Below are 230,686 nucleotides of genomic sequence, written 5' to 3' on the forward strand. Positions count from 1 at the left end.
GAGTAGCACTGCCACAAGCACGAGCCAGATGTTGTGTTCGTAGACGATGCATCCCAGCACAGTCATCATTACAGTCGCCCCTTTTAGGAAGGCACCGCATTAGAGCAAACGCAGCAGCCGTTTACTGCGTTCGCAGGCCGGGTGGATGGCAATGTGATGGTTTACTACACAACGAGTTAATAATTTATATGGGCTACAACAAAATTCTACAACATTCACAATGGCTTAGATCAATCCTAGGTAGGTTTTGGGGGTCGTCTGACGCATCTTTTGATAGAATGAGATGCGCCAAAGGCCGTGCGACGTCAGGCTGTCTGCATTTTCTTTATGATGGAATCGTCGATCTCCTGAGCGCGCAGGAAAGCCGGGCGCTGACCGAGGCGACCGAGATAATCGGCAAAGGCTTGGCGCTTCTCGATCGAACCGAATTGCAGACCCCATCCAATATGCGAGCCCACATAGACGTCGGCGGCGGTGAAGCTGTCGCCAGCAATAAAAGCGTTCTGCGTCACGGCGTATTCGAGGGTGTCCATCAGGTCTTCAAAGCGTCCGCATCCGGCCATGCGATACTTGTCTTCCGGAATCACCAGACCCATTGCGCGGTTGCTGACGCCCATTTCCAGGGGGCCGGCCGCAAAGAAGAGCCAGCGATAGTAAAGGCCACGATGGTTGGTGGGAGGGGCAAGACCCCTCTCTGGGAAGGCGTCGGCCAGATAGGCGCAGATGGCTGCGCATTCCGTCACGACGACGTCGCCGTGTTTGATCGCGGGCACCTTGCCCATGGGATTGATCGCCTTGTACTCGCCAGCCTTCATGTCGCTGTCGAAGCCGATGATTCTGGTGTCGTAAGATCCGCCCACTTCCTCCAGCATCCAGCGGATGATGCGTCCGCGTGACATGGGATGGGTGTAGAATGTCAGATCGCTCATGTCTCTCTCCCTTGTTGAGCAGAGTTTGCTCCGGCAGCATGACCTAATCAAGACATCGATTGGGGGCAAAAGAAAACCCGGCGCGAAGGCCGGGTTTTCGAAGGTCTCTAAAGGGTAGATGCCGATCAGGCAGCCATGGCCTTCTTGAGGTTTTCGTCGATCTTGTCGAGGAAGGCGGTGGTGGAGAGCCAAGGCTGATCCGGACCGATGAGGAGCGCGAGGTCCTTGGTCATGTAGCCGGCTTCGACGGTGTCGACGCAGACGGTTTCCAGCGTCGTGGCGAACTTTGCCAGTTCAGCATTGTCGTCCAGCTTGGCGCGGTGGGCGAGGCCACGGGTCCAAGCGAAGATCGATGCGATGGAGTTGGTCGAGGTTTCCTGACCCTTCTGGTGCTGGCGGTAGTGGCGCGTCACTGTGCCGTGCGCCGCTTCTGCTTCGACCGTGCGGCCATCCGGAGACAGGAGAACCGAGGTCATCAGGCCGAGCGAGCCGAAACCCTGTGCCACGGTATCCGACTGAACGTCGCCGTCGTAGTTCTTGCAGGCCCAGATGTAGCCGCCGGACCACTTCAGCGCAGATGCGACCATGTCGTCGATCAGGCGGTGCTCATAGGTGATGCCTGCTTCGTCGAACTGCGCCTTGAATTCGCTCTGGTAGACTTCTTCGAAGATGTCCTTGAAGCGACCGTCATAGGCCTTCAGGATGGTGTTCTTCGTGGACAGGTAAACCGGCCACTTGCGCATCAGGCCGTAGTTCATCGATGCACGGGCGAATTCGCGGATGGAATCGTCGAGGTTGTACATCGCAAGAGCCACGCCGGCGCTCGGAGCGTCAAACACATCCTTCTCGATGACCTGGCCATCTTCGCCGACGAACTTGATCGTCAGCTTGCCCTTGCCGGGGAACTTGAAGTCGGTTGCCTTGTACTGGTCGCCGAAAGCGTGACGGCCAACAACGATCGGCTGGGTCCAGCCTGGAACCAGGCGCGGAACGTTCTTGCAGATGATCGGCTCGCGGAAGATGACGCCGCCCAGAATGTTGCGGATCGTGCCGTTCGGGCTCTTCCACATCTGCTTGAGGTTGAATTCTTCCACGCGGGCTTCGTCCGGTGTGATGGTCGCGCACTTGATGCCGACGCCATGCTTCTTGATGGCGTGTGCCGCATCAACGGTTACCTGGTCGTTGGTAGCGTCGCGGTTTTCAACGGAAAGGTCGTAATATTCGATATCGAGATCGAGGTATGGCAGGATCAGCTTGTCCTTGATGAGCTGCCAGATGATACGGGTCATTTCGTCGCCGTCGAGATCGACGACCGGATTGGCTACCTTGATCTTTGTCATGAATTCCTCACCTTCGAGAACGGTTGCGCCCAATCGAGCGCCATAAGGGTCAATATCCCGTGGCGCTATAGCATTGCGAGCGGCAGAGGCAAAGCCATCGGTCAGCTTTTTTGGCCTTTCTAAAAGCCTTGTTACCGGATTGCCAAAACACATTCGCGGATTAGATTCAGGCGAATCGCTTACGTTGGGTAAGCTGAAGTTTCAGGACGTCATCATGCAGAAAGTTCTGCTCGCCATTGCCGCATTATTCGTTTCCTCCAGCGCCTTTGCCGCCGATCCCACCGAGCCGGTGAAGAAGGTCATGGATATTACGGTGAAGAACTGGTCCGGCGAGGCCGATGACTGGAAGTATATTTTCGACGAAGATCTGCTGACGACGCTGTTCAGCAAGGCGTTCATCGCCCAATATCGCGAAGCCTCGAAGAAGCCCGCCTATGAGGCAGCGGCAGGCGAGAAGGGCGACCCCTTCGGTTATGACGTGGTCACCAATTCGCAGGATGGCTGCCCGCTGCAGGACGTTAACATCTCGGCAGCGCCGCCCAAGGACGGCGTGAGCGATGTCACCGTCAAGTTCAAGCTCTGGGCCTGCATGGATGAGGCCGAAATGAAGGCGACCGTCGATCAGGTCAATTTCGATGTGATCGAAGAAGACGGCAAGCCGGTCATCAATGACATTCATCGTGTTGGCGATGAGGGCCGCGATTCCGTGCAGCAAGAGATGGCAAACATCATCAAGGGCGAATAAGCCGCGCGTAACACACGCCTTGCCTTTGATTTGCGCGGAAAACTGTGCCAGTGAAGCCTAAAAATTGGAAGGCGACTATGGCAGGTACAAACAGCGATCTCGAACTCATTGCCGAAGGCCCGGCGATCATTCTGGTCGAGCCTCAGCTTGGCGAAAATATCGGCATGGTGGCACGCGCCATGGCGAATTTCGGGCTGGCCGAGCTGCGTCTGGTCAATCCGCGCGATGGCTGGCCGAGCGAGAAAGCACGCGCGGCCGCCTCGAAGGCCGATCATGTGATCGATGCCACCAAGGTCTACGAAACGCTGGAGGATGCGGTTCGCGATCTGAACTTCGTCTATGCGACGACGGCACGCGAGCGTTACGGCTTCAAGCCGGTGCGCGCGCCTGTCACTGCGACCGAAACCCTGCGCGCCAAGTTCAAGGCAGGCGAAAGGACCGGCATCATGTTCGGTCGCGAGCGCTGGGGCCTGACGAACGAGGAAGTGGCGCTGGCCGACGAGATCGTGACGTTCCCCGTCAACCCGGCCTTCGCATCGCTCAACATCGCACAGGCTGTGCTGTTGATGTCTTATGAGTGGATGAAATCCGGCATGGAGGACCTTGCCGAGACTGCGTTCCAGTCGGTGCAGCAACGGCCTTCCACCAAGGAACAGGTTTTCGGCCTGTTCGACCAGATCGAAGAGGCGCTGGATGCGCGCGGATATTTCCACCCGGCTGAAAAAAAGCCCAAAATGGTCGACAATCTGCGCGCTGTTCTGTCACGACGGGGATTTACGGAGCAGGAGATCAGCGTGTTTCGCGGCGTGATCAAGTCGCTGGACGCGTTTCCGCGCCGCTGGCCGAAACGGACAGAGAAAAGCGCCGAAGGCGAGGGGACACCGACGAATGGCTCTGGCGACAACGACTGATCTTCCCGTCTCAAAGCCGGTTCTCGTCTTCGATTCCGGCATCGGCGGGTTGACGGTCTTGCGCGAGGCGCGGGTTTTGATGCCCGAGCGTGGCTTCATCTATGTCGCAGACGATGCGGGTTTCCCTTATGGCGGATGGGAAGAGGATGGGTTGCGCCAGCGCATACTGTCGCTGTTTGCCCAATTGCTCGACACCTATCAGCCGGAAATCTGCATCATTGCCTGCAATACGGCTTTCACGCTTGCCGGTGCAGACCTGCGGGCCGCCTTTCCCGACATGACCTTCGTCGGAACGGTGCCCGCCATCAAGCCCGCGGCAGAACGCACCCGTTCCGGCCTCGTGTCTGTGCTGGCGACGCCTGGCACGGTGAAGCGCGCCTATACGCGTGACCTCATCCAGTCTTTCGCCTCGCAGTGTCACGTGCGCCTGGTCGGTTCGGAAAATCTGGCACGCATGGCGGAAAGCTGGATCAGAGGAGAGAGCGTCTCGGATGATGCCGTGCTGGCCGAAATTTCGCCGTGCTTCAATGAGGATCAGGGCCGGCGCACCGACATCGTGGTGCTTGCCTGTACGCATTATCCGTTCATGGCGAATGTGTTCCGCAGGCTTGCCCCCTGGCCGGTAGACTGGCTGGATCCGGCAGAAGCGATTGCCCGGCAGGCACGCCGCAAGGTCGAGGTGCTACAGGGTGCCGAGCATCCTGAGGGCTTCGATTTCGCCATCTTCACCTCAGGTCAGCCGGATTTTACCACGAGAAGACTGATGCAGGGCTTTGGTTTGAAGATCGAGCAATACTGAGCGCCGAGCTCAGGAAGTAGGACGCGTCGATCAAAGACGATAACGCGTCCTTTGTGCGCCCGGTTAAACGCACGGTGTTCTAAGTCCATTGTGACATTTTTGCACTGATGAAAGCTCATTGATACAATTCGAGATTGAACCTCTTGCAGGCGAATCGAAGATGTGTCAAAAAAATCGGGCTCGCAACTCAAGAACAGGAGGCGTTAGATGACTACATTTAAGCATTTTTGCCTCTCTGGTATGGTTATGTCCGTAGCTCCGCCGATGTCCGGAATGATGCTTCGCGCATACCGACGTGGAATCGCTATCTAAGCTTTTCCCTGCCTTTGCAGGCTTTTTCACTATACATCACGGTGTGTCGATAGTCTTTTGACCTCGCAGTCTGTTGCTGCGCAGAACGTTTCCGCACGCCTTTTTTCCTTCACAAGAGGACCTGGTTGCTATCTTGCGCCGGGACGGATGACCTATGTCTAAACAACAATCTTTGAGTGTAAGTGATCTTTCCAGAACCGTCGAAGAATTGGTTCGCCGTTTTGGTGCCTGGGCCACGCTGAAGGCGGCAGTTCTGGGTGCAATGAAGCATCGGCAGACGAGAAACCATGCCACGCATCTTAGCGATCGGCTTCGGCGGGATGCCGGCCTTCCGGTGCGCGAACCGATGCCTGGCCAGCCGCTGGTGCCGCCCTGGTTCCCTCGGTTCTAAAGCATGGTCCACGCAAAAGTGGGCAGCGGTTTTGCGATAACGACTTGCGAGAAAACAAAGAGCGAAAGCGCAATAAGCGAATCCCAAAGATTGCGACACGCTTTCGAGACCAAGCGCATCCACCGCTGCGCCATGCCTTATCGGTCTGCCGCAGCGGTTTTATTCCTGTTGAGGCTGTGCCCCTTTCAAGGCAGGATTTTTCAGGTCGATGCGGCTTGTCTCTTCCGGCAGAAACTGCGGGCCGACGATGCGCACCTTACTGTTCTTCGGATCGTATTCCCTTTTGGGGACGGGGGATGCCTTGGCCTCGACCTGCGGTGCGGGTTCGGGCGACGCTGGTGTGGGATTTTCCGTCTTCGGGGCAGGGATCCGGGTGATGCCGGAATAGGACTGATCAGGAGAGGATTGTGGCGCTCTCGCTTGCTCTTCCTGCTTCCTCATCTCTTGATGATAGGCCGCCATGTTGCAGGAACATGATGGTGAGCGTGTCGAGGGTGAGCCGTTGCGATAGGCAAAAGCCGTTGGCATCGACTTGTAAGGCTGACCGGTCTTGGCTGAGACCATATCGGAACTCTCTTGTCCGACCATGGAATGGTAGAAGAGTTCCGTCTCGGTGCCAGGGCACATCCGCTCGCACTGGGCAGCTTGAGCACTGAAATCCATCGGCGTCGCGTTGGAGGATATGGGGAAGAAGGCTCCGTCGCAGGTGCGCACGCAAAGCGTCCTCAAGCCGCCCTCGGCCGGCATATCTGGTGTCGGGCCGTAATTGCCAATGTCCCTTTGATTGTCATTGAAGGGGTCGGTGTAGCCACGGGGCTGGGCATCCAAGCCTGGGTCCGTCGATGCGTAATCGGGTGGCCGACGGTCGAGGCAGCCCTCCGCATCCAGCGCTGCCATGATCCGATCCCACCGGTCGGCGGCTTCGGTGCGACGGCTCGCAAGCATACGATTGCGGTCTTCAGCGATCATGTCCCGTTCGGCTTCCGCTTGCGCCAGGGCATCCGCGATATCACCGCAGATTTGCGCATTTGGATTTCCATAGACAATCACACTACCGGATGAGCAGCCGTAGCTCCTTAGATCGTTCTTGATGCGGCGGATCACGAGGTTCTGCTGTGCCAGCGCATTGGCAAATTGCCGAACCTGCGCTGTGGTACCGATAACCTGGGTGGACTCTGCCGGTTGTCTCAGTTGTGCTTCGAGCGTTTCGCAGATGTCCTGCGCCTGCACGGCAACGGGTGCGACGAGGAGGGCGGCCAACAGGGAACCGATGAGACGGTTGCGGCGCGGCGCCGGGCGCCCATTCGTTTTCTGCAGGCCCGTCAGCATTCAGTCCGCATCCCTTTCAACATCAATCACCAACGCTCGCGGCAGGATTAAGTTCAGGATAGCATAGGGCTGTGCCGCAATGCGGCAACAGCAGCTTCAAAATTGCGTTAATTCGAAGTGACGCAATAACGTCAGGCCTGAAGCGTGTCGCGATCGTTCAGATTCGCTCCTTACGCCGTAGGTCCTTGTTTCGACGCATGTTGTCATCGCAAAACCGCTGCACAATTTTGCTTGAACCATGCTTGAAACCCAGGCCATCACATCGAAGGGTGCGATGCCTGGACGGCGGCAAGCGCTGCCATGTTGACCACGCCACGCGAGGTGACGGTGGGCGACAGGATATGTGCGGGCAGGGCCGTGCCAAGCAGGATCGGCCCGACATGCAGACCTTCCGTCATGGTGCGCACGACGCCAAGCGAAATATTGGCCGAGTCCAGGTTCGGGAAGACCAAGAGGTTCGCCTCACCGGACAAGGCGCTGTTGGGCATGGCGCGCTTGCGCAACATTTCCGAGAGCGCCGAACCACCCTGCATTTCGCCGTCGATTTCCAAATGAGGCGCCCTGTCGCGAACGAGTTGAAGCGCTGCGCGCATCTTTCGGGCACTGACGGAATCACGCGAACCGAAGTTCGAATGGCTGGCAAGCGCGATCTTCGGGGTGATGCCGAAGCGCTTGATTTCCTTTGCGGCCAGGATCGCCATTTCTGCGACGTCTTCCGAGCTCGGATCGTAATTGACGAAGGTATCGGTCATGAAGAGCGCGCCACGCTGGGTGATCAGCAGGCTGAGGCCGCCGAACGATTGAACGCCCTCGCGCTTGCCGATGATCTGGTTGACATCGCGCAGGTGACGGTCAAACCGGCCTTCCAGACCGCAGATCAGGGCATCGGCCTCACCGCGCTTGACGGAGAGAGCGCCGATGACGGTGGTGTTGGTACGAACGATCGTGCGTGCCGCTTCCGGGTTGATGCCGGCACGGCCGACCAGCGCGAAGTAGTCATCGACATAGTCGCGGTAGCGTGGATCGTCTTCCGGGTTGACCACGGCGAAATCCGTATTCGGGCGAATGCGCAGGCCGAAGCGCTTCAGGCGCGTTTCGATGATCTGCGGACGACCGATCAGGATCGGGATGCCGGTGCCTTCTTCCAAAAGCACCTGAGCGGCGCGCAGCACGCGCTCATCTTCGCCTTCGGCAAAGATGATACGCTTCTTTTCCGCGCTCTTGGCACTGTTGAAGATCGGCTTCATGATGAAGCCGGAACGCCAGACGAAGCGGTTCAACTGATCGAGATAGGCATCGAAATCGGTGATGGGTCGCGATGCGACGCCACTTGCGGCGGCAGCGCGCGCGACGGCGGGGGCGATGCGCAGGATAAGGCGTGGATCGAAAGGCGAGGGGATCAGGTAGTTCGGGCCAAAGACCGGCGTCTCTTCGCTATAGGCCTTGGCAGCGACTTCGGAGACTTCCTCGCGGGCCAGTTCGGCAATCGCGCGGACCGCCGCCATCTTCATCTCTTCATTGATGCTGGTTGCGCCGCAATCGAGCGCGCCGCGGAAGATGTAAGGGAAGCAGAGAACGTTGTTGACCTGGTTCGGGAAGTCCGAGCGACCGGTGCAGATCATTGCATCCGGGCGTGCAGCGCGTGCTTCTTCTGGCATGATTTCAGGCTTGGGGTTCGCCAGTGCCAGGATCAATGGCTTTTCTGCCATCTTTGCCAGAAGCTCGGGCTTCAGAACGCCTGCGGCCGAGAGACCGAGGAACACGTCTGCGCCCTCAATGGATTCGGCGAGCACGCGCTTGTCGGTCTTCTGCGCGTAGATTTCCTTCCATTCGTCCATTAACGTGTTGCGGCCGTCATAGACGAGGCCTTCAATGTCGTGGACCCAGAGGTTTTCGCGCTTGGCGCCCATCTCCACCAGCAGGTTGAGGCAGGCGAGAGCCGCTGCACCGGCACCTGATGCGACGATCTTGACGTCCGACAAGGCCTTGCCGGCGAGTTCCAACGCGTTGGTGACGGCTGCCGCGACGATGATTGCTGTTCCGTGCTGATCGTCGTGGAAGACCGGGATGTTCATCTTGGCGCGCAGCTGGCGCTCGACTTCGAAACATTCGGGCGCCTTGATGTCTTCGAGATTGATGCCGCCGAAGGTGGGCTCAAGTGCCGAGATGGTGGAGACCATATCGTTGATGCCGGGCGCGTCGATTTCGATATCGAAGACGTCGATATTGGCAAATTTCTTGAAGAGGACGGCCTTGCCTTCCATCACGGGCTTCGACGCAAGCGGGCCGATATTGCCGAGACCGAGAACGGCGGTGCCGTTTGAAATCACCGCCACAAGGTTGGCGCGTGCAGTATATTGCGCCGCTGTTTCCGGATTTTCATGAATGGCAAGGCAGGGGGCGGCGACGCCCGGTGAATAGGCGAGCGCCAGATCGCGCTGGTTGCCGAGCGGCTTGGACGCCTGGATCTCAAGTTTACCCGGGCGAGGATAGCGATGGTAGAAGAGCGCCTGCTCATCCAGATCCGCATTGCTGCTCTTGTCTTGCGTCGTGCCCTTGTCCTGAGAACTCATCTTTTTCACCGCTTTATTTCAATTGTCACGAAGGTCTTTGCATACAGCAAACAGTTCGACCGTACAGCCGTTTATTTGGCGGGTGGCATGCAAAAGCGAGAAAGGCGATATTCGCAAAAAGACCAGCGTCAGACCATGGAAGTGCCGCTTTGTCATCTTGCTGAAACACGAGTCTGGTTTTCCCAAGAGTGAAAGATTTCCAAACGCCTTTCATGAGACGAGGGGACGAGACCATGGCCACGCAGACCGAAACCAGACACTTCAGGACGCTTTTCATTTCCGACGTGCATCTTGGCTCGAAAGCGGCCAAGACGGATTTTCTGCTGGACTTTCTGAAGTATCACGAGGCGGACACGATTGTGCTCGTTGGTGATATCATCGATGGTTGGCGCCTTCGCCGAAGCTGGTACTGGCCGCAGGGCTGCAACGACGTGGTGCAGAAGCTTTTGCGCAAGGCGCGCAAGGGCGCGCGCATCGTCTACATCCCCGGAAATCACGACGAATTCTTACGCGAATTCCCCGGCACCCATTTCGGCGGCATCGAAGTGGCCGAGCGCATGATCCATGAGGCAGCGGACGGCAAGAAATATCTCGTGCTGCATGGCGACGAGTTCGACGTCGTCGTGCGCAATGCACGCCTTCTCGCTTACCTTGGTGACTGGGCCTACGATGCGGCGATTGCCGTCAACGTCGCGATCGCGGCGGTTCGCCGCCGTATCGGCCTGCCTTACTGGTCTTTCTCCGCCTGGGCGAAACTCCAGGTAAAGCATGCCGTCAACTTCATCGGCGAGTTCCAGCGTGTGGTAGCCGACGAGGCCCGGCGCAACAAGGTGGATGGTGTCATTTGCGGCCATATTCACCACGCGGTGATGGAGGATATCGACGGTATCCGCTACATCAATACCGGCGACTGGGTGGAAAGCTGCACGGCCATTGTCGAGAACCTTGACGGCTCTTTCGAGCTGATCACCTGGATGCAGACCAGCGACAGCGCGGAAGAGCCAACGGTGCGCCAGCTGGAGCCGGTGATGTTTCCCAAGCTCGTTGATACAAAAGCGGCCTGAGGATGTCTTTATCCCCACAGCTCCGGCTGTGGCGGATGAACGAGGGAACCGTCATAGACAAGACCCGGCTCTCTATCGCGCGCCAAAAGCAGAGGGCCGTCAAGATCGGCAAAGGCCACGTCTTGCGCCAGTAGCACAGCGGGTGCCATGGCAAGCGACGTTCCCAGCATGCATCCCACCATGATCTGATAGCCGAGACGCTCGGCCTCCTGCTTCATCACCAAAGCCTCGGTAAGGCCACCTGTCTTGTCGAGCTTGATGTTGATCGCATCGTAACGATCGCGAAGGGATGCAAGGTCTCTTGTGAGGTGGACGCTCTCATCCGCGCAGATTGCCACGGGTCGCTTTATCGTTGCTAAAAACGCATCGTTGCCGGCTGGGAGAGGCTGCTCGATCAAGGAGATCCCGAGCTCCGCGGCAACGGCCATGTGGTGCTCTACATTGTCTTCACGCCATCCCTCGTTGGCATCGACGATGATTGCGGCATCTGGTGCTGCCGCACGAACGGCGCGTAGGCGCTCTTCGTCATCCTCTGTTCCCGTCTTTATCTTCAAGAGCGGGCGATGGGCATTTTCTCTGGTCTTCGCCGCCATCGTCTGCGCATCGGCGAGCGAAATCGTGTAAGCCGTCATCAAGGGTTTTGGAGCAGACGGCAAAAAATGAGCAAAGGCGGGTCTTCCGGAGAGCTTCGCTTCCAGATCCCACAAGGCGCAGTCGACGGCGTTGCGCGCAGCACCTGGCTTCATGGCCTGCTGAAGATGCTCCCGGTCGAGCCCCGAAGCGATTGCCTTCGCAGCTGCGTCAATATCTGCCAGGACGCCTTCGATCGTTTCGCCATAGCGCGCGTAGGGGACGCACTCTCCCTGACCTTGGACGCCATTGTCGGAAATGGTGCAGGTCACCACATGGATTTCCGTGCGGCTTCCCCGCGAAATGGTGAAGCTTCCTGCAACCGGGAAGATCTGCGCTGTGGCTTCGAGGTAACGGCTCATCAAAATTGCCTTATAGTTGGGGGTAAAACCATGGAACCTGCAAAATATGTATCCATTTACGGTGCACCGCTGTGGCTTGCTGGTCCGGCAAAAGATATGAATCGTTAAGAGAATCTTTCAGTAAGCTGCATTCACGCGGAGAAATATGCAAGAACAGGAACCAGGCAAGCGGGTGGAACAGGCTGCAATCTCGGCGGATGAGAACGCGGAGCGCGGCGGCGCGCGCTACGTGCTCTCCGGTTCCTGGCGCAACGCGAACATCTCTCCCGTTCTGCCCGAACTCGACAAGATCGAGAAATCAGCTGCATCCGGGCCGATCACGATCGACCTTTCGGGTATCGACCATATCGATACGACCGGTGCATGGATCCTCCATAGCCTGCGGAGCCGTCTGGAGAAGTCCGGCTCAAATGTCAGCTTCGAGGGCAACGAGAAGGTCGAGGAGATCATCACCTCGCTTCCCGATGAAGCGCCGCTGCCGCCGAAGGATACGCAAAAGCAGGGTATTTTAAGCCGCATCTTCGAACCCGTCGGACGCAATGTCGTCCAGGCGGGGTCGGACTTTATGGCCGGCATGTTTATTCTGGGCTCTGCTGTTCGTGGCGCGCAGATGAAGCTCGGCCGAGGGCGTGGCGTATCGCCTGCCGCCATCGTCAACCAGGTCGATCACATGGGTGTACGTGCGGTGCCCATCATTACGCTGATGTCGTTCCTGATCGGTGCGATCATCGCGCAGCAGGGCGCGTTCCAGCTCAGATATTTCGGCGCAGAAGTCTTTGTGGTCGACCTCGTCGGCATTCTCCAATTGCGTGAGATCGGCGTTCTTCTGACCGCTATCATGATCGCCGGCCGGTCGGGCAGCGCGATTACCGCTGAGATCGGTTCGATGAAGATGCGCGAGGAAATTGATGCGCTGAAAGTCATCGGTCTCAATCCTGTCGGCGTTCTGGTGTTCCCACGTCTGGTGGCGCTCACCATCGCCTTGCCGCTTCTCACCATCATCGCCAATTTCTCGGCCTTGTTCGGCGCTGCGATCGTTTCGCTTATTTATTCGGGTATCACGTTTGAAGTGTTTCTCTCGCGTCTTCATAGTGCCGTGGAAGGTTCGACGATCGCGTCCGGCATGATCAAGGCGCCATTCATGGCCCTGATCATCGGCATTGTGGCATCCGTCGAAGGAATGAAGGTTGGCGGCAGCGCGGAATCGCTCGGTCAACACGTGACGGCCTCGGTGGTCAAGTCAATCTTTGTCGTGATCCTCGTCGATGCGCTTTTCGCCATCTTCTATTCAGCCATCGATTTTTAAGGAGAGGGCTGTGGATCAAGGACAAGCAGTCGAGGACAGGAAAGACAGCAAGACCGATCGCGAAGTCGTGCTTTCGGTGGAGGGCGTGACTGTCGGTTTTGGCGACAAGCTCGTGCTCGACAATCTCGATCTCGATGTCTATCGCGGTGAAATTCTGGGCTTTATTGGTCCGTCCGGTGCCGGTAAATCGGTACTGATGCGCACTGTGCTGCGGCTCTTGCCGCGCCAGGGCGGTTCGATCAAGATCCTTGGGACTGACTATGACAAGGCCTCGGACGAAGAACGCATGGCGCTCGATACGCGTCTTGGTGTGCTCTTTCAGCAGGGCGCTCTCTTCTCCGGTCTGACTGTGAAAGAGAATATTCAGCTGCCGATGCGCGAATATCTCGATCTGCCGCAAAAGCTGATGGATGAGCTTGCGGCTTTGAAGATCGAGATGGTGGGTTTGAAGCCGGATGCCGGCGACAAGTTTCCATCCGAACTTTCAGGCGGCATGATCAAGCGCGCGGCATTGGCGCGCGCTCTGGCGCTCGACCCGGACCTCGTCTTCCTGGACGAGCCGACATCGGGTCTCGATCCGATCGGGGCTGCAGAATTTGATATGCTGATTGCGCGCTTGCGCGATTCGATGGGTCTGACCGTCTACATGGTGACCCACGATCTCGACAGCCTGTTTTCAGTCTGCGACCGCATTGCCGTTCTCGGCAACAAGAAGGTGGCAGTCGAAGGTACACTCGAGGATATGTTCAATAACGACGATCCCTGGGTCCAATCATATTTCCGCGGAAAGCGGGCTCGCGCCGTCGTCCTTCCGGATGGCACGCAACAGATTCCGGGGAGTAACGGATAGGCATGGAAACCAAGGCGAATTACACCATTGTCGGTATTTTTACGCTCATCGTGGTCGCGGCGGCATTCGGCTTCGTTTACTGGATGGCCGAATTCGGACGCGGCGGGCCAGTGGCGCAGCTGACGATCCGTATTCCAGGATCGGCCAATGGTCTGTCTGTCGGTTCGCCGGTACGGTTCAACGGCATACCCGTCGGTACGGTTCGTGGTCTTTCGATCGATCAGCAGGATCCTGCTTACTCGATTGCCTATACGGAAGTGCAGGCGGATGCGCCGGTCTTTCCGTCCACTCGCGCGGTTCTGGAAATCCAGGGCCTGACGGGCGCTGCCTATGTCGAGCTTTCGGGCGGGCGTAGCAATGAGGAACGCATTCTCCAGAAGTCCTTCGAAACCGGCGTGCCAGCAGAGCTGACGGCTGATCTGTCCAGTGTGACGAACCTGCTTGCCACCGCCGACAAGATTCTGAAGCGTGCGGATGGTGCGATCGGAGAACTGCAGGGCTTCGTGCAGGATGCGCGCGGACCGCTGACGGAAACCGTTCGCAATGCCGAGAAATTCTCTGCAGCGCTCGCCTCCAACTCCGATGGCATCGAAAACTTCCTCGAGAGCCTGAGCTCATTGTCGACAACCGTTCAGTCGGTTTCGGTTCGTCTCGATGGAACGCTGACGGCCGTTGAAGATCTGGTCAAGGCGGTGGATTCCCAGAAGATCGACTCGATTCTCACCAATGTTGACAAGGTGACGTCCGACGTGGCGGCCTCTTCCAGCGGCATTCAAGCGGTTATGGAGAACGTGCAACGCACCTCACGTAACTTCGAACAGGCAAGTTCGGACGCTCAAAACGTGTTGAAGCGCGCCGATGAGCTTCTGGCTTCGGTCGATACCGCGAAGGTGAGCAATACGGTTGAAGATGTGTCGGCTGCGACTGCCGACGCTCGCCAGGCGATTTCCACCTTCCGCCAGATCGCCGATGACGTTGGAACGCGCCGTCAGGATATCGATCAAGCAATTGCCGACTTCACCGATATGTCTCGCAAGCTGAACATGGCGTCGAGCCGCGTCGACGGCATTCTCGCGAAAGTGGACGGCATGCTGGGAACCGATGACGCGGATTCGCTTTTTGCCAAGGCACGTGAGACTCTCAACTCCTTCAAGGCGGTTGCTGACAATCTCAACGGACGTATTGGCCCGATTGCCGACAACCTCACTCGCTTCTCGAATTCGGGCCTGAGGGATCTTCAAGCGCTGATCAGCAGCACCCGTGATACGGTCAACAATCTCAACAATACGATCACCAATTTCGATCGCGATCCGCAGCGCCTGATCTTCGGTGGCGAAAATGTAAAACAATATGATGGCCGGACACGGCGTTGATGGAGGTTCCTGGTTTCATGATTTTGCAGATACCACGGCGGAAAATATCCGCGGTCTCCACGAAGTTTGCTGTGATGATGCCCTTGCTTGGTGCGATCCTGGCAGGCTGCGGCGGTGGCGCTAAGAACGATACGTTCGATCTTTCCGTCTCACCCGCGCCGGTGACGCAGGCGCGATCCCTCAAGGGACGCCAGCTTCTGGTGGCTGAGCCAACCGCGCTGAAGGCGCTCGATAGCGAGAACATCGTGGTACGGCTTTCCAACTCGGAAGTGCAGTATCTTGCAAACTCGCAATGGAGCGATCGCCTGCCGCGCATGGTGCAGTCGAAGCTGGTCGAAGCCTTCCAGGATACGGGCCGCCTCGGCGGTGTTGGGCGTCCGGGGCAGGGTCTGGCGATCGACTATCAGGTCGTCACCGATATTCGCGCCTTCGAGGTCGACACCAAGAACAATGTCGCCAACATCGAGATTTCGGTACAGTTGCTGAACGATCGCAACGGCACGGTGCGGGCGCAGGACGTGTTCCGTGCAAGCGCGCGAGTCAGCGGTACGGGCAACGCGAACTTTGTCAAAGCGCTCGACTCGGCGTTTGCCGCTGCCTCTCGCGAGATTGTGGCCTGGACGTTGAAGGCGCTCTGATCGCCATCCACGATGTAAAATTAAACGCCGCGACATCATTCGATGCGCGGCGTTTTTCTTTGCGATTACCTGTGGGTTTAATCTGGTAGCCTTACTCGGCTGCTGCTTCCTTCTGCCATTCCGGCAGCGGGAAGATCGCGTCATAGGCCCAATTGAAGACGAAGGCGTAGACGACGTAGAAGAGCGCGAACGAGATATCCATGATTAGTGCGTGGATCAGGCCGATGCCGAGATACCATGCAATGAACGGCATCAGAACGATCAGAAGTCCAAGCTCGAACAGAACCGCGTGCGCCACACGGATCGCTGGTGTCTTGAGCGTGGTGCCGCGCAGGCGCTGCAGGGTGTGGTCGAAGCCGAGATTGTAAAGATAATTCCACGCCGTCGCGACGGTGGCGCTGACGACGCCGACAATGCCGATGTCGCTCATCGGCATGGCGAAGACGACAGTGCCGAGTGGAATGACCAAAGCGAGGCCGATAATTTCAAAGCTGAGGGCGTGGCGGATACGATCGCCTATGCTGCGCATGGGAAACTCCCGAGATAACCAAATCGGGCCGTCCCGAATGCTGTCGCCGCCATGGCCGAGGTCGTCCTCGCAAGGACGATATAAGCGGAAGCGGCTTTTGCTTCAAGTCTTCGGGTATCGCGAGGATGGATTGCCGAAAAACTGCGCATAAAAAAAGCGCCTCGAAAGAGACGCTTTTTTGTCTGGAGGTCCCGACTGCGGATCAGCGCTTGGAAACCGGAACGTAGTCGCGCTTTGCAGCGCCGGTGTAGAGCTGGCGCGGACGACCGATACGCTGCTGCGGATCTTCGATCATCTCGTTCCATTGGGCGATCCAGCCGACGGTGCGGGCAAGAGCGAAGAGAACGGTGAACATGGTCGTGGGGAAGCCGAGCGCCTTCAGCGTGATGCCGGAGTAGAAGTCGACATTCGGGTAGAGCTTCTTCTCGACAAAGTAAGGATCCGAAAGGGCGATCTTTTCCAGTTCGAGCGCAACCTGCATGATCGGATCGTCGGAGTTGCCGGTCGCTTCCAGCACTTCGTACATCGTCTTCTGCATGATCTTGGCGCGCGGATCGTAGTTCTTGTAGACGCGGTGACCAAAGCCCATCAGGCGGAACGGATCGTTCTTGTCCTTGGCGCGTGCGATGTATTCAGGAATACGATCGACGGTGCCGATCTCGTTCAGCATGTTCAGCGCTGCTTCGTTGGCGCCGCCATGAGCGGGGCCCCACAGGCAGGCGATGCCGGCTGCGATACATGCGAACGGGTTTGCGCCCGAGGAACCGGCCAGACGAACGGTCGAGGTGGACGCGTTCTGCTCATGGTCAGCGTGAAGGATGAAGATGCGATCCATGGCGCGGGCCAGAACCGGGTCCACCTTGTACTCTTCGCACGGAACGGCAAAGCACATGTGCAGGAAGTTCGATGCGTAATCGAGATCGTTCTTCGGGTAAACGAAGGGCTGGCCGATATGGTACTTGTAGGCCATGGCTGCGATCGTCGGCATCTTGGCGATCATGCGCAGAGACGCGACCATGCGCTGGTGCGGATCGGTGATGTCGGTCGAGTCGTGGTAGAAGGCGGAGAGGGCGCCAACCGTACCGCACATGACAGCCATCGGGTGGGCGTCGCGGCGGTAGCCGGTGAAGAAGCGGCTCATCTGTTCATGCACCATGGTGTGACGCGTCACACGGGTGTCGAAGTCTTTCTTCTGCGCGGTCGTCGGCAGTTCGCCGTAAAGCAGCAGGTAGCAGGTCTCGAGGAAGTCGCCCTGTTCGGCAAGCTGCTCGATCGGGTAACCGCGGTGCAGCAGAACGCCTTCGTCACCATCGATATAGGTGATCTTGGATTCGCACGAAGCGGTCGAGGTGAAACCGGGGTCGTAGGTGAAGGAGCCGGTGTGTTTGTACAGGGTGCCGATATCGACGACGCGCGGGCCAATCGTACCTTCTCGTACAGGAAGATCGACCGTCTTGTCGCCGAGGGTCACTGTAGCGCTTTTTTCCGTCATACCATACCTCCGAATATGCAGGCGATGCGGGTTGACGCATCGGCCAATTAAGCGTCACGGATTTAGCTATATGATCCGCGCGACGATGCCAAGCTATCCAAAAGGCAAATTGTGCATCGCAGAATTGGAATAAGCCGTTCTGATCGGTTTTGCCACTTTACTGTTTCGTTTTAAGTCAATGCTTCCTTAATCTGCACACTGGATTGCAATCCGAATCGCAAGGCTGCAAATTGGTCCTAAGGGACCGAGGGGCGGCACTTGAAAGACTACGGGGAACGGCAGCAGTTCCGCTTGCTGGAGACGGGCACGCCTGTGAAGGTGGAGCTCGACAGCATCAATGCGCCCGCTGCTCTTACCAATACGGATGTCGTACTCTTTGCTCCGCCGCGTCCTGCGCCTCAAGGCTTTGCACAGCGATTGCAATCGACCTTATCGCGTTGCGTCACGGAGGAGCTTCAATACCGGCAGGACTTCCTTTTCATCCCCGTGCTGGTTGGCGCTGGCGCGGCACTGTGGTTCTCGCTCGCCTCTCCGCCATCCGACGTCGTTCTGCTTGTGAGTGGTCTTTGCATCATCCCGATCGCCATCATCACGCGGCACCGGCAGAACGCACTGTCCTTCGTGTTGGCAACGCTTGCGCTTCTGCTGCTGGGCATGCTTCTGGCGAACTGGGAGACGCGCCGCGTTGGGACCACGGTGCTGGACAGTGCCGTGACGACGACGATCATCGGCAAGGTGGAGCGGCGGGAGGTGGATGCCAAGGGCTATTGGCGCTACACGATCGCCCTGACTTCGACGAGTGGACCTTCTCTGACGCGGCTGCCAAACCGGATATCCGTTCTCTCGCGCAGTCGCGAACAACCGATCGCTGTCGGTGCAGGCATCACCGGCAAGGCGCGCCTTTCGCCTCCATCCGGGCCGGCATTGCCGGGCCTCAACGACTTTGCCTTTTCTGCGTATTTCGATGGGATCGGTGCGACAGGATTTTTCTACAGCGCGCCAAAGGCTCTACCGACGCAGGCCGAAACGACGGACGAAGCGGGCTGGCTGGAAGCAGCGGGTTCGGGGCTCTACGCACTGCGCTCCGCTATTGCCGAACGAATCCGCAGCGTCATCGGCGGCGACGCGGGTGCTTTTGCGGCTTCGATCATCACGGATGAGCGGCGCGCGATCTCCAGCGAGACGATGGAAGCTTTGCGCGTGTCGGGGCTCGCCCATATCGTTGCCATTTCCGGGCTCAACATGGCACTGGCATCCGGCATCTTCTTCGTCGGTATGCGTATGGTGTTCAGCCTGTTTCCAGGGTTTTCGCAGCGCTATCCCGTCAAGAAGATCGCTGCCTTTGCCGCGCTGTTGATGACATTCGCCTATTATCTGATTTCAGGCTTTGCCGTCTCTGCCGAGCGGGCATGGTTGATGATGTCGATCATGCTGGCAGCGGTTCTCGTCAACCGGCCGTCGATCAGTCTGCGCAATGTGGCCCTTGCCGCAATCGTCATCATCGCGGTTTCGCCACATGAAATCATGGGTCCGAGTTTTCAGATGTCCTTTGCCGCAACGCTGGCACTGGTTGCGGCCTATTCCTTCTGGAGCAGATGGCGGGGCAATCGCGAACGCCTCTTCATCGCGCGCCCGCCCTTGTGGATGGTGGCCTCGTCCAAAGCGAGTGCTGTGATCGGCGGTGTCGTCATCACCTCGTTGATTGGGGGTGTCTCGACTGCGATCTACTCCATCGAGCATTTCCACCGTATCACCACCTACGGACTGGCCGCCAATCTTGCCGCAATGCCCGTCATGTCGATCATCGTCATGCCGTCTGCGCTGATCGCCATGCTGCTCATGCCTTTCGGTCTGGACGCGCCCTTCCTGAAGCTGATGGGTTACGGCATGGCCATGGTGATCGACATTGCCAACACCGTCTCCAGTTGGGGTGGAGATGCCACGATCGGGCGGCAGCACTCCTGGTTTCTGGGCGTCTCGACAATCGGATTTCTTCTTCTGACCTTGCTACGGACCCACCTCGCGCTCTTGGGGCTTCCCCTGATTCTGGCTGGTCTCGTTCTGGTGCCGCTTGAGCAGAACAGAGCAAAGCCGGATTTATTGATCTACGAGGATGGTGTCCTCGTCGCATTTCGCACGGATCAGTTCGTTGTGACGACCAAGCGCCAGGCGAAGGGGTTCGTCTTTGATCAGTGGGCGAGGGCGGTGCCGCTGCCGGATACGCATGTGGCCCCTGTCATGGTGGATGACGACAAGGCGGGTGAACGAGAGGACACGGCATCGCCAACGCCGCGCCGACCGGCCGTTCTGACCGATCAGCAGAAGCAAGAGGCTCGCGACAAGATGATTCTGGCTTTCGAGCGGACGAATGGCTTCTCGTGCCAGAAAAATGTCTGGTGCGCGGGACGGCATGAGAGCGGCGTCAAAGTCGCGGTCATTTCGAACACGGCGTTGACCGGAACAGCCTGCGATCTGGCGGACATCGTCGTGACGTCGCGTTTCGTGCCGTTTTCAAACTGTCGTTCGGGCGCGCTGTTGATCAGCGCCACAACATTGCGAAAGACAGGCTCGCTGGAACTCTGGCTGAATGAGGCCGGAGCGCCCGTCGCGGCTGCGCGCGCGGCGATGCAAGACGTTGCCAGACCCTGGTCGATCCACCGCGCCTATGACTGGCGCAGCAAGACCTCTGACGGCGCGATGCCGTCGCATATCGAGACGATGCTGGCGGCCCGACCGTAAGTCTTTTGCTTCAACCCGCTTCGGAGCGGCGGTCTTCGATAATCTCGCCAGACGCCCGCGCTTCCTCTTCATGCTCCAAGTCGCGCCACGGCTCCCGGATCGCTGCCTCCTCCCAGTCCTTCATTGCCGGCGAGCTCAGGAGGCGGGTCTTGTAGGCCTCCGCCGTTGGAGAGAGTGCTGTGCCGTAGGTCTGGAAGCGAAACGCGACGGGGCAGAAGAAGGCGTCGACAGCGGTGAAATTCGTACCGGCCAGAAACGGCCCTCCGAAGCTGTCGAGGCCCTGTTGCCATAGCGCGTCGATACGCGCGATATCCTTGCGGAGCGCCTCGGTTGCTGGAACCGGCCGGATCCGCAAGCCTACGCTCATTGGGTGCAGATTGCGGAGCGATTGGAAGCCGGAATGCATCTCCGCGGATGCCGAGCGCGACCATGCCCGCGCTTTGGCATCCTCAGCCCAGACACCATCATGCCGTTCCGCCAGATATTCGATGATCGCAAGCGAGTCCCAGATGGTGACATCGCCATCCACAAGGCAAGGCACCTTGCCGGTGGGGGAGAAGTGATTGAAGTCGTTCTTGGGATCGGGATCGTTGAACGGGACGAGATGCTCTTTGAAGGGAATCTCCAATGTCCGCATCAGCACCCAAGGCCGGAGGGACCAGGAGGAGTAGTTCTTGTTGGCGATGTAGAGTTCGTACATATTGTCTCCTTCTGGTGATATGGCGGCTTGCATCGCGTGCAATCAGCAAAAGCATCCATGCGTGTAAAGTGCGGATATTATTTCTCTGTCCATGGTCCTAACGCATCACCGAGAGGACATACAGGCCGAGTCTGTCATGTCAGCTATCATATGAATTGATGCGTTCGCGGTTCTCACGTGTCCGAAAACAGAAGACAATGAACTTCATCGGTTCGTCGCGGTTTGATGGGAGGCGTCAAGCAAATGGAGCGATCAAGATGAACATGAAATCTGGCGGTTGTGCCTGCGGCAGCGTGAGGCTTTCGATAGTCGGCGAGCCCTACCGTATCGGGATTTGTCACTGCATGGATTGTCGCAAACATCACGGCGAGCTTTTCCACGCATCCGCCATCTTCCCGCAGGATGCCGTTACCATCGAAGGAGAAACACGCAGCTATAATGGCCGTTTCTTCTGTCCCAACTGCGGTTCGCCGGTCTTCGGAAAAAGTGACGACGAAGTCGAGGTCAATCTCGGTTCTTTCGATTCACCAAATCAGTTCGAGCCGACCTACGAGCTTTGGACGGTCCGCCGTGAGGCGTGGCTGCCGGATTTCCCGGCATTGCGCCAATATGAACGAGACCGGGAATCGACAGGCAGAACGGAAAAGGGGCGATGAGACTGTCTACCTTGTCGGATGGTAGCCGCGACGTGGATTAGCTGCGTCTCTACGTCCCGCTCTTAGAAGCGACGGGCGAGGGCGCTTGTCTGTGGCACTGAAAGATTGCCGCCGTTCGAAGGCCATGATCGGCATGCACCCGACCATCCGCCAATCTTTCGACTTTCATCCTCGGATCGAGAATGAGGATAACAAGAAAGACAAAGACAAGACGAAGACAAGACGAAGAGAACCAGCGTCGAAACCTCGGCGCGATCACAGGCAGCCCAACATCGCCGCATCTGCCAACGAGGTCAGCGCGTCTTGCCTCTGCAAGAGCACAGGCAGCCAGTTTGAGCCGACTATCGTCCGCTCAGTGATAGCGACGAATGAGGCCGACCAGCTTGCCCTGGATCTTGACCCGATCCGGTCCGAAGATACGGGTTTCATAGGCTGGGTTCGCGGCCTCCAGGGCGATGGAAGCACCCTTGCGGCGGAAGCGCTTCAAGGTGGCTTCTTCATCATCCACCAGTGCGACGATGATATCGCCGGGGTTGGCGGTGCTGCCGTTGCGGATGATGACGGTGTCACCATCGAAGATGCCAGCCTCGATCATCGAGTCACCCTTGACCTCAAGCGCATAATGCTCGCCCGTGCCCAGCATATCGACGGGTACGGCAACATCGTGGGTGTTGTTCTGGATAGCGGAGATCGGCACACCGGCGGCGATGCGTCCCATGACAGGAACGGTGACAGCGGAGGAGATCTGATCGTTTGCTGGCTTCGAAGCGGGAGCCGGCTCAGGCGGTTTGGCTTTTCCGAGGCTGCCCTCGATCACGCTTGGCGAGAAACCGCGCGGCGGCTTCTGTGCGGGTGCGGAATAGGCTTCCGGAAGCTTGATGACTTCCAAGGCTCTTGCCCTGTTCGGCAAGCGGCGGATGAAGCCGCGTTCTTCCAAAGCGGTAATCAGCCGGTGGATGCCGGATTTCGAGGCAAGGTCGAGGGCATCTTTCATCTCATCGAAAGATGGCGGCACGCCGGACTCTTTCATTCGCTCATGAATGAAAAGAAGCAGTTCCTGCTGTTTGCGCGTGAGCATGAAGAAAACCCTTGGAATACGTGGCGAAGATTCGCGAAACAAATACAGAACGAACACTATATGTTCCATATGTGTTCTGCAATCCCTTAAAATTCCGCAAACGTTCACGTCTCATGGATTCGCGGTCCTGTTATCCGCGCAATGGTAGAAGTTTATAGCTTCTTTACGGTATTGCGCGTCTTTTTCGTCTCCAGGTTGATGATTTCATTTTTGCGGGTATCTACAAGCTGCTTCGAGGATCACACGATCCGGTCATCCTGTGGGATGAGGGCCAAGCCATTCGAAGCATTATCCACAAAATTATCAGGGCTCTATGGCGCCGCTTCCTAGCGCCTGTCTGGGGCAGGGACATTTTTATGAAGCTAATTAGATTTACACTTATCGGAATGCTGATTGCGCTGGCCGGTTGCCAGACCCTCGATCCCAATTCACCGGAAGCTTTGAAGCGCAAGGAGTACGACCGGCTGCTCCTGAACACGACGATGGCCAATTGCAAGCTCATCGTTCAGCTCAATCAGAAGCGCGTTTCGCAGAACAAGGAGCCGACGCGCGACAATAACTGCGCACGGATCCTGAAGAACCACGCGCTTGGCGGCGTTCATCCGGCGAGCTTCATCCCCGATCTTGCGGTGAACGGCATTCCCATTCCGATCGGCGGACTGATCAAGCTTGCCATCGTTGCCGACCGAAACCAGCGCGAGAAGAAGGCCTGGGAGGCATCGCTACCGACTTGGGTTTCCGCCGGTGGTGAGAACAGCGAGAACGTCTATCGCATGTTGCTGACTCACGGCTTCAAGCCTGAAGAACTGGAAGGGCTGAAGGGAAGTGCCGGATTTTCCGACGCCGTGCGCGCGGTCGGGCCGTTTGTGCAATTTTCCGAGGCCAATCCCGATGTCGTCCGGAAGGCGAATGCTGGCTGAAGGGCAGGCGGTCGGTGTACCGGCCGCAGCTTCCCTCATCTCGTGACACATGGCGCGCTTGCTGCTAATGCCTGTGCAACATCGCAAGTTAAGCGGTTGCCGGCGATGTCCGGCGCATGTGTCGTGAGGAATGAGATGACTGTGAAGAACAATTTGAAAGTGGTCGCCGGCGAAGGCAAAGGCGCTGTCGCCTTCTCCAACACGGAGCGGTTTTCGCTGATCGCCGGCCCGTGCCAGATGGAAAGCCGCGACCACGCTTTCATGATTGCCGGCACGCTGCATGAGCTTTGCGGCAGGCTCGGCATCGGGCTTGTCTATAAGTCATCCTTCGACAAGGCCAACCGCACATCGCTCTCCGGACAGCGTGGCATCGGTCTCGACAAGGCCATGGAGATATTTGCCGATCTTAAGAAGGAATATGGCTTTCCGGTCCTGACTGACATCCATACGGAAGAGCAGTGCGCCATTGTCGCCGAAACCGTCGATGTCCTGCAAATCCCGGCCTTCCTCAGTCGCCAGACCGATCTTCTGATCGCCGCCGCGAAGACCGGTCGCGTGATCAACGTGAAGAAGGGGCAGTTCCTGGCGCCCTGGGATATGAAGAATGTGCTGGCGAAGCTAAACGAGAGCGGCAATCCGAATGTTCTCCTCTGCGAACGAGGCGCATCGTTCGGCTACAACACGCTTGTCTCTGACATGCGCTCGCTGCCGATCATGGCCTCGCTCGATGCGCCGGTGGTCTTCGATGCGACGCATTCCGTCCAGCAGCCAGGCGGGCAGGGTGGGTCGACCGGGGGGCAGCGCGAATTCGTCGAGACATTGTCGCGTGCGGCGGTGGCCGTCGGCATTGCAGGCCTGTTTGTCGAGACCCATGAAGACCCGGACAATGCCCCTTCCGACGGTCCCAACATGGTTCATCTGAAGGATATGCCGAAGCTTCTGGAGAAGCTTCTGGCGTTTGACGCCATCGCCAAGGCCGCCTGATTTTGGCCTAATCGATTTTTATAGGTTGGGCGACGCCTGATGCTGGGCGTCGTCATTGTAATTTCTCACGCTTCGTCTACAGCGAAGTGGCAATGACCTTTCACGCTTTTCAGAATCGCTTATCCGCCGTCCGGCTCGAAAACGGCTTCACAGTTTTGCCGATGCGCTCTAAGACAAGCGACTGAAATTCATCTGTTCCAGTCCCAAGGGAGAGACCATGACAGCCATTACCGACATCATCGCACGCGAAATCCTCGATAGCCGTGGCAACCCCACGGTCGAGGTCGACGTGTACCTCGAAGACGGCTCCTTCGGTCGCGCCGCCGTTCCATCGGGCGCATCCACCGGCGCTCACGAGGCAGTCGAGCTGCGCGATGGCGGACAGCGCTATGGCGGCAAGGGCGTTGAAAAGGCCGTCGAGGCCGTCAACACCGAGATCTTTGATGCGCTTGGCGGCTTCGATGCCGAAAGCCAGATCCACATTGACCAGACGCTGATTGCGCTCGATGGTACGCCGAACAAGTCTCGCCTCGGCGCAAACGCCATCCTCGGCGTGTCGCTCGCCGTTGCCAAGGCCGCTGCCGAAACGACCGGCCTGCCACTCTATCGTTATGTCGGTGGCCCGAACGCCCACCTGCTGCCCGTTCCGATGATGAACATCATCAATGGCGGCGCGCATGCCGACAACCCGATCGACTTCCAGGAATTCATGATCATGCCGGTCGGTGCGGAAAGCATTCGTGACGCGGTGCGCATCGGCGCTGAAATTTTCCATGTTCTGAAGAAGGAATTGGCAGCGCAGGGCCACAACACCAATGTCGGCGACGAAGGCGGTTTTGCCCCTGGCCTGAAGAGCGCGCCGGAAGCGCTGGACTTCATCATGAAGTCGGTTGAAAAGGCCGGTTACAAGCCGGGCGACGACGTCGCTCTTGCTCTCGACTGCGCCTCGACCGAGTTCTTCAAGAACGGCAAATACGAGATGGAAGGCGAAGGCCGCACGCTCGAGCCGGAAGCCATGGCTGACTACCTCGCGGAACTCGCGGGCAAGTACCCGATCATCTCCATCGAAGACGGCATGGCCGAAGACGATTGGGAAGGCTGGAAGTACCTGACCGACAAGATCGGCTCCAAGGTACAGCTGGTCGGCGACGACCTCTTCGTTACCAACTCCGCGCGCCTGCGCGACGGCATCAAGATGGGCGTTGCCAACTCCATCCTCGTCAAGGTCAACCAGATCGGCTCGCTGACCGAGACGCTCGACGCTGTCGAGACGGCGCACAAGGCACGCTACACGGCTGTTATGTCTCACCGTTCGGGTGAAACGGAAGACTCCACGATTGCCGATCTCGCTGTTGCCACCAACTGCGGTCAGATCAAGACCGGCTCGCTGTCGCGCTCTGACCGTCTGGCGAAGTACAACCAGCTGATCCGTATCGAAGAGATGCTGGGTCCGCAGGCTGCTTACGCTGGCCGCTCCATTCTTCGTAGCTGATTTGAGTTGTGATGATTTTGGGGCTTTCCATAGGCCCCAATAATAGAAAACCCGCCGATGGCCTCGGCGGGTTTTTTTGTGTCAGCGATATGGCATTTGTTCTCGACGGTCGACGGGTCGAGAGCCTACCTTACAGCGCCTGTTTGATCTTCTCTGCGTGGGCCTTCAGCATCTCCACATCCGCCACCGCGCCGCTATGGGGTTTCAAAGGCTCTCCGTCCTTGCGCGGTACGATGTGGAAGTGCAGGTGGAAGACCGTCTGGCCAGCGGCGGGCTCGTTGAACTGCGCTACATAGATGCCATCAGCATCGAAGGCTTCCTTGGCGGCGACGGCGAGCTTCTGGACGATGGGGATCGTTTTTGCCAGCACCTCAGGATCGGCATCGAGAATATTGCGCGAGCCGGTTTTCGGGATCACCAGCAGGTGACCCGGGGCCTGGGGCATCACGTCCATGAAGGCCAGCGTATGGTCGTCTTCGTAGACTTTGACGCAGGGGATTTCACCCCGGAGGATTTTTGCGAAGATGTTGTTGTCATCGTAGGCTGTCACGGGCTGCTCCCTCAAAACTCTTTAGTCGTCGTCTTCCTGCCGTTCGCCTTTGCGAAACGGGCTATGGTCTTCAAGATAGTCGTTGATCTGTTCGACTTCGCTTCGTTCCCGCTCCAGATAATCGGCGATGGCGTGGCGAAGACCGGGATGGGCAATGTAGTGGGCGGAATGAGTGGTCACCGGCGTGTAGCCGCGTGCCAGCTTATGCTCGCCCTGAGCGCCTGCCTCCACGCGCTTCAAGCCCCTGGAAAGCGCAAAATCGATCGCCTGATGGTAGCAGACTTCGAAATGCAGGAAGGGATGGTCCTCGACGCAGCCCCAGTGGCGGCCGTACAATGCGTCACCGCCGATGAAGTTGATGGCGCCAGCAATATATTTACCCTCACGCTTTGCCATCACCAGCAGGATATCGTCTGCCATGCGCTCGCCGATCAGGGAGTAGAAGGCCCGCGTCAGGTAAGGCTTACCCCATTTGCGACTGCCGGTATCCGTGTAGAAGGTGAAGAACTGATCCCAGATATCTTCGGTCAGATCGCTGCCGGTCAGCCAGTCGATTTCGATGCCGTTTTCCAGTGCTGAACGCCGTTCTTTCTTCAGGGTCTTGCGCTTGCGCGATGACAGCGCGTCGAGGAAATCGCTGTGATCACGATAGCCTTCATTGATGAAATGAAACTGCTGATCGGTGCGATGCAGAAAACCCTCATCCTCCAGGGCTTCAATCTCGTCTTCATTTGCGAAGGTCACGTGTGCTGAAGAGATGCCAAGCTTCTCTGTCACCTGCTGGAGACCTGAGGCGAGAACCTGCTGAAAGGCCGCAACGTCCAGTCCCGTCGTCAACAGGCGCGGACCCGTTGCAGGCGTGAAAGGGACCGAGCATTGAAGCTTGGGATAATAGCGGCCGCCTGCGCGTTCGAACGCGTCCGCCCACCCCTGGTCGAAGACATATTCGCCGCGGCTGTGGTTCTTGAGGTAGCCAGGAACCGCCCCCATCAATCTCCCGTCGCTGCGCTCCAGCAAGAGATGCTGGCCGAGCCAGCCGGTCTTTGCCGTGGCCGATCCGGACTCTTCCAGGGACGACAGAAAGGCGTGCGAAATGAAAGGATTGTACGGCGTGATCGACGGTAGTCTGGATGCTCCGGAAAGGCTGTTCCAGCTTTCCGGAGCGATGTCCTTGAAGGACTGTGCAACGCGAATGGTGTATTCGTCGCTCATGCGGTGGCTGACTGGTCCTTGCTGTTGGGGACAAACCCCTCGAACGTTATCTGGTCAGCATATGTATAGGACTTCTCCAAGGCATTTTCATCCCGCACGGTCCAGGTAATCACCGGGACGCCAAGTTTTCTCTGCGCATCGATGAAGCTGTTGGGCAGGTGACCCCAGAAGTAAGAGATGAAATCGAGGCCGATCTGCATCGCTTCATCGTGTTTGAAGAAATCTTCCGGATTGGCACCTTCAGCGGTCAGACCCAACGGCCAGGGAGAGCGTGCCGCCTTCAAATCCTTTAGGAGATGATGATCGAAGCTCATCAGTGCCACGTGACCCTGATAGCCCTCCAGCTCTTCCAGAACCGCTTCGGCAAAGCCATCATCGACGCCTTCGCCCTCACGGCCCTTGAGCTCGATAACGAGCGGCACCTTGCCGGCGCAGAGCTTCAACAGTTGCTTCAGTGTGGGAACGCGATCCTTGGTCTGCCCGATCGACAGCATCCCAAGTTCGGCAGATGTGCGCTCACGCACATCGCCCTTGATGCCGGTGAGGCGGGTCATCTCGTCGTCGTGAAAGACCACGGGAACGCTATCGGCCGCCAGCTGCACATCGCATTCGATGGCGTAGCCGGCTTCGATGGCGCGGGTAAAAGCCGAGAGCGTGTTTTCCCAAACCACCTTATTGAGATCGTGATAGCCACGATGGGCGACGGGTTGGGCCGTCAGCCAGGATAGTTTCAATGTCATGCGTCGATTTCCACGATGGCATCGATTTCGACGGCGGCATTGAACGGAAGCGACGCCATGCCGACGGCGGCACGTGCATGCTTGCCGGCGTCACCAAGGACATTGGCGATGAGGTTCGACGCACCGTTGATGACGAGGTGCTGCTCGGTGAATTCCGGGACGGAGGCGACGAAGCCGTTGAGCTTCAATACGCGGCGCACCTTGGAGAGATCGCCGTTCAAGGCTGCCTTGACCTGCGCCAGAATGTTGACGGCGCAAAGCTCGGCCGCCTTTTGCGCGGTTGCGACATCGACATCGCGACCGACATGGCCCGTCACCGCAATCTTGCCGGATTCCATCGGCAGTTGTCCGGAAATATAAAGCAGATTGCCGCTAATCGTGAAGGGAACATAGTTGGCAGCAGGGGCTGCTGCGGCGGGAAGAGTGTATCCGAGTTCCTTGAGGCGAGCTTCGATGGCGTCTGACATTTTTCCGTTTCCGCTTTGGTTGTAAATCTTTCAAAAATCCGGCATTCAGGTCATGATGTCGAAAAGCCGGACGGTTGCTTGTACAGTATGAGCGATGAGTCCAACAGGAGTTATTGAATGATCGTCAGGAACCTCGCTCTCGTTCTTGCCGCTGGCGTGGGCCTCATGCCGTGCATCGCAAGTGCCGTGCCTGCCAGCGTTCCCAATCTGATCTCCCATCGCGCCGTCTACGATCTTGAACTCAAGGATGCGTCGGATCGCTCCGGCATTGAGGGCATGACCGGACGCATGGTCTATGAATTCACCGGTTCGTCCTGCAAGGGTTACAAGACCGACTTCCGTTTCGTCACCCAGATCAATACCGGCGACGCGGTGCGGATGACTGATCAGCAGACCACGACATTCGAAGATGCCGTCTCGAAGAAATTCACCTTCGAGACCAAATCCTTTACCGACGACAAGCTCGACAAGGAAGTCATTGGCTCGGCCGCAGACGTCGATGGTAAGATGAAGGTGGATTTGACGAAGCCCGATCCGCGGGAAATCGATCTCGTGCCTGGCGAATTTCCGACCGAGCACATGTATCAGGTCATTGAGAACGCCAAGCTCGGCAAGCGCATCTTTGAGTCGCGTGTGTTCGATGGTTCGGATGACGGCGATGAGAGCCTGATTACATCGACGCTGGTTGGCAAGCAGCAGGCACCGAAGGATGGCGATGCCGAAGCGAGTGTTGCCGGCGATTTCGCCAAGGCACCATTCTGGCCGGTGACCATTGCCTATTACAACGACAAGACCGGGACGGATTCGCTGCCGATCTATCGCATGTCGTTCAAGCTTTACGAGAATGGAATCACGCGTGATCTGACGATGGATTACGGCGACTTCGTTCTGACAGGCAAGCTTGCGAAGCTCGATGTTCTCAAGCCTGAGACGTGTGAAGCGCCGCCTGTACGCTGAAATGTGACGATACTAGCGTTTTTTGATGCCGCGTGCTTGCAATTTGGCGAAGGCCGCTGTATGCGGCACACCATTCCACACGCGAAGCTTGGGGTGTTCCGGGAGAAATCCGGTTCATTCCGCCCGGTGGTACCGGTCAAACGGTGCTGTTCGCTTCGCGGGGGTTCAACCGGAAAAGGAGTAACAAGGCATGGCATTGCCCGATTTTTCTATGCGCCAGCTTCTGGAAGCTGGTGTTCACTTCGGCCACCAGACACATCGCTGGAACCCGAAGATGAAGCCGTACATTTTCGGCGATCGTAACAACATCCACATCATCGACCTGGCTCAGACCGTTCCGATGCTGTCGCGCGCGCTTCAGGTCGTTTCCGACACCGTTGCTCGTGGTGGCCGCGTTCTGTTCGTTGGTACGAAGCGTCAGGCTTCCGAAATCATCGCAGACAGCGCAAAGCGCTCCGCTCAGTACTACGTCAACTCGCGTTGGCTCGGCGGCATGATGACCAACTGGAAGACGATTTCGAACTCGATCCAGCGTCTTCGCAAGGTCGACGAAATCCTGAACTCGGATGCTTCCGGCTACTCCAAGAAGGAGCGTCTGAACCTTGAGCGCGAACGCGAGAAGCTTGAAAAGGCTCTCGGCGGTATCCGCGATATGGGTGGCGTTCCGGACCTGATGTTCATCATCGACACCAACAAGGAAAAGATCGCGATCGAAGAAGCTAAGCGTCTTGGCATTCCGGTTGTCGCCATCATCGACTCCAACTGCGATCCGGACCATATCGATTTCCCGATCCCGGGTAACGACGACGCTTCGCGCGCCATTTCGCTTTACTGCGATCTGATTGCCCGCGCTGCCATCGACGGTATCGCACGTCAGCAGGGCGCTTCCGGCCGTGACCTCGGCGCTTCTGAAGAAGCTCCGATCGAGCCTGCTCTCGAAGACGAAGCCAACGCCTGATATTGGCCTTTCGGCGGCGCCATCGCGCCGCCTTTTCCATCAGGATAAGACAAGGCCGTTCTGGACTGCACGTTCGACGGCCTTGTTCGTTTCAAGCCGCAGCACCCCGTCGATCCAGCGATCGGCGCCAACGGGAACAGCGGCTGGTTTCTCAAGTTTCGTGGCGGCTGTTTCATCAGCCTGTCACAGTTCCGGGTACATTCGTTCCCACAATCCGATTTCGGCCTGGCAAGACTGCCGTGACCGACCGAACCGACAAGAGGCACACAATGAGCGAAATCACCGCCGCAATGGTAAAGGAACTGCGCGAAAAGTCTGGCGCAGGCATGATGGATTGCAAAAAGGCGCTGGCTGAAACCAACGGCGACATGGAAGCGGCAATCGACTGGCTGCGCGCCAAGGGTATCGCCAAGGCTGACAAGAAGTCGGGCCGTACCGCTGCTGAAGGTCTCATCGGTATCGCGTCTGCCGGCCACAAGGCTGTCGTCGTCGAAATCAACTCCGAAACCGACTTCGTTGCCCGTAACGACGCCTTCCAGGACATCGTCCGTGGCGTTGCTTCCGTTGCGCTGACGACCAATGGTTCTGTCGACGCGATCGCTGCTGCCACCTATCCGGCAACCGGCAAGTCGGTTGCCGACACCATCAAGGACGCGATCGCTACGATCGGTGAAAACATGGCTCTGCGTCGCGCAGCTCTGCTCGAAGTCGAGCACGGCGTTGTTGCGACCTACGTCCACAACGCAGCTGGCGACGGCATCGGCAAGCTCGGTGTTCTGGTGGCCCTGAAGTCTGTAGGCGACAAGGCCGTTCTGACCTCGATCGGTCGCCAGGTTGCCATGCACGTTGCTGCGACCAACCCGCTTGCTATCCGCGCCGAAGAAGTCGACGCTGCTGTTGCAGAACGCGAACGCAACGTCTTCATCGAACAGGCTCGCGAATCCGGCAAGCCGGAAGCCATCATCGAAAAGATGGTTGATGGCCGCATGCGCAAGTTCTTCGAAGAAGTTGCTCTTCTGTCCCAGGCTTTCGTTATCAACCCAGACCTGACGGTTGAGGCTGCTATCAAGGAAGCCGAAAAGGAAGCCGGCGCCAAGATCGAAGTTGTCGGTATGGCTCGCCTGCTTCTCGGCGAAGGCATCGAGAAGGAAGAAAGCGATTTCGCTGCAGAAGTTGCAGCTGTCGCAAAGGGCTGATCCCTTTACCCAAATATTGGAAAACTCCGGGGCATCGCGTGACAACGCGGTGCCCTTCGTGTATCCGCGTTCCGGTTACAATTCGCGTTGCCCGGAAAAAGTTTGCAGATGTTCTTGCAGCTCCGGACTTTTTATGTTTCGCCTGCCATTGCTGCAAAGCCGATCCCGGATCTTTGCGCGACCTGCTTAAAGGAGTCATGATGTCTTCCAAGCCGCTCTATAAACGTGTTCTGCTCAAGGCGTCCGGCGAAGCCCTCATGGGCGATCAGGGGTTCGGCATCGATGTGGCTGTCGCTGACCGTATCGCCTCCGATATTGCCGAAGCGCGGGCCATGGGCGTCGAAGTTGGTGTCGTTGTCGGCGGCGGGAATATCTTCCGCGGTGTGGCCGTTGCTTCCAAGGGCGGCGATCGCGTGACCGGCGACCACATGGGCATGCTGGCGACCGTCATCAATGCGCTGGCGCTTGCAACCTCTCTGCGCAAGCTGCAGATCGATACGGTTGTGCTCTCTGCCATCGCCATGCCGGAAATCTGTGAGAGCTTCTCGCAGCGCGCTGCCATCCATCATCTGTCGCAGGGCAGGGTGGTGATCTTCGCTGGTGGTACCGGCAACCCGTTCTTCACCACCGATTCCGCCGCAGCCCTTCGCGCCGCCGAAATGGGTGCGGAAGCCATTTTCAAGGGAACGCAGGTCGATGGCATCTATTCGGCCGATCCGAAGAAGGATCCGACCGCAACCCGCTTCGACGAATTGACCCATTCCGAAGTCCTGGCCAAGGGGCTTGCCGTGATGGACGTGGCAGCGGTTGCGCTTGCGCGCGAAAACCACATTCCGATCATCGTGTTCTCGATCCATGAGAAGGACGGATTCGCCCAAATATTGACGGGCGGCGGTCTCAAGACCATCGTGCACGACGCATAATCACCGGCGGCTCGAAAGGCGCCGGTCAAGATAATGGGCCGCCAAGGCCAGAACGAAATGGAGTATCAAGATGAGTGGTGTTGACCTCAATGACATCAAGCGCCGCATGGACGGTGCCATCAACGCGTTCAAGAGCGACATTGCATCGCTGCGGACCGGACGCGCCTCTGCCAACATTCTCGATCCCGTCACGGTCGACGCCTATGGTTCTCGCGTGCCGCTTTCGCAGGTTGCCAACATCACCGTTCCCGAGCCGCGCATGCTTGGTGTGAACATCTGGGACAAGTCCATGGTGGGCGCTGTGGACCGCGCTATTCGCGAGTCCAATCTCGGCCTCAACCCGATCGTGGATGGCCAGAACCTGCGTATTCCACTGCCTGAGCTTAACGAGGAGCGCCGAAAGTCGCTCGTCAAGGTTGCTCACGATTACGCCGAAAAGTCCAAGGTTGCCATTCGCCATGTTCGTCGTGACGGTATGGAAGGCCTAAAAAAGGCCGAAAAGGACGGTGACATCGGTCAGGATGAAAGCCGTGGGAAGTCTGACAAAGTTCAGAAGATGACGGACGACACGATTTCTGAAATTGATCGCTTGCTCGCTGAGAAAGAAAAGGAAATCATGCAGGTATAATTGGCGTATCGCCAAGCCTCGCATTGATTTAGCTTGTTGAACTCCGCACTGCCTGAATGGATTGAGATGTCGGAAACCGCACCTTCCCTGTTGCCTGAACATGTCGCCATCATCATGGATGGTAACGGTCGCTGGGCCAAACAGCGCGGCTTGCCGCGCATCATGGGCCACCGGCGGGGCGTGGAGGCCGTGCGTGAGACCGTTCGGACTGCGGGCGAATGCGGCTTGAAATATCTCACGCTCTTTGCGTTTTCTTCGGAAAACTGGCGCCGGCCGCAATCGGAGGTTTCAGATCTCCTTGGTCTCCTCAAGGCATTCATTCGCCGCGATCTGGCCGAGCTTCACAAGGAGAATGTGCGCGTTCGCGTGATCGGCGACAGGGTCGGGCTCAAGGATGATATCCGCGCTCTGCTGGAAGAGGCAGAGCAGACCACGCGCGACAACACTGCGCTCACGCTCATCATAGCGTTCAACTACGGTGCGCGGGATGAAATTGCGCGCGCGGCGGCGTCGCTGGCCCGCGATGTTGCAGAGGGTCGGATCGATGTTTCTGCGATCACGCCAGAGGCGATTTCCGCGCGTCTGGACACGGCAGGCATTCCTGATCCTGACCTGATTATCCGCACCAGCGGTGAGGAGCGTCTGTCGAACTTCCTGTTGTGGCAGGCGGCCTATTCCGAATTCCTGTTCATTCCCGACTACTGGCCTGACTTCAATCGCCAGACGCTCGTAGCTGCGATCGATCAGTATATGACGAGAGATCGTCGCTTTGGTGGCCTGTCCACTCAAGTTGCGATGGCAGGCGCCTGATGAGCCGCGAATTAAAGCTGCGGATCATTTCGGGCATCGTGATGGCCGCAGTCATTCTGACTGCGACCTGGTATGGCGGGATCATGTTCCGCGCCATCGCCGGCCTTCTGTCGCTCCTCATCTATTATGAGTGGAGCACGATCACCAAGCTCTCCGACACCAATCCGACGGGTTATGCCTGGGGCTGGTTCTCTGTTGCCGTCATGAGCGGCAACACCATCTTTGGTGAGAGCTCTCTCGATCTCCCGCTGCTTTCCGGTTTTGCCATCACCGCCGCTCTGTTTCCGATTCTTCGCGGTCCAAACTGGTGGCTGGTAGGCGGGCTCGTCTATTCGGCGCTGAGCGGCATTTCGCTTGCGGCCATACGTGGCGAAGAATCAACCGGCCTTGTGGCCATGCTCTTCGTCTTCGCGATTGTCTGGGCAACGGATATCCTGGCCTATTTCGTCGGCCGCGCGATCGGTGGTCCAAAGCTTGCGCCTTCGATCTCGCCCGGCAAGACGTGGTCCGGCGCTGCCGGGGGGACGTTCTTTGGATTGGTTGCGGGTGGCGCCGTCACTCTTGCCTATCATGGAAGCATCTCGCTGACGGTATTGTTGCTGGCGCTGGCGCTCTCCATTTTCAGCCAGATCGGCGACCTGTTCGAATCCTTTATCAAGCGCAGGTTCGGAGTGAAGGATTCCAGTAATCTGATCCCGGGCCATGGCGGGTTCATGGACCGGGTTGACGGTCTTGTTTTCGCCTGCTTTACCGTATTCCTGATTGCAGTGGTTCACGCGGCAGTAACCGGTGATGTGCCAGGATCGGGCGATGGTATCTTGCTCGGCTTCTGATCTGAGCAGATAGATGACGAGAGACGCGACATAGGGAATCGGGAATAATATGGACACTGTGATGGCTGCGGTTAATTTTCTGACCGGTTATATGGTGCCATTTATCCTCGTGATCTCGCTGCTGGTCTTCGTCCATGAGATGGGGCACTACCTCGTCGGGCGCTGGTGTGGCATTCGCTCAACTGCATTTTCCGTGGGCTTCGGCCCGGAATTGATCGGTTTCACCGACAAACGCGGCACGCGCTGGAAGATCTCGGCTGTGCCACTTGGCGGCTATGTCAAATTCTTCGGCGATGAGGATGTTTCCAGCAAGCCCGACAGCGATGGTCTTTCCGGGCTGACGCTGGAGGAGAGGTCGCACACGCTCGCTGGTGCGAAGCTCTGGAAAAGGGCGGCGACCGTCGCTGCGGGCCCCATTGCCAACTTCATTCTCGCGATCCTGATCTTCACGGTGCTCTTCACGATCTACGGTCGGATGATTTCCGATCCTGTCGTGTCTGAGGTGCGTCCCGATAGTGCCGCCCAGACGGCTGGTATTCTGCCGGGTGACCGCCTGATCGCGATCGACGGGGAAAAAGTGCAGACGTTTGAGGACGTCCGTCGCTATGTCTCCATCCGTCCAGGCACACAAATCAATGTTACTGTGGAGAGAGATGGCCGCGATCTGTCGTTGCCCATGGTACCGACACGCACGGAAACGACGGACCAGTTCGGCAACAAGATCGAGCTTGGAATCATCGGCATCACCACCGACCAGACGCGCGGCAATTTCCGCCATGTGAGCTACACGCCGGTGGAAGCGCTGGTTGAGGGGGTGCGGGAAACCGGCCATGTCATTACGGGCACCTTCAACTATATCGGCAACCTCGTCACGGGACGGATGAATGCCGATCAGCTGGGCGGACCGGTGCGTGTGGCGCAGGCATCGGGGCAGGTGGCGACACTTGGCGTCGGTGCGCTGATCCAGCTTGCCGCCGTTCTTTCAATTTCCATTGGACTACTGAACCTCATGCCCGTTCCCATTCTGGACGGCGGCCATCTGGTGTTTTATGCGATAGAGGCGGTGCGCGGCAGACCGGTCGGGTTGGGCGCACAGGATGTTGCATTCCGCATCGGCCTGGCGATGATTTTCAGTCTGATGGTTTTTGCGACTTGGAACGATATCAGCAGCTTGATCGGCTAAAGGGGCGTTTCGAGCTGTTTTTTTAAGAGGGTGTTTACCTTGTTTTGAAGCCAAAGTGGCGATTGGGCCACGGTGGCTTGCGAAGTAAACAGAAATTAACGGTCGGGCTTGCTTGTAGAGGAAAAGCAGGTAAAACGACGCAGATGGCCGGAGTCGGGTTCCGCCCGCTGAGGGACAACGGGAAAAGGTAAGATTTGAAATGAAGGCTGGTTCAAAGTTTTTGAACGCGGTATCGGCGGTTGCGCTGTCTGCTGGTGTTTCTTCGATTGCAGCTTTGGGGGTGCTTGCTTCTGCCGGTGTTGCCAATGCAGCTGTCGTCAGCAGAATCGATGTTCGCGGTGCTGAACGCTCCGGTGCGGATGCTGTTCGTTCCAACATTACGATCGCTCCCGGTCGCAATTTTTCCAATTCCGATATCGATGAATCGGTAAAGCGTCTTTACGCAACGGGCTATTTCTCCAACGTCAGCATGCGCGTGGCAGGCAATGCCCTCGTGGTGACGGTGAGCGAGAACAACCTCGTCAACCAGGTGGTCTTCAACGGCAACCGCAAGATCAAGGACGACAAGCTTCAGGCGGTCGTCCAGACGCAGTCTCTCGGCCCATATGATCAGACGATCGTGACGGCGGATATCGCTCGCATCAAGGAAGCCTACGCAAATATCGGCCGCAGCGACGTGCAGGTTACGACCCAGGTCGTGCCGGTTGGTCAGGGTCGCGTCAACCTTGCTTTCCAGATCAATGAAGGCGAGCGCACCAAGATCGCGCGCATCGATTTCGTTGGCAATAATGCCTACAGCGATGGCCGTCTGGCTGCCGTCATCAACACCAAGAAGTCCAACATGCTGTCGTTCCTGACACGCAAGGACGTCTATAACGAAGACAAGCTGCGCGCCGACGAAGAGTCGCTGCGCCAGTTCTATTACAACCGTGGCTATGCCGATTTCCGCGTCGTGTCCTCGAATGCTGTCCTCGACGAGGCGACCAACGAGTACACCGTCACCATTACGGTGGACGAAGGGCAGCGTTACGACTTCGGCAATGTGGCCGTCGAATCCACGGTGCCTGGCATTGATGGATCGCAGCTCCAGGGTCTTGTCTACACGAAGTCCGGCTCTTACTACAGCGCCAAGGAAGTCCAGCAGAGCATGGAAGCAATTTCCAAGCGCGTTGCGGCGGAAGGCTATCCCTTCGCCCGTGTGACGCCGCGCGGTGACCGCGACCTGGCTGGCAACACGATTGGCTTGACCTACATCGTCGATCAGGGCGAGCGCGCTTACGTCGAACGCATCGAAATCCGTGGCAACACGCGCACACGTGACTACGTCATTCGTCGCGAGTTCGACATCAGCGAAGGCGACGCTTTCAACCAGACGGTGATCAGCGCTGCTAAGCGTCGTCTCGAAGCGCTTGGGTACTTCTCCAAGGTCAACATCAGCACCTCGCAAGGCAGCGCTCCTGACCGCGTCGTGATCGTTGTGGATGTCGAAGATCAGCCGACAGGCTCCTTCGGTATCGGTGCGGGTTACTCACAGAACGACGGCGCGCTGCTGGAAGCCTCGATCGAAGAGAAGAACTTCCTCGGTCGTGGTCAGTACATCCGCGTTGCAGCTGGTGCCGGTCAGGATGATGCGCGTAGCTACACGCTGTCCTTCACTGAGCCATACTTCCTCGGCTATCGTCTTGCAGCTGGTTTTGACATCTTCAAGAGCCAGAGCAGCAAGGAAGAGTTCTACAATTACGACGAACAGGGTTTCTCGCTCCGCGTGACCGCGCCGATTACGGAAAACCTCGGTACGACGTTCAAGTACACCTATAAGCAGTTCAGCTATGACGGTAAGGGCGACTGGAACAATCCAGCAAATCTTGCCGCTCCTTATCGTGACCTGATTGCAGGTGGTGATTGGAGTCAGTCGATTATTTCGAACACGCTGAACTACAACACGCTGGACGACCGCAACATGCCACGCGAAGGCTGGCAGGCTGCATTGACCAATGAGTTTGCAGGTCTCGGTGGCGATTCCGAATACTACAAGATCTACGGTAAGGTTCGTTACTATCATTCGCTGTCGGATGAATATGACATCATTGGCTCGCTGACAGGCCAGGCCGGTTATGTCGTTCCAACCGGTGACAATCTTTACGTCTTCGATCAGTTCAAGATCGGTGGCCGTGTGATCCGTGGCTTTAAGAACGATGGTATCGGTCCGCGTATCGGCTCCGACGCGATCGGCGGCACGACTTACTTTGCGGCTTCGGCTGAAGTTACCGCACCTATGCCGCTCGTTCCGGAAGATGTTGGCCTGCGTCTTGCTGGCTTCGTCGATGCCGGCACGCTCTACGGCAACAAGGTTGCGAATTCGGCTGGCGTTCAGGACGATAGCTCGATCCGTGCATCTGCCGGTATCGGCATCATGTGGGCGTCTCCGTTCGGTCCGCTGCGCGTCGACTACGCTGTTCCGATTGCCAAGGAAAGCTACGACGAGGAACAGCGTTTCCGGTTTGGCATGTCCAACACTTTCTGATATCGGCAGTCCAGAACTGCGAGTTTGAATGTTCTGGAGTATCCGTTTGATGGACTACAATGCTTTTTTTCCGCCCCACGAAGGCCTGCGATTGAAAGAAATCGCGGTCCGTCTTGGGGCGGAACTGTCTGATGAGGCCTTTGGCGATCGACGCGTGAGGTCGATTGCGCCCGTGTCGCGCGCCAAGCAGGACCAGCTCTGCTATATCCTGTCTCGCAAGAACCGGGATGAGTTGCTGACATGCGATGCGGCCGCCGTCATCTGTGACGAGTCGCTGAAAAGCATCGTGCCGGATCATATTCCTGCTCTCATCTGCAAGAACCCACACACGATCTTTGCTCAGGCCGGTGAGCTTCTGCACCCTTCAGCCATGCGGCCTTCCGCCGTCACGCCTGAAGAGACGGGGGTATCGACTTCGGCGCATGTCGATCCCACCGCAAAGCTCGAACCCGGCGTCATCGTTGAGCCATTCGCCGTGATCGGAGCGAACGTTCACATCGGTTCCGGCACGCGGATCGGACCCGGCGCTATCATTGGCGCTGAGGTTCAGATCGGGCGTGACTGTACGATTGCCGGCGGCGCGAGCGTTCTTTCGGCTCTTATCGGAAATGGCGTCATTATCCACAACGGCGTGCGTATCGGCCAGGATGGTTTCGGCTATGCACCTGGACCGCGCGGCATGATCAAGATCGTCCAGATCGGTCGTGTGATCATTCAAGACCATGTCGAGATCGGCGCGAATACCACGGTCGATCGCGGGACGATGGATGATACCGTGATCGGCGAAGGCACGAAGATCGATAACCAGGTCCAGATCGGCCATAATGTGCACATTGGTCGTCATTGCGGTATCGTCAGCAAGGTCGGCATCGCCGGAAGCACGCGCATTGGCGACGGCGTGATGATTGGCGGCGCGGCTGGGATCAACGGCCATATCACCATTGGTGACGGTGCACAGATCGCGGCCATGAGCGGTGTGGTGTCAGACGTGCCGGCAGGCGCAAAGGTCGGTGGCACGCCGGCGCGCCCGATAAAACATTTCCTGCGTGATATGGCCGATATTCTCGCCCGCGCAGAAGAACGCGATAGGAAAACAGGAGACAAGAATGTCTGAAGAGACGAAAACGACGCTTGGCGCGGCTGACATCCTTGAGGTGATGAAGCTGCTGCCGCATCGTTATCCCTTTTTGCTGATCGACAAGATCATCGACATTGACGGCGATAATTCTGCGATCGGCATCAAGAATGTGACGGTCAACGAGCCGCATTTCACCGGTCATTTTCCTGACCGTCCGATCATGCCTGGCGTTTTGATCGTAGAGGCGATGGCGCAGACGGCAGGTGCGATCTGCGCTCGCAACAAGGATGGCGGTGGATATCTCGTCTATTTCATGACGATCGACAATGCGCGCTTCCGCAAGCCCGTCGTGCCTGGTGACCGACTGGAAATCCATGTCGTCAAGCAGCGTCAGCGCGGCAATGTCTGGAAGTTCCACTGCGAGGCCAAGGTCGATGGCGCTCTCGTCGCCGAGGCTGATGTCGGCGCGATGATGATCCCAGAGGATCAGCAATGAGCGCGGTTGCGGCCTCAGCCAAGATCCATCCCATGGCCGTCGTTGAGGATGGCGCGGTCATCGGCGAGAATGTCGAGATCGGCGCGTTTGCTCATGTCGGCGCGAAGGTCAATTTGCGCGACGGCGTCAAGCTGTTGAACCATGCAGTGGTGACCGGTCGCACGGTGGTGGGTGAGGGGACCGTCATCCACCCCATGGCGGTCATCGGCGGTCAACCTCAGGCGATCCGTCACGACGGTTCCGAAACGACACTCGATATCGGCGCGCGCTGCACGATCCGTGAAGGCGTGACGATCAATACGGGTAGCTCGGATGGCGGCGGCAGAACGATTGTCGGCGATGACAACCTCTTTCTCGCCAATTCGCATGTGGCGCATGATTGCATTCTTGGCAGTGAGATCATCCTGTCGAACAATGTCATGCTTGCCGGCCATGTGCGCATCGAGGACAAGGCTATTCTCGGCGGCGGCTGCGCGGTGCACCAGTTCACCCGTATCGGTCGCCAGGCCTTCATTGGCGGCCTTTCAGCTGTCAGCTACGATGTCATTCCCTATGGAATGCTGAATGGCAATCCCGGCATCTTGAGTGGGCTTAACGTTGTCGGCATGACGCGTGCGGGCATCGAGCGGGCCGATATCCACACCGTCCGCCGGGCCTACAAGCAGATCTTCGAGAGCGAAGGCAATGTGCGCGCCAATGCGGCTGCCATTCGTGAAGACTATCTGGAATGCCCACAAGCGCTTGAGATCATCGACTTCATCGCGGCCGCCAATGACCGGGCGATCTCTTCGCCGAACCGCGGCAAGTAACGCGGTGACGATGGGTGACCAGCGTCTGGCGATCATCGCCGGCAGTGGTTCTCTTCCCCTTTATGTGGCGCTTGCCGCACGATCGGCGGGAGAGGACCCGCTGATCATCCGCCTGAAGAACGAAGCCGATCTTGACTGGTCAGAGTTCGAAAATGCCTCGATCAGTGTTGGCGATGTCAAAGGCCTGGGCCTGCTTCTCAGTGAGCATGGCATCGACCGCGTGGTTCTTTCCGGTGGCGTAGCACGCCGCCCCGAATGGAGGGAAATCCGTCCGAACCTGAAGATGATCGCCAAAATGCCGTCGATCATCCGCACGCTTTTGTCGGGCGGTGACGACACTGTACTGCAAATGGTGATTGGACTGATCGAAGCGCAGGGCGCTCGCGTCATCGGCGCCCATGAGATTGCGCCTGGACTTCTTGCGACCACCGGCCCGCTCGGCAAGGTCAAGCCGAGTGACGAGGATCGTAGAGACATCGCAAAAGCGGCTCAAGCGGCGTTGGCGCTCGGCGTGCTGGATGTCGGGCAGGGGGCTGTTTCCGTCGGTGGACGCATCGTTGCCCTGGAAGGCGTTGAGGGTACTGATGGCATGCTGGAGCGGGTCGCCGCACTCCGTGCTGCCGGACGCATCTCGCAGCGTCGCAGGGGCGTTCTTGTCAAGCTCTGCAAACCGCAACAGGATATTCGCGCCGATCTTCCCACCATAGGCCCTTCCACTGTCGAGAACGCGGCGAAGGCCGGTCTTGCCGGAATAGCCATTGAAGCGGGCAGGGCGTTTATTCTCGATCGTGAGGCGATGTTGAAAGCCGCCGATGCGGCAGGCCTGTTCGTTTGCGGCATCGACACCGCGCTTGAGGGAGGCATGATGTGAGGGAAGGCGTGCTGAAACTTGCTGTCGTGGCTGGCGAAGTCTCCGGCGATCTCTTGGGCGCCGACCTTGTTCGTGCGCTCAAGACACAATATCCGGGGCAGGTGGAGCTCTTTGGGGTTGGCGGTGAACAGTTGACGACTGAGGGCCTGAACTCTCTGTTCGATTACTCCGAATTGTCGATCATGGGCTTCACCCAGGTTCTGAAGAAACTGCCGCAACTGATTTCACGCATCAAGGAAACGGCGAATGCCATTATCGCCTACCAGCCCGATGCACTTCTGATCATCGATAGTCCCGATTTCACCCACCGTGTTGCAAAGCGCGTGCGAAAGGCGCTGCCAGACTTGCCGGTGGTGAACTACGTTTGCCCCAGCGTCTGGGCGTGGAAAGAGTACCGTGCGGCGGCGATGCTTTCCTATGTCGATCATGTGCTGGCACTGTTGCCTTTCGAACCGGAGGCAATGCAGCGCCTTGGCGGTCCGGCGACAACATTTGTCGGACACCGCCTCAGTGTCGATCCGGACGTTCTGGCGGTGCGCACACAACGTGCTTTGCGTCCCGTGCCAGCTGCTGGTGACGGACGGACGATCCTTCTTCTGCCTGGCTCGCGCTCGACAGAAACGACACGCCTGATGGAGCCGTTCCAGCAGGCTGCAAGCGCGTTCGTGGAGCGGAACGGGCCAACGCGGTTCGTGCTGCCGACTGTGCCGCGACAGGAGCAGCGAATCAGGGAACTTGCCGCCTCCTGGCCTGAGGCGATCCGGCCGGAGATCGGCACCGACACGGCGTTCAAGTGGCGTTGTTTTGCCGAGGCGGATGCGGCGATCGCGGCTTCCGGTACAGTCATCCTGGAACTCGCGCTTTGCCATGTCCCGGTCGTGTCTGTGTACAAAACGGACTGGATTTTCACGATGCTGAGCAAGCGAGTGAAGACGTGGACCGGCGCGCTCCCCAATCTGATCGCCGATTACGCCGTGGTGCCGGAATACTTCAATGAAGTGGTCCGTTCAGGCTCCATGTTGCGCTGGGCAGAGCGGTTGTCATCCGACACCATCCAACGCCGCGCCATGCTGGAGGGGTTTGAGCTGGTGCAGAAAAGGCTACAGACGCAAATCCCACCAGGGGAGCAGGGTGCTTCGATCTTGCTGCAGACGATCAGGATTAAGACGGGCAAGCGATAGGCCAGATGCTTTGCCGCAACTGTGCGCGGTTTCCATCATCCAACGTTTTGTTCATCATCGAACTTTTCCATGTTCGGACAGAAAATCCAAGACGACCCTTATGCGCGCAGGGAGCGGGCCTCCTTCCTCAATATAGACTGCGTAAAACACCTCTGTGTCTCCCGTGTTGCAGTGAGACAGGACCGGCGCAAGTCGTCCGGCAGCGACGTCGTCGCGGACTGTAAAGTCAGCCAGCATGGCGAGGCCTGCACCTGCGACAGCGAGTCTTCGAACGCCTTCTCCATCGCTGATCTGGACACGTCCGGCGACGGGCACCACGACGGAGTGATTATCTTCGCTGAGCGTCCAGCCCGGCTCTGACCGGACATAGCTGAAACCCAGCAGGTTGTGGCTTTTCAGGTCCGCTACATGACGTGGTTGGCCATATTGTTCGAGATAAGATGGTGCACCCACAATTGTCCGAGCCGTTTCTCCCAGCTTGCGAGCAATCAGGCTGGATGTTTTCAAAGGCCCTGTTCGAATAGCTATGTCGGTGCGCTCGGCCAACAGATCAACCAATGCATCGGTAAGCGAGATGTCCAGGGTGACAGCAGGATAGAGAGCCATAAATTGTGGCACGATGGGTGCCAGCACGTGATGGAAGTATGAAGCACTGGTGCTGATGCGAACACGCCCTGCCGGTCTCTCACCCTGGCTAGCTCTCTGTTCCGCTTCGCTCAGATCCGCCAGTATGCGCTTTGCCGCCTCGTAGAATGTGCATCCTTCAGGCGTCAGCTGAAATTGTCGGGTAGAGCGATTGAATAGCCTGGTTCCCAGCCTCGCCTCAAGGCGTGCGATCAATTTGCTGATGGCGGAAGGCGTTAAACGCACTTGCCTCGCTGCAGCGGAAAAACCGCCCGTCTCAATGACGGTTACGAAAACCTCCATCTCCGTAAAGCGATTGATCTCGTGTCGGGCCATAGTGAATTCACATCACAAGTGAGGTTCCGTTTGGTGCTCTATTTCATTTTAAGAGGACTGTCTATGAATTGCGGTAGTTCTCAAAAAGGAAGACCAATATGGACTATCGATCACTTGGAAGGTCCGGGCTCAAAGTGCCTGCGTTGAGCTTTGGCGCAGGCACGTTTGGTGGGTCTGGGCCGCTGTTCAGCAATTGGGGCAACTCGGATGCAATCGAGGCTCGACGTCTTGTCGATATTTGTCTTGATGCAGGCGTCAATCTTTTCGATACGGCTGATGTTTACTCCAACGGCGCATCGGAGGAGGTCCTCGGTGAGGCGATCAAAGGACGCAGGGACGAGGTTCTTATCTCGACGAAAACCAGCCTTCCAATGGGAGATGGCCCGAACGACGCCGGATCGTCCCGCCTCAGATTGTTGCGCTCGGTCGACGATGCGCTGAAACGGCTTCAAACCGATCACATCGACTTGCTTCAACTTCATGCCTTCGATGCTGCGACGCCGATAGAGGAGGTCCTGTCAACGCTGGACATGCTGGTCCGCTCGGGAAAGGTTCGATACGTCGGTGTCTCGAATTTTTCTGGCTGGCAAATCATGAAGTCGCTTGCAGTGGCCGACCGTTACGGATGGCCGAGATACGTCGCCAATCAGGTCTATTACTCGCTCATCGGTCGGGATTACGAGTGGGATCTCATGCCGCTCGGACAAGATCAGGGCCTGGGCGCAATTGTCTGGAGTCCACTCGGATGGGGTCGATTGACCGGGAAAATAAGGCGGGGCGTGCCGTTGCCTGAAACAAGTCGTTTGCATGCCACGGCGAGTTTCGGTCCACCGGTTGAGGACAACTATATGTATCGTGTTATTGATGTGCTTGAAATGATCGCGAACGAGACGGCGAAGACAGTGCCGCAAGTCGCACTCAATTGGCTGCTCAGTCGCCCGACCGTATCCTCTGTGATTATTGGTGCTAGAAACGAAGCTCAACTCAAGGACAATCTCGGCGCGGTCGGTTGGAGCCTGACACGTGAGCAGATTGCAGCTCTTGATCAAGCCAGTGCCGTGTCCGCTCCCTATCCCCACTTTCCCTATCGGCAACAGGAAGGCTTTGCGCGGCTTGATCCACCTCTTGTCGGCTAAAGGATCAAGGTGCGCCGGCCTTGAGTCTTTTTGAAAACAGAGGACCGAGTTTTCAAGCGTTCGGTAAAATTCCGAAGGTCCGGGGTTTTACCGCTACGATGATAGTGCCTCAGATCTGGCGGATCACCGCTCCGATCGCGTTGACGAGAATGCGGGACGCTGTGAGGGCCGACAGTCCATCAATGTCGGCGGGCGGATAAAACTCGACGAGGTTAAACCCGGCGATTTTCGCCTTGCCGGCAACACCAGAAATCAGATCGATAATCTGGGTGTAGGTGAGACCGCCTGGCGTTCTTGCGGCGACGCCCGGCATGATACTCGGATCGAGGCTGTCGCAGTCGAGTGTGATGACGACTTGAGCATCCTCCGGAATAGCACGAAGAGCCGCGGCCACTCCGCCCGCGTGAATTTCTCTCGCCGTCACAAAGTGGCTTCCGTAGCCTCGTGCCGCTTCCACATCGGCTTTCCTCGCGCTACCGACACTTCGAAGTCCGACCTGCACCATGCCGACCACGTGCGCCATCTCGCTCGCCCGGCGCATGGAGCTTGAATATCCGTAGCGTTCTCCCTCAATCTCGTCGCGCCAGTCGATATGCGCGTCGATCTGCAAGACCCAGACAGGTCCCGAGGTCTCGAACGCAGCAAGAAACGGATAGGTCACGGAGCAGTCGCTGCCGATGAGGATGGGAACAGCACTCAAGGCCAGGATCTCTCGCGTCTTTGCTTCTATGCGCTGTCGATTGCCTTCATTGTCACGCATCACAGTTTTGATGTTGCCAACATCGATGCAGTTTATCGGACCGCCGTTGAAGAGTGGGCCACCGAGATCGAAATCCCAGTGCGCGATCAACGGAGCATCTTCCTGGCTTGCCGCTCTGATCTGATCGGCCGCTGTTTCATGACCACTGCTGTCTTGATCTGGATAGGCGCTGCCATGTGCCACGCCGAAGATCACCATGCGTGTGGGATTGCCGTCTGCGAGTTCTGAAGGGAGCCCAAGAAACGAATTTGCAGCGCTCATTGTGTGACCAATCCTGCTCAAGCTGTCGCCAATGCGGCGATGATGTCTCGCGACGAATACGGTGTCAAAGCGTGGGAGCAAATCTCGATGATCTCGACGCGCGCCCACCATTATCTTCGAACAGAAAACGGAAAACCCCGAGACTGGAAATCCAATCTCGGGGTCTTGATTCTTATCGCTGTGGTCCAAGGCTTAGAAGAAGCCCTTGCGCTGCCACCAGCCACCCTTGCGGGGCTTCGGCTCTTCGCCATCGGGGCTGTCGTTCTTGCCGGAGGAGGTCACGACCGGTTCGGACGAGGAGACATTGTCGCCGCGGTTGGCGCGGGTTGGCTTTGCAGCATCGTCCGCTTCCTCTTGCGTCGTCTCAACAGCAGCGTCAGCAGCCTGCGGAGCGGGTGCTGGCGCAGCAGGCGCTACGTCAGCGGGCGCCTCTTCCTGCGACGCAGGGGCGGCGTCCGCCACCGGTGCCGCGGCGGCCGGTGCTGCTGCCTCAACCGTTGCCTCGACAACCGTTTCAGCCTTCTCCTTGGCCTTGCGGGTGCGACGAGGCTTCTTCGGCTTTTCGGCTTCTTCAACCTGCGGCGTTTCAGCCTCAACAGCCTCGACAGCGGCTTCCGGCTCTACGCCTTCGGCTGCATCCGCTACGTCGCCATCGTCAACGCCGTCATCGGCATCGCCCTGATCGCCGTCGCCATTTTCGGCGTCCAGCAGGTTGCCATTTTCGTCACGGTTGCGACGGCCGCCACGCTTGCCACGACGACGGCGCTTGCGCTTGCCTTCGTCCTGACCGGCATTGTCGCCTTCGGCACGGGGCTCTGCGGCGTCAGCCTGATCGTCGGTGGCATCGTCGCCATCCTCGTCATCGCCTTCACCGGATGCGTCGTCGTTGGCATCTGCCTGAACGTCGCCGTTCTGGCCGTTGCCCTTGCCACGACGGCGACGACGACGCTTGCGCTTGCGCTTGCCGTCTTCACCATTTTCAGCCTGGGGCTGGCGTGGCTCGCTGCTTTGCGCCTTCGCTACGATTTCTTCTTCGTCCTCTTCCTCCTCCTCGGCTTCGATGACGATATCGTCTTCGTCTTCCTCGAAGGTCGGGAGAGCCTGCAGAAGGTTTTCGATTTTCACCGGATTTTCGACCGCTTCACCACGGTCGATGGCGAAGTGCTGAGCACCGACGCTCGCATCTGCAGCGATGATGATCGAGACGCCGAAGCGCTCTTCATAATCGACGATGGTGCCACGCTTGTGGTTGAGCAGGTAGAGCGCCGTTTCAGGCGTCGTGCGCACTGTGATGTTGTGGGTCGTGTTGCGCAGCAGGTATTCTTCGACACCACGCAGCACGTGCAGCGCGATGGAGGATTCCGAGCGAACATGGCCCGTGCCACCGCAATGCGAGCAGATCTGAGTGGTGGATTCGAGAACCGAAGCGCGGATGCGCTGGCGCGACATTTCCAGAAGGCCGAAATGCGAGATGCGGCCCACCTGGATGCGAGCGCGGTCGTTCTTGAGGCAATCCTTCAGCTTCTTTTCGACAGAGCGGTTGTTCCGCTTTTCTTCCATGTCGATGAAGTCGATGACGACCAGACCAGCAAGGTCACGCAGGCGAAGCTGACGGGCGACTTCTTCTGCAGCCTCGAGATTGGTTGCGAGTGCGGTTTCTTCGATCGAATGTTCGCGGGTCGAGCGACCGGAGTTCACGTCGATCGAAACCAGGGCTTCAGTCTGATTGATGATCAGATAGCCACCGGATTTCAGCGTGACCTGCGGCTGAAGCATGCGGTCGAGCTGCGCCTCGATGCCAGAGCGCGAGAAGATCGGATGAATGTCGCGGTAGGGCTGAACCACCTTAGCGTGGCTCGGCATCAGCATCTTCATGAAGTCTTTCGCTTCACGATAGCCTTCTTCACCGGACACGATGATCTCGCTGATGTCCTTGTTGTAGAGATCGCGGATCGAACGCTTGATCAGCGAGCCTTCCTCATAGACGAGGCAAGGGGCTGTGGAGTTCAGCGTCAGCGTGCGAACGTTCTCCCACAGACGCATCAGATATTCGAAGTCGCGCTTGATTTCGACGCGGGTGCGATTGGCACCGGCGGTGCGCAGAATAACGCCCATGCCGTTCGGCACTTCGAGATCGCGGGCAATCTCCTTCAGGCGCTTGCGGTCGGCTGGCTGGGTAATCTTGCGGGAAATACCGCCGCCACGTGCCGTGTTCGGCATCAGAACGGAGTAACGTCCGGCGAGCGACAGATAGGTCGTCAGTGCTGCGCCCTTGTTGCCACGTTCTTCCTTGGCAACCTGAACCAGCAGGATCTGGCGACGCTTGATGACTTCCTGGATGCGGTACTGCTTGCGCGGCTTGCGCATGGCGCGGTCTGGAACTTCTTCCATCGCGTCTTCGGCGCCGACCGACTCGATGACTTCCTTCTCGTGATGATCGTCGTCGTCGTCATCATCGTCATCGCCGACACGCTCAACGTCTTCGGAAATCGAGTCGGTGTCGACCATGGCTGCCATTTCGCCGCCCTTGGAGCCATCCTCTTCGGCGGCTTCATCGGTAGACGCTTCGGCGGTAGCCTCTTCAGCCTCGGTCTTCTTCTTTGCGCGGGGACGGCGCGTGCGCTTCTTCGGCTTTTCTTCTTCCGCAGGCTGCTCTTCGGCAACCGCTTCTTCCGTAATATCGACGGTTTCCTCGGAGGCTACGACCTGTTCGGAAGCAGCTGTGTCTTCAGCCTTTTCCTCAGATGTCGGCACAATGCCGATATCCGGCTGGTCGGCCTTGGAAAGATCGAGTGCGGGTTCGTTAGGGGCGTCAGCCGGTTCGAAGTCATCGCCACGGCGATGCTCTTCGGCTTCCGCCTTTAGAAGCGCCTGCCTGTCGGCCAGCGGAATCTGGTAATAGTCGGGGTGAATTTCGGCAAAGGCCAAAAATCCATGGCGGTTGCCGCCGTAATCCACGAAGGCTGCCTGAAGCGACGGTTCGACGCGCGTCACCTTCGCCAGATAGATATTGCCGCGTATCTGTTTTTTATGTTCGGACTCGAAATCGAATTCTTCAATGCGATTTCCACGAACAACGACTACGCGCGTCTCCTCTTCGTGGGAGGCGTCGATAAGCATTTTGTCTGCCATGTAAGCTGTGCTCCTCGGCGCAGCCTTGTCATATACGAGAATAGGCCCGCCGCAGGGACAGGCCTTTCATCTTTTTCCAAGGGTGTGCCGGAAATGAAGTGTTCCGCCCGACGCATGTAAACTGGCAGCATCCGGACAACGTGCAAGGCAACTTGCCTGCTCCCTGTATCCGGTTCGTATGAAAGCTGCTGCAACGACATCATTGGCCAAGCGAGAACGACTATAATAAATAGACTCCTGAGAGTCCGATGAAAATGCTCTCCTCAGAGCGAGCGGTGGCATGCCACCGGGTATGTCTCCGGCCACAGCCGGATTGATCCAGTTTCAGGATAAAAATGAAGCGACGGCAGATGATTGCCCGAAATTCAGCGCCAGAGTCATTCTCGATTGGCAGCCGGCGGGAATCTATCCCGTCAACATTTTTAACCCTCAATCGTGTTGTATGGTTTCTCCGTCACAATAGCAATAGGCAGGCTAAATATGTCATATCATTGATGGAATTTCGCGGTTAAGAAATGCTTCATCAAGGCTTGCGAATGTTGCAGCCAAGCGCGAATAAGGCCATCTTCATCAGGGGAAGACGGCGATTTCGGCTGAGAAGCCGATGATTTTCGCATAGAACGACATAAAACCTAAAAGATATTGGCGACGATGAAAACTCAGGCGCGGGCGGCAGGGACATCAACTAAGCGAGCTTTGTTTTCGCGAATCACTCGTTATGCGCGAGTCGCTTTCCCCGTCCTGTTCCTTGCTTTTGTCGCAGGCGAACAGGCTCATGCGGCGCCTCAGCTCGTTGCGAACGCCGCTCGCATCATCGGCGACGAGGCGCGCACACGTGTCGTGCTTGATTTCAACGCAGAGCCTGAATTCGAGGTGCACTATCTCGATTCGCCGGCGCGGATCGTGGTTGACTTGCCCGCTGTCAGCTTTGCCTTTCCCACCAACGATCTGAAGGCGACCGGGCTTTTCAGCGACATCCGCTTCGGCAGCATGGGCGAGGGGAGCGCGCGTCTGGTGCTGACCGCAAAGAAGCCTGTTCAGGTGGCCATCGCCAAGGTTCAGCCTGAAGAAGGCGGCAAAATCTTCCGCTTCGTTCTCGACACCGAAATCGCGTCCAAACAGAAATTCGCCGATCTGTTGAAGAACCAGGATTGGCAGGCGCTCGCACCGGCGACCACCGCATCCGTGACACCCGATATCATCCAGACATCGCCGCGCCAGTCCGATTTCGTCATTGCCGTGGATGCCGGCCATGGTGGTATCGATGCGGGCGCGAAGGGCGGCGTCAGCGGCACGGATGAAAAGGTCATCACGCTTTCTTTCGCCAAGCAGCTCACCGATCGTCTCAACCGTCTGCCTGGGATCAAGGCCTTTCTGACGCGCGATGACGACACGTTCCTGGCGCTTTCCGAGCGCGTAACGATTGCGCGCCAGCACAGCGCCAATCTTTTCATTTCCGTTCATGCGGACACGCTGAGCCAGAAAGGCATCCGGGGCGCGACGGTCTACACGATCTCAGACCGCGCATCGGACCGCATGGCGCAGAATCTTGCGGAGCGTGAAAACCTCTCCGACCAGATCGCCGGTGTGACGGTCTCCAATGCGCAGCCGGAAGTGGCCGATATCCTGCTCGATTTGACGCGACGGGAGACGCAGGCCTTCTCCGTGACGCTTGCGGAAAACATCGTTTCCTCCTTCGAGGGGCAGGTGGGGCTGATCAACAATCCGCATCGTTATGCAGGTTTCCAGGTGCTGCGCGCCCACGATGTGCCGTCGGTGCTCTTGGAACTCGGTTTTCTCTCCAATCCGGAGGACGAAAAGCTGCTTCTCGATGAAAGCTGGCGCGACAAGGTGGCTGAACGTCTGGCCGAGGCGGTGACCAAGTATCGTGCCCAGGCTCTTGCCAATGGCGGCTGAGCTATAAGTGCTGTGATGCTTTTGCGACGGTCGTCAAAAAGCGGAGCAACTTGATCGCTCCGCATTCGCATTTGATGGGCAAAGCCCTATTTTACTCACATTCAACGCGTTACTCGGCATCAGGATTCGGCAGCAGAGCGGGACTCGCTTGCGATTGCGCGGACACTATCTCTCGATAACATGAGCGGGAATGCTTAATCCCCGACTTGTCATCGGTTAAGCGGTGTGCAAAACGGCACGCTACATGTAAAATTGCGCGCCTACGGGCAGGCGCAAAGTGCGATTCGAAGTATCGGTAGCCTCATATGATCAGACTGATTGGATATTTCTTCGGCTTGGCGAGCACGCTTTTTCTCGTGGTCGCGGCTGGCGTTGCCCTTTACCTGGTAACGATCACGAAGGATCTGCCTGACTATGCGGTTCTGAACAGCTACGAGCCGCCAGTGACGACCCGCGTTCACGCCGGCAATGGCGCGCTGATGACGGAATATGCCGAACAGCGTCGCCTGTTCCTGCCGATCCAGGCTATCCCGGACCGCGTCAAGGCCGCATTTCTTTCGGCGGAAGACAAGAACTTCTATCAGCACCCCGGCATCGACGTGACCGGCTTTGCGCGTGCGGCCCTTGCTTATGTGACGGGCGGCCCGACGCAGGGCGGCTCGACCATCACCCAGCAGGTGGCAAAGAACTTCCTGCTGACGAACGAGCAGACGATGGAGCGCAAGGCGAAGGAAGCCATTCTTTCCTTCCGCATCGAGCAGGCATATAGCAAGGACAAGATTCTTGAGCTCTATCTCAACGAAATCTTCTTCGGGCTGAATTCCTACGGTATTGCCAGCGCCTCGCTGACCTATTTCAACAAGTCCGTCACCGAACTCACCATTGCCGAGACGGCCTATCTCGCGGCTCTGCCGAAGGGTCCGGCGAACTACCATCCGTTCCGTCGCGAGAAGGCCGCTGTCGAGCGCCGCAACTGGGTGATCGATCGCATGGCCGAAAACGGCTATATCACCAAGGCGGATGCTGAAGAGGCCAAGCAGCAGCCACTCGGTGTGAACGTTCGCCGCGGTGGTCCGCAGCTTGCCGGTTCGGACTATTTCGCCGAAGAAGTGCGCCGCCAGATCGTCGATCAGTTCGGCGCAGACAAGCTGCTCAAGGGCGGTCTTTCGGTGCGCACGTCGTTCGATCCGGAAATCCAGATGGAAGCGCGCAAGGCGCTACAGGATGGTCTCATCGACTATGATGAGCGCCGCGGTTTCCATGGTCCAATCGATCAGATCGACATCAATGGCGACTGGGCAGCGGCGCTTTCCAAGCTGAAACCTTTGCGTGATGTGCCCGAATGGCGCATGGCCGTGGTGCTGGCCGCAACGGCAGATGGCGTCGATGTCGGTCTCCGTCCGGACGCGGACAGCGATGCTGCCGATAAGAATGCGCGCGGCCGGATCAAGCCGGATGATATGAAATGGGCCTATCGCGACTCCAAGGGGCAGCGCAGCACGGCCAAGTCTCCGGCTGGCGTGCTGAAGGCCGGCGATGTCGTCTATGTTGAGCAAATCTCTGGCCAGGGCAATTCCTACCGCCTTCGCCAGCCGCCGAAGGTGCAGGGCGGCATGGTGGTGATGGATCCGCATACCGGTCGTGTTCTTGCGATCGTCGGCGGCTTCTCCTACGCGCAGTCTGAATTCAACCGCGCGACACAGGCCATGCGTCAGCCCGGTTCGTCCTTCAAGCCGTTCATCTACGCAGCAGCACTCGACAATGGCTATACGCCGGCTTCGGTCGTCATGGATGCACCGCTTGAGGTTGTTTCCGGTGGTGAAGTCTGGCGGCCGCAGAACTACGGTGGCGAGGTCGCAGGTCCGTCCACGCTTCGTCTTGGCATCGAAAAGTCTCGCAACCTGATGACGGTGCGTCTGGCACAGGACATGGGCATGAACCTGGTGGCGGAATATGCCGACAGCTTCGGTATCTACGACAAGATGCCTCCGCTGCTTGCCATGTCGCTCGGTTCGGGCGAAACCACCGTCATGCGCATGGTCTCGGCCTATTCCGTGATCGCCAATGGCGGCAAGCAGATCAAGCCGACAGTGATCGACCGTATTCAGGACCGCTACGGCAAGACGATTTTCCGTCACGAGGACCGCGCCTGCGAAGGCTGTAATGCGACGGTGTGGCAGAACCAGAACGAGCCGACCATTGTCGACAAGCGCGAGCAGGTTCTCGACCCGATGACCGCCTATCAGGTCACGTCCATGATGGAAGGCGTCGTTCAGCGCGGTACGGCTGCCGGCAAGATCAAGGTTGATCTGCCTGTTGCGGGCAAGACTGGTACCACCAATGATGAAAAGGATGCCTGGTTCGTCGGTTACACGCCGGATCTCGTGGCGGGGCTTTACATCGGTTTCGATAGCCCGGCACCTCTCGGTCGTGGCGGCACCGGCGGTTCGCTCGCAGCACCGATCTTCGGCGAGTTCATTTCCCAGGCAGCAAAGCATCTGCCGCACAGCAAGTTCATCGTACCGAACGGCATGAATTTCGTCGCTGTCAACCGCAAGACGGGCATGGCGGCGATGGAAGGCGAGCCTGACACGATCATGGAAGCCTTCAAGCCTGGTACCGGTCCTGCATCGAGCTTCAATGTCATCGGCATGGATGGCAACATGTCCCAGGAAGACATTTTGCGGGAGTCTCCGCAGGCGCAGCAGGCCATCACTGGCGGCGGCGGCGGCCTCTACTAAATCAAATCAACACAAGGCGAGGGGCGCGGGTCTTTACATCCGCGCCCCTCGCATTTATTCACCCAAGCAGTTTTTCAAGAAGGCGAAGAATCTGCGAAATGCGCAATGAAATCGTAAACGTAGTCGACGAAATCAAGCAGGCCATAAGCCTGCTGAGGAGGCATCTTTGACTGGGACCAGGCGATAAGACGACTGGACTGGTTGAACAACAAGGCAGAGGATCCGAACCTCTGGAACGATGCCGGCGAAGCGCAGAAGCTGATGCGCGAACGCCAGCAGCTGGATGAATCCATCAATGGTGTCCGATCGCTCGAGCAGCAGGTCAACGACAATATCGAATTGATCGAGATGGGTGAGGCCGAGGGCGACGAGGAAATCGTGCGCGAGGCTGAAGAGGCGCTGAAGGCGCTGCGCAGCGAAGCAAACCGCCGTCAGGTGGAAGCGATGCTTTCGGGCGAAGCCGATTCCAACGACACCTATGTCGAAGTGCATTCAGGCGCCGGCGGTACGGAAAGCCAGGACTGGGCGAGCATGCTTTTGCGCATGTATACCCGCTGGGCCGAGCGTCAGGGCTTCAAGGTGGAAGTGCTGGAAGTGCATGACGGCGAAGAGGCCGGCATCAAGTCTGCGACCATTCTGGTAAAGGGTCACAATGCCTTCGGCTGGATGAAGACCGAATCCGGTGTTCACCGCCTGGTGCGCATCTCTCCCTATGACAACAATGCGCGTCGTCATACGTCGTTCTCGTCCATCTGGGTTTATCCCGTCGTGGACGACTCGATCCAGATCGACATCAACGAAAGCGATTGCCGCATCGATACCTATCGCTCGTCCGGTGCGGGTGGTCAGCACGTCAACACGACCGACTCCGCGGTGCGTATCACGCACATTCCGACCGGTATTGCGGTTGCCTGCCAGCAGGAGCGCTCTCAGCACAAGAACCGCGCCAAGGCGTGGGAAATGCTGCGCTCGCGCCTTTATGAGCTGGAGTTGCAGAAGCGCGAAGAAGCGGCCAATGCGCAGGCCGCGTCCAAGACGGACATCGGCTGGGGTCATCAGATCCGCTCTTACGTTCTGCAGCCCTATCAGCTGGTCAAGGACCTGCGCACGGGCGTGGAAAGCACCTCGCCAAGCAGCGTCCTCGATGGCGATCTGAACGAATTCATGGAGGCAGCCCTTGCTCACCGCATCAGCGGTGGCGCGGGCGTGGAAGTCTCCGACATCGATTGATGGCGGCCGCGCCAATTTCGATACCAGAACCTCCCGTGGCGCTTGCTGCGGGAGGTTTTTCATTTACAGCATCGGCCCGAAAATCAGACTCGATTTTCGGGCCGACGCGTCGATTCAAAAAGCTTTAGTGCCATTCTAGGCTTGAGGAGATTGCGGTGAAACAGGCTCTCTATATTGTCGATGTGCAGCCGAGCTTCAATCCGCCGTCACGCCTTGTCGAGGAGATCGCAACACTCGCTATCAGGATGCCGAGCATAGCGAGCGTCGAGCGGCATGATGAGAGCATCACGCCATTTGAGCGGCAACTGGGGTGGACGCCCGGCAAGAATGACGAGTCGCTTGTGGCCGCGGACCGCGTCTTCATCAAATATGGCTATGCACCGCCAAGGGAAGCTGTCGATTATCTTCTGTCGCTGCAGCTCGATCGGGTTCTCGTTTGCGGGATTCAGGCCGATACCTGTGTACTCGCGGCCGGCTTTGCCTTTTTCGATGCGGGGCTCTCTCCCACGCTGCTGCCCTGGCTAACGGTGGGATCTAGTCTCGACCGAACGGGCGCGCTCGGTGCTCGTCTCTGGAAGCATCACTTTGGCGCGATGCTGAGTGGGCCAGACGAGATTTGAGTTACGCGCGAGAGGGTGGGGGCGAATAGCTACGGCGCTATGCTGATGCTCTTGCCAGCCCGTCTAAGAAAGAGACGCCGAGGCACGGCGCCTTAGGTCTAGTTCGACGCTTTCTCGATTTTCATGTCGCCCAACTCATCGATGAGAATGGTCCATGCGTCCGGCTCCTTTTGATCCGGGTCGGTCTTCAGATGGACGGTGACGAACAGACCGGGAAGACTGGACGCGCCGGCCGAACTTTCAGGGCGGATATCCGTCACATAGGCCTTCATCTGTGTGAATTCTTCGAGCTCGAGGGTCTCGACGAGGGAAGGGCCGTCCGCAGTATAGGCGATCTGCTGGAGATAGATTTTCGCTGTGCCATCTGGCTGGCGCATGGCGACGACCTTGTAATAGCCGCGCGTGGGCTCTGGACGCGTCGACGCGCCCGTATCCGTTGGCTGTGAGGACTTTGTTGCTGTGTCCTCCACGGCCTCGCGTTCCCACATGCCGTTGCTAGTAACAAAGATGGTCGACACGGGCAGCGCATCAATGCCCGGCGTCTGCGAGAAGGCCTGACTGACGCTACCAAGCAATAGGGCTGCGGCAAGGAGGGCTTTCATGGTCATGTCCTTCATCAGTTGGTGAACTGTTCGGCGAGAATCCGGTCCGACCAGGAGCGATCCGGATCAGAGAGAATTCTGGCCGTCCGATCCTGCGAAAGCGCGATTTTGACGCTGCGCACGGATTTCACCTCGCGGTGATCGGCAACGGCGTTTACCGGACGCTTTTCGCCTTCTTGAACGTGGATGTCGACGGTCACCTTATTGGGCAGCAATGCGCCACGCCAGCGCCTCGGACGGAAGGGGCTGACAGGTGTCAGAGCAAGCAGCGGAGATTCCAGCGGCAGGATCGGGCCATGGGCTGAAAAGTTGTAAGCCGTAGAGCCGGCGGGCGTCGCCACCATCACGCCGTCGCAGATCAATTCTTCCAGCCGCGTCTTGCCGTCGATGTCGACACGAAGCTTTGCTGCCTGGTGAGACTGGCGGAAGAGGCTGACCTCGTTCATCGCAAGGGCGGAGACCTCGTTGCCGTCCTCGTCCACCGTGGTCATTCTGAGCGGATGGAAATCATTGCCGGTGGCCACGGCAATGCGTTCGTGCAGCCGTCCCAGCCTGTAATCGTTCATCAGGAAGCCGACGGAGCCGCGGTTCATGCCGTAGACACGCTTTCCGAGATTCATCGTCTCATTCAAGACCTGGAGCATGAAGCCATCGCCCCCGAGCGCAACGATCACATCCGCTTCGTCGAACGAGGCATTGCCATATTCGCGGATCAGTTCTTCTCTCGCGGCCTGCGCGTGGTCTGCGGACGAAGCGACGAAGGAAATTTTATGCACTGAACGCGACATGCGGCCATCCCGATTGATGATCTCTGGTACATGAAGAGATACCTGATGGACAAGCTCTTTCGAGGCGCAAGCGGTGACCAGCCGCTTTCCACGGTGTCCTTCGCGCCACGGTCCAGGCCGCCAGAGGAAGCCCGATTCGCATTCGCGCCATAATTATTAACAACCGACCCGCGAAGGCCGGAACAAAAGCAAACTCTCCCCGTTCTTTCAGCACAATGGAGATTGTAACATGACCTCGCAAGGTACTTCTGGTCGCCGAAGAATTCTTGAGGCCGCGAACAAGGCCTCCATTACCACATACAAACCCATTATCGTTCCTCTTACAGGTACCTATGTGGCAATGATCTTCCGCAGAGGCCTTAAGAGTGCGTCTAAACTGGCAAAGACTTAGTCGAAACCTGGCGTGACTTGACGCTGCCGATGACCGGTAGCCGGAACGCCACAGAGATAGCGAAGGGGAATGACATGAAGAAAGTTCTCATCATCGCCGCTGCCATGGTTGTTTCCGCAGGCGCAGCGTTCGCAGAATGTGCAAAGGGCATCGAAACAACGGCCGCCGCCCCGGGTATCGACCGCGAGTTCAAGACGGCAAGCATCGCGCCGCCAACCGAGCCCGCTCAGAAACCGGTTCTGGTTTTGAGAAAAATGGACAGGCTGCCAGGCAATGTGGAAACCGCCGTTGTTGCCTCTCCTGAGAGCGCATTGGCGCGGATGCAGTGATCCACCTGACTAGAGCGCAATGCGTCCTGTAGGACGCCCTAATGACGCTCTGTCTTCTTTGATCTACGCATCGTGCTTGATACATCCCGCGTCCAAAGACATTTGGGGCGGGATTTTTATACGTAGGCTATCAATTGGCTCCAGCTCTCGGCGGGCACCACATCAAACTGCGATCGCTTGCGTCTCTCTCAAGACAAGATATCGCTGCCTATCCCACGCACAACCTTTCACGACCCACGCGTCTCCGAGCGTCTCTTAGGAGTCGAGCTTCAGAGAAAGCTGCCGACCGCCATTCTTTTTGAGAATGTACAGAGGCTTGGCGATCATCTCCGTCTTGCGACGCAAATCGCGGCGACGCGCTTCAGCACGTTCTCTCAAATCTCTGGATTGAGCAACAAGAGCGAGTGCCTGCTCAATGGATCTCTCTGACGTCGTCATCGTGAACTCCTGTTTGTTCTCTTTATGTTCTCATTTCGAGCCAGGATTGTCAAGGGATTCCGATTCGCGGACGCGTATGCCCAAATAGAGGTCGAGATCAATGTGAGAATTAGGATATCGTTTGCGACGCGGCGACGACGAGTAAAGGTCGCGACTTCGAAACGGACCGTTCGAGGTGAAAAAGAAAAAGGCCCGGCGTGGCCGGACCTTTCATCTTTCACACTGCAACTCTCCATTTCAGGAGAGGGCGCGGTCTTCCAAGAAACTGTCTTCGGACAGGCGACCGCTTGCTAGTGCAACAATAGCAAGAGCTGCGTGTTGACGATCCCAGCCCGCACTTTCGGCAACCTCAAGCAGTCCATTGATGGAAGGCTCGAGAGCGAACTGGCATTCAGCCTGGTAATCCATAGTGTCGATCTTGAGCGACGGTGGATTGATCAAAGCGCGCATTAAGCACTCCATTCTGGCGCATATCCCACTCCCCGATGTAGGGACATGCGTGAAATTCACAAGCTTTCGAAGCTCAACGTCGTAACGACGTCAAGCGATATCAAGCCACGAATCCCCCAGCGCGAGGGAGAGTCTTTTATATTAGAGATTCTGTCAACCTCGGGCAGCAGGTTATGCGTCGCCCCTGCTTTGTCGAAAGGGGCGCTTTCGCCAAATGAGAAGGGCCATCACATAGAGCGCGAAGGTGACGAACCAGACGAGCGGAAAAGCAAGAAATACAGCGGCATATCCACATCCGCCATCAAAGCAGGTGCCGAAGGTGGCAGTCTGCACGACGGCCCTTGCCACAAAGAAGGAGACGAAGCCGGTTCCCGCAACGCCCGCAAGCAACAACACGATATTGGTAAACAGTCTCATGTTGGCGGAGTATGGATAAGAATAAGACGTCTTTGCGGACATCAGACAAGAAGCTGGTGTGGCTCGGATATTTTCTTGCTGAGTGCGTCTTATTTCTCGGCGCAGTGGCAGACGCCAGCCTTAAATAACGCGCTGACGGTGAAAGTGGCAGCCTCACTGGCTGAAGAATAGCTGCTAGTTATCGGTCGGTTGGCGATTGCGGCCTTTTGACCTTTACGGACAGCGATTTTTGGAGCGCCGGGAAACGTGTCCAGCTGTGGTAACCTTAAATCCTGTTATCCGAATATTCGCTGTCAGCTTAGGCTATAGGTGGGTCGTTAAGTCAATTTCCAGAAGACGTTTAGGGAGCAATTGTCTTGTTCAGGTCAGCAAGCGGCTTCTCAGGGGGCAATTTTGAAGAGATATATTCGATTTCTGATCTATGTTGTCAGAAACTTTGTTATCGCGAATAGAAGATTTGTTCGCCTAGCACCTTTTGAGCGGGGAAAGATTCCGTTCTACGATAAGCGTACCAAACGGTTCTTGCACGTGTCGGTTCGAGATCACATCGACTCGATCACCGCGGATCAGGTTTTTACCGACAGTGATTACGAATTGCGCTTTCTGAGCCGCTACGACGAATTGGTGGCGTTCTATGAGCGAACCCTCTCCCAGAATAAAACCCCGTTAATCATCGACTGCGGCGCGAATATCGGCTGCTCCGCTTTATTTTTTGCTCGAGAGTTTCCAGCCGCAAAGCTCGTGGCTGTTGAGCCCGAGCGCAATAATGTCGAGATGATTAGAAAAAACTGCGCGTCGCTCAACAACGTCATCGCGGTCAACAAGGCGGTTGGCTCGACCGATGGCCTGGTGACCATTGCTGATCCGCATTGCGATAACAACGCATTCAGAATGACTCGCGAGCCGGATGGCAAGGGTGACATCCCCGTTACATCGATAGAGAGCCTCCTATCCGATTACGATCAGTATGTGCCCTTCATCATCAAAATCGACATTGAAGGTTTCGAAGAGGACCTGTTTTCGGCAAATACCGGCTGGCTCGAAAAATTTCCCCTGATGATCATCGAAACGCATGACTGGTTGCTCCCGCGCCAGGCAAATTCCAGCAACTTTCTCAAAGTCATCAGCGCAACGGGAAGGGATTTCATGCATAGAAGTGCCAATGTCTTTTCCATCTCCAACACGATCGAGATGTGAAGCCTGTCGCGATCTTTCAGATTCGCTCCTTGCGCTTAGGTCCATGTTATCGCGAGCGCGACTTGCGTTGAGTCACGGCGGTTCTTCGCTGATGTTTACGGCGCAGCGCCTTGAACGGCTCTCATTTCATCACGGACATCGAAAGCCGCTGGCAGTTAGACATCGGGACGTTGGGCCATCATATCGAGCCGAACGCTGCCTGCCTTCGAGCACGTTCTGACTTACTCTATCGTACCATGACGATGTTGGCGGAATGGGGATGATCCGCCGCGTGACGTTGCCTTGGGCCGAGAGTTGTCGTTCTCTGATGACGCGTTCGGGGAGGAAGAGTGCAAGAACGAACAGCGCGAACAGAAGCTGTCTGCAACGCGCCTGAAACTTCGTCTTATTTATTAAGAGATTTTGCAAAATTGTCTGAAACGTCAGACACTTGCGAAGAGAGAATGGTGGGTGATGTAGGGCTCGAACCTACGACCCGCTGATTAAGAGTCAGCTGCTCTACCAACTGAGCTAATCACCCGACCGGCACCGTGTGGCGGTGTGAGGGGGCGTATAAAGGGGTTCATTTCCCTTGTCTAGCGCCAATGACGAAATATTCCGATTTTTCTTTCGAGAGGCATATCATTTTCAGAAAAAAGCCCGGAAATCCGGGCTTCTTCCGTAAGAGATTTTTTTCGGCGACCTAGCGTCTTATTGCTCGCGCCACGGCGATCAGGATGCAGGCACCGATGAAGCCCGCGATCAAATATCCAATCCAGCCGCCCAAAACGATTCCGAACACCGACAGGATGGCGTTGGCGATCACTGCGCCCACGATCCCGAGGATGATGTTCATCAAAACACCCATATTGCTCTTCATGAACTGCTCTGCGAGCCAACCGGCGATGCCACCGATAATGATTGCTGCGAGCCAACCGATACCTGCTGATTCCATGATTACCCTCCATCTATGGACACTATTTGCTTGTGCGCACTTTAATGGTTGAGACGAGAAGAAGTTCCACGGCTTGGGTATGAGACTGCTGTTGAATTGCCTTATACGGCGATTATGTAGGCCAGAAGATTCGGCAGAAGCAAAAGGGTAGGTTCGATGACGTTTTCTATGAGTGAGAACAAATGGCTGCGTTCTCTGCTTCTCCTTCCGCTGATCTGCATCCTGTTGTCCTCCTTCGCTTTTGCGCAGGAAGACCCTGCCCAGGCACCGGCTGCTGCAACCATGCCGGTTGTGGAACGGTCGACGAAGGAACTCGATAAGTACAAGGCCACTCTTTCCGATATCACCCGCCAGTTGGAGGATGGAGGCAGAGACGATACCCGGCTCGTCGATCTCAAAGGTAAGGCGGATGATCTATCGACCTCCGTCAACAGCGTCGTCTCCACTCTGCGTGGGCGGCTAGACGAGATCAACGGTCGCATCACCTCCCTCGGCGAGCCGCCCAAGGAGGGCGCGCCGCCGGAAGCCAGCGTGGTGACCGACGAGCGCAACAGGCTGAATTCGGAAAAGTCGCAGATTAACGCTGTGCTGGGCGATGCCGAGGCTGTTGCCGGGCGCGCCACATCCCTGTCGAACAACATCACCTCCATTCGCCGTGCACTGTTTGCCGCCACGCTGTTCAAACGCACGGAGATTTCTCTGCCTGTGCTTGCCGAAGCGGGCCGGGAGTTTATCGACGAGGTCTCGACGCTTAGCAGCTCGCTGACCGGCTGGTCGGTCTTCGTCTGGAATTACAAGCGGCTTTCCATGTTCGGTGCCGTCTCGCTTTCGGTTCTGGCAGCCCTTTTGTTCCTCGTCGGTGGGTACCGCCTTCTTGGACACCGCATGGAGCGGCGCGCCTTTTCAGGTGAGCCATCCTATCTGCGTCGCTTGTCGGTGGCTTTCTGGTCGACGACGGTGCAATCCATGTCGGTCTTCCTGTTCATGGTGACCTCGGGCTTCTTTCTGGATAATTTCGGCGTCTTGCGGCCGGATATTGCGCCGATCGTCTATGTCGCCATGTCGGTCATCGCGTTTGTCTATTTCGTCTCACGCCTGACCTATGCGATCTTTGCGCCGACGCAGCCGGAGTGGCGCCTCCTGCATGTCTCCAATAGCGGCGCGCATACCATCTCGTCCGCGATGCTGATCATGGCGATCGTTAATGGTTTGGATTACCTGTTCAGCACCATCAGCGAGACGCTGAATTCCCCTCTGATCTTGACCGTGGCAAAGAGCTTCGTGGCCTCGATCGTCATCGGGGTCATCTTACTTGCCCTGTCGTTCCTCAAGCCGGTCATAGGCGAGGGCGAAGACGCCGAGAGCGGTCACAAGCGCATGCCGCGCTGGCTTGCCATTCTGCTGCGTGTGGGTGGCCTGTTGCTCATCGGCGCTTGCCTGACGGGCTATGTGGGGCTTGCGCGCTTCCTCGCGACACAGGTCATTGCAACGGGCGCTGTAGTGGCCACCGTCTATATCGGTATTCTGTCCGGCAAAGCGATCTCGCGTCAGGGTGCCTTCGGTGAAACGCTGGCCGGTCGTTATCTCGGACGGCGCTTTGGGCTTGGACCGGTGGCGCTCGACCAGGCCGGTCTTGCCGCGGGTCTCGGCATCTACGCCATCGCGCTTGCCTTTGGCATACCGCTGGTTCTCTTCTCCTGGGGCTTTCAGCCCGGCGACATCGAGAACTGGGCATATAGCCTGCTGACGGGCTTCAAGGTCGGCAATACGTCGATTTCGCTCATCAGCATCTTTAGCGGCATCCTGGTCTTCATCGTCGGTTATGCGGTGACGCGCTGGTTTCAGAAGTGGCTTGATCGCAACGTCATGGCGCGCGGTCAGGTGGATGCCGGCGTTCGAAACTCGGTCGGTACAGGTATTGGCTATCTCGGCATCGTCGTTGCGGCGATCTTCGGCATCTCCTCGGCTGGTCTTGATCTTTCCAGCCTGGCGCTCGTAGCTTCAGCCCTCTCGGTTGGTATCGGTTTTGGCCTGCAGAACATCGTCTCGAACTTTGTGTCCGGTCTGATCCTGCTGGTCGAGCGCCCGTTCAAGGTGGGTGACTGGGTGGTGACTGGCGCAGTCGAGGGCACCGTCAAGCGGCTGTCGGTGCGCGCGACCGAGATCGAGACGTTCCGGGGGCAATCGATCATCGTGCCGAATTCGGAGTTCATCAACTCGTCCGTCGGTAACTGGACGCACCGAAACCGCATCCAGCGTGCCGAAATTCCGGTGTCGGTTGCCTATGAAACCGATCCGCAGAAGGTCATGGATATCCTGCTGGAACTGGTGAAGAAGCAGACGCCGGTGTTGAGGAACCCCGAGCCGCATGTGGAATTCCTGCGCTTCGGTGATTTCTCGCTCGACTTCGAACTCCGCTTCCACCTTGCCGATCTCTCCCATGGGCTGACCGTCAAGAACAATCTGCGGATGGAGATTTTGAAGCGTTTCCGGGAAGAAGGCATCAGCATCCCGATGCCGCAGCGCAATCTGAACATTCACATGGAAGGCGAGACGAACCCGCAAATCCTCGCGGCCCTTCTTTCGGAGGAGGGCGACAAGGCCGTCGTCTCTCATACAGGCGCCGCGGCTACGCCAAAACAAGAGGCGGCGAAGTCCGAGGTTTCCAAGCCGCAAGGCGAGGAAGAAAAGCTCTCAGAGGCAAAGGCGGATGAGCCTAAATCGCCTGTCGCGAAGCAGCGAAAATGAGCATTCGCGCTGCTTGAAAATCGTCAAAAGGCTTGCCGTCGCGGCGAGCCTTTTGCATGTCGTAATCAGGCGTTTGGGCGACGATGCGACATTGCATAGTCTGCGCCATAGGTTCGGAAAAAGCCGCGTTCATGCGGATGACATGCCTCAAGGGGAACTATGACTATGAAGACACATGCGCGGGCAGTGGTTATCGGTGGCGGCGTTGTCGGCGTTTCGACGCTCTACCATCTCGCCAAGAAGGGCTGGACCGATTCTGTTCTGATCGAGCGCAAGGAGCTGACATCCGGCTCCACGTGGCACGCCGCTGGCCTGCTTCCGCTGTTCAACATGAGCTATTCGGTTGGTCAGATTCACAAATACTCGGTCAAGTTCTACGAAGAGCTGCAGCATGAAACCGGCATGAATGTCGGCTTCTCCAAGGTTTCCAATATTCGTCTCGCCCGCACCAAGGATCGCTGGGACGAATATATGTATTACACCGGCATTGCCGAAACGATTGGCGTCAACGTCAAGCTTCTGACGCCGGAAGAGGTGAAGGAAGTCTGGCCGCTCTGCGAGACCGACGGTCTGCTCGGCGCAATCCAGCATCCGGACGATGGCTATATCCAACCTGCAGACCTGACCCAGGCACTGGCAAAGGGTGCGCGCGACAAGGGTGCGACGATCTATAGAAACACCACCGTCACCGCGATCGAGCAGACGGAAGACGGTCACTGGAAGGTGACGACCGACAAGGGCGAGATCATCGCCGAGCACGTCATCTCCTGTACGGGTTCGTTTGCGCGCAAGACGGGTGAAATGGTCGGCATCAACATCCCGGTCATTCCTGTCGAGCACCAGTACATCGTGACCGAGCCGCATCCGGACATTCTGGAGCGCCGCAAGCAGGGCCTGCCTGAAATGGGCGTTCTGCGCGAGTCGGACAGCGCGTGGTATATGCGCGAGGAGGCCGGTGGTCTGATCCTCGGCCCTTATGAGGTTGGCGCGCCGGTCTGTTATGTCGACGGTCCTTCGGCCGACAGCGAATATGAGCTCTTCCAGGAGGAGCTCGATCGTCTGATGCCGCATATCGAAAGCGCCATCGCGCGCGTTCCAGCCTTCGGCGAAGTCGGCATCAAGAAGGTCTATAATGGCGCGATCGCCTATACGCCGGATGGCAACCCGATCGTTGGACCGGCTCCAGGCCTCAAGAATTTCTGGCTGAACGAAGGTCACTCCTTCGGCATCACCGCGGCCGGCGGTGCCGGCTGGCAGCTGGCGGAATGGATCGTCGACGGCGAACCCACGCTCGACCTCACCGGCGTCGATCCGCGCCGCTTTGGCCCTTACGCGACTGAAGGCTATCTGATTGCCAAGAACGAAGAGGCCTATGCCAACGTCTTCACCATGCACTACCCGGATGAGGAGCGCTCCGCTGCCCGTCCGCTGAAGACGACGCCGATCTACGATCGCTTGAAGAAGCTCGGCGGTGTCTTCGGCTCCGTCTATGGCTGGGAGCGTGCCAACTGGTATGCGCCGGAAGGCTATGCGCTGAAGGAAGAAGAGCTTGGCGTTGGTGCCGACGTCATCACCAACCACAATCATGCACCAGCGCTGGAAGACGGCCGTATTGTCGAGAAGTGGTCGTTCCGCCGCTCCAACTATTTCGAGCATGTCGGCAACGAGGTGAAGAACGTCAACCAGAATGTCGGCGTTCTCGATATGTCGGCCTTCGCCAAGATGGAAGTCTCCGGCCCTGGCGCGCGCGCCTGGCTCGAATCCATCCTTGCCAATGCGATCCCGAAGAAGCGCGGCCGTATTGCGCTGACACACCTTCTGACGCCGAATGGCGGCGTGAAGGCCGAGTTCACCGTCTATGAATGGGCACCGGGCCGGTTCTACCTGGTGTCTGCCGGTGGCCTGGAATCTGTCGATCACGACACTCTTCGCCGCCTTGCGCCAACGGATGGCTCCGTCACTCTCCAGCCGATCACGCAGAAATACGGCGTTCTGGCTCTTGCCGGTCCGAAGTCGCGTGACGTGCTGAAGAAGCTGACGCGAACCAGCCTCGAAAACAAGGATTTCCCATGGCTGACCGCCAAGGAAATCTCGGTCGGCGTGGCGACCGCGCACGCACTTCGCGTCAACTTCGTCGGTGAACTCGGATGGGAGCTGCATCACCCGATCGAAATGCAGAACTACATCTTCGATCGTCTGATGGAGGCCGGTGCCGAATTTGGCATCAAGCCATTCGGCATCCGCGCCATGGTGTCCATGTCGCTTGAGAAATCCTACCGCAACATGGGCCGTGAGCTCTCCGTCGAGTACAACGCCTATTCGTCGGGTCTCGATCGCTTCATCAAGCCAGAGAAGCAGTTCATCGGCCGCGATGCGGTTGTGGCTGGCAAGGAGAAGGGTCTGCCCTGGATCTTCTCTACGCTGATCGTCAGCGGTAACACCACCGTCGACGCACGTGGTTCGGAAGCTATTCTGAATGACGCAGGTGAAGTCGCTGGCCGCGCAACGAGCGGCGGCTTCGGCTGGCGTATCGGCAAATCCGTAGCACTTGCGATGCTTGCGCCTGACTACGCGACGATCGGCACCAAGCTGAAGATCAAGATCCTTGGCGATCTCTATGATGCGGAAGTCGTCGGCGAAAGCCCGTTTGATCCTGACAACGCGGTACTGCGCGCTTAAGGCTTGGTACTGATGTGAAATAAAACAAGAGGGGCTCTGTTCGCGCGGAGCCCTTCGACGTCTGGGGGAGAGCTAAGCTTCTCCTATCGGGGCTCGGCGCCGAGTTTTGTACCCATCATGTCCTCAGAGTGAGAGATATTTGAGGACTCCTCGTCGAACACGACGCGGAGCGCTCACGCTTCTGGTCGAGCCGGTGGTCAGTCTCTCAGTCGGATAGCCTTGCACTCTGCGCCAGCGGGCAGTTCAGGCGCATGGGGCGGGCGGATGATGAGGCAGTCCGATTTTGCCATAATCTTCATCATCGACGAGTCCTGCTTCGTGAAGGCCTCCGCAATCGGCTTGCCATCTTCCTCACCGACAAAGCGGGCGCGGAGATAATCCTGGCGCACGTCATTGGCTTTGAGGGCTGTGGCCGTCCTGACGGTGATCTCGCGGGCACGCGGCGCTTGGTGGCCAAGCTTGTGGATCAGTGGTTCCAGGAACAGCAGGCTGCAGACAAGGCTCGCGACCGGGTTTCCAGGCAGACCCAGCACCTGCATCGGACCGATATTCCCCACCATGAGCGGCTTGCCGGGTCGCATGGCAATGCGCCAGAAGTCCAGCGCCATGCCTTCTGCCTTCAGTGCCGCTTGGACGAGGTCGTGATCGCCGACCGAGGCCCCGCCAAGCGTCACGAGAACATCGGCTTTGGCAGCGATGGCCTTGCCGATTGCCGCACGGATCAGTCTATCGTCATCCTGAACAATACCGAGATCCAGAATATCGGCGCCAGCCCGGCGGGCGAGGGCGGCGACACCGAACGTGTTCGACGCGATGATTTGCGCGACCTGCGGTTCTCCGCCGGGTGGGACGAGTTCATCGCCGGTGGCCAGGATCGCGACCAGCGGCTTGCGATAGACCGCAAGCTCGGCATGATTCATCGCGGCCGCGACGGTCAGATCGGCGAAACTCAAGCGTGTACCGGCATCGAGCACGGTTTCATCGCGCATGAAATCTTGCCCGCGCGGTCGAATGTGTCGCCCCTGAGTGACATTGAAGGCGGTGCGGATGCGGTTGTCCTCTAAAACCTCTGCGTCTTCCTGGATGAGCACGCTATCCGCGCTTTCCGGCACGGGCGCCCCGGTAAAGATGCGGACTGCCTCACGCGTTCCGACCTTGCCCTCGAAGGCATGTCCGGCAGAGGCTGTGCCGATGACGGTCAATTCGGAGCCGATTGCTGTAGCGTCAGCGGCGCGCAGCGCGTAGCCATCCATGGCCGAGGCATTGAACGGCGGCTGTGTGATCTGCGCCTTAAGGTCGAAGGCGAGCACCCTGTCAGCCGCGGCAGCGAGACCAATGCGTTCGACTGTTGAAACGGGCTGTGCGGCATCCAGCAAACGTTGAAGGGCGTCGGCGACGGGGAGAAGGGGTTTCATGTTCGTCCTCTTCGGTGGCTCGGATAAAGACCTTGGTGCTTATCCATGACGATCATGGAGAAAGCCGTTTTTAGCCTCACGCCCTGTAGTCGCCAGACTTGCCGCCACTTTTTTCCAAGAGCCTGATCGAGCCGATTTCCATGCCCTTGTCGGCGGCCTTCGCCATGTCGTAGATCGTCAGGCAAGCGATGGAGACAGCTGTCAGCGCTTCCATCTCAACCCCGGTCTTGCCGGAGAGCTTTACGGTTGCCTGAACCCTCAAGCCGGGCAGGGTGGCATCCTCGGAGATATCGACCGACACTTTGGTCAGCATCAGCGGGTGGCAAAGCGGGATGAGGTTGGACGTCTGCTTCGCCGCCATGATGCCGGCGAGACGCGCGGTGCCGATCACGTCACCCTTCTTGGCGTTGCCCTCGCGGATCAAGGCCAACGTCTCCGGCTTCATTCTGACGAACCCTTCGGCAATCGCGGTCCTGACCGTGTCGAGCTTGTCGCCGACATCGACCATGTGGGCTTCGCCTGAGGCACCGATATGGGTGAGTTTCTGCGTGCTCATTCCGCGGCCAGAACGCCGCTCTGGCCTGTGAGAAGTGCGCGCGTTGCAGCCGTGACGTCGTCTTTGCGCATCAGGCTTTCGCCCACCAGGAAGGTGCTGATATTGCATGTCTTCAGCCGCAGACAATCCTCATGGGTGAAGATGCCGCTTTCGCCGACCAGCAGCCTGTCGGATGGGACGAGCTTTGCCAGGCGCTCACTGTTTTCGAGGCTGACTTCGAAGGTGCGCAGGTTGCGGTTGTTCACGCCGAGCATGGGTGAGACGAGCTTCAGCGCGCGCTCTGTTTCCTCTTCGTCATGCACTTCGACCAGAACGTCCATACCAAGCGCAAAGGCTTCGTCCTCGAGACGTTTTGCTTCGTCGTCGGAAAGGGATGCCATGATCAGCAGGATGCAGTCTGCGCCCCAGGCGCGCGCTTCATGCACCTGATAGGTTTCGAACATGAAATCCTTGCGCAGAGCGGGCAGGGCGCAGGCATTGCGGGCGGCGGTCAGGAATTCGGGCGCGCCCTGGAAGCTCGGCGTATCTGTCAGGACAGATAGGCAGGCCGCACCGCCGGCTTCATAGGCTTTCGCCAGCGCAGGTGGATCGAAATCAGGACGGATAAGACCCTTGGAGGGGCTTGCCTTCTTGATCTCGGCAATCAGGCCAAAGACGCCTTCGGATTGCTTGCGCTTCAGCGCGTTATAGAAGCCGCGAGGGGCGGTCTGATCTGCCGCCATGGCCTTCAGATCGGCAAGAGAAACCTTTGCCTTTGCGGCTGCGATTTCCTCACGCTTATAGGCTTCGATCTTTCTGAGAATATCGCTCATCTTCGCCTTACTCTTCGTTGGAGACTGCAACCAGCCTGTCGAGCGCTGCCGCAGCCTTGCCTTCATCCAGCGAGGCGCTGGCAATCTTCATGCCCTCGCTCAGCGTTTCAGCTTTGCCGGCAACGACGAGTGCTGCTGCCGCATTGCAAAGAGAGACATCGCGATAGGCATTTTTATGACCGGAGAGAACACCGCGAAGCGCCTTGGCATTGAAGATGCCGTCTCCGCCCTTCAAGTCGTCAATGGTCGCGGAAGAAACTCCAAAATCCTTTGGCGTCAGGTCGAATGTGCGGATCTTGCCATTTTCGAGCGCCGCGACATGGGTGACACCCGTCGTGGTGATCTCATCCATGCCGTCGCCGTGGACGACCCAGATCGATTCCGAGCCGAGATCGCGCAGTACTTCGGCAATCGGCTGCAGCCAGCGCGGTGAGAAGACGCCGAGCAACTGACGTTTCGCGCTTGCGGGGTTCGAGAGAGGGCCAAGCAGGTTGAAAATCGTCCGGGTGCCGAGTTCTACCCGGGTCGGGCCGACATGGCGCATGGCGGAGTGGTGCAGTTGCGCGAACATGAAGCCGAGGCCCGCCTCGGTAATGCAGCGGCTGATCAGCTCGGGCCCGATGTCGAGTTTCACACCAAGGGCTGAGAGGGCGTCGGCGGTGCCGGATTTCGAACTCAATGCCTTGTTGCCATGCTTTGCCACCGGAAGGCCTGTGCCTGCAACGATGATCGCGGCGAGAGTCGAGATGTTGTAGGTGCCAAGACCATCGCCGCCTGTTCCGACGATATCCACAGAATGCTCAGGAGCGGATACGGGCAGCATGCGCGCGCGCATCGAAGAGACGGCGCCGACGATTTCATCGACGGTTTCGCCGCGCACGCGCAACGCCATGAGAAAACCGCCGATCTGGGACGGCGTGGCCTCGCCGGACATCAGAATGTCGAAGGCCTGGCGGGCCTCCTCCCGGTTCAGACTTTCGCCATTCGCCACCTTGGCAATCAGCGGCTTCAGTTCGGCCATGTTTCCCGTCCCCCGGCTTATCAGTATGCGGTCATCGCCTGGTCTGCGAGGGCCTGGTTGATGCTGACACCATAGTCGTTCTGAAGACGAGTGACCATCTGATCCAGCATGTCATCGCCAGCGGCCTTCGCCATGGCGGTAATCTGACGATCGTCATTGCTCAGTGCATCGGCAGGGGCATTGGTGTTGACTTCGGTGACCTTGAAAAGGATGCGACCCGAGCCGGCGGCATTCACTGCCGTGCCGACAAGGCCGTCGGCGCCTGCGAAGATCGCCGAAACTGCCTGCTGGCCGAACAAAGCATCATCGCTGTTGCGGCGAAGTCCCATCTTGGTTTCTACGGCAAGACCCATTTCACCGGCGATCGTTTGCAGAGGTTCGCCCTTTTCGACGCGGTTCTTCAGCTCTTCGGCCTTGGCGGTCAAAGCATTGCGCTGTTGTTCCGCAGTCCAGTCGGCAACAACGCGGTCGCGAACTTCATCCAGCGTACGATCACGCGGAGGGATGATCTGATCGACGTCGAACCATACATAGCCTTCGCGACCGATATTGACGGCGGGTGCTTCAGTGCCGGGCTCCGTCTTGAAAACTTCCGTCAACAGAGCAGGGGTGGGCAGACCCTCGATCGGGTTGCCCTTCTCATCTTCACCATTGGCATCGATGGCGTTGATCGTCACTGGTTTCAGGTTCAGCTGGGTTGCTGCATCGGCAAGCGAGGACCCACCTCCACGCAGATCTTCATAGCGGTCATGCACGCTGTTCAATTGTTCCGCAGCATTGGCTGTGGCGAGTTCCGTGCGAATCTCTTCCTTGGCCTCGTCCAGCGTCTTCAGGCTGTCGCCCTTGATGCCGGTGACGCGCAGGATGACTGGGCCAAACGCACCGTCGATCACAGGTGAAATGCCTCCGTCTTTCTGAACGGCAAACACGGCATCAGCGATGGAGGGGTCGGGCATGGTTTCCTTGGTGAACTCACCAAGAAGCACGTCGGCCGGCTGCTTGCCCTGGTCCTTGACGACCTGATCATACGTCGTCGTGCCTGCGCGGATCTGCGTTGCGGCGGCCTCGGCCATTTCCTTGTTCGGGAAGACCAGTTGCTCGACGGTGCGACGGCCGGCAGTGCGGAACTTGTCCTTGTTCTTCTCGTAGTAGTCAGCAACCTGGGCATCAGTGATGGCGCTCTGGTTAGCGATATCGGAGGGCTCAAGCTTTACATAGGTGAACTTGCGATACTCAGGCGCGCGGTACTGCGCCTTGTGGCTTTCGAACCATGCGGCGAGCACGTCGTCTGCGGGTGCCTTGACCGGATCGATATTGGCGTTGGACAGCAGTAGATATTCTATGGAGCGCTGCTCGTTACGATACTGCTTCAACGCATCGACCAGAACCTGCGGTGGTGTAAAACCATCCGAGATGGCGTCGACAATCTGGCTGCGGACAGCGACCTTGCTGCGTTCCTTGACATAATCGTCTTCGTTGAAGCCGGCGCCGCGCAGACGCTGGCTGAAGAGCTGGCGGTCAAACTGGCCGCCAGGAGACTTGAAAGCGGGATCTTCGGCGATGAGGTTGACCAAGCGATCCTCGGAAAGGCCGAGTTTCATGTTTTCAGCCAGTTGATCGAGAGATGCTCCGGCTGCAAGCTGACTGAAGACCTGACGATCGATCCCGAAGGCTCTCGCCTGTTCCGTGGTCAGACGTGTGCCGAACTGCTGGCCGATCTCTGCCATCTGACGCTGATAGGCGAAGCGAAACTGGTTGGGCGTCACTGTCTGATCGCCCACGGTCATCACGGCGTGAGAATTGCTCGAGACGAGTGATGCCGACACACCCCAGATGCCGAACGAAACGACAAGAAGAAGAAGGAGCAGCTTTGCCGCCAGGGTTCTGGAAGCGTTTCTCAGGGAATCGAGCATCGTTATGCAAACCTCACACTATGCGCCCGTTATGCCGGGTCTATCGGGGTTCCTTAGAGCGTTTTATTGGTAAATGGAAGCAATTCTGTTGGTGCGGACGAGTCAACTGATTGTGCGAACTGAACCACGCCGCCCAAAGTCTACAGCCTGGCTGCCTCTTGAATTAGACGGGGCGCTTTTGCCGTTAACGAGTGGGCCAACCAAGAGTGCGCAGTGGTTTTGCGATAACGACATGCGACAAAACAAGGACCCAAAGCGTATGAGCGAATCTGAGATCGCGACGTGGTTTGGGCCGCAGACAGGCGCTTATAGTCACGCTGTCACGACCGATTCGATCACGGTGCGCTTGCGTGCAGACATTAAAAAAAGCCGCCTCGTGTGAGACGGCTTTCCATGACAGTTACAAGTGATTGGTTACCGATCAGAACGCCTTGCTGCGTTCCATCACTTCCTTGAACTCCTCGTCCTCTTTCCGAAGTTCGGAAACAACCGAGACCACCGATGCGACGAACATGACGCTTATCAAAGCGGATAGGACTGTCAAAACGGTGATCATCATTTCTTACTCCGGTCTGTTCGAGTTTCCCCGATGGATCAATAGTAGTTCGTATACTGGTAGCGAGATGTCAGCTGAGGGAAGCTTGCTTCCTGCTGCTGTGGCTTCTGCGCATAGAGGCTGAACGTTGTTGCAACCATCGCGATGAGAAGCATTGTCCAGGCAGTGCTGATGACGCCGATCTTCGCTGAGGTAGACCGATTTTCTTTTGCAAACATGTGATTGTTCCTTTGCCTGCGAACTGAACGCCTGACATCGAGTCGGGTTCCGAAATACTGTTAAAAATCGATTAGCATCACGCCTCTGAAGCTTCCTTGAATGTCGCGTTCATCTGGCGTTCAGAATATCGGCAGTCCACGTCAATCCATAAAGACCTGCTCGACCACAAAGGACGTGGCGACTGTGAGGATCACCATGAATGCCAGCATTTCCATCTCCATTTGGGCCTCAAGCCCGGTGCGCTATCGATGCTTGACGTTATAAAGCATCGCTTTGAAGCTGCGCTGAATGCTGTATTCATCCGCTATTCACCTGACGTTTGACTGCATCAGTCTTGCAGATGCGATGCTGACGTGACAAAAGGCCCACAAAGACGGAAGTATCGAGAGCGGTATGACGATTGCCTTTTATCCCGGATCTTTTGATCCGATGACCAACGGACATCTGGATGTTCTCATCCAGTCATTGAATGTTGCGTCTGACGTGATCGTCGCCATCGGCGTTCATCCGGGCAAGGTGCCGATGTTCAGCTTTGATGAACGGGCCGATCTGATCCGCCAATCCCTGAACGATGTGCTTCCTGAGGCAAAAGACCGGCTGAAGGTCGTTTCCTTCAGCAATCTCGTTGTCGATGCGGCCAGGGAGCACGGCGCGACACTTCTCGTTCGAGGCCTGAGAGACGGAACCGATCTGGATTATGAAATGCAGATGGCAGGTATGAACCGGCAAATGGCGTCGGATATCCAGACGGTGTTCTTACCCGCGGGAACCGCGTCCCGGCCCATTACCGCCACATTGGTCCGTCAGATCGCAGCCATGGGCGGCAATGTCGAGGCCTTCGTGCCCAAAGCCGTGCTTGAAGCCCTTAACACAAAGCTGAAACGCTAGTTTCGGCACATAGGTGGAGCCAGTCCGAATGAAATTGCTGAAGTTTGCCTTTGCAGGCGCCATGTTCGTCAGCGCGATTGCCGCAAGCACGATCGCGTCTGCTGCCGATCTTCTGACCATCCAGCTGAAAGACGGCCCGGTCGTCATCCAGCTTATGCCGGACGTCGCGCCGAAGCATGTGGCGCAGATCGAGGCTCTTGCCAAGAAGGGCGCCTATGATGGCGTTGCTTTCCATCGTGTCATCAATGGCTTCATGGCGCAGACCGGCGACGTGCAGTATGGCAACATGAACAAGGGCTTCGATGCGCGCCGCGCAGGCACCGGCGGTTCCGACCTGCCAGATATCCCAGCCGAATTCTCCAAGGTTCCCTTCGAGCGTGGCACGGTCGGCATGGCCCGTTCGCAAAATCCCAACTCCGCAAATTCGCAGTTCTTCATCATGTTCGACCAGGGACCCTTCCTCAACGGCCAGTATACCGTGGTCGGCAAGGTCGTCTCGGGCATGGAATTCGTCGACAAGATCAAGCGTGGCGCCGGCGGAAACGGTGAAGTCTCCGAGCCTGACCGTATGGTCAAGGTGACGGTGACGAAGAAGTAACGTCGGGAAGATCACGTCAAACGGGCGTTCTGCCCCCTCAAGCCTACCCTAGCAAGGAGAGATACCATGGCCGAGATCAAGGATCCGGAAAACACCCTCATCATGGAAACGACGACCGGTAAGGTTGTCATCCAGCTTCTGCCGGACGTCGCTCCTGGCCACGTGGCTCGCATCAAGGAACTGGTTTCCGAGCAGGCTTATGACGGAGTCGTTTTTCACCGCGTGATCGCCGACTTCATGGCGCAGACCGGTGACGTGAAGTTCGGCAAGAAGAGTTCTGCCGATTTCAACCCGGCGCGTGCCGGCATGGGCGGCTCCGAGAAGCCAGACCTGAAGGCTGAATTCTCTGCCATTCCGCATGTCCGCGGCACCTGCTCCATGGCTCGCTCGCAGAGCCCGAATTCCGCCAACTCGCAGTTCTTCATCTGCTTTACGGATTCTCCTTGGCTCAACAAGCAGTACACCGTTTGGGGCCAGGTGATCGAGGGCATGGAAGCCATCGACAAGATCAAGAAGGGCGAGCCCGTCAAGGACCCCGATTCGATCGTGTCGATCCGTCTGGCATCTGCCGCCTGATCAATGTGAAGTCTCCCGCCTTGCTGACAGGCAGGGCGGGATGACGTTTGCTGAGTGCAGCACCGCTGCCTTTTTGCCAACAATGACCCGCCGGCAGTCTCTGCGAGGCGGGTTTTGATATTCTGCTCATTTCGCTGCCGATCTGGCAGGGCGATGCGAGCCGATCGAGACACTTGATAAGAGCCTTTACATGCGCGTTGACCTGTTCGATTTCGATCTCCCCGAGGAGAATATTGCGCTGCGCCCAGCCAATCCGCGTGATAGCGCGCGCCTGCTTGTCGTGGATCCCAATACGGATCGTATGACCGATCATCAGGTTTTCGATCTTCCGAGCTTCCTGAAGCCCGGCGATGCCTTGGTTTTCAACGATACGCGGGTCATTCCTGCCCAACTCGAAGGTGTGCGGTTGCGCGATGGCGCGCAGGAGACACCGGTTTCGGCAACGCTTCACATGCGTGCCGACGCCAGCCGATGGAAGGCCTTTGCGCGTCCGGGCAAGCGCATCAAGGCAGGCGATCGCATCCGCTTCGGCTATGAGCGCGACAATGGCTGCGGCCTCGCTTTCCTGGAAGCGACGGTCGAGGAAAAAGGCGACGAGGGCGAAATCACGCTGCTCTTCGACGTCTCCGGACCGGTGCTGGATGAGGCCATCGCCTCTGTCGGCCATATCCCCCTGCCGCCTTACATCGCCGCGAAACGCGCCGAAGATGCGCAGGACCAGACAGATTACCAGACCATCTATGCCCGTGAAAAAGGCGCCGTTGCCGCACCGACTGCGGGTCTGCATTTCACCCCGGCACTCTTCGACGCGCTGGATAAGGCTGGGGTCGAGCGCCATTTCGTCACGCTGCATGTCGGGGCGGGGACGTTCTTGCCGGTCAAGGCAGACGATACCAATGATCACAAGATGCATCTCGAGATCGGTTACGTCTCGGATGAGACCGCGCAGAAGCTGAACGCGGTGAAAGCGAGGGGAGGGCGCATCGTCTGTGTCGGCACCACATCGTTGAGGTTGATCGAAAGTGCGGCTGGTGATGACGGACAGATACGTCCATGGTCCGGCGCCACCGGTATCTTCATCACGCCCGGCTACCGCTTCAAAGCGGTCGATATTCTGATGACCAATTTTCACCTGCCGAAATCCACGCTCTTCATGCTGGTTTCGGCCTTCTGCGGGCTGGAGACGATGAGGGCAGCCTATGCTCACGCCATCGAAACCGGCTACCGCTTCTATTCCTATGGCGATTCCAGCCTGCTGTTCCGGAAAGTCTGATGCACGAGAATTTCACCTTCACCGTTAAAGCAACCAGCGGCGGCGCGCGTCTTGGCGAAGTGGCGATGCCGCGCGGCGTCATCCGCACGCCCGCCTTCATGCCGGTTGGCACCGTCGGCACCGTCAAGGCCATGTATCTCGATCAGGTCCGCGAGGCTGGCGCCGATATCATTCTCGGCAACACCTATCACCTGATGCTGCGGCCCGGCCCGGAGCGCGTGGCGCGCTTGGGTGGCCTGCATGAGCTGATCCGCTGGCCGCATCCGATCCTGACCGATAGCGGCGGCTTCCAGGTCATGTCGCTGTCTGGCCTGCGCAAGCTGGATGAGAAGGGCGTGACCTTCAAGAGCCATGTCGATGGCTCGCTTCACCACATGTCGCCGGAGCGCTCTATCGAGATCCAGGGGTTGCTCGATTCGGATATCCAGATGCAGCTCGATGAATGCGTGGGGCTTCCTGCCGAGCGCAAGGAGATCGAACGCGCGATGGAAATGTCTTTGCGCTGGGCGGAACGCTGCCGGGTCGCATTTGGCGAGCAGCCGGGTAAGGCGATGTTCGGCATCGTTCAAGGTGGCGACCAGCCGGACCTGCGTATTCGCTCCGCCGAAGGGCTGAAAGAGCTCGATCTCAAGGGCTATGCCGTGGGTGGTCTTGCGGTGGGCGAGCCACAGGACGTCATGCTTGCCATGCTCGATACGACGCTGCCGGTTCTGCCGACGGAAAAGCCGCGCTACCTGATGGGCGTCGGCACGCCGGACGATATCTTGAAATCCGTGGCACGCGGCATCGACATGTTCGACTGCGTGATGCCGACCCGCTCCGGTCGTCATGGCCTTGCCTTTACCCGCAGAGGCAGGGTGAATATCCGCAACGCCCGCCACGCGGAAGACATGCGTCCGTTGGACGAGCAGTCTAACTGCCCGGCATCGCGTGATTATTCGCGCGCCTATCTCCATCACCTGGTTCGGTCCAACGAAGCGCTGGGCGGCATGCTTCTGTCCTGGCACAATCTCGCCTATTATCAGGAGTTGATGCAGGGGATTCGCAAATCGATCGAAGAAGGTCGCTTTCCGGATTTCTACGCGGAGACCATTGAAATGTGGGCGAAAGGCGATATCGATCCGGTGTGACAACCATCATCGGATAGCTGAATGCTAGATGCGCCTTACGTTCTTTTTCGTGACGATACGACCGGCACAGTGACGCTGTTTACGGAGCCGGAGGAGATTATCGTTGCGCATGAGGCCAGCGACGTCTTTCCAGCGCTTGAAAGAATGCAGGCCGCCAGAGCAAGCAGAAAATATTTAGCCGGCTATATGTCCTATGAGGCAGGATACCTTTTCGAGCCCAAGCTAAGGCCTCTCGCAGAGCAAGATCGGGCTTGCCCGCTATTGTGCTTCGGTGTGTTTTCGTCACTATCCAGTGATACGCGTGCGGCATCCAAGCCATTGAAACTTATGGCGCCTGACGATTTTTTGAGCGACCTCACGGCGTCATGGGCCTTTGCCGACTACGAGAAACGGTTCAATCGACTGCATCAGCATCTCCGCCAAGGAGATTGTTACCAGGCTAACCTTACCATGCCTGTCACTGGTCGGTGGCATGGCGATCCGCTTCTCGCCTTCTGGTCTCTGATCGAGCGACAGCCAGTCAAATACGGGGCGCTGGTTCATCTGGACGGCCCTATCATCCTGTCACGCTCGCCGGAACTCTTCTTCTCCGTCAATGCAGATGGCTGGATCGAGACCCATCCGATGAAGGGTACGGTCAAGCGCGGATCGTCGGCTGATGAGGACGCAGCGATCATTTCGGATATGGGCAAGGACGAGAAGACGCTCGCTGAAAACCGCATGATCGTCGATCTGCTGCGCAACGACATTTCGCGGATCACAGAAGTCGGCAGTCTGAATGTGCCAAAGCTCTTCGAAATCGAGACCTATCCGACCGTGCACCAGATGGTCAGCCATGTGCGCGCAAAGCTCCTGCCGGACATGACTATCGCCGATATTTTTGCGGCACTCTTTCCGTGCGGCTCGGTGACGGGAGCACCAAAGATGCGGGCGATGGAGATATTGCATGACCTGGAGGTCGGGCCGCGCGACGTCTATTGCGGCGCGATTGGCATGATTTCACCAAAGGGTGACATGCGGTTTTCGGTCGCGATCCGCACTATCACCCTTTTCGACGATGGGCGCGCGACCTTCAATGTCGGCGGCGGGATTGTCTTCGATTCCACCGCGCAGTCCGAATATGACGAATGCCTTCTCAAGGCAAAGTTTGCGGCCGGCGACCGAAAGCTCGTCTAAGCCTGCCAACGGCATAAATCTCAGCCGTCATGCAAGTGTCATGGATCGATCTTAGAGACAGATGCCAGGGAGCAGGCTTCTTCACGAACCGGAACACGGTGCGCCCGCGCTACATGCTGTGTCGAAGACTTCGTCTTTCTTTGTTTTCTCAAGGATACCGTTCCATGACATCACTCCGTTTCTCTGCCTCTCGCCGGCTTGCTGCCGCCCTGGCGGCATCGATCTTCATGTTTCCTGCTGCCGTGATGGCTGAAACCACCGCTGCTGCAAACGGCGTCAGCTACGCGAGCAAGGGCTTGGTCGCCGTTGGTCGTATTCCCGCCAGCCAGCGCGACAAGTTCGGCGAAACCTTTGGCTCCGGCTCGGGCATGGCGATCGATGTCACCAGCTGGAAGAAGGAAGGCGATGGCTATCGCGGTTCTCTCTGGCTGCTGCCGGACCGTGGCTACAATGTCGAAGGAACGGCGGATTACAATGCCCGCATCAACAAGATCGACGTGACGCTGATGCCCGCAACGGGCGGCGACGTGGCTGCGGACAAGCAGCAGACGGGTGTTCAGGCAACGCTTGCCGATACGCTGCTTTTGACCGATGAGCAGGGCAAGAACATGACAGGCCTCGATCCTGAGGCCGGTACCCGTCCGGCGAGTGGCACGACGCCAGTGCTGCCTTTCGCGTCTACAGGCAAAGTCTCTCTCGATGCCGAGGCGGCGGTGCGTCTTGCGGACGGCTCGTTCCTCATCAGCGACGAGTACGGCCCCTATATCTATCACTTCTCTGCCGACGGTAAGATGATCTCGGCCACGCAGCCGCCAAAGGCGCTGCTGCCGATGCGCAAGGGTGAGATCAACTTCTCGTCCAACAATGTTGGCGAAGGTGGCAAGAAGCCCGATCCGAAGGACCCCGAAACCGGGCGCCAGAACAATCAGGGTCTGGAAGGCATGTCGCTGACCCCGGATGGCAAATACCTCATCGCCGTTCTGCAATCGGCAACCCGTCAGGATGGCGGCGATTCCTCGTCGACCCGCGATCACACCCGCGCACTGGTCTATGATGCGAGCGATGTCGATCACCTGAAGCTCGTGCATGAATATGTCGTGCCGCTGCCGAAGTTCGAGGGCAAGGACAAGAAGCTTGTCGCAGCACAGAGCGAGATCCTGGCTTTGTCGGACAAGGCATTCCTGATGCTGGCGCGCGACAGCAACAATGGTCAGGGTATGAAGGGCGATACGTCGGTCTACCGCAGAATAGAACTCGTGGATCTCTCCGGCGCGACAGACATTGCCGGTGGCGAATTCGACGATGTGAAGCCGGTTGCGCCCAAGGGTGTTCTGGACAGCACCATCAAGCCAGCCGCTCTGCATGACTTCATCGATCTCAACGACGCCAAGGACCTTGCTCGCTTCGGCCTGCACAATGGCGCCCCGAACGACAAGAACAACCTGTCGGAAAAGTGGGAGGCTATGTCGATTGCAAGTGTCCTCGATGCTTCCGCACCGGATGACTATTTCCTCTTCGTCGCCAATGACAACGACTTCCTGACACAGGACGGTTTCCAGGTTGGGAAGTCTTACAAGGCGGAAGGTGATGCGGATGTGGACACCATGTTCCAGGTGTTCCGCGTGACGCTGCCAGGCGTTGCCAAGCGTTAAAGCGCCTTGCGTCCTAATGGACGCACAAAGAACGCTTTTCCTTTTTGAATCTACGCATAAAAAGAGCCGCGCCGAAAACATTCGGCGCGGCTTTTTTACGCATATCAATCGTCGTCGATCTCTTCGAAGTCCTGCGTGCCGGACGTCGTGGAATGAAACACGGGCACGAAGAGGCGCATATAGACGAGCCTGACGCTCCAGCCCTGTTCCAGAGCGTCTGCCCAGGCTTGCTTGCGACCGGGCTTTTTGAAGCCTTTTGCGATCGCCTTCTTCTCGCTCTTGGCGAAGGTCTTCGGTTGAAGAATGTTTTCAGGCGAACACAGGGCAAAGCCCTTCTGGAAGGCCGGTGGCGGGTTGGGTGTGATTGTCATGAGTGTATCAGCCTGCGTGGAGGAAGCGGATGGCTTCGTCCCTGCGATGGAGATAAAGCAGGGTTCTGAGGTTCTTGCCGCGCTCGCTCACAAGCTCGGCGTCTTTTTCTATCATATAGGCTGCATCCTTGCGGGCGATCTCCAGCAGATCGGCGTGCGCCTCGAGGCTCGCTATGCGAAAGCCCGGCGTGCCGGATTGGCGGGTGCCGAGGAGTTCTCCTTCGCCGCGCAGCTTCAGATCCTCTTCGGCAATCAGGAAGCCGTCCTCGCTATCGCGCAGGATGGAAAGCCGGGCCTTGCCGTTCTCGCTGAGTGGACCCTTATACAGCAATATGCAGGTAGAGGCCTCGTCGCCACGGCCGACGCGACCGCGCAGCTGATGAAGCTGGGCAAGGCCGAAGCGTTCGGCGTGCTCGATGACCATGATCGTGGCATCCGGCACATCCACGCCCACTTCGACGACAGTGGTTGCCACAAGCAAGCGTGTTTCGCCGCTTTTGAAGGCGAGCATCGCCGCATCCTTTTCAGGCCCGCTCATCCGCCCGTGGATGAGGCCGATATTGGCGCGCAAGGATTGTGACAGCACCGCATGTCGTTCCTCTGCCGACATGAGATCCGATTCCTCCGATTCCTCGACCAGAGGGCAAATCCAGTAGGCCTTCTTGCCCTCCGCCAAAGCGCTGCGCAGCCGGTCGACGATGTCACCGATCCGCTCATTGGGAATGGTCACCGTCTGGATCGGCTTTCGGCCTGCGGGCTTTTCCGTCAGCTTGGAGACATCCATGTCGCCGAAGGCGGCAAGAACCAGCGTGCGGGGAATGGGCGTTGCCGTCATCACCAGCATATGCGGTGTGATGCCCTTGGCGGTGAGACGAAGGCGTTGATGCACGCCGAAGCGATGTTGTTCATCCACGACGGCGAGGACGAGGTTCTTATAGGACACGCTGTCCTGAAACAGGGCGTGGGTGCCGATGACGATCTGCGCCTCTCCCGAGGCAATCCGCTCTTCGATCTCGCGGCGCTCCTTGCCTTTGGTTCTGCCCGTCAGAACCTCGCAGGAGATGCCAGCGGCGGCGGCGTACTTCGTCATCGTCGCAAAATGCTGGCGCGCCAGAATTTCAGTCGGCGCCATCAACACCGCTTGTCCGCCGGCTTCCACAGCGGTTGCCATCGCCATCAGGGCCACCAGCGTCTTGCCCGCACCGACATCGCCCTGGAGAAGGCGGAGCATGCGGTCTTCGCCTGCCATGTCGGTCAGAATATCCTTCACCGCAGCGCTCTGGCTTGCAGTGAGCGAAAAGGGCAGGCCCGCGAGAATGCGCGCTGCATAATCTCCCTTGGCGCGGATCGGCTGACCAGCGACCTTCCGCAGCCTCTGGCGGACCAGCGACAGCGAAAGCTGTCCCGCCAGGAACTCGTCATAGGCAAGCCTGCGGCGGGCAGGGGCCTGCGGATCGATGTCGACAGCGTCGCGTGGGTCGTGCAATTCGCGGAAGGCATCGGCCACATGCGGGAAGCTCTGGCGTGTGGCAAGCGTCTCGTCGATCCATTCGCAAAAGACCGGCAGGCGCTGCAACGCGGTATCGATGGAACGCTTCAATATCTTGGGCGAAAGACCGGCCGTCATCGGATAGACGGCTTCGACCAGCGGCAGATTATCGGCCTCCGAGACCTTCACCATGAAATCCGGATGAACCATGGAGGCGCGACCGTTGAACCAGTCGATCTTGCCGCTGACCATCACCTCTTCATCGACAGGAAGCGCTTTTGACAGCCAGTCGCCGCGCGCGCGGAAGAAGGTCAGCGCCAGTTCGCCTGTCTCGTCATGCAGGAAGACACGATAGGGTGCCGAGCGATTGCCGGGCGGCGCAGGCTGGTGCCGGTCGATACGTCCCTGAATGGTGACAATGGCGCCCTGCGGCGCAAGCGCAATACCCGGGCGGTTACGCCGGTCGATGATATTGGACGGCGCATGAAACAGCAGATCGATGACGCGCGTGTCTTCGGCATTCTCCCGGCCCAAAAGTTTCGCCAACAGATCGGCAAGCTTCGGCCCGACGCCGGCAAGCGAAGAGACTGTGGCAAAGAGGGGATCGAGTATGGCGGGACGCATGGGCTGCAAAATCGGGGAAGGCTGTCCCCATTGCAATAGCGCGACACCGATAAAGCGCGTTTATCACCGGCAGTTTTTATGCCCTGTGCCGCATATTTGCACAAATAGCGGTTCCCAAGCGTTCCTGTCCTGTTCTATAGGAGAACGAAAATCAACAATTTGTTGAATTTCCAACAAACAGGTGACTGCGATGACTGGACTGGTGCGCACGAGTGCCGACCTCGAACCGAGACGCCGGCGGATTCTCTATCGCTGTTGGCACCGCGGCATTCGCGAAATGGATCTGGTTCTGGGCCAGTTCGCCGAAGACAATATCGCCGATCTTTCCGATGCGGAACTCGACGAGCTCGAAGTGATCATGGCTGAGGAGGATAACGACCTCGTCAAGATGGTGACGGGCGCTCTGCCGATCCCTGAAAAATTCCAGACGCCTCTCTTCATGAAAATCGCCTCTTATCGCCCGGACTTCGATCCGGTCACATCCGAGACAACGAAAGCCTGATTTATGATCGCCGGGATTGATGTGAAGCTGGTGGCATCGGCCGATACGCCGCTGACCATTGGAAATGTGCCTTCCGGAGTGGAGGCGCTTCTCCTGGCAGATATGGCGCGCGGCGGAACATCCGTTGCCTATGTCGTATCGGACGGACACCGCGTTGCAGATCTCGAGCAGATTCTTGGGTTCGTGGCCCCGGACATTCCGGTTCTGACACTGCCCGCGTGGGACTGCCTTCCCTATGACCGCGTGTCCCCGAGTGCGGATACTTCCGCCCGCCGGCTGGCGGCGCTTTCCGGCCTCATCCAGCATCAAAAGAAGCCGCATCCGGCCATCGTGCTCGTCACCGTCAATGCGATGTTGCAAAAGATGGCGCCGCGCGATGTCATCGAAAGCCTCGCCTTTTCCGCCAAGCCGGGCAACCAGATCCGCATGGAAGAGATCGCCGCGCGTCTGGAGCGTAACGGTTTCGACCGTGTCGCGACGGTCCGCGAGGTCGGCGAATTTGCCGTGCGCGGCGGTATTCTCGATGTCTTCGTTCCCGGTACCGAAGAGCCAGTGCGTCTCGATTTCTTCGGCGATACGCTGGAGAGCATTCGCACTTTCGATCCCGCCAGCCAGCGCACCATAGGACAGGCCCGCTCGCTCGATCTCAGTCCGATGAGCGAAGTGACGCTGACGCCGGATACGATCAGCCGCTTCCGCAAGAATTACCTTTCACTCTTCGGTGCCGCCACCAGGGACGATTCACTCTATCAGGCTGTCTCGGAAGGCCGGCGTTATGCCGGCATGGAGCATTGGCTGCCGCTCTTCTACGACAAGCTGGAAACCGCATTCGACTATCTGCAAGGCTTCCGCATCGTCACCGATCACAACGCGCGCGAGGCGGCTGTCGAGCGCTCCAAGCTCGTGCATGATTACTTCGAGGCGCGACGCAATTCCGGCCAGACAAAGGGTGCCACGCAGGGCGCGCCTTACAAGCCGGTGTCACCCAGCCAACTCTATCTCGGCGGCAAGAGCTTCGATGAGGCGCTGAACGCCGTCAATGCCGTGCGCCTGACGCCCTTCAATGAGCAGGACTCCAACGACAGGCCAGTGGCCACTCTCGATGCGCATGTGGGTCCCCGCTGGGCAAAGCCTCCGGCGGAGGGTGGCAGCGAAGACCGCGTCAATGTCTTTGATCTGGCAGTCAAACACATTGCCGAGCGTCGGTCCAAGGGCTGGAAGGTTCTGATCACCGGTTGGTCGGAAGGTTCACTGGACCGCCTCTTACAGGTTCTGAACGAGCACGGGCTTGAAAAAATCAAGCCGATCTCGTCATTGAAGGAGATCGAAAAGCTCGGCAAGGGCGAGGCGGCATCGGCGGTTCTCAGCCTCGAAGCCGGTTTTGAGACGACCCTCGGCACTAGCAATCTCGCCATTATCGGCGAACAGGATATTCTCGGCGACCGAATGGTGCGCCGCTCCAAGCGCCGCAAGCGCGGTGCCGACTTCATCTCCGAAGTCGCGGGACTCGATGAAGGGTCACTCGTCGTTCATGCCGAGCATGGTATCGGTCGCTTCGTCGGGCTCCGCACCATCGAGGCAGCCGGTGCTCCGCGTGACTGCCTTGAACTGCATTACGCCGACGATGCCAAGCTGTTCCTGCCGGTCGAAAACATCGATCTTCTGTCCCGCTATGGCTCGGATGCGGCGGAAGCCCAGCTTGACAAGCTTGGCGGCGGCGCATGGCAGATGCGCAAGGCGAAGCTCAAGAAACGCCTCCTCGATATGGCAGGCGATCTCATTCGGATTGCTGCCGCTCGTCTCGTGCGCCACGCGCCGGTTTTGACAGCACCCGATGGCCTCTACGACGAGTTTGCCGCGCGCTTCCCCTATGAGGAAACCGAAGACCAGATGAATGCCATCGACTCGATCCGAGACGATCTTGGCGCCTGCCGGCCCATGGATCGCCTGATCTGCGGTGATGTGGGCTTCGGCAAGACGGAAGTGGCGCTTCGCGCGGCCTTCCTTGCGGCCATGAATGGTGTTCAGGTGGCCGTCGTCGTGCCGACAACGCTTCTGGCACGTCAGCATTTCCGCACCTTCTCAGAGCGTTTCCGCGGGCTTCCGATCCGCGTGCAGCAGGCGTCACGCCTCGTCGGCGCCAAGGAGCTCAATCTCGTCAAGAAGGAGGTGGCGGAAGGCAAGACCGATATCGTCGTCGGCACGCATGCGCTTCTGGGGCAGGGGATCACCTTTGCCAATCTCGGCCTTCTGATCATCGATGAAGAGCAGCATTTCGGCGTCAAGCACAAGGAGCGGCTGAAGGAGTTGAAGAGCGATGTTCACGTTCTGACACTATCCGCAACGCCTATCCCACGCACCTTGCAATTGGCGATGACCGGTGTGCGCGAACTGTCGCTGATCACCACGCCGCCGGTCGATCGCATGGCGGTGCGCACCTTCATTTCGCCTTTCGATCCACTTGTCATCCGCGAAACTTTGATGCGCGAGCATTATCGCGGCGGGCAGAGCTTCTATGTCTGCCCGCGTCTGGCCGATCTGGCGGACATTCAAGCCTTCCTGCAGTCCGACGTGCCGGAACTGAAGGTTGCGGTTGCCCATGGGCAGATGCCGGCGGGGGAATTGGAAGACATCATGAACGCCTTCTATGACGGCAAATATGATGTTCTTCTCTCCACCACCATCGTCGAATCCGGCCTCGATGTACCGACCGCCAATACGCTGATCGTGCACCGCGCGGACATGTTCGGTCTTGCACAGCTCTATCAGCTGCGTGGTCGTGTCGGGCGTTCCAAGGTTCGCGCCTTTGCGCTCTTCACGCTGCCGGTCAACAAGGTGCTGACGACGATGGCCGAGCGGCGGTTGAAGGTGCTGCAGTCTCTCGACACGCTCGGTGCCGGCTTCCAGCTTGCCAGCCACGATCTCGATATTCGCGGTGCCGGCAATCTGCTTGGCGAAGAGCAATCCGGCCATATCAAGGAAGTCGGTTTCGAGCTTTACCAGCAAATGCTGGAAGAAGCGGTTGCCGAGGTGAAGGGCGAGGACGACGTTATCGACACCGGCTGGTCGCCGCAGATCTCCGTCGGTACCTCCGTGATGATTCCGGAAAGCTATGTGCCTGATCTCCACCTGCGCATGGGTCTCTACCGTCGCCTTGGCGAGTTGACGGACCTCAATGAGATCGACGGCTTCGGCGCGGAAATGATCGACCGCTTCGGGCCGCTGCCGAAGGAAGTGCAGCATCTGTTGAAGATCGTTTACGTCAAGTCGCTCTGCCGTACCGCCAATGTCGAGAAACTGGATGCCGGCCCGAAGGGTGTCGTCGTGCAGTTCCGCAACAAGGAGTTTCCGAACCCGGCGGCACTCGTTGGCTACATCGCCAAGCAGGGCTCGATGGCAAAGATCAGGCCGGACCACAGCGTGTTCCTTACCCGCGATCTGCCGACGCCCGAAAAGCGCCTGGCAGGCGCGGCGATGATCATGACACAGCTTGCGGAACTGGCAAAATCCTGACGCAAGTAAGAAAAATCGCGTCCTTGGGATTCCTTACAAGGAATTAATCAAACGGACATGTATCGGTAGTCTTCCGGGGCGTAGTCTCATCCTCATCAGCACAGGACGATGTGCTGACAGATTTTAAGGAGCAGGACTATGTGGACATTGAAGAACAGATTTGTCACCGCTGGTCTGGTTGCTTTGACAATTGCGGGCACCACAATTGCCACCACCAGCCAAGCTGAAGCACGCAACAATTTCGGCCGCGGCCTTGCCGCCGGTATTGCTGGTACACTTGTAGGCGGCGCACTGCTGTCTGCTGCACATGACAGGCCGGTTTACGGCACGCCTGTCTATGCAGAACCCACCTATTACGGCCCGCCCCCTGTCGTCTACGAGCCCGTTTACCCCCGCTGCCATGTTGCATGGCGTCAGGACGGATTTGGCGACATGTATCGCGTCCGTGTCTGCGATTGATGTGAAATGATATTGCTATTGATGTGAGCTGATATTGTAAGACGAAAACAATAAAATTTTTCAATGAAGTGTTTTTAAACGGGGCGGGCCGACTATCGGCCCGCCTCCGTTTTTTCATCCGGCAACATAACGGCCGTCACGTTCTGATCCGATGCAGCAACAGAGTTTGGCAGTGGCACGTTCCGCTGCTTTTCGCGCATCAGCGTCAGCAGGCCAGACCCCACGATCAGTGCGATGCCGACAAGCATCCAGCCGTCTATCCTGTCGCCGAAGATCAGGTACCCGAAGAGGATGGCCCAGAGCATCTGGCTGTATTGCGTCGGGCCAATCACCGCTGCGGGTGCATATTGCGCGGCATACATGATGAGGACATTAGCGAGCGCCGCCAGCAGGCCGTAACCAGCCAGCATCAGCCACTGTTCGGCGTTCGGAAGCGTGAAGGAGGGGATCATCAACACGCCACAGACCGTAAGGCAGCCAAGCAGGCCCGCGCCATAAAGCGAGATGTTCTTTTCCCGTGGTCCGATCGCGCGGAAGATGACGATGGAGATCGCCCCGCCCATGCCCCCAATGATCGCCCCGAGATGACCTATGGAGAGTTCGCGGAAACCCGGTCTCAAGATGATGAGAACGCCGGCGAAGCCGATGATGACCGCCGACCACCGCTTGATGCCGACCTGCTCCTTCAGAAAGATGACCGACATGATGGTGACGAAGGAGGGCAGGAGGAAGATCAGGGCAAAGGCTTCCGCCATGGCAAGATGCGTGAACGCGACGACGCTGCCGATGGTGCTGGCACCAGTGGCAAAGAACCGCAACAGCCAGAGAGACCGGTTCGTCGTGCGGACGATATCTGTCCAGGCATCATTACGCTTGCGGATGAAGGGGAGCGCGAGCAGCCCAAAGAACGCTCCGAAGAAGCCCGATTCGACGGGTGGGAGTTGCCCGTCGATAAGTTTTACGCTCGCATCGCTGAAAGCATAGGCCGCGAAGGCGGCAAAGGCGAGCAATATGCCCTTCAACCTGCTGTCTGGCACGAAATCACCGCTGGATTACTGTGTCGAAAATCGCAGCGGCGACGAGGCGTTACTCACGCCATTTCGGGCGCTGCGATCAGTTCATTGCCCTATGCTCTTCCGCTTTCATTTTGGCAATATCCCGCAGTGCATTAATAAGCACGTCCGGCGTTTGTGCGCCGCTGACGGCATATTTCTGATCCAGGATAAAGAACGGGACGCCGGAAACGCCCATTTGCTGCGCCGCATCAATCTCGGCCTTGATCGTATCCTTATCTGCATCCGATGCCAGTAGGCGGGATACGAGTTCACGGTCCATACCGCATTCACCTGCGACGTCGATCAGCACGGCATGATCGCCGATATTGCGGCCTTCCTCGAAGTTGGCCTTGAACAGTGCCGTGACGATTCTGTCCTGAAGCGCACGGTCCTCGGCATGCGCCCAGAGCGAAAGCCGGTGCGCATCAAGCGTGTTCGGACCGATTTTGATCGCGTCGAAATCATAGGCAATACCCACTTCACGACCGAGTTCGGTGAGCATCTTGTGGGCCTGTTCGACGCGATCCTTGCCGCCGAGTTTCTTTTCCAACTCGACCTTCTGATCGACGCCTTCCGGCGGGTAATCCGGGTTCAACTGATATGGACGCCAGTTGATGTCGACGCTGACTTTGTCCTGAACTTCAGCCAAGGCGAGATCAAGACGCGCTTTTCCGAGATAGCACTAGGGACACGCCATGTCCGAGACGATGTCGATGACAATGCGTTGCATGGTGCTGTTCCTTCCTGTGTTTGAATAACGCCTCATCTAGATAGTCTGTGCTTGCGGCACAAGGCGTTACCAAAAGGGAACCGTCACTGGTGGGGAAGCGCAAGCTTTCTACTGCGCGCGCGTGTCCCACCATGTCTGCTTCTGGTTTCCGGTGAGCGGGGTCTTCTCCGGCCGGTCGATATATTTCCAGCGGGCGACCCATTGTGCACCGATATAGTAGAGCGGGATCACATAGTGGCCAGCCGTCAGAAGGCGATCGTAGGCGCGCACGGCAACCTCGAAATCTTCCGTCTCACGGGCCTGCAGCAAGGCCTCGATCATCCGGTCGACATCCGGGTCCGCAACGCCTGCATAATTGAAACTGCCATTGGCATTTTTTGAGACCGAGCCCCAGCGATTGATCTGTTCTGCACCCGGTGACAAGGACGACGGGAAGGAGCGGATGATCATGTCATAATCGAAGCTGTTGGAGCGGGATTGATATTGCCCGTCATCCACGGAGCGTATCGCCATATCGACGCCGATCAGCTTCAGCGAACGCTGATAGGCGAGCGCAATACGCTCCTGCGCCGGGTTTTGCGTCATGAGCTCAAAGCTCAGCGGCTTGCCGTCCTTATCCACCATCTTGCCGTTCTTGATGGTCAAGCCAGCCTCGCCGAGCTTGGAGACGGCTTTCTTCAGGACGGTGCGATCCGCGCCCGTTCCGTCGGTCGTCGGCATTTCGTAGGTGCCTGCCAGAATCTCCGGCGGCAGACGCTTTGCGGCGTCGCCGAGCAGCGCCAATTCCTTTTCGTTGGCCGGGTTGCCATAGGCACCGAGCTTGGAGTTCTGCCAGTAGCTTTGGGTTCGCTTGAAGGCACCACCGAGAATGTTTCGGTTCATCCACTCGAAATCGAGAACGTAGGACAGTCCCTCACGCACCTTCTCGTCGGCAAACATCGGTCGACGGGTGTTGAAGACCAGACCGAACATGCCAGACGGTAGGCCCGGTTCGAAAACATCCTTGGAGATGTCGCCCCGCTGAACAGCCGGGAAGTTATAAGCCTGGCCCCAGTGGGAGGTGTCGGAGGTGCCGTTGATCGCATCGCCTTCCGGATAGATGTCGATATCGCCCTTCTTGAAGGCTTCGAACATCGTCGTCACCTGCAGGAAGTAGGTCACGCTGATCTCGTCGTAATTGTCGAAACCGATCTTGGAGGGAATATCCTTGCCCCAGTAATTCTTGTCCCGTTCCCAGACGATCTGTTCGCCAGGTCGCAAGGTTTTGATTCGATAGGGACCGGAGCCGATCACCGGTCCAAGCCCTGCTTGCTCGAAGGTTTTGGCATCGATGGCGTGGGCGGGCAGGATCGGGGTGGAGGACGCCAGGATAAGAGGCGTCTCGCGATTGGCTTTTTCATTGAAGGTGAAGCGGACGCTGCGCTCGCCCACCTTTTCCATCTTGGCGACACCATTCAGCCGGCTGTCGAAAGGCGGGCGACCCTTTTCCTTCAAAAGATTGAAGCTGAAGATCACATCTTCCGGAGTGACGGGCTTGCCATCCTGCCAGTGGGCTTTCGGATTGAGGTTGAACTGGATGTAGGTTCGCTCATCATCCCATTCGGCGCTTTCCGCCAGCAGGCCATATAGGGTGAAGGGCTCGTCATGGGAGCGCTGCATCAGCGGTTCATAAAGAAGATTGCCGAATTCCGGGTCCCAAACGCCACGCGCGGTGGTGCGCATACCCTTCAGAACGAAAGGATTGAGCGCATCGAATGTGCCGACGACGCCATAGGACACCCGGCCGCCTTTCTTGACGCCCGGATTGACATAGGGAAGGTTCTTGAAGTCCGCCGGCAGGGCGGGTTTGCCATGCATCGAAATGCCGTGAAGCGGTTCAGCCATCGCCATGCCGGAGATAAGAAGGGCTGGAATGAGCGCCAAAAGGCTTCGCATGTCACTATCCTGTCGCATTCGGACTGTTGATTCCAAGGTCGTGGGACCTGAACTCAAATCGCCTGTCTTGTTTGATTCCCGCGCAAATCTATCACAGCGGACAGGGGCATCCGATCACGGAAATCTTGTCGGATACAAGGAAAAAGTAAAAGAAATGCTGGATATCAGGTCGATCGGGATGTAACAGGAGTCCCGAAACACTCGGGTCACGCATTTGCCTCATTTAAACGACAGTGGAACGGGCAGACGGATACCGGCGATGTTGAGCGGTGCTCACATGAAGCGCTGCTTCGCATAAATTCAGGAGACGGAACTCTTATGATGCAAACTGCAAACACATTCACCCGGGCGGCCCTGTCTGCTCTCGTTCTTTCTCTGGGCGCCGTGTCTGCACCGGCTGTTTCTCAGGCTCAGCAGACTGCCGCTCCGGCAGGCGCTCCGCCGCTGGGCTGGTTCAAGACCTGCAGCAAGCAGGAAGACAATGATGTTTGCGTCGTGCAGAATATCGTTCTTGCCCAGAACGGCCAGATGATCACCGCCGTTGGCCTGATCAGCGTCGAAGGTAAGGTCAACCGTAAGATCCTCCAGGTGTCCGTCCCGACAGCACGTCTTCTGCCCCCAGGCGTCGTCATGCAGATCGATGGCGGCAAGGGCCAGAAGCTCGATTACGCCGTCTGCCTTCCAGACAAGTGCACTGCTGAAGTTCAGCTGACGGATGCGATGATTGCAAGCCTGAAGAAGGGCAACGAAGTCGTCTTCACATCGATCAACTTCCGTCGCGCGCCGAACCCGATCAAGATCGCGCTGAACGGCTTCACCGGTGCTTATGACGGCCAGCCGATCAGCCAGTCCCAGCTTGCCGAAAGCCAGCGTTCGCTGCAGGAAGGCATGCAGAAGAAGGCTGAGGAAGCCCGCAAGAAGCTGGAAGCAGCACAGGACGCTGCCAAGGCCAAGCCTGCAAACTAATCTAATCTGCAGAGATCAAAAAAAAGAACCGGCTTCGTTTGAGGCCGGTTTTTTCGTGTCTGGGTTTTGGGGCTTGCTGGCTCAATGCGTCATGGCCGACTTTGGCCTGAGTTCACCATTGGGAGTGGTGTCGAATATCCGGGTGATATTCGGATTGCGCAATGGCTGCTCGCTCTCGTCATGCACAAGGTTCTGCTCAGAGACGTATGCGACGTATTCCGTCTCATCGTTTTCCGCCAGCAGGTGGTAGAACGGCTGGTCGCGGTCGGGGCGGATCTCAGCCGGGATCGCGTTCCACCATTCCTCGGTATTTGCGTATTCGGGATCAACGTCGAATATCACACCGCGGAACGGAAACACCTTGTGGCGAACGACCTCGCCGATGGTAAATTTTGCGTTTCGTTGTTTCATGGCATGTCATCCTTTCCCCGTATAATTTGGGGTATGATGCGGAAATATCAAGATGTAGCGGTCTCAAGCGCCTGTCAGCGGATTTTTCCCAAGGGTGCCGTTGCGAGAACCACGCCTCCTGTCACAAGTATAATGCCCACCGCATGATATGGTTCGAATGTCTCGCCAAGAAACAACACGGCCATGACGATGGATACTGGCGGCATCATGTAAAGCGTAATGCCGGCTGTAACCGGTCCGAAGACGCGGACCGTATGCGTGAAGCAGTAGAAGGCCGCGATCGACGCAAAGAGAATGATACCACCAATTTTTGCCCAGGCCGTCGGCGTCGAGGGTAAAAGGCCGCCGTTGAAAAGTTCCATGCCAGCGAGTGGCGCAAGAACAAGAGCGCCGGAAAAGGCGATCGTGCCAAAGAGGCTGAGCGATGCGAGGTCGCGCGCGGCGGGATCACGCAGCAGCAGGGAGTAGATTGCGAAGGCGATGGCGCCGCTCAGGATTGCGAGATCGCCAATGTTGAAATTCAATGCCCATAGTTGCGAGATATCTCCCTTCAGAACAATCTCCGCCACGCCGGCAAAGGCAATGAGCATGCCGATGAGTTCGAGCCGTCTGATCGGTCGCGCCTGGAAGATGCGCTGAAAGATGATGATGAAGAGCGACGATGTCGTATAAATCAGCGTGCCGTTGGCGGCCGAGGTTTTTGTCAGCCCCCAATAGACCACGCCACCACACACCGCCATGCCAAGCGCGCCGAGCACAAACCAGAGCAGTGTCTTCTTGCGGATGAGGGTGACGCAGGCGCGCCAGTCGCTCAGAATGAAGGGAAGCACGAAAAGGGTGGATAGCGACCAACGCAGAAATGCCGTGGTGAAGGGTGAGACTTCGCCGCTGATGCCGCGCCCGAATATCACATTGCTGGAGAAGAAGAAGGGAACGGCCAGAAAGATCAGCCAGTCACGCAGGCGAGGGGACGGGGCGGGGCTCATCGGCATTTCCAGTTTTCGCATGTGAGCAGACTACTCATCGGCGACCTGTTCGTTGGAAAGAGAAAGGCGCCCCGCAGGGCGCCTCAAGTCGTTCGATGGGCATATATCCCGCCAGGATGGCACAGGTTTGAGAAAGGCGCTCCGAAGAGCGCCTCACGCGAACCTTTACGCCGAATAGTACATGTCGAATTCGACCGGGTGCGGGGTCATTTCGAAACGCATGACTTCCTGCATCTTCAGTTCGATGAAGGCATCGATCTGGTCGTCGTCGAACACGCCACCAGCGGTCAGGAACTTGCGGTCCCTGTCTAGGCTTTCGAGCGCTTCACGCAGGCTGCCGCAGACCGTTGGGATCTTCTTCAGTTCCTTTGGCGGCAGGTCGTAAAGATCCTTGTCCATCGGCTTGCCGGGATGGATCTTGTTCTTGATGCCGTCGAGCCCTGCCATCAGCATGGCAGCGAAGCCGAGATAGGGGTTCTGGGTCGGGTCCGGGAAGCGGACTTCGACGCGCTTTGCCTTCGGGTTGGAGCCGAACGGAATGCGGCACGATGCCGAGCGGTTGCGTGCCGAGTAGGCGAGCAGAACCGGCGCTTCATAGCCCGGGACCAGACGCTTGTAGGAGTTGGTCGTCGGGTTGGTGAAAGCGTTGATCGCCTTGGCGTGCTTGATGATGCCGCCGATGTAATAGAGGCAGGTCTCGGAGAGGCCGGCATATTCATCGCCTGCGAAGGTTGGCTTGCCACCCTTCCAGATGGACTGGTGAACGTGCATGCCCGAACCGTTGTCGCCATAGATCGGCTTCGGCATGAAGGTTGCCGTTTTGCCGTAGGCGTTTGCGACCTGGTGGACCACATACTTGTAGATCTGCATCTTGTCGGCGCTGGAGACCAGCGTGTCGAACTTGACGCCGAGTTCGTGCTGCGCAGAGGCGACTTCGTGGTGGTGCTTTTCAACGACCACGCCCATTTCGCCAAGAACCGTCAGCATCTCGGAACGCATGTCCTGGAGGCTGTCGACTGGCGGTACTGGGAAGTAGCCACCCTTGACGCGCGGACGGTGACCAAGGTTGCCGGTCTCGTAATCCGTATCGTCGTTAGACGGCAGTTCGGACGAGTCGAGCTTGAAGCCGGTGTTGTAGGGATCGGCCTTGTACTTCACGTCGTCGAAGACGAAGAATTCAGGCTCGGGACCAACGAAAACCGTGTCACCGATACCCGACGCCTTGAGGTAGGCTTCAGCCTTCTTGGCCGTGCCGCGCGGGTCGCGGTTGTAGGATTCGCCGGAGATCGGATCGAGAATATCGCAGATGATGACCATGGTGGACTGCGCGAAGAACGGGTCCATATGAACAGTGGCCGGATCCGGCATCAGCACCATGTCGGACTCGTTGATGGCTTTCCATCCTCCGATGGAAGAGCCGTCGAACATGACGCCGTCGGCAAACATGTCCTCGTCCACACAGGCCACGTCCATGGTGACGTGCTGCAGCTTGCCCTTTGGGTCTGTAAAGCGCAGGTCGACGAATTTTACATCGTTGTCCTTGATCTGCTTCAAGATATCATTGGCGGTGGTCATAGCAATTTTCCTTGAGTGGTAATGTTCAACCCGGTGAAGCATGAGCCTTTTTCGGCTCGTCTTTTTTTAAATGGCGTCAACACCCGTTTCACCCGTACGAATACGGATAACCTCTTCCACATTCGAGACGAAAATCTTTCCGTCGCCGATGCGCCCTGTCTGAGCGGCATTGCGAATCGCTTCGATCACAGCGTCCGCATTTTCATCTGCAAGCACCACCTCGACCTTCACCTTCGGCAGAAAGTCGACGACATATTCTGCGCCGCGATAAAGTTCAGTATGGCCTTTTTGACGACCAAAGCCCTTGGCTTCCGTAACCGTTATTCCCTGGAGTCCGACTTCCTGAAGGGCTTCCTTCACTTCATCGAGCTTGAAAGGCTTAATGATCGCTTCGATCTTTTTCATGAGAAAATATCTCTCCGCTTCTCCCGTTAAAGCGGTCTGTCCGCTCCGCCACAAGAATGCACGTATCGTGCCAGATCGGAAGCCGCTTTGGATAAAAAATCTGCGAAATCTGACCTTGAAGGGAACAATTCCGCGCGGTCTGAGCATGTTGAGTCCACAACATGCTCCCCAACCGCGCCAAATATGGCAGAATTCCTCGGAAGCGGCCACAATTACAATTCGTTAGCCTACACGCCCCAACGTCGTCTGTTTGCTAAAAAAATGATCATTTGACTTATTTTTAGTCTTTCCTGCTTGCCTTAAAAAGCGCCGGTTGCGTTTCGCCGCATTTTCCGATGAGGTGCGAATTATGACTCATTCCGTTCAATATCGTCTCGTCGATCCGGTTGCTATGAGCCGCATTGATGCCGCCGCTGAAGCCAGCGGACTTTCCATCATCTCGCTGATGGAGCGTGCAGGACAAGCGGTCGCTGCTTGCGCATTGCGGCACTATCCTGAAGCGCGCCGATACGCTGTGCTTTGTGGAGCCGGCAACAATGGCGGCGACGGTTTTGTTGCCGCCCGCGCGCTTCGCGACGCGGGGGCGGATGTCGCGGTTTTCGTGTTTGGCGATATGGTCAAGCTCAAAGGTGCCGCCCAGCAGGCTCATGAGGCGTGGATCGAAGTTTCGGGCGATATCGGCAATCAATCGCTCGCTGCATTCACGCCGCGTGATGGCGATGTGATCATCGACGGCATTTTCGGCGCTGGTCTTTCGCGCGATGTTCCGCCGGAAGTTGCTGCGGTTATTCGCGCTGTGGGGCACGCAGGAACACCAGTCGTTGCGATTGATCTTCCCTCGGGGCTCTGCGGCCGCCGGGGTGTTGCCCTCGGCTCTGCATTCAAGGCTGCCCGGACAGTCACCTTCGTGGCAAAGAAGCCGGGACATGTGCTGATGCCGGGACGAGAGTTTTGCGGTGCGCTGGAGGTGTTCGATATCGGTATTCCTCGACGCATCGTCGAAGCGAATGTCGGAGCTCTATGGGAAAACTCCCCCGACCTCTGGAAGAGTTATCTTGTCCATGATGATGTGGAGACGCACAAGTTCAAACGCGGTCATCTGACGGTCTTCGCAGGTCCTTCACATTCGACCGGTGCTGCTCGAATGACGGCGATGTCCGGCTTGCGGGCGGGCGCCGGGATCGTAACGATCGCGGCTCCAGAAGAGGCGATCCCCGTTCTTTCGGCGACACTCACGGCGGTGATGGTGACACCGATCGACGATCGAGACGCTCTCGGGGATTGGGCTGAAGACGAACGCCATGGGACTTATGTTCTGGGGCCTGGTTTTGGCGATCTGGAAAAAGCCAGAGCGTTCGTGGCGCTCCTCAAGGATCGCGCGCTCGTGCTCGATGCCGATGGCATCACGGCCTTCAAGGACGACACTCTCAAGCTCTTCTCGCTCTTCACCGAAGACGCGCCTAGGATCATGACGCCGCACGAGGGCGAGTTTGCACGACTGTTCCCGGATGTTCATGCGGATGACACACTAAGCAAAATCGAAAAGGCGCAAGCCGCTGCCAAATGCAGCAATGCCGTCATCATCTACAAGGGAGCAGATACGGTGATTGCAGCTCCCGATGGTCGGGCAGGCGTTAACACCAACGCACCCTCATCGCTGGCAACGGCAGGATCTGGCGATGTGCTGGCCGGTATCTGCGGTGCGCTTTTGGCGCAGCAGGTGCCGGCATTCGAAGCGGCGGCCGCTGCGGTGTGGTTGCATGGGGAGATGGGGCGGAGCCTCGGGCCGGGCTTGATCGCCGAAGATCTGGCATCGGCGGTACGGCCATTCGAGGCTTTCGAGGCGAGGGCCAGGACAGGCTGACGAGTGTGTTACAGCTTGGGCGTATGGCTGGACCAGACGGGCTTGCTGATCGTCTGAAGTTCCGAGGTTGGCCTGCCTTCGATGCGTGCCAGGACGGCACGGGCAAGTTCGCGACCCGCCAGCTTGATATCCTCGTTCATCGTGTGGATTTCTGGTCGGAGCCAGTTGAGGAAGTCGGCGGACTGTTTCGACACGATATCCACATCCGTTCCGATCTTCTTGCCACTCGCTTCGATCCCGGCCACGATCGCAATCGTCGAACTGCCGCTGATCGACACGATGCCATCCGGCACATCGCTGCCGCTCATCAACCGTGCGGTTTCCTCCTTCAGCTCTTCCAACGGGGTGTCGTTGTTGATGTTGGGCAAAGCGAATTCGGTGATTCCAAAGTCTTTCAATCCACGCTCAAATCCGCGACGGGCAAAGTCGTGATAGGAGAACTGGCTTTGCGGCAGCAGCACGGCCACGCGTTTCCTGCCGCACTGGGCTAAGCGCTTCATCGCCTCGTAGACATAGGCTTCGTTATCGAAGTCATGAAAGGGGTGATCGATGCCCATGCTGCTTCTGCCATGGGTGGCAAAGGGCATGTTGCGCTCGGTCATCAGGCGCACGCGTGGATCTTCCGGGCGGACCTTGGAAATGATGACGCCATCTGCCGATCCCGTCTCCAGAATGTAGCGGATCGGGGTCATCGTGTCCTTGGCATGCGTGTGGGGTGTGACGACGAGATGGTAGGGCGTGTTGGTCAAAACCTCGGTGATGCCGAAGACCATCTGCGAGGTAAAACCCATCAACTCTTCGTCGACGCTGAGCACCAGCGCAATGACATTAGTCTTGCCGGTGCGAAGGCGAACGCCGGCGCGGTTTGGCTGATAGCCGATCTGGCGGGCGACACGCCGCACGCGCTCCTTGGTATCCGCCCCGATATCGGGTGCGTCTTTCAAGGCGCGCGAGACTGTGGTGATGCCGAGACCCGTCATATAGGCAATGGTCTTGAGCGTCGGGCGTTCATTGGACGAAAGCGCTTGGCCGCCTGCTTCTATGTCCGTGCTATCGTTCATTTGCCGCCGCCTCCCATAACCGGACGGGCATCGTAGTGCGGTTTTATTCCATTGCAAAGCTCAAGGTGTCGTAACCGGTACGGCTTGTGACTTGGAGTGTCTGAAACGATGCAGGTCGGACGGCGTGAGAGAGGTTGAAACGTGGGTATAGGGAAACGCAATAGCTGGACATAGGGACGCGAGCGTCGGCTTGATTGGTTCCTAAAAGACCTTAAAAAATGCTTCTAATGATATGATATGTATAATATATGTTGATATATCCTATCTGATATCGACTGACATAAATCCCGATGTGTGTTGATAGAACTTTTCGGGCGTGACGGTCATAGTTTTTTACGATAACGTTTCTGCCCGGAGGAGTTCTCGATCTGATTTTTCATGGCTGCGGAAGGAGCGACGACTCGTTTTTACCGCAATGCTGACAGTGGATGGAGTCGCAACGCCATGGCCGTTGCGTAATAAGCAGGGCAGTGAAAATGGCATCAACTTACGCAAGCGATCTCGTTATCGATCTTTCAGGCCAGTGGCGTCTGGCATCGGCCGAGGGTGATCATGCAACCACCATGACGATCCCGGGTGACGTCCATACGGCGCTCCATGAGGCGTCGATCATTCCCGATCCCTACTTTGGCCGCAACGAGAACGACGTGCAGTGGGTGGCGCATCGCGACTGGATCATCGAACGCCGTTTCACGGTCGATGAGGTCGATGCCGACTGGTATCTTGATATCGACAATCTCGACACGGTGGCCGTCGTCTTCGTCAATGATGTGCCGGTGCTTGCAGCCGACAATTGTTTCCGTCGCTACCGACCGGACGTGTCCTCGGCTCTCCAGCCGGGTGAAAACGTCATCCGTATCCATTTCCATTCCAGCATCAAGGCAGGCGCCGATCGTCAGGCGGCTCAGCCTTTTTATGTGCCGTATCACCCGGGCAACTCACCCATCCCCAACGGCAATCTTCTGCGTAAACCGCAGTGCCATTTCGGCTGGGATTGGAACATTGCGATCGCGCCGCTCGGCCTTTATGGAAACATCATGCTGCGCCGGCTTGAGACAGCGCGTATCGAGCATGTCACGACCACACAGCATCACAAGGATGGCGGCGTTGAACTGCATGTCGAGGTCACACTTCATGCAGCCCAGCCTGCCAGCCTGCCGGTGCATCTGTCGCTCGGCGATGAACGGCTACGCCTCGATTGTGGCGTCTCCGCAGGTAAAACGGTCATCCGCCACGTGTTCTTCGTCGAGAATCCCAAGCTCTGGTGGCCGGCAGGCAGTGGCGAGCAGGCGCTCTATACGCTCAGCGTCGAGTTGCCAGACGAGACGATGAGCCGTCAGATCGGCTTGCGCACAGTCGAGCTTCTGACCGACAAGGATGAGGCCGGCAGCCGTTTCGCACTTCGCGTCAATGGCCGCGAGATCTTCTGCCGCGGTGCCAACTGGATCCCGTCGGATGCGCTGTTTTCACTCTCAAGTGCAGAAAAGACGGAAGACCTGCTTCTGTCCGCGGTCGAAGCCAATATGAATATGATCCGCGTCTGGGGCGGTGGCTTCTACGAGCCGGACTGGTTCTATGATCTCTGCGACCGGCTGGGCCTGATGGTCTGGCAGGATTTCATGTTTGCCTGCAATCTTTACCCTTGCACCGAAGACTTCCTCGACAACGTCGAGCTCGAGGTCGATTACCAGGTGAAGCGGTTGGCCTCGCATCCATCGATCGCGCTCTGGTGCGGCGACAATGAACTCGTTGGCGCGCTGAACTGGTTCGAAGAGTCCCGCAACAATCGCGACCGCTATCTTGTCGCCTATGATCGCCTCAACCGCACCATCGAGCGCGCGCTGAGGAAGGCGGCGCCGTCGGCCATCTGGTGGCCGTCAAGCCCGGCCTCCGGTTATCTGGACTATGGCGATGCATGGCACGCGGATGGTTCGGGCGACATGCATTACTGGTCCGTCTGGCACGAGAACAAATCCTTCGATGATTACCGGACGGTGCGTCCGCGGTTCTGCTCGGAGTTCGGTTTCCAGTCTTATACGTCCATGCCGATTATCCGCACCTATGCGGACAACAAGGACATGAACATCGCGTCGCCTGTGATCGAGCTCCATCAGAAGAATGCGGGCGGCAATGAGCGCATTGCCGGAACGATGTTCCGCTATTTCCGCTTCCCGAAGGACTTCGAGAACTTCGTCTATGTCAGCCAGGTGCAACAGGCGCTCGCGATCAAGACGGCCGTCGAATATTGGCGTTCGCTCAAACCCCATTGCATGGGCACGCTATATTGGCAGCTGAACGACACCTGGCCCGTCGCCTCGTGGTCGAGTCTCGACTATGGCGGTAGCTGGAAAGCCCTGCATTATGCGGCAAGGCGCTTCTTCCAGCCGGTTGCCGTGTCAGCCGTTCCGTCTGAAGACGGTCAGTCGGTTTGCTTCTCCATGGTCAACGATACGTTGGATGACGTCGAAATCGACATGAACATCTTTGCGCTGGCGCTCGATGGCGTTCGGATTCCGCTGAAATCTGCCAGCGGTACCTGCGGACCGGATGCCGCATCGCTCTTCACCGAGATCGACCTGGACCAAATTCCAGCCGGCGCGATGCTGTCCTGGAATTTCATCGCCTCCAACGGCATGTTGGGCGAGGGGCATCACGTGCGTGACACCTACAAGGCGCTCGATCTGCGGCCCTCGGGTCTCAGCCATCAGGTGACGGCGCTGGACAATGGGGACTTCGAGGTGGAGGTTGAGGCGCAAGGCCTTGCGCTCTTCGTGATGGTGGAAGCCGATATCGCCGGGCGCTATTCTGACAACCTCTTCGATTTGGCTGCGGGAGAAAGCCGTCGCATCGTCTTCTCGCCAAGCGACAAGTCGCAGACGGCCAAGCCGTCGTTTAAGCTCTTCGATCTGTACACGTCGCAGTCACAGGCTTGAAAGCCGACTATGATCTTCTAATCTGACTGCACCACGATCCGCCGCCTTCGCGGCGGATCAGCGATTCCACACAAGGGAGGAAAACCATGGCCTGGCAACCGGCTGAAAACCGCTACGCATCCATGAAGTACAATCATTGCGGCCGCACCGGCCTCAAGCTTCCGGCCATATCGCTTGGTCTCTGGCACAATTTCGGCAACGATTTTTCCCATAAGACGAAGCAGGAGATTTGCCGCAAAGCCTTCGATCTCGGCATCACCCATTTCGATCTTGCGAACAATTACGGTCCGCCTCCAGGCAGCGCCGAGAGCGCCTTCGGCGAAATCCTCAAAACCGATTTTGCCGGTTATCGCGACGAGCTGATCATCTCCTCCAAGGCGGGATACAATATGTGGCCCGGTCCTTATGGCGAATGGGGTAGCCGCAAATATCTGATCTCATCCTGCGACCAGAGCCTCAAGCGCATGGGTCTCGACTATGTCGATATCTTCTATTCCCACCGTTTCGATCCGGACACGCCGCTGGAGGAGACGTGCGGTGCGCTCGATCACATCGTGCGGTCGGGCAGGGCGCTCTATGTCGGCATATCGTCGTATAATTCTCAGCGCACCCGTGAGGCTGCGGCGATCCTGAAAGATCTCGGTACGCCCTGCATCATCCATCAGCCGAGCTATTCGATGATCAACCGCTGGATCGAGGAGGACGGCCTTGTCGATACGCTGGAAGAACTCGGCATCGGCTCCATCGTCTTTTCTCCGCTGGCACAGGGCATGCTGACGACGAAGTATCTGAACGGCGTGCCGGATGCGAGCCGCGCCAGCCAGAACAAGTCGCTCAACCCTGCCTTCCTCAATGATCGCAATATCGAGAATATACGCGGGCTGAATGCCATCGCCGAACGGCGTGGACAGACGCTGGCGCAGATGGCGATTGCCTGGGTTCTGCGCGGCGGTCACATCACCTCTGCACTGATCGGTGCAAGCCGACCTGAACAGGTGGAAGATTGCGTGAAGGCTCTCGATAAGCCGGACTTCACCGCGGACGAACTGGCCGAAATCGATCGCTATGCACGTGATGCGGATATCAACCTTTGGGCCAAATCCGCCGAACTGAAAAAGTAAGGCAAGAGGACCGCTCGGGCATTTTAGCCCGAGCGGCCAACCGTCGACTTGTTGGTCACATTAGAGATTGTGAACTTTAATTTCTTCCTCTAAGTCTTAGTCAACATTACGATATTGTAATTTCGTGCTTCAGTTTCCGTTCATCCTCGGCGCGGTAGGGTCATCCCATCAGAACAGGAAAGGAAACATCCATGAAAAAGCTCGTCACCGTATTTCTGGCTGCGACAATTCTCGCGGCGCCGATGGCCCAGGCGCAGGGTCGCCATGACTACGGGCATGACCGCCGTGGGGTTCACGAACGGACTGTCACGACCAAGAAGGTGATCATCAAGAAGCACCGCTGGGACCGCGGTCAGCGTTTGACGCCTGCTCAGCGACGTCACTTCGTCGACCGTCGTGAATATCGCCGCTATCACCTCAGAGAACCGCGCCGCAATGAGCGCTGGGTGCGCGTCGACAACCAGTTCCTGTTGATCAATGCCGTCAGCGGCCTGATCATCGGCCTCGCCGCAGCGCGGTAAGCAATGAACAGAAGAGCGGGCGTTTTGAGCGCCCGCTTTCTTTTGCAGTGTCAGGCTGCCTGTCTGTTCCAATCGGGGAATGGATCGTTCAGGGTCTGCCAGGCATCCGGCGTAAAGCTTTTGGCATCGACGAGGCAGGCATCGAGTTCGTGGCGAAGTGCTGCCTCGCTCATGGGGTCGGCGCCGATGAAGACGATCTCTTGTCGCCTGTCTCCCCAGATATTGTCCATGTAAGGTGCCAGCATCTTCTCGAAGCTCGGATCATCCGGCCAACGTGTTTTTGGCACGGAGGACCACCAGAGCCCCATCTTGCCGGTTTTCACCAAGGCGCCCGCCTGGCTGATTTCGCCGACATGGTTGGGCCGCGTAGCCAGCCAGAAGAAGCCCTTGGCGCGGATGACACCCGGCCAGTCGCGGTTGATGAAGGCATGGAAGCGAGCGGGGTCGAAGGGCCTCTTTGCCCGATAAACGAAGGAGCGGATACCGTATTCTTCCGTTTCCGGTATGTGGCCCTTGAAGCCATGCAACTCCTTGAACCAGAGCGGATGCGTTTCGGCCTTGGCAAAATCGAAAAGGCCAGTGCCGAGTATCACCGCTGAATCGACTTGTCCGAAATCGGCCTCAACAAGACGGGCGTCGGGATTGAGACCGACGACGATCTTGCGGGCAGCATCAAGCTCTGCGGGGCTCGCGGCCGAGACCTTGTTCAGCACCACGACATTGGCAAATTCGATTTGTTCGACCAGGAGATCGACGAGCGTCCGATTGTCACCTTCGCCCGCCGTTTCGCCGCGATCCGCCAGAAAGTCCGCCGAGCCATAGTCCTTGAGCAGATTGGCGCAATCGACAACTGTGACCATGGTATCAAGCTGCGCGACATCCGATAGGCTGTCACCCTTGTCGTCACGGAAGTCGAATGTGGCCGCAACCGGCAGCGGTTCGGCAATGCCGGTGGACTCGATCAGCAGGTAATCGAAACGATCCTGCTCAGCCAATTGCCTGACTTCGTTCAACAGGTCGTCTCTCAGCGTGCAACAGATGCAGCCATTTGTCATCTCGACCAGCTGCTCCTGCGTTCGTGACAGGTTCGCTCCGCCATCGCGAATAAGAGCCGCATCGATGTTGACTTCGCTCATATCGTTGACGATCACCGCGACCCGCAGTCCCTCGCGATTACCGAGAATATGATTGAGAAGAGTGGTTTTGCCGGCTCCGAGAAAGCCTGACAGGACTGTAACAGGCAGCTTCTTTTTCATATCACAACCTCATTTGTTATAACATTACATAGACGGTCCGAAAGAAGGGCGGTCCGTGCCGCCCTTTGTCTCTCGTCAGATTAGGACAGGCAGTTCTTCAGCGAATTGGCGATGCCGCGCATCAGCTTGAAATAGAGATCGGGTCCCGCTTCCAGCGTGCCGGCCTCCGGATCAAGCGTACCGGATTTGGCGTTGGTGCCTTCGATCACGACGTTGACCAGTTTCGGCTCGAATTGCGGTTCGGCGAATACGCAGGTCGCGTTGAGTTCCTTGACCTTGGCCTGGATCTGCTTGATGCGGTCGGCACCCGGCATGTTTTCAGGGCTCACGGTGATGGAGCCTGCCGTCTTCACACCATAACGGTGTTCGAAATACTGGTAGGCATCATGGAAAACGATGAAGGGCTTGTCCTTGATCGGCGCGACGGTTGCCGCAAGTTCCTTGTCGAGCGCGTCGAGATTGTCGACCAGCTTCTTGGTGTTTTCCTGGTAGGTCTTGGCATTGGCGGGATCGGCGGTCATTAGCGTCTTTTCGATTTCCGTCGCCATGGCCCTTGCATTGGCAGGATCCAGCCAAAGATGCATGTCGTATTCGCCGTGGTCGTGTCCGTCCTCATGGGCATGGGCGTGTTCACCTTCATGCGCGTGGTCGTGACCCTTTTCGCCTTCATGCGCATGATCATGCCCCTCATGATCGTGCCCATCATGGTCGTGCTTATCGTCGCCCTCATGGGCATGGTCGTGACCTTCCGCTTCCGCATGGTCATGACCTTCGTGTTCGCCATGGTCATGGGCTTCGAATGGGCCGCCTTCACGGAAACTCAGCTTTTCGATGCCGGGCGCGTCGTCCAGTTCGATAACTGTTGCCTTTCCGGCCAGCGATTCCAGCGGCTTTTCCAGAAACTTTTCCAGTCCGTCACCGACCCAAAACACAACATCTGCATTTTCGAGCGCCTTGGCATTGGACGGCTTGAGGCTATAGGTGTGGGGTGACGCACCGCCATCGACGATGACCTGGGGCACTGCGACGCCTTCCATGATGGCTGCCACCAGCGAGTGGATCGGCTTGATCGACACAACGACATTCGGCGCGGCCATGGCGTTGGATGCGCCGATCGTGGCGGCAGAGGCGAGGAGGAGGGCGGCGAGTGACTTCATAGGGTATGCTCCACTTGTATCGAAATGTAATGTTATTACATAAGTTGCGTAACGCTATAACGTATGCCATAGCCATGTGCAACAGCCGCAATCGGAAAATCCCATGCTTCATTCTCCGGCCAAAAACGACGGAAATCTCGTCTCCCTGTCCAGTGCAGGCGTGAGACGCAGCGGGCGTTGGCTGGTGCGCGGCGTCGACTTTTCCGTCCGTCGCGGTGAGATCGTGACGCTGATTGGACCGAATGGCTCTGGCAAGTCCACGAGTGCCAAGATGGCGATTGGCGTGATGAAGCCGGATGAAGGAAAGGTCGAGCGTTTGGCTGGCCTGAAGGTTGGCTACGTGCCGCAAAAGCTCTCCGTCGACTGGACGATGCCCTTGACCGTCTGGCGGCTGATGACGCTGACCGGAGCCTTGCCGCCAAGGGAAATCGACGCCGCCTTGAATGCCACCGGCATTGCGCATCTCGCCAAGGCCGAGGTCCAGCATCTGTCAGGTGGAGAGTTCCAGCGTGCGCTTCTGGCGCGTGCGATTGCCCGCAAGCCCGATCTGCTCGTTCTGGATGAGCCGGTTCAGGGTGTGGATTTTTCCGGCGAGATTGCGCTTTATGATCTTATCAAGACCATCCGCAATTCCACCGGCTGCGGCATTCTCCTGATCTCTCACGATCTGCACGTGGTGATGGCGGAGACCGATACGGTCATTTGCCTGAATGGCCATGTCTGCTGCCGCGGCACGCCGCAGGCCGTGAGCCAGAGCCCGGAATATATGCGCCTCTTCGGCGGTGCGGCTGCCAAGGGGCTGGCAGTCTATAGCCACCACCATGATCACACCCATCTGCCGGATGGGCGCGTCATGCATTCCGACGGCTCGGTGACGGACCATTGCCATCCCGATGACGGGCACCATCATGAGCATGATCACACCCATGATCACGTCCACGCTCATAATCATTCCCATGACGAACATGAGGATGCCTGCGGCTGCGGTCATCATCATGGTCATCGCTCTGATGACACGACCCATGCGCCCGGGGTGAAACATGTTTGACGACTTCTTCATCCGCGCCATCTTTGCAGGCGTCGGCGTTGCGCTGACCGCCGGGCCGCTTGGCTGCTTCGTGGTCTGGCGGCGCATGGCCTATTTCGGCGATACCATGGCCCATTCCGCGCTTTTGGGTGTGGCTCTCTCGCTGCTGTTTCAATTGAACCTGATCGTCAGCGTTTTTCTTGTTGCCGCCGCGGTGTCTCTACTGTTGCTCTTGCTGCAACGGCGTCAGGCTCTGTCAGCAGATGCGCTGCTGGGTATCCTGTCGCATTCCGCACTTGCCTTTGGTCTCGTTATCGTTGCCTTCATGACATGGGTCCGGATCGATCTCGTCGCCTTTCTGTTCGGCGATATTCTTGCGGTCTCGGTCACCGATATTCAGATGGTCTGGGGCGGCGGAATCCTTGTGCTCCTGGCGATCGTCTATCTCTGGAAGCCGCTTCTGGCCTCGACGGTCAATGCCGAGTTGGCAGAGGCGGAAGGACTGCGGCCGGAACGTTCGAAGCTTCTCTTTATGCTGCTGATGGCGCTCGTCATTGCCATCGCCATGAAGATCGTCGGCATCATGCTGATCACATCGTTGCTGATCATTCCAGCAGCAACGGCCAGACGCTTCTCGTCGACACCGGAAATCATGGCGGTGCTGGCGTCGCTCATCGGTGCCGTCGCCGTCATCGGCGGACTGATGGGATCGTTGCAATATGACACGCCGTCCGGCCCGTCGATTGTCGTTGCCGCCGTCTTGCTTTTCGTCTTGAGTCTTTTGCCTGTGCCGGGACGGTCGCGCAGTGCCGAGCAGGGAGTGAACTGATGAACATGAATACGAATGCGAAGAACCTCACCCGCAACCAGTCGCTGGTCTACGACGCGCTCTCCCGCTCGCAGGCGCCCCTCAGTGCCTATGTGATCCTAGACAAGCTGAGGGACAGCGGCTTTCGCGCACCCCTGCAGGTTTATCGTGCGTTGGAAAAGCTGATCGAGTTCGGTCTGGTCCACCGGTTGGAGAGCCTGAACGCTTTCGTAGCCTGCTCCCACACAAGCGCGGATTGCTGCACCCATCACCATGGCACGGTGGCCTTCGCCATCTGCAACGCCTGCGGCCAGGTGACGGAGTTCCACGATCACGAGATCGATCATCGCCTTGGCGATTGGGTCAAGGGACAGAAGTTCAAGGCGGAAAAGACGACGATCGAGATCCGTGGTCTTTGCGAGGCCTGTGCGGCCTAGTCTCAAAAGTACGAGGCTGGAAGGTATGCGGGCAGCCTAGACAGGCTTCAGTTCTTCGGCAAAGCGCTTCCAGTTGGCCACATATTTTTCTGCCGATTTTTTGATGCCCTCGGCGGCCTTTTCATCCAGTGTGCGGACGACGCGGGCAGGTGAACCGACGATCAGGGAATTGTCGGGGAACTCCTTGCCCTCGGTGACGAGCGCATTGGCGCCGACGAGGCAGTTTTTGCCGATCTTCGCACCGTTCAGGATGGTTGCGCCCATGCCGATCAGGGTGTTGTCGCCGATCGTGCAGCCGTGGATGATGGCGTGGTGGCCGATGGTGCAGTCCTCGCCGATCGTTGCGGGAAAACCCGGATCGCTGTGCACCATGACGCCTTCTTGAATGTTCGTGCCGCGGCCAACCGTCATTGGCTCGTTATCGCCGCGCAACGTCGCGCCGAACCAGATACCGACATCGTCACCCAGGGTGACGGAGCCGATGACATTGGCATCCGGCGCGATCCAGTATCGATCCGCCGCTGGCAGGTTGGGCACTCTCGTTCCGAGGCGATAGACTGGCATAGGCGGATCTCCGATTTCTGTTCGGGTGTCAGACGACCCTGACCGTCAATCTGCCGACGCCATCCACGCCGCACTCCATGATGTCGCCCTTGACAACTGGGCCGACGCCAGCCGGCGTGCCGGTCATGATCACATCGCCAGCGGCCAGCGTGAAGACCTTCGACAGTTCGGCGATGATTTCCGCAGTCTTCCAGATCATCTGGTCGAGATCGCCGGATTGCTTGCGCGCGCCGTTCACATCGAGCCACACCGCACCCTTGTCCGGATGTCCGATCTTCGAGGCCGGAACGAGTGGCGAGATCGGTGCGGAGAATTCAAAGGCCTTTGCGCCTTCCCAGGATCTGCCCATCTTTTTCAGTCCGTCCTGCATGTCGCGGCGGGTCATGTCGATACCGACACCATAGCCCCAGACGTGATCGAGCGCGTTCTCCACCGAGATGGTCGAGCCGCCGCTTTTCAGTGCGACAACACATTCGACTTCGTAATGAACGTTGGAAGAGAGGGGCGGGTAGGGAAAGTCTTGGCCGGCGGGCAGCAGGTTGTCCGCGTTCTTCTGGAAGAAGAAGGGAGGCTCGCGGGATGGATCATGGCCCATCTCGATGGCGTGGTCCGCGTAGTTACGCCCAACGCAATAGACCCGCCGCACGGGGAAGGTTTCGTTCGTGCCTTCGACGGGCAGAAGAACGGGTTGGGGGGCGGGGATTACTGTTGCGGACATAATGGCACTCCTTCTTGGGAGTGGTGTTGTCCCGCAATTTTAAGGTGATTTCCAGTCCAAACTTTTTGGGTTGTTCGTCTTCAGGACAAGAGCCACACGACACAGCCGCCTACGACAATGAAGGCGACGATGACCGCTAGCGACCGGCCAACACCCGCATTGGTGTTGCTATCGGCGCCAACGATGCTCTAGTAGAGAGACTTCTCGTCGCTCTTCTCACTCATCATGATCTCCCCAGAATCTTGTGACACCGTGTTTCACAAACCCTCTCGATCATTGAGGGTTCCGCTTCGTGCATCGCGGATTTGAAAAGACGCGGCTAGATCGCTCAGCCATTCCGCCTTATATGGACCGAAACACCGTTCTTCTGAGCCTTCGACGTCGATGTCACGCGAAGGAGACGAGGCGGCAATCAAGGATTGGCCGACGATTATGACGATGACTTCTCAACGCAAGGATGGCGCGTCGCATTACGCGCGTGGAAAGGTTTTCGCCGTCGCGCCGATGATCGACTGGACCGATACGCGTTGCCGCTTCCTGCATCGCCAGCTTTCGCAGCATGCGCTTCTCTACACGGAGATGATCGTGGCCGATGCCATCATCCACGGCAAGCGCGACAAGTTGCTGGACTATCACCCTCAAGAACATCCCGTGGCATTGCAACTTGGCGGCTCCGATCCCGGAAAGCTTGCAGAGGCCGTGAGGATTGCCGCTGATTATGGGTATGACGAGATCAATCTCAATGTCGGCTGTCCCTCCGACCGCGTTCAGTCCGGCACTTTCGGCGCTTGCCTGATGCGCGAGCCTGAGACCGTTGCGGCTTGCGTCGAGGCGATGAAGGCCGTGGCGACCGTGCCTGTCACTGTAAAGTGCCGCATTGGCGTGGATGACCAGGAGCCGGACGCTGTTCTTCCAGACTTCATCGTACGTATGGTTGCCGCAGGTGCGGACGCCGTCTGGATCCACGCCCGCAAGGCATGGCTTCAGGGACTTTCACCCAAGGAGAACCGCGAAGTGCCGCCGCTGGACTATCAGTTGGCCTATCGCATGAAGCAGGAATTTCCCGATCTCTTCATCGGCATCAATGGTGGGATCACCGATCTGGATCAGGCAGACGAGCATTTGAAGCATATGGATGGCGTCATGCTGGGGCGTGCTGCCTATCATAACAGCTCGATCCTTGCGGAGGTGGATCACCGCATCTATGGCGCGCCGTCCCGCGATTTTGATCAACGCGCCTTGCGCGACGCGATGATGGCCTATGCGGAAGATTATATTGCCAAGGGCGGCCGGCTGAACCACGTCACCCGCCATATGGTCGGTCTGTTTCAGGGGTTGCCCGGCGCACGTCGCTTCCGGCAAATCCTCTCCAGCGATGCGACAAAGCCCGGCGCCGGATGCGAAGTCATTGCCGCTGCCTTCGACGCCATCGACTTCGAGCGAGCGCCGGCGGCAATCGACGCATAATCAAGGCAGGTTCAGACGAGGGTCTGCAGCAGCTGCGCGCCGTTCGGCGCGTTGACCTTGCCGCCGGTGATGAAGAAGGCGAAAACATCGCGCGGCGTCTTCTCGGCTTTTCTGTCCGGCGCGATCATCGAAAGATCGTCGGGCGCGCCGCCAGCTGCATAGGTCTTCAGGCGCTCGCTCCACGCCTTCACATCCTTCTCCGGATAGCAGGTCTCTATATCGTCCTCACCCTTTTGCAGGCGGCAATAGACGAAATCCGCCGTCACATCCGGCAGCATCGGATAGTCGTGATGATCGGCGCAGACCACAGCGACATTGTGCTTGGTCAGCAACTCGATGAATTCCGGTACCTGGAAGCTGTCGTTGCGCACCTCAACGACATGCTGCAATTGCAACCCGTCCTGCTTTTCCGGCAACAAGGCCAGGAAGGCGGCAAAGTCCTCTGGCTCGAATTTCTTCGTCGGCGCGAACTGCCAGAGGATCGGGCCGAGATGCTCGCCAAGTTCGGTCAGCCCCTGCGTCAGGAACTTCGTCATCGATTCCTCTGCTTCGGCCAGAACCTTGCGGTTGGTGACGAAACGACTGGCCTTCAGCGAGAAAATGAAACCATCCGGCACTTCGGACGCCCACTTGGCAAAGGTCGCGGGTTTCTGGCTGCCATAATAGGTGCCGTTAACCTCAATCGCCTTCAGCTTGGAGCTCGCATATTCCAGCTGGCGCTTCTTTGTGAGCTTCTCAGGATAGAACGTGCCTTCCCAAGGCTCGAAGGTCCAGCCGCCGATACCGGCGCGGATCGTTCCCGACTTGCTCATCCGTCTCTCCCATCAACGCGAAATTGCCATGTGAAGGGGGCGGATCACTCCGCCGCCTGAATATTCTTTTCCGGATGGCGCTCCAGCAGCTCCTTGAGGAACTGGCCGGTATATGAGCGCTTCTCCTTGACGATCTGCTCGGGCGTGCCGGCTGCCACTACCTCACCACCGCCGGTGCCGCCCTCCGGGCCGATATCGATGATGTAGTCGGCCGTCTTGATGACCTCGAGATTGTGCTCTATGACCACGACGGAGTTGCCCTGATTGACCAGTTCATGCAGCATTTCCAGAAGCTTCTTCACGTCGTGGAAATGCAGGCCGGTCGTCGGTTCATCAAGGATGTAAAGTGTTCGGCCAGTCGAGCGTTTGGACAGCTCCTTGGCAAGCTTGACGCGTTGCGCCTCACCGCCAGACAGCGTGTTTGCCTGTTGGCCGACCTTGATATAGCCAAGCCCGACATCGAAAAGCGATTGCAGCTTGTCCCGCACGGCAGGCACGGCGGCAAAGAACTCAACGCCTTCTTCCACTGTCATATCCAGCACGTCGGCAATCGACTTGCTCTTGAAGGTCACGTCCAGCGTTTCGCGGTTGTAGCGCTTGCCGTGGCAGACATCGCAGGTGACATAGACATCCGGCAGGAAGTGCATCTCGATCTTGATCACGCCATCGCCCTGGCAGGCTTCGCAGCGCCCACCCTTGACGTTGAAGGAGAAACGGCCCGGCGCATAGCCACGGGCCTTCGCCTCCGGCAGACCGGCGAACCAGTCACGAATTGGTGTGAAGGCGCCGGTATAGGTGGCCGGGTTGGAGCGTGGTGTACGACCGATCGGCGACTGGTCGATGTCGATGACCTTGTCGATAAACTCGAAGCCATCGATACGATCGTGTTCCGCCGGAATCTCGCGCGCGCCCATGACGCGGCGTGCGGCAGACTTGTAGAGCGTTTCGATCAGGAAGGTGGACTTGCCGCCACCCGATACACCGGTAACCGCTGTGAAGACGCCGAGCGGCACCGAGGCCGTGACATTCTTCAGATTGTTGCCACGTGCGCCAACGACCTTGATCTCCTTGCCCTTCTTTGGCTTGCGCCGTTCGGCTGGTACAGGAACGCCCATTTCGCCGGAAAGGTACTTGCCCGTCAGCGAGTTCGGGTTGGCCATCACTTCCTGCGGCGTGCCTTCGGCAATGACCTGGCCGCCATGGATGCCGGCAGCCGGGCCAATATCGACCACGTAGTCGGCCGTGAGAATGGCGTCCTCGTCGTGCTCGACGACGATGACGGTATTGCCGATGTCGCGAAGATGCTTCAGCGTTTCTAGCAGGCGAGCATTATCGCGCTGGTGCAGGCCGATGGACGGTTCGTCCAATACGTAAAGAACGCCGGTCAGGCCGGAGCCGATCTGCGATGCCAGACGGATACGCTGGCTCTCACCGCCCGACAGCGTGCCGGAATTGCGCGACAGGCTGAGGTAATCGAGACCGACGTCATTGAGGAAGCGTAGACGTTCGCGAATTTCTTTCAGAATGCGAACGGCGATTTCATTCTGCTTGGCGTTCAGCTTTTCCGGCAGGCCTTCGAACCAGTCGCGAGCGACCTTGATCGACATCTGCGTGACTTCGCCGATATGAAGCGTGTTGATTTTGACGGCGAGCGCTTCGGGCTTCAGGCGATAACCGGCGCAGGCCGGGCAGGGGGCTGCCGACATGTAACGCTCGATCTCTTCCCGCGCCCAGGCGCTGTCCGTTTCCTTCCAGCGGCGTTCGAGGTTGGGCACGATGCCTTCGAAATTCTTCACTGTCTTGTAGGAGCGGGCACCGTCCTGATACTGGAACTCGATCTTCTCGTCGGTGCCTTTCAGGATCGCTTTCTTGGCGGCATCCGTCAGGTCGCTCCAGCGGCTGGAGAGCTTGAAGCCGAAGGCTTTGCCGAGCGCTTCCAGCGTTTGGTTGTAATAAGGCGAGGAGGACTTGGCCCACGGCGCAATAGCGCCATCCTTCAGCGTGCGCGCAGGCTCCGGCACGATCAGTGCCTCATCCACCTTCTGCTGCGAGCCCAGACCATCGCAGGTCGGGCAGGCACCGAAAGGGTTGTTGAAGGAGAAGAGCCGCGGCTCGATTTCCGGAATGGTGAAGCCGGAAACGGGGCAAGCGAATTTTTCCGAAAACAGCACCCGCTCATGCGTTTCGTTGAGCGACTTGTTGGCGGAACCGCCGGCGGACGTTTCTTCCGCAGGCAGCGGCTTGTCGGCAAATTCGGCAACGGCCAGACCGTCTGCCAGCTTTAGGCAGGTCTCCAGGCTGTCGGCCAGGCGCGCGGCCATGTCCGGACGCACTACGGCGCGATCCACCACCACATCGATATCGTGCTTGTACTTCTTGTCGAGTGCAGGAACGTCGGCAATCTCGTAGAACTGACCATCCACCTTGACGCGCTGGAAGCCCTTCTTCATCAGTTCGGCGAGTTCCTTTTTGTACTCGCCCTTCCGGCCACGCACGATGGGCGCAAGAATGTAGAGACGCGTACCCTCCTCGAAGGCGAGGATGCGGTCGACCATCTGGCTCACGGTCTGGCTCTCGATCGGCAGGCCGGTCACCGGCGAATAGGGAACGCCGACGCGCGCGAAGAGAAGGCGCATATAGTCGTAGATTTCCGTCACCGTACCGACGGTCGAACGCGGGTTGCGCGAAGTCGTTTTCTGCTCGATGGAGATCGCAGGGGATAGACCTTCGATCTGATCGACATCCGGCTTCTGCATCATCTCCAAAAACTGGCGCGCATAGGCAGAAAGGCTCTCCACATAGCGGCGCTGCCCCTCGGCGTAGATGGTATCGAAAGCCAGCGACGACTTGCCGGAACCGGACAGGCCCGTCATGACGATCAGCTTATTGCGCGGCAAATCAAGGTCGATCCCCTTGAGATTGTGCTCACGCGCGCCGCGGATGGAAATCGTCTTCAATTCACTCATGACAAGGCTCTGGATTTCAGCTGTTTGGACGGATCGGTTCTTATGTCATCATCTGGAACGGCGTGTCGAGACGATTGACGTTCCGGTATGGTCTTGCCCGGCGCGCTCTCGCCTGGGAATGCTTCTGGATCTGCTTGACTCACTCACCACGCCTTAATAGAACAAAAAAGGAACATATTGCAACTATGCCCGTTGGCAAGAACATTCCTTGTGGATTGTCGTTCCACTCGCTGCCCATCGCGACGAGGGATGGTCTATGGTGCGCGGGACTTTTGAACAGGAAAAATGCCGTTCATGACGTTCGGCAGACAGGAAGATAAATATGGCTGGCAGCGTAAACAAGGTTATTCTGGTCGGAAATGTCGGCGCTGATCCGGAAATTCGCCGCACGCAGGATGGCCGACCAATCGCCAACCTGCGCATCGCGACGTCGGAAAGCTGGCGTGACCGTAATTCGGGCGAGCGCAAGGAGAAGACCGAATGGCACACGGTCGTCGTCTTCAATGAAGGCCTCTGCAAAGTCGTTGAGCAATACGTCAAGAAGGGCGCCAAGCTCTACATCGAAGGCGCGCTGCAGACCCGCAAATGGCAGGACCAGAACGGCAATGATCGTTATTCGACGGAAATCGTTCTCCAGGGCTTCAACTCGACGCTGACCATGCTTGACGGTCGCGGCGAAGGCGGCGGCGGTGGCCGTGGCGGAGACTTTGGTGGCGGTGGCGATTATGCCGGCGGCGGCTCCTACGGGGGGGGTAGCGGTGGCGGTTACGACCAGCAGCCCGCGCGTGGCGGCGGTGCGTCGCGCGGTGGCCAGCCCTCCGGCGGCAACTTCTCCAACGATCTGGACGACGATATCCCGTTTTGATGACGGCGGTTGAGGCACGCGTTGTTTTGCGCGCTCATGCCAATTGATAAGACAATATGAAGGGGTGGCGGTTACGCTGCCCCTTATTTCTTTAGTCATTGAAGGATACGCATATGCCAGACCAGACATCACCTTCCCCGCAACCCGCCACATGGCGGATCGTCCTGGCCTTCATCCTCGATTTCTTCACGGCATTCTGGGTGCTGGGCTTCCTCGTCGCCTCGATCCTTGGCGGCCGCACGGAAAACGGCTTCGAGTTGAACGGCCTATCGGCCATCGTCTTCTTCGCCTCCATTGTCGCCTATTTTGTTGTGTTCAACAAATATCTCGGTGGCACGATCTGGAAGCGTTTGCTGAAGGCGAAGCGGTGAGCGCATTTTCTCCTGTAAATCCTGTGCGCGCTTGATCATCGCATATCACCGAGCGGCGACTTTCACGGGAGGTATCAGGGGTGCATCTTTGCACCCTTGCAAATCTTGTCGACGGTCTTCTTATCGGACCGCAACGCGAGACCAACGAGCTTGGCATTGTCCGGAGTGAACCTGGCAAAGACCTCTCGATTGGCCGCATCGTGACCCGTTGCGAACATCTCTTCGATGTAGGCTGATGCCGTGACATTTCGCTCCAGCGTCCGCCGGTGGATGGTTCGCAGTGTCTCTTGGTCAGCGGTCAGAACCACGATTGGCTGGATGGACATCGGATTGTAGACATTATCAGCGGCATCCCGATATGCTTCGCCGATGATCGCGGGCGATTGAGCGATGATACCGCTTGTCAGAAAAGCGGTGACGTTTAGCTTTTGCCACGTGGCAAGGTCATCGCGAATGATGATCGCGATTTTGGTGTCGAACATGTCTTACTCCTTTGAAGGTATCGAGGACATCGAGCAACTAGCGGTGCAGCGGGCGCTGGGTCTTGAACGTTCGTGCGTGGAATTTCAGCCTGGCGTGCGCGTGGTTGCGGAAAGTAGAGGGATTGAGCGGACCGAGGTGCGGTTCCACGGCAATGGGTTTACACCGCATCGGCACGACACCTACGCGTTGGGGCTGACCCTGCATGGCGTGCAAACCTTTCGCTATCGCGGCGTCGAGCGGTTCAGCATGCCCGGAAACGTCATCGTGCTGCATCCGGACGAGGTTCACGATGGGGCTGCTGGAACGGATGCAGGGCTGATCTATCGCATGGTCTACATGCCGCCCGAGTTGATCGGTGCCATCGACGGTTACTCTTGTTCCTTGCCATTCGTGCCGGATCCGGTTGTCGCCAATGCCGAGTTGTCTCGTACGCTTGCCTACATTCTGTCGGACCTTGATCACGAACCCGATGATCTCGCCAAGGATGATGCAATCCAGCGGATCGGGACGATTCTCTCTCGTGAAGCAGGAGCGCCTCGCAAACAGGTTACCAAGGTCGCGCAATCGGCCGTGTTGCAGGCGCGGGATTTTCTTCTCAGCCATAGTGATGAGCCGGTGCGATCCGCGACGCTCGAGAACATCACAGGGCTGGACCGGTATGCCCTTTCAAGGCATTTCAGGCAGTTGCTTGGCACCAGCCCGCACCGCTATCTCGTGATGCGTCGACTCAGCCAAGCAAAACGATTGCTGTTGGCGGGCAGCAGTCTGGCAGGCGCGGCAGTCGAAGCAGGCTTTGCGGATCAAGCTCATCTCACGCGACACTTTCGCGATGCCTTCGGCATTACGCCGGGACGGTGGTTGGCATTGCAGGATCGCAAAGAATGAAAAGCGTTAACTTGCTTGCCCTGATGCGAGTGTCGAAAACACGGTCAACGGATGGTTAAGCAAATGCGGTTATTGTGATTCCAGTAGCGCGTTTGAAGGCTGTTTTCAGAGTATGTGGACGAAACATCATAAGAAAAGACGGTTTGGCCGTCTTGTTGTTCCAGCGATCACGGTCGCCTTTCTTTCCTATTTCGGCTATCATTCCATTCATGGCGATTTCGGGCTGGAAGCCATGGAGCGCCTGGAGCGCCAGCGTATTGCCAGAACGGCTGAGCGGGACAAGATCGTCAAGACCCGCGTGGCGCTGGAGCGTCAAGTGGAGTTGATGAGCGATGGGTCGCTCGAGCGGGATATGATCGACGAGATTTCGCGTTATCAGTTGAACATGTCGAAACCGGACGAAATCGTCATCATGAACGGATATATGTGATTAACCTAATTTCGGTTAATCATGGAATTTATTTTTAAATACAGTCGTTTACTTAGAATATGTGCCATGCGTTTATGGCATTGCTGTGGCGACCTTTCTTGCATATGTTACGCGCCGATCCAACCATTCTAATTCAACTAGGGAGGGATGAATGGCGCCGCGCAAAAACGCGTCTGTATCCGGCCGCAAGACAACGGCAAAGACGCCTGCCAAGGAATTCACCGGCAAGAACGCCCCGGATTTCGGCAAGGACGAAGAACTCCACGCGTATCGCGAGATGCTGCTCATCCGCCGCTTCGAGGAAAAGGCCGGCCAGCTTTATGGCATGGGCTTTATCGGCGGTTTCTGTCACCTCTACATCGGCCAGGAAGCCGTTGTCGTTGGTATGCAGATGTCGCAGAAGGAAGGCGATCAGGTCATCACCGCCTATCGTGACCACGGCCATATGCTGGCTGCCGGCATGAGCCCACGCGGTGTTATGGCGGAACTGACCGGACGTCGCGGCGGCCTTTCCAAGGGTAAAGGCGGCTCGATGCATATGTTCTCCAAGGAGAAGCATTTTTACGGCGGCCATGGCATCGTCGGTGCGCAGGTTTCGCTCGGTACCGGTCTGGCCTTCGCAAACAAGTATCGCGGCAACGACAATGTGTCGGTGACCTATTTCGGTGACGGCGCGGCCAACCAGGGTCAGGTCTATGAGAGCTTTAACATGGCTGCTCTCTGGAAACTCCCCATCATCTACATCGTCGAGAACAACCGTTACGCCATGGGCACCTCGACCAGCCGTGCCACGGCGCAGTCGAACTATTCGCTTCGCGGTTCCGGCTTCGGCATCCCCGGCGTTCAGGTGGACGGCATGGACGTTCGCGCCGTCAAGGCTGCTGCGGACGAAGCTCTTGAGCATTGCCGCTCCGGCAAGGGTCCGATCATTCTGGAAATGCTGACCTATCGCTATCGCGGTCACTCCATGTCCGACCCGGCCAAGTATCGTTCCAAGGACGAAGTGCAGAAGATGCGCTCCGAGCATGACCCGATCGAGCAGGTCAAGGCGCGGCTCATGGAGCAGGGCTGGGCAAGCGAAGACGAGTTGAAGGCGATCGACAAGGATGTCCGTGACATCGTGGCCGACAGCGCCGACTTTGCCCAGAACGATCCAGAGCCGGATGTATCCGAGCTTTACACCGACATTCTGCTCTGATCGGGAAAGGGAAAACAATGCCAGTAGAAATTCTTATGCCCGCCCTTTCCCCCACCATGGAGGAAGGCACGCTTTCCAAGTGGTTGAAGAAAGAGGGTGACAAGGTCACCTCCGGCGACGTGATCGCGGAAATCGAAACCGACAAGGCGACGATGGAAGTCGAAGCCGTGGACGAGGGCGTCATCGGCAAGATCCTGATCGATGCCGGTACCGAAAACGTCAAGGTGAATACGGCAATTGCCGTTCTCCTTCAGGAAGGCGAAAGCGCAGACGACCTGTCGTCTTCCGCCGCAACGAAGAAGGAAGAGCCGAAGGCCGAAGCCGCAGGCTCCGGTTCTGACGCCGCCGGCGGCAAGGCCCGCGAAGCCAGCGAAGAACCATCCGCTTCGAAAGAGACGGCGAAGGCTCCGGCTGCACCGAAGATCGAAGTTGCTGCCGATCCGGATATTCCGGAAGGCACCGAGTTCGTCAGCCAGACCGTGCGCGAAGCGCTTCGCGATGCCATGGCTGAGGAAATGCGCTCCGACGAAAAAGTCTTTGTCATGGGCGAAGAGGTTGCCGAGTACCAGGGCGCCTACAAGATCACGCAGGGTCTCCTGCAGGAATTCGGCGCCAAGCGCGTCATCGATACGCCGATCACCGAACACGGCTTTGCCGGTATCGGTGTTGGCGCTGCCATGACCGGCCTGAAGCCGATCGTCGAATTCATGACCTTCAACTTCGCCATGCAGGCGATCGACCAGATCGTCAACTCTGCCGCGAAGACGCTCTATATGTCTGGCGGTCAGATGGGCGCACCGATGGTGTTCCGTGGTCCGTCGGGCGCTGCTGCCCGCGTGGCTGCTCAGCACTCGCAGTGCTATGCCGCATGGTACAGTCACATCCCCGGCCTCAAGGTCGTCATGCCCTACACGGCAGCCGACGCGAAGGGCCTTTTGAAGGCGGCGATCCGTGATCCGAACCCGGTCATCTTCCTCGAAAACGAAATCCTTTACGGTCAGAGCTTCGACGTGCCGAAGCTGGATGATTTCGTCCTGCCGATCGGCAAGGCGCGCATTCACCGCAAGGGCAAGGATGCAACCATCGTTTCCTTCGGTATCGGCATGACCTATGCGGTCAAGGCTGTCGCCGAGTTGGAAAAGGAAGGCATCGATGTCGAGCTGATCGACCTTCGTACCATCCGCCCGATGGATCTTCCGACGGTGATCGAATCCGTCAAGAAGACCGGCCGCCTGGTCACTGTCGAAGAAGGCTTCCCGCAGTCATCGGTCGGTGACTTCATCTCCAACCAGGTTCAGCGCGCTGCATTCGATTATCTCGATGCACCGATCCTGACCATTGCCGGTAAAGACGTTCCAATGCCTTACGCCGCAAACCTGGAGAAGCTGGCTCTGCCAAACGTTGACGAAGTCATCCAGGCTGTCAAAGCCGTCTGCTACAAGTAAGGGGAGGGCGTTTCGATGCCTATCAACATCACCATGCCTGCCCTTTCTCCGACGATGGAAGAGGGCAATCTGGCCAAGTGGCTGGTCAAGGAAGGCGACAAGGTTGCTCCCGGCGACGTGATTGCCGAAATCGAGACCGACAAGGCGACCATGGAAGTGGAAGCTGTGGACGAGGGCACGGTCGCCAAGATCGTGGTTCCGGCCGGCACCGACGCGGTCAAGGTGAATGCCTTGATCGCCATCCTCGCAGGCGAAGGCGAAGACGTGGCTGAAGCGGCAAAGGGTGGCGATGCTGCTCCTGCCAAGTCAGAGGCGAAAGCTGAAGCTCCCAAGCAGGAAGCCAAGGCCGAGGCCCCGAAGGACGAGAAGTCTGAAGCTGCTCCCAAGGCTGACAAGCCGGTTGCAGATCAGGCTGCTGCGCCTTCCACGCCAGCACCTGTATCCAAGTCCGGCGAGCGCCTTTTTGCCTCGCCATTGGCACGCCGCATGGCCAAGGATGCCGGTCTTGATCTTTCCGCTGTGTCCGGCTCCGGCCCGCATGGCCGTATCGTCAAGTCTGACGTCGAAAAGGCAGTCGCTTCCGGTGGCGCAAAGGCGGCACCGGCTGCTGCACAGGCATCTGCATCGTCGGCTGCTCCGGCTCCGGCCGCTGCCAAGGGTCCGTCTGATGAAAGCGTTCTCAAGCTGTTTGCCGAAGGCTCTTACGAGCTGCTGCCGCACGACGGCATGCGCAAGACGATTGCTTCGCGCCTGACCGAGTCGACCCAGACGGTTCCGTCCTACACGGTGTCGATGGAATGCGAACTCGATGCGATGCTGAAGCTTCGTGCGGAGATCAATGCATCCGCACCGGTGAAGAAGACCGAGAAGGGCGAGGTTCCGGCCTTCAAGCTCTCCGTCAACGACTTCATCATCAAGGCTATGGCGCTTGCACTGCGCGATGTTCCGATGGCGAATGCTTCCTGGACATCGACAGCCCGTGTTCTTCACAAGCACGCCGATGTCGGCGTTGCCGTGTCGATCCCGGATGGCCTGATCACGCCGATTGTTCGCAAGGCCGAGGAGAAGTCGCTTTCGGCCATCTCCAACGAGGTCAAGGATCTCGCCAAGCGTGCCCGCGACAAGAAGCTCAAGCCCGAAGAATACCAAGGTGGGACGACATCCGTCTCGAACCTCGGCATGTTCGGCGTTTCGTCCTTCACGTCGATCGTCAACCTGCCGCAGGCTTCGATCGTCTCCATCGGCGCTGGCGTCGAGAAGCCCGTCGTTCGTGGCGGCAAGATCGAAGTCGGGACGGTGATGACGGCGACCTTTGCCTTCGACCACCGCGTTATCGATGGTGCGCTGGGCGCAGAGCTTGCTTCCGCCTTCAAGCGCTACATCGAAAGCCCGATGTCGATGCTGGTCTGATAAAATGGTTGAGCCGGATGCTGGTGTCAGCCTTCGGCTCTTCTCCTTCTGGAGGCGGATGTGACGAAGACCGTTCTTTGCTATGGCGACAGCCTGACATGGGGATATGACGCCGAGAATCTCGGGCGTCACGCCTTTGACGATCGCTGGCCGAGCGTGCTGCAGAAGGCCCTGGGCAGTGAGGTCAATGTCATTGCCGAGGGATTGAACGGACGCACCACCGCCTATGATGATCATCTGGCGGATTGCGACCGCAATGGTGCGACGCTGCTTCCGACGATCCTCCACAGCCATGCGCCGCTTGATCTCGTCATCATCATGCTCGGCACCAACGACCTGAAGCGCGGTATCGGTGCAGGCTCTGCGGTTGGTGCGGTCAAGGGCGTTGAGCGGTTGGTCAGTCTCATCCGTCATCATGCGTGGTCTTTCGAGGATCATGACGAGCCGGAGATCCTGATCGTTTCGCCACCGCATATTTGCGAAACGGCAAACGATATGTTTGCGGCCATGTATGCGGGCGCGATCGAGCAGTCGAAGATGATGGGTTCGCTCTATCGCGATCTGGCAGACGACAAGGGCTGCGCCTTCTTCGATGCGGCCTCCGTTGCGGTGACGACACCGCTCGATGGCGTTCACCTGGACGCTGAAAACACGCGTGCGCTGGGACGTGGGCTTGAGCCCGTGGTGCGCATGCTGCTTGGAATTTGATGTGAATTCGATTGACGCAGCGGCGCATAAGTCGCCGTCAAAAAGATAAAGGCAGGATATAGAATGGCTCAATCCTACGACGTTATCGTCATTGGCTCCGGTCCAGGTGGTTATATTGCCGCCATTCGTGCAGCTCAGCTGGGCATGAAGGTTGCTGTCGTCGAGCGTGAACATCTCGCGGGCATCTGCTCCAACTGGGGCTGCATTCCCACCAAGGCATTGCTGCGTACGGCCGATGTGATGCACACGGCCACCCATGCGAAGGATTACGGCCTGACGCTGGAAGGCTCGATCAAGCCGGACGTCAAGGCGATCGTCGCGCGCTCTCGCGGCATCGCTGCCCGCATGAATAATGGCGTCGGCTTCCTGTTCAAGAAGAACAAGGTCGATATCATCTGGGGCGAAGCCAAGATCACCAAGCCGGGTGAGATCGTCGTCGGCAAGTCGACCAAGCCTGTGGTTCAGCCGCAGGGCCCCGTGCCGAAGAACACGCTGGGCGAGGGAACCTACACCGCCAAGCATATCATCGTGGCCACCGGTGCCCGTCCGCGCGCGCTGCCCGGCATCGAGCCGGATGGCAAGCTTATCTGGACCTATTTCGAAGCAATGAAGCCGGAAGAACTGCCGAAGTCGCTGCTGGTCATGGGTTCGGGCGCGATCGGTATTGAGTTCGCCAGCTTCTATCGCACCATGGGCGTTGAGGTTACCGTTGTTGAAATCATGAGCCAGGTGATGCCGGTCGAGGATGCGGAAATTTCTGCCTTCGCGAAAAAGCAGCTGGAAAAGCAGGGCATCAAGATCCACCTCGAGGCAAAGGTGGCGAAGGTCGAAAAGGGTGCAAACTCGATTACGGCGACCGTCGAGATGAAGGACGGCTCGTCTCAGAAGATCACAGCGGATCGGATGATTTCCGCCGTTGGCGTCCAGGCCAATATCGAAAATATCGGCCTTGAGGCTGCCGGCGTTAAGACCGAGCGCGGCTTCATCGTCATCGATGGCTATGGCAAGACCAATGTTCCTGGCATCTACGCCATTGGTGATGTTGCCGGAGGTCCGCTGCTCGCACACAAGGCCGAGCACGAAGCCGTCATCTGCGTTGAGAAGATTGCCGGGGTTCCGAATGTTCACCCCATGGATAAAAGCAAGATCCCGGGCTGCACCTACTGCAATCCGCAGGTCGCGTCCGTCGGTCTGACGGAAGCCAAGGCGAAAGAGCAGGGCCGCGAGATCCGCGTGGGTCGCTTCTCGTTTGCTGCCAATGGCAAGGCCGTGGCGCTCGGTGAAGATCAGGGCATGGTCAAGACCATCTTCGACAAGAAGACGGGCGAACTGATCGGTGCGCATATGGTAGGCGCGGAAGTGACCGAGCTCATTCAGGGCTTCGTTGTCGCCATGAACCTTGAAACGACCGAAGAAGAACTGATGCACACCATCTTCCCGCATCCGACCCTGTCGGAGTCGATGAAGGAGAGCGTGCTGGACGCTTATGGACGTGTCCTGAACGCTTGATAATTGGCTTGATCGCTCCCACTCTTGAAGGGAGCGACGTCAAAGGAGAGCGGTCATGTCTATTGCAACAGAAGCCTGGATTGTTTTTCTGCTGATCGGTCTGGTGGCCGGTTTCCTCGCCAGCCTCATCGTTGGTGGCGGCGGGTTGATCGGATGCCTTCTGAGCGGTGTGATCGGCGCATTTGTCGGTGGCTATCTGTTCGATGCTCTCGGCATTTCGCTTGGTATTGAAAATGCGCTGGTGGTGCAGATCATCCATGCAACGGTGGGTGCGATCATCGTGACGCTGATTGCCAGGTTGATCGCTTAGCCGACACCAGGTGAAGCGGCGGGTTAAAGAAAGGGATCACGGATGGAAAGTGTAGGCTGGATTGCGGCCATCATCATCGGCGGCCTTGCGGGCTGGCTCGCGGGCAAGCTCATGGATATGCGCTTTGGCATCTTCATGAACATCGTCCTCGGCATTGTCGGCTCGGTGGTGGCAGTGGCCGTGTTGCGTACATTCGATGTCTTTGTTGAAGACAGCCGCCTCGGCTACTTCGTCACGTCTTTCCTGGGCGCAAGCCTTCTGTTATTCCTCGCCAAGCTCGTCAGGCGTTAGAGCCGCTTATATGCGGTAGAAGCAGGTTTCTTATGGTCACTATTCTCGACAGGATGTCCCAGCCGGAAGAGAAGCGCATCCGCCATCCGGAGAAGGCACACAAGCCGGATACGGAAGTGGCGCGCAAGCCGGAATGGATCCGCGTCAAGGCGCCCACGTCCAAGGGCTACCACGAGACGCGCGAACTTGTACGCAGTCACAAGCTGGTCACGGTGTGCGAAGAGGCTGGCTGTCCAAATATCGGCGAATGCTGGGAAAAGAAGCACGCCACCTTCATGATCATGGGCGAGATCTGCACGCGCGCCTGCGCCTTCTGCAACGTCTCGACCGGCAAGCCCAATCCGCTCGATCTTAATGAGCCGGAAAACGTTGCCAAGGCCGTCAAGCAGATGGGCCTCAGCCACGTCGTCATTACCTCGGTGGACCGCGATGATCTCGCCGACGGTGGTGCCGAGCATTTTGAAAAGGTGATCTGGGCAATCCGTGCCGCTTCGCCCAACACGACCATCGAAATCCTGACGCCAGACTTTCTCAAGAAGCCTGGTGCTCTGGAGCGTGTCGTCGCTGCAAAGCCTGACGTGTTCAACCACAATATGGAAACCGTTCCCGGCAACTATCTGACCGTTCGCCCCGGTGCGCGCTACTTCCACTCCGTCCGCCTGCTGCAGCGGGTGAAGGAACTGGACCCCACCATGTTCACCAAGTCCGGTATCATGGTCGGTCTCGGGGAAGAGCGTAACGAAGTGCTGCAGTTGATGGACGATCTTCGCAGCGCCGATGTCGACTTCCTGACCATCGGCCAGTATCTGCAGCCGACGCGCAAGCACCACAAGGTGGAACGCTTCGTAACCCCGGAAGAGTTCAAGTCCTATGAGACGGTTGCCTATACAAAGGGCTTCCTCATGGTCTCTTCCAGCCCGCTGACGCGCTCGTCGCACCATGCCGGCGACGATTTCGAACGTCTTCGCGCCAATCGTGAGAAGAAGCTTCTGGCCGCTGCTGAGTGATTGGTTGGAGCGCCAAAGCGCGCAGCCATGAGCTTCGTGAGGTGGATCCGAAGTTTCAAGTCGATTTTGACAGCAAAAGCGCCGTGCGTCTTACTGGACGCACGGCGCTTTAGCTTTTAAATCTACGCGTCGTGCTTTCTGAAAATCGATTCCGATTTTTGGGCCTAAGCTGTAAAATTCGACCACGCTCTTATCCGTTCTGTCATCCTCGGGCGTGACCCAAGGATCCATGCTTTCAATGGCTTATGAATGACCCGGTCTCCTCGGACTTAATCCGAGGGGTGACCATGACGACGCAGCGGTTTGGCCTTTTGCCGTGAGTACCTTTGATCGCACAGGCACGTCAGGCTTTTCGGAAGTCTAGTCCCGATATCAATCAGATATCGAGGTTTTCCGCAAAGGCGGCTCTGTCCTGGATGAAGCGGAAGCGGGCGTCTGCCTTTGTTCCCATCAGATTATCGACCGCCTCGCGCGTGCCTTCGAAATCCACGTCGTCGATTTCCACGCGCAGCAGCGTGCGCTTGGAGGGATCCATCGTGGTTTCCTTCAGCTGAGCTGGAAGCATTTCGCCAAGACCTTTGAAGCGGCTGATTTCGATCTTGCCGCGGCCCTTGAACTCGGTCTCCATCAACTCAGCGCGGTGGACGTCGTCACGCGCATAGGCAGACTTCGACCCTTGCGTGATCTTGTAGAGTGGCGGTACGGCAAGATAGAGGTGGCTGCCGCGGATCAGTTCAGGCATTTCCTGATAGAAGAAGGTGATCAGCAGCGAGGCGATATGGGCGCCGTCGACGTCGGCATCGGTCATGATGATGATGCGTTCGTAACGGAGATCCTCGTCGCGGTACTTCGTGCGTGTGCCGCAGCCAAGCGCCTGAATGAGATCGGCGATCTGCTGGTTGGCAGAGAGCTTTTCGCGGCTGGCGCTGCCGACGTTCAGGATCTTACCGCGTAGTGGCAGGATGGCCTGGTTGGCGCGATTGCGTGCCTGCTTGGCAGAACCACCAGCCGAGTCACCCTCGACGATGAAGAGTTCCGCGCCTTCGGCGGTGTTCTGAGAACAATCGGCGAGCTTGCCCGGCAGGCGCAACTTGCGGACCGCAGTCTTGCGGTTGACCTCTTTTTCCTTGCGACGGCGCAGACGCTCCTCACAGCGCTCGATCACCCATTCCAGAAGCTTTGCCGCTTCTGCGGGATTGCCGGTGAGATAATGATCGAACGGATCGCGCAGCGCGTTTTCGACGATGCGTTGAGCTTCGACGGTCGCGAGTTTGTCCTTGGTCTGGCCGACAAATTCCGGCTCGCGAATGAAGACGGAGAGCATGCCGACAGCCGAGATCATCACGTCGTCGGTGGTAATCTCGCGTGCGCGCTTGTTCTGCGTCAGCTCGGCGTAGTTCTTCAAGCCCTTTGTCAAGGCGATACGAAGACCAGCTTCGTGTGTGCCGCCTTCGGGCGTCGGGATGGTGTTACAATAGGAATGGACCTGGCTGTCGCCGCCATACCAGGTGACCGCCCATTCCAGCGCACCGTGGCCGCCGGTCTTTTCCGTTCTGCCTGAGAAGATTTCGCGGGTGACGGTAAAGTCCTTGCCAAGCGTGGCCGAGAGGTAATCCTTCAAGCCGCCAGGAAAATGGAAGACGGCCTTTTCAGGGATTTCGTCGCCCACGGGCACGAGGCCCGGATCGCAGCTCCAGCGGATTTCAACGCCGCCAAAGAGATAGGCCTTGGAGCGCGCCATGCGGAAAATGCGGGCGGCGTCGAATTTGGCATGGTCGCCGAAAATCTGCGCATCCGGATGGAAGCGCACTCGGGTTCCGCGGCGGTTATGAACATCGCCCAACTCTTCCAGCGGACCTTGCGGAATACCCCGCGAGAAGCGCTGGCGGTAGAGCTTGCGATTACGTGCGACTTCCACTTCCAGCACGTCGGACAGCGCGTTGACGACGGACACGCCCACACCATGCAGACCGCCTGAGGTCTCGTAAGCCTTGCCGTCGAACTTTCCGCCCGCATGCAGCTTGGTCATGATGACTTCAAGCGTGGACTTGCCCGGTACCTGTGGATGGTTTTCGACAGGGATACCACGACCGTTATCGCTCACCGTCAGGAAACCTTCGGTATCGAGATGCACTTCGATGAAGTTGGCATGGCCTGCGACGGCTTCGTCCATCGAGTTATCGATGACTTCGGCGAAGAGGTGGTGCAGGGCTTTCTCGTCGGTACCGCCGATATACATGCCGGGACGCATGCGCACCGGCTCCAGACCTTCCAGAACACGGATAGACGAGGCGCCATACTCATCGCCCGACGACGTGACGGGTGCGGAAGGGGCTTTCGGCTGCGCGGTAGCCTTGGCAACTGGTTCTACAACAGGTGCGGTTTCTCGCGGTTCTGCTTCAGCGCGAGTGGCTGCGGGAAGGCCGGAAAAAAGATCGTTGCTATCGTCCATAGGTCCAGTTCAATCAGATTTTGCCCGGATTTTGTCCATGCGAGCAGACAGGATTCAGACATCGATACCGGTGTCAGGCTACTCTAGCAGGGTACAAAGGGCTTGATGCTTTACCGCGAAGGATTGCGTTGCAGCAGCCCGGATGGCAAGACTTGTGGCGCAAATCAAACGGTTCCTCAAGGCATGTCCACAGCTCTTTTCACCTTTTGTACTCTTTTCTGCCTGTCTGTTGCAGCGATGCCCGCTAACGCTCAGACCAGCGGCGGACCACTGAAGCCCTTCAAGGATGATCTGTTCTCAAGTCAGACAGTACTTTCCACGGGGGATGGGGGTGCCTCGCAGGTGATCGACTACCAGGAATTGCGTGACATCAACGGGCGCGATGAGATTCCTGAGCAGCGGGTAAAACGGCAATATGTCGATCTCGCGCCGAAACGTGTGCAGGAGATGGAGACCATCTCCGTCGGCGGACGGTCTATCGATGTGGGGCGCGTTGGTCCAGCGAACGGGCAGGCCTTTACCGTGATCTTCATCCATGGACGAGGTGGGGACCGCCGGCTTGCAATGAAAGATTATACATTCGGCGGCAACTTCAACCGGCTGAAAAACCTCGCTGCCGAAAACGGCGGGACGTATTACGCACCGAGCGTGAAGAGTTTCGATCAAAACGGCGTTGCGGATATTGCCGCGCTGATCGCGGACGCCAAGGTGAAATCCGGTGGCAAGCCTGTCATTCTAACCTGTGCGTCCATGGGCAGCTTCATCTGTTACGGCATAAGCCGCGATGCCGCTGCGGTCGCCAATCTCAAGGGAATGGCCATCCTCGGTGGTGCGGTCGATCCCGATTTTCCAAAGAGTGCATTTATCAGGGCGAAGAAGCCCGTCTATTTTACCCATGGAAGTGCGGATAAGGTCTACTCGGCCGATCAGCAGGCCGCGACATTCCGAGGGCTTTTGAAGGCCGGTGTTCCCACCCGCTTCACGCTCTTTGAAACCGGCACGCACGGGACGCCGGTTCGCATGACCGACTGGCGCGCGGTTCTTAATTGGATTTTGACCCGCTAGCTCGGAAAACCATGTCATTCACGAGAGGTTTTGTACGAAATTCACCAAATTTCGAACCAAAACCTTGCTTTTTCGTCCGAATTCCTGTCGCTGTCTCTTTGAGAAGACACTGCCAACAATAAAGAGGAATGATCGCTCAATGACCCCTGATATTCGCCCGCTCGTCGCTGGAAACTGGAAGATGAACGGAACGCGCGCCTCGCTCGATCAGATCAAGGCGATGGCTGAGGGGGTCAAGGGACCGCTTGCAGAAAAGGTCGAGTCGCTGATCTGCCCGCCTTCGACGCTTCTCTATGTCGCGACCGCGCTTTGCGAGGACAGCCCGCTCAAGATCGGCGCGCAGGATTGCCACCAGAATGCATCGGGCGCGCATACGGGCGATATTTCCGCCGAGATGATTGCCGACTGCTTCGGCACGCATGTGATTGTCGGACACTCCGAGCGCCGCACCGATCATGCGGAAACGGATCATCTCGTGCGGGCGAAGGCGAATGCTGCCTATGCGGCCGATCTCATCGCCATCATCTGCATCGGCGAGACGGCGGAGCAGCGCAAGTCCGGCCAGACGCTTGACGTGCTCAAGCGCCAGCTCGATGGATCCTTGCCAGACGAAGCGATCGCCGCCAACACGGTTATCGCCTATGAGCCCGTATGGGCGATCGGCACAGGCTTGACACCGACCGTCGAGGATGTCCGTGAAGCCCATGCCTTCATGCGCGAAGAGCTGGTCAAGCGCTTTGGCGGCGAGGGCAGGGGCATGCGCATTCTCTATGGTGGCTCGGTCAAGCCGTCCAACGCCTCAGAGCTCATGGCGATCGAGAATGTCGATGGTGCGCTCATCGGCGGCGCGAGCTTGAAAGCCTCCGACTTCCTGTCCATCTATGCAGCTTACGAGAAATTGACGGCCTGATTTTTTAGGAAAAGCAGCCAGGCTTTCGATCTTCGGGGGCTTGGAATACGCTTTCTCCTCATGTAAAGAGCCGCAAACTTCTTCATTGTGCTCCTGATGGGGCATGGAATGGATTGTCATGCAGAACGTACTGATTGTTATTCACCTCATGATCGTGCTGGCGCTTGTCGGCGTGGTCCTGATCCAGCGTTCCGAAGGCGGCGGCCTCGGTATTGGCGGCGGCTCTGGCTTCATGTCCGCACGCGGCACCGCAAATGCTCTGACCCGCACGACGGCGATCCTCGCGGCTCTGTTCTTTGCGACGTCCCTTGGCCTTGGTCTCCTGACCCGCTACGAATCGCGTCCAACGGACATCCTGGACCGCATTCCGGCACAACAGGGGCAGGGTAACGGCATCCTCGATACGCTCGGCCCGTCGTCGACGACGCCTTCGCAGGCTCCTGCGACCAATGGTGTTCCGTCCACCACGAATGGTGCGTCCAACCAGGCGCCTGCACAACAGCCGGCCCCTGCCGCGACGACGACGCCAGCGGCACCGGCTGAAGGTGGCGCTGCCGCTCCGGCCGCACCTGCTCCGCAGCAGGCTCCCGCCAACACCAATGGTGTTCCCACCGGCCAATAAGGCGCAGGTGACGATTAACACTCCGGCAGGCCAAAAGCCTGCCGGTTTTCTTTTGTTTACATTCCGGCTGAGCTTCCACGCGTCATCAACAGATGATTTCGCGATCATTGAATTTGGGGCTGGCGGAATCATCTATTAAAAGGTAAGCGGTGACTCCCATGGCGCGATATGTATTCATCACAGGCGGCGTGGTATCCTCCCTTGGGAAGGGCATTGCGGCCGCGGCACTCGGAGCGTTGTTGCAATCCCGTGGATATCGGGTGCGGCTTCGCAAACTCGACCCCTACCTCAATGTCGACCCCGGCACCATGAGCCCCACCCAGCACGGTGAGGTTTTCGTGACCGATGACGGCGCGGAGACGGATCTCGATCTTGGCCACTACGAACGCTTTACCGGGCGTTCCGCAACCAAGACGGACAACATAACCACGGGTCGTATCTATAAGAACATCATCGATAAGGAACGCCGCGGCGATTATCTCGGCGCGACGGTTCAGGTCATTCCGCATGTGACCAACGAGATCAAGGATTTCGTGACCGAAGGCAACGACGACTATGATTTCGTCATCTGCGAAATTGGCGGCACGGTCGGCGACATCGAGGCAATGCCTTTCATGGAAGCCATCCGTCAGCTCGGAAATGACCTGCCGCGTGGTACAGCGATCTATCTCCACCTGACGCTGATGCCTTACATTCCGGCGGCTGGCGAGTTGAAGACGAAGCCCACACAGCACTCCGTCAAGGAGCTTCAGGCGCTCGGTATCCATCCGGATATCCTACTGGTTCGCGCGGATCGCGAAATTCCGGAAGCGGAACGCCGCAAGCTCTCGCTGTTCTGCAACGTGCGCCAGTCTGCCGTTATCCAGGCGCTGGATGTCGCGAACATCTATGACGTGCCGACGGCCTACCACAAGGAAGGCCTCGACAACGAAGTGCTGGCCGCCTTTGGCATCGAGCCTGCTCCCAAGCCCCGTCTTGAGCAGTGGGAAGAAGTCTGCAACCGCATTCACACGCCGGAAGGCGAAGTCACGATCGCCATCGTTGGCAAGTACACCGGCCTCAAGGATGCCTACAAGTCGCTCATCGAAGCGCTGCATCACGGCGGTATTGCCAACCGGGTGAAAGTGAAGCTCGAGTGGATCGAGTCCGAAGTCTTCGAAAAGGAAGATCCGGCGCCCTATCTCGAGAAGGTCAATGCGATCCTCGTTCCAGGCGGTTTTGGTGAGCGCGGTTCTGAAGGCAAGATCCGTGCAGCTCAGTTTGCCCGCGAACGTCAGGTTCCGTATTTCGGTATCTGCTTTGGCATGCAGATGGCGGTCGTGGAAGCGGCGCGTCATCTCGCTGGTATCGAGAAGGCATCCTCCACCGAATTCGGTCCGACACAGGAGTCCGTCGTTGGTCTCATGACCGAGTGGGTCAAGGGGAACGAGCTTGAGAAGCGCAATTCGAAGGGTGATCTCGGCGGTACCATGCGTCTTGGCGCTTACAAGGCGGTGCTGAAGAAGGATACCAAGATCGCCGACATCTATGGCTCAACGGACATTTCTGAGCGTCACCGCCATCGCTACGAGGTGAACGTGGAGTATAAGGATCGTCTGGAAAGCTGCGGTCTGGTGTTCTCCGGTATGTCGCCGGATGGTCTTCTGCCGGAAACGGTGGAGTACCCCGATCATCCGTGGTTTATCGGCGTGCAGTATCACCCCGAACTGAAGAGCCGCCCACTCGATCCGCATCCGCTCTTTGCAAGCTTCATCGAAGCAGCATTGGTTCGGAGCCGTCTGGTTTGATCGGCTGGCTACCACAGGAATAGAGATTGAAAGGCCGCAGCAATGCGGCCTTTTGCTTTTCAAGCGATGGAGTGCGTGATGTTGAAACTGGATCACCTGGCGATTATCGCGCCGTCGCTTGAGGTTGGCGCCGACTATGTGCGCGACGCGCTCGGCATCGACATGCCGAGAGGCGGTAAGCATCCACAGATGGGCACCCACAATCTGCTGCTGCGGCTCGGTGCGGATGTCTTTCTGGAAGTGATCGCCATCGATCCAGAGGCAGAGCGGCCTACGAGACGACGCTGGTTCGGGCTCGATGATCTTGAGGCGGTTCAGGCGGCGTGGGACGAGGGGCGACGGCTGCGCGCCTGGGTAGCCCGGACCGGCGACTTTGCCAGCGTGCTCGTGCGGCATGGCGATCTGCTGGGACGTCAAGAGAAGGTGTCACGTGGAGATCGTGAGTGGCTGTTCGCGGTCGCCGACGATGGATCTCTGCCGTGCGGCGGCGTTGCACCTTCGGTGATGGACTGGGGAGCGCGGGGCACTCCCGCGCCATCCATGCCGGATTTTGGCTTTCGGCTAAAGAGCTTCCAGATCGAACATCCCGAGGCGGATCGGGTTCGAGAACTCTATGCTGATCTTGAGATTATCGACCCGCCGACGGTGATCAAAGCCAAGAGTTTCCGTTACATCGCGGAGATAGAAACGCCCCGTGGCGTCGCGCTCATCAGTTAGGGTGAGACTTCTCTGTGATCTTGGCGCTCAACAATGCGCAACGTCGAAAAAGTAGTTCCTAATATTAGTATCACATCAGAACAAAAATTCGTGATCCGAGTTTACTGCTGAATTTGAACTCCAGCGCGCGAGATCAGCAGCATGTTCGTCAAAGCCTTCCCTTTTTATGTGCTCCCTGCGATTTGTCTGGGGGGAGTAGCGCTGGCGTTGCAGCCTGACATCGTCCGCGCGCAAGACGCGCCTGCCGTTCCTGTCACGGTCTATAAGGCAAAGGTCGAGGAGATCGACAAGGTGATCAACGGTATCGGTACCGTGGACCCGTTACAGAGCGTCACGGTCAGACCGCGGATTGACGGGCAGGTGACCGGTATCCGCTTCACTGAAGGCCAGATGATTGAAAAAGGAAGCGTCTTGCTGACGCTGGATGACCGTGAGCTTTCGTCCGCGCTCACCTCCGCCAAGGCGAAGAGGGCTCAGGATGAAGCCCAATGGAACAGTGCCAAAACTGAAGCGCAGCGCTATGCCTCGCTCGCCGAAAAGGGAGTGGCGTCCGCCTCCACGCTTGAACAGAAGAGCGCGCTGAGCGAGCAATATGCTGCAGCCGTCCAGTATGATGATGCCATGATCAAGAGTGCGGAAACGCAGCTCGGCTTCGCCACCGTGATTGCCCCGATCTCCGGACGCACGGGTTTCAAGCAAGTCGATGTGGGTAGCGTGGTCAGCGCAAGCTCCACGGATGGCATCGTGACAATCACCCAGATGGATCCAATTGCCGTGTCCTTTGTCGCGCCTGGCGACAGGTTCGGCGAGATCCGCCAAGCGCTCAGCGAGAAGATTGCGGCGGTGACCCTGATCACGACCGATGGAAGCCGCGTCCTGGCGAAGGGCCAGTTGACGACAATGGATAACTCGGTCGACGCCTCCAACGGCTCCATTCATCTCAAGGCGCTCTTCGACAATGGCAACGGCGCTCTTTGGCCCGGGCTTCCGGTGGCAACCACACTGACAGTCGAGCACAAGAGCGGGGTGGTCGTTCCCGATAAGGCTTTGGCGAGAGGGCGTAACGGGCTTTATGCCTATGTGGTCTCAAAAGACAACAAGGTGGAAGAGCGGAACGTGAAGACCGCCTTCGTGACCGGCGCAAGAGCGCTGGTGACGGAGGGGATAAAAGAGGGCGAAGCCGTCGTCATGGACGGCCAATCGCGGATCGGCAATGGCGCAACTGTCACCGCTACCCCTTGGACAGGGTCGCCAACGGGCGAACTCGCCGAGAAGGCGAACTGACCATGAGAAACGATCAGGACCAAAACCGTACGTCCAGTTTCTTCGATTTCTTTATTCTGCATCCGGTGGCGACAGGGCTGCTGATGACCGGCATCTTTCTGGTCGGCGTCATCTGCTATCCATTCATGCCGGTTTCGGCCCTTCCGCGGATCGATTTTCCGACGATCCAGATTGCGGCCAATCTCCCCGGTGCTTCGCCGGAGACGATGGCCTCCAGCGTGGCGCAACCCATTGAACAGGCGCTGTCACGCGTCAGCGGCATCACCGAAATGACGTCGAACAGTTCGCTCGGCACCACCTCGATCACGGTGCAGTTCGATCTCGACAAAAATATCGAGACTGCTGCAAGCGATGTACAGACGGCAATCAGCGAAGCGGCGGGTGAACTTCCGAAGGATATGACCTCGCTTCCTACGGTGCATAAGGCAAACCCTGCCGATGCGCCGATCATGCAGCTTTCGGCGACGTCCGATACGCTGACACTGCCGCAGCTCGATGAGTATATCGAACGCAACGTCGCTTCGAAAATCGGTCAGGTCTCAGGCGTGGCCTTCGTCAATATCGGCGGGAAGCAGAAGCCGGCCATACGCATCGCCGTCGATCCTGGTCGCCTGGCCCAGGCCGACGTGACGATGGAGGACGTGCGCACCGCCATCGGCAATCTCAGTCTCAGCGCGCCGAAGGGGAACATCGATGACCCGACACGCACCTTTCCGATCTATACGAACGACCAGATTTCCAGCAGCGCGGAATGGAACGACGCCGTCATCGCCTATCGAAACGGCGGGCCGGTGCGCATTCGTGATATAGGGCAGGCGACGGATGGTGCGGAAGATAGAAAGATGGCGCACTGGACCAATGGAGAGCGAGGCATCGCGCTCGACGTTTTCCGTCAGCCCGGCGCCAATGTGATAGCAGTCGTCAACGCGGTGAAAGAGCAATTGCCCGCACTCCAGGCCTCGTTGCCGCGTTCGGTCAAGCTGGAACTCGTCACTGACCGGACGACGACGATCAGAGCGTCCGTGACGGATATTCAGTTTACCCTGATGCTGACCATCGGCCTCGTCGTTGTCGTGATCTTCCTTTTCCTGCGAAACCTGCGCGCGACACTCATCCCCGTCGTGACGCTTCCGATTGCTCTGGCCGGATCGCTGGCACCCATGTGGCTTTTGGGCTTTAGTCTGGACAATCTGTCGCTCATGGCGCTGGTCGTCGCCGTCGGCTTCGTCGTCGACGATGCCATCGTCATGCTGGAGAACATCACCCGCCATATCGAAGACGGGGTCGAGCCGAGGCAGGCGGCGCTTCAAGGCACGCGGGAGATCGGTTTCACGATCGTTTCCATCAGTCTCTCGCTGATTGCAGTCCTCATTCCGATCCTGTTGATGGGTGGCATCATCGGACGCCTGTTTCGGGAATTTGCCGTGACGCTGACTGTCGCGATCGTCATTTCCGCCATCGTGTCGCTGACGTTGACGCCGATGCTGGCATCGAAATTCATCCGCCCCATCGAGAAGGATCAGCGCAGCCGTTTCTATCTGGCGGGAGAGGCATTCTTCGACGGATTGACGGCACTCTATATCCGCAGCCTCGAGCCAGTCATACGGCACCGCTTTTTGACGCTCGTCGTTTTTCTCGCGACCATTGCAGCAACCGGCTATCTGTTCGTCGTCGCGCCCAAGGGCTTTTTTCCGGAGCAGGATACCGGGTTCATTGCTGGCCTTTCCCAGGCTTCTCCAGACATTTCCTTTACCGAGATGGCGAAGCTTCAGGAACGCGTCAGCGAGATCATCATGAAAGATCCCGCCGTCTATAGCGTCTTCATGGATATCGGCGGCGGTAACGGCGGCAATGCGCTCAATCAGGGCCATGTCAACATCACGCTGAAACCTCTGGAGGAACGCGATGTCAGTGCCAAGCAGGTGATCGACCGGTTGGGCACGGCGCTCAATGCGCAGCAGGGCATCAAGCTCTTCATGCAGTCAGCACAGGATATCAATATCGGTGCGCGGCCGGCGAAAACGCAATATCAGTTCACACTTCAAGATGCCGATATTGCGGAACTTAGCGAATGGTCGGACAAGATCACCAGCAAGCTTTCCGGGTTGCCGGAACTGCGCGACGTCGGGAGCGATCAGCAAGCTGAAGCGCCCAATCTGACGATCAAGATCGACCGCGCGGCAGCGACGCTCTATGGCGTCCTTCCTTCCACCATCGACGAGACGCTTTACGACGCATTTGGTCAGCGCCAGGTAGCCTCCTTCTCCAGTCAGACCGACACCTTCCGTGTCATTCTTGAGGTGTTGCCGGATCTGCAGCGAGACATCGCCACACTTGACCGTCTGTCGGTCAGAGCAAGCAATGGAACGCTTGTCCCGCTTTCGGTGGTGGCAAAATGGACGACGGATGGCACCTCGCCGGTATCGATTGCGCATCAGGGCCAATCGCCGGCTGTGACCATCTCGTTCAACCTGGCGCCCGATGTCGCTCTGGGAAACGCCACTGCCGTCATCGAAAATGCCGTGTCCAACATGCATCCTCCGGGGTCGCTGCAGACATCGTTTTCCGGCAGCGCGAAGGCGTTCAAGGATTCGCTTGGAACCATCCCGCTGCTCATCCTGGCGTCGCTTGTCGTCGTCTACATCATTCTCGGCGTGCTCTACGAAAGCCTTATCCATCCGCTGACGATCCTGTCGACCTTGCCTTCCGCGGGCCTTGGCGCGCTTCTGGCTCTGCAGGTTGCCGGCCTCGACTTCGGGCTCGTGGCAATGATCGGGGTCATTCTGTTGATCGGTATCGTCAAGAAGAATGGCATCATGCTCGTCGATTTCGCCATCCAGGCGGAGCGGGAGGAGGGATTGTCGAGCGAGGAGGCGATCGTCAAAGCCGCTCAGATGCGTTTCAGACCGATCCTGATGACGACGATGGCCGCTCTTTTGGGTGGAATACCACTGGCGCTTGGTCACGGGTCCGGTGCTGAACTGCGTCAACCTTTGGGCTATGCGATCGTCGGCGGACTTATGGTCAGCCAGGTCCTGACACTTTATACGACCCCCGTAATCTACCTTTTGCTCGACAGGCTTCGGCGCGCAAAGGATATGCCCGCTCGGGTGCAGGTGGCGGCTGCATGATGATCAAGATTAGGCGCAGGGCAAACCGTAATACATCTTGTGCTGGTCGAAGAATGAGGCGCAGTCAGGAGTCAGAAGGTCGTCAGGACCGGCGATGAAGATGGCTGCGCCCGCCGCGACACGATAGCTTTGAGGCTTTCTGTGTCGCGCGGGCGTTGCTTTCAATCGTCACTATCGGTCGCGGGTGACCGACATCTCACCGAAGATGCGAGCCATTTCCTTTTGAACGTCTCGTTCAGCATCCGCAGGGGCTTCCGAAAACTTTGGATCGGGTTGCGGGTCAGGTGTCGTTGTGTCGAGGTTCACCGGCGGCGCCACGGCAAGCGGGCGCGGCAGATCGGTGGTGGCATTAGCACTTTTGGCAATCTCGGCTTCAAGGAAGCTTTCGAAATCACTGGTCAACTGGTCGCCGAAGACGGGACCATTGTCACCTGGAGCAAGCGGTTCCGGTTTTGCGACAAGCGGCGCCACAGGCGTTGCGGATGCGGTGGTAACGGACGGTGTAGCGCTGTAGGCGGGAAGCACGCGGTCGCGGGCAGCGTCGAGAAAATCGACTGCATTTCGCTCCGCTATCGCTGCCTCACTTTGCCCAACCGGCTCTGACTTTTCTTCCAATGTAGGCCCTGCCGTGAGCTTAGGCTCTGCGAATCTTCGGTCATAGGTCGTGGATACGACCGGTGCGACAACCGGAGAAACGCTAGGGGCCTGTGAAGGAAGAGGCGATTGTGGAGCGACAGGCGCTTCGGAGACCACCGGAGCTTGAGAAGCCGGTGCAGCAGACCGGTTCATGTCCTCATCCTGCTGCATGATGGCGGCGGCAACCAACGGCGGTACGACTGGAATGGAAGGAGCGACGGGCTCGCGGGCCAACGTTCTGGGTGCTGGTGGTACGACCGCTTCAGACGCCTCACGGCTTGGAGCCGACGCCGAGGGTGCGACAGTCGAAACGGGAGGTGTCGCAGGCGCAGGCTGTGGCTTTCGGACTGCGGGCTGCGGGGGAGCTGGTGGGGCCGCAGGAACGGGTCTGGACGCAACGGCGGGTGCTGGCGAAGGTGAGGCGGCTGGCTGAGGTTTCACCGGCGCGGTGCTCGCCACTGGCTTCCTAGGTTCCTGTGGCGCTTCGGCGTTCAGTTCGGGAGCGACGAATGCGGCTGCAGGGCGAACATCCTCTTGTGGTACCTGGGCGAGCGTGCGCTGTCGGTCGGCGGATACGCTGCGGTCGGCATCACGTGCGATCAGGGCGTCTTCCTGCGGATCGCGCACATCCTTCATGAACGGGATGGCGCCAATACCGCTTTCGATCACGATGTCCGTTGGCCCGCCAATCATCACCAGATGCTCGACATTGTCACGGCGCACGAGAACGAGACGCCGCCTTGCGTCGACGGCTGTCGCGTCCAGAACCTGCAGGCGAGGCTGACGGTTTCGTCCGCCACGGATGAACGGGGCAGAGCCACTGCGTCTGCGAATGAACCACAGGACGATGGCAAGCAGCAGGAGTGCCGCACCCACGCCAACCACTGCAATGATCAGGCGATTGCCATATGTGCCAATGAAATCTTCCATAACGGAGCCGGTCCCTTCAGCCATTTCGTGCAGCGGAAATGTACCCGCATTACATTTGTTCACACAACGTGACGGGAAAAGACGATTTTTTTTCGCCCCGCACAAGAATTTATCCTGTTCGTCCACGAATTTGCTGCAAGTTTGACGAAAGGGCCCGACTATAGAGCTTGTCTCAAAGCGCACAGGTGGCCGAAATCGTTATTGGTTGTGCATGGGTGGTGCTTATAGATGGACGGAGCTTTTTGATATTTATGCAAATTGCTACAAGGAAATAGAAGCGATTCCGTTCGACGCGGCTGTTGTTCGGCATGTCGCACAGCTAGTGGTCTGATTTTGACATTTGCTACCGCTGGCAGAGGACTCGAGAGCAAATGTCAAAATCTTCAAGACCACTAGTAAGTTTTTGTTTCTAGTGGAATTTACGAATTTGACATTTGATTCTCGAGATCTCCGCATGTGGGCATCAAATGTCAAATTCATTCCACTAGCAGAACTGCAAGGGTAAAACCTCGATGACCAAGGTGCGTCAATCCACTGATAACGACTTCCCCTTGGTGGACAGGCGTGGGCGCTCCGCCACCGTGCTTCGTATTCTATTGCTGGCGCTTGTGCTCGTCGCCGCTGCCATTGCTTTCGTTTACTTCAAGGACTCGCTCGAAAACGAGATTGTGCTTGGGATCCTCGGCGTTCTTGCCATGCTCGGGATTTTCTTCCTCGTCTCGTCCGTGATCGGTTTCATCGAGGTGATGCCGCAGTCTCAATCCGACGGGATGGCGCGGCGGTTTCTCTCGTCCCATCCTGAAGGCACGTTGATCACCGACACCAAGGGGCGGCTGGTTTATGCCAACGCTACCTATTGCCAGATGACCGGCGCGACCCGTGCGACGGACATACAAAGCCTCGAACAGCTACTGTCGCGAGACCGGGAATCGACCGAGGCACTCTATCGGCTGATCAACGGACTGCGCGAAGGACGGGACGGTTACGAAGAGTTTCGTCTTCTCAAACCTCTCAGCCAGTCGGCCGTCAGTCAGCCCGGTCCACGCTGGTTCCGGCTCAAGGCGCGTTTGCTGAAGGAGGTGAACGGGCAGGACCTGCACGTTTTCCAGATCGCCGACATTACCGCCGAGCGCGAGGACCAGGAGCGTTTCTTCCGCGAATTGCAGAATGCCATCGATTATCTGGACCACGCCCCTGCCGGCTTCTTCGCCGCAGGACGCAAGGGCGATATCGTTTATCTCAACGCGACGCTGTCCGAATGGCTTGGCATCGATCTCGCGCAGTTTTCGCCGGGCTCTCTGAATGTTTCCGATATCGTCGCAGGCGAGGGGATGGCACTGATTGAATCGGTTCAGCCGCACGCGGGCAGCAACCGAACGGAAATGCTCGATCTCGACATGCGCCGCGTCAACGGCCAGAGCATGCCGGCTCGTCTCGTTCATCAGGTAACAGCGGCGCGTGACGGTGCGCCTGGTGAAACCCGGACACTCGTTCTGATGCGTCCCAAGGGGCAGGAGAACGCAGAATCCTCGTCTGCTATGCGGTTCACCCGCTTCTTCAACAATACGCCGATGGCGATCGCATCGCTGGATGGTGAGGGACGCATCCTGCGCACCAATGCGCCGTTCCTGAAGCTGTTTTCTGGTGTCGTCAGCCGCGATGATATCGACAGCGCCGTCGCGTTCGAAACCGTGCTGCATGACAATGAGAAAGCCAAGCTTGCGCAGGCGATGAGCGCTGCGAAAGATCGCCAGGGCGATATTCCGCCTTTCGATTCCCGCCATCCGAAGGATGAGACGCGCCACTTCCGTTTCTACGTCAATGCCGTCATCGACCAGAACGACGAGGCACCTGAAGAGGTGGCGATCGTCTATGCGATCGAGGTGACCGAGCAGAAGGCGCTTGAAACCCAGATGGCGCAAACGCAGAAGATGAACGCTGTCGGTACGCTTGCAGGCGGCATCGCGCATGACTTCAACAATGTACTCACCGCCATTCTGCTGTCGTCAGACCATTTGTTGCTGCAGGCGCGGCCGGCTGACGCAAGCTTTGCAGACCTGATGGAAATCAAGCGCAATGCGAACCGTGCCGCTGTTCTTGTGCGACAGTTGCTGGCGTTCTCGCGCAAGCAGACGATGCGTCCTGCTGTTCTCAATCTGACCGACGTGATCGGCGATCTGCGCATGTTGGTCGACCGGCTGATTTCCGGCACCAACGTCAAGTTGGAAGTGGACTATGGCCGCGATCTCTGGCCGGTGAAAACCGACCTGTCCCAGTTCGAGCAGGTGATGATCAATCTCTGCGTCAACGCTCGCGATGCCATGCCGCAGGGCGGCAAGATCAAGGTGACGACCCGCAACTTACCGGCTGCCGAGGTCGCCGCATTCGGCAAGTCGGAGCTTCCGGCTGAAGACATGGTGATGGTCGAAGTCGCCGATAACGGTACGGGCATTCCGCCGGAGATCATGGACAAGATCTTCGAACCCTTCTTCACCACCAAGGAGGTGGGCAAGGGCACGGGACTTGGCCTTTCCATGGTCTATGGCATCGTCAAACAGTCCGGCGGCTTCATCTATCCGGAATCGGAAGTGGGCAAGGGAACGGCGTTCCGCATTCTGTTGCCGCGCCATATCGTCGAGCCGGTACAGCCTGTGCCCGTCGTTCCCGGCGAAGAGGGTCAGGCTACGGCTGCAGCAGCCGTCACTGCCAAACCGGAAGCCAAGGATGAGCCGCTTGATCTGACCGGGAAGTCTGCCGTGGTGCTGCTGGTAGAAGATGAAGAGGCGGTGCGGCGCGGCGGCAAGCGTATGCTGGAAACGCGCGGGTATACTGTTCACGAGGCCGGCTCCGGCACGGAAGCCCTGGAGGTGATGGAAGAGCTGGAAGGAAAGGTTGATATCGTCGTCTCCGACGTCGTCATGCCTGAAATGGACGGCCCGTCCTTGCTGCGTGAATTGCGCAAGTCCTACCCCGATCTCAAGTTCATCTTCGTGTCCGGTTATGCCGAAGATGCTTTCGCCAAGAACCTGCCGGCGGAGGCCAAATTCGGCTTCCTGCCCAAGCCATTTTCGCTGAAGCAACTGGCTGTTGCCGTGCGCGAAATGCTCGATAGTGAGGATTGAAGCGCCGCTTTTGCGGCCTTCAATCTGTGGCTTAACCATCTTCTTGTGACCGCGCGGCGACAGAATGCCGCGTAACTTTCGCACAACTTCCCCGCTGTAGCGTGAAACATGGGAGAAAGGCTCAGCTTTGAGCCTTACGCTTTCTGTCGTCCTTCTACTTTTCGCCGGACGCCAACAGATTATTGATTGCAGTGCCGCGCGAGGGGCTTAAAATCGACTGAGACAGACCTAAATAAGAAGAGGCGAAATTCTTGCTCGCACCCTTCACTGCTTGCGAGTTTGATTTTGGAGAATGATGAGAAATGATCGTTAAGTCGATCTACATGCAAGGCGACAGCGAAGGGGAGGACGGCGGAACGAACCGCGGAACGTCTGTTATCACCCGCACCAAGCCTAAGACAAAACGACCGAATTTGTACCGTGTTCTTCTCCTGAACGACGATTACACTCCCATGGAGTTCGTCATTCATATTCTGGAGCGTTTTTTCCAGAAGGACAGGGACGCTGCCACCCGCATCATGCTGCATGTCCATCAGCATGGTGTCGGTGAATGCGGGGTCTTTACTTATGAGGTCGCAGAGACAAAAGTAAGCCAGGTCATGGATTTCGCCCGACAGCACCAGCATCCGCTACAGTGCGTCATGGAAAAGAAATGAGGATCGCAACGTGCCAACTTTTTCCCCAAGTCTCGAGAAGGCGCTGCACCAGGCACTGACCTTTGCCAATGAGCGTCACCACGAATATGCGACGCTCGAACATCTGCTTCTCGCTCTGCTCGACGACGTTGATGCAGCGGCCGTCATGGGCGCGTGCAATGTCGATCTCGACACGTTGCGCAAGACGGTGATCGACTATGTCGACAACGAACTTTCCAATCTCGTGACAGGATATGACGAGGATTCCAAGCCGACGTCCGGCTTTCAGCGCGTCATTCAGCGCGCCGTCATTCATGTGCAGTCGTCCGGCCGCGAAGAGGTGACCGGTGCCAACGTGCTGGTCGCGATCTTTGCCGAGCGCGAGAGCCACGCCGCCTACTTCCTGCAGGAGCAGGAAATGACGCGTTACGACGCGGTGAACTACATTTCTCACGGTATCGGCAAACGTCCCGGCTCGTCCCAGACCCGCACGCCGCGCGGTGCGGACGAAGGCGACAATGAACCGAAGGCTGCCCGCAATGGTGGCGCGGAAGAGGATGCGGCTGGCGCGAAGAAGCAGCCGGACGCGCTCAAAGCCTATTGCGTCAACCTCAACGACAAGGCCAGAACCGGTCGTATCGATCCGCTGATCGGTCGTCATGAAGAGGTCAATCGTACCATTCAGGTTCTTTGCCGCCGCTCGAAGAACAACCCGCTTTATGTGGGCGATCCCGGCGTCGGGAAGACGGCGATTGCCGAAGGCTTAGCAAAGCGCATCGTCGAGGGCAAGGTGCCCGAAGCGCTGATCAACGACACGATCTTTTCGCTCGACATGGGCACGCTGCTGGCCGGTACGCGCTATCGCGGTGACTTTGAAGAACGCCTGAAGCAGGTCGTCAAGGAACTGGAAGAATACCCGGGTGCTGTGCTGTTCATCGACGAAATCCATACGGTGATCGGCGCGGGCGCAACGTCCGGCGGCGCCATGGATGCGTCCAACCTTCTGAAGCCTGCTTTGTCTTCCGGCGCCATCCGTTGCATCGGATCGACAACCTATAAGGAATACCGGCAGTTCTTCGAGAAAGACCGGGCGCTTGTTCGTCGCTTCCAGAAGATCGACGTCAACGAGCCATCCATCGATGATGCTATCGAGATCATGAAGGGCCTCAAGCCCTATTTTGAAGAGTATCATCACCTTCGCTACACCAACGACGCCATCAAAGCTGCCGTGGAACTGTCGGCCCGCTATATTTCCGACCGCAAGCTTCCCGATAAGGCGATCGACGTGATCGATGAGACCGGTGCTGCTCAGATGCTTCTTCCGGCATCGAAGCGCCGCAAGCTGATCACTGAGAAGGAAATCGAAGTCACCATCGCGACCATGGCACGCATTCCGCCGAAAACGGTCTCGAAGGACGACGAGATGGTTCTTGCCAATCTCGAGCAGGAACTGCGCTCGGTGGTCTACGGTCAGGACACGGCAATCGAAGCGCTCTCCACGGCCATCAAACTGGCGCGTGCGGGTCTTCGCGAACCCAACAAGCCAATCGGTTCTTACGTCTTCTCCGGTCCAACCGGCGTCGGCAAGACCGAGGTCGCCAAGCAGCTTGCGTCGTCTCTCGGCGTGGAAATGCTGCGCTTCGATATGTCCGAGTATATGGAGCGTCATACGGTCTCGCGCCTGCTCGGTGCACCTCCCGGCTATGTCGGTTTCGACCAGGGCGGTCTTCTGACAGACGGTGTCGATCAGCATCCGCATTCCGTGGTTCTGCTGGATGAAATCGAAAAGGCCCATCCGGACATTTACAACATTCTGTTGCAGGTCATGGACCATGGTTCTCTTACGGATCACAACGGCAAGAAGATTGACTTCCGCAACGTCATTTTGATCATGACGACCAATGCGGGCGCTTCTGAAATGGCGAAGTCTGCGATCGGCTTTGGATCGTCCAAGCGCTCCGGCGAGGATGAAGAGGCATTGAACCGCCTGTTCACTCCGGAATTCCGCAACCGTCTGGATGCGATTATTCCGTTCTCGCCACTGCCGACTGCGGTCATCCACAAGGTGGTCCAGAAGTTCGTCATGCAGCTTGAAACACAACTGTCAGAGCGTAACGTGACCTTCGATCTGCACGACGATGCGGTCGCTTGGCTGGCTGAGAAGGGCTATGATGAAAAGATGGGTGCTCGTCCGCTTGGTCGTGTCATCCAGGAACACATCAAGAAGCCACTGGCGAACGAGATCCTCTTCGGCAAGCTAAAGAAGGGTGGAGTCGTCAGCGTCAGCCTCGATAAGAAGGAAGACGGCACGGATGGCCTCAAGCTCGACGTGTTGCCTGAGACGGCGCCCGTCAAGCCAAAGCCGGAAGCCGAATTGAAGGCTGCGAAGTCTCCTGGCAAATCGAAAGCCAAGACTTCAAAGGCTGAAGAACAGGCTGAGGTTTTGGTGGCAGAGACCGATAAAAAGGACGAGGATGCCAAGCCACGTCGCAAGGGCAACACTGTTCCGAAGGTCCCGAAGAAAAAGTAAAAGGTGTTCGCTGGGACACCCGGATACATGGCGGCGGAGATTACTCTTCGCCGCCTTTTCTTTTGTCCACCTCTGCGTGTCCAAGCGCTTGATTGCGAGGATGTATCGATTTGACTTTTGGGCCGGTGCTCTAAGCGTGTCGTGATCATAAAGCAGTTGCACGCTTTTGCGCGGTATAGCTTTGCGTCATTTTAGACGCGCAGATTTCGAAAAGCGTGCTAGACAAGCGTCGGCTTGTGCCGAAGCGTCTGGTACTTCGGTCAGGCCCCAGCGATTTGTCTATTCTTCCGGAACGACCGATGTCTGCACATGGTGACACCCATTCTCTTCCTCTCTGGTTTGCCAGGGGAATGATGGGAATATTCTCGCTTCCTTCTCTCATTCTCATGACATCCTTTGTCGGGTTCAGTGCCTTTGCTTTGGAATCCGGCGTCACGCGCGGCGAGGCCGTGTTCATGACGCTGACCATCTGGGCCTTGCCGGCCAAGATGATATTGATCGGCTCCATGGTCAGCGGGGCAGGGATGGCCGCCTGTTTTCTGGCGGTGACATTGTCATCGATCCGAATGATGCCGATGGTGGCATCTATCGTGCCGGATATGCGGACAGCGAAGACCCCCACATGGCTGCTGCTGTTTCTCTCGCACTTCGTTGCGATAACGGCCTGGGTCTACGCAACCCAGAACCTGACGAAAGTGCCTCGCGAAGCGCGTGTCGCATGGTTTGCGGGTTTCGGCATCACTCTCACGCTTATCAATACAGCAATCGTCGCAATCTGCTACGGCGTGGTTGCTGCCTTTCCGCCGCTTGTCGCTGGCGTCCTGTTCTTCCTGACGCCGGTTTACTTCATCTCTTCCATATGGGCCTCTGCGCGACACTCGGTGGTCAAGGTGGCCTTCATCATTGGGGTGATCGGCGGACCCTTGTTCGCCTTGATCGAGCCCGAGTTCGATATTCTCTATGCCGGCATCGGTGGAGGAACACTCGCCTATCTGATCGACCGCTTCTGGTTTCGTCGCAAAATTGTCCCACCGTCGACGGAGGGCGAGCCATGACAGATGCCTGGTGGGCACCTTATCTTTTCATCGCGCTTGCTGGCTGGATCGCTACCGATATCTGGCGATGGCTTGGTGTTGTGGCAGGAAACAAGCTGAAGGAAGAATCGGAGGCGCTGCATTGGGTGAGGGCAGTTGCCACAGCGCTGGTGATGGCAGTGACAGCGAAACTCATCGTCTTCCCGACGGGGGCGCTGTCGCACTCGCCGATGGAGCTTAGAATCGGTGCTACCGTCATCGGCTTCATTGCGTTTCTGGCAAGCGGTCAGCGCGTCATTGTCGGGGTGATTGTGCCGATTGTACTGCTGGCCTTGGGATTGATGCTTTTCGGCTGATAGAGCTTGTTAATGCCTGTTGAATATGATGTCGCAAGACAATCTGTGACATGGTGACTTCTGTTGCATTTCCTCCCCGTTGAACGCTTCGTGGCTTCGATCATAGCTGCGTTATTCGTCATCGATATCGCGTTGGTCGGATTCAAGGACATACAAATTGATGTCGTGGGCTACTGCCTTTCCATTGGTATCGGCAGTGGGCTTGTTTTCTTAGGGCAGATCTATCGCGCAAGAAAACGGGAAGAAAAAATGGCGGCAGCTCTTATAGCGGCAGGCCTTTTTATTTTGTTTTCTATCTGCGGCTCGATCTTTAACTACATGTTCCTGCCAGTGCGCTTTTCGCTGATCGATGAGATGCTGATGCGGATCGATGGCTGGATCGGCTATGATTGGGCACGCAGCGTCACATGGGTCGCGAGCTATCCGCTTATCGGGACGTTGCTATTCTTCGTATACGCCACGTCGCTGCCTCAACTTCTCTTCATCATTATAGTTCTCGGTTTCACAGGTAAGATTCGGCAGCTTCACCAGTTTCTTCTTACGGGAGTTTTAGGCGCGCTCATAAGTATAACCTTTTGGGTATTCTTCCCAACCTATAGTCCCAGCGCATTTCAAGAGCTGCCCGCGTGGGTCCCTCAAGCAATGCCCCTGGCTCTGGGACCTGAATATGGACGTGAACTCGTTCGTCTGGGTCACGAAGGCGTGCGATACCTAACGCCACGAAACGTAGAAGGGCTGATTGGTTTTCCTTCTTTTCATATCTTCATGGCGGCAATGTCAGTCTATTTTGTTCCACGTTATCGCGCGGTTATCTTGGTCATCGTGACGTTGAACCTCCTGATGTTGCCGGCTGTGCTAATTCAAGGGGCTCACCATCTATCGGACGTTTTTGGAGGCGTACTGCTCTTTGCTATCGTCTGTCCATTATCAATTCGTCTGGCGAAAATGCTAACGTTTCGCGCAGGTGAGAGCCCGTCTGGCCGCTCCAACGTGTTGGTACGGAGCTTCTGGTCGTTCCCGGAGAAATAAAAAAGGCCGCTTATCGCGGCCAATGTCAGGCTGGTCTTTGAACGTCAGTGAACGGTCAAGACATGCGCGCGGCTGCTCGCGAGCATGAATGCTTCCCTGGCTGCTTCCAGATCGCAACGTCCTGCGACCGCGTCCAGGCATTGCTTTTTGGCTGCTTCGTATTCCGGACCGTGTTCCTCGGGCCAGCGATATGTGAGCATCTCCAGCGCCACGAGCGGGCTGTATATTTCCACGGCCGGGCACATGGGCAGATGGACTGCGACAGGCTTGCACCACTGCGCGTGATGGCAAGGTTCTGAGTTGTGAATAAGCATCGCATTCTCCTTTCTCACCGCGCACGAATAACCCCAGCCTCACGCTTCGGTTCCTGATCACGAAAAAAGTGAACACATTAGGGGTATCTTTTTTGTAAGATGAATGGAAAATGAACAAACACATGAACCGGAGATGAACAAACAATCTGTTCGCGCGTTAACACTGCTCTAAATGAAGGAGGCCCGATTATGTTCAATCTGTCTGGAATTCAGGAAAGCTTTTTCGGGGACCGCATGGCTGGCGTTTGCCAGGCCATCACATCTGCTCTGGCCTTCGAATCTGGCCTTGAGAAATCCAACATTTCAGCGACGGCTGAAAACGACGTGATCTACTTGCAGGGGACTGCTGATTCCGTCGAGGCGATCGAAACCGCAATCAGTCTGGCATCGTCTATTTCGAACTGCCGCATCCTTAGCCATGTAGAGCCAGTCTACTGAGAATCAAGAGCCGGGCCACAAGCGCCCGGCTTGATCTTGCCGAGGTCTGCTCACGCGGGCTGACTGCATGTTCTCGGCCAATCTAGCTTGTCTACAGTGAGTGACAACGCTCAGCGCGATGATCCGAAGGATCTATTTTATCTGCGCTGACTTCACCGTGTCGCCGACGGCCAATCCCAGCTTTTTTGCAGCGCCACCATTCAGTTCCAGAACGTAGCGTACCTGTCCGTTTGAACTGATGATATCTTCAGAATGAGGCACCGCATTCGGGTGGATGTGCGTTATTTTTCCAGCCTTGGAAATAAAGAGCATATCGAGAGGGATGAAGGTATTCTTCATCCACATCATCACATCTCTGTCCTCTTTGAAATCGAACAGCATCCCTCGGTCGTCGCCCATGGATTTGCGAAACATCAGCCCCTGCTGACGCTGACCGTCGCTGCTTGCCACTTCCACAGTAAATGCGTGTGTTTTGCCCGAGGTGCTAACGATCTCGAGCTTCTCGCTGGGAAACGTTTCCTGGGCCACAGCGCCTGCGTAAGACGCCACAAAAAAGAGAAGCGCCACGAAGGCGCTTGCGACGGTATGCATGTCAAAGCGGTTCATCAGTGCGCCATTCCAATTCTGGCTGGATTGTCGGGATGCACCTCAGCGGCCATCAGGCCCTTGTCGCCATCACCATAGCGAACCAGAACGACCTGACCCGGGCGGAGTTCCGCAAGGCCGAAGCGGCGCAGCGTTTCCATGTGAATGAAGATGTCTTCCGTGCCTTCGCCGCGCGTCAGGAAGCCAAAGCCTTTGGTCCGGTTGAACCACTTGACGATAGCGCGTTCCAGGCCACTGTGAGGCGTTACCTGAACATGGGTGCGCACCGGCGGCATCTGCGAAGGATGAACGGCTGTAGACTGATCCATCGACAGAATGCGGAAGGCCTGATAGCCCCGGTCGCGACGCTGGATAAGTGCCACGATCCGTGTGCCTTCCAGGATGGTCTGGTAGCCGTCGCGGCGCAGGCAGGAGACGTGCAGAAGAACGTCCTGCATGCCGTTATCCGGCACGATGAACCCGAAACCTTTTGCCACGTCGAACCATTTAACGATGCCGGTGATCTCGATCAGGTCAACGGCATCGCCAGAAAAATCTTCGAATTCGGCGATGCTCTTCGACGAAATTCCATCAGCCATTTTGCCCAGCCCCTCAATACGCACCACTACCGGTCAACTGATTCCCTACTAAGAGATTAACATTGCAGTAACGGTTGTACGCAAGTCTTAGTTTTCAGTTTCCAGACCGGTTTTTAATGATCAGGGCTTGCTCAAGGCTGACGGGCATCGTCTAAAACGTTTCCGTCTTCGGGCCAAAGGCTTTAGAGTCTGCGCTCAAGCCGAATGCTACACATGAGAGGAATACATAATGCGTTATCTGCACACCATGGTTCGGGTCAAAGACCTGAAGGCGTCGCTCGAATTCTACTCTGATATTTTCGGCTTGCAGGAGATTCGCCGCATCGAAAACGAGAAGGGGCGGTTTACGCTCGTGTTCCTCGCTGCGCGCGACGACGTCAAGGCGGCGACGGAAAACAAGGCGCCTGCTCTTGAGCTGACCTATAACTGGGATACCGAAGATTACGCGGGCGGACGCAACTTCGGCCATCTGGCCTATGAGGTGGACGATATCTACGAGATCTGCGCTAGGCTCCAGGCCGCTGGCGTGACCATCAACCGTCCGCCGCGTGACGGGCATATGGCGTTCGTTCGCTCGCCCGATGGCATTTCCATCGAGATATTGCAGAAGGGCGCAAGCCTGGCACCAGCCGAGCCGTGGATATCTATGGAGAACACCGGCTCCTGGTAAGGCCTTAGGCTTACGCGCATTCTCCGCGCTTCGTCTTGATCGCCCCATGAGCCGCGCATGTTTCGGGCTCGGCGCTATGCTTTGCTCGAACTGACGGTTTCTGGTGCAGTCGAAGCGCAAGACGCGGAGGTTTTTCCTTTTGAAGATGGAGATGGGTCAGCAGCGACGACGATCGCGCGACGCAGTAGCGGCCGCGTCATCAATCGTTTTTGCGCTCCTGATGCTTTCTGGCTGCGTTTCAGCAAAGCCTGAGGGCAAGGATGTGGCAGCCGTTCTTGATCCCGCAGCGCTCGCAGATGGGGAGGGCGCCGATGGGGCTAAAACCCAGGCCGCGGCGCCTAATGGCGTGCAACCCGCTCAGCCGGGCTATGTCGATCCGAGAATGGTGTCGGCGGCTAACGGCAAGTCGGCAGCCAACACCATGCCGAACGGGGCGGCACAGGCCCCGCAAGTGCCGGCAGCAGGGAACGGTGCGGACCAGCCGAATGGCGGCTATGCCATGCAGGCGACCGGGGTTGCCGCCGGATCTCACAGCATTTTCTCTAGCGGCACGACGTCAACGGGCCAAGCGGATATGGACAGTGTCCCGGCCTATGCTCCCACGCGGCGGATCGTGCCCGCGCTGAAGAGTGTCTATTCTACCCAAGGCCACGCGCCTGCGGAACCCGTGCCGCAGCCCTCCCAAGACCAATCGTCCAACGCGGTTCCAGGAGTTTCCAGTCCAGCGCCCACAAACGCGCTTGCAAGTGGCAAGTCATCAACCAACGAAGAGCCGTCGCAGGGTCAGCAGAACATCCCAATGGCCGCAGCCTTATTTGCCGGCGTTTCCAAAAAACGCGGGGTGACCGGACAGGATGCTGCAACGGCTCTGGGTGGCATGGCGCAACCCGCTGTGGCCTCCCTCGGCAAGGCGGCTCCGTCTTTTGATGAAAGTCATCTGGACGACGAGGACGATAAGCCGACGGGCTTGATGAAACTTGTCTCCATGCCGGGATTGACGCGCATCGCGCCCAATGGGCTCGTGTTGCAGACGAACCAGGTGAATGTAGGTTGCCTGAAGCCCGAGTTGGTGCATCGCATCAAGGAGCTTGAATCCCATTATCGCAAGCCAGCAATCATCACCTCCGGCTACCGCCCGCCTAAGGGCGTGACGCATGGCTCCAAGCATTTCACCTGCGAGGCCGTGGACATACAGATCAAGGGCGTGTCCAAGTGGGATCTTGCAGACTATTTGCGATCTCTGCCCGGAAGAGGCGGCGTCGGCACCTATTGCCATACGGAATCGGTTCATATGGACATTGGTGAGAGCCGCGACTGGAACTGGCCGTGCCGCAAGACGGGTACCAGCAGCTGACCCTGTCAACGAATTGCGTCAGAGGCATCGCTATCACTGTTCGACGCTGCCTTGTCGGCCAGCATTCCCACCAACACATCTGATTGCGAAATAATTCCCGTCAGCTTCTGATTGGCATCTACGACCGGTAAGTAGTGCAGACCCTGCTCGGCGAAGATGATGATGGCATCCTCGATTGCCGTCGTCGGCAAGATCGTCTGTACCGGGGACGTCATGATATCTTTGACCGTATCGTTGGGTGCCTGTTTGCCTGTTGCAATCAGACGCAGCCTTTGGAGAAAGCCGATGCGCGGATGGCCATGGGTCCAGGTGGCCTTGTCGAGAAAGTCCGTCTGCGTGACGATGCCCACGACTTCCGCCACATCGTTCGTCACCGGCAACGCTTTGATATGATGGTTGCGCATCAAGCTATAGGCGTTCTTCAGCGAGTCGTCCGGCGCTACACCAATGACGTCGCGCGACATGATATTGGCGCAGTCGAGATGGGTGGCGCGCCGACGATAGGAGCGGAGTTCAGTGCGGCGCAAAATCGTTTCGAGATCGTCACGGTCGATGTCGAGAACCTGGTCAAATTCCTTCAGCACGTCATCCAGGTCCGAAGAGGAAAAGCCAATCCGCTCGACGGGCGCTGGATCCTTCGTTCCATGACCTGCCGCTTGCGGACGGATGGCATGGGGGTAGGGCCGCCCAGTGAAATTGTTATAGACCACCGCAAGCGCCAGGAGCGCCACCGAATTGCCCAGCACCGGCCAAACAATGAACCCATAGCCGAGGTCGTGGATCGCTGGACCACCCAGAACGGCGGTGAGCGCGACGGCCCCGCTCGGCGGGTGGAGGCATCGGAGGGTGATCATCGCACCGATAGAAACAGCAATTGCCAAAGCGGCGGCAAGGAAAGGCTGTGGCACGAGAAGGCCGATGGTGACGCCGATCACTGCGGCAACGGTGTTTCCGCCAAGGATCGACCAAGGCTGCGCAAGTGGGCTGGAGGGAACGGCGAAGAGCAAGACGGCCGAGGCGCCCATGGGCGCGATCAGGGCGGGCAGTGCCAGGCCCGCGCCGATGGCGATGTAGCCGACCAGGCCTGTGACCAGAATGCCGATCCATGCGCCTGCGGCTGCGCGTAAGCGCTCCTTGTAGCTGAGGGGCGTTGCCTCTGGCACGACGAACCGCAACAGGTTTTTCATAGTCTTTCCAAATACGGATGGCCTTTAGAGGCGGCTTCTATGCGGGACTGAAAAATCCTGTCATGGGTCGATGTGTTCAGGACTCACATGTTCATGACAGATTTTATGCCGTCGACCACGAACTGCACGGAGAGCGCTGCGAGCAGCACGCCAAGCAGGCGTGTGAGAATGGCGCGGCCGGTATTGCCCAGGAAGCGGTCCAGCCGATCGGCTGCAAGCAGTGCTGCGAAGACGATCAGCATGCTGAAGGCGAGCAGCAATATGAAGAGGGCTTTATCGAATCCTGTCTCCATCGTGCCGGAGATCAGCACAGTCGCAGAAATCGCGCCTGGCCCGGCGATGAGAGGCAATGCCAATGGAAACACGGCGATGTTCTGGATGTGATCCTGGGTGACCGCGACTTCGGACGTCTTCTCCTTGCGCTCCTGACGCTTCTCGAAAATCATCTCGAAGGAAATCCAGAACAGCAGCAGGCCACCGGATATCCGGAAAGCGCCAAGCGATATGCCGAGCAGTTCGAGGATAGACGCGCCGAAAAGCGCAAACATAGCGAGAATGCCGAAACCAATCAGCGAGCCGCGCAAGGCGACCTGGCCGCGCTGAGCGCGGGTCATGCCGATGGTCAGCGCCAGAAAGACCGGTGCCAGTCCAGGAGGGTCGAGCGTGACGAGCATCGTCGTCAGGGCATTGATAAAGATTTCTGCGCTTGCCATACCGTCCCCGTTCTTATGCCGCCCCGTTGGTGGCGTTCACAGGTATCTGGCGACCTGTTTTGCGATGATGTTAGGCAAGAGGCAGCGCTATTGGAACCCCGTGCTCCGGCTTTTGCCCTGACGCCTGCAGAAAACTGTGTATCGTCTTGTAAATGACGTAAAAGACTGTTCAAAACCGGCGCAGAAATTGGCGTGCGGACGCCGTTTCCGCTATAAAAATCCATCCGATTCTTAACAGAGAATGTGATCCGTTTTGACTGACCAGAGCCCCCCAGGCGGCGGAAAGCTTCCGCCAGGCATTGAACCAATTTCCATCATGGAGGAAATGCAGCGGTCGTATCTCGATTACGCCATGAGCGTTATCGTTTCGCGCGCGCTGCCGGATGTCCGTGATGGGTTGAAGCCAGTTCATCGCCGTATTCTTTATGGCATGTCCGAACTCGGCATCGACTGGAATAAAAAATACGTCAAATGCGCCCGTGTCACCGGTGACGTGATGGGTAAATACCATCCGCACGGTAACGCTGCGATTTATGATGCCTTGGCCCGTATGGCGCAGGATTGGTCTTTGCGCCTGCCGCTGATCGACGGTCAGGGTAACTTCGGCTCGATCGATGGCGATCCGCCGGCAGCCGAACGCTACACCGAATGCCGCCTGCAGAAGGCCGCGCATTCCCTGCTCGACGATCTGGACAAGGAAACCGTCGATTTCCGCGAGAACTATGACGGCACCTTGCATGAGCCAGTCGTGGTGCCTGCGAAGTTCCCGAACCTTCTGGTCAACGGGGCAGGCGGCATTGCTGTCGGCATGGCGACGAACATTCCACCACATAACCTTTCCGAGGTGATCGAGGGCTGCATCGCGCTGATCGACAGGCCGGAAATCGAGCTGCCGGAACTGATGCAGATCATTCCAGGCCCGGACTTCCCAACCGGCGCCTTCATCATGGGCCGCTCCGGTATCCGCTCGGCCTATGAGACCGGTCGTGGCTCCGTCATCATGCGCGGACGCGCCACCATCGAGCCGATGCGTGGCGACCGCGAGCAGATCATCATCACCGAAGTTCCCTTCCAGGTGAACAAGGCCTCGATGATCGAGAAGATGGCTGAGCTCGTCAAGGAAAAGCGCATCGAGGGCATTTCCGACCTGCGCGACGAATCCGACCGTCAGGGCTATCGCGTCGTCGTTGAGCTGAAGCGTGATGCCAATGCGGAAGTGATCCTCAACCAGCTTTATCGCTACACGCCGCTGCAGACCTCCTTTGGCTGCAACATGGTGGCACTGAACGGTGGTAAGCCGGAGCAGATGACGCTGCTCGACATGCTGCGTGCCTTCGTCTCTTTCCGTGAGGATGTCGTCAGCCGCCGCACCAAGTACCTGCTTCGCAAGGCGCGCGATCGCGCGCATGTGTTGGTGGGTCTCGCCATCGCTGTCGCCAACATCGATGAAGTCATTCGCGTGATCCGTCAGGCGCCGGACCCGGCCTCTGCCCGTGAAGAGCTGATGACGCGTCGTTGGCCTGCGACCGAAGTGGAAAGCTTGATCCTGCTGATCGACGATCCGCGTCACCGCATCAATGAGGACGGCACCTATAATCTGTCGGAAGAGCAGGCCCGCGCCATCCTTGAACTGCGTCTGGCACGCCTGACTGCTCTCGGACGCGATGAAATCGGTGACGAGCTGAACAAGATCGGTGCCGAGATCAGCGAATATCTCGATATCCTGTCCTCGCGCATCCGCATCCAGCAGATCGTCAAGGACGAGCTTGCCGCCATCCGCGAAGAATTCGGCACGCCGCGCCGCTCGGAGATCATCGAGGGCGGCCCGGACATGGATGATGAGGACCTCATCGCCCGTGAAGACATGGTCGTGACCGTCTCGCATCTCGGCTACATCAAGCGCGTGCCGCTAACGACCTACAAGGCGCAGCGTCGCGGCGGCAAGGGTCGCTCTGGCATGGCAACGCGTGACGAGGACTTCGTCAATCGTCTCTTCGTTGCCAATACCCACACGCCGGTTCTGTTCTTCTCCTCGCGTGGCATCGTCTACAAGGAGAAGGTCTGGCGTCTGCCGATCGGAACGCCGCAGTCCAAGGGCAAGGCGCTGATCAACATGCTGCCGCTGGAAGCCGGTGAGCGCATCACCACGATCATGCCGCTGCCCGAAGACGAGACGACGTGGGAAAAGCTTGACGTGATGTTCTCCACCACACGTGGAACGGTTCGTCGTAATAAGCTCTCCGACTTCGTTCAGGTCAACCGCAACGGCAAGATCGCGATGAAGCTGGACGAGGAGGGCGATGAAATCCTCTCCGTCGAGACCTGTACCGATCGTGACGACGTGCTGCTGACAACGGCGCTTGGCCAGTGCATCCGCTTCCCGGTCGACGACGTGCGCGTCTTCGCAGGCCGCAATTCCGTCGGCGTGCGTGGCATCAATATGGGTGAGGGCGACCGGATCATTTCGATGACCATTGTCGGCAGCAGCGATGCAGAGCCTTGGGAGCGCGCAGCCTATCTCAAGCGGTCGGCAGCAGAGCGCCGTGCCGCCGGTGTCGATGAAGAAGACATCGCACTTGTGGGCGAAGAAGTGACGGAAGAGGGCGAACTGAGCGAAGCCCGCTATCAGGAACTCAAGAGCCGCGAGCAGTTCGTTCTGACTGTCTCCGAGAAGGGTTACGGCAAGCGTTCGTCGTCCTACGATTTCCGCACTTCGGGACGTGGAGGCAAGGGTATCCGCGCCACCGATACGTCGAAGACCACGGAAATCGGTGCACTTGTTGCGGCCTTCCCGGTCGAAGATACCGACCAGATCATGCTGGTATCCGATGGTGGTCAGCTGATCCGCGTGCCTGTCAACGGTATCCGTATCGCCAGCCGCGCGACCAAGGGCGTCACCATCTTCTCCACTGCCAAGGATGAGAAGGTTGTCTCCGTCGAGCGCATCAACGAGCCGGAAGGCGAAGATGAGGTCGAGGCGTTGATCGAAGGCGCTGAGGATCTGACCAGTGGCGACGCGGCTCCTGCGTCCGATACGGATGGTTCTGCCGAGTAAGCGGGGTGTGGCGCCAGCCGCCACATCCTTTTTCAAACGGTCGCTCTAGGATCGAACTCGTAAATGAAAAACCCCTGCGAAACGAAGGTTTCGCAGGGTTTCTTTTTGAGCAGCCGCCTCTTAGCGAAGACGGAGATGCACAGGCGCCCGGCCGGATGGTCCATCGATATGAAGGTGGATCTTGGCCTCAGGCTGGTTGCTGCGCCAGGCACGTGCGCCATGGCAAAGCAGAAGATTGACCAGGTCGCGGGTCTTATGCCGGGATCTGTTGAGCCCAATGTCGGCAATTTTCATTGCCGCTTCGTGGATTGGATGAAGCACCGACGCCGACTGGCTTCTGCCTTTGGGGGCGATGTCCAAGTAGTTTTCATTGATTGCCATCTGTAAAGCCTCGTTACTCAATACAATTCGAGGAGTGGGCAGGCCGTGTTTTACAAAGCGCCACGGCCTGTCCTGGAACAGTCTGTTGGCCTACTGGAGCGAAGCCCAGCAGCTGACACCTTTCTTCTTCAGAGCATTGCATGCATTGACTGCATCATTCTGACCGTTGAAGCCGCCAAAACGGGCGCGGTACATCTGGGCGCCGTCTTTGGTGAAGGCGACCGTAAATGGTTTGGCGGTACGCAGTGCATTGCCGCCCTTATCCTGCGCAGCCTGAAGCAGGTTGCGCGCGGAATTCTCGTCCGGGGATGCGCCGATCTGGATTACCCAACCTGCGCCAGCAGTCGGTGCGGCTGCGCTGGACGGCGACGTGGAGGCGGTCACGATGTTGTCGACCTTCGTGGAGTTGGTCACCACGGAACGATCCGGCTTCATGCTGACGGGAGGAACAGGCTTTACCGGAGCGCGAGGACGTGTTGCGACATCCATGGCAGCAACAGCTGCATTGGCCTGCGCTGGCGCAAATGCGGAGACCGGGGCCTCGTCGCCGTAACGCTGCTGCGGAACAGGACCAGCATTCGGAAGACCGGAGGTGGGTGTGGTAGCGGCCACGACAGCGACGGGTTCTTCGATCGGAGCCGAAGGCGTTGCAGCAATCAGGTTGCTGTTTCCGCCACGCGAGGCTTTCGGCAGATATTCCGCAACCAGCTTGCGCATGGTGGCGTCACGAGCGGCGCTCGAACGACCACCGAGAACGACAGCGACGATAGAACGGCCATCGAGCTGCGCTGATGTTGCAAGGTTGCTACCGGCAGCGCGGGTGTAACCGGTCTTGATGCCGTCGACGCCGCGAACCGTACCGACGAGACGATTGTGGTTGCCGATCACCTGCTTACCGAAGGTGAAGGTGCGGGTATTGAAGTACCCATAATATTGCGGGAAGTGCTGGCGCAGCGCGACACCAAGACGAGCCTGATCGCGCGCCGTCGTCATCTGCGCGGTATTGGGAAGGCCGTTGGCATTGCGATAGGTGGTGCGTGTCATGCCAAGCGCACGGGCCTTTGCCGTCATCATACGTGCGAAACGCTCTTCCGAACCGCCCAGATGCTCGCCGAGTGCCGTTGCCATATCGTTGGCGGAACGGGTGACGAGGGCGAGAATGGCCTGCTCGACGGTGACCGAACCACCGGCGCGTACGCCAAGCTTGGACGGGGGTTCCTTGGCGGCGTTCGCCGAAACCGGAACTTTGGAGTCGAGGGTGATGCGCCCAGCACTCAACGCTTCGAAAGTGAGGTAAAGCGTCATCATCTTCGTCAACGAAGCGGGATAGCGCAGACCATCAGGATCTTCACCGTAGAGCACCTTACCCGTTTTGGCATCGATGACGATGCCAGCATATTTCGGGTCCGCCTTCGCCACTTGCGTAGCGGAAACGGTGGTTGTCGCCACGGCCGCTGCGAACAGCAGAGCCTTCACAAAAGAGGTCGCGCCTACTGCGCGACCAAGCGCCTCAGATAGTTTTTTCAACACTGTTGAACTCTTCAATCGCATGCCACAGATCCGTCCGACACGCCCCGCCAGACAATTTCACGTTTCGAAATTTAGGTGAATGACGTTACCAAGTGGTTTATGAATCGTATTCGCGAACCATAAAATGCGGCATTTCCGGCATTCGCCTTTTTCGAACAGAGTGAATCTTTTCAGAATCTTAGCGCCACGTGTGATCGCTCTCTAGAGCCAAGGGAAATGTCAGGCGTGTGCGTCACTATTGAATCGCCCGCGTGCCGCTGCTACCTGATGCTGAAATCAAAGGACGAAGAATGGCCTCTCGCGATCGATACTCCCGGAAACTCGAATGCTCGCGCTGCGGGCATAGCGGATTTGCCGAAGCGTCTGAGATAGATGAAAAAGATTCTGCTCACGTGGATTTTCGTATTGATGAAATGCCACGTGGTTTCAGAGCAGAGCGTCCTTCGACGAACCCGGCGGATTACATGATCCGTTGTGCTCAGTGCGGCAATATTTTTCGCTTTCAGCAGAAGACAGCTTACGCGCCCGGAGGCGAGCCTCGCAACAGGCGGGCCTGAGTTGATCTTCACTCTTATAGAGGACCTTGCCCAAGGAGTTCGATGTGAGTCTCGACGCGCAGAGTGAAAAAAGGGAGCCGCCGCGCAAGCCGCTCTGGCCATGGCTTCTACTGCTCGTGCTGACGCTGCTTGCCATCTACTGGTATCATTGGTTCACCCAGATGGTAGACGAGATGATCGTCAACATGCCGACAGCCATTGTCGAACTGCTGGACCAGCTTCTTGGCGAGGAGTCCCGTCGCGATCGTCCTTTACCGGACCAAAACTGGCGGGTCGTCGCACCGTCCCCCTAATGTGGGTACAAAAAAGCCCCGCAAATTGGCGGGGCAGGTTGTTCGCTCGGGGAAAGTTGGGCAATGCCCGGGAGCGATGGTGGAAAGCTAACGCTGAAAGAGGGCGCCTGCGAGGTCATATCGCGGCCCATCGGTACGCTTACCCAAAAAATGTCAGTAAACGCGACCTATTTCCCAAAAAGAAACCCGCACGAGGCGGGTTGTCAGTCGAGAGGGGAACTAGAGACTGGGAGTCTCAGCCAAATAACGGAGTGCCGCCCAAAAAGTTGCGATGGAAAACAAATTTTCATTCAAACGATCACGTCGCACAGAAGATGGCGCGCTTCCATCCGGGCAGGCGCCTCGCTTAAAGCAGAGAAGAAAAAAGCCCCACCTTCTAGGCGGGGCGAGGTGTTACCTGATTGGCTCTCAGGACTTGGGAGCTCCCCTGAAATAAGAGGAACGATGACTGGATTAGCGCGGCGGCAGTCGCTGCGAAAGGTCAATGCGCTGGAGATCGGTACGCTGCCTCAAAAGAATTGACCGGACATGTTCTGTCTGCGTCGGTCGAGGTCTTGCTATGGGCTTCAGCATTCATCGCGTGTTCAGAGCTTCTATGGCAGATTGATCCTGCGTTGACTGGCAAGCTTCTGTGTCAGTTCACCTGGAGATTTCTGCCATGAAGAAAGTTATGCTTTCGATCCTTGCTGCTGTGCTGACGACTGGCACTCTGTTCGCCAGCGTTCAGACGGCTTCCGCGCAATATTACGACGGGCCTTATCGCTACGAACGCCGCGGCCCTCCGCCTCCGCCATATCGCGACCCTCCACGCAGGCATCGCCATAATGATACGGGCGCCGTTATTGCCGGCGGCATTGCAGCCGGTCTTCTCGGCGGCATCATCAGCGGCGCTATCGCCAATGACAGCGGTCCGCGCTACGTCGAGCCTCCGCCACCACCGCCACCCCGCTGCTGGTTGGAAGATCGCAGGGTGCCGAACTCTTATGATGGTGGTTGGCATATGGAGAGTTTCCGGGTCTGCCAGTGATCTGAAGCATGGTCCACGCAAAACTGTGCTGCGGTTTTTTGATAATGACCTGCGATAAAGCAAAGAGCTGAGCGCAGGAAGCAAGTCTGAAAGACCGCGACATGCTTTGAATTTATCAACGAAAAAGCCGGCTGAAACGCCGGCTTTTTTGCATCGATCTGAAGGGAGGGGAGCGGTTTACGCGCTTGCTCGAACTTCTTCGGAACTCTTTGGATCAGCGCGGTCGGACAGTTTTTCCAGCTCGTTCAACAGTTTTCCGGGCAGGCATGGTTTCTGGCAAAAAGCAGAAGCCTCGTAACGTTGCGCCAGTTGCCGACCATCAGCATGGCCGGAATGGAAAACGAAAGGGATATTGCGTTGGGACAAGACGTCTGCGACTGGGAACACTTCGCCATCGATGAGGCGCACATCGAGGACTGCGCAGGTTGGCGTGTGATCCTTGAGATAGAGCGATGATTGCTCGATGCTGGCAAAAGGCCCTGCGACGTCCCATCCAGCCTCCTCAAAGGTCATTTGGAGGTCCAGAGCAACGAAGATTTCGTCTTCAACGATGAGTACCGATTTGCGTGTCATTTAATACCGAACGTGGCAGAGTCAGAATATGGTGGAGTTCGGAGCCTTCGAGCTTGGTGTCAATTGCGCCTCCCAATTGCCGTGCGGCGCTTGACAGCAGAAGAGTCCCAAATCCTTTTTCCCCGAATGCTACAACGGGCTTTCCTATTGTTTCGTTCCATAGCAGATAAATATTTTCGTTATCTTCTTTCCAGCTCACATTCAGCTTGCCCTGGCTCTGGCCAAGGGCTCCGTATTTCAGCGCGTTCGTCGACCATTCATGCAAGATGAGGGTCAACGGCGTGATGCATTTTGCAGGAATGGGTAGGGAGCCTTGCGAGATTTTTATGCCGCCCTTCTGCTCATAGGGTGCAAGGATCGTCTTGACCAGTTCTGCAATCTCGACCGGACCAGTGCGCTTCTGGTTCGATGCAAGCGAATGGGCGTTGCCCAGCGCCAGAATGCGGCCTTCGACATCTGCAACCAGGCTCTGCACCGTATCATGCTTGCGTGCTGCCATGCGCAGGATGCCGCCGATCATGGCGAAGAGGTTCTTCAACCGGTGGTTCATCTCGTTCAGCATCAGCTCGCGCGTTTCGGCAAGCCGATACTCGGCCGTCACATCGACGGTGACGCCGATGATCCTCGGGGAATCCGTATCGCCAACGTAACGTCCGAACACCTTGATCCAGCGAGACCCTTGCACGGAGGCAAGTTCGGTCGTCAGGTCGAAACCGCCATGGTCCTTCTCGGCCTGCTGGAGGGCTTCGAGCACCTGGATCCGATCATCTTGCCGGATTTTCGCAAGGAAATCTTGCTTGCTGAGGTGGTCGCTCTGTGCTTGCAGCAACTCCCTTGTGGACCCACCGAGAAGAAACTCCTGCCGTTCCGGCAGATACTCCCACACGCCGATGCCTGCCGCTTCAACGGCAAGCTCATGCCGGTTCTGCTCTCGCTGCAACTGGGTTTCGACGCTGACCGCATGCGAGATGTCGGTCATGACAATGGTTGCGCCGGTGATGGTACCATCTGTGGTTTTGTAGGGCAGGATTCTGAGCGTAAATGTCTTTCGTGTTTCTTCGTGCCAGACGGTATCCTGGTAATCCACGCCATCGTCCATGACATGACGGACATGATCGAGATAGTCCGGGGTCAAGAGGCGCGTGGTGACATCCGAAATCGGGCGACCGCGATCGGATGCCTGCAGCGGGAAGATTTCGGTTGCCGCGCGGGTGAAGGACCGCACACGCAGGTTTCGGTCCAAAACGATGATGGCGAGGTTGGTGGAATCGAAGAAGTTACGAAGATCGGTATTGGCGATCGTCAGCTGCTCGATCTTGTTTTTCAGCTCGTCATTGACCGTGGTGAGCTCTTCGTTCGTCGACTGAAGCTCTTCGTTCATCGACATCATTTCTTCGTTGGAGCTCTTCAGCTCCTCATTGGCTGTCTCAAGCTCTTCGGTTGCGGAGCGAAGGCGATGCTTGGCCGAACGCAATTCGCGCTCGAGGGCTTCGACATGCCCGTTGCTTGGTTCAAGGCTGATAAGGTCGCTTTCCTCCAGCGGCGTGAACTGCCCGGCATCCTGAAACACCAGCAGGAACCTGTCGTCGTCCACCGGATCGCAGATGATGTCTGTCGTCAGCGAGCCAAATTCGGTGATGACCTCAACCTTGCTGGATATGACACGCTTCTTCGCGGAATGGGCTTGACGCAGCAGAGGTCCGATCTGCTCCTTGACTCCGGGACGGGCAAGCGAGGCAGCGCTGGTCTCGTTGGAGCGGGACACCGGAAAATCGAAAAAGCGGCTCAGCTTGCCGAAGGCTGCCATGATCTGACCCTCCTGGTCCAGAAGCATGCTGGCAGGCACGTATCTTTCAAGCAGACGCGACACGACGGTTTCGTCGTCGCTTCTGGCTGCGTCATGCTGAACGTCGGAGCCGCCCGGTCGGCGACCCTGATCCTGGCGTCCTCCGGGAAGCGGAATGGGATAAGTCGGAAGACCCGGCAGTCTTTCGAAAAGCCGCGCCTTCTGATCGATGCTGGCGAAAACCGTCTCGAACCGACCAACGCTTTCGGAGGGACCAAGGAAGAGAAACCCGCCCGGTCGCAATGCATAGTGGAAGAGCGGCATGATCGTCTTCTGCAGCTTGTCATCAAAATAAATGAGCAGGTTGCGGCAGGAGATCAGGTCGATCTTCGAAAAGGGCGGATCCTTTACAAGGCTGTGACCGGAGAAACGGATCATGTCCCGAATCTGGCCGACGAAGTTGAAGCGGTCCTTGTGCGGAATAATATAGCGCTCGTGCAACGCGGCCGGAATGTCGGCCAGTGCGGCATTCGGATAAGAGCCCGACCGGGCGATCTGCAGCATGCTCTCATCGATATCGGTCGCGAAGATTTGGACATCGCATAGAATCTGTAACTCGCGGGCTGCTTCGGCAAACAGCATGGCAATGGAATAAGCCTCCTCGCCACTCGAACAGCCGGGCACCCAGACGCGCACGCCTCCGTCGCGTGCTTCCTGGCTCTGGAGGAGAGGCCGGATCGCCCGATCGCGCAGAACGTCGAAAAACTCCCGGTCGCGGAAAAATCGCGTGACGTTGATCAGCAGATCGCGAAACAGCGCTTCGCATTCATCCTGATCGCGTTGCAGCCGGTGCAGATATTCCCTCGCGCGTTCGATGCCGAGAACATGCATTCTGCGTTCGATACGGCGAACGAAGGTGGTCTTCTTGTAGCCGGAAAAATCGTGCCCGACTGAGCTTCTCAGCGTCTTGCACAACTCGTCTATATGATCCTCGACCAGCGAAGGCTGCTCATCGGCAAGCACCTTGGTACGCCGGAAGAAGAAGCCGGCGATGCATGCAAGAATCTTGTCGGGTGGCTGGATGAAATCCACGAGGCCGGTGCCAGCGGCAGCGAGCGGCATGCCGTCATATTTTGCCGTTTCCGGCTCCTGGGCGACGCACAGGCCGCCATTTTCCTTGACCGCGCGAAGACCGGTAGAGCCGTCCGCGCCCGTGCCGGATAGAATGACGCAGGCGGCATTGCCGTTCTGGTCATTGGCAAGCGAGACGAAAAAATCGTCGATCGGACGACGCAATCCGCGTGGCTGAGCGAAATTCGTCAGCTCGAGCGTTCCGTTGGAAATGGACAGACCGTGTCCCGGCGGAATGATAAAGACTGTGTCCGGCTGGATACGCTCTCCGCCCTGACATTGTTTCACGGAAAGTGCCGTGTGCCTGCCGATCAGTTCTGCCAGCATGCTTTCATGGTGCGGATCGAGATGCTGCACGACAACGAAGGCGAGGCCGGTCGGGACTTCAGCAGAGCTGAACATCTCGCGCAGAGCCTCCAATCCTCCTGCAGATGATCCGATGCCGACGACGGGCACATCCTGGGCTTCTGCACGTTGGTCCAAACTCAATCCCTCAGGGTCCGACCAGACTGGCTCTGGTCACTTTTATCAAGCTCGGCCAAGGTCACTTTTGCCTGCGCAATCGTGGTGGCGGAGCTTGCAATCGTTGCCAGGCTGCCTTCGATAATGACATTATGGCCCTCAAGCATGGGCTGAATACGCGTGAGGGTCGTGCCTAGATCAGTGTTGTATTTGTCGAGCAGGTCGGGTCTCGTCCGGCTGATATCGAATTGCGATGCGAATATGTATTGGACGTCGCCGGATGAGGAACTCAGCTTCGACATGAACAGCAAGTTGACGAACGGGCGGCCATCCTTGCGGAAATTGACGATTGGTGTGCGTATCACCGACGAGGTTGGCCGAGACAGGAAGGAGTGAATCTTCGCTCGCGCTTCTTCGTTCGAAGCGCGCTCACCGCCTGCGCCTTGCTGTAGCATCCGGCAATTCTTGCCCAGAACATCGGCGTCGTCATAGCCGGTCAGGGTTTTGAAGTGCTGATTGACGAGGACGAGTGCGTTGTCTCCTTTCGCTTCGGCGAGCGCCAGGGCAACTGTTGCGTTATCGAAAAACTCCCGGAGGGGAGGTAGAACAAATGACTTCGGCATTATCTCATCAACTCAATGTATTGCTTATCTAATTAAGGTAGATTTCTTGTTTTGATAAGGGCAAGGCGCGAGAAAGATCACTCGCATAACGAAAACTTGCCCTCAATCATGACCTTGATGTCGATGACGACTGACGCAATCCAGACGGTTTAGAGTAGACGTTCCGCGTGCCACTTCAGGTGATCGTCCATGAAGGTGGAGATGAAATAGTAAGAGTGATCGTAACGGTCGTGAAGGCGTAGCGTGAGGCCGATATCGGTTCCTTTGATGGCCTCTTCGAACAGCCATGGGCGCAGGCCGTTTTCCAGGAAACTGTCTGCTTTTCCCTGGTCGATCAGAAACTCAGGAAAGCGCGCACCATCTTCCACTAGGGCGCAGGCATCGTAGGCACGCCATGCGGCTTGATCTTCGCCGAGATATTTCTCGAGAGCCGGGCGCGACCAGTCCGCAGACGAGGGCGCGACGATGGGGGCAAAGGCGGAGCAGCTCTTGAAGCGGTCCGCATTTTTCAGCGCAATCGTCATCGCGCCATGACCGCCCATCGAGTGGCCGAAAATGCCCTGTCGGCTCATGTCGGCGCGGAAGTGCTGACCGATAAGGGCGGGAAGCTCTTCCGTGATGTAGCTATACATCTGATAGTGCTCGGCCCAAGGCGCCTCGGTGGCATCGAGGTAGAAGCCGGCGCCTTTGCCCATCTGCCAGTTCGTCAACTCGTCGGCGACGTCATTGCCGCGCGGGCTGGTATCCGGGCAGACGATGATGAGGCCTAGCTCTGCAGCAAGCCTTCGATACTCACCCTTTTCCATGACGTTGGCATGGCTGCAGGTCAGACCGGAAAGGTACCAAAGAACGGGGCAGGGCTCGTTGATCGCCTTTGGCGGCACGAAAACGGCGAAGGTCATTTCGCATTTGCATGTTTCGGACTCATGCGCATAGACACCCTGCATGCCGTCAAAAGCCGTGTTCTGAGAAATTACCTTCATGGTCTGCATCCTTTATAAAAGCGGTATCATCCTGCCAGCGACACCGCGGCGTTGACCGCCGCTGCCACCAGCACAGTGTTGAAGAAGAACGACACGATCGAATGGACGAGCGTGACCTTGCGCATGGCCGTTGTGGTGACGGCAACGTCTGAGGTCTGCGCCGTCATGCCGATGACGACGGAGAAATAGAGGAATTCGTAAATACCGGGCGAGGCGGTATCGGGAAAGTCCATGCCGCCCTTCGGCTCCCGCTTTCCGCCGTCAGCAGATGGGCGCCAGAACAGATGCGCATAATGGACTGCGGCCATGGTGTGGATCGTGAGCCACCCCAGAATGACCGATAGAAAGGAAAGTGTCAGAGACAGCGCGGTTTCGCCGGAATGATTGAGCGCCATGAACAGCGACACCACAGCAACAACGACGGCAAACAGCGTGATGAAGATGATGGCGATCGCTGGAAGATCGTCACGATCGGCATGGGCCTTGAGATGGGCTGCTGTCAGATAGGGAAGCCGGAGGGCAAGCAGGAAGAGATAGGTCAGAAAAAACGCAACGGCGGCAGATTCGATGGCGAGCTTCGGTATGAGCATGAGCATTGCTGCCAACACCGCGCCCCCTAAGACGGCGGCAATTAGAAATGGCCGATGCCGTGCGTAAAGACTGATCTTTGTCTGTTCTTTTGTCTTGGGTGCGATCGCCATGCTCGATTACTTCTTTATCCGGCGGCAAAGCCGGTCAAGGGTTTCCAGGAATTGCGAACGGTCACGTGGGGAGAAGGCGGCATTGTAGCCCTTGCTCTCACCCGTTTCACGCAAATGCGCGCCAAGGTCACGCATGGCGGTGGCCATGCCGATATTGGCTTGATCGAAAACGCGGCCAGTCGGACCCGTAACCATGGCGCCATTCGCCACGCAGCGACCGGCCAGCGGAACATCCGCGGTGATAACGATATCGCCTTCACCGGCACGCTCCGCAATCCAATCATCAGCCGCGTCGAAACCGTTCGAGACGATGACGTTTTTCACCTTGGGATCGCGGGAGGGTCGCAGCCCTGAATTGGCGACGAAGGTGACGTCGAGATCATGCCGTTCTGCGACTTTCAGTATTTCCGGCTTTACCGGGCACGCATCGGCATCGACATAAATCTGCGGCATTGAAAAGGCTCGTCCTTTTGGATCGTTCGTCGTGCAATCGCTTGGGTGCCCATTTGAGCTTTTTTCCGCCCCTGCGCAACATGTTTGCGCTTGCCCGCGTTTCACCGGACTATCGTCTTCGATCCATTTCAAATCAGTCATAAACGAAAGAGATTGCCCCTCATGAGCGACATCGAGCAGTCCCCGAAGATCAACCGTCTCGTTCTGCAGCACGTCATTGCGGGCTTGAGTGACGGTCTCATTCTGGTGGAGCCGGATGGCACAATCTCCTGGGCGAACAAATCCGCGCTTGAGATGCACCGGGTCGAAACGCTCGAGCAGCTCGGCACGGACATCGCGGCTTACCGGAAAAACTTCACGCTTCGCTATCGCAACAATCATCTGCTCGACGAGGGGCAGTATCCCCTGGAGCGGCTGGTTGCCGGAGAAGAGGTTGACGATGTGACCGTTGAAATCTCGCCGGCCTCTGACCTCGACTTGACGTGGGTTCACACGATCCGGGGTCTGACGATCGAGGATTCTGGTGCGAAGCCGGATGTCACGGTTCTGATCATCCGTGACGAGACGCCGCTTTACGAGGCGGAAGAGCGCTTTGAAAGAGCCTTCAACGCCAACCCGGCACCGGGCCTGATATGCCGCATGGAGGACAAGCGCTTCATTCGCGTCAATCAGGGTTTCATGGAGATGACGGGATTTACACGTGAAGAGATCATCGGCCGCAGTGTCGAAGAGCTTGGTCTCTTCTCCAACTGCGAAACCGGACAGGACGCGCTTGACCGGCTTGAGGACGGACGCATCATTCGCCACCGGGAAGCGTTGATCCCAATAACCGAGGGTGACCGACTGGTGATCGTTGCTGGCGAGGTGATCGCTGTTGGCGAAGAGCCCTGCATGCTTTTCACCTTCGCCGATCTCGACGGGCGCAGAAAAGCGCAGAATGCCTTGCGCCAAAGCGAGGAGCGCTTCTTCAAGTCCTTCCGCCTTTCTCCGGCTCCGACAGCGATTTCCCGGCTCGAAGACTTTGTCTTTACCGAAGTCAACGACGCGTTTCTGGAGTTGTGCGGTCGCAAGGAACAGGAAGTCATCGGCAAGACAGCGAGCGAGTTGAAACTGTGGGATGACGTGAATGCACGCAGAGACGTGGAACGCCGCCTGAAGGGCAATGTGCCGATCCGCGAAGAGCCACTCAGGATGAACCTGAAGGATGGTGGCAGCGCTGAATGCGTTGTCTCCGCCGAACGCGTCGAGATCAACGACCAGCAATGCGTCATCTGGGCGCTTCAGGATGTGACGGAACGTCGCCGCTCCGAGGACGAGTTGATCGAAGCGATCGAAACCGTCATGGCGGATACGTCGTGGTTCAGCCGCACCGTTGTCGAGAGGCTGGCGGGCCTGCGCCAGACATCGAGGGGAACGGCATCAACGGCGTCGCTCAGCGATCTGACCGAGCGTGAGGAAGATATTCTGACGCTGATCTGCGAAGGTTGCAGCGACAAGGAGATGAGCGACAGGCTCAACCTCTCCAAACACACGATCCGCAACCACATTGCCTCTCTCTATGGCAAGATCGGCGTGAACCGCCGTGCAGCCGCGGTCATCTGGGCGCGCGAGCGAGGCTTCAGCGGGCGCAAACTGCGCAAAGTTTGAATTTTCCTGCTGATTTTATTGAAAAAAGGCCAGTTTGTACCAGTAGGACTAGTAGTTTTCTCTCTGATGCGGAGGCTTTCCTCGCTCTATCTTTTCACCATGGCGCCAATGACGGCGACATCATGATGAAAAGGAAGGAGTTCTAAAATGGATAACAACCGCATCGAAGGCGCAGTTCGCCAAGTCAAGGGCTCGATCAAGGAAGCCGTAGGCAAGATCGCCGGCAACACGCACATGCAGGCTGAAGGCCGCGCCGAAAAGGTCGCATGCGAAGTGCAAAGCAAATACGGCGAGTCCAAGGACACCGTTCGCAAGACCTTCAAGTAATGCCTTTCGCCAGGAGTTGATCGAGATGATGATTTCTTCCGACGAGGCACTTGCGCCCGCCGCCAACCCCCAGGACTGCAGCCTCTGCGCCGCACTTCAGGCGATCATTGCCTATGCGGATGGGCAGGAAGGTAGCCGTATCACGGTATCCATGGAGAATGGCAGGGTCATGCTGACGGGTGAGGTGGAAACGCTTGCCTCACTCGAATGCGCGGTCTTCATCGCGGAGTGCTTTGCCTCGCGCCCGATCATCGCCGATCTCTCGATCAAACCGACCATTCAATACCTGGCGCCTCCGCGCCTGACCAAACCAAACCTCTATATCAACGACAACAGGAGTCCACTATGAAGAAGATCGTTCTTGCCACAGCAATTGCCGCTCTTGCCGTTGCACCCGTCGCCCATGCCGAAGCAAAGCGCTCGCACAAGCAGATGGAAACCGCACAAAAGGAGCGCGTCGGCACGCTGTCTTGTGAAATCGAAGGCGGTATCGGTCTGGTGATCGGTTCCAGCAAGGCGGTGTCCTGCGAATTCCGTCAGCGCTCGGGTAACGTCGAACGCTACACCGGCACGATCGGTAAGATCGGCCTCGACGTTGGCGTGACCGGCAAGCAGTATTTGAGCTGGATCGTCTTCAATACGGCTGAATCCCGCGTCGGCGATGGCGCTCTGAGCGGTACCTATGTCGGTGCTTCCGCCTCTGCCGCGGTTGGAGTTGGTCTCGGCGCCAATGCCCTGATTGGCGGTAACGCCAAGAACTTCGCGCTGCAGCCCTTGAGCGCCCAGGCAGGCACGGGCATCAACCTTGCCGCCGGTATCGCGAATCTTCAGTTGAAGTCTGCCGGTTAATCGGGTTTGCCAAGACGACGAAAAGAGCGTTAGCGCATCATAGAATTGCGGGGCGGTGGGATTTCCACCGCCCCGTGTCTCGTTGACGGAATGGCTTCACGTTACATGGTCCTTTGCAAGCCGCCTGTGCCAGGCAGCCGCTGCCTCTCCTGCAAGGTTGCGCATCTCACGCAGAGCCGACTGGTCATTTTCGTTCAGTCGATTGCGGCGGTATCGCAAGCCGCTGAGGTCGTGCAGCGCAACTTCGACATCGATGCTCGCCAGGCCTGCGGCACGTTGTGCGGTACGCACATCCAGCACAGGTCTTCCGGCCGTGACGCTTTCCAGGTAGGAGCGATTTGCTTCCTGGCCTTTCACGATCAACGTGTGGAGCGGCGGTCCGAAATCCGGCCAGAGAACCAGCACAGCCAACAGTGCGGCGATGCTGCCAAGCAGATTATCCACCACACGCGCTGCAGCAACACCGCTTCCCGGATGCATCATGTCGGTGACGATGATGAAGAGCATGGTCAGGACCACGACGAAGATGGAATAATTGACCACCCGCAGCGAAATCGTGACGCTGGCAAGCAGGATTGCCAGCACGCACAAGATGACGGGATGCTGCGTGACGGAGAGCAGCGCCAGAGCCAGAAAGCCACCGAGCAGGGAACCGAAAATGCGTTCAAGCGATCGCGCCCATGTCACGCGAGCGCCGCCCTGAAGGCAGACGATCAGCGCCATTGTTGCCCAGTAGGGATAACCCAACTGAAAGATGATGGCGATGTAGTAAACGCCAATGACACCCGCAGCCTGGCGTAAGCCCAGCCGCAGCGCACCCCTCATGCGGTCCTTCCAGTTTGGAGCGATCTGATGTGGCGGTGCTGCCAAGGCCTCGTTGGATTGCTCTGGGTTTTCAAGCACGCGCAACGCGTTCTTAAGCGCCAGCACGCAGCCGATCATGAGATCGTCTGTCAGATGTTCGGCTGTCCTGTCCAGCCGCTCGATGCCGCGGCGAAGGAGGTCCTTCTGACTGACATCGCCTCGCAGAGAGAGGCGGACTCCGAGCAGGGCGGTGGCGAACGCGCGCGCTGTTGCCGCGCGCTCTATTGTTGGCCCCAATCTGTGGATATAGGCGTGGTCCAAGGCGACGAGGGCGCCAAAGATGATCTCTGTTGCCCGGAGCGCATTGTGGTATCGACGCGCGTCTGCCGGGTGCCGAGCCAGCACCGTTCTCAATCGCTCCATCGACATGCGCACGGCGCGTCTGTGCTCGGCATGTTCACTGTGCCACTGCGCGTCCCGATGGCCGCGATCACCAATCGAGGCCAGATCTGCTGCCATATCGAACAGCCGTGCAATGACCGCGCCCGCGTTGCGGTCGAGCGAGGCCCTTGGATCGATGCGCCAGACCAGATTGATGAGGAGAAAGGCCCAGCTTCCCCCAGCCAGAAATGTCAGCGACTGCGCTGCGGCGGCGGGAGTCGGGTGCGGAAAGCCAACGGCAACAACGGCGACCACAGCGAGCAGGGTCCCGAGCAAACTGTCGAGGGAAAAGGCAGCACCAGCCAGTATGGCGACGAAGACGAGGGCAGGGCCGACTGCGAGAGCAGCTTCCATCCCCGCCGATGCGCCCCAGGATCCGGCAAAGGCAAGGACGGTGCCGATCAGGACGAAAAGTCCAAGGGTGCGGCGGCGCATGGCATGAGGTCCTGGTCCGTCGCAAAGGCATGTCCAGAACGCAGCGAAAACCGCCCAGCCGAGTGCGGGCTGACCGGTTGTCAGCGCGATGATCAACGGCGCTCCGACAGCGAGTGCGGCGCGCGCACCTTCTTCGCCACTGAATTGCTCAGGGAGCAGGCCGACGGCACGCAATTCCAGCCGGCGGGCGGCCCGTCGAAGATGAGGTAACGCCCATCTGCCTTTGAACCGGATATTAGCGCGGCGTCTTTGCTGTTCAGCGTCTGCCATAACGCATCCAGATAATCTGTTCCGCGATGGCATGCAGCGCTGCACCGACAGCGCTCCCCAGCAAAACCTCCGCGCCTCGATACATGCCGACTTCCCAAAGAGGCGTCTGCGCCGTGGTTGTCAGGAAAACGATAGGACAGGTCCACATACAAACCTTCAAGGATGGATAGCGTCGCACGATGACGGCTGCGAGCGCGACGGCAATGGCAATTTCCGCTACAGGACCGATGCCAAAGCCTTGCGCCGCCGTTCCGATGACAACGGCAATGATCACGCCGAGCAGCGTGCCGGCAAACCGCCCGATGGTGGCCTGGCGCGTATCGCCAAGCTTTTCCTGACCAACGATGATACCGGACATCGCAGCCCAGACGGGATGAGGAAGCCCGGCCGCCTCCGCCAGAATATAGGACAGCGTCGCGGCCCCCGAGCAGCGCAGGACAAAAGCCAGGTCGCGGACGCGTGTCTCGTTCACCGTCGTTCTCCTTACCTCAGCAGATTGGTACGTGCGAGTTCGACCACCTCATCGCCGCGGCCGCTGATGATGGCCTTCAGCATATAGAGGCTGAAGCCCTTGGCCTGTTCGGCCTTGATCTTCGGCGGCATGACGAGTTCCTGTTTCGCGGTCACGACATCCACCAGCACGGGTCCTGGATGGGCAAAGGCTGAACTCAAAGCCCAGTCGACATCGACGGATTCTTCCACCCGGATGCCTTTGATGCCCATGGCGTTGGCCATCGCGGCAAAATTCGGGTTTTCGAGGTCTGTGCCGGTATCGATATAGCCGGCCGCTTTCATTTCCATCGCCACGAAGCCGAGCGAGCCATTGTTGAAGACGACGATTTTGACCGGCAGATTGAGTTGCGCCAGCGAGATGAAGTCGCCCATCATCATGGTGAAACCGCCGTCACCTGAGAGTGACACGATCTGCCGGTCGGGGGCTGCAGCCTGCGCGCCGATGGCCTGCAGCATGGCATTTGCCATCGAACCGTGGTTGAAGGAGCCCAGCAGGCGCCGCTTGCCATTCATCGCCAGATAGCGTGCCGCCCAGACGGTGGGAGTACCGACGTCGGCGGTAAAGATCGCGTCTTCTGCCGCAAGTTCGCTGATGCGTTGCGCCAGATATTGCGGATGGATCGGTTGGCCGGCCCCAGAGGTTTTCGCCAGATCGTCCAGTCCTTCGCGCGCCTTGCGATAATTGGCGCGGGCAGCTTCGAGAAAGTGCGCGTCGCTGCGAGGCTTCAAGTGCGGCAGAAGAGCTGAGATCGTCTCGCCAACGTCGCCGACCAGACCTTGCGTCAGCGTTGCGCGCTTTCCAAGCGCGCCCGCATCGCGGTCGATCTGAATGATCCGCGCCTTGGTCGGATAGAAGGCGCGATAGGGGAAATCGGTGCCGAGCATCACCAGCGTGTCGGCATTTTCCATGGCGTGATAACCGGACGAAAAGCCGATTAAGCCGGTCATTCCGACATCGAAGGGATTGTCCCACTCGACATGTTCCTTGCCGCGCAGCGCATGAACCACCGGGGCTTTCAGCGCATTCGCAAGCGCCACAACGGCATCGTGATGGCCAGCGCAGCCGCTTCCCGCGAGAATGGTGATGGCCTTGCCCTCATTCAGCAGATTGGCAAGGCGGCTGATTTCCTCCTCGCGTGGAAGGATGCGGGGCAGGGCCGGAACGGCCTGAGGCGGGACTGTCGAAACGGGCGCATCGGCGAGCGCGACATCGCCCGGAATGACAAGTACGGCAACGCCGTTCTGGCCGATCGCCGTATTCAGCGCGCGGTTGAGGACGCCCGGCATCTGTGCGGGATTGGAGACGAGCTCGACAAAATCCGCGCATTCGCGAAACAGTTCCTGCGGATGGGTTTCCTGAAAATAGCCGAGACCGATTTCGGAGGAGGGGATGTGAGCCGCGATCGCCAGTACCGGAACGTGATTGCGCTTGCAGTCAAACAGGCCATTGATCAAATGCAGGTTGCCCGGGCCGCAACTTCCGGCGCAGACCGCGAGCTTGCCAGTGACTGCCGCTTCGGCGCCCGCTGCAAAGGCAGCGGTCTCTTCATGACGCACATGCATCCATTCTATTTTTCCAAGCCGCCTCAGGCTGTCATTCAGCCCATTGAGGCTATCGCCAGTGACGCCCCAGATGCGTTCGACACCGATATCGGCGAGGGTTTCTGCCAGTAGATCAGCGACGGTCATGGTCATGGATATCTCCTTCTCTGCTTTGCATCGGTGTCTGTCTTGAAAGCTGGGAGCATTTCGATCTAATTTCCAATATATAAACAGAGGCTTTTTCATATATGATATTGGATGACATCGATATTCGGCGGCTTCGCTATTTCCTTGTCGTGGCGGAGCAGAAGCATTTCACCCGCGCGGCAGAGAAGATTGGCATTCGCCAGCCGCCGCTCAGCATGCAGATCCGTCAGCTTGAGGAAGCGGTGGGCGCACAGCTTTTTACCCGACATGCCAAGGGCGTGGAGTTGACGGCGGCGGGGAGGGTGTTTCAGGAGACTGCACTGGATATCGTCGGGCGCTTCGAGGACGCACTCACTCAGGTGCGGCGCCACGCGGCGGGCCAAACGGGACGCCTCCGTCTAGGCTTTGCCGGCGCCACCTATTTTCACCCGGCAATTCCGCTCATCATTCGCGCCTATCGTTCAGCCTATCCAGATGTTGTGCTGTCGCCGGAGCAGAGCAATACGCCCGCTCTTCTTGCGGGCCTGCGGGAAGGGAGGCTGGATGTGGCCTTCATCCGCCCGCCGGTTCTTGAGGATGGGTTGCTCTCCGTTCGCGCCTGTCTGGATGAAGACATGGTGATCGCGCTGCCCGCCGATCATGCCTTGCGTGACCAGGATGCGGTGCCGCTCGACGCCATTGCCGGTGAGAATCTGATTCTCTTTCCTCGAGACATTGGACCTGGCCTCTATGACAGCATCGTCTCCGCCTGCAACGAGGCGGGCGTCAGCCCCAAGCTCGGCCAGGAGGCGTCGCAGATCGTTTCCATCATTCCGCTGGTTGCCGCAGGCTTTGGCGTTTCGATCGTGCCGCGCTCGGTTGGTTCGATCCGGAATGAGGGCGCCGTCTACCGCCCGATCGCCGGGCAATCACCCCGCGCACCGATCGCCATCGCGACCAGAACCGATGACCGTGCGAAACTTGTGACATCTTTTGTGATCAGCGCAATTCAAACCGCGCGGCGCACCGCCCCGGCCGATTCCACCAGTGAATCCGGATAAGGTAAGACCGGTGGAGTGGCTTGTCGCGGTTGTTTAGTCATCTCTGATAAACTATTGATGCCGCGCTTGTGATCAGAAACTGCGCAAAGGCCATCATGACAATCCCCGACATCAAGCTTCCTCCGCGCCCTTTGAAACTAAAGCGCGGCGTGTTGTCCGTACCATTCGCCTACTACTTCTCTCCGCTGATTCTGCTGGCACTCGCCGTCTTCATGCTGTGGGCGGAAGGACCTGGAGTTATCCGGGACTACAAGATCAGCCAGAACCCCGTGGAGATCGAGGACGGCGATCTCAACGGCAGCTGCAAAACCCGAAAGGCTGTCTTCACCACCTGCAACGCCAAGCTCTCCTACGACTATGAGGGCAAGCACTACAACAGTGACGTAGAGGTGATGTTCGTCGATATGCACTCCGGCGACTATGAGGCAGGCCTTTTTATCTCCGGCTCTGATCCGCAGCTTGCGACCATCTCGCTCGGTCTCGACATGCTGTGGAACCGCATTATCACCCTGGCGATCCTTTTTGTTCTTCTTGGCTTCGGCGGGATCGCCCTGCTTTTTGCACTCGTTCGATTTTTCCGGGCAAAGGCCAAGCTCGGCGAAGCTCAGCCACTGACCCTTTTGCCTGTCGCTGTCACGAATGCCACGAAAAAACGCGGTGGCCTTTTTCTCACCTATTCGGACACGATCCGCGACGACAAAACCAAGCGGCAGTCCTTTTCGCTGATGGGCAAAGACGAGGTTCCGTTCATCATCGGACAATCCGAAAAACACGACATCGCGCTTGCCGCCTGGCAGAAGAACAGCCCGCTGCCCGTCCTTCTGGACGGTCGGTTAGAGCGACTCGAATTGACGGACGGGGAGAGGGTACAGGCGCTGTCAGCTGTCGCTGCCGATACAGCCGTGTCGGAAGGCGCGCGGACGACAGGAACCCAGCCTCAAAAATCCGCTGGCGCTTCCGCCCTGCAAGGCCTTAAGGCATTCGGCATAATCATCCTGCTGATCATCGTCGGACTCGGGGGCTATTGGCTCTGGTATGTTACCGCCGCGCCGTCGCAATTCACGTCACCGGCCATGGACATCAACAACCTCATGCCGGGTCCAATTAACAAGTGGGGATGCGCCCAATTGCAAAAACGCTTCGGCGATCAAAACGCACCATTTGGTTGCACGGCTGGAGATTATCGAAGCTGGAAGTAACCCACCTCGATGAGCCGAAACTGTCATCGGGTTTCGGCTCATTTTGCCGCTCATCCTCGGCGGCGGACGTCGAGGTGCGACGGATGAAACACCTAAATCTGGGGGCGAATTGCGGTTAGGATCCAAGCTTGTGGGGAACGACCGGAGATGTGGTCCATGCCATGGCTTGAAGGGGCTGCGGATGCCTCCGACGGCTTAGTATGATCGCCTCACGAAAGGACTAAACGACTCGAATAGCAGAATAGAGATCGTGTGTGGAAAGCCTTAGGCTTTTGCCGTGAAGACCATTTGGATATGGCAAACGGCCCAGGGAGGCGATAGATCAGATCGCATCCCTGGGACGTGTAACGTTGCAACTTAGCGAAGCGCGGTATCGGCGCCGATGTCTAAAGGCTTGTATTCTGCTGAAACGTCTGAGACCACAACGGTTTGTACTGTTTACCTGACGATGACGCGGTACTCTTGTGTGCCGCCATAAACCGGTGGGCGGTAGCGGTAGTCACGGCGCGGGCCGCGGCGATCACGCCAATCGCGGCGGTCATAGTTGCGGTAGTATCGATCCCTCTCATAGGATCGGTCGTAAACGCCCGCCGAATAATAGCCACCGCTGCGGTAGCCGCGATCATCAACGCATCCACTAAGAATTCCGACGGAAACGAGGCAGATCGCTGCGCTTAAAAGCTTCATGATTTCTCTCCCAATGACGGACATTAACATATGCCGATGCACAAGGTTCCACCGCGCTTGAAGGCGGCCATTCGAGACCACGAAGAAGAACGTTCAGATCACCAACTTCCAACACAAGCCAAGGCATCGCTACGCCAGCATGTGGAGCCTAGCCCCTGCGAAAGCACCGATCAGAAGACAGCGGACGCCAAACCCGTTGCGTGGGTGGAACAGCAAGTATTTGAGTTTTTTGTCCGACCTGAGAGATAGGTGACGTTTTGTACCGGAGACATGGGTAACACTTTTCGCTTTGCGGGAGGTGTTGATGCCGTGGAGAGAGACTTCGGTTATGGAGGAACGTCTACGCTTTGTCGCCCGATTGTTGGAGGGCGAAGGAATGAGCGAGGTGTGTCGGGACTTCGGCATATCACGCAAGACCGGCTACAAGATATTCAATCGCTACAAGGACGACGGGCTTGAAGCTCTGACGGACAGATCCCGGCGTCCGGTTCGCTACGCCAACCAACTCCCCGATCCTGTCGAGGCCATGATCGTGCGTCTCAAAAAGGAGAAGCCGCATTGGGGTGCGCGCAAGATCCGCGAGTTGCTGGTGAAGAAGCTCGCCGGCGACGTCCGCATTCCGGCGAGCAGCACCGTGCACGCGGTGCTTGACCGCCATGGCCTTGTGCGCCAGGCCCGCAAGAGGAACCGGGCAAACAAGGCCATGGGCACCACGCTGTCACAAGCCGTCAATGCAAACGATCTGTGGTGCGCCGACTTCAAGGGCGAGTTCAAGCTTGGGAATGGTCGTTATTGTTACCCTTTGACCGTAACCGATCAGGCATCACGCTATCTATTGGCTTGCGAAGCCTTCGAATCGACACGCGAGCAGGCTGTGATCGAAGCCTTCCGCCGCCTGTTTGCCGAACATGGGCTGCCTCAGGCGATACGCTCGGACAATGGGCTGCCGTTTGCTTCACCAAACGGGCTTTACAATCTGTCGAAGCTGTCGGTCTTCTGGTTGAGGCTTGGGATTGCAATCGAGCGCATCAAACCGGGCCACCCTCAGCAGAACGGGCGGCATGAGCGTATGCATCTGACATTGAAGAAGGAGGCAACGAGACCGCCCGAACGTAACCTTCTCCAGCAACAGGTACGCTTCGATGCATTCGTCAGCGAATTCAATGGTGATAGGCCACATGAGGCGATCGGCATGAAAGTGCCTGCCGATCTCTATACCGCCTCTCTGCGGCCCTACCTTGGCCTGCCGGAGATCGAGTATCCCTTTCACGATCGCGACATCATCATCACCAATTGCGGGCGCGCCTGCCTCTATCGCAAGAAGATCAACATATCGACCGTGCTGGCCGGACAGAAACTGGGATTAAAGGAGGTGGAAGACGGCATTTGGATCGTCAGCTTCATGCATTATGATCTAGGATATATCGACCTGGAACAGAGAACGCTGCAAACCATCGACAATCCGTTCGGCACGAGATTGTCACCTATGTCTTAGGTACAAACTGTTACCTATGTCTTCGGTTCGGACATTTTGGAAAATGGCGGATGGGGTGGGATTCGAACCCACGGTACGGTCTCCCGCACGCCGGTTTTCAAGACCGGTTCCTTAAACCACTCGGACACCCATCCTCGCCTGCCGCGGGTTTATAAACATTTGGGCCAGCGCGTCAATTGCCTCAAAAGCCTTATTTATCAGTCGCTCTCGCCAGATCAGATTTAACCATTGCTTAACCACGCTGATTACAATTTTAGCTTTCCGGATCATATCGTTCGCATTTTCGCCATGTTGCGGGCAAGATTAGGCATCCGTTAAGTGCTTCGATGTGATGGGCGTGATCATCGAGGTGTGAGAGGGGCCGTGCACAGGCGCGGTCTAAAGCAGCACGGGGCAAGAATTTGAAGTCTACCGTTACGAAGCTTGGCGTCAGCGTCAAATGGGTCGGCATTGCCGTTCTCTGCGCCGCGACCGCATCATGTTCGACGACGTCGGAAACAAAAACGAAGCCGAAGCGCAGCAAGGAATATTTCGCCGAGTCGGAATATGGCGTGAAGGCAAGTCCGCGTATCGCAGAAGGTGCCAACGTCCCCAAGGGCGGTGGCCGGTTCCTCGTCGGCAATGCCTATACCGTCAAGGGCCGCCGGTACTTCCCGAAAGAAGATCCAGGATACGACAAGTCAGGCCTGGCATCCTGGTATGGTTCCGCCTTTCATGGCCGCATGACGGCCAATGGTGAAGCCTACGACAAAGAACATCTTTCTGCCGCCCATCCGACATTCCCGCTTCCAAGCTACGCCCGCGTGACCAACCTCGAAAACGGCTCCTCTGTCGTCGTTCGCGTCAACGATCGCGGCCCGTTCCATGAGGGCCGCTTGATCGACGTCTCCAGCAAGACAGCCGATCTGCTCGACATGAAGGGTACGGGCACTGCCAAGGTTCGCGTGCAGTATGTCGGTCGCGCACCGCTTGACGGTCACGACATGCCATTCCTCATGGCGTCCTATATCCCCAAGGGCTCGCGTTCTCCGGGCGTCAATCCTGAAGGTCAGATTGCAAGCGGCGTGATGGTTGCCTCTGCATCGAAAAGCAATATTCCAATCCCGTCCAACCCTGCTTACGGCGGCTCGGCGCAGACGGCACTGGTTGGCACGAAGAAGAACAATGCGCTCCAGGCCATGCCGTTGGTTGAGGGTGCTGCTCCGGCTTCCTTTGGAGGGCAGGGCAACGTTCAGTTCATCGCGCTTCCAGAGATCGGTCCGTTTATCAACGAGCGTCCGGAAGGCAACTTCCTGCGCGTTCCAGGCCCATCGCCGCGCTACGCTTCTGCCTATTCCGAAGCAGCGCCAGCATCCAAGGCTGCTCACGTTTTCGACGCCGTGCTTGTCGAGCGTGGCGAGCTGACGGAACAGTCCATTCTGAACTACGTGAAGAACAAGCAGAACAAGGCGCGTTGAGCTTTGCCTCGGCGGCCTTGTGGCCCATAATCGCTGTGTGTGAGGACGATTCCAATTTACGGATCGTCCGGCGGGCGTGAAGCAGCAAAACAGACGGCGGGCCGGCGTTTCATGGTGACTTTGATACCAAAAATCTTCCGGCGTCTCAGCCTCGTCGCACTGGCGCTTGCCTGCAGCATCGGGATTGCATCTGCCCAATCCGGTGGTCTCGCCGTCAAGGCGCAGCAGGCCTATATGATCGACGCCGAGACGGGCACGGTTCTGCTATCGCTGAATGAAAACACCCAATTTCCACCTGCCTCTCTTGCCAAGCTGATGACGGTTGAAACCGTTCTGGATGCGCTGAAGAGTGGGCGCGTGACTCAGGAGACGGCATATCCTGTCTCGGAATATGCCTGGCGGACGGGTGGCGCTCCGTCTCGAACGTCCACCATGTTTGCAGCACTGAAATCCTCCGTCAGCATCAATGATCTTGTGACAGGCATCGTGGTTCAAAATGCCAATGATGGCTGCATCATTCTGGCGGAAGGCATGACTGGCTCCGACGCGGCCTTCGCCAAGATGATGACGGAACGGGCGAAAGCGCTTGGTCTAACGGGAAGCGTCTTTGCCAATTCCACCGGTCTTCCCGACCCGGCCAACAAGACGACCGCTAAAGACATGGTGACGCTGGCCAAGCATATTCGCGACACCTATCCGGATCGCTACAGCCTGTTCACCAAGCCGGATTTCGAGTGGAACCGCATCTTTCAACGCAACAAGAATACGCTTCTTGCCCCTGATCTCGGCATCGATGGTCTCGGGCTCGGCTTTGCCGAGGGCCATGGCTATTCCGCTGTCATCTCCGCCGAACGAGACGGTCGCCGAATCTACCTGACGCTTGCCGGGATGGAAGACGACAAGACGCGGCAGGAAGAAGCCCGTCGCGTCGTCGAGTGGGGACTGACGGCGTTTCAAAAGCGCGAGTTGTTTCAAAAGAACGAGACTGTCGGCACTGTCAGCGTCTATGGCGGTGCTGCTTCGGCCATCGATCTTGCAGTACATGAGACGGTAAGCGTGCTCGTGCCGCTCAACAACCCTGATCGGTTATCGGGGCGGATCGTCTACAACTGGCCGCTCAATGCGCCACTTGAAGCGGATTTTAACGCTGCTACGCTTCGCATCTTCTCCGGCGAGCGGCTGTTACGGGAAGTGCCGCTTTACACGACGGCGCCCGTTGCGCCCGGCACGCTGACCCAAAATGCGGCAGGTGCCCTGAAAGAACTGCTGTTTTTCTGGCTCTGAAAAAGCGGGCAGCACGCCTGAAAAGGATGCGCAGCGTCGCCGAAGCGGTTTCGCGCCTTAGCGATATCGTCTAATAAGAAGCAAAAGCTGAGACCATCAGGAAGAGACATTGCCCCAAAAAGGACTGTTCATAAGCTTTGAAGGCGGCGAGGGCGCAGGCAAGTCCACGCAGATCCGTATTCTGGCGGAAACGCTGCGCAGCCGCGGGTTGGAAGTTGTCGTCACACGCGAGCCTGGTGGTTCGCCAGGGGCAGAAGCCATTCGTCACGTTCTGCTCTCCGGGGCTGCGGAAGCATTTGGTGTGCGCATGGAAGCGATGCTGTTTGCCGCAGCACGAAACGACCATGTCGAAGAGGTTATCCGTCCGGCACTCGAGAGCGGCGCGGTGGTTCTGTGCGACCGTTTTCTTGATTCGTCACGTGTTTATCAGGGAACGACGGGAAACCTGGAGACGGATTTTATCGAGACGCTGCAACGTATTGCGGTGGACGGCACCATGCCTGATCTCACGCTGATCTTCGATATTCCGGCTGTGGATGGTCTGGCGCGGGCACGCAAGCGCGCCGATGATGGCGCAACGCCTGATCGTTTCGAGAAGGAAGAGCTGGAGACGCATGAAAAGCGGCGCGAAGCCTATCTCGATATTGCGCTGAACGAGCCTCGGCGTTGCCGGATCGTGGATGCCAAGCAGCAGCAAGAGAGGGTGACGGAAGACGTTCTGTCCATGGTCGAGCCGTTGCTGGAGCGTTTTGACCATCTTTCGGATGTGGCACAATGAGTGAGACGCCCGGCGTTCTTGATGGTGCCATTGCCCCTCAGGACAATACGCGCCTTTTCGGTCATGAAGAGGCAGAGCAATTTCTGGCGCAGTCCTATCGCTCTGGCAAAGGGCACCATGCCGTCCTGATCGAAGGTCCGGAGGGGATCGGCAAGGCGACGCTCGCCTTTCGCTTTGCCAATCATGTTCTCACCCATCCCGATCCGGCGGAGGCGCCCGACCAGATTGTCGATCCTGAGCCATCCTCTTTCGTCAGCCGGCAGATTTCATCGGGCGCATCGCACAACCTCCTGCACCTGACGCGGCCGGTTGACGAAAAAACCGGAAAGACGAAGTCTGCCATCACCGTAGATGAGGTGAGGCGGGCGGGGCACTTTTTCTCGCAGACGTCGGGCACTGGCAACTGGCGGATCGTGATCATCGACCCGGCGGATGATCTCAACCGCAACGCTGCCAATGCGATCCTGAAGATCCTGGAGGAGCCGCCAAAACGGGCAATGTTCCTGGTGCTGTCCCATGCGCCCGGCAAACTTCTGCCGACCATACGGTCGCGCTGCATGCCTCTGCGTCTCCAGCCTTTGGCTGACAGCGCCATGGAGCGTGCACTTGATAATCTGGGGCTGAGTGTCGCAGGCGAGAAGCGCGAGGCGTTGCTGCAAGCCTCCAAAGGCAGCGTTGCGCAAGCGCTGAAGCTCGTCAATTATGGCGGCTCGGATATCGTCGACGTCTTCAACGCCGTGATGAGTGCGGAAGGACCTTCGGCGCGCAAGCAGATGCACAAGCTGGCCGATGCTTTGGCGCAGAAGGATGGCGACATCATTCTCGGATTTTTCATGGAACACGCGACCGAAGAACTGATACACCGCGCCAAAGCCGCGGCCATCGCCGGTGATCTGAGGGGCGCCGAGCGCCAGGCGCGCCTGTCGTCCTCGCTCTCCGAGCGTATTACGATTGCGCAGGCCTACAATCTCGACAAGAAGCAGATGGTGCTTTCCATTCTGGAAGATATGCGCTCGGTTTGATAATTTGTTCTCGTTTGGTGCGACAGAGGTGCGCATGGAGAAAGTCTGTCCGGTCGTCTGCCGTGAAACCTCAAGCGGTTGGCAAGTGCTCGGTTTCATCCATCCATCGGCGGGCAAGCAATTCGTCAAGGGAACGGTGGAACAGGGCGAGAACCTGGAAGACGCTGCGAAGCGCGAGCTTGAGGAGGAAAGCGGCCTGATCGTCGGTTCTCGGATGATCTTTTTGGGAACCGGCCTTATCGGTCTGGGCAGCGTTTCTTGGCACTTTTTTGGCCATCTGGAAAAGTCGCTGCCAGATTCTTGGGATCATGTGACCACTGATGATCACGGTCATACGTTTTCTTACTTCTGGCATCCGCTTGAGCAGCCGTTGGGCAGCGGTTGGCATGTTACTTTCCACGAGGCATTCGCATTTTTTCGTCCACGGATTCGTCAGTTAGGTTGGGGTCTGTAAGCCGCCAGTGATAGTCCGCTACGCTTTTGCTTTCGCTTGTGCGAACAATAGGCTAAAGCGGTCTAACTCAAAAATCAGACCGTAAAGCCGATCGAGCGTCATGACAGACAAGACCCCTTTTTACATCACCACCGCGATTTCCTACCCAAACGGCAAGCCGCATATCGGCCATGCCTATGAGCTGATCGCGACGGATGCCATGGCGCGGTTTCAGCGTTTGGATGGGCGGGATGTGTTCTTTCTGACGGGTACTGACGAGCACGGGCAGAAGATGCAGCAGACGGCGCGCGCGGAAGGCATTTCGCCGGAAGAACTGGCGCAGCGCAATTCCGATCAGTTTCGCGAAATGGGCAAGCTGTTGAATGCCTCCAACGACGATTTCATCCGTACCACGGAAGAGCGTCACCACGAGACGTCGCGCAACATCTGGAACCTGATGTCAAATGCCGGTGACATCTACAAGGATAGCTACGCGGGATGGTACTCGGTCCGCGACGAGGCCTATTACGCCGAGGACGAAACCGAGGTGCGCGCCGATGGCGTTCGTTACGGGCCGCAAGGCACGCCGGTGGAGTGGGTCGAGGAGGAAAGCTACTTCTTCAAGCTCTCCGAGTACCAGGATAAGCTTTTGAAGCACTATGAGGAGAATCCCGATTTCATTGGTCCGGCGGAGCGCCGCAATGAAATCATCTCCTTCGTCAAATCGGGTCTAAAGGATCTTTCCGTTTCGCGCACGACCTTCGACTGGGGCATCAAGGTGCCGGACGATCCGAAGCATGTGATGTATGTGTGGGTGGATGCGCTGACCAACTACATTACCGCGACCGGCTATATTGAAGACAAAAATGGCCCCCGGGCAAAATACTGGCCCGCTGACGTGCACATCATCGGCAAGGATATTATCCGCTTCCACGCCGTTTACTGGCCAGCCTTCCTGATGAGCGCGGGGCTGCCGCTGCCAAAGCGGGTCTACGCGCATGGCTTCCTGCTCAACAAGGGCGAGAAGATGTCGAAGTCGCTCGGCAATGTGGTCGATCCGGTCAATCTGGTGAACCATTTCGGGCTTGATCAGGTACGCTATTTCTTCCTGCGCGAAGTCTCATTCGGCCAGGATGGCAGCTACAGCGAGGAGGGGATTGCGACCCGCATCAATGCCGATTTGGCAAATGGTATCGGCAACCTCGCCAGCCGTTCGCTCTCCATGATCGTCAAGAACTGCGACGGGCAAATCCCAACACCAGGCGCTTTCACCGATGAAGACAAGGCCATGCTTGCCGCGGCCGATGCGCTTTTGGCGAGCTGCCGCGACGAGATGAACAAGCAGATGATCCACAAGGCGCTGGCCTCGATCATCGCTGTCGTCTCCGAAACGGACCGCTATTTCGCCAGCCAGGAACCATGGGCGCTAAAGAAGACCGATCCGGAGCGGATGGGCACCGTGCTTTATGTGACGGCGGAAGTCGTGCGCCAGATCGGCATTTTGCTGCAGCCCTTCATGCCGGTCTCCTGCGAGAAGCTTCTCGATCTCGTGGCTTCACCTGCCGACAAGCGGGATTTTGCGGCGCTTGGAGAAGCTGGCCGTCTGGTGCCCGGTACGCCGCTTGAGGCGCCAAAGCCGGTCTTCCCGCGTTATGTGGCCCCGGAGGCGTGAAGCACAGCATGCTGATCGATACCCATTGCCATCTGGACTTTGCCGATTTTGATGCGGAGCGTGACGACATCATCGCGCGCGCCCATGCGTCGGGCGTCGCCCAGATGGTGACGATCTCCACCCGTGTTCGGCGTCTGCCGGAACTGCTTAAGATCGTAGACACCTATCCGTCCGTTTTCTGCTCGGTCGGTACGCATCCGAACAATGCCGACGAAGAGTTGGATATTTCAACGGACGACCTCGTGCGGCTTGCCAACAGCCATGACAAGATCGTGGCGATCGGCGAGGCGGGTCTGGATTACTTCTATGATACGCAGAAGCCGGAAGACCAGAAAACCGGCCTGCGGCGCCACATCGAAGCGGCGCGCATCACCAAGCTTCCGCTCGTCATTCACAGCCGCAGCGCCGATGATGACATGATCGCAATCTTGCGCGAGGAGAGCGGGAAGGGGACCTTCCCCTTCATTCTCCATTGCTTCTCAGCAGGTCCCGATCTTGCAAAGGCTGGTGTCGAGCTTGGCGGCTACGTGTCCTTCTCCGGCATTCTGACCTTTCCGAAGTCGCAGGACATCCGCGATATCGCCGCGACAGTTCCCCTCGAACGGCTGCTGGTGGAAACGGATGCGCCGTATCTTGCACCGAAGCGCTGGCGTGGGAAGCGCAACGAGCCATCCTACGTCGTTAACACGGCTGAGGTACTGGCCGAGGTTCACGGCCTCTCCTACGAGAAAATGGCCGAGATCACCACCGACAATGCGTTCCGCTGTTTTTCGAAAATGACAAAGGTCTGATCCTTGGCATTATACCGGCGTCGCTTCACCATTCTTGGCTGCTCGTCTTCTCCTGGCGTTCCGCGCATCAATGGAGACTGGGGTGCCTGCGACCCGACCAACCCGAAAAACAGACGCACCCGTGCCGCGTTCCTGATCGAGCAGATCGCGCCAGACGGCGGTGTAACGACGGTCGTTGTCGATACCGGTCCGGATTTTCGCGAGCAAATGATTGCTGCCGGGGTCAAGACGATCGACGCCGTGATTTACACCCATCATCACGCAGATCATCTGCACGGAATCGATGACCTACGTGGTTACTTCATCACCTCTGGAAGCCGGATACCGATCTATGCCGAGCCGGACACGATGCAACGCATTCGCGACGGTTTTCCTTACTGTCTTGAGACGCCCGTCGGCAGCAACTATCCGCCGATCATTGAACCCCATCTGATCGAGGATCTGGATCAGGACATCGTCATCGACGGCGAGGGTGGTCGTCTGCGGATCATGCCGCACCTGCAGCAACATGGCGATATCGTCTCGCTTGGATTTCGCATCGGGGATGTAGCCTACTGCACTGATGTCAGTGATTTTCCACCAGAATCCGTGGCAAAACTTCAAAATCTCGACACGATTGTCATCGACACGTTGCAGTATCGCTATCACCCCAGCCATCTTTCGCTTGAGCAGTCGCTCGCATGGATCGAAAAGCTTGGCGCCAAGCACGCGATATTGACGCATATGCACACGCCGCTGGATTATGAAACCGTCTTGCGGGAAACGCCGGACTATGTCGAACCCGGCTATGATCAGATGCGTTTCGAAGTGGAATTGGCGGACGAGCGCCTATAGCTGCAACAGAGGAATGCAATGTCGACCAAGCCCTTCCGCGCCCCCAGCATGGCGAGCTTTTTCGACAATATCCGCAGCGGTCGACTGCGTGCTCTGTTCCGTCGCGGCGAACTTGCGCTCGTCATTCTCGCGATCCTCGTTGGTGCCGCCGCAGGGCTTCTCGTTGCTTTGATTGGCGCGCTGAGCACGGCGCTTCACGTTTTCGTCTTCGGGGTCGAGAGGCTGAGCAGCAGCAATCTCACCGGTTGGATCGTGCTGGCCGGGCCAGTGGTTGGCGGTGTCGTTCTCGGCTTGATCCTCTTCATTCTCTCCCGAACCCGCAAAAAGCCGATGGTCGACCCGATCGAGGCCAATGCGCTGCATGGCGGGCGTCTGTCTTTGACCGACAGTATCATCGTCTGCGTGCAGAACATCGTTTCCAACGGCTTTGGCGCCTCTGTCGGCCTTGAGGCCGGCTATACGCAGGTCGCCAGTGGCGTCGCGTCGAAGCTCGGTCTTAATCTGAAGCTGAGGCGAGGGGACATGCGCATCCTTGTGGGCTGCGGCGCCGCCGGCGCTATTGCTGCCGCCTTCAACGCGCCATTGACGGGGACGTTCTACGCCATCGAGTTGATCATTGGCACCTATACGATTGTCACACTTGCACCGCTGATCGTCTCAGCGTTGGTGGCGAACATCGTGGCAGGTCTGGTTTCGCATCATGGGATCAATATCGATGTTGTCGGCTCCAGTACGGTGACGCCGACGGACTATGTGCCCGCCATCTTCCTCGGCGTCGTGTGCGCAGGCATCGGCATCGTTCTGATGCAGGCCGTATCCTTCATCGAGGAGACCGCACGCAAAAGCGCCATTCCACTTTGGCTTCGTCCAACACTCGGTGGTCTCGTCGTTGGCGCATTGGCACTGATTTCACCGCAGGTGCTGTCCAGCGGCCATGGCGCGCTGCATCTCAATCTCGATGCGAATATTACACTGTTTGGCCTTGTGGGGCTGTTTCTGCTCAAGGCGACGGCCAGTGCGGTCTCCATCGGATCGAGCTTCCGTGGCGGCCTGTTTTTCGCGTCGCTGTTCATGGGCTCGCTACTGGGCAAAATTTTTGCGATCTGCGCACCATATATCGGCTATGGCGCCACGCAACCGGTCGTCTACGCCGTTATCGGCATGAGCGCCTTTGCTGCCGCTATCATCGGTGGCCCTTTGACCATGACGTTTCTTGCCCTGGAGCTGACCGGTGACTTCCAGATCACCGCGCTTGTGCTGGCCGCCGTCATCACCACATCGCTCGTGGTGCGCACCACCTTCGGCTATTCCTTCGCCACATGGCGTTTTCACCTTCGCGGAGAAAGCATCCGCAGCGCGCATGACATCGGCTGGATCCGCGACCTGACCGTTGGCAAGATGATGCGTGCCGATATCCGCAAAGCCAACCTCAGCATGGGCCTTGAAGCCTTCAAGGAAAAGTTTCCGCTCGGCTCGACCCAACGCGTCATCATGACCCACGACGACGGGCGCTATGCCGGCATGATTCTTGTGCCGGAAATCTACGCCGACCCGATGGAGCGCGACGCTTCGAAGATCGGACTCGAAACATATCTGCATTACAAGAACGACGTGCTGCTTCCGACCATGAACGCGCGCCAAGCCGCGGCCGCCTTCGACAACACCGAAAGCGAAGCACTGGCCGTCGTCAACGACAAGGTGGAAAACCGGCCGGTGGGACTGCTGACTGAAAGCCACACGTTACGCCGCTACAGCGAAGAACTGGAGATGCGACGCCGCGAAGCTTCGGGTGAGATTTGAGGAGCATCTGTCGTTATTTAGGCAAAATCTCACGCTTACCGGCCCATCATATCAAATTAGTTCCATAATATATATTATGCGATCTACGTACATAGCCGGGAGGCTCAATCTTCCTGTTTCTGCAAAGTTGGAATGTCACACTCCCCCGTCTGGTTGGATTTTCGGGCGATTGCAGGCGGGATGATTATGATGAGCGAGTGCGGCTCAAACGCAGAAGCGTGCCATCGGCTATAGGGACTGCCACCAAATAAAATTCATCTCAGACGCTGAATTTTCGTTTCTTTTCATGTCCGTATTGTGGATATCTATTCCCATTCAATAATTTGATACGAAGCGATTTACATCTATATTGCACGCTGAGGTAGTTCATGTCGGAAGTGATACGATGAAAAATTTATTATTACTTGGCCTCACCACATCAATTCTCTGTAGTTGCGTGTCTCAGGAGCAACTTAAAAGCGAAAGATTTATCGGCCTGGTCGATGGTAGAAAAAGCTATCGATTTTGGATGTATAAAGACTACCAGCTCGAGGGGTGGGGGAAAATGCTCTGTAGCGGCGGGGAGTGGGATGAGGTTAAACGCGAGCGCGGCGAGCGCGATTTATATTTCGCCCAAGGGGTTCCGATTGGGAATACGCGCATTTACGTGACCATAGTGTGTAAATAGTTTGTCGCTCGCTGCGTTCACGAAACAACTCAATCATGCTGTCCCTCAGCCCCTCGCCTCGCCCTGGCACTCGATGGCGTTTCACCAAATGCCGCCTTGAAAGACTTGGTGAAATGCGACGGATTGACGTATCCGACGTCGAAGGCGACCTCGGTGATTTCGCGGTCTGTGTTCGTCAGAAGCTCAAAGGCTCGCTCGAGCCGCAGTTGGCGGTAAGCCGCTGCTGGCGGCATTCCTATGGTTATCTCAAAGAGACGCTCCAATTGTCTGCGGGAGAGACCGACGGACTTGGCGAGCCGTTCGGTGTTTATATCGCCGGAGAGATGTTGCTCCATCGTAATCAGTGAAGCGAGGACACGCGGCTCCTTGACCTGCATCTTTAGGGGCTGACGAGATTGCGGCGCGTTTGAGCTTCGCACCCTATCCATCTGGAGAACCTCCAGTGCATTGCGGGCGGCGTCGCGGCCGATGTGACGCTCGACGATGACGTTTGCCAAATCTGCGGAGCTGCTACCGCCAGCACAAGATCCTCTTCGACCTTCAAGATGAAACAAGCGATCGGGTCGCACGATGAGATGCGGGAAACGCTCCTGAAATGCCTGATAATGGAGCCAGCTGACGCAGACTTCGTGGCCGTCAAGCAGCCCTGCTTCGGCCAGAATGAAAGAACCAGTGCAAACACCGATCATTCTCACGCCCTTGGCTGCTGCAGATTTCAGGAAGGTCATGGTGGCGTGATCGACGGGTTCGGGCACGCGTAGCAAGCCGCCCACCACGACGATGTAATCAAAGTTGGACGGGTCGATGAAGTCACTTGTCGGTGCGATCTGGACACCGCAGCTTGACGTAATGAGATGCCGGGTACTCCCAAGCACGTGCCAGTCGGCAAAGACGCGGCCAGAGTGGTCTGTTTCGTCGCTTGCCAACCGCAGCGTGTCGATGAACAATGCAAATGGTGAAAGCGTGAAGGATTTGGCCAGAACAAAGCCCACCTTCAACCGCTTCGCTGGCAAATTATCTTGACGATTTGGGAGGTGTTTCATCTTTGATCCTCCAAAATCTTGTCACATGATCTGAAAGGCCCGTGCAAGCAAATAGTGATGCTGCGCAAGGCGCGGGGCTGCCAACGGGACAGAGTTGCTTTGGCGCTGCATGCCGGGGCGCACGGTGCCAGAACGGGCTGTCATTCGGCAATCTTGACCAGCAGCTTGCCAAAATTGCCGCCGGAAAGCATGGCGATGAAGGCTTCAGGCGCCTTCTCCAGGCCCTCCACAATGTCTTCACGGTAATGGATGTCGCCAGCGGCCACACGAGGACCGATCTCAGCCAGAAACTCGTCGAAATGGTCTTTCGCGAATTCGATCTGAATGAAGCCGCGCACGAGGATGCTCTGGCGAAGGATGGTCGACATTGTCGCCGGGAGGCGATCCCTATCGCCAGCGCCGGCGCCATTATAATGTGCGACGAGCCCGCAGACAGGCACACGCGCAAACTGGTTGAGAAGCGGAAGGACGCCGTCCCAGACACGACCGCCGACATTTTCGAAGTAGACATCAATGCCATCGGGGCAAGCGGCTTTCAGGTCCGATTCGAAGTTCTCCGAACGGTGATCGACAACAGCGTCAAACCCAAGCTCGTTTTTCACGAATGCGCACTTCTCCTTGCCGCCAGCGATACCGACGGCGCGGGCACCGGCAAGCTTTGCCAATTGTCCGACCATCGAGCCCACCGGTCCCGACGCTGCTGCAACGGCGACTGTTTCACCTGCCTTGGGCTGGCCAATGAACTTCAGTCCGGCCCATGCGGTGAAGCCTGGCATACCGAGTGCGCCCAACGATGTGGTGATCGGCGCGCCGTGGGTTTCGACGCGACGGAGTTGGTCGCCATTGATGACCGCATGACTGCTCCAGCCTGTCCTGCCGCGGACGATGTCTCCCGGTGAAAAGTCGTTGTGTCTGGATTTGACGACCTCGGAGATCGCCTCTCCCTCCATGACGCCGCCGACGGGAACCGGTGCTGCATAGGATTTCGCGTCGCTCATGCGACCACGCATATAGGGATCGAGGGAGAGATAGAGAGCCTTGACGGTGACGTCCCCCTCGCCTGCCTCGGGAAGTTCAAACGCCTCGGTGCGGAAATTATCAGATCCTGGTTGCCCAGCGGGTCTGCTTGCGAGAACGATACGGCGTGCAGAAGTCATCTGATGCTCCTCTTGTTCAGCATCAGACTTATCTAGGAAGCCCTGCAGCGTTTCCAAGTCGGGGCATAGCGAGCGAGCCCTGCGATTGCTCAAGATTGGCGCAGCGCACGCCAGATGGTTCTGCAGAGTGGGATCGCCAAGAGGACGCCGATCGTCGCCATAACTCCTGCGAGAACCATCGCAAACTTTGCGTCGTAACAGTCGTTTCCATCGGGGCACTGAGATAGCGCCGCAGAGTTAGCCCATAGTAAAATGGGCGGGATCGGATCGAACTCAAGCGCCGACACAAGAGACAAAAGCGGTTACTCCGGGACCGTAAGAACGATCTTGCCGCGGGTTCGACCGGCCTCCGATATTGCAAGGGCGTCTCGAACATCCGCAAAGGGCAAGACCGTATCGACACATGGCATGACTTTCCCGGCCTCAACCAAGCGGGCGATTTCGCCCAAACTTTCAGCATTGGAAACGGTGAAGGATCGTTTCGCACTGACGCCGTATTGCTCGGCCTCGTCCTGAGGAAATGCCACAACGGTGATCATCTTGCCGCCCTTCTTCAGGGTTCGCAATGCCCGATGGTAAACCTCACCGCCCATCGTATCGAAAACGACATCCATGTTGGTGGCAATGTCTTCGAAGGCCTCGCGGGTATAGTCGATGAAGTGATCGGCGCCCAAGTCACGCACGAATTTTTCGTTGCGACCAGATGCGACTGCGGTCACCTGAGCGCCGCGGGCCTTGGCAAATTGAATGGCCAGAGAGCCGACGCCACCGGAGCTGTTGGTGATCAGCAGCCGTTGACCTGCCAAGAGTTTCGCCTCGTCGAACAGTGCTTGCCAGGCGGTTGTCCCGGCCAGCGGTATTGCTGCGGCTTCGACGACGCTCAAGTTTTTCGGTTTGAGCACCAAATGATCTGCCTTGATGACAGCGTATTGCGAAAATGCGCCAGATGGCACCATACCGAGTACTGCATCGCCTTTTTGAAATTGACTGACGCCGGCGCCGCAGGTTTCTATTGTGCCAACGACTTCGCTGCCCAGCCGTATGGGTAGCGTCATTCCCATCCGTTCACCGGCGCCACCGCGGATTTTCCAGTCGATCGGATTGACGCCCGCAGCGTGCACCTTGACCAGCACTTCGCCCGCCGCCGGTTCTGGCCGGAGAACGTCTGTGACCTCTACGACATCGTTGGAGCCGTATTCCCGGATCAGGACAGTTTTCATTTCCATCTATCAAACCTTGCCTTGATTGCCTTGTATTCCTCATGTTAGCCAACTTCTTCTTCGATGTGGCGCCAAACGGCATCGCGCAAAGGCCAAACAGACGTGCAGCAGCTCTTCACAATTCATCGCGCTTCAAAACCAAGAGGCGCTGGCTTGCCGCTTCATGCGCATGACGAAGCGCAACTGATCTTTGCTGCTTCCGGCATGGTGCAGGTGCATACGGAACGGGGTGTTTGGTTGGTGCCGCCGCAGCTTGTCGGGTGGATCCCTGGAGGCGTCTCTCATCGGCTCGACATCCTCAGCGATGCAGAGCTTTGGTTGGTGCTATTGCATAAGCAGGCATTGCAAGATTGGGCGCCCTCGTCTTTCCCCGATCGCGCCTTCGTGTCGCGGATCGCACCTTTGCTTCGCGCCTTGCTTGATGAGGCCGTCGCTATCGACCCGGCGTCGGACAAGGCTGAGCTCGTCGTCAGGCTGATATTGTATGAACTGACCGCGACGCAGGATGCCCCAACCTTCTTGCCTCTTCCACAAAGTGCTTTGGGCCGGCGACTCGCTGAGATTGCGATTGCGGATCATCGAAACGCTCTTGATCTGAGCGACCTGGCATCGCGCGCTGCGACGTCTGTGCGCTCCGCCAGCAGGCTATTTCCTACGGAAACGGGGATGACGCTCAAGGCGTGGCGACAGAGGGTGCGGATCGTCTGGGCGATGGAGCAGCTTTCTCGTGGTGAGTCGATTGCGCGCGTGGCAACACAGGCCGGCTTTGCCAGCACTGCAGCATTTTCGGCCGCCTTCCGGCAGGTCACATCGATGACGCCGACGGCCTTTATCGGAGATCCGACGTCCGCCGCGTGACGGGCCCTTGCCAAACCTAGCCACAGGTCAAAAGCGGCCGTTGTTGCTTCTACCGTCGCTTATGTCCGCCGAACAATTCTCCGGGATAGTGGCGTTGCTCCACTGGCCAAGCACGCTATGGTGGCCTCCCATTCTTTTATAGAACGCCACTTGATCCGATGACATTCCGCAGCCGCCTGATTCTCTACGCCTTGCTGACCTCCCTCACCTCGCTCAGCATTGATGCTTTGCTGCCGGGGCTGAGGCAGATCGGACTGGAGCTGGGCGTAGCGCCGCCACTCTCCACGCATCACGTGATCTCGCTGTTCATCTTCGGCATGGCCTTTGGCGAACTTGTCATCGGTCCTCTCTCGGATGCCTTCGGGCGCAAACAAGCACTCCTCGGCGGACTTTGCGTCTATCTCCTCGGAACAGTCGTCGCGCTTTTTGCCCAGTCTCTGGAAATGGTGCTCATTGGCCGGTTCCTGCAAGGTGTGGGCGTCTCCGGTCCGAAGATTGCGACCCGCGCCATGATCCGTGACCAGTTCGAGGGCGATGCCATGGCGCGTGTCATGTCCTTCATGTTCACGCTGTTTATCCTGGTCCCAATGCTGGCTCCCGCTCTGGCGCAGGCGCTTATCGCCTTAGCCGGCTGGCGCAGTGTGTTTGTTGCCTATTTCGTCATCGCCGTGCTGCTCGGCGCGTGGGTTGCTGCTCGTCATCCCGAAACGCTGCCAGTGGCACGGCGTATTCCATTTCGGCCACGCCTGCTGTTCCTGAACGCGCGGCGCATTCTCTCCAGCCCTCGCGTGACGCTGCTGATCATCGCCACCGGACTGGTTTTCGGGGCGCAGCTCCTCTATCTCAGCACGGCTGCGGATCTCTTCTTTGAAGCTTACGGCGTGACTGAGAGCTTCCCGCTGTACTTCGCAGCGCTCGCTCTGGCGATGGGCCTTGCCTCCTTCATCAATGCGAGGCTGGTCCAGCGCCTTGGCGTGGTCACGATGGCGCGTGCCGGGTTTATTGGTCTAACGGCGGTGTCTCTGTTGATGGTGGTTGCGACTTTCTGCGCAGAGTTTGTGTTGCCCTTCGCGGTATTCTTGACGCTGCTGTCCCTCGCCTTCTTTGCGATCGGCATCCTTTTCGGCAATCTCAACGCCCTCGCCATGCAGACGCTAGGAAACGTGGCGGGGTTTGGGGCATCCTTGATCGCGTCGGGGTCAAGCCTCGTTGCCACACTGTTTGCAGTTGGCTTCGGCGGCTTTTACAGCGGCGACACCACTTACCTCGCAGTCGGATTCTTTGCAGCGGGACTGTCTTCACTCGTCCTTGCCGAGATCGCCATCAGAAGACACGAGTTGCCGGTCGTCGGCGTCACCGTGTGAAGCGCGTTGCGGCAAGTTTACCGGCTCCCGGGAAATAAAGCGGTCGCGAGCGTCGATGGTGCGGTTCGGTTCAGCTTGAACTCGGATATTACCCTCTCCGCGACGCCGAAGGCCAGATCTCGCTCTATCGACGAGGCATCGATACCGATTGCCGTGACGGTGAATTTCGCCTCCGCGATGACTTCGCCCGTCTGCACCGCCGCTGCGCGCACTACAGCCTTCACCGAGGCACGTTGGCCTAGAAGCAAGGAGCCTTTGGTATAGGATTCGAGCCGGATGGTCAGCACGACGCGGGGTCGCGCACGCACCCTCACCGTGTCGTTGATGGCATTGGCGACCTGATAATGGATCGACTGCATAAGCTCCGGCGAGACATCCGGCCGGGCGGCAACGAAAGCGCCCCGCACGTCATAGATCAGCCGGTCTCGCTCGCCCGTTTCAGGTCCAAGCCTGAAAGACATGAGTGCGAGCGACGCCAGCAAAACCATGCCGAAACGCTTCAGTTGCCGATACAAGAAAGACGCCTCCCCTAAGGTAACCCTCAGGGTGCATCTTCATCCATCGTGGTTAAAAATGCTCTAAGTCGTGACGACGACCTTTACCGCGCTGCAGCAAGAACACGGGCCGCTGCGCGCATGTCGGTGAAGCGCACGGCGCGGCGCTGCTGTGCCTCTTCGTCCTCGCCCCACTGTTCGGCAGTCCAGTCTTCGTCGAGATGAGCGAGTGCCCAGACCTCTTCGAGGGATTTCTCCCCTTCGGCCAAGGCGAGCGCAAGAAGCGCCGATCCGGTGAGCGTGGTCATGGTGTGGAGAGCCGCAAGCTCGATCGGCGTATCGTATTTGCGCAGAGTGACGGCAAAGGCCGCCACGGCCTCACGCGGTTGCTCCTGGTGCATTACGCCTTCGATCAGGATGAAGCGTGCTCCGAGCGTGTTCGCAGCCCAGTCGATGACTTGGTCCCACTGCTCGCTCTGTCGTTCGACAAGGGCTTCCGGCTCGCCCGCGCGGTAGCACAGGAGGTCGGTTGAAGAGAAGCGAAGAATATCTTCGAAGACTGCCTGCGGATCATTGGCAATGCCATCAATCGCCGTATGGATGTGACGGGAGACCGGCATGGTCGCCGGGTCTATGACCTCCGCCTGCAAATCCCACTCGTCACGCATCAAGACGGCAAGCGCTTTCGTCGGTACGGAAAGTGCATGTTTTGCTGGTGTGCGCAACGTCTTGCCGTCGAGACGGATTGTAAACGCTCCGTCGTCCAGCTCCTCAACGGTGACGTCCTTGTAAAAACGCTTGGGCAGTGGCTTCTGCATCTGAATTTGCGCCCGGCGGATCGGGTCTGGATGGCTCAAGCCCTCCGAAAGATCGTTCAGCAAATCACGCATCTTCTGTCCTTATCAGCCCGGTATGTGGCCGGGAATTTCGCTTGGATGGTTGACGATCGCATCTGCACCTGCAGCCCAGAGCGCGTCAACGGAGGCATAGCCCCAGGCAACGCCGATTGCCTTGGCACCGGCGGCTTTTGCCATCTGCATATCGTAGATCGCATCGCCGATGACGATCGTATCGGCCGGAACCATCCCGGTCTCGTTGCAGCATTCGCTGACCATGGCCGGATGGGGCTTCGAGGGGCAGTCATCGGCCGTGCGCGACACGATGAAATGGTTGCGAAAGCCGTGCGTGTCCATGATGAGGTTGAGGCCGCGCCGGGATTTGCCGGTCACAGCACCCATCAAGAGTTCTTCCCGCTCGGAGAGCTTCGCAATCATCGCCATGATACCGTCGAAGACCGGTTCCTGAAAGCCAGCTTCAGCGCGCGTCTCCGCAAAGATCGCCTTATAATGCGCCGTCATGGCCGTCGCCTCGTCATCCACATGCGTCTTGCCCTGCATGCGGGCAATAGCGATGTCGAGCGTCAGTCCAATGATGGACTTCGTCAGCGACACCTCAGGCCGTGGATATCCAAAATGCACAAAGGTGCGCGCCATGACTTCATGGATGTGACCAACGCTATCGACCAGCGTGCCATCGCAATCAAAGAGAACAAGCTTCATTGATCGTCCCTGTCACCATCGGCAACGTCGAGGCCGAGAAGATTCCACGTCTGCACCATGTGCGGCGGCAAAGGCGCGCTGACGCGGAGGCGGCCGCCCGACGGATGGGGAATGTCGATGTGGCGCGCGTGCAGATGCAGGCGCTTCTGGATGCCGCCGGGGAAATCCCAGTTCGGGTCTTCGATGTAGTATTTGGGATCGCCGATAATCGGATGGCCCATATGCAGCGCATGGACGCGCAGCTGGTGGGTACGGCCGGTATAGGGCTCCATCTCCAGCCAGGCGAGGTTCTGTGCTGCGGTGTCGATTACCCGGTAATAGGATATGGCGTGGTCGGCGCCCTCCTCGCCGTGTTTGGCGATGCGCATACGGTCGCCATCCGGCGTTTGCTCTTTCACCAGCCAGCTTGAGATCTTGTCCTGATGTTTGCGTGGCACGCCCTTCACCAAAGACCAATAGGTCTTCTTGGTATCGCGCTCACGAAAGGCCGCAGTCAGTTTCTGTGCTGCGCCGCGTGTGCGAGCGACGACGAGAACGCCCGACGTATCGCGGTCGAGGCGATGCACGAGACGGGGTTTTTCGCCCTTCTGGCTCGTCCAGGCTTCCAGAAGACCGTCGATGTGGCGGTTTACGCCCGAGCCGCCCTGCACTGCGATGCCGGCTGGCTTGTTGAAGACGAAAACCTTGTCGTCTTCATGCAGCAACATGCGCTTGAGAAGATCGCCGTCTTCCGAATGCTTCAAATCCTTGGAGCCGATGGGACCGCTCTTGACCTTGGCATCGACATCGAGCGGCGGCACGCGGACCATCTGCCCCGGTTGAACCCGAGCATCGGTCTTGACCCGTCCACCATCCACACGAACCTGGCCGGATCGCATCAGCTTCTGCAGCTGGCCAAACCCCAGTCCCGGATAGTGGATCTTAAACCAGCGGTCGAGACGCATTCCGGCCTCGTCGGCCTCTACCTTGATGTGCTCGATACCTGCCATGGCAATTCCAGTCTTTCTTTTCTGATCTGCCGCCTCGTTCCTGTGCGGCCTTTGCCTTGCCTTTAAAACAAAGCGCGGCCCAAGGCCAGCCCGGCGAAGATCGCAGCAAAAGAAACCAGCAGGCTGGCCAGCAGATAGAGCGCTGACAGCCCGACTTCACCACGCTCGAACAGCACCATCGTGTCCAGCGTGAAGGACGACCATGTGGTGAAGCCTCCGAGAATACCGGTAACGATGAAGGCTCGCATCTCGTTGGAGGCGTCGAAACGTCGCGCGACCATTTCGACGAGAAGGCCGATCGCAAATGCGCCAACGACGTTCACAGTCAGCGTGCCCCAGGGAAAATTCGGCCCAGCAAGACGCGTAGCCCAAAGCCCGACGAGATAGCGGCCGACTGAACCGATGGCGCCGCCGATTGCGACGAGAAGAATGTTCGACATGCAAAGACGCTCCGGTCCTAATACTAAACGCTGATGACCCGTCTGCTTTAAGTCATGGCGATGGATTTAGAAATATGCTGGCGACAGTCGTCCGGCCTCGGTGATGATTAAAATGCGTATCAAATTCAACCTGAAGGTTTAGCCGAAGATAAATCTCGCCTTGTTACATTGCTGTCCATTATTACTATCGAGGTCTGGCAATGTGGCAGGTTTGGTCGGTTTCCGCGAATATCGCGGCGTATGCGTCTGAGGGCGCAAAATCTCCGCAGCGCGCTTCGCGCAAAGCGGAGGTCGAAAAGGCTGCCAAGGAATTGAAGCAAATCACGCGCAACGATGGGTCGGAACATACATTGATGAATCTGACAGCCGCAGCGCCCTCGCTTTCCCTCTTCACATCGGGGCGACAAAACCCTCAGGCAACATTGGAGCAGGCTCGCCACGCGTATGAGGAAGACTGGGACACGTCCGACTAAAGCCTGTCGCGATCTTTCAGATTCGGTCATACGCTTCAGGGCCATGCTTTAAGCTTCGGCCTTCGTAACGACGTTCAGATTCCTGTCAGGCAAATCACCCAACCTCTTTTCGTAATCACTGAAACAGAGGTTGATCATGAAGACCATAGCAAAATTGACGATGGCAGCGGTCGCTGCCTTTACTCTCGCAGCTCCAGCATTTGCCGCAACCGCCATCATGGTCCATGAAGGCGGCGAAGGCGGGCAGCCGATGACGCTGACACTCGATAAGCCCAGCGTCAAAGCTGGAGAAGCTGTCTTTATGGTTCACAACGACGCCGTCTCGGAAGATCACGAGATGGTTCTCGTCAAGCTGAAGTCGCCCGACGAGGCGATCCCGCTCGACACGGCAAAACATCGCATCGATGAAAAGAAGCTGAAGAGCCTTGGCGAAGTGGCTGATCTGAAACCCGGCAAGGACGGCCAGTTGAAAGCCAAGCTGACGCCCGGCACCTACCTGCTCTTTTGCAATATCAAGGGTCACTACGAGGCCGGAATGCAGGCGAAGCTCACGGTTACGAAGTAAGAACGATTTGCGCGTCGATGGCCGTCGAGATGTCGATTCATCCCGGCGGCCATCTTTTGAGAGCCGTCAATTGTGATTGTGCTTCGCCTCACCCGGATTGGCGGGACCGACGGGAAGCTCGATCGAGACCTTTCCGGCCTTCTCGAAAGTCAGGGTCACGGGAACCTTATCGCCTTCGGCGAACGGCTTCTTGACGTTGAAGAACATGAAATGGAGACCGCCCGGCGAAAGCTCCACCGTCTGACCAGCCGGCACGACGATACCGTCATTCAGCTTGCGCATCTTCATGACGTCGTTGGCCATGGCCATTTCGTGAATTTCGGCGCGACCTGCCAGGGGTGACGAGACCGAAACAAGCCGATCGTCAGAGGTGCCCGTGTTGCGGATGGTGACAAAGCCGCCGCCGACCGGCTGTCCGGGCAACATGGCTTTGGTGGATGCTTGAGACAGTTCCAGGTCCCCTGCTTTGACCACGCCGGCGGAAGCGGTCGTATCTGCCATGGCGCCGTGATCATGGTGCGCATGCCCCTCGCCTTCGCCATTCTGCTTGGCCGTGATGCGGATGACCGGTGCGGGATTGTCCAGTGAATGAGGGTCCTGGCCCTCTGCGGCGATCTGATCCCAGCTTGCGGTGCCCTTGTCGCTGCAGAGCTGCTTTACCTTGAAGGGAAGCGTCTTGCCTGCCGCAACACCTGCGACCTTCCCTTGGATGTTGAAGGTGTCATAATAATCATCCGGCAGGTTGCCGCCCTTCCAGCGAATTTCGACTGGCCCGCTCTTCACGTCTTTTCCGTGGTTCTTGTAGGTCTTCTGATAGTCGCCCTTGATGATCTCCAGCTCCCAGCCGGCTTTCGGCTGCGGTTTGGCGGAGATGAAGCCCTCGGGCAAAACGACCTGAACCTCTGTCGTCGCAAGACCGCCTTCGCAGCCATGCGGCACCTGAAGGGCCGCGACGATGGTGCTGTCTTCTTCCGCCGTGCCGTTGACGAAGCTTGTATGGGCGAAGGCGGAGGTGGTCGAGAGGGCGGCTGCAAAAGCTGCGAATGTGGCGTGCTTGATGGTTGTCATCTTTCGATCCTTGCGGCTGCTTATCTGGCAGTCCGTCTTTTTGAGGTGCCGCGCTGCGGCATTGTTTGCGAAGGGATCAGAAAGCTGAGGATGGCGGTCCGCGGGCACGGTTGGTGCGCAGCTCTGAAAGAGTGAGCGCTTCTTGCTGTTGCGGAAGCGTATTTTCGAGCGACGCCGGATTGGGATTGAGGCCATCATCTGCAAGTGGCGTTGGCAGAAGAATGGAGGATGCCAGCAGGCAAGCCTCGCAAAAGAGGATCGCACCGCCTTCGTGCTTGCCATGCTGCGATTGATTTTGCGGCAGATGCTCGGAGCAGATCTCGGCAAAGGTGCCATCCGGCAACCGGTAGGCTTCATCAAGTGCGGCGACAGGCGCAGCCTGAACCGGCTTATGCGCAAAGCCGAGAGACAGCATCAGTACGGCGCAGACCATGCGCAGCACAGACTCGATTGTCTTTGCCCTGTTGCTTTCGAACACCCTCATGATCACTCCGATACCGCGCTTTGATCCAAAAATCAAAGAGCCACTCGGCGTGTCGCGGAACAGCTCCCCATGGCTGGCGTTTGATCTGCAGGACGCAACGCATCACCGAGGAGTTGAACATGCCAGCAAAATCCAAAGCCCAGCAGAAAGCCGCAGGCGCCGCTCTCGCCGCAAAGCGAGGTGACATGCCGAAATCCCGTTTACAAGGCGCTTCAAAAAGCATGGCTAAGTCCATGACAGAAAAAGAACTTGAAGATATGGCCTCCACGAAGCGGAAGAAGCTCCCGGAGAAAAAGGACGCTTAAGTTTCGGCCCGCTTTGAGAAACGGCGTGGTCGACCGGATGACAAGCAAATGACGCAGGTTGAACAAAAAACTGTTTACCTGCGTCATTTGGTCCTTGCCAATCTGAGAGCTTCACAGATAATGAGCTTACATACCGTTGGGAGAAACCGCTTCGATGCGGTGCCGAAGGAGCAACCGCCCCGGAAACTCTCAGGCAAAAGGACCAACGGTCGAACGGAACTCTGGAGAGAAGCCTCCTTGCACTTATAAGGGCAGGCTCGCCGAAGGGATAACAATCTCAGGCGACAAGGACAGAGGGGGCTCTTGAACCCGACGCTCGCAGAGTGTCACGAACATGAGCCCGCGCGAACGCGCTACCCCGGAGGCATCCTTGGCCGATACAGCCGAGCTGAAAGTCACCCCACTCCATTCCCTGCATCTCTCCCTCGGTGCCCGCATGGTGCCCTTTGCGGGCTACGACATGCCTGTGCAATATCCGGCGGGCGTTCTGAAGGAACATCTTCATACCCGTGCGTCGGCCGGTCTCTTCGATGTCTCCCACATGGGCCAGGTTATCTTGAAGGCCAAGTCCGGCAAGGTGGACGATGCCGCCCTTGCTTTGGAAAAGCTGGTGCCGGTCGATATCCTCAGCCTCAAAGCTGGTCGCCAGCGCTACGGCTTCTTCACCGATGAGAATGGCTGCATCCTCGACGACCTGATGATCACCAATCTCGGCGACCATCTGTTCGTTGTCGTCAATGCTTCCTGCAAGGATGCCGATCTCGCGCATATGAAGGCGCATCTTTCTGACAGCTGCGAGATCACGTTGCTTGACGATCGGGCGCTAATCGCGCTTCAGGGTCCGCGTGCAGAGGCTGTTCTCGCGGAACTCTGGGCGGGCGTCTCCGACATGAAGTTCATGGATGTGCGCGAAATTCCGCTGCATGACGTTCCCTGCATCGTGTCGCGCTCCGGTTACTCGGGTGAGGACGGTTTCGAAATCTCCGTTCCGGCCGACAAGGCCGAGGAGCTTGCCAAAGCCCTGCTCGAACATCCCGATTGCGAAGCCATCGGCCTTGGTGCGCGCGACAGTCTTCGGCTCGAAGCCGGTCTCTGCCTCTATGGTAACGACATCGACACCACGACATCGCCGATCGAAGCATCGTTGGAATGGGCCATCCAGAAGGCGCGTCGTGCCGGCGGAGACCGCGAAGGCGGCTTTCCAGGTGCCGATCGCATTCTTGGCGAACTTGGCAATGGCACGAGCCGTCGCCGCGTCGGTCTGAAGCCCGAAGGCAAGGCGCCGGTGCGCGGTCATTCCAAGCTGTTTGCCGATGCCGAAGGCAAGACCGAGATCGGTGAGGTTACCTCTGGCGGCTTCGGCCCCACTGTGGAAGGCCCCGTTGCCATGGGCTACGTGCCCACCGACTACACGACACCTGGAACGGCGATCTTCGCCGAGGTGCGCGGTAAGTACCTTCCGGTCACCGTCGCTGCCCTGCCCTTCATCACACCCACCTATAAGCGCTAATCTGCGGAGAAACCCATGCTGAAATTTACCCAGGAACACGAGTGGCTGAAGATCGAAGGCGATGTCGCCACCGTCGGGATTACCACGCACGCCGCAGAACAACTCGGCGATCTGGTTTTCGTTGAACTGCCGGACGTCGGCGCGACTTTCTCCAAGAACGGCGAAGCCGCAACCGTTGAAAGCGTCAAGGCCGCGTCGGATGTCTATTGTCCGCTGGACGGCGAGATCGTCGAGATCAACCAGGCGATCGTCGACGATCCGTCGCTGGTCAACTCCGACCCGCAGGGTGCCGGTTGGTTCTTCAAGCTGAAGCTTTCCAACGCCGCCGATGCCGATGCGCTGCTGGATGAAGCCGCCTATAAGGAGCTGGTCGCGTAATGAACACGCCCACTGAATTTCATTTCACCGACTACCAGCCCTATGACTTCGCCAATCGTCGTCATATCGGTCCGTCGCCGACGGAAATGGATGAGATGCTCAAGGTCATTGGCTATAAGAGCCTCGACGCGCTCATCGACGCGACAGTGCCCTCCTCCATCCGTCAGAAGGACCCGCTTGCCTGGGGTGCTGCGCTGACCGAACGCGAAGCACTCGACCGCATGCGCGAGACGGCGAACAAGAACAAGGTTCTGACCTCCCTGATCGGCCAGGGCTACTACGGCACGATCACGCCGCCAGTCATCCAGCGCAACATTCTGGAGAACCCCGCTTGGTACACGGCCTACACGCCCTATCAGCCGGAAATCTCGCAGGGCCGTCTCGAAGCGCTTCTCAACTTCCAGACGATGATCTCCGACCTGACCGGCCTCGACGTTGCCAACGCCTCGCTTCTCGATGAAGCCACCGCTGCTGCCGAAGCCATGTCCATGTGCCAGCGCGTGGCGAAATCCAAGGCGAACGCCTTCTTCGTCGACTCCAATTGCCACCCGCAGACAATCGCGCTGATCGAAACGCGCGCCGCGCCGCTTGGCTGGAAAGTCGTCATCGGCAATCCATTCACCGATCTCGATCCGGTCGATGTCTTCGGCGCGATCTTCCAGTATCCCGGTACGCACGGCCATGTGAGCGATTTCTCAGGCCTTATCTCCCGCCTGCACCAGACAGGTGCGATCGCCGCCGTTGCCTGCGACCTGCTGGCGCTGACGCTTCTGAAGTCTCCGGGTGAGATGGGCGCCGATATCGCGATCGGCTCTTCGCAGCGTTTTGGCGTTCCGGTTGGTTACGGCGGGCCGCATGCAGCCTTCATGGCGGTCAAGGATGCCCATAAGCGCTCCATGCCAGGCCGTCTGGTCGGCGTGTCTGTCGACGCCCGAGGCAACCGTGCCTATCGCCTGTCGCTGCAAACCCGTGAGCAGCACATCCGCCGCGAGAAGGCGACCTCCAACATCTGCACCGCACAGGTGCTGCTTGCCGTAATGGCGTCGATGTATGGCGTCTTCCACGGTCCGCAGGGCATCAAGGCGATCGCCCAGCAAACGCACCAGAAAGCGGTGCTGATGGCCAAGGGTCTGGAGAAGCTTGGCTACAAGATAGAGCCGGACACCTTCTTCGACACGATAACGGTCGAGGTCGGCCACATGCAGGCGCTGATCCTGCGGGCCGCGGTTGCCGAAGGTGTGAACCTTCGCAAGGTGGGCTCCACCAAGATCGGCATGAGCCTTGATGAGCGCACCCGCCCGGCAACGCTGGAAGCGGTCTGGCGCGCCTTTGGCGGCAACTTCTCGATCTCCGACTTCGAGCCGGATTATCGACTGCCGAAAGATCTATTGCGTACAAGCGCTTACATGACGCATCCGATCTTCCACATGAACCGCGCCGAAAGCGAAATGACGCGTTACATCCGTCGTCTTTCGGACCGCGATCTGGCGCTCGACCGGGCGATGATCCCGCTCGGCTCGTGCACGATGAAGCTGAACGCAACCGCGGAAATGCTGCCGATCACCTGGCCGGAATTCTCCGACATCCATCCTTTCGTCCCAGCCGACCAGGCATTGGGCTACAAGGAAATGATCGACGATCTCTCCGCCAAGCTCTGCGCTGTGACCGGATACGACGCCTTCTCCATGCAGCCAAATTCCGGCGCGCAGGGCGAGTATGCGGGCCTGCTGACGATCCGCAATTACCATCTGGCTCGTGGCGACGCGCATCGCGATGTCTGCCTTATCCCAACGTCGGCACATGGCACCAACCCTGCCTCCGCACAGATGGTCGGCATGAAGGTCGTTCCTGTCAAGGCGAAGGAAAACGGTGACGTCGATATCGACGATTTCCGTGCAAAAGCAGAGCAGTATGCGGAAAACCTCTCGTGCTGCATGATCACTTATCCGTCTACCCACGGCGTGTTTGAAGAGACGGTTCGCGAAATCTGCGACATCGTGCACAAGCATGGCGGACAGGTCTATCTGGACGGCGCCAACATGAACGCCATGGTCGGACTTTCCCGTCCTGGTGATATCGGTTCCGACGTCAGCCACCTCAATCTCCACAAGACCTTCTGCATTCCGCATGGTGGTGGTGGTCCAGGCATGGGTCCAATCGGCGTCAAGGCCCACCTTGCCCCCTACCTTCCCGGTCACCCGGCAAGCGACGGTCGCGCTGGGGCGGTCTCTGCCGCACCGTTCGGCTCCCCGTCGATCCTGCCGATCTCCTGGAGCTACTGCCTGATGATGGGCGGCGAAGGGCTGACGCAGGCGACCAAGGTTGCGATCCTCAACGCCAACTACATCGCCGCACGCCTGAAGGGCGCCTATGACGTCCTCTACAAGTCAGAGGCTGGCCGCGTGGCGCATGAGTGCATCATCGACACGCGCCCGCTCAATGGCAGCTGCGGTGTGACCGTGGATGATGTGGCAAAGCGCCTCATCGACTGCGGCTTCCACGCGCCGACGATGAGCTGGCCGGTGGCTGGAACGCTGATGATCGAGCCGACGGAGTCGGAGACCAAGGCTGAAATCGACCGCTTCTGCGACGCCATGCTGACGATCCGTCAGGAGGCCCGCGACATAGAGGAAGGCCGTGCGGACAAACTCAATAACCCGTTGAAGAACGCCCCGCACACGGTCGAAGACCTCGTCGGCGAATGGGACCGCCCCTACAGCCGCGAACAGGGTTGCTTCCCGCCCGGCTCCTTCCGCGTGGACAAGTACTGGTCGCCGGTCAACCGTATCGACAATGTCTATGGCGACCGTAACCTCGTCTGCACCTGCCCGCCAATGAGCGAGTATCAGGAAGCAGCGGAGTAAAATCCACTGACGAAGCCCGGAGCGATCCGGGCTTCTTTCGTTAGAGCCCGCCATGATTCACGATTTGATAGCCGTCGTTTCAACATGTCCGGCAGAGCCGTTGTGCGGATCACGCCAAAGGCCGTATAGAAGCAGTCGACATCTGTTTCTTTAAAAATTTGGCTATGCTCTCTCCTATCGCCACATCGCTCAGCATTGTCTTCGTCAGCCTGTTCTTCGGCACTGCCCTGCTCGTGGCATGGCGGCGTTTTGGGGTGCAGTTCCACGCCGTGTTCTGGGCTTTGTCCTTCATGTTTTCGGCGGTCGGGCATGGTGTCCGGGTGTTTGGCGTCGTCTGGCCGGAGTATCAGAGCGTCATGGCGATGCTCGCCTGTCAGTCTTCCATCGGCAGTTTCGCGCTTCTGGCAATCGGGTTCCGTTCCCGTGCCAATCTCGATCATCGTTTGATCTCACTGCTATGGGCATTGTCTGCTGTCGCCATTGTGGTGTTCTGGAGCGAGCAGCCATTCGAGTGGCGCATGGCGTCGCGGATGATGACGTCAGCGGCCGATGCGCTCTTCGTTGGAATGATCGTCTTCCTGCCCAGGCATGCAAAAGGGCTGTCTTCACCGGTTCGCTTGGCGCTGGCATTCTTTGGGCTCTACATCCTGTCGGTCGGCATTGCGGCTTGGATGGCCAGACCGAATGGTGAAATAGCCGAGGCGTCTTTCATCATTGTCCTGTCGCTCGGCACGCCGACGGGCATGATGGCGACGGGGATCTTGACGCTTTTCATCCTGGCGGCGGATCTTGCCGGAGAGCTGCAGAAGCAAGCGCAGTATGACTACCTGTCCGATCTGCTCAACCGCCGGGGCTTTGAGGAGCGGCTCGCTTCCCAGCGCTTGGCATCGAATGAAACCGGCTTTATCGTCGCGACCGATCTCGATCGTTTCAAATCCATCAATGACAGGCTTGGTCATGCAGCCGGCGACGAGGTCATCCGTCGCTTTGCCCGTCATCTGCAGGCCGCGGCAGGCAATCACGATCTTACTGGCAGAATGGGTGGTGAGGAGTTCGCGCTTTTCATCGCCTCCAGCGACGGGAGAGATGCGCTCGAGCGCGTTGAGCGCCTGCGCATGGGCGTGTCCTCTCTTTACCCAGACATTGATGTAGATAACCCGGTGACGGCGAGCTTTGGTGTCGTGCGGCTAAAGCCAGAGGAAAGCTTTCACCAGGCTTATGCACGCGCAGACGCAGCACTCTATGCATCGAAAGGTGCGGGCAGAAATACCACGGTCGCGGATCTCGACGAAGCCGCCTAAACTCTCGCTATCCTGTAGCATGTTCGCGCCGTACTTTATCGCGTCAGCCTGATGTCCGCAGTGGTGACGGTAGGCCCATTGGCGCCGTCCTTGTCCGTCGTGCGCAGCCTCAAGCCGTCGCGCCCAAGCTTGCTGATGGTCATGCCTGCCACGCGATCGCCGTTGATGTCTCGGTTCCAGCGGACAGTCAGGTTGATATTGTCGCCTCGACGGCTACCGCTGAGGGCAGATGGGCGCCCCGACGGGCCGATATAGTTTCCGCTGTATCCTGTGCCACGAGCCGTCAAGTCGGCGGAGATTGATCGGCGCACGACAACGAAGCCACGGCATGTGCCGTGCATCTGTAACGATGGTCCGGATGCTGTCGTCTGGAAGGTGCAGTTGACATTGACCGGGCGAGAGCCGATGCGCGTCGTGACCGTGCCGCTGCCTTTCCAGCTTCCACCAAGCGAGGATAAAAACGCAGTTTCGTCCGCTGCAGCAGGTGTGGAGATCATTGCCGCAAAGGCAAAAAGGCAGGCTGTCTTCAGTTTCATGGTGATCGCTCCCTATCAAGGAGTGCGAACGGCGAAGACGTCCATAGAGTTCCTAATTTAGATCGTTATGGTCCATAGCAACCAATAACGTTTTCGTGCGTTTTTGGCTCGCTTCACCCCTCTCCGGAAACGCGCCGATGACATTCCTCACCTCTTCTTTCCCGGGACGAGCCTCTCCTGGCCGATCCAGCGGTATCAGCGACCGCACATTATTCGCCCTCGCCATTTTGAATTTCTTTCTGGCAGATGCGCGCGATGGGCTAGGCCCGTTCCTCGACGCGTTTCTGGCAACCAATGGCTGGTCGCCGATGCAGTTGGGGATCATTGCAACCGTTGGCGGCCTTGTTGGTCTTGCCGCAACACCACTTTGCGGTGCGCTGGTCGATGGAACCACCTGGAAGCGAGCACTCATCGCCGTGCCGGTCATTCTGGTGACCGCGGGTGCACTTTTGACGTTGATCTTCCCGACTGAGACCATCGTCTGGGGTGGTCAGATCATGACGGCGGTTGTCGGCGCGACTGTCGGTCCAGCGCTTGCTGGTTTGACGCTCGGCCTCGTTGGAGAGAAGCTGTTCTCCAAGCAAATCTCGCGCAACGAATTCTGGAACCATGGTGGCAATTTTGCCTCCTTGTTTGCCACTTATGTCGCCGTCTCCTATTTCGGCATTCCCGGCGTCATTGGCCTGATGGTCATCACCGCCATCGGAACGCTGATTGCCATCACGGCAATCGACCCCAACCAGATCGACCACAAGGTGGCGCGTGGTCTAGGTCACGATGAGGGTGAGCCCGGGCCTTCCGGATTTGGCGTGTTGTGGCACGAGCGAGGGCTCATCCTGCTTGCCATCATTCTGCTGATCTTCCATTTCGGCAATGCCCCGATGGGTCGACTGATTGCTCAGGATTTTGCCGTCGAACTCAACTCGCCCTTCAAGACAACGGCGATCATCACGGGCGTTGCCCAGTTCGCCATGATCTTCGTGGCAGCGCTCGCCCCATGGCTGATCCGCCGCTTCGGGCTTTCTGCCGTGTTCCTGATCGCACTCGCGGCCCTACCCATACGCGGACTGCTGGCAGCGTCCTTCGAACAGTTCTGGGTCGTCTATCCGGTCCAGCTCCTGGATGGCATCGGTGCTGGCCTTCTTGGCATTGCAACGCCGGTTGCTGTGGAGCGAATATTGAAGGGCACCGGACGCTTCAATGTTGGCCTAGCAAGCGTGATGACTGTTCAGGGTATCGGTGCGTCGCTCAGCAACGGTGTGGCCGGATGGCTGACGACTGAGGGCGGGTTTGCGCTCTCGCATCTTGTCGGCGGTGGTGTCGCGGCAATTGCCATTCTGCTCTTTATTTTCTACCGACGAGACATCGTCCCCGATAATGAGCCCGAGGACGCCTGAGTCCAGACAGCGCTGAAACCAAAAAAGGAGGCACGGGGCCTCCTTTTTCTCTAGATTTCAAAACGGTATCAGCCGACGAAGGCACGCTCGATGACGAATTCAGCGGGCTTGTTGTTGGCGCCTTCGGTCAGGCCAGCCTTCTCCAGAAGCTCCTTGGTGTCTTTCAGCATGGCCGACGAGCCGCAGATCATTCCGCGGTCAATCGCCGGATCGAGAGCTGGAACACCAAGGTCGGCGAACATCTTTCCATTTGCAATCAGATCGGTGATACGGCCCTTGAAGGGATATTCCTCACGCGTCACCGTCGCATAATGCTTGAGCTTGTCGCCGGCAATCTCGCTCAGGAACTCATGGTTCTTGATCTCTTCCACAAGGTCGAAGCCATATTTCAGTTCGGCGACATCGCGGCAGGTGTGGGTGAGGATCACTTCCTCGAATTTTTCGTAGGTCTCAGGGTCGCGAATGAGGCTTGCGAAAGGCGCAATGCCCGTGCCGGTCGAGAACATGTAGAGGCGCTTGCCAGGGGTCAGTGCGTCAAGGACCAGCGTCCCTGTCGGCTTCTTGCGCATCAGCACGGTATCGCCGGGCTTGATCGCCTGCAGGTGGGAGGTGAGCGGCCCATCCGGCACCTTGATGGAGAAGAATTCAAGCTCTTCATCCCAGGCCGGGCTGGCGATCGAATAAGCGCGATAAATCGGCTTGTCGCCAACCATCAGCCCGATCATCGCGAACTCTCCAGAGCGGAAGCGGAAGCCAGCCGGGCGCGTCATACGGAAGCGGAACAGGTGGTCGGTGTAATGCTCAACCGAAAGAACCGTTTCGGCGTAGACGCCGTCCGGGATCTTGACCGCAAATTCTTCCGTTTTGGCAGGAGCGTTCATTCTTCTTCCGTCCATTTCACAAAAAGCCATACATTCTTGAGGCGGGGAAATACACCATCCGCACTGCCTTTTGAAGGTACAGGAACGTCATTGGAGCTATGCAGGTAGAAATATGTATCAATAACTCATGTTTCGGCGCAAGACATCAAACTGCAGCACGGCGCCGCCAGCTATAGGTCTCACCCTCCGCAGCAGGTTTGGCCGTCGGCTGGTAATAGACATCGATGCCCGGCAAGCGGTTTTCCGACAGGCGGCGGATCGCCGTCTCGTTCGTGACTGCGAAGCTGGTGAAACCGGTTCTCAGCATCAATGGCACCTGGTCGATCAAGACGTCACCGACAGCCCGCAACTCGCCCTGGTAGTTCAAGCGCGTGCGCAGGAGCGACGCATGGCTGAAGCCTCGCCCGTCGTTGAAGGCGGGGAAGCTGACGGCAACAAGCGCGATGCGATCAATAAAGGGGGCCAGTTTCGTCACATCATCCGCTGGCGTGATGAGAACGCCAAGACCGACATCATTGCTCTCAGCTGCTCGCGTCAAAAAGGCATCGAGCGACAGGACCATATTCTGCCCCTCGCCCGCCTTGACTTCGTCGGTCTCGATGATCCAAGGGTCGTTTTCAACGAAGCCTTGTTCGCTCCAGATTTTCGTCATTTCCATAGTCCTCAAGCAGCTTCTGCGGCTGCAGGATAAAGGGCATCCTTGAAAGGCTGCGGTCCAACACGGCGATAGGCTTCGAGGAAAGTTTCTTCCTTCGATAAGCGCAGGCCAAGATAGGTGTCGACAATCGTCTCCACCGCGTCCGTCACCTTCTCGGGCTCGAAGCCGCGACCGATGATTTCGCCGATCGACGAATTCTCATCGCCTGAACCACCCAGCGTGATCTGGTAAAGTTCGGCACCCTTTTTCTCCACGCCCAGCAGGCCGATATGGCCAACATGGTGGTGACCACAGGCGTTGATGCAGCCGGAAATCTTGATCTTCAGCTCACCGATTTCGGCCTGACGCTCTGGAGAACCAAAACGTCTGGAGATCTCCTGCGAGACAGGGATGGAGCGTGCATTGGCGAGCGCGCAGTAGTCCAAGCCAGGACAGGCAATGATATCGGTGATGAGACCGGCATTGGCGGTTGCAAGGCCTGCGCCCTGGAGCGCCCGATAGACCGGCTCCAGATCGGCAAGTGCGACATGCGGCAGGATAATATTCTGCTCATGGCTGATGCGGATTTCATCGAAGGCGTATTCTGCGGCGATGTCTGCGACAACATCCATCTGCCCGTCGGATGCATCGCCCGGAATGCCGCCGATCGGTTTCAGCGAGATCGTCACCATGCCGTAGTCGGGGTGCTTGTGTGGTTGGACGTTTTGATCCACCCACCGCGCAAAATCCGCGTCCGCTTTCTTCCAGCGCGCAAGGCTTTCCCAGCTTTCCGGACGGTCCTTCAACTGCGGCGGCGCGAAGTAAGTGGTGATCGCAGCGATATCCGCGTCGGGAAGTTTCAGTTCGCCGTTCTTCAGGTGAACGAACTCTGCCTCGACCTGCCGCGCCAGTTCTTCCGCACCCGTTTCATGCACGAGGATCTTGATGCGCGCCTTGTACTTGTTGTCGCGACGGCCATGCAGGTTGTACACGCGCATGATGGCGGTGGTGTAGGACAGAAGGTCCTCTTCGGGCAGGAAGTCGCGGATCTTCTTGGCGATCATCGGCGTTCTGCCCTGCCCGCCTCCGACATAAACCGCAAAGCCGATGTCGCCCATGTCGTTCTTTTTGAGATGCAGACCGATATCGTGAACCTGAATGGCGGCGCGATCGCGCTCCGCACCTGTTACGGCAATCTTGAACTTGCGTGGCAGGAACGAGAATTCCGGATGCACCGACGACCATTGGCGCAGGATTTCCGCATAGGGGCGTGGATCGGCCACCTCGTCTGCCGCCGCACCTGCAAAGTGGTCGGCAGTGACGTTGCGAATGCAGTTGCCGGAGGTCTGTAGCGCATGCATCTCCACGCTTGCCAGTTCTTCCAGGATGGCAGGCGTATCGGCAAGGCGTGGCCAGTTGTACTGGATGTTCTGGCGCGTGGTGAAGTGGCCATAGCCGCGATCGTACTTGCGGGCAATGTGGGCCAGCATCCGCATCTGCTTGGAGTTCAGCGTTCCATAGGGGATCGCAACGCGCAGCATGTAGGCATGCAGTTGAAGATAAACGCCGTTCATTAGACGCAATGGCTTGAACGCATCTTCGGCCAGCTCACCGGACAGGCGGCGCTCCACCTGATCGCGAAACTGCTCCACGCGACCCTTTACGAAAGCGTGGTCGAACTCGTCATAACGGTACATGATCTTCCTCAGACTGCGATAAATGCTGCGTCAGCAGGCTTGTAGCCTGTGGCGTATTCGATGGTGGGGCCTGCCGCACGGATGCGTTCGCGCAGACGCGTCGGCCACAGGCGGCCATCCTCTTCGGCCACGTCGATGATGTTGACGTCCACGACCTTGTTGGCGGAGAAATCACGCTTGCCGATTTCTTCCAGCGAAGCGACGGCTTCCGCATGACGCGCGACAAGCGACGACTGCAGATCCTCGTTCCATTGTCCGTTCGCGTCGAGCCAGACAGCAATGCCATCGCTCAGACGATTGGCGGTCAGTACCTTATCAACCATTTGCATACTCCTGTCCGATCGGGGCGCTGAGCGGCGAAACCGCCAGCGCTTCGGACCTTTCGAAATTCGCACCGGCGACCGCATCGCCGATGATCACCATGACCGGACCGGTCAACTCATCGCGATGCTCAAGATCCGGCAAATCCTTCAACGTGCCGTGCATCAGGCGGCGATAGCTGCGGCTGGCATTCTCGATGACGGCAACCGTCGTGTCGGCATTCAGGCCAGCACTCATCAGTCTTGTTGCCACCGACGCCGCGACGCTACGGCCCATATAGACGGCAATGGTCGCACCTGAGACCGCAAGACGCGCCCAGTCCGGCAGGATATCGCCTGCAAGATCATGGCCCGTGGTAAAGATCAGCGACGATGCGACGCCGCGCAGTGTCAAAGGCAACTCGAAGTCAGCTGCCGCGGCAAAGGCCGAGGTGATGCCAGGCACGATCTCATACCCGATGCCCGCTTCGCGCAGTGCCGCCATTTCTTCGGCCGCGCGGCCATAGACCAGTGGATCGCCGGATTTCAGACGAACGACGCGCTTGCCTTCCTGGCCGAGAGACACCAACAGCTTGTTGATGTCTTCCTGCGACTTGGAATGACAGCCCTTGCGCTTGCCGACCGAGAGGCGCTCCGCGTCCCTACGGCCCATATTGACGATCTCCTGCGGCACAAGCGCATCGTAGACGATCACATCCGCCTGCATCAGAACGCGTTGCGCCCGCAGCGTCAGCAGATCTTCCGCACCCGGCCCAGCACCCACCAGCCAGACATAGCCTTCCGGGCTTTCAGGCGAGAGAAGAAGCTTCTCGGCTGCGGCGTGAGCGGCATCGACGTCGTTCAGTGCGACAGCATCTGCCACGCTGCCGGAGAAGAAGCGACGCCAGAAGTTGCGGCGGAGCGCACCCTTCGGAATGCTGGCCTCGGCGGCATCGCGATATTCCACCGCGAGGCGGGCAAGACGACCGAGCGACGGCGCCAGCATCTGATCGATGCGTGCACGAACAATCTGGCCGAGCACAGGTCCCGCACCTTCCGTGCAGATGGCGACGGCAAGAGGTGCGCGCGATACGAGGCCCGGCGTGTAGAAATCGCAGTAACCCGGCTGGTCGACGGCGTTGGCGGGGATGGACTTTGCGCGCGCCGCATCCACGATCTGACGGTCGAGCGCTTCATCGCCAGTGGCAGCAAAGACTAGCGTCATGCCCTCCACCTGATGCACTGCGAAGGCTTCTGCGACCACCTTGATCTGCTCTTTGTCGAGGAAGGCCGCGTAGTCGGACTGTGGATCGTCTGAGAAGGCAACGATCAGCGCATTGGTATTTGAAAGAAGCCGCGCCTTGGCGTAAGCCTCATCGCCATTGCCGAAGACAGCAACGTACTTACCCTCCACCTTGAAGAAGGCGGGGAAGGTCGTCAGACGGTTTTCGGTGCGGGAAGCGGTTGTCTCAAACATGGTCGCAATATCGCCGATCGATGAAAAAGGTTGAAGGCACGAAAATTCCAACATCATAATGCCGTAGATTATTATTTCTCGGCAAGCGACGTTTTTGAGGAAAAGCAACCGTAGGGACCAAGCGGCCACACCGTGCCTAAAGGATGGTATTTTCTATCAAAATTCTATATTTCTCCGTTGTTTCCGGCTGAAACCGGCCAGGAACCTCACTGCCACAGAATAAGGGTGCATATCTTGACAGAGCAATCTTTGGCCTCCCGCCTTCTTGACGTGATCGAACATGACATTTTGCCACTAACGAGCCGCGGTGTTGCGCTGGGAAACAAGGTCTTCGGAGCGGCCATTCTGCGCAAGTCCGATCTGTCGCTGGTGGTCGCCGAAACCAATAATGAGCTCGAGAACCCTTTGTGGCACGGCGAGGTTCACACCCTGAAGCGTTTCTACGAACTGGGCGAGAAGCCGGACACGAAAGACCTGATCTTCCTTTCCACGCATGAACCCTGCACCATGTGCATGTCGGCGATTACCTGGGCGGGTTTCGACAATTTCTACTCCTTCTTCAGCCACGAAGATTCCCGTGACGCTTTCGCCATTCCGCACGATCTGAAGATCCTGAAGGAAGTCTTCGGTCTGGAGCCTGGCGGCTATCGGCGCAGCAACGCCTTCTGGCACTCCTACTTCATTGCCGATTTGGTAGCAGCGGAGGACGAACCGTTGAAAACGAAGCTGCAGGAGCAGACGGCGCGGATCAAAACGGTCTATAACGACCTCTCCAACAGCTACCAGTCGGGTAAGTCCGACAACAATATCCCCTTGAACTGACAGTCCGGAAAGCAGCGCCATGGAAGCCTCGACAGATATCTCCCGTCTCATCGAGATCATGAAGGCGTTGCGAGAGCCTGAGACAGGATGTCCTTGGGATATCGTCCAGACATTCGAGACGATCAAACCCTATACGATTGAGGAAGCCTATGAGGTGGCGGATGCGATCGAGCGCAACGACATGGACGATCTTTGCGAAGAGCTTGGAGATCTCCTGCTGCAGGTCGTCTTTCATTCCCGCATTGCCGAGGAGATGGGAGCATTCTCCTTTGGCGATGTCGTCCATGCCGTGACCTCGAAGATGATCCGCCGTCATCCTCATGTCTTTGCTGTTTCCGACGCGGACACGCCGGAATCGGTGAAGCTGCAATGGGATCAGATCAAGGCTGCGGAGAAGCGGGAGCGGCTAGAAAGACGCGCCTCGCGTGGCGTGAGCGACGATGCGAAGGCGGGTTTTCTGGGCTCGATCCAGCGCAGCCAGCCAGCGCTGACAGAGGCTCTGAAGCTTCAGGAACAGGCCGCGCGCGTGGGGTTCGACTGGTCGGCGGCAGAGCCGATCCTCGACAAGATCGAAGAAGAGATCGGGGAACTGAGACAGGCGCTTGCCGAAGGCCGGTCCGAGAGTATCAGTGACGAGTTGGGCGATCTGATCTTCGCTATGGTCAATATCGGTCGGCATGTCAAAGTCGACGCCGAAAACGCACTGCGCGGCACCAACACCAAGTTTCGCCGTCGGTTTCGCCACATTGAAACCTCGCTTGCCGCCTCCGGGGAAACGCTTGAGGCAGCAAGCCTAGAGCGAATGGAGGAGTTGTGGCAGGCGGCAAAAGCGATCGAGCGACAGCTCGGATGACCGTCGGACTGGCGCTTCAGGTGTCGTTGTTTCTCCGCATGAACTGCTCATTGACGAAGTCTTCGGCGCGATAGAGCGTCAAACGGTTACGGCCGGCGGCCTTCGATGCGTAAAGCGCCATGTCTGCCTTCTTGAGCAGCGACATTGCAGTGCTTGTCTTCTCATCGCCCACCGCGATGCCCATGCTCAAAGTCGCCGTCACGGTTTGATCGTCCATCACATGCGTGATCGAGCTTACGACCTTCTGGAGCGAGTCAGCAAACGCCAGCGCCTCTTCCTTGCCAATATCCGGCTGATAAAGGATGAACTCCTCACCGCCAAAGCGGGCAAAGCTGTCCACCGGGCGGATACGGGTGAAGAGTTCTCTTGCCACGCGCGCCAGGATCTCATCGCCGGCGAGATGGCCGAACGTATCATTGATCCGCTTGAAGTGGTCGATGTCGATCATCACGATTGCATCGCCATAGCGAATGGTCTCTGGAAGCCGCGAACGGAAGGAGTGCCGGTTCGGCACGCCCGTCAGAACGTCAAGCCCGACCAAGCCTCTCAACCGCTCTTCGGTGCGTTCCTTGACGAGCGCCATGACGAAGAACGCAATGGCGAAATGGCAAATGATGGAGGCGAAAAATGCGTTTCTTGCGATGTTCATCGCTTTCAGAGGAAAGGCGATCCCGACCGCTACGAGCAGTGTAAGAACAGCGGCGATGAGGATCGACATCGCCAAGGGCTTTCTAACGGGGAGCGGCTCTGTAAGGTTGTCGGCACGAACCGTAAGTGCAGACGCGAAAAGCAAGGCTGCGGCCGTAGTCTGGAACGCAATCGTTCTGCTATGTGGCAAATCGTAGAGGCCTGCGGCGATTATCAACAGGCAGATGACGACCGGCAGAGCCAGAACCAGCCATTCACGATTTCTCTTCCTCTGCCTGCTGATGCGGCACATGCCAATCCAGAAGACGGCGTATCCGAAAAGGCCTGCAAGCATTCCCGCCATTGCGAAAACATAAGCGCGCCCCTGCAAAAGCGATCCAGCCCCAACCAGGATCGACGCCAGCGCAACAAGAAAGAAGCCCACCGCCAAAAGGCCAAGACCAACGCTTTCACGGGATTGAGAGCGAACGTAGATGAAGCAAAGGCCGGCAACGACAAAGGAAAGCTTGTGGAGAATGAGGACAGTTGGAAGATCTAATTCCGGCAACATCAATATCCGCTCACATCATATTCGCCACGCGATTATCAGCTAATGGACATTCCCAACCTTAAGGCCTCGCAAAACGCGACCGTGACTGAGGACATAGTTGATATGCGATGCTGCTATCGATTCTAAAACGTGCCGCGATCTTTCATGTTCACGTCCACGCTTCAAGTTGTTGTTTCGCCCTGCTCCCACATCGCATAGTGGCGTCACACTTTATCAGAACGGTTTCGGCGAGATATCGCCGTCACCGTTCCCAGTCTTCCGACTGCGTCTTGGCACCGAGACCGAGCTTCCGCTCCAGCGCTGCCCCCTGCTCTCCCGAAAGCCGGATGTCGAGCGCAACAGAACCGTCTTCGCGGTCTTCGCGGCCATCGACGATGGCATTGTCGTAAACCCATGAGAGCAGCGGCAGTTGATCGACGCTCAACACGATCGTGGTTTCCGTCAGGACGCCCGACAGACGAACAGAAACATCGTCCATCAGCGCATCGACACCCTCGCCTGTCAGTGCGGAGACAGCACGGACATTCGCCCTTCCCTCTGCCTTCTGCATGATGGCGTCATGTGCTTCCGGCTCCAGCCGGTCCACCTTGTTCCAGACCTCGATGATCCGTTCCTCGGCAACCTTTTCGTCAATGCCAAGATCGCCAAGAATGCGCATGACATCGCCAGCCTGTGCGGCATTGTCGGGATCCGACATATCGCGCACATGCAAAACGAGATCGGCTTCCAGGACCTCTTCCAGCGTTGCGCGGAAGGCGGCGACCAGGTGGGTCGGCAGATCGGAGATGAAACCGACCGTGTCCGAGAGGATAACGGTGCGCCCATGCGGCAGTTTCATACGGCGAAGCGTGGGATCTAGCGTGGCAAACAGCATGTCTTCTGCCAGCACGCCCGCGCCAGTGATGCGGTTGAACAGCGTCGACTTACCGGCGTTGGTGTAGCCAACCAGCGCGACGATCGGATGAGGCACCTTACGGCGTTTGGCGCGATGCAGTTGGCGGGTCCGCACCACCTGCTCCAACTCGCGCTCGAGACGCACGATACGGTCTTGGAGAAGACGTCTATCCGCTTCGATCTGCGTTTCACCCGGACCACCCATGAAGCCGGCACCACCGCGCTGGCGCTCAAGGTGGGTCCAGCTTCTGACGAGGCGGCCCTTCTGGTAATTGAGATGGGCGAGATCGACCTGCAGCGTGCCTTCCTTTGTGGAGGCGCGGCGTCCGAAAATCTCAAGGATAAGACCGGTCCGGTCGATGACCTTGGAGTTCCACTGCTTTTCAAGATTGCGTTGCTGAACCGGCGTCAAAGGGTGATCGACGATCACCAGACCCGCATCCGTTTCATCAAGCAGATGACCGATCTCTTCGATCTTACCGGTGCCGAACAGGGTCGCTGGACGCGGCTGGCTGACGGGGACGATCAGGCCTTGTGTGACGGTGAGGTCAATTGCGAGAGCCAGACCTTTGGCTTCTTCGAGCTTGGCCTCCATGGACCGCAGAGGCGCTGTCGCCGTCGCCTCGCGATGGTCACGCTGCTGCTTTAGCTGCGGGACGAGGACGACCGCGCGCATGTCATCGCGCCGCTTTTCGAGCTCGGGAATGATGGATTCGTTCGACGTATCGCGTGTAGAAATGTGCTGGCCCTTTCAATTGCTGGTGCCAGTTTAAAATATAGGCAGCTACACGACAAAAACAACGGAGCTCGATCGTGAGTTCCGTTGTCGATCGCTGCAGGACCGGTAGATTGGATCCGTCTCAGAAGCGGTGAATCAGGCCGCGCCTTCTTCGGTCTCGAACATCTGCATGGGCTGGCCAGGCATGATGGTGGAGATCGCATGCTTGTAGACGAGCTGCGAGTGTCCATCGCGGCGCAGAAGCACGCAGAAGTTGTCGAAAGACGTGACGACACCGGTCAGCTTGACGCCGTTGATGAGGAAAATCGTCAACGAAATCTTCTGCTTACGAACGGTGTTGAGAAAGAGATCCTGTAGGTTTTGAGAACGTTCCGCCATGGCGCCGCTTCTTTCTTTTTTGCCCGGATGGGAGACCGGGAAATCAAACTATCAATAATGCAATCCCGCTGGCCGTGCCCCCTGCCAATGGGTGAAACTCTGGTATCAAATCACGCTCTGTTCCGCAATGTCGAAAAACTCATGCTACTTTTTGGCGGCCTGCCGACATAGTGCGTTTGTCGATAAATTAGAAATATTGCAACGACACCCTGAAAAGTTGTTCCACATCGCGCACGGAATCTGCTGAAGCGAAGAGAATGACCCGGTCCTTCGCCTTGATCTTCATGTTGCCATCCGGGCGCAAAACGGTCTTGTCGCGATAGACCGCGCCGATGCGGATCCCCTCGGGAAGATCGATCTCGCGAAGCGCTTGCCCGACGAGTGGAGACGTTTCCAGCGCCTCGGCCTCGATGATTTCGCCATTGCCGCGCTGTACCGCATAGACGGAGCGAATGCGGCCCTTGCGCACATGCTGCAACACGCGTGAAATCGTCACGGCCCGCGGGTTGATATAGGCGTCCAGTGCCAGTGACTTTGCCGCATCGTGGAAGGACGTGGCATTCAGCAAAGCGAGGTTCGACTTGCAGCCCATCTGCTTTGCCATCACCGCGCCCAGAATATTGGTCTGGTCGTTGTTGGTCAGCGTCACAATCAGGTCAGCGTCCTGGATGTCGGCCTGGTGAAGGATTTTCTGGTCGAGAACCGACCCGTGCAGCACGATCGTTGAATTCAGGTTCTCCGAGGCCGCGATCGCCTTGTCGCGATCGAATTCGATGATCTTGACCCGGGTCTTCGGCTGCAATTCCTCGATGGAACGCGCGACATACTGGCCGATATTGCCACCGCCGGCGATCACGATCCGGCTCGCTTCTTTCTCCATGTGGCCGAAAAGCCCAAGCGTGCGGCGAGCGTGCTGGCGTTGACAGATGACATAGGCGAGGTCGCCGGTGCGCAATTGTTCGGAGGAGTCGACCGACTTTAGATGACCGTTGCGGAAAACACCAACCACAGTCGCCACCAGATCGGGAAAGAGCTGGCTCAACTGCTGCAGCGGCGTGTTGACGACCGGGCAATCTTCCATGCATTCGATTGCCAGCATGGAGACATTGTCATCGGCAAATCGCACCACATCGGTGGCGCCGGGGAATGCAATGCGACGAAGCACCATCTTGCCGACCTCGATCTCGGGAGAGATCGTCACATCGATCGACATGTTCTCGCGGCTGAACAGGTCACCATATTCGGGAGCCAGATAGCTTTGATCGCGGATGCGGGCAATCTTGGTGGGCACGCTGAACAGGGCATGCGCCACCTCACAGGCAACGATGTTGATCTCGTCATAGAGCGTGACGGCAATGATCATGTCGGCCTGATCGGCGCCGGCCTTCGCCAGCACATCCGGGTGCGAGCCATGACCAACATAGCCGCGCACATCGAGCGTTTCGGTGATCGCCGAAATCAGGGCTGCTGAGGTATCGATCACCGAAACCTCGTTGTCTTCGCGCGACAGTTGTTCGGCGATGCCGTAACCCACTTGCCCCGCGCCACAAATGATAACCCTCATGCGCCCTCTCCGAGCCTGCTTCCAAACTCTGACGAGCGCATGCCCATCAGACGCCGAGAGATTTGAGCTTGCGGTGGAGCGCGGAGCGTTCCATGCCGACGAATTCAGCCGTGCGGGAGATATTGCCGCCGAAGCGGTTGATCTGTGCCACGAGATAATCCCGCTCGAACATTTCGCGCGCCTCGCGAAGCGGAAGCGTCATGATGTGTTGATCGCCCTGTGCGGCAATCTTCGGCAGCATGTCGCCAATATCGGAGGGCAGCATGTCGGCGGTAATGGACGTGTCGCCGCCTTCTGGACGGGTCAGGATCATCAAGCGTTCGATATTGTTACGAAGCTGGCGGATGTTGCCCGGCCAATCATGCGTCTGCAGGACGGCCATGGCGTCATCGCCGATCTTGCGCGGACGAATGCCAGCCTGTTCCGAAATCTGGCGGATGAACATGTCCACCAGGAAGGGAATATCCTCGCGGCGCTCGGAGAGTGCCGGAACCTTGACCGGGACAACGGCGAGACGATGGTAGAGATCCTCGCGAAACAGCCCCTCGGAAATCAGGTTCTCAAGATTGAGCGCCGTGGAGGAGATAATGCGGACATCGACCTTGACCCGCTTGCCACCGCCCACGCGCTCGAACTGCTGATCGACAAGCACGCGCAGAATCTTGTTCTGCGTCTCCCGCGGCATTTCGCCTACCTCATCGAGATAAAGAACGCCGCGATGCGCCTCTTCAAGCGCACCAACCTTGCGGGGCTGCCCTGGCAGCCCCTCGGTGCCGAAAAGCGCGATCTCCATGCGTTCCGGCGTGATCGTGGCCGCATTCAGCGCAACGAAAGGCCCAGTAGCACGTGATGATTTTTTATGGATCATGCGCGCCACAAGCTCCTTGCCGGAGCCAGATGGGCCAAGGATCATGATGCGGCTATTGGTTGGTGCTACGCGATCAATCGTCTGACGAAGCTGTGAAACGGCGAGAGACGCGCCGATGAGTTCGACAGCGTCGCCAGTCCGCTTCTTCAACTCCTGAACCTCGCGCTTCAGCTTGGAGTTTTCCAGCGCACGTTCGGCAATCAGGATAAGACGGTCAGCCTTGAACGGCTTTTCGATGAAGTCGAAGGCGCCGCGTTTGATGGCGTTGACCGCTGTCTCGATGTTGCCGTGACCGGATATCATCACGACCGGCAAGTCAGGGTGACGGTTCTTGATTTCATCGAGAAGCGCCAGACCATCCAACTTGCTTCCCTGCATCCAGATATCGAGAAAGATCAGCCGCGGCACGCGCTCCGAGATGGCAGCCAACGCGCTGTCGCTGTCATGCGCCATGCGCGTCTCGTGACCCTCATCAGACAGAATGCCCGCAACGATCTCACGGATGTCGGCCTCGTCGTCGACGACCAGAATATCAGATGCCATATGCAACTTCCTTGTCAGTTTCGCTGCCAACGACGTCAACACGCGGTAGCAGCACCCTGATCATGGCACCGTGGCCATGATCGAAATCGGCGGGTGCATCATGCAATTCGAGATGACCGCCGTGTTCTTCAATGATCTTCTTGACGATGGCCAGACCAAGCCCAGTGCCCTTGTCGCGCATCGTCATGTAGGGCTCGAGGATGCGATGACGGTTTTCGACCGGCAGACCTCTGCCATTGTCGATGACGTCCACCACGAACCGGTTGTTCGATTCGTCAAAATCCGCACGGACCAGGATACGGCCCTTGCGACCTTCGGCAGGATCGACCGACTCGATTGCCTCCGTGGCATTCTTGATAAGGTTACCGAATGCCTGGCCGAGCATGCGGGAATCGAACATGCCTTCCAGCGGCTTATCGCCGAGCTCGGTTTTGAAGCTCACATGGCTTGCACCCATCTCCCTGAGGAAGGTGGCATCTTTGAGGACGGTGCGCAGATCGGAGCGTTCCTTGGTCGGCTTCGGCATGCGGGCGAAGGCGGAAAACTCATCCACCATACGGCCAATATCGCCGACCTGCCGAACGATGGTGTCGGTACACTGATCGAAAACCGCGCGATCGCTGTCATCGATCTGCTTGCCGAAGCGGCGCTTGAGGCGCTCTGCCGAGAGCTGGATCGGGGTCAACGGGTTCTTGATCTCATGCGCAATACGTCGCGCTACGTCAGACCAGGCGGTCGAGCGCTGGGCGATGACGAGATCGGTGATATCGTCGAGAGTGATGACATGGGACTCGCGACCATCGCGGGCATCCTCACGCGTGACCTGAACGCTCAAGGTGCGCTCCTTGCCGCGGCGCATGATGTTGATTTGCTGACGAAAATCTGCGCGACCGGACGCCGACGCCTCCGCCAGCACATGCTCGATCTCGGGTGCTGCCACGGAGAGCGGCGCACCGACGAGCTCGGAGGACGGAAGAGCAAGAAACTCTTCCGCCGACGGATTGACGATGGTGATCACCCGGCTCTCATCGACGCCGATCACGGCGGCCGTGACGCCGGAGAGCACCGCTTCGATAAAGCGACGGCGATCATCGATATCGTCCTTCGCCTCGATGATCTCTTCCTGCTGGCTGCGGATTTCGGAAATCATCTTGTTGAAAGTTCGCGACAGACGGCCGACGTCGCCGTCGATGGCGCGCACTGGCACCAGAACATGCAGGTTGCCGGTTGCCACACTGTCGGCGGCGCTGATGAGCAGACGGATAGGGCGAACGATACGGTCGGCGACCGCGATGGCCGTCCAGATCGCGGCGAGAAGCACGATCAGCGCAAAGCCGAGATAGAGAATGGCAAAGGCAATCTGAAGCGGCGCTCGACCGGATTCCATTGCCTTGTATTCTGCGCGGTTCTCCTCCATCAGCCGCATGGCCGACATGACCTTGGGATCGACGGCGCGCACCGTATAGAGGAACGTTCCGCCGATCCCCTCCAGCTTGATGATGGCGCCCACAAGGTTGGTCACACCCGGCGGAATGAGCGTTGGCTGGCCTGCTGCGGCCTTTTCAAGCGCATCTGCCGGGATTGCCGGTAGCGGGCGTTCAGTGGCGATATCGGCCTGCACGACCGCGTCACCATCAGCCTGCACCAGGAAGGCGCCAAGCATGCCACGACCTTTGGCCTGGCGCGTCATCAGATCGACGAATCCGGTGCGATCGAGATAAAATAGCGCACGGTTGCGGTCGAGGTCGGTCGCCATGGAGAGCGTCTGGCCCTGCAGATAACCGGCATTTTCCAGCATATAGGCCTGGGCGATATTGCTGGAGGAATCAACGATCGCCTGGGTACGCAGTGCAAACCAGCGGTCCAGTCCGACATTCAGCGTCAAACTGGCAAAAATCGCCACGAGAACAGCAGGCGTAATCGCGACGATGGAAAACAGCACGACAATGCGCACATGTAGCCGAGCCGCGGCCCTTCCCTTGCGGCGGGCCTTCAACAGCCGGCTGATTTCCCGGCCGATGAGATACATCAGGCCAATGACGAAGATGGAGTTGATGACGACCGAAGCGATGACGACGTTGGAGGTCGGCGCGATCGGCGTCAGCCCCAGCAGCACGATCAGCGTGACGATGGCGCAGATCAACGCTACGCCGGCGAGAACGAGACCTGGCAGCGCAAACGACATGCGGCGGTCGGCAATCAACATGCCCGCCGCTTGCTCGTCGGCTTTTCCTTCGACGACAGGTTTACGCATCGATCATCATTCCCAAGCCGCCATGATAGGCAGAGACGCCACAGCCAAACGTCATTCGTCGCGGATTGCGAATCTATGACGTAACAGTGTTTTTCAAGCAACAGTTTGTGGCGAAAATGCAACGACGATCGTCGTATTGTCAATATCCTCAGGTGGTACGAGAGCTGCGATACACGGAAACGCCGAGTTCGCGGATCTTTTTCCTGAGCGTATTACGATTGAGGCCGAGCAGATCTGCCGCCTTGATCTGATTGCCGCGCGTGGCGGTCAATGCTGCAAGTATCAACGGATACTCCATTTCGTGAAGTACGCGATCATAGAGGCCGGGTGGCGGCAGGTTCTCGCCGAAGCTCGAGAAATACTCCCGCATATTCTCTTCTACCGCCTGCGAGATCGTCAGGTTACCGCTGCGAACGGTCGTTCGGTCGATCGGGCTGTCTGGAACATCCGACTGGAGTTCCTGCTCGATGATTTCGCGGGTAATGACTTCCTGTGGATAAAGCGCCATCAGGCGGCGGATCAGGTTCTCAAGTTCGCGGACGTTACCCGGCCAGGCGTAAGCCTTCATCAGCTCCAGCGCCTCACCCTCGAAGCGCTTGCCTTCTAGACCTTCCTTCTCACCCGTCTGGATGAAGTGACGGACGAGATCGGGAATATCCTCCGCACGGTCACGAAGCGGCGGCAGGCGCAGTGGAACAACATTCAAACGGTAGTAGAGGTCTTCGCGGAAAAGACCCTGGTTGATCGACTGCTTCAAATCCTTGTTCGTCGCAGCGACGATGCGGACATCGGTGCGGATCGGCGTGCGGCCACCCACAGTTGTGTATTCGCCCTGCTGCAGGACGCGCAGCAGACGTGTCTGTGCATCCATCGGCATGTCGCCGATTTCGTCAAGGAACAGCGTGCCGCCTTCCGCCTGTTCGAAACGGCCGGTCGAGCGGTTCTGCGCACCGGTGAAGGCGCCCTTCTCGTGGCCGAAGAGTTCCGATTCGATCAAATCACGCGGAATGGCTGCCATGTTGATGGCCACGAAGGGACCGTTGCGGCGCTTGCCATAGTCATGCAGCGCACGCGCCACCAGTTCCTTGCCGGTACCGGACTCACCGGTGATCATCAGCGTCAGGTCGGTCTGCATGAGACGCGCCAAGACGCGGTAAATCTCCTGCATTGCGGCGGAACGGCCGACGAGCGGCATGCCGTCCTGCATGTCGTCATCGAGCTTGGCAGGCTTGCGCTTCGGCTCCGACAGAGCGCGGCCGATGATAGCGATCAATTCCGTCAGATCGAAGGGTTTGGGCAGGTAGTCGTAAGCGCCCTTTTCCGACGCCTTGATCGCGGTCATGAAGGTGTTTTGCGCGCTCATCACGAGAACCGGAAGCTCGGGACGAGCCTTCTTGATGCGCGGCAGAAGATCGAAGGCGTTCTCATCCGGCATGACCACATCGGTGATGACGAGGTCACCCTCACCCGCCGAGACCCAGCGCCACAGCGTTGCAGCATTGGACGTGATGCGCACATCGTAACCGGCGCGGCTCAGCGCCTGGTTCAGAACGGTGCGGATAGCCGCATCATCATCGGCCACGAGAATCGTTGCTGTCATGGATTAGACCCTGTGTTCGGTATAATGCTGTCGTCCGGTGCAACTTCAGGCGAAACCGGCATCAGGACGCGAAATGTTGTGCGATGGTTCTGGCTGTCGCACTCAACGATGCCGCCATGCGCGCCGATCAGCTTTGCCACCAGCGCCAGCCCCAGGCCGGAGCCATTGGTCTTGGTGGTGATGAAGGGATCGAAGAGATGCGGCAGAAGATCGGATGGCACGCCTGGGCCATTGTCGTGGACGCAGAATTCGAGCGGCAGAGAGATGCGCTCGCGGCTGCCCGCCACCGATAGGCGAATGCCCGGACGATAGGCTGTGGTCAGAATAATCTCGCCGTCCGTCTGGTTGCCGACTGCTTCGGCCGCGTTCTTTACCAGATTGAGGAAGACCTGCACCAGCTGATCGCGGTTGGCATAGACCGGCGGCAGGGACGGATCGTAATTTTCGGTGATCTTGATGTTGCGGGCAAAACCGGCCTTGGCAACGGCTTTGACATGGTCGAGGACCGAGTGGATATTGACAGGAAAGCGGTCCACTGGACGCTCATCGGAAAAAATCTCCATGCGGTCGACCAGAGAGACGATGCGGTCGGTTTCGTCGCAGATCAGGCGGGTCAGCGCTCTGTCCTCATCCGGAACCGATGATTCGAGCAGCTGTGCCGCACCTCTGATGCCGGACAGCGGATTTTTGATTTCGTGCGCCAGCATTGACGCAAGGCCCGTGACGGAGCGAGCCGCGGCGCGATGGGTCAGTTGACGGTCGATCTTGTCCGCCATCGACCGTTCCTGGAACACCACCACGACCGAGCCCGGCTCGCTGACGACGGGAGCGACATACAGATCGACGAGCTTGTCCTGACCAAGGCGTGGCGAGGACAGATCGACACGATATTCATTGACGGGAGCGCGGCGTTCCCGAACCTGGTCGATCAGTGCCAAAAGCGGGCTGCCAAAAGGGATGAAGGTGGAAATGCGATAGCGCGCCAGATGGGCGGCACTGGCACCGAAGAAGGCCTCAGCTTCCCAGTTGGCGAAAGCCACGAAGCCTTCGGCATCCACCAGAATGACGGGGTTCTGGACGGCGTTCAGAACGGCCATGGCCAAGGCGTTGCCACCCGGCGCAGAGGAATTTCCAGCGCTCATGCGGCCTTCCTTGAAGCATCGTCCTGCGCGCCGCGTTCAAGTGCGCCGCGCAGCACAGCGATGACCTCGTTCGTGTTCTTTGATGTCATGATTTGCACCTTCTCCTCCACCGTGGTTGAGGGAGCGAAGCGATCGAGATACCAGCCGAGATGTTTGCGCGCATGACGCAGGCCTGCCTCCAGACCGTAAAAGTCGAGCATCATCTCGTAATGTTCAACAGCGATATTGGCGATCTCCTGCCGCGCAGGCGCTGCGTGACCGGCAAGAACGGCCGGCAACCAGGGCTGCCCCTGCGCCCCACGTCCCACCATCACCGCATCGGCGCCCGAGCGGCGCAATATCTCGGCGACATCGCTTTGCGTTTCCACGTCACCATTGGCGATCAGCGGTATGGAAATGGCGTCGCGGACGGCGCGAATTGCGTCCCAATCTGCCTTGCCTTCGTAAAACTGCATGCGGGTGCGACCGTGGATGGTGATCAGCTTTACACCTGCGGCTTCGGCCCGCGCCGCAATTTCCGGAGCATTCAGGGAGTTTTCGTCCCAACCCAGCCGCATCTTCACCGTAACCGGAACATCGACCGCCTTCACGGTGGCTTCGATGAGGGTCAGAGCATGATCGGGATCGCGCATCAGTGCGGAGCCGGAATAGCCGCCAGTCACCTTCTTGGCTGGACACCCCATATTGATGTCGATGATATCGGCGCCGTTATCGGCGGCGATTTTTGCAGCCTCAGCCATCCAGTGGGCTTCGCGTCCGGCAAGCTGAACCATATGCGGCGTCATGCCGGCATTCTTGAGACGAGCCCAGGACTCGCCCTTGTTTGCGACAAGCTCACGGCTTGCGACCATCTCGGTCACGACGAGGCCTGCACCAAAGCGCCAGGCCAGCTGACGGAAAGGAAGGTCGGTTACCCCGGACATGGGGGCAAGCACTGCCCGGTTACGAACAGCCACACCACCGATCTGAAATGATTCTGACAGCGCCGGGAGATGCAATTGGCGATCTTTCATGCAGGTAGAAAAGTTGCATTATTTTTAGACAGCGTTTTCGCGCTTGCCAAGCACCCACGCTGCTTTTTTGCGTGTTTTTTCATGAAACTTCATTGCGTAAGAGCAAGCCATGTTCAAATGACGAAGCAATAGGCGAATTTCAGCTCATAGCAGGCGCCAATCACGGCTGGTCATTCGGCTTTTGAAACGTTAGATCACGCATGTCAATCTGCAACAGCAGCAGATGCGGCATAGGGGAAATGCGGAAATCCAATATGAAAATCGGTGTCGTCATTGTCGCAGCAGGTCGCGGGGAACGCGCAGGCTCACCGGAAGAGGGTCCGAAACAATATCGGTTGATCGGCGGCAAACCCGTTATCGAGCACACGCTGAGGACGTTCCTCGGCTGGCAGAAAGCCGCAAAGATAGCCGTCGTCATTCACCGCGATGATGTTGCTCTCTACGAGCCGATCGAGGCTGGTCTGTCTGCGACTGAACGGATGCTCGTTGTCACCGGCGGTGCCACCCGCCAGCAATCGGTTCTTGCAGGGCTCGAAGCGCTTGGCGCAGATGACGTCACGCATGTGATGATCCATGACGCAGTCCGACCCTTCATCGATGCCGATCTTCTGGAACGGGTAGCTGCGCGTCTCGAAAGTGGAGCCGATGCGGTGCTGCCTGCCCTTGCGGTCACAGACACGTTAAAGCGCGGCGAGGCATCGCTGGTGCGGGAGACCGTATCCCGCAGCGGCCTGTTTGCCGCCCAGACCCCACAGGCCTTTCGATACAGCGCTATACTTGCAGCGCACCGTGATGCGGCCTCATCGGGCCAAGACGATTTCACTGACGACGCCTCGATTGCGGAATGGGCCGGACTGCCCGTCAGCCTGGTCGAAGGATCTGTCGATAATGTCAAACTTACTTTGAAGCGGGATATTGCCATGGCTGACGAAAAACTCTCTGCCGCACTTCCGGATGTGCGGACCGGCAATGGGTATGATGTCCATCAGTTGGAAGACGGCGATGGTGTCATCCTTTGCGGCATCTTCATTGCCCATGATCAAAAACTCAAGGGCCATTCCGATGCGGATGTGGCGCTCCATGCACTGACCGATGCCCTGCTCGCCACGTGTGGAGCCGGCGATATTGGCGATCATTTTCCACCATCGGACCCGCAATGGAAGGGTGCCGCCTCGCGGATTTTCCTCGAACACGCGGCAAAGGTCGTGCGCGGCAATGGCGGCACGATCATGAATGCGGATGTGTCGCTGATCGCGGAAGCGCCACGCATCGGACCGCATCGCCAGGCCATGCGCGAGAACCTGGCAGAGATTCTCGGGATCTCGCTCGACCGTTGCTCAGTCAAGGCAACCACCAACGAGATGATCGGCTTTGTCGGGCGGCGTGAAGGCATTGCAGCGATCGCGACTGCGACGGTGGTTTATCAGCAGAGGCCGGTATGAGCATCTTCCCAGCGGATATCGAGGAACAGGCCCGTCACATCGTCGCAAGCTTCTCTGAGGCAGGACATATGGTAACGACGGCGGAAAGCTGCACAGGCGGTTTGATCGCAGGTGCCCTCACCGAGATTTCCGGCTCTTCGGCCGTCGTCGACCGCGGCTTCGTCACTTACACGAACGAGGCGAAGATGGACATGCTGGGCGTCTTGGAGCCGACCTTGAAAGCCTATGGCGCGGTTTCGAAGGAAACTGCGCTCCAGATGGTGCACGGCGCGCTATTTCGCTCTCGTGCACATGTCTCGGTCGCGGTTACGGGCATTGCTGGCCCCGGTGGCGGCTCTGCCGCAAAACCGGTTGGCCTGGTGCATCTGGCAGCAAAGAGCCGCGATGGCAGGCTGATCCATCGCGAAATGCGTTACGGCGATATTGGCCGCGATCGGGTCCGTCTTTCAACCGTCAGAACTGCTTTGGAGATGGTTTTGGAGCTATCTCACTCCGCATAGATGCGGTCGGCACGGGCTTCGAAAGCTTCGGCGAACATGCGGAACGCACGGTCGAACATCGAGCCCATCAGAGCGCCGAGAAGGCGGTTCTTGAACTCGTAGTCGATGAAGAAATAGACCGAGCACCCGCCATTATCGGTCGGCTCGAAGCGCCAACGATTGTCCAGATAGCGGAACGGCCCGTCGAGGTATTTGACATCGATGGCGCGTTCGTCCGGCTTCAAAAGAACCTGCGTGGTGAAGGTCTCGCGGATGGCCTTGTAGCCAACCGTCATATCCGCCACCAGCAGCGTCTTGCCGTCGCGCTCTTTCTTGGAGCGCACGGTCAGCCCGTCACAGAGAGGCAGAAATTCCGGATATTTCTCCACATCGG

General features: G+C 57.9%; 209 protein-coding genes, 2 tRNA genes, 1 pseudogene and 1 riboswitch (2 of these 213 only partly in view). Of the genes and pseudogenes, 119 read left to right on the forward strand and 93 right to left on the reverse strand.

Features of this window, described 5'->3' with window-relative positions; genetic code table 11:
* The 3 genes from EYC79_RS21780 to EYC79_RS21790 all read right to left on the reverse strand — a co-directional run.
* Window positions 1–69: the start of a bifunctional diguanylate cyclase/phosphodiesterase gene (locus tag EYC79_RS21780; protein WP_130979482.1), read on the reverse strand. The gene continues 2,049 nt to the left of window position 1, outside the view; the window shows 69 of its 2,118 coding nt (coding positions 1–69); the start codon lies at window positions 67–69; the stop codon falls past the left edge of the window.
* 236 nt (window positions 70–305) lie between these two features.
* Entirely contained in the window at window positions 306–929 is a 624-nt protein-coding gene (locus tag EYC79_RS21785; protein WP_130979483.1) for a glutathione S-transferase family protein, read from the reverse strand.
* A 125-nt stretch (window positions 930–1,054) separates the two neighbouring features.
* Window positions 1,055–2,269: an NADP-dependent isocitrate dehydrogenase gene (locus EYC79_RS21790; RefSeq protein WP_062427554.1), complete on the reverse strand. Its 1,215-nt coding sequence runs from the start codon at window positions 2,267–2,269 to the stop codon at window positions 1,055–1,057.
* Between the two features lie 214 nt (window positions 2,270–2,483).
* Between EYC79_RS21790 and EYC79_RS21795 the strand changes: the two genes are divergently transcribed.
* The 3 genes from EYC79_RS21795 (at window position 2,484) to murI (ending at window position 4,724) form a co-directional block, all read left to right on the forward strand.
* Window positions 2,484–3,014, forward strand: a complete 531-nt coding sequence (locus EYC79_RS21795; RefSeq protein WP_165457097.1) for a hypothetical protein — start codon at window positions 2,484–2,486, stop codon at window positions 3,012–3,014.
* Between the two features lie 77 nt (window positions 3,015–3,091).
* Complete coding sequence (locus tag EYC79_RS21800; RefSeq protein WP_062427472.1) at window positions 3,092–3,925, forward strand: RNA methyltransferase; 834 nt, start codon at window positions 3,092–3,094, stop codon at window positions 3,923–3,925.
* Window positions 3,903–4,724 (forward strand): glutamate racemase, encoded by an 822-nt coding sequence (gene murI, locus EYC79_RS21805; protein WP_130979484.1) that lies wholly within the window; start codon window positions 3,903–3,905, stop codon window positions 4,722–4,724. Before EYC79_RS21800 ends, murI begins: the two co-directional genes overlap by 23 nt.
* An 862-nt stretch (window positions 4,725–5,586) precedes the next feature.
* On the opposite strand, the gene EYC79_RS21815 is transcribed toward murI, so the two are convergent.
* Both EYC79_RS21815 and EYC79_RS21820 read right to left on the reverse strand, forming a co-directional pair.
* The gene (locus tag EYC79_RS21815; RefSeq protein ID WP_130979485.1) at window positions 5,587–6,756 is read right to left on the reverse strand and encodes a DUF2865 domain-containing protein; all 1,170 of its coding nucleotides are present in this window, start codon (window positions 6,754–6,756) and stop codon (window positions 5,587–5,589) included.
* A 257-nt stretch (window positions 6,757–7,013) separates the two neighbouring features.
* A complete protein-coding gene (locus EYC79_RS21820) occupies window positions 7,014–9,329 on the reverse strand; it encodes an NADP-dependent malic enzyme (protein ID WP_130979486.1) in 2,316 nt (771 codons plus the stop codon).
* 233 nt (window positions 9,330–9,562) lie between these two features.
* On the opposite strand from EYC79_RS21820, the gene EYC79_RS21825 reads away from it, so the two are divergent.
* A complete protein-coding gene (locus EYC79_RS21825; protein ID WP_062427467.1) occupies window positions 9,563–10,393 on the forward strand; it encodes a UDP-2,3-diacylglucosamine diphosphatase in 831 nt (276 codons plus the stop codon).
* 8 nt (window positions 10,394–10,401) lie between these two features.
* Here EYC79_RS21825 and dgcA read toward each other — a convergent pair whose 3' ends face one another.
* Entirely contained in the window at window positions 10,402–11,385 is a 984-nt protein-coding gene (dgcA, locus tag EYC79_RS21830; protein WP_130979487.1) for an N-acetyl-D-Glu racemase DgcA, read from the reverse strand.
* A gap of 145 nt (window positions 11,386–11,530) precedes the next feature.
* Between dgcA and EYC79_RS21835 the strand changes: the two genes are divergently transcribed.
* From EYC79_RS21835 to EYC79_RS21850, 4 genes are all read left to right on the forward strand, one after another.
* Window positions 11,531–12,691 carry an ABC transporter permease gene (locus EYC79_RS21835; RefSeq protein WP_130979488.1) on the forward strand — a complete coding sequence of 387 codons (1,161 nt, stop codon included), beginning with the start codon at window positions 11,531–11,533 and terminating at the stop codon, window positions 12,689–12,691.
* A 10-nt stretch (window positions 12,692–12,701) separates the two neighbouring features.
* Window positions 12,702–13,541 carry an ABC transporter ATP-binding protein gene (locus tag EYC79_RS21840; protein WP_236760330.1) on the forward strand — a complete coding sequence of 280 codons (840 nt, stop codon included), beginning with the start codon at window positions 12,702–12,704 and terminating at the stop codon, window positions 13,539–13,541.
* Window positions 13,542–13,543: 2 nt separating this feature from the next.
* A complete protein-coding gene (locus EYC79_RS21845; protein WP_062427463.1) occupies window positions 13,544–14,914 on the forward strand; it encodes an MlaD family protein in 1,371 nt (456 codons plus the stop codon).
* A gap of 74 nt (window positions 14,915–14,988) precedes the next feature.
* Window positions 14,989–15,552, forward strand: coding sequence for an ABC-type transport auxiliary lipoprotein family protein (locus tag EYC79_RS21850; RefSeq protein ID WP_130979489.1), 564 nt, complete (start codon window positions 14,989–14,991; stop codon window positions 15,550–15,552).
* A 91-nt stretch (window positions 15,553–15,643) separates the two neighbouring features.
* Here the strand turns inward: EYC79_RS21850 and EYC79_RS21855 are convergent, their stop codons facing one another.
* Both EYC79_RS21855 and gltA read right to left on the reverse strand, forming a co-directional pair.
* Window positions 15,644–16,081, reverse strand: a complete 438-nt coding sequence (locus EYC79_RS21855; protein WP_062440844.1) for a PACE efflux transporter — start codon at window positions 16,079–16,081, stop codon at window positions 15,644–15,646.
* A 202-nt stretch (window positions 16,082–16,283) separates the two neighbouring features.
* On the reverse strand, window positions 16,284–17,573 hold the full coding sequence (gene gltA, locus EYC79_RS21860; protein WP_062440847.1) for a citrate synthase: 1,290 nt from the start codon (window positions 17,571–17,573) through the stop codon (window positions 16,284–16,286).
* A 258-nt stretch (window positions 17,574–17,831) separates the two neighbouring features.
* Here gltA and EYC79_RS21865 point away from each other — a divergent pair, with 258 nt between their 5' ends.
* On the forward strand, window positions 17,832–20,312 hold the full coding sequence (locus EYC79_RS21865) for a ComEC/Rec2 family competence protein (RefSeq protein ID WP_335625487.1): 2,481 nt from the start codon (window positions 17,832–17,834) through the stop codon (window positions 20,310–20,312).
* A gap of 10 nt (window positions 20,313–20,322) precedes the next feature.
* Here the strand turns inward: EYC79_RS21865 and EYC79_RS21870 are convergent, their stop codons facing one another.
* On the reverse strand, window positions 20,323–21,012 hold the full coding sequence (locus EYC79_RS21870; RefSeq protein WP_130979490.1) for a glutathione S-transferase family protein: 690 nt from the start codon (window positions 21,010–21,012) through the stop codon (window positions 20,323–20,325).
* A gap of 257 nt (window positions 21,013–21,269) precedes the next feature.
* Here EYC79_RS21870 and EYC79_RS21875 point away from each other — a divergent pair, with 257 nt between their 5' ends.
* Window positions 21,270–21,668, forward strand: a complete 399-nt coding sequence (locus EYC79_RS21875) for a GFA family protein (protein ID WP_130979491.1) — start codon at window positions 21,270–21,272, stop codon at window positions 21,666–21,668.
* 352 nt (window positions 21,669–22,020) lie between these two features.
* On the opposite strand, the gene lexA is transcribed toward EYC79_RS21875, so the two are convergent.
* Window positions 22,021–22,746 carry a transcriptional repressor LexA gene (gene lexA / locus EYC79_RS21880; RefSeq protein WP_130979492.1) on the reverse strand — a complete coding sequence of 242 codons (726 nt, stop codon included), beginning with the start codon at window positions 22,744–22,746 and terminating at the stop codon, window positions 22,021–22,023.
* Between the two features lie 356 nt (window positions 22,747–23,102).
* Between lexA and EYC79_RS21885 the strand changes: the two genes are divergently transcribed.
* From EYC79_RS21885 to eno, 3 genes are all read left to right on the forward strand, one after another.
* Window positions 23,103–23,666, forward strand: coding sequence for a hypothetical protein (locus EYC79_RS21885; RefSeq protein ID WP_130979493.1), 564 nt, complete (start codon window positions 23,103–23,105; stop codon window positions 23,664–23,666).
* A gap of 135 nt (window positions 23,667–23,801) precedes the next feature.
* Window positions 23,802–24,650 carry a 3-deoxy-8-phosphooctulonate synthase gene (gene kdsA, locus EYC79_RS21890; protein ID WP_130979494.1) on the forward strand — a complete coding sequence of 283 codons (849 nt, stop codon included), beginning with the start codon at window positions 23,802–23,804 and terminating at the stop codon, window positions 24,648–24,650.
* 217 nt (window positions 24,651–24,867) lie between these two features.
* A complete protein-coding gene (gene eno / locus EYC79_RS21895) occupies window positions 24,868–26,142 on the forward strand; it encodes a phosphopyruvate hydratase (RefSeq protein WP_062427456.1) in 1,275 nt (424 codons plus the stop codon).
* Between the two features lie 130 nt (window positions 26,143–26,272).
* Here the strand turns inward: eno and EYC79_RS21900 are convergent, their stop codons facing one another.
* The 4 genes from EYC79_RS21900 to EYC79_RS21915 are packed head-to-tail and all read right to left on the reverse strand — an operon-like array spanning window position 26,273 to window position 29,111.
* A complete protein-coding gene (locus EYC79_RS21900; protein WP_130979495.1) occupies window positions 26,273–26,692 on the reverse strand; it encodes an HIT family protein in 420 nt (139 codons plus the stop codon).
* Window positions 26,693–26,713: 21 nt separating this feature from the next.
* Window positions 26,714–27,904, reverse strand: coding sequence for a GNAT family N-acetyltransferase (locus EYC79_RS21905; protein ID WP_130979496.1), 1,191 nt, complete (start codon window positions 27,902–27,904; stop codon window positions 26,714–26,716).
* Window positions 27,901–28,644, reverse strand: a complete 744-nt coding sequence (locus tag EYC79_RS21910) for a glycerophosphodiester phosphodiesterase (protein ID WP_162746197.1) — start codon at window positions 28,642–28,644, stop codon at window positions 27,901–27,903. Before EYC79_RS21910 ends, EYC79_RS21905 begins: the two co-directional genes overlap by 4 nt.
* Window positions 28,641–29,111, reverse strand: coding sequence for a RidA family protein (locus EYC79_RS21915; protein WP_062440866.1), 471 nt, complete (start codon window positions 29,109–29,111; stop codon window positions 28,641–28,643). Before EYC79_RS21915 ends, EYC79_RS21910 begins: the two co-directional genes overlap by 4 nt.
* Window positions 29,112–29,228: 117 nt before the next feature.
* On the opposite strand from EYC79_RS21915, the gene EYC79_RS21920 reads away from it, so the two are divergent.
* From EYC79_RS21920 to lpxB, 14 genes are all read left to right on the forward strand, one after another.
* The gene (locus tag EYC79_RS21920) at window positions 29,229–30,068 is read left to right on the forward strand and encodes a cell envelope integrity EipB family protein (RefSeq protein WP_062427451.1); all 840 of its coding nucleotides are present in this window, start codon (window positions 29,229–29,231) and stop codon (window positions 30,066–30,068) included.
* A 190-nt stretch (window positions 30,069–30,258) separates the two neighbouring features.
* Window positions 30,259–31,026 (forward strand): 30S ribosomal protein S2, encoded by a 768-nt coding sequence (gene rpsB / locus EYC79_RS21925; protein WP_111850527.1) that lies wholly within the window; start codon window positions 30,259–30,261, stop codon window positions 31,024–31,026.
* Window positions 31,027–31,295: 269 nt separating this feature from the next.
* Window positions 31,296–32,222, forward strand: coding sequence for a translation elongation factor Ts (gene tsf / locus EYC79_RS21930; protein ID WP_062440869.1), 927 nt, complete (start codon window positions 31,296–31,298; stop codon window positions 32,220–32,222).
* 200 nt (window positions 32,223–32,422) lie between these two features.
* Window positions 32,423–33,145, forward strand: coding sequence for a UMP kinase (pyrH, locus tag EYC79_RS21935; RefSeq protein WP_130979497.1), 723 nt, complete (start codon window positions 32,423–32,425; stop codon window positions 33,143–33,145).
* A 70-nt stretch (window positions 33,146–33,215) separates the two neighbouring features.
* Window positions 33,216–33,773 (forward strand): ribosome recycling factor, encoded by a 558-nt coding sequence (frr, locus tag EYC79_RS21940; protein ID WP_062427448.1) that lies wholly within the window; start codon window positions 33,216–33,218, stop codon window positions 33,771–33,773.
* 66 nt (window positions 33,774–33,839) lie between these two features.
* Complete coding sequence (locus EYC79_RS21945; RefSeq protein WP_130979498.1) at window positions 33,840–34,583, forward strand: isoprenyl transferase; 744 nt, start codon at window positions 33,840–33,842, stop codon at window positions 34,581–34,583.
* Complete coding sequence (locus EYC79_RS21950; protein WP_130979499.1) at window positions 34,583–35,416, forward strand: phosphatidate cytidylyltransferase; 834 nt, start codon at window positions 34,583–34,585, stop codon at window positions 35,414–35,416. Before EYC79_RS21945 ends, EYC79_RS21950 begins: the two co-directional genes overlap by 1 nt.
* A 61-nt stretch (window positions 35,417–35,477) precedes the next feature.
* Window positions 35,478–36,599, forward strand: coding sequence for an RIP metalloprotease RseP (rseP, locus tag EYC79_RS21955; protein ID WP_165457099.1), 1,122 nt, complete (start codon window positions 35,478–35,480; stop codon window positions 36,597–36,599).
* Window positions 36,600–36,798: 199 nt separating this feature from the next.
* A complete protein-coding gene (bamA, locus tag EYC79_RS21960) occupies window positions 36,799–39,123 on the forward strand; it encodes an outer membrane protein assembly factor BamA (protein ID WP_130979501.1) in 2,325 nt (774 codons plus the stop codon).
* 49 nt (window positions 39,124–39,172) lie between these two features.
* Window positions 39,173–40,237 (forward strand): UDP-3-O-(3-hydroxymyristoyl)glucosamine N-acyltransferase, encoded by a 1,065-nt coding sequence (gene lpxD, locus EYC79_RS21965; RefSeq protein ID WP_130979502.1) that lies wholly within the window; start codon window positions 39,173–39,175, stop codon window positions 40,235–40,237.
* Window positions 40,230–40,697 (forward strand): 3-hydroxyacyl-ACP dehydratase FabZ, encoded by a 468-nt coding sequence (fabZ, locus tag EYC79_RS21970; RefSeq protein WP_062598479.1) that lies wholly within the window; start codon window positions 40,230–40,232, stop codon window positions 40,695–40,697. Before lpxD ends, fabZ begins: the two co-directional genes overlap by 8 nt.
* Entirely contained in the window at window positions 40,694–41,506 is an 813-nt protein-coding gene (gene lpxA, locus EYC79_RS21975; protein ID WP_130979503.1) for an acyl-ACP--UDP-N-acetylglucosamine O-acyltransferase, read from the forward strand. Before fabZ ends, lpxA begins: the two co-directional genes overlap by 4 nt.
* 10 nt (window positions 41,507–41,516) lie before the next feature.
* Window positions 41,517–42,377, forward strand: a complete 861-nt coding sequence (locus tag EYC79_RS21980) for an LpxI family protein (protein WP_130979504.1) — start codon at window positions 41,517–41,519, stop codon at window positions 42,375–42,377.
* 8 nt (window positions 42,378–42,385) lie between these two features.
* On the forward strand, window positions 42,386–43,558 hold the full coding sequence (lpxB, locus tag EYC79_RS21985; protein ID WP_130979505.1) for a lipid-A-disaccharide synthase: 1,173 nt from the start codon (window positions 42,386–42,388) through the stop codon (window positions 43,556–43,558).
* A 54-nt stretch (window positions 43,559–43,612) separates the two neighbouring features.
* On the opposite strand, the gene EYC79_RS21990 is transcribed toward lpxB, so the two are convergent.
* Complete coding sequence (locus tag EYC79_RS21990; RefSeq protein WP_130979506.1) at window positions 43,613–44,518, reverse strand: LysR family transcriptional regulator; 906 nt, start codon at window positions 44,516–44,518, stop codon at window positions 43,613–43,615.
* A gap of 98 nt (window positions 44,519–44,616) precedes the next feature.
* Here EYC79_RS21990 and EYC79_RS21995 point away from each other — a divergent pair, with 98 nt between their 5' ends.
* Entirely contained in the window at window positions 44,617–45,654 is a 1,038-nt protein-coding gene (locus EYC79_RS21995) for an aldo/keto reductase (RefSeq protein ID WP_130979507.1), read from the forward strand.
* A gap of 109 nt (window positions 45,655–45,763) precedes the next feature.
* Here the strand turns inward: EYC79_RS21995 and EYC79_RS22000 are convergent, their stop codons facing one another.
* Both EYC79_RS22000 and EYC79_RS22005 read right to left on the reverse strand, forming a co-directional pair.
* Entirely contained in the window at window positions 45,764–46,675 is a 912-nt protein-coding gene (locus tag EYC79_RS22000) for an agmatinase (protein ID WP_130979508.1), read from the reverse strand.
* 192 nt (window positions 46,676–46,867) lie between these two features.
* Window positions 46,868–49,807, reverse strand: a complete 2,940-nt coding sequence (locus tag EYC79_RS22005; RefSeq protein ID WP_130979509.1) for an Rne/Rng family ribonuclease — start codon at window positions 49,805–49,807, stop codon at window positions 46,868–46,870.
* 651 nt (window positions 49,808–50,458) lie between these two features.
* Between EYC79_RS22005 and EYC79_RS22010 the strand changes: the two genes are divergently transcribed.
* The 4 genes from EYC79_RS22010 (at window position 50,459) to EYC79_RS22025 (ending at window position 56,315) form a co-directional block, all read left to right on the forward strand.
* A complete protein-coding gene (locus EYC79_RS22010; RefSeq protein ID WP_130979510.1) occupies window positions 50,459–51,724 on the forward strand; it encodes an N-acetylmuramoyl-L-alanine amidase in 1,266 nt (421 codons plus the stop codon).
* A 305-nt stretch (window positions 51,725–52,029) separates the two neighbouring features.
* Complete coding sequence (locus EYC79_RS22015) at window positions 52,030–54,465, forward strand: penicillin-binding protein 1A (RefSeq protein WP_062440904.1); 2,436 nt, start codon at window positions 52,030–52,032, stop codon at window positions 54,463–54,465.
* A 98-nt stretch (window positions 54,466–54,563) separates the two neighbouring features.
* A protein-coding gene (gene prfB, locus EYC79_RS22020; RefSeq protein WP_165457100.1) for a peptide chain release factor 2 occupies window positions 54,564–55,695 on the forward strand; the annotation gives its coding sequence in 2 pieces (ribosomal slippage) (window positions 54,564–54,632 and window positions 54,634–55,695; 1,131 coding nt in all).
* A gap of 155 nt (window positions 55,696–55,850) precedes the next feature.
* Window positions 55,851–56,315, forward strand: coding sequence for a cysteine hydrolase family protein (locus tag EYC79_RS22025; RefSeq protein WP_130979512.1), 465 nt, complete (start codon window positions 55,851–55,853; stop codon window positions 56,313–56,315).
* Window positions 56,316–56,413: 98 nt separating this feature from the next.
* Here EYC79_RS22025 and EYC79_RS22030 read toward each other — a convergent pair whose 3' ends face one another.
* Both EYC79_RS22030 and EYC79_RS22035 read right to left on the reverse strand, forming a co-directional pair.
* Complete coding sequence (locus tag EYC79_RS22030) at window positions 56,414–56,917, reverse strand: hypothetical protein (RefSeq protein ID WP_418123635.1); 504 nt, start codon at window positions 56,915–56,917, stop codon at window positions 56,414–56,416.
* 14 nt (window positions 56,918–56,931) lie between these two features.
* Window positions 56,932–57,786 carry an NAD kinase gene (locus EYC79_RS22035; RefSeq protein ID WP_335625489.1) on the reverse strand — a complete coding sequence of 285 codons (855 nt, stop codon included), beginning with the start codon at window positions 57,784–57,786 and terminating at the stop codon, window positions 56,932–56,934.
* Between the two features lie 384 nt (window positions 57,787–58,170).
* Between EYC79_RS22035 and EYC79_RS22040 the strand changes: the two genes are divergently transcribed.
* Complete coding sequence (locus EYC79_RS22040; protein WP_130979514.1) at window positions 58,171–58,425, forward strand: hypothetical protein; 255 nt, start codon at window positions 58,171–58,173, stop codon at window positions 58,423–58,425.
* A gap of 255 nt (window positions 58,426–58,680) precedes the next feature.
* On the opposite strand, the gene EYC79_RS22045 is transcribed toward EYC79_RS22040, so the two are convergent.
* The gene (locus EYC79_RS22045; RefSeq protein WP_062427428.1) at window positions 58,681–58,863 is read right to left on the reverse strand and encodes a hypothetical protein; all 183 of its coding nucleotides are present in this window, start codon (window positions 58,861–58,863) and stop codon (window positions 58,681–58,683) included.
* A gap of 237 nt (window positions 58,864–59,100) precedes the next feature.
* Window positions 59,101–59,313, reverse strand: a complete 213-nt coding sequence (locus EYC79_RS22050; protein ID WP_062427426.1) for a hypothetical protein — start codon at window positions 59,311–59,313, stop codon at window positions 59,101–59,103.
* Between the two features lie 45 nt (window positions 59,314–59,358).
* Between EYC79_RS22050 and EYC79_RS23565 the strand changes: the two genes are divergently transcribed.
* Together EYC79_RS23565 and EYC79_RS22060 are read left to right on the forward strand one after the other, a co-directional pair.
* Window positions 59,359–59,901, forward strand: coding sequence for a hypothetical protein (locus EYC79_RS23565; protein WP_165457101.1), 543 nt, complete (start codon window positions 59,359–59,361; stop codon window positions 59,899–59,901).
* Window positions 59,902–60,123: 222 nt separating this feature from the next.
* A complete protein-coding gene (locus EYC79_RS22060) occupies window positions 60,124–60,927 on the forward strand; it encodes an FkbM family methyltransferase (RefSeq protein WP_205654457.1) in 804 nt (267 codons plus the stop codon).
* 444 nt (window positions 60,928–61,371) lie between these two features.
* Here EYC79_RS22060 and EYC79_RS22065 read toward each other — a convergent pair.
* Window positions 61,372–61,447, reverse strand: a tRNA-Lys gene (locus EYC79_RS22065).
* Window positions 61,448–61,609: 162 nt separating this feature from the next.
* Complete coding sequence (locus tag EYC79_RS22070) at window positions 61,610–61,861, reverse strand: GlsB/YeaQ/YmgE family stress response membrane protein (RefSeq protein ID WP_062427424.1); 252 nt, start codon at window positions 61,859–61,861, stop codon at window positions 61,610–61,612.
* A gap of 168 nt (window positions 61,862–62,029) precedes the next feature.
* Between EYC79_RS22070 and EYC79_RS22075 the strand changes: the two genes are divergently transcribed.
* Both EYC79_RS22075 and EYC79_RS22080 read left to right on the forward strand, forming a co-directional pair.
* Window positions 62,030–64,609, forward strand: coding sequence for a mechanosensitive ion channel family protein (locus tag EYC79_RS22075; RefSeq protein WP_130979517.1), 2,580 nt, complete (start codon window positions 62,030–62,032; stop codon window positions 64,607–64,609).
* A 165-nt stretch (window positions 64,610–64,774) separates the two neighbouring features.
* The gene (locus tag EYC79_RS22080; protein WP_130979677.1) at window positions 64,775–67,288 is read left to right on the forward strand and encodes a GcvT family protein; all 2,514 of its coding nucleotides are present in this window, start codon (window positions 64,775–64,777) and stop codon (window positions 67,286–67,288) included.
* Between the two features lie 197 nt (window positions 67,289–67,485).
* Here EYC79_RS22080 and EYC79_RS22085 read toward each other — a convergent pair whose 3' ends face one another.
* The 7 genes from EYC79_RS22085 to EYC79_RS22110 all read right to left on the reverse strand — a co-directional run bounded on the left by EYC79_RS22085 (window position 67,486) and on the right by EYC79_RS22110 (window position 73,779).
* Window positions 67,486–68,703 (reverse strand): molybdopterin molybdotransferase MoeA, encoded by a 1,218-nt coding sequence (locus EYC79_RS22085; RefSeq protein WP_130979518.1) that lies wholly within the window; start codon window positions 68,701–68,703, stop codon window positions 67,486–67,488.
* Between the two features lie 76 nt (window positions 68,704–68,779).
* Window positions 68,780–69,259 (reverse strand): cyclic pyranopterin monophosphate synthase MoaC, encoded by a 480-nt coding sequence (gene moaC, locus EYC79_RS22090; RefSeq protein WP_130979519.1) that lies wholly within the window; start codon window positions 69,257–69,259, stop codon window positions 68,780–68,782.
* Window positions 69,256–70,071 (reverse strand): indole-3-glycerol phosphate synthase TrpC, encoded by an 816-nt coding sequence (gene trpC, locus EYC79_RS22095; RefSeq protein WP_130979520.1) that lies wholly within the window; start codon window positions 70,069–70,071, stop codon window positions 69,256–69,258. Before trpC ends, moaC begins: the two co-directional genes overlap by 4 nt.
* 7 nt (window positions 70,072–70,078) lie before the next feature.
* Complete coding sequence (gene trpD / locus EYC79_RS22100; RefSeq protein WP_130979521.1) at window positions 70,079–71,092, reverse strand: anthranilate phosphoribosyltransferase; 1,014 nt, start codon at window positions 71,090–71,092, stop codon at window positions 70,079–70,081.
* Between the two features lie 20 nt (window positions 71,093–71,112).
* Window positions 71,113–73,005, reverse strand: coding sequence for a peptidylprolyl isomerase (locus EYC79_RS22105; RefSeq protein ID WP_130979522.1), 1,893 nt, complete (start codon window positions 73,003–73,005; stop codon window positions 71,113–71,115).
* A 421-nt stretch (window positions 73,006–73,426) separates the two neighbouring features.
* Window positions 73,427–73,564 (reverse strand): hypothetical protein, encoded by a 138-nt coding sequence (locus tag EYC79_RS23570; RefSeq protein WP_153311501.1) that lies wholly within the window; start codon window positions 73,562–73,564, stop codon window positions 73,427–73,429.
* A 35-nt stretch (window positions 73,565–73,599) separates the two neighbouring features.
* A complete protein-coding gene (locus EYC79_RS22110) occupies window positions 73,600–73,779 on the reverse strand; it encodes a hypothetical protein (protein WP_062427417.1) in 180 nt (59 codons plus the stop codon).
* 394 nt (window positions 73,780–74,173) lie between these two features.
* Between EYC79_RS22110 and coaD the strand changes: the two genes are divergently transcribed.
* From coaD to EYC79_RS22145, 7 genes are all read left to right on the forward strand, one after another.
* Window positions 74,174–74,668 carry a pantetheine-phosphate adenylyltransferase gene (gene coaD, locus EYC79_RS22115; RefSeq protein ID WP_111850683.1) on the forward strand — a complete coding sequence of 165 codons (495 nt, stop codon included), beginning with the start codon at window positions 74,174–74,176 and terminating at the stop codon, window positions 74,666–74,668.
* A gap of 28 nt (window positions 74,669–74,696) precedes the next feature.
* Window positions 74,697–75,266, forward strand: a complete 570-nt coding sequence (locus tag EYC79_RS22120; RefSeq protein WP_130979523.1) for a peptidylprolyl isomerase — start codon at window positions 74,697–74,699, stop codon at window positions 75,264–75,266.
* A gap of 66 nt (window positions 75,267–75,332) precedes the next feature.
* Window positions 75,333–75,842, forward strand: a complete 510-nt coding sequence (locus tag EYC79_RS22125; RefSeq protein WP_111850685.1) for a peptidylprolyl isomerase — start codon at window positions 75,333–75,335, stop codon at window positions 75,840–75,842.
* Window positions 75,843–76,032: 190 nt separating this feature from the next.
* Window positions 76,033–77,115, forward strand: coding sequence for a tRNA preQ1(34) S-adenosylmethionine ribosyltransferase-isomerase QueA (queA, locus tag EYC79_RS22130; RefSeq protein ID WP_112954979.1), 1,083 nt, complete (start codon window positions 76,033–76,035; stop codon window positions 77,113–77,115).
* Window positions 77,115–78,245, forward strand: a complete 1,131-nt coding sequence (tgt, locus tag EYC79_RS22135; protein ID WP_130979524.1) for a tRNA guanosine(34) transglycosylase Tgt — start codon at window positions 77,115–77,117, stop codon at window positions 78,243–78,245. Before queA ends, tgt begins: the two co-directional genes overlap by 1 nt.
* A 21-nt stretch (window positions 78,246–78,266) precedes the next feature.
* The gene (locus EYC79_RS22140) at window positions 78,267–79,421 is read left to right on the forward strand and encodes an aminodeoxychorismate synthase component I (RefSeq protein WP_130979525.1); all 1,155 of its coding nucleotides are present in this window, start codon (window positions 78,267–78,269) and stop codon (window positions 79,419–79,421) included.
* 164 nt (window positions 79,422–79,585) lie between these two features.
* The gene (locus EYC79_RS22145) at window positions 79,586–81,073 is read left to right on the forward strand and encodes an esterase-like activity of phytase family protein (protein WP_130979526.1); all 1,488 of its coding nucleotides are present in this window, start codon (window positions 79,586–79,588) and stop codon (window positions 81,071–81,073) included.
* Window positions 81,074–81,177: 104 nt separating this feature from the next.
* Here EYC79_RS22145 and EYC79_RS22150 read toward each other — a convergent pair whose 3' ends face one another.
* Window positions 81,178–81,444: a hypothetical protein gene (locus tag EYC79_RS22150; protein ID WP_113273984.1), complete on the reverse strand. Its 267-nt coding sequence runs from the start codon at window positions 81,442–81,444 to the stop codon at window positions 81,178–81,180.
* 7 nt (window positions 81,445–81,451) lie between these two features.
* A complete protein-coding gene (gene recG / locus EYC79_RS22155; protein WP_130979527.1) occupies window positions 81,452–83,557 on the reverse strand; it encodes an ATP-dependent DNA helicase RecG in 2,106 nt (701 codons plus the stop codon).
* Between the two features lie 190 nt (window positions 83,558–83,747).
* Here recG and EYC79_RS22160 point away from each other — a divergent pair, with 190 nt between their 5' ends.
* From EYC79_RS22160 to EYC79_RS22170, 3 genes are all read left to right on the forward strand, one after another.
* Window positions 83,748–84,059: an FAD assembly factor SdhE gene (locus EYC79_RS22160; protein ID WP_130979528.1), complete on the forward strand. Its 312-nt coding sequence runs from the start codon at window positions 83,748–83,750 to the stop codon at window positions 84,057–84,059.
* Window positions 84,060–84,062: 3 nt separating this feature from the next.
* Complete coding sequence (gene mfd, locus EYC79_RS22165; RefSeq protein ID WP_130979529.1) at window positions 84,063–87,572, forward strand: transcription-repair coupling factor; 3,510 nt, start codon at window positions 84,063–84,065, stop codon at window positions 87,570–87,572.
* A gap of 138 nt (window positions 87,573–87,710) precedes the next feature.
* Window positions 87,711–88,031, forward strand: a complete 321-nt coding sequence (locus EYC79_RS22170) for a hypothetical protein (protein WP_062427406.1) — start codon at window positions 87,711–87,713, stop codon at window positions 88,029–88,031.
* A 92-nt stretch (window positions 88,032–88,123) separates the two neighbouring features.
* Here EYC79_RS22170 and EYC79_RS22175 read toward each other — a convergent pair whose 3' ends face one another.
* From EYC79_RS22175 to EYC79_RS22185, 3 genes and pseudogenes are all read right to left on the reverse strand, one after another.
* Window positions 88,124–89,068: a DMT family transporter gene (locus EYC79_RS22175; RefSeq protein ID WP_130979530.1), complete on the reverse strand. Its 945-nt coding sequence runs from the start codon at window positions 89,066–89,068 to the stop codon at window positions 88,124–88,126.
* Between the two features lie 76 nt (window positions 89,069–89,144).
* Window positions 89,145–89,816: pseudogene (locus tag EYC79_RS22180) on the reverse strand (DsbA family oxidoreductase).
* Between the two features lie 108 nt (window positions 89,817–89,924).
* Window positions 89,925–91,751, reverse strand: coding sequence for an extracellular solute-binding protein (locus tag EYC79_RS22185; protein WP_130979531.1), 1,827 nt, complete (start codon window positions 91,749–91,751; stop codon window positions 89,925–89,927).
* Window positions 91,752–92,069: 318 nt separating this feature from the next.
* On the opposite strand from EYC79_RS22185, the gene EYC79_RS22190 reads away from it, so the two are divergent.
* Entirely contained in the window at window positions 92,070–92,717 is a 648-nt protein-coding gene (locus EYC79_RS22190) for an invasion associated locus B family protein (protein WP_130979532.1), read from the forward strand.
* Window positions 92,718–92,798: 81 nt separating this feature from the next.
* On the opposite strand, the gene hspQ is transcribed toward EYC79_RS22190, so the two are convergent.
* From hspQ to EYC79_RS22210, 4 genes are all read right to left on the reverse strand, one after another.
* Entirely contained in the window at window positions 92,799–93,128 is a 330-nt protein-coding gene (gene hspQ / locus EYC79_RS22195) for a heat shock protein HspQ (protein ID WP_062437371.1), read from the reverse strand.
* Between the two features lie 74 nt (window positions 93,129–93,202).
* Window positions 93,203–94,120 (reverse strand): DMT family transporter, encoded by a 918-nt coding sequence (locus tag EYC79_RS22200; protein ID WP_130979678.1) that lies wholly within the window; start codon window positions 94,118–94,120, stop codon window positions 93,203–93,205.
* 159 nt (window positions 94,121–94,279) lie between these two features.
* A complete protein-coding gene (gene glnA, locus EYC79_RS22205; protein WP_062437373.1) occupies window positions 94,280–95,689 on the reverse strand; it encodes a type I glutamate--ammonia ligase in 1,410 nt (469 codons plus the stop codon).
* A 66-nt stretch (window positions 95,690–95,755) separates the two neighbouring features.
* Window positions 95,756–96,094, reverse strand: coding sequence for a P-II family nitrogen regulator (locus EYC79_RS22210; RefSeq protein ID WP_007753933.1), 339 nt, complete (start codon window positions 96,092–96,094; stop codon window positions 95,756–95,758).
* A 349-nt stretch (window positions 96,095–96,443) separates the two neighbouring features.
* Here EYC79_RS22210 and EYC79_RS22215 point away from each other — a divergent pair, with 349 nt between their 5' ends.
* Window positions 96,444–97,958 (forward strand): NAD(P)H-hydrate dehydratase, encoded by a 1,515-nt coding sequence (locus EYC79_RS22215; protein ID WP_130979533.1) that lies wholly within the window; start codon window positions 96,444–96,446, stop codon window positions 97,956–97,958.
* Between the two features lie 8 nt (window positions 97,959–97,966).
* Here the strand turns inward: EYC79_RS22215 and EYC79_RS22220 are convergent, their stop codons facing one another.
* Entirely contained in the window at window positions 97,967–99,019 is a 1,053-nt protein-coding gene (locus EYC79_RS22220) for a LacI family transcriptional regulator (RefSeq protein ID WP_130979534.1), read from the reverse strand.
* Window positions 99,020–99,495: 476 nt separating this feature from the next.
* Between EYC79_RS22220 and EYC79_RS22225 the strand changes: the two genes are divergently transcribed.
* From EYC79_RS22225 to EYC79_RS22235, 3 genes are all read left to right on the forward strand, one after another.
* Window positions 99,496–101,952, forward strand: coding sequence for a beta-mannosidase (locus tag EYC79_RS22225; protein ID WP_130979535.1), 2,457 nt, complete (start codon window positions 99,496–99,498; stop codon window positions 101,950–101,952).
* A gap of 86 nt (window positions 101,953–102,038) precedes the next feature.
* On the forward strand, window positions 102,039–103,073 hold the full coding sequence (gene mgrA, locus EYC79_RS22230) for an L-glyceraldehyde 3-phosphate reductase (RefSeq protein ID WP_130979536.1): 1,035 nt from the start codon (window positions 102,039–102,041) through the stop codon (window positions 103,071–103,073).
* 191 nt (window positions 103,074–103,264) lie between these two features.
* On the forward strand, window positions 103,265–103,594 hold the full coding sequence (locus tag EYC79_RS22235; protein ID WP_112358301.1) for an RcnB family protein: 330 nt from the start codon (window positions 103,265–103,267) through the stop codon (window positions 103,592–103,594).
* A 50-nt stretch (window positions 103,595–103,644) separates the two neighbouring features.
* Here the strand turns inward: EYC79_RS22235 and EYC79_RS22240 are convergent, their stop codons facing one another.
* Both EYC79_RS22240 and EYC79_RS22245 read right to left on the reverse strand, forming a co-directional pair.
* Complete coding sequence (locus EYC79_RS22240; protein WP_130979537.1) at window positions 103,645–104,850, reverse strand: GTP-binding protein; 1,206 nt, start codon at window positions 104,848–104,850, stop codon at window positions 103,645–103,647.
* Between the two features lie 80 nt (window positions 104,851–104,930).
* Window positions 104,931–106,007 carry a zinc ABC transporter substrate-binding protein gene (locus EYC79_RS22245; protein ID WP_130979538.1) on the reverse strand — a complete coding sequence of 359 codons (1,077 nt, stop codon included), beginning with the start codon at window positions 106,005–106,007 and terminating at the stop codon, window positions 104,931–104,933.
* A gap of 103 nt (window positions 106,008–106,110) precedes the next feature.
* On the opposite strand from EYC79_RS22245, the gene EYC79_RS22250 reads away from it, so the two are divergent.
* Genes EYC79_RS22250 through zur form a run of 3 tightly spaced genes read left to right on the forward strand, consistent with a single transcriptional unit; the run spans window position 106,111 to window position 108,279 of the window.
* Window positions 106,111–107,055 carry an ATP-binding cassette domain-containing protein gene (locus EYC79_RS22250; protein ID WP_130979539.1) on the forward strand — a complete coding sequence of 315 codons (945 nt, stop codon included), beginning with the start codon at window positions 106,111–106,113 and terminating at the stop codon, window positions 107,053–107,055.
* Window positions 107,048–107,863 (forward strand): zinc ABC transporter permease subunit ZnuB, encoded by an 816-nt coding sequence (znuB, locus tag EYC79_RS22255; protein ID WP_062427390.1) that lies wholly within the window; start codon window positions 107,048–107,050, stop codon window positions 107,861–107,863. The genes EYC79_RS22250 and znuB overlap by 8 nt, the downstream gene beginning before the upstream one ends.
* 5 nt (window positions 107,864–107,868) lie before the next feature.
* A complete protein-coding gene (gene zur, locus EYC79_RS22260; RefSeq protein ID WP_207774018.1) occupies window positions 107,869–108,279 on the forward strand; it encodes a zinc uptake transcriptional repressor Zur in 411 nt (136 codons plus the stop codon).
* Window positions 108,280–108,315: 36 nt separating this feature from the next.
* On the opposite strand, the gene EYC79_RS22265 is transcribed toward zur, so the two are convergent.
* Complete coding sequence (locus EYC79_RS22265) at window positions 108,316–108,843, reverse strand: gamma carbonic anhydrase family protein (RefSeq protein ID WP_130979540.1); 528 nt, start codon at window positions 108,841–108,843, stop codon at window positions 108,316–108,318.
* 28 nt (window positions 108,844–108,871) lie between these two features.
* Complete coding sequence (locus tag EYC79_RS22270) at window positions 108,872–109,561, reverse strand: fumarylacetoacetate hydrolase family protein (RefSeq protein WP_130979541.1); 690 nt, start codon at window positions 109,559–109,561, stop codon at window positions 108,872–108,874.
* Between the two features lie 438 nt (window positions 109,562–109,999).
* Here EYC79_RS22270 and dusA point away from each other — a divergent pair, with 438 nt between their 5' ends.
* Window positions 110,000–111,028 carry a tRNA dihydrouridine(20/20a) synthase DusA gene (gene dusA / locus EYC79_RS22275; protein WP_130979679.1) on the forward strand — a complete coding sequence of 343 codons (1,029 nt, stop codon included), beginning with the start codon at window positions 110,000–110,002 and terminating at the stop codon, window positions 111,026–111,028.
* Window positions 111,029–111,039: 11 nt separating this feature from the next.
* On the opposite strand, the gene EYC79_RS22280 is transcribed toward dusA, so the two are convergent.
* Both EYC79_RS22280 and uvrA read right to left on the reverse strand, forming a co-directional pair.
* Window positions 111,040–111,840 (reverse strand): DUF72 domain-containing protein, encoded by an 801-nt coding sequence (locus EYC79_RS22280; RefSeq protein ID WP_130979542.1) that lies wholly within the window; start codon window positions 111,838–111,840, stop codon window positions 111,040–111,042.
* 44 nt (window positions 111,841–111,884) lie between these two features.
* The gene (gene uvrA / locus EYC79_RS22285; RefSeq protein ID WP_062598439.1) at window positions 111,885–114,806 is read right to left on the reverse strand and encodes an excinuclease ABC subunit UvrA; all 2,922 of its coding nucleotides are present in this window, start codon (window positions 114,804–114,806) and stop codon (window positions 111,885–111,887) included.
* A 322-nt stretch (window positions 114,807–115,128) separates the two neighbouring features.
* On the opposite strand from uvrA, the gene EYC79_RS22290 reads away from it, so the two are divergent.
* Window positions 115,129–115,671, forward strand: a complete 543-nt coding sequence (locus EYC79_RS22290) for a single-stranded DNA-binding protein (RefSeq protein WP_062427384.1) — start codon at window positions 115,129–115,131, stop codon at window positions 115,669–115,671.
* 113 nt (window positions 115,672–115,784) lie between these two features.
* On the forward strand, window positions 115,785–116,042 hold the full coding sequence (locus EYC79_RS22295) for an RDD family protein (protein ID WP_062598437.1): 258 nt from the start codon (window positions 115,785–115,787) through the stop codon (window positions 116,040–116,042).
* A 74-nt stretch (window positions 116,043–116,116) separates the two neighbouring features.
* Here the strand turns inward: EYC79_RS22295 and EYC79_RS22300 are convergent, their stop codons facing one another.
* The gene (locus EYC79_RS22300; RefSeq protein WP_130979543.1) at window positions 116,117–116,524 is read right to left on the reverse strand and encodes a DUF2000 family protein; all 408 of its coding nucleotides are present in this window, start codon (window positions 116,522–116,524) and stop codon (window positions 116,117–116,119) included.
* Here EYC79_RS22300 and EYC79_RS22305 point away from each other — a divergent pair.
* The 10 genes from EYC79_RS22305 (at window position 116,496) to lipA (ending at window position 125,718) form a co-directional block, all read left to right on the forward strand.
* Window positions 116,496–117,410, forward strand: coding sequence for an AraC family transcriptional regulator (locus EYC79_RS22305; RefSeq protein ID WP_245495341.1), 915 nt, complete (start codon window positions 116,496–116,498; stop codon window positions 117,408–117,410). The two genes, EYC79_RS22300 and EYC79_RS22305, sit on opposite strands and share 29 nt — an antisense overlap.
* A 112-nt stretch (window positions 117,411–117,522) precedes the next feature.
* Window positions 117,523–117,840: an FtsB family cell division protein gene (locus EYC79_RS22310; RefSeq protein ID WP_062427380.1), complete on the forward strand. Its 318-nt coding sequence runs from the start codon at window positions 117,523–117,525 to the stop codon at window positions 117,838–117,840.
* A gap of 151 nt (window positions 117,841–117,991) precedes the next feature.
* Complete coding sequence (pdhA, locus tag EYC79_RS22315; RefSeq protein ID WP_062427379.1) at window positions 117,992–119,038, forward strand: pyruvate dehydrogenase (acetyl-transferring) E1 component subunit alpha; 1,047 nt, start codon at window positions 117,992–117,994, stop codon at window positions 119,036–119,038.
* Between the two features lie 17 nt (window positions 119,039–119,055).
* On the forward strand, window positions 119,056–120,483 hold the full coding sequence (locus EYC79_RS22320) for a pyruvate dehydrogenase complex E1 component subunit beta (RefSeq protein WP_113260580.1): 1,428 nt from the start codon (window positions 119,056–119,058) through the stop codon (window positions 120,481–120,483).
* Window positions 120,484–120,498: 15 nt separating this feature from the next.
* Complete coding sequence (locus EYC79_RS22325) at window positions 120,499–121,893, forward strand: pyruvate dehydrogenase complex dihydrolipoamide acetyltransferase (protein WP_130979544.1); 1,395 nt, start codon at window positions 120,499–120,501, stop codon at window positions 121,891–121,893.
* A gap of 60 nt (window positions 121,894–121,953) precedes the next feature.
* A complete protein-coding gene (locus tag EYC79_RS22330) occupies window positions 121,954–122,601 on the forward strand; it encodes an SGNH/GDSL hydrolase family protein (protein ID WP_130979545.1) in 648 nt (215 codons plus the stop codon).
* Between the two features lie 63 nt (window positions 122,602–122,664).
* The gene (lpdA, locus tag EYC79_RS22335; protein WP_112519124.1) at window positions 122,665–124,110 is read left to right on the forward strand and encodes a dihydrolipoyl dehydrogenase; all 1,446 of its coding nucleotides are present in this window, start codon (window positions 122,665–122,667) and stop codon (window positions 124,108–124,110) included.
* Window positions 124,111–124,165: 55 nt separating this feature from the next.
* Window positions 124,166–124,420, forward strand: a complete 255-nt coding sequence (locus EYC79_RS22340; protein ID WP_130979546.1) for a GlsB/YeaQ/YmgE family stress response membrane protein — start codon at window positions 124,166–124,168, stop codon at window positions 124,418–124,420.
* A gap of 42 nt (window positions 124,421–124,462) precedes the next feature.
* Complete coding sequence (locus tag EYC79_RS22345; RefSeq protein WP_062427373.1) at window positions 124,463–124,711, forward strand: GlsB/YeaQ/YmgE family stress response membrane protein; 249 nt, start codon at window positions 124,463–124,465, stop codon at window positions 124,709–124,711.
* A 32-nt stretch (window positions 124,712–124,743) separates the two neighbouring features.
* Window positions 124,744–125,718: a lipoyl synthase gene (gene lipA, locus EYC79_RS22350; RefSeq protein WP_062427372.1), complete on the forward strand. Its 975-nt coding sequence runs from the start codon at window positions 124,744–124,746 to the stop codon at window positions 125,716–125,718.
* Between the two features lie 376 nt (window positions 125,719–126,094).
* Here the strand turns inward: lipA and parE are convergent, their stop codons facing one another.
* A complete protein-coding gene (gene parE / locus EYC79_RS22355) occupies window positions 126,095–128,170 on the reverse strand; it encodes a DNA topoisomerase IV subunit B (RefSeq protein ID WP_130979547.1) in 2,076 nt (691 codons plus the stop codon).
* A gap of 183 nt (window positions 128,171–128,353) precedes the next feature.
* Between parE and EYC79_RS22360 the strand changes: the two genes are divergently transcribed.
* The 7 genes from EYC79_RS22360 to EYC79_RS22390 all read left to right on the forward strand — a co-directional run bounded on the left by EYC79_RS22360 (window position 128,354) and on the right by EYC79_RS22390 (window position 137,686).
* Complete coding sequence (locus EYC79_RS22360; RefSeq protein WP_130979548.1) at window positions 128,354–129,235, forward strand: dienelactone hydrolase family protein; 882 nt, start codon at window positions 128,354–128,356, stop codon at window positions 129,233–129,235.
* Window positions 129,236–129,374: 139 nt separating this feature from the next.
* On the forward strand, window positions 129,375–130,145 hold the full coding sequence (gene tpiA / locus EYC79_RS22365; RefSeq protein WP_130979549.1) for a triose-phosphate isomerase: 771 nt from the start codon (window positions 129,375–129,377) through the stop codon (window positions 130,143–130,145).
* Window positions 130,146–130,263: 118 nt separating this feature from the next.
* On the forward strand, window positions 130,264–130,767 hold the full coding sequence (gene secG / locus EYC79_RS22370) for a preprotein translocase subunit SecG (protein ID WP_130979550.1): 504 nt from the start codon (window positions 130,264–130,266) through the stop codon (window positions 130,765–130,767).
* A gap of 158 nt (window positions 130,768–130,925) precedes the next feature.
* The gene (locus tag EYC79_RS22375) at window positions 130,926–132,554 is read left to right on the forward strand and encodes a CTP synthase (RefSeq protein ID WP_205654459.1); all 1,629 of its coding nucleotides are present in this window, start codon (window positions 130,926–130,928) and stop codon (window positions 132,552–132,554) included.
* A 78-nt stretch (window positions 132,555–132,632) separates the two neighbouring features.
* Complete coding sequence (locus EYC79_RS22380; RefSeq protein ID WP_130979552.1) at window positions 132,633–133,271, forward strand: VOC family protein; 639 nt, start codon at window positions 132,633–132,635, stop codon at window positions 133,269–133,271.
* A 207-nt stretch (window positions 133,272–133,478) separates the two neighbouring features.
* Entirely contained in the window at window positions 133,479–134,555 is a 1,077-nt protein-coding gene (locus EYC79_RS22385) for an efflux RND transporter periplasmic adaptor subunit (protein ID WP_245495342.1), read from the forward strand.
* 2 nt (window positions 134,556–134,557) lie between these two features.
* Window positions 134,558–137,686: an efflux RND transporter permease subunit gene (locus EYC79_RS22390; RefSeq protein ID WP_130979554.1), complete on the forward strand. Its 3,129-nt coding sequence runs from the start codon at window positions 134,558–134,560 to the stop codon at window positions 137,684–137,686.
* A 171-nt stretch (window positions 137,687–137,857) separates the two neighbouring features.
* Here EYC79_RS22390 and EYC79_RS22395 read toward each other — a convergent pair whose 3' ends face one another.
* Window positions 137,858–139,276 (reverse strand): flagellar biosynthetic protein FliO, encoded by a 1,419-nt coding sequence (locus EYC79_RS22395; RefSeq protein WP_130979555.1) that lies wholly within the window; start codon window positions 139,274–139,276, stop codon window positions 137,858–137,860.
* A 488-nt stretch (window positions 139,277–139,764) separates the two neighbouring features.
* Between EYC79_RS22395 and cckA the strand changes: the two genes are divergently transcribed.
* The 6 genes from cckA to EYC79_RS22425 all read left to right on the forward strand — a co-directional run bounded on the left by cckA (window position 139,765) and on the right by EYC79_RS22425 (window position 147,958).
* Window positions 139,765–142,374, forward strand: a complete 2,610-nt coding sequence (gene cckA, locus EYC79_RS22400; RefSeq protein ID WP_062427365.1) for a cell cycle histidine kinase CckA — start codon at window positions 139,765–139,767, stop codon at window positions 142,372–142,374.
* A 302-nt stretch (window positions 142,375–142,676) separates the two neighbouring features.
* On the forward strand, window positions 142,677–143,030 hold the full coding sequence (clpS, locus tag EYC79_RS22405; protein WP_062427364.1) for an ATP-dependent Clp protease adapter ClpS: 354 nt from the start codon (window positions 142,677–142,679) through the stop codon (window positions 143,028–143,030).
* A gap of 10 nt (window positions 143,031–143,040) precedes the next feature.
* Window positions 143,041–145,539: an ATP-dependent Clp protease ATP-binding subunit ClpA gene (gene clpA, locus EYC79_RS22410; protein ID WP_062427363.1), complete on the forward strand. Its 2,499-nt coding sequence runs from the start codon at window positions 143,041–143,043 to the stop codon at window positions 145,537–145,539.
* 299 nt (window positions 145,540–145,838) lie between these two features.
* Window positions 145,839–146,594 (forward strand): AzlC family ABC transporter permease, encoded by a 756-nt coding sequence (locus tag EYC79_RS22415; protein ID WP_113226250.1) that lies wholly within the window; start codon window positions 145,839–145,841, stop codon window positions 146,592–146,594.
* Window positions 146,591–146,929 carry an AzlD domain-containing protein gene (locus tag EYC79_RS22420; RefSeq protein ID WP_130979556.1) on the forward strand — a complete coding sequence of 113 codons (339 nt, stop codon included), beginning with the start codon at window positions 146,591–146,593 and terminating at the stop codon, window positions 146,927–146,929. The genes EYC79_RS22415 and EYC79_RS22420 overlap by 4 nt, the downstream gene beginning before the upstream one ends.
* Before the next feature lie 63 nt (window positions 146,930–146,992).
* On the forward strand, window positions 146,993–147,958 hold the full coding sequence (locus EYC79_RS22425) for a phosphatase PAP2 family protein (RefSeq protein ID WP_130979557.1): 966 nt from the start codon (window positions 146,993–146,995) through the stop codon (window positions 147,956–147,958).
* A 44-nt stretch (window positions 147,959–148,002) separates the two neighbouring features.
* On the opposite strand, the gene EYC79_RS22430 is transcribed toward EYC79_RS22425, so the two are convergent.
* A complete protein-coding gene (locus tag EYC79_RS22430) occupies window positions 148,003–148,272 on the reverse strand; it encodes a DUF982 domain-containing protein (RefSeq protein ID WP_062437421.1) in 270 nt (89 codons plus the stop codon).
* Window positions 148,273–148,461: 189 nt separating this feature from the next.
* On the opposite strand from EYC79_RS22430, the gene EYC79_RS22435 reads away from it, so the two are divergent.
* Window positions 148,462–148,710, forward strand: coding sequence for a BON domain-containing protein (locus EYC79_RS22435; protein WP_062427358.1), 249 nt, complete (start codon window positions 148,462–148,464; stop codon window positions 148,708–148,710).
* A gap of 132 nt (window positions 148,711–148,842) precedes the next feature.
* Here the strand turns inward: EYC79_RS22435 and EYC79_RS22440 are convergent, their stop codons facing one another.
* Both EYC79_RS22440 and EYC79_RS22445 read right to left on the reverse strand, forming a co-directional pair.
* The gene (locus EYC79_RS22440) at window positions 148,843–149,316 is read right to left on the reverse strand and encodes a DUF192 domain-containing protein (RefSeq protein ID WP_130979558.1); all 474 of its coding nucleotides are present in this window, start codon (window positions 149,314–149,316) and stop codon (window positions 148,843–148,845) included.
* Window positions 149,316–149,894, reverse strand: a complete 579-nt coding sequence (locus tag EYC79_RS22445; protein ID WP_130979559.1) for a cold-shock protein — start codon at window positions 149,892–149,894, stop codon at window positions 149,316–149,318. Before EYC79_RS22445 ends, EYC79_RS22440 begins: the two co-directional genes overlap by 1 nt.
* A gap of 229 nt (window positions 149,895–150,123) precedes the next feature.
* On the opposite strand from EYC79_RS22445, the gene gloA reads away from it, so the two are divergent.
* The 3 genes from gloA to EYC79_RS22455 all read left to right on the forward strand — a co-directional run bounded on the left by gloA (window position 150,124) and on the right by EYC79_RS22455 (window position 151,918).
* Window positions 150,124–150,564, forward strand: a complete 441-nt coding sequence (gene gloA, locus EYC79_RS22450; protein WP_130979560.1) for a lactoylglutathione lyase — start codon at window positions 150,124–150,126, stop codon at window positions 150,562–150,564.
* A gap of 81 nt (window positions 150,565–150,645) precedes the next feature.
* On the forward strand, window positions 150,646–150,816 hold the full coding sequence (locus tag EYC79_RS23575; protein WP_165457104.1) for a hypothetical protein: 171 nt from the start codon (window positions 150,646–150,648) through the stop codon (window positions 150,814–150,816).
* A 10-nt stretch (window positions 150,817–150,826) separates the two neighbouring features.
* Window positions 150,827–151,918, forward strand: coding sequence for a YcbK family protein (locus EYC79_RS22455; RefSeq protein WP_165457105.1), 1,092 nt, complete (start codon window positions 150,827–150,829; stop codon window positions 151,916–151,918).
* A 5-nt stretch (window positions 151,919–151,923) separates the two neighbouring features.
* On the opposite strand, the gene EYC79_RS22460 is transcribed toward EYC79_RS22455, so the two are convergent.
* Window positions 151,924–153,105, reverse strand: a complete 1,182-nt coding sequence (locus EYC79_RS22460; protein WP_130979562.1) for an HPP family protein — start codon at window positions 153,103–153,105, stop codon at window positions 151,924–151,926.
* Window positions 153,106–153,188: 83 nt separating this feature from the next.
* A complete protein-coding gene (locus EYC79_RS22465) occupies window positions 153,189–153,818 on the reverse strand; it encodes a MarC family protein (RefSeq protein ID WP_062437434.1) in 630 nt (209 codons plus the stop codon).
* Between the two features lie 253 nt (window positions 153,819–154,071).
* Between EYC79_RS22465 and gyrA the strand changes: the two genes are divergently transcribed.
* Complete coding sequence (gene gyrA, locus EYC79_RS22470; RefSeq protein WP_111850733.1) at window positions 154,072–156,873, forward strand: DNA gyrase subunit A; 2,802 nt, start codon at window positions 154,072–154,074, stop codon at window positions 156,871–156,873.
* A gap of 120 nt (window positions 156,874–156,993) precedes the next feature.
* Here the strand turns inward: gyrA and EYC79_RS22475 are convergent, their stop codons facing one another.
* Complete coding sequence (locus tag EYC79_RS22475; RefSeq protein ID WP_062427349.1) at window positions 156,994–157,254, reverse strand: hypothetical protein; 261 nt, start codon at window positions 157,252–157,254, stop codon at window positions 156,994–156,996.
* Window positions 157,255–157,344: 90 nt separating this feature from the next.
* Window positions 157,345–158,805: an SPOR domain-containing protein gene (locus EYC79_RS22480; RefSeq protein WP_130979563.1), complete on the reverse strand. Its 1,461-nt coding sequence runs from the start codon at window positions 158,803–158,805 to the stop codon at window positions 157,345–157,347.
* A gap of 269 nt (window positions 158,806–159,074) precedes the next feature.
* Here EYC79_RS22480 and EYC79_RS23870 point away from each other — a divergent pair, with 269 nt between their 5' ends.
* The 3 genes from EYC79_RS23870 (at window position 159,075) to EYC79_RS22495 (ending at window position 160,661) form a co-directional block, all read left to right on the forward strand.
* On the forward strand, window positions 159,075–159,341 hold the full coding sequence (locus tag EYC79_RS23870; RefSeq protein WP_082546508.1) for a hypothetical protein: 267 nt from the start codon (window positions 159,075–159,077) through the stop codon (window positions 159,339–159,341).
* Window positions 159,342–159,385: 44 nt separating this feature from the next.
* Entirely contained in the window at window positions 159,386–159,634 is a 249-nt protein-coding gene (locus EYC79_RS22490; protein ID WP_130979564.1) for a hypothetical protein, read from the forward strand.
* 658 nt (window positions 159,635–160,292) lie between these two features.
* Window positions 160,293–160,661, forward strand: coding sequence for a hypothetical protein (locus EYC79_RS22495; RefSeq protein WP_062427346.1), 369 nt, complete (start codon window positions 160,293–160,295; stop codon window positions 160,659–160,661).
* Window positions 160,662–160,838: 177 nt separating this feature from the next.
* On the opposite strand, the gene EYC79_RS22500 is transcribed toward EYC79_RS22495, so the two are convergent.
* From EYC79_RS22500 to EYC79_RS22525, 6 genes are all read right to left on the reverse strand, one after another.
* Window positions 160,839–161,234: a response regulator gene (locus tag EYC79_RS22500; RefSeq protein WP_130979565.1), complete on the reverse strand. Its 396-nt coding sequence runs from the start codon at window positions 161,232–161,234 to the stop codon at window positions 160,839–160,841.
* A complete protein-coding gene (locus tag EYC79_RS22505) occupies window positions 161,206–164,634 on the reverse strand; it encodes a CheR family methyltransferase (RefSeq protein WP_245495343.1) in 3,429 nt (1,142 codons plus the stop codon). The genes EYC79_RS22500 and EYC79_RS22505 overlap by 29 nt, the downstream gene beginning before the upstream one ends.
* A gap of 2 nt (window positions 164,635–164,636) precedes the next feature.
* Window positions 164,637–165,236 (reverse strand): PAS domain-containing protein, encoded by a 600-nt coding sequence (locus EYC79_RS22510; protein WP_062427343.1) that lies wholly within the window; start codon window positions 165,234–165,236, stop codon window positions 164,637–164,639.
* A 149-nt stretch (window positions 165,237–165,385) separates the two neighbouring features.
* A complete protein-coding gene (gene fghA, locus EYC79_RS22515; RefSeq protein WP_130979566.1) occupies window positions 165,386–166,219 on the reverse strand; it encodes an S-formylglutathione hydrolase in 834 nt (277 codons plus the stop codon).
* 26 nt (window positions 166,220–166,245) lie between these two features.
* A complete protein-coding gene (locus tag EYC79_RS22520) occupies window positions 166,246–166,920 on the reverse strand; it encodes a DUF1345 domain-containing protein (RefSeq protein WP_111850739.1) in 675 nt (224 codons plus the stop codon).
* 6 nt (window positions 166,921–166,926) lie between these two features.
* Complete coding sequence (locus EYC79_RS22525; protein ID WP_062427341.1) at window positions 166,927–167,373, reverse strand: YaiI/YqxD family protein; 447 nt, start codon at window positions 167,371–167,373, stop codon at window positions 166,927–166,929.
* Between the two features lie 162 nt (window positions 167,374–167,535).
* Between EYC79_RS22525 and EYC79_RS22530 the strand changes: the two genes are divergently transcribed.
* The 4 genes from EYC79_RS22530 to EYC79_RS22545 all read left to right on the forward strand — a co-directional run bounded on the left by EYC79_RS22530 (window position 167,536) and on the right by EYC79_RS22545 (window position 170,196).
* The gene (locus EYC79_RS22530) at window positions 167,536–169,020 is read left to right on the forward strand and encodes a helix-turn-helix transcriptional regulator (protein ID WP_130979567.1); all 1,485 of its coding nucleotides are present in this window, start codon (window positions 167,536–167,538) and stop codon (window positions 169,018–169,020) included.
* A 147-nt stretch (window positions 169,021–169,167) separates the two neighbouring features.
* The gene (locus EYC79_RS22535) at window positions 169,168–169,347 is read left to right on the forward strand and encodes a CsbD family protein (RefSeq protein WP_130979568.1); all 180 of its coding nucleotides are present in this window, start codon (window positions 169,168–169,170) and stop codon (window positions 169,345–169,347) included.
* Window positions 169,348–169,372: 25 nt separating this feature from the next.
* On the forward strand, window positions 169,373–169,696 hold the full coding sequence (locus EYC79_RS22540) for a BON domain-containing protein (protein WP_062427538.1): 324 nt from the start codon (window positions 169,373–169,375) through the stop codon (window positions 169,694–169,696).
* Complete coding sequence (locus tag EYC79_RS22545; protein WP_130979569.1) at window positions 169,693–170,196, forward strand: DUF992 domain-containing protein; 504 nt, start codon at window positions 169,693–169,695, stop codon at window positions 170,194–170,196. Before EYC79_RS22540 ends, EYC79_RS22545 begins: the two co-directional genes overlap by 4 nt.
* 96 nt (window positions 170,197–170,292) lie before the next feature.
* On the opposite strand, the gene EYC79_RS22550 is transcribed toward EYC79_RS22545, so the two are convergent.
* From EYC79_RS22550 to poxB, 3 genes are read right to left on the reverse strand one after another with little or no spacing between them, the layout of a single operon-like run.
* A complete protein-coding gene (locus EYC79_RS22550; protein WP_130979570.1) occupies window positions 170,293–172,146 on the reverse strand; it encodes an FUSC family protein in 1,854 nt (617 codons plus the stop codon).
* Window positions 172,133–172,618, reverse strand: coding sequence for an FUSC family protein (locus EYC79_RS22555; RefSeq protein WP_130979571.1), 486 nt, complete (start codon window positions 172,616–172,618; stop codon window positions 172,133–172,135). Before EYC79_RS22555 ends, EYC79_RS22550 begins: the two co-directional genes overlap by 14 nt.
* A gap of 11 nt (window positions 172,619–172,629) precedes the next feature.
* A complete protein-coding gene (gene poxB, locus EYC79_RS22560) occupies window positions 172,630–174,354 on the reverse strand; it encodes a ubiquinone-dependent pyruvate dehydrogenase (RefSeq protein ID WP_130979572.1) in 1,725 nt (574 codons plus the stop codon).
* Window positions 174,355–174,449: 95 nt separating this feature from the next.
* Between poxB and EYC79_RS22565 the strand changes: the two genes are divergently transcribed.
* Together EYC79_RS22565 and EYC79_RS22570 are read left to right on the forward strand one after the other, a co-directional pair.
* Window positions 174,450–175,388 carry a LysR family transcriptional regulator gene (locus EYC79_RS22565; protein WP_205654461.1) on the forward strand — a complete coding sequence of 313 codons (939 nt, stop codon included), beginning with the start codon at window positions 174,450–174,452 and terminating at the stop codon, window positions 175,386–175,388.
* 95 nt (window positions 175,389–175,483) lie between these two features.
* The gene (locus EYC79_RS22570) at window positions 175,484–176,587 is read left to right on the forward strand and encodes a hypothetical protein (RefSeq protein WP_062425213.1); all 1,104 of its coding nucleotides are present in this window, start codon (window positions 175,484–175,486) and stop codon (window positions 176,585–176,587) included.
* Window positions 176,588–177,025: 438 nt separating this feature from the next.
* Here the strand turns inward: EYC79_RS22570 and EYC79_RS22575 are convergent, their stop codons facing one another.
* A complete protein-coding gene (locus EYC79_RS22575) occupies window positions 177,026–177,274 on the reverse strand; it encodes a hypothetical protein (protein WP_062425214.1) in 249 nt (82 codons plus the stop codon).
* 304 nt (window positions 177,275–177,578) lie between these two features.
* Here EYC79_RS22575 and EYC79_RS22580 point away from each other — a divergent pair, with 304 nt between their 5' ends.
* Window positions 177,579–178,769 carry an IS481 family transposase gene (locus tag EYC79_RS22580; protein ID WP_130979573.1) on the forward strand — a complete coding sequence of 397 codons (1,191 nt, stop codon included), beginning with the start codon at window positions 177,579–177,581 and terminating at the stop codon, window positions 178,767–178,769.
* A gap of 44 nt (window positions 178,770–178,813) precedes the next feature.
* Here EYC79_RS22580 and EYC79_RS22585 read toward each other — a convergent pair.
* A tRNA-Ser gene (locus EYC79_RS22585) sits at window positions 178,814–178,903 on the reverse strand.
* 267 nt (window positions 178,904–179,170) lie between these two features.
* Here EYC79_RS22585 and EYC79_RS22590 point away from each other — a divergent pair.
* From EYC79_RS22590 to EYC79_RS23640, 10 genes are all read left to right on the forward strand, one after another.
* Window positions 179,171–180,226 (forward strand): septal ring lytic transglycosylase RlpA family protein, encoded by a 1,056-nt coding sequence (locus tag EYC79_RS22590; protein WP_113179663.1) that lies wholly within the window; start codon window positions 179,171–179,173, stop codon window positions 180,224–180,226.
* A 111-nt stretch (window positions 180,227–180,337) separates the two neighbouring features.
* Window positions 180,338–181,510, forward strand: coding sequence for a D-alanyl-D-alanine carboxypeptidase family protein (locus tag EYC79_RS22595; protein WP_130979574.1), 1,173 nt, complete (start codon window positions 180,338–180,340; stop codon window positions 181,508–181,510).
* Between the two features lie 109 nt (window positions 181,511–181,619).
* On the forward strand, window positions 181,620–182,288 hold the full coding sequence (gene tmk, locus EYC79_RS22600) for a dTMP kinase (protein WP_130979575.1): 669 nt from the start codon (window positions 181,620–181,622) through the stop codon (window positions 182,286–182,288).
* Window positions 182,285–183,310 carry a DNA polymerase III subunit delta' gene (locus EYC79_RS22605; protein ID WP_130979576.1) on the forward strand — a complete coding sequence of 342 codons (1,026 nt, stop codon included), beginning with the start codon at window positions 182,285–182,287 and terminating at the stop codon, window positions 183,308–183,310. Before tmk ends, EYC79_RS22605 begins: the two co-directional genes overlap by 4 nt.
* Window positions 183,311–183,344: 34 nt before the next feature.
* Complete coding sequence (locus EYC79_RS22610) at window positions 183,345–183,764, forward strand: NUDIX domain-containing protein (protein ID WP_130979577.1); 420 nt, start codon at window positions 183,345–183,347, stop codon at window positions 183,762–183,764.
* Window positions 183,765–183,864: 100 nt separating this feature from the next.
* Window positions 183,865–185,415 carry a methionine--tRNA ligase gene (gene metG / locus EYC79_RS22615; RefSeq protein WP_130979578.1) on the forward strand — a complete coding sequence of 517 codons (1,551 nt, stop codon included), beginning with the start codon at window positions 183,865–183,867 and terminating at the stop codon, window positions 185,413–185,415.
* 8 nt (window positions 185,416–185,423) lie between these two features.
* Complete coding sequence (locus EYC79_RS22620; protein ID WP_130979579.1) at window positions 185,424–186,206, forward strand: TatD family hydrolase; 783 nt, start codon at window positions 185,424–185,426, stop codon at window positions 186,204–186,206.
* 3 nt (window positions 186,207–186,209) lie between these two features.
* Window positions 186,210–187,040 carry an MBL fold metallo-hydrolase gene (locus EYC79_RS22625; RefSeq protein WP_130979580.1) on the forward strand — a complete coding sequence of 277 codons (831 nt, stop codon included), beginning with the start codon at window positions 186,210–186,212 and terminating at the stop codon, window positions 187,038–187,040.
* A gap of 18 nt (window positions 187,041–187,058) precedes the next feature.
* Entirely contained in the window at window positions 187,059–188,840 is a 1,782-nt protein-coding gene (locus tag EYC79_RS22630; protein ID WP_062425314.1) for a chloride channel protein, read from the forward strand.
* Window positions 188,841–189,225: 385 nt separating this feature from the next.
* Window positions 189,226–189,507: a hypothetical protein gene (locus EYC79_RS23640; protein WP_130979581.1), complete on the forward strand. Its 282-nt coding sequence runs from the start codon at window positions 189,226–189,228 to the stop codon at window positions 189,505–189,507.
* Between the two features lie 29 nt (window positions 189,508–189,536).
* Here the strand turns inward: EYC79_RS23640 and EYC79_RS22640 are convergent, their stop codons facing one another.
* From EYC79_RS22640 to EYC79_RS22650, 3 genes are all read right to left on the reverse strand, one after another.
* The gene (locus EYC79_RS22640) at window positions 189,537–190,550 is read right to left on the reverse strand and encodes a GlxA family transcriptional regulator (protein ID WP_130979582.1); all 1,014 of its coding nucleotides are present in this window, start codon (window positions 190,548–190,550) and stop codon (window positions 189,537–189,539) included.
* Between the two features lie 140 nt (window positions 190,551–190,690).
* Window positions 190,691–191,707, reverse strand: a complete 1,017-nt coding sequence (locus EYC79_RS22645) for an NADP-dependent oxidoreductase (RefSeq protein WP_130979583.1) — start codon at window positions 191,705–191,707, stop codon at window positions 190,691–190,693.
* Window positions 191,708–192,009: 302 nt separating this feature from the next.
* Window positions 192,010–192,933 carry an NADP-dependent oxidoreductase gene (locus tag EYC79_RS22650; protein WP_245495344.1) on the reverse strand — a complete coding sequence of 308 codons (924 nt, stop codon included), beginning with the start codon at window positions 192,931–192,933 and terminating at the stop codon, window positions 192,010–192,012.
* A 147-nt stretch (window positions 192,934–193,080) separates the two neighbouring features.
* Between EYC79_RS22650 and EYC79_RS22655 the strand changes: the two genes are divergently transcribed.
* The gene (locus EYC79_RS22655) at window positions 193,081–193,785 is read left to right on the forward strand and encodes a helix-turn-helix domain-containing protein (RefSeq protein ID WP_245495345.1); all 705 of its coding nucleotides are present in this window, start codon (window positions 193,081–193,083) and stop codon (window positions 193,783–193,785) included.
* 158 nt (window positions 193,786–193,943) lie between these two features.
* Window positions 193,944–195,149: an MFS transporter gene (locus tag EYC79_RS22660; protein ID WP_130979585.1), complete on the forward strand. Its 1,206-nt coding sequence runs from the start codon at window positions 193,944–193,946 to the stop codon at window positions 195,147–195,149.
* A 17-nt stretch (window positions 195,150–195,166) separates the two neighbouring features.
* Here the strand turns inward: EYC79_RS22660 and EYC79_RS22665 are convergent, their stop codons facing one another.
* From EYC79_RS22665 to crcB, 5 genes are all read right to left on the reverse strand, one after another.
* The gene (locus EYC79_RS22665; protein ID WP_112358342.1) at window positions 195,167–195,664 is read right to left on the reverse strand and encodes a hypothetical protein; all 498 of its coding nucleotides are present in this window, start codon (window positions 195,662–195,664) and stop codon (window positions 195,167–195,169) included.
* Between the two features lie 83 nt (window positions 195,665–195,747).
* A complete protein-coding gene (locus tag EYC79_RS22670) occupies window positions 195,748–196,533 on the reverse strand; it encodes an ATP12 family chaperone protein (RefSeq protein ID WP_130979586.1) in 786 nt (261 codons plus the stop codon).
* Between the two features lie 12 nt (window positions 196,534–196,545).
* Window positions 196,546–197,202 (reverse strand): HAD-IA family hydrolase, encoded by a 657-nt coding sequence (locus EYC79_RS22675; protein ID WP_130979587.1) that lies wholly within the window; start codon window positions 197,200–197,202, stop codon window positions 196,546–196,548.
* On the reverse strand, window positions 197,199–198,191 hold the full coding sequence (locus tag EYC79_RS22680; protein WP_062425328.1) for an RluA family pseudouridine synthase: 993 nt from the start codon (window positions 198,189–198,191) through the stop codon (window positions 197,199–197,201). The genes EYC79_RS22675 and EYC79_RS22680 overlap by 4 nt, the downstream gene beginning before the upstream one ends.
* A 62-nt stretch (window positions 198,192–198,253) precedes the next feature.
* Complete coding sequence (gene crcB / locus EYC79_RS22685; RefSeq protein ID WP_062598390.1) at window positions 198,254–198,631, reverse strand: fluoride efflux transporter CrcB; 378 nt, start codon at window positions 198,629–198,631, stop codon at window positions 198,254–198,256.
* 609 nt (window positions 198,632–199,240) lie between these two features.
* On the opposite strand from crcB, the gene EYC79_RS22695 reads away from it, so the two are divergent.
* A complete protein-coding gene (locus tag EYC79_RS22695) occupies window positions 199,241–199,669 on the forward strand; it encodes a plastocyanin/azurin family copper-binding protein (RefSeq protein ID WP_062426099.1) in 429 nt (142 codons plus the stop codon).
* Between the two features lie 66 nt (window positions 199,670–199,735).
* Here EYC79_RS22695 and EYC79_RS22700 read toward each other — a convergent pair whose 3' ends face one another.
* Both EYC79_RS22700 and EYC79_RS23880 read right to left on the reverse strand, forming a co-directional pair.
* Entirely contained in the window at window positions 199,736–200,737 is a 1,002-nt protein-coding gene (locus EYC79_RS22700) for a copper chaperone PCu(A)C domain-containing protein (RefSeq protein ID WP_130979588.1), read from the reverse strand.
* A gap of 76 nt (window positions 200,738–200,813) precedes the next feature.
* Window positions 200,814–201,221 (reverse strand): hypothetical protein, encoded by a 408-nt coding sequence (locus EYC79_RS23880; protein ID WP_245495346.1) that lies wholly within the window; start codon window positions 201,219–201,221, stop codon window positions 200,814–200,816.
* A gap of 119 nt (window positions 201,222–201,340) precedes the next feature.
* Here EYC79_RS23880 and EYC79_RS22710 point away from each other — a divergent pair, with 119 nt between their 5' ends.
* The 5 genes from EYC79_RS22710 (at window position 201,341) to EYC79_RS22730 (ending at window position 207,579) form a co-directional block, all read left to right on the forward strand.
* On the forward strand, window positions 201,341–201,526 hold the full coding sequence (locus EYC79_RS22710; RefSeq protein ID WP_062598387.1) for a DUF3008 family protein: 186 nt from the start codon (window positions 201,341–201,343) through the stop codon (window positions 201,524–201,526).
* Window positions 201,527–201,653: 127 nt separating this feature from the next.
* A riboswitch (glycine riboswitch) is annotated at window positions 201,654–201,741 on the forward strand.
* A 155-nt stretch (window positions 201,742–201,896) separates the two neighbouring features.
* Window positions 201,897–203,036, forward strand: a complete 1,140-nt coding sequence (gcvT, locus tag EYC79_RS22715) for a glycine cleavage system aminomethyltransferase GcvT (RefSeq protein WP_165457106.1) — start codon at window positions 201,897–201,899, stop codon at window positions 203,034–203,036.
* A gap of 15 nt (window positions 203,037–203,051) precedes the next feature.
* Window positions 203,052–203,414, forward strand: coding sequence for a glycine cleavage system protein GcvH (gcvH, locus tag EYC79_RS22720; RefSeq protein ID WP_062437495.1), 363 nt, complete (start codon window positions 203,052–203,054; stop codon window positions 203,412–203,414).
* Complete coding sequence (gcvP, locus tag EYC79_RS22725; protein ID WP_130979590.1) at window positions 203,414–206,278, forward strand: aminomethyl-transferring glycine dehydrogenase; 2,865 nt, start codon at window positions 203,414–203,416, stop codon at window positions 206,276–206,278. The genes gcvH and gcvP overlap by 1 nt, the downstream gene beginning before the upstream one ends.
* A gap of 164 nt (window positions 206,279–206,442) precedes the next feature.
* Window positions 206,443–207,579, forward strand: coding sequence for a GGDEF domain-containing protein (locus EYC79_RS22730; RefSeq protein WP_130979591.1), 1,137 nt, complete (start codon window positions 206,443–206,445; stop codon window positions 207,577–207,579).
* Window positions 207,580–207,614: 35 nt separating this feature from the next.
* On the opposite strand, the gene EYC79_RS22735 is transcribed toward EYC79_RS22730, so the two are convergent.
* Window positions 207,615–208,115, reverse strand: coding sequence for a hypothetical protein (locus EYC79_RS22735; protein ID WP_130979592.1), 501 nt, complete (start codon window positions 208,113–208,115; stop codon window positions 207,615–207,617).
* Between the two features lie 137 nt (window positions 208,116–208,252).
* Here EYC79_RS22735 and EYC79_RS22740 point away from each other — a divergent pair, with 137 nt between their 5' ends.
* On the forward strand, window positions 208,253–209,512 hold the full coding sequence (locus EYC79_RS22740) for an MFS transporter (protein ID WP_130979593.1): 1,260 nt from the start codon (window positions 208,253–208,255) through the stop codon (window positions 209,510–209,512).
* A 68-nt stretch (window positions 209,513–209,580) separates the two neighbouring features.
* Here EYC79_RS22740 and EYC79_RS22745 read toward each other — a convergent pair whose 3' ends face one another.
* The 5 genes from EYC79_RS22745 to cysG form a co-directional block, all read right to left on the reverse strand.
* On the reverse strand, window positions 209,581–210,393 hold the full coding sequence (locus tag EYC79_RS22745) for a ferredoxin--NADP reductase (protein WP_062425338.1): 813 nt from the start codon (window positions 210,391–210,393) through the stop codon (window positions 209,581–209,583).
* 145 nt (window positions 210,394–210,538) lie between these two features.
* Entirely contained in the window at window positions 210,539–211,045 is a 507-nt protein-coding gene (locus tag EYC79_RS22750; RefSeq protein ID WP_130979594.1) for a DUF934 domain-containing protein, read from the reverse strand.
* Window positions 211,046–211,056: 11 nt separating this feature from the next.
* Window positions 211,057–212,727, reverse strand: coding sequence for a nitrite/sulfite reductase (locus EYC79_RS22755; protein ID WP_113260617.1), 1,671 nt, complete (start codon window positions 212,725–212,727; stop codon window positions 211,057–211,059).
* A gap of 8 nt (window positions 212,728–212,735) precedes the next feature.
* Window positions 212,736–213,050 (reverse strand): DUF2849 domain-containing protein, encoded by a 315-nt coding sequence (locus EYC79_RS22760; protein WP_062437505.1) that lies wholly within the window; start codon window positions 213,048–213,050, stop codon window positions 212,736–212,738.
* Complete coding sequence (gene cysG, locus EYC79_RS22765; protein ID WP_245495347.1) at window positions 213,043–214,503, reverse strand: siroheme synthase CysG; 1,461 nt, start codon at window positions 214,501–214,503, stop codon at window positions 213,043–213,045. Before cysG ends, EYC79_RS22760 begins: the two co-directional genes overlap by 8 nt.
* A gap of 234 nt (window positions 214,504–214,737) precedes the next feature.
* On the opposite strand from cysG, the gene EYC79_RS22770 reads away from it, so the two are divergent.
* Both EYC79_RS22770 and mazG read left to right on the forward strand, forming a co-directional pair.
* Complete coding sequence (locus EYC79_RS22770; protein ID WP_130979596.1) at window positions 214,738–215,325, forward strand: deaminase; 588 nt, start codon at window positions 214,738–214,740, stop codon at window positions 215,323–215,325.
* 19 nt (window positions 215,326–215,344) lie between these two features.
* A complete protein-coding gene (gene mazG, locus EYC79_RS22775) occupies window positions 215,345–216,178 on the forward strand; it encodes a nucleoside triphosphate pyrophosphohydrolase (RefSeq protein ID WP_130979597.1) in 834 nt (277 codons plus the stop codon).
* Between the two features lie 16 nt (window positions 216,179–216,194).
* Here the strand turns inward: mazG and EYC79_RS22780 are convergent, their stop codons facing one another.
* The 9 genes from EYC79_RS22780 to dusB all read right to left on the reverse strand — a co-directional run bounded on the left by EYC79_RS22780 (window position 216,195) and on the right by dusB (window position 228,371).
* Complete coding sequence (locus EYC79_RS22780) at window positions 216,195–217,376, reverse strand: GGDEF domain-containing protein (protein ID WP_130979598.1); 1,182 nt, start codon at window positions 217,374–217,376, stop codon at window positions 216,195–216,197.
* Between the two features lie 241 nt (window positions 217,377–217,617).
* Complete coding sequence (gene hflX, locus EYC79_RS22785; RefSeq protein ID WP_130979599.1) at window positions 217,618–218,946, reverse strand: GTPase HflX; 1,329 nt, start codon at window positions 218,944–218,946, stop codon at window positions 217,618–217,620.
* Between the two features lie 198 nt (window positions 218,947–219,144).
* The gene (gene hfq / locus EYC79_RS22790; RefSeq protein WP_027673217.1) at window positions 219,145–219,387 is read right to left on the reverse strand and encodes an RNA chaperone Hfq; all 243 of its coding nucleotides are present in this window, start codon (window positions 219,385–219,387) and stop codon (window positions 219,145–219,147) included.
* Window positions 219,388–219,574: 187 nt separating this feature from the next.
* On the reverse strand, window positions 219,575–220,951 hold the full coding sequence (gene trkA / locus EYC79_RS22795; RefSeq protein ID WP_130979600.1) for a Trk system potassium transporter TrkA: 1,377 nt from the start codon (window positions 220,949–220,951) through the stop codon (window positions 219,575–219,577).
* 46 nt (window positions 220,952–220,997) lie between these two features.
* Window positions 220,998–222,362, reverse strand: a complete 1,365-nt coding sequence (gene ntrX / locus EYC79_RS22800) for a nitrogen assimilation response regulator NtrX (protein WP_062425345.1) — start codon at window positions 222,360–222,362, stop codon at window positions 220,998–221,000.
* Entirely contained in the window at window positions 222,352–224,616 is a 2,265-nt protein-coding gene (locus tag EYC79_RS22805) for a sensor histidine kinase NtrY-like (protein WP_130979601.1), read from the reverse strand. Before EYC79_RS22805 ends, ntrX begins: the two co-directional genes overlap by 11 nt.
* Before the next feature lie 148 nt (window positions 224,617–224,764).
* Window positions 224,765–226,216 (reverse strand): nitrogen regulation protein NR(I), encoded by a 1,452-nt coding sequence (gene ntrC, locus EYC79_RS22810; protein ID WP_062425347.1) that lies wholly within the window; start codon window positions 226,214–226,216, stop codon window positions 224,765–224,767.
* The gene (locus EYC79_RS22815) at window positions 226,213–227,358 is read right to left on the reverse strand and encodes a two-component system sensor histidine kinase NtrB (protein WP_062425348.1); all 1,146 of its coding nucleotides are present in this window, start codon (window positions 227,356–227,358) and stop codon (window positions 226,213–226,215) included. Before EYC79_RS22815 ends, ntrC begins: the two co-directional genes overlap by 4 nt.
* Entirely contained in the window at window positions 227,355–228,371 is a 1,017-nt protein-coding gene (gene dusB / locus EYC79_RS22820) for a tRNA dihydrouridine synthase DusB (RefSeq protein ID WP_130979602.1), read from the reverse strand. Before dusB ends, EYC79_RS22815 begins: the two co-directional genes overlap by 4 nt.
* 254 nt (window positions 228,372–228,625) lie before the next feature.
* On the opposite strand from dusB, the gene EYC79_RS22825 reads away from it, so the two are divergent.
* Together EYC79_RS22825 and EYC79_RS22830 are read left to right on the forward strand one after the other, a co-directional pair.
* Complete coding sequence (locus tag EYC79_RS22825; RefSeq protein WP_130979603.1) at window positions 228,626–229,813, forward strand: bifunctional 2-C-methyl-D-erythritol 4-phosphate cytidylyltransferase/2-C-methyl-D-erythritol 2,4-cyclodiphosphate synthase; 1,188 nt, start codon at window positions 228,626–228,628, stop codon at window positions 229,811–229,813.
* Window positions 229,810–230,313: a CinA family protein gene (locus EYC79_RS22830; RefSeq protein WP_130979604.1), complete on the forward strand. Its 504-nt coding sequence runs from the start codon at window positions 229,810–229,812 to the stop codon at window positions 230,311–230,313. The genes EYC79_RS22825 and EYC79_RS22830 overlap by 4 nt, the downstream gene beginning before the upstream one ends.
* Here EYC79_RS22830 and EYC79_RS22835 read toward each other — a convergent pair.
* Window positions 230,301–230,686 carry the 3' portion of a type II toxin-antitoxin system RatA family toxin gene (locus EYC79_RS22835; RefSeq protein ID WP_130979605.1) on the reverse strand. 64 nt of this gene lie beyond the right edge of the window, so the window shows 386 of its 450 coding nt (coding positions 65–450); the start codon falls outside the window, past its right edge; the stop codon is at window positions 230,301–230,303. The two genes, EYC79_RS22830 and EYC79_RS22835, sit on opposite strands and share 13 nt — an antisense overlap.

Source organism: Agrobacterium cavarae (assembly GCF_004310285.1).
Taxonomy (GTDB): Bacteria; Pseudomonadota; Alphaproteobacteria; order Rhizobiales; family Rhizobiaceae; genus Agrobacterium; species Agrobacterium cavarae.

Coding starts and splice junctions, on each gene's coding strand:
- EYC79_RS23565 (WP_165457101.1), top strand. CDS start 59,359: ATGCGTGAAATTCACAAGCTTTCGAAGCTCAACGTCGTAACGACGTCA.
- uvrA (WP_062598439.1), bottom strand. CDS start 114,806: ATGAGTGAATTGAAGACGATTTCCATCCGCGGCGCGCGTGAGCACAAT.
- EYC79_RS22435 (WP_062427358.1), top strand. CDS start 148,462: ATGTTCAATCTGTCTGGAATTCAGGAAAGCTTTTTCGGGGACCGCATG.
- EYC79_RS22525 (WP_062427341.1), bottom strand. CDS start 167,373: ATGCCGCAGATTTATGTCGATGCCGATGCGTGCCCGGTAAAGCCGGAA.
- EYC79_RS22075 (WP_130979517.1), top strand. CDS start 62,030: ATGAGTGAGAACAAATGGCTGCGTTCTCTGCTTCTCCTTCCGCTGATC.
- EYC79_RS22750 (WP_130979594.1), bottom strand. CDS start 211,045: ATGACGAAAATCTGGAGCGAACAAGGCTTCGTTGAAAACGACCCTTGG.
- EYC79_RS22755 (WP_113260617.1), bottom strand. CDS start 212,727: ATGTACCGTTATGACGAGTTCGACCACGCTTTCGTAAAGGGTCGCGTG.
- EYC79_RS22390 (WP_130979554.1), top strand. CDS start 134,558: ATGAGAAACGATCAGGACCAAAACCGTACGTCCAGTTTCTTCGATTTC.
- EYC79_RS22250 (WP_130979539.1), top strand. CDS start 106,111: ATGCTTCATTCTCCGGCCAAAAACGACGGAAATCTCGTCTCCCTGTCC.
- EYC79_RS22245 (WP_130979538.1), bottom strand. CDS start 106,007: ATGAAGTCACTCGCCGCCCTCCTCCTCGCCTCTGCCGCCACGATCGGC.
- EYC79_RS22000 (WP_130979508.1), bottom strand. CDS start 46,675: ATGAGCGCTGCAAATTCGTTTCTTGGGCTCCCTTCAGAACTCGCAGAC.
- EYC79_RS22120 (WP_130979523.1), top strand. CDS start 74,697: ATGAAATTGCTGAAGTTTGCCTTTGCAGGCGCCATGTTCGTCAGCGCG.
- rpsB (WP_111850527.1), top strand. CDS start 30,259: ATGGCATTGCCCGATTTTTCTATGCGCCAGCTTCTGGAAGCTGGTGTT.
- EYC79_RS22045 (WP_062427428.1), bottom strand. CDS start 58,863: ATGACGACGTCAGAGAGATCCATTGAGCAGGCACTCGCTCTTGTTGCT.
- glnA (WP_062437373.1), bottom strand. CDS start 95,689: ATGACCACCGCCAATGATATCTTGAAGCAGATCAAGGACAACGATGTA.
- EYC79_RS22575 (WP_062425214.1), bottom strand. CDS start 177,274: ATGAAGCTTTTAAGCGCAGCGATCTGCCTCGTTTCCGTCGGAATTCTT.
- EYC79_RS22460 (WP_130979562.1), bottom strand. CDS start 153,105: ATGAAAAACCTGTTGCGGTTCGTCGTGCCAGAGGCAACGCCCCTCAGC.
- EYC79_RS22145 (WP_130979526.1), top strand. CDS start 79,586: ATGACATCACTCCGTTTCTCTGCCTCTCGCCGGCTTGCTGCCGCCCTG.
- EYC79_RS22445 (WP_130979559.1), bottom strand. CDS start 149,894: ATGGCTGATGGAATTTCGTCGAAGAGCATCGCCGAATTCGAAGATTTT.
- EYC79_RS22010 (WP_130979510.1), top strand. CDS start 50,459: ATGAAAACTCAGGCGCGGGCGGCAGGGACATCAACTAAGCGAGCTTTG.
- tgt (WP_130979524.1), top strand. CDS start 77,115: ATGCACGAGAATTTCACCTTCACCGTTAAAGCAACCAGCGGCGGCGCG.
- hfq (WP_027673217.1), bottom strand. CDS start 219,387: ATGGCGGAACGTTCTCAAAACCTACAGGATCTCTTTCTCAACACCGTT.
- ntrX (WP_062425345.1), bottom strand. CDS start 222,362: ATGGCATCTGATATTCTGGTCGTCGACGACGAGGCCGACATCCGTGAG.
- EYC79_RS22415 (WP_113226250.1), top strand. CDS start 145,839: ATGTCTGCACATGGTGACACCCATTCTCTTCCTCTCTGGTTTGCCAGG.
- EYC79_RS21885 (WP_130979493.1), top strand. CDS start 23,103: ATGAAGCTAATTAGATTTACACTTATCGGAATGCTGATTGCGCTGGCC.
- EYC79_RS22015 (WP_062440904.1), top strand. CDS start 52,030: ATGATCAGACTGATTGGATATTTCTTCGGCTTGGCGAGCACGCTTTTT.
- coaD (WP_111850683.1), top strand. CDS start 74,174: ATGACGATTGCCTTTTATCCCGGATCTTTTGATCCGATGACCAACGGA.
- EYC79_RS21870 (WP_130979490.1), bottom strand. CDS start 21,012: ATGTACGAACTCTACATCGCCAACAAGAACTACTCCTCCTGGTCCCTC.
- EYC79_RS22325 (WP_130979544.1), top strand. CDS start 120,499: ATGCCTATCAACATCACCATGCCTGCCCTTTCTCCGACGATGGAAGAG.
- EYC79_RS22220 (WP_130979534.1), bottom strand. CDS start 99,019: ATGAACGATAGCACGGACATAGAAGCAGGCGGCCAAGCGCTTTCGTCC.
- mfd (WP_130979529.1), top strand. CDS start 84,063: ATGATCGCCGGGATTGATGTGAAGCTGGTGGCATCGGCCGATACGCCG.
- EYC79_RS22660 (WP_130979585.1), top strand. CDS start 193,944: ATGACATTCCGCAGCCGCCTGATTCTCTACGCCTTGCTGACCTCCCTC.
- EYC79_RS22670 (WP_130979586.1), bottom strand. CDS start 196,533: ATGCGTGATTTGCTGAACGATCTTTCGGAGGGCTTGAGCCATCCAGAC.
- EYC79_RS22465 (WP_062437434.1), bottom strand. CDS start 153,818: ATGGCAAGCGCAGAAATCTTTATCAATGCCCTGACGACGATGCTCGTC.
- gltA (WP_062440847.1), bottom strand. CDS start 17,573: ATGACGGAAAAAAGCGCTACAGTGACCCTCGGCGACAAGACGGTCGAT.
- lpdA (WP_112519124.1), top strand. CDS start 122,665: ATGGCTCAATCCTACGACGTTATCGTCATTGGCTCCGGTCCAGGTGGT.
- EYC79_RS22430 (WP_062437421.1), bottom strand. CDS start 148,272: ATGCTTATTCACAACTCAGAACCTTGCCATCACGCGCAGTGGTGCAAG.
- EYC79_RS22160 (WP_130979528.1), top strand. CDS start 83,748: ATGACTGGACTGGTGCGCACGAGTGCCGACCTCGAACCGAGACGCCGG.
- zur (WP_207774018.1), top strand. CDS start 107,869: ATGAATACGAATGCGAAGAACCTCACCCGCAACCAGTCGCTGGTCTAC.
- EYC79_RS22550 (WP_130979570.1), bottom strand. CDS start 172,146: ATGGCAGACGCTGAACAGCAAAGACGCCGCGCTAATATCCGGTTCAAA.
- EYC79_RS23870 (WP_082546508.1), top strand. CDS start 159,075: ATGGCCTCTCGCGATCGATACTCCCGGAAACTCGAATGCTCGCGCTGC.
- bamA (WP_130979501.1), top strand. CDS start 36,799: ATGAAGGCTGGTTCAAAGTTTTTGAACGCGGTATCGGCGGTTGCGCTG.
- EYC79_RS22070 (WP_062427424.1), bottom strand. CDS start 61,861: ATGGAATCAGCAGGTATCGGTTGGCTCGCAGCAATCATTATCGGTGGC.
- trpD (WP_130979521.1), bottom strand. CDS start 71,092: ATGGCCGAACTGAAGCCGCTGATTGCCAAGGTGGCGAATGGCGAAAGT.
- EYC79_RS22105 (WP_130979522.1), bottom strand. CDS start 73,005: ATGCTCGATTCCCTGAGAAACGCTTCCAGAACCCTGGCGGCAAAGCTG.
- EYC79_RS22140 (WP_130979525.1), top strand. CDS start 78,267: ATGCTAGATGCGCCTTACGTTCTTTTTCGTGACGATACGACCGGCACA.
- EYC79_RS22395 (WP_130979555.1), bottom strand. CDS start 139,276: ATGGCTGAAGGGACCGGCTCCGTTATGGAAGATTTCATTGGCACATAT.
- EYC79_RS22825 (WP_130979603.1), top strand. CDS start 228,626: ATGAAAATCGGTGTCGTCATTGTCGCAGCAGGTCGCGGGGAACGCGCA.
- znuB (WP_062427390.1), top strand. CDS start 107,048: ATGTTTGACGACTTCTTCATCCGCGCCATCTTTGCAGGCGTCGGCGTT.
- EYC79_RS22695 (WP_062426099.1), top strand. CDS start 199,241: ATGAAGACCATAGCAAAATTGACGATGGCAGCGGTCGCTGCCTTTACT.
- EYC79_RS22305 (WP_245495341.1), top strand. CDS start 116,496: ATGATGATCGCGATTTTGGTGTCGAACATGTCTTACTCCTTTGAAGGT.
- EYC79_RS22085 (WP_130979518.1), bottom strand. CDS start 68,703: ATGAAACCCCTTCTCCCCGTCGCCGACGCCCTTCAACGTTTGCTGGAT.
- EYC79_RS21800 (WP_062427472.1), top strand. CDS start 3,092: ATGGCAGGTACAAACAGCGATCTCGAACTCATTGCCGAAGGCCCGGCG.
- EYC79_RS22645 (WP_130979583.1), bottom strand. CDS start 191,707: ATGACTTCTGCACGCCGTATCGTTCTCGCAAGCAGACCCGCTGGGCAA.
- moaC (WP_130979519.1), bottom strand. CDS start 69,259: ATGAGCACGCAGAAACTCACCCATATCGGTGCCTCAGGCGAAGCCCAC.
- EYC79_RS22805 (WP_130979601.1), bottom strand. CDS start 224,616: ATGCGTAAACCTGTCGTCGAAGGAAAAGCCGACGAGCAAGCGGCGGGC.
- EYC79_RS22050 (WP_062427426.1), bottom strand. CDS start 59,313: ATGCGCGCTTTGATCAATCCACCGTCGCTCAAGATCGACACTATGGAT.
- tsf (WP_062440869.1), top strand. CDS start 31,296: ATGAGCGAAATCACCGCCGCAATGGTAAAGGAACTGCGCGAAAAGTCT.
- EYC79_RS22375 (WP_205654459.1), top strand. CDS start 130,926: ATGGCGCGATATGTATTCATCACAGGCGGCGTGGTATCCTCCCTTGGG.
- EYC79_RS22215 (WP_130979533.1), top strand. CDS start 96,444: ATGACTCATTCCGTTCAATATCGTCTCGTCGATCCGGTTGCTATGAGC.
- EYC79_RS21845 (WP_062427463.1), top strand. CDS start 13,544: ATGGAAACCAAGGCGAATTACACCATTGTCGGTATTTTTACGCTCATC.
- EYC79_RS23640 (WP_130979581.1), top strand. CDS start 189,226: ATGAAAAATTTATTATTACTTGGCCTCACCACATCAATTCTCTGTAGT.
- EYC79_RS21995 (WP_130979507.1), top strand. CDS start 44,617: ATGGACTATCGATCACTTGGAAGGTCCGGGCTCAAAGTGCCTGCGTTG.
- dgcA (WP_130979487.1), bottom strand. CDS start 11,385: ATGAGCCGTTACCTCGAAGCCACAGCGCAGATCTTCCCGGTTGCAGGA.
- EYC79_RS21980 (WP_130979504.1), top strand. CDS start 41,517: ATGGGTGACCAGCGTCTGGCGATCATCGCCGGCAGTGGTTCTCTTCCC.
- EYC79_RS22340 (WP_130979546.1), top strand. CDS start 124,166: ATGTCTATTGCAACAGAAGCCTGGATTGTTTTTCTGCTGATCGGTCTG.
- parE (WP_130979547.1), bottom strand. CDS start 128,170: ATGGACGATAGCAACGATCTTTTTTCCGGCCTTCCCGCAGCCACTCGC.
- EYC79_RS21785 (WP_130979483.1), bottom strand. CDS start 929: ATGAGCGATCTGACATTCTACACCCATCCCATGTCACGCGGACGCATC.
- hflX (WP_130979599.1), bottom strand. CDS start 218,946: ATGCGCGCGGTCGTCCTCGTCCCGCAGCTAAAGCAGCAGCGTGACCAT.
- EYC79_RS22295 (WP_062598437.1), top strand. CDS start 115,785: ATGCCAGACCAGACATCACCTTCCCCGCAACCCGCCACATGGCGGATC.
- EYC79_RS22345 (WP_062427373.1), top strand. CDS start 124,463: ATGGAAAGTGTAGGCTGGATTGCGGCCATCATCATCGGCGGCCTTGCG.
- EYC79_RS21990 (WP_130979506.1), bottom strand. CDS start 44,518: ATGGCCCGACACGAGATCAATCGCTTTACGGAGATGGAGGTTTTCGTA.
- EYC79_RS21825 (WP_062427467.1), top strand. CDS start 9,563: ATGGCCACGCAGACCGAAACCAGACACTTCAGGACGCTTTTCATTTCC.
- EYC79_RS22475 (WP_062427349.1), bottom strand. CDS start 157,254: ATGGCAATCAATGAAAACTACTTGGACATCGCCCCCAAAGGCAGAAGC.
- EYC79_RS21915 (WP_062440866.1), bottom strand. CDS start 29,111: ATGTCAGACGCCATCGAAGCTCGCCTCAAGGAACTCGGATACACTCTT.
- EYC79_RS22125 (WP_111850685.1), top strand. CDS start 75,333: ATGGCCGAGATCAAGGATCCGGAAAACACCCTCATCATGGAAACGACG.
- EYC79_RS22565 (WP_205654461.1), top strand. CDS start 174,450: ATGATATTGGATGACATCGATATTCGGCGGCTTCGCTATTTCCTTGTC.
- EYC79_RS22605 (WP_130979576.1), top strand. CDS start 182,285: ATGAGTGAGACGCCCGGCGTTCTTGATGGTGCCATTGCCCCTCAGGAC.
- EYC79_RS22500 (WP_130979565.1), bottom strand. CDS start 161,234: ATGACACGCAAATCGGTACTCATCGTTGAAGACGAAATCTTCGTTGCT.
- EYC79_RS22080 (WP_130979677.1), top strand. CDS start 64,775: ATGAAGACACATGCGCGGGCAGTGGTTATCGGTGGCGGCGTTGTCGGC.
- EYC79_RS21790 (WP_062427554.1), bottom strand. CDS start 2,269: ATGACAAAGATCAAGGTAGCCAATCCGGTCGTCGATCTCGACGGCGAC.
- gcvP (WP_130979590.1), top strand. CDS start 203,414: ATGAACACGCCCACTGAATTTCATTTCACCGACTACCAGCCCTATGAC.
- EYC79_RS22270 (WP_130979541.1), bottom strand. CDS start 109,561: ATGTCCGCAACAGTAATCCCCGCCCCCCAACCCGTTCTTCTGCCCGTC.
- EYC79_RS22700 (WP_130979588.1), bottom strand. CDS start 200,737: ATGACAACCATCAAGCACGCCACATTCGCAGCTTTTGCAGCCGCCCTC.
- EYC79_RS22030 (WP_418123635.1), bottom strand. CDS start 56,917: ATGAAAGCCCTCCTTGCCGCAGCCCTATTGCTTGGTAGCGTCAGTCAG.
- EYC79_RS22510 (WP_062427343.1), bottom strand. CDS start 165,236: ATGCCGAAGTCATTTGTTCTACCTCCCCTCCGGGAGTTTTTCGATAAC.
- crcB (WP_062598390.1), bottom strand. CDS start 198,631: ATGTCGAACATTCTTCTCGTCGCAATCGGCGGCGCCATCGGTTCAGTC.
- EYC79_RS22290 (WP_062427384.1), top strand. CDS start 115,129: ATGGCTGGCAGCGTAAACAAGGTTATTCTGGTCGGAAATGTCGGCGCT.
- gloA (WP_130979560.1), top strand. CDS start 150,124: ATGCGTTATCTGCACACCATGGTTCGGGTCAAAGACCTGAAGGCGTCG.
- EYC79_RS22740 (WP_130979593.1), top strand. CDS start 208,253: ATGACATTCCTCACCTCTTCTTTCCCGGGACGAGCCTCTCCTGGCCGA.
- EYC79_RS22710 (WP_062598387.1), top strand. CDS start 201,341: ATGCCAGCAAAATCCAAAGCCCAGCAGAAAGCCGCAGGCGCCGCTCTC.
- fghA (WP_130979566.1), bottom strand. CDS start 166,219: ATGAAGGTAATTTCTCAGAACACGGCTTTTGACGGCATGCAGGGTGTC.
- EYC79_RS22570 (WP_062425213.1), top strand. CDS start 175,484: ATGACAATCCCCGACATCAAGCTTCCTCCGCGCCCTTTGAAACTAAAG.
- EYC79_RS22380 (WP_130979552.1), top strand. CDS start 132,633: ATGTTGAAACTGGATCACCTGGCGATTATCGCGCCGTCGCTTGAGGTT.
- EYC79_RS21945 (WP_130979498.1), top strand. CDS start 33,840: ATGTCGGAAACCGCACCTTCCCTGTTGCCTGAACATGTCGCCATCATC.
- EYC79_RS22200 (WP_130979678.1), bottom strand. CDS start 94,120: ATGCCGATGAGCCCCGCCCCGTCCCCTCGCCTGCGTGACTGGCTGATC.
- EYC79_RS22535 (WP_130979568.1), top strand. CDS start 169,168: ATGGATAACAACCGCATCGAAGGCGCAGTTCGCCAAGTCAAGGGCTCG.
- EYC79_RS22760 (WP_062437505.1), bottom strand. CDS start 213,050: ATGGTTGATAAGGTACTGACCGCCAATCGTCTGAGCGATGGCATTGCT.
- mazG (WP_130979597.1), top strand. CDS start 215,345: ATGGAAGCCTCGACAGATATCTCCCGTCTCATCGAGATCATGAAGGCG.
- EYC79_RS22620 (WP_130979579.1), top strand. CDS start 185,424: ATGCTGATCGATACCCATTGCCATCTGGACTTTGCCGATTTTGATGCG.
- EYC79_RS22210 (WP_007753933.1), bottom strand. CDS start 96,094: ATGAAAAAGATCGAAGCGATCATTAAGCCTTTCAAGCTCGATGAAGTG.
- lipA (WP_062427372.1), top strand. CDS start 124,744: ATGGTCACTATTCTCGACAGGATGTCCCAGCCGGAAGAGAAGCGCATC.
- EYC79_RS22540 (WP_062427538.1), top strand. CDS start 169,373: ATGATGATTTCTTCCGACGAGGCACTTGCGCCCGCCGCCAACCCCCAG.
- gcvH (WP_062437495.1), top strand. CDS start 203,052: ATGCTGAAATTTACCCAGGAACACGAGTGGCTGAAGATCGAAGGCGAT.
- fabZ (WP_062598479.1), top strand. CDS start 40,230: ATGTCTGAAGAGACGAAAACGACGCTTGGCGCGGCTGACATCCTTGAG.
- EYC79_RS21905 (WP_130979496.1), bottom strand. CDS start 27,904: ATGAGCGACGAATACACCATTCGCGTTGCACAGTCCTTCAAGGACATC.
- EYC79_RS22745 (WP_062425338.1), bottom strand. CDS start 210,393: ATGAACGCTCCTGCCAAAACGGAAGAATTTGCGGTCAAGATCCCGGAC.
- eno (WP_062427456.1), top strand. CDS start 24,868: ATGACAGCCATTACCGACATCATCGCACGCGAAATCCTCGATAGCCGT.
- lpxA (WP_130979503.1), top strand. CDS start 40,694: ATGAGCGCGGTTGCGGCCTCAGCCAAGATCCATCCCATGGCCGTCGTT.
- lpxD (WP_130979502.1), top strand. CDS start 39,173: ATGGACTACAATGCTTTTTTTCCGCCCCACGAAGGCCTGCGATTGAAA.
- EYC79_RS21950 (WP_130979499.1), top strand. CDS start 34,583: ATGAGCCGCGAATTAAAGCTGCGGATCATTTCGGGCATCGTGATGGCC.
- EYC79_RS21910 (WP_162746197.1), bottom strand. CDS start 28,644: ATGACATTGAAACTATCCTGGCTGACGGCCCAACCCGTCGCCCATCGT.
- EYC79_RS22815 (WP_062425348.1), bottom strand. CDS start 227,358: ATGAGCGCTGGAAATTCCTCTGCGCCGGGTGGCAACGCCTTGGCCATG.
- EYC79_RS22310 (WP_062427380.1), top strand. CDS start 117,523: ATGTGGACGAAACATCATAAGAAAAGACGGTTTGGCCGTCTTGTTGTT.
- kdsA (WP_130979494.1), top strand. CDS start 23,802: ATGACTGTGAAGAACAATTTGAAAGTGGTCGCCGGCGAAGGCAAAGGC.
- EYC79_RS22420 (WP_130979556.1), top strand. CDS start 146,591: ATGACAGATGCCTGGTGGGCACCTTATCTTTTCATCGCGCTTGCTGGC.
- EYC79_RS22730 (WP_130979591.1), top strand. CDS start 206,443: ATGCTCTCTCCTATCGCCACATCGCTCAGCATTGTCTTCGTCAGCCTG.
- EYC79_RS22110 (WP_062427417.1), bottom strand. CDS start 73,779: ATGTTTGCAAAAGAAAATCGGTCTACCTCAGCGAAGATCGGCGTCATC.
- EYC79_RS22265 (WP_130979540.1), bottom strand. CDS start 108,843: ATGCCAGTCTATCGCCTCGGAACGAGAGTGCCCAACCTGCCAGCGGCG.
- queA (WP_112954979.1), top strand. CDS start 76,033: ATGCGCGTTGACCTGTTCGATTTCGATCTCCCCGAGGAGAATATTGCG.
- trkA (WP_130979600.1), bottom strand. CDS start 220,951: ATGAGGGTTATCATTTGTGGCGCGGGGCAAGTGGGTTACGGCATCGCC.
- EYC79_RS22190 (WP_130979532.1), top strand. CDS start 92,070: ATGATGCAAACTGCAAACACATTCACCCGGGCGGCCCTGTCTGCTCTC.
- EYC79_RS22520 (WP_111850739.1), bottom strand. CDS start 166,920: ATGGCGATCGCACCCAAGACAAAAGAACAGACAAAGATCAGTCTTTAC.
- EYC79_RS23570 (WP_153311501.1), bottom strand. CDS start 73,564: ATGATGATCACCGTTTTGACAGTCCTATCCGCTTTGATAAGCGTCATG.
- EYC79_RS22650 (WP_245495344.1), bottom strand. CDS start 192,933: ATGGAAATGAAAACTGTCCTGATCCGGGAATACGGCTCCAACGATGTC.
- EYC79_RS22830 (WP_130979604.1), top strand. CDS start 229,810: ATGAGCATCTTCCCAGCGGATATCGAGGAACAGGCCCGTCACATCGTC.
- frr (WP_062427448.1), top strand. CDS start 33,216: ATGAGTGGTGTTGACCTCAATGACATCAAGCGCCGCATGGACGGTGCC.
- rseP (WP_165457099.1), top strand. CDS start 35,478: ATGGCTGCGGTTAATTTTCTGACCGGTTATATGGTGCCATTTATCCTC.
- cckA (WP_062427365.1), top strand. CDS start 139,765: ATGACCAAGGTGCGTCAATCCACTGATAACGACTTCCCCTTGGTGGAC.
- EYC79_RS22675 (WP_130979587.1), bottom strand. CDS start 197,202: ATGAAGCTTGTTCTCTTTGATTGCGATGGCACGCTGGTCGATAGCGTT.
- EYC79_RS22225 (WP_130979535.1), top strand. CDS start 99,496: ATGGCATCAACTTACGCAAGCGATCTCGTTATCGATCTTTCAGGCCAG.
- EYC79_RS22185 (WP_130979531.1), bottom strand. CDS start 91,751: ATGCGAAGCCTTTTGGCGCTCATTCCAGCCCTTCTTATCTCCGGCATG.
- tpiA (WP_130979549.1), top strand. CDS start 129,375: ATGACCCCTGATATTCGCCCGCTCGTCGCTGGAAACTGGAAGATGAAC.
- murI (WP_130979484.1), top strand. CDS start 3,903: ATGGCTCTGGCGACAACGACTGATCTTCCCGTCTCAAAGCCGGTTCTC.
- EYC79_RS21795 (WP_165457097.1), top strand. CDS start 2,484: ATGCAGAAAGTTCTGCTCGCCATTGCCGCATTATTCGTTTCCTCCAGC.
- EYC79_RS22580 (WP_130979573.1), top strand. CDS start 177,579: ATGCCGTGGAGAGAGACTTCGGTTATGGAGGAACGTCTACGCTTTGTC.
- EYC79_RS22630 (WP_062425314.1), top strand. CDS start 187,059: ATGTCGACCAAGCCCTTCCGCGCCCCCAGCATGGCGAGCTTTTTCGAC.
- EYC79_RS22235 (WP_112358301.1), top strand. CDS start 103,265: ATGAAAAAGCTCGTCACCGTATTTCTGGCTGCGACAATTCTCGCGGCG.
- EYC79_RS22170 (WP_062427406.1), top strand. CDS start 87,711: ATGTGGACATTGAAGAACAGATTTGTCACCGCTGGTCTGGTTGCTTTG.
- lexA (WP_130979492.1), bottom strand. CDS start 22,746: ATGCTCACGCGCAAACAGCAGGAACTGCTTCTTTTCATTCATGAGCGA.
- pyrH (WP_130979497.1), top strand. CDS start 32,423: ATGTCTTCCAAGCCGCTCTATAAACGTGTTCTGCTCAAGGCGTCCGGC.
- EYC79_RS23880 (WP_245495346.1), bottom strand. CDS start 201,221: ATGAGGGTGTTCGAAAGCAACAGGGCAAAGACAATCGAGTCTGTGCTG.
- EYC79_RS22640 (WP_130979582.1), bottom strand. CDS start 190,550: ATGAAACACCTCCCAAATCGTCAAGATAATTTGCCAGCGAAGCGGTTG.
- hspQ (WP_062437371.1), bottom strand. CDS start 93,128: ATGAAACAACGAAACGCAAAATTTACCATCGGCGAGGTCGTTCGCCAC.
- EYC79_RS22150 (WP_113273984.1), bottom strand. CDS start 81,444: ATGACAATCACACCCAACCCGCCACCGGCCTTCCAGAAGGGCTTTGCC.
- clpS (WP_062427364.1), top strand. CDS start 142,677: ATGATCGTTAAGTCGATCTACATGCAAGGCGACAGCGAAGGGGAGGAC.
- metG (WP_130979578.1), top strand. CDS start 183,865: ATGACAGACAAGACCCCTTTTTACATCACCACCGCGATTTCCTACCCA.
- secG (WP_130979550.1), top strand. CDS start 130,264: ATGCAGAACGTACTGATTGTTATTCACCTCATGATCGTGCTGGCGCTT.
- pdhA (WP_062427379.1), top strand. CDS start 117,992: ATGGCGCCGCGCAAAAACGCGTCTGTATCCGGCCGCAAGACAACGGCA.
- trpC (WP_130979520.1), bottom strand. CDS start 70,071: ATGAGCGATATTCTCAGAAAGATCGAAGCCTATAAGCGTGAGGAAATC.
- EYC79_RS21820 (WP_130979486.1), bottom strand. CDS start 9,329: ATGAGTTCTCAGGACAAGGGCACGACGCAAGACAAGAGCAGCAATGCG.
- cysG (WP_245495347.1), bottom strand. CDS start 214,503: ATGTTTGAGACAACCGCTTCCCGCACCGAAAACCGTCTGACGACCTTC.
- EYC79_RS22440 (WP_130979558.1), bottom strand. CDS start 149,316: ATGAACCGCTTTGACATGCATACCGTCGCAAGCGCCTTCGTGGCGCTT.
- ntrC (WP_062425347.1), bottom strand. CDS start 226,216: ATGACAGCAACGATTCTCGTGGCCGATGATGATGCGGCTATCCGCACC.
- EYC79_RS21875 (WP_130979491.1), top strand. CDS start 21,270: ATGAACATGAAATCTGGCGGTTGTGCCTGCGGCAGCGTGAGGCTTTCG.
- EYC79_RS22495 (WP_062427346.1), top strand. CDS start 160,293: ATGAAGAAAGTTATGCTTTCGATCCTTGCTGCTGTGCTGACGACTGGC.
- mgrA (WP_130979536.1), top strand. CDS start 102,039: ATGGCCTGGCAACCGGCTGAAAACCGCTACGCATCCATGAAGTACAAT.
- EYC79_RS21850 (WP_130979489.1), top strand. CDS start 14,989: ATGATGCCCTTGCTTGGTGCGATCCTGGCAGGCTGCGGCGGTGGCGCT.
- poxB (WP_130979572.1), bottom strand. CDS start 174,354: ATGACCATGACCGTCGCTGATCTACTGGCAGAAACCCTCGCCGATATC.
- dusA (WP_130979679.1), top strand. CDS start 110,000: ATGACTTCTCAACGCAAGGATGGCGCGTCGCATTACGCGCGTGGAAAG.
- EYC79_RS22040 (WP_130979514.1), top strand. CDS start 58,171: ATGAAGAAAGTTCTCATCATCGCCGCTGCCATGGTTGTTTCCGCAGGC.
- EYC79_RS22300 (WP_130979543.1), bottom strand. CDS start 116,524: ATGTTCGACACCAAAATCGCGATCATCATTCGCGATGACCTTGCCACG.
- recG (WP_130979527.1), bottom strand. CDS start 83,557: ATGCGTCCCGCCATACTCGATCCCCTCTTTGCCACAGTCTCTTCGCTT.
- EYC79_RS21815 (WP_130979485.1), bottom strand. CDS start 6,756: ATGCTGACGGGCCTGCAGAAAACGAATGGGCGCCCGGCGCCGCGCCGC.
- EYC79_RS22360 (WP_130979548.1), top strand. CDS start 128,354: ATGTCCACAGCTCTTTTCACCTTTTGTACTCTTTTCTGCCTGTCTGTT.
- EYC79_RS22530 (WP_130979567.1), top strand. CDS start 167,536: ATGAGCGACATCGAGCAGTCCCCGAAGATCAACCGTCTCGTTCTGCAG.
- EYC79_RS22280 (WP_130979542.1), bottom strand. CDS start 111,840: ATGAGCAAGTCGGGAACGATCCGCGCCGGTATCGGCGGCTGGACCTTC.
- EYC79_RS21835 (WP_130979488.1), top strand. CDS start 11,531: ATGCAAGAACAGGAACCAGGCAAGCGGGTGGAACAGGCTGCAATCTCG.
- EYC79_RS22320 (WP_113260580.1), top strand. CDS start 119,056: ATGCCAGTAGAAATTCTTATGCCCGCCCTTTCCCCCACCATGGAGGAA.
- dusB (WP_130979602.1), bottom strand. CDS start 228,371: ATGAAAGATCGCCAATTGCATCTCCCGGCGCTGTCAGAATCATTTCAG.
- EYC79_RS21920 (WP_062427451.1), top strand. CDS start 29,229: ATGATCGTCAGGAACCTCGCTCTCGTTCTTGCCGCTGGCGTGGGCCTC.
- EYC79_RS22680 (WP_062425328.1), bottom strand. CDS start 198,191: ATGGCAGGTATCGAGCACATCAAGGTAGAGGCCGACGAGGCCGGAATG.
- EYC79_RS21855 (WP_062440844.1), bottom strand. CDS start 16,081: ATGCGCAGCATAGGCGATCGTATCCGCCACGCCCTCAGCTTTGAAATT.
- EYC79_RS22610 (WP_130979577.1), top strand. CDS start 183,345: ATGGAGAAAGTCTGTCCGGTCGTCTGCCGTGAAACCTCAAGCGGTTGG.
- EYC79_RS22005 (WP_130979509.1), bottom strand. CDS start 49,807: ATGGCAGACAAAATGCTTATCGACGCCTCCCACGAAGAGGAGACGCGC.
- EYC79_RS22735 (WP_130979592.1), bottom strand. CDS start 208,115: ATGAAACTGAAGACAGCCTGCCTTTTTGCCTTTGCGGCAATGATCTCC.
- EYC79_RS22480 (WP_130979563.1), bottom strand. CDS start 158,805: ATGCGATTGAAGAGTTCAACAGTGTTGAAAAAACTATCTGAGGCGCTT.
- EYC79_RS22595 (WP_130979574.1), top strand. CDS start 180,338: ATGGTGACTTTGATACCAAAAATCTTCCGGCGTCTCAGCCTCGTCGCA.
- EYC79_RS22780 (WP_130979598.1), bottom strand. CDS start 217,376: ATGTTGCCGGAATTAGATCTTCCAACTGTCCTCATTCTCCACAAGCTT.
- EYC79_RS22240 (WP_130979537.1), bottom strand. CDS start 104,850: ATGAAAAAGAAGCTGCCTGTTACAGTCCTGTCAGGCTTTCTCGGAGCC.
- EYC79_RS22545 (WP_130979569.1), top strand. CDS start 169,693: ATGAAGAAGATCGTTCTTGCCACAGCAATTGCCGCTCTTGCCGTTGCA.